The organism is Leclercia sp. UBA1284 (assembly GCF_002308415.1).
GTDB classification, from domain to species: Bacteria; Pseudomonadota; Gammaproteobacteria; order Enterobacterales; family Enterobacteriaceae; genus Enterobacter; species Enterobacter pneumoniae.
Genome location: NZ_DBUS01000008.1, coordinates 1 through 222241, shown reverse-complemented (window position 1 = coordinate 222241; position 222241 = coordinate 1). Strand labels below are relative to the sequence as shown.

Here is a 222241-nt window from a genome sequence, read left to right as displayed (position 1 = left end):
GTTAAAGAGCAGTGCCGCTTCTTTTTTCGCTGCGGCGCGGGGTGTGCATATTACGCCTTCCCGCTTCAGAGTCAAGCAATTATTTTTGATTTTCTCCGGGGTTCTTCAACCGCCTCAGCGGGAGAACCCTTCTGACCCGGCGGCTTGCTTGCCGTTGTTCCGTGTCAGTGGTGGCGCATTATAGGGAGTTATTCCGAACCCGCAAGTACAAAGTTAAAAATATTTACCAACCGCTCACTATTTGGTCGATTTATACGTCAGAGACGCATTATTGCCTGGTTTTTAAACAAAAACGAGCCGCAAGCGGCTCGTTTTTACTGTTTTGTGACTTACTGCACTGCCACAATGCGATCGTTGTTGGCTTCCAGACGGATAACCTTGCCCGGGATCAACTCCCCGGAAAGAATCTGCTGTGCCAGCGGGTTTTCTATCTGTTGCTGGATTGCTCGTTTCAATGGACGAGCACCATAAACAGGATCATAACCATTTGCACTCAGCAGCTTCAGCGCTTCGTCGGAAATATGAATTTCATAACCGCGCTCTTCCAGCCGTTTATACAGACGCTGCAACTGGATCTGGGCAATCGACGCGATGTGTTTCTCACCCAGCGGGTGGAATACTACGACTTCGTCGATACGGTTAATGAATTCCGGACGGAAGTTTTGGCTGACGACACCCAGAACCAGATCTTTCATATGGCTATAGTCCAGTTCACCAAAACGTTCCTGAATCAAATCGGAACCCAGGTTAGAGGTCATAATGACCACGGTGTTACGGAAATCAACCGTTCGCCCCTGCCCGTCGGTCAGACGGCCATCATCCAGTACCTGCAGAAGAATGTTAAACACATCCGGGTGCGCTTTCTCTACTTCATCCAACAGGATGACAGAGTAAGGACGACGACGTACCGCTTCGGTCAGATAACCGCCCTCTTCGTAGCCGACATATCCCGGAGGCGCCCCGACCAGACGAGACACCGAGTGTTTTTCCATAAATTCGGACATGTCGATACGAATCATCGCGTCATCACTATCGAACATGAAGTTCGCCAACGCTTTACAAAGTTCCGTCTTACCGACCCCAGTTGGCCCCAGGAACAAGAACGAACCGATGGGACGATTAGGATCGGATAACCCTGCACGACTACGGCGGATGGCATTCGACACCGCCTCAACCGCTTCATCCTGGCCGATAACCCGATGGTGCAAATCCTGCTCCATGCGCAGCAGTTTTTCGCGTTCGCTCTCCATCATGCGCGCCACGGGGATGCCGGTCCAACGCGCCAGCACTTCCGCAATCTCTGCATCCGTCACTTTGTTACGCAGCAAGCGCATTGTTTTGCCTTCAGACTGGGTTGCAGCTTCCAGCTGTTTTTCGAGCTCCGGTATTTTGCCGTACTGCAGTTCAGACATGCGCGCTAAATCGCCCACACGACGCGCCTGCTCAATCGCAATTTTTGCCTGCTCGAGCTCGGCTTTAATAGTCTGAGTACCGGAAAGAGAGGCTTTTTCTGCTTTCCACTCTTCTTCTAATACCGAATACTGACGCTCTTTGTCGTCCAGCTCTTCATTGAGCATGTCGAGACGTCTCTTACTGGCGTCGTCTGACTCTTTCATCAATGCCTGCTGTTCCAGCTTGAGCTGGATGATGCGGCGATCGAGCCTGTCGAGCTCTTCCGGCTTCGAGTCAATCTGCATACGAATGCTGGAGGCGGCTTCATCGATAAGGTCGATGGCTTTGTCTGGCAGCTGACGATCGGAAATGTAGCGATGCGATAAGGTTGCCGCAGCCACAATCGCCGGGTCAGTGATCTGCACATGGTGGTGCAGTTCATAACGTTCTTTTAAACCACGCAGAATGGCAATGGTGTCTTCGACCGTCGGTTCTGCAACAAACACCTTCTGGAATCGACGTTCCAGCGCGGCATCTTTTTCTATGTATTGACGATATTCATCGAGTGTAGTGGCCCCTACGCAGTGCAGTTCACCACGTGCCAGTGCAGGTTTCAGCATGTTGCCGGCGTCCATCGCCCCATCGGCTTTACCCGCGCCCACCATAGTGTGCAATTCGTCAATAAACAGGATGACATTACCCTCCTGTTTAGCCAGATCGTTCAGCACCCCTTTCAGACGCTCTTCGAACTCACCGCGGTATTTCGCCCCGGCCACCAGCGCACCCATGTCCAGCGCCAGTACGCGGCGGCCTTTCAGCCCTTCCGGTACTTCGCCGTTGACGATACGCTGAGCCAGCCCCTCAACGATGGCCGTTTTACCGACCCCGGGTTCACCGATGAGTACCGGGTTATTTTTAGTACGGCGTTGCAGTACCTGGATAGTACGACGTATCTCTTCGTCACGGCCAATCACCGGGTCAAGTTTGCCCTGCTCGGCACGCTCGGTCAGATCGACAGTAAATTTTTTCAACGCCTGACGTTGGTCTTCGGCTCCCTGATCGTTCACGCCTTCACCTCCACGCATTTGATCGATCGCCTGAGTCACATTAGCAGTTGTCGCTCCGGCAGATTTCAGCAGGTCGGTCAGCGTGCCACGTGAATCAAGCACAGCCAGAACAAAGAGTTCCGACGAAATAAAATTATCCCCACGCTTCTGCGCCAATTTGTCGCACAGGTTCAGCGCCCGCACCAGATCCTGAGATGGCTGCACATCGCCGCCGGTACCTTCTACCTGCGGTAAACGGCTTAATGCCTGATCGATGGCCGTACGAAGCTGCCCGGCGTTGACGCCAGCAGAGGTCAATAAAGGACGTACTGATCCCCCTTCCTGATTCAGCAAGGCGCTCATTAAATGAAGAGGTTCAATAAATTGGTTGTCGTGCCCCAGTGCGAGTGACTGGGCATCAGCGAGAGCAAGCTGGAATTTATTAGTAAGACGATCCAGACGCATAACTCCTCCCATAACAGGTCAAATTTGCTACTGGAGATTAAATGAGGTCATCCCTCAATTATTCAAGGTGAATGACCTGAATTATGCGAAAAGAAAACTACACGTACCGGATCGTCTTGATTCTATAGGTTATATCAGCCAAATGAAACTTGCCATACGACCGGTAGTCTTGTCGCGACGATATGAGAAGAATTCGTCCCGTTCTGTGAAGGTGCACCGATCGCCGCCGTAAATTTGCGTCACACCCAGCGCGGCTAAGCGCTGACGCGCAAGCTGGTAAATATCGGCCATATACTTCTCACCGGCTGGCGTGAATGCGCTGGCCGCCTGTGGGTCGGCGTGCATAAAGGCCTCTCGTACTTCGGGGCCTACTTCAAAGGCCTGAGGGCCGATTGCGGGCCCAAGCCAGGCGAGGATGTTATCTGGCGTATCGTTAAAACAGGCGATGCTCTCTTCCAGCACGCCGGCACACAGGCCTCGCCAGCCTGCATGGGCAGCCCCCACTTCCGTACCTGCGCGATTACAGAAAAGCACAGGTAAACAGTCGGCGGTCATCACGGCACAAACGGTACCCGGCGTATTGCTCCAGGAAGCGTCAGCACGTTTTGAAACGTAAGGTTCGCCAGTGAGTTTGAGCACCTGAGTGCCATGAACCTGTTCAAGCCAGACCGGTTTGGACGGCAACCGGCCAGCCGTAAACATACGGCGGCGGTTCTCTTCGACATATTCTGGATTATCACCGCAGTGCGCCCCGAGGTTGAGTGAGTGCCAATCCCCTTCGCTGACGCCGCCAATACGCGTAGAACTACAGGCGGCCACACCTTCAGGCAGTGGCCATTGCGGGATAATCACTTTAGTCATAACCAGTCCACATCGTCCTTATGTTCTTCGAAATCGGCGCGCATGGCGTCAATAAGGTCCACCATATCCTGCGGAATAGGCGCATGCCATTCCATCTCAATACCGGAGATCGGATGGTACAGACGCAACATGGTCGCATGCAGCGCCTGGCGGTCAAATTTACGCAGTTCGGCGATGAACGCCTCCGACGCACCTTTCGGCGGACGCGGACGGCCACCGTACAGCTGATCGCCCACCAGCGGGTGAGTGATATGCGACATATGCACACGGATCTGGTGCGTACGCCCGGTTTCCAGACGCAGGCGCAAGCGCGTGTGGATACGGAAGTGCTCCATGATGCGATAGTGCGTCACCGCAGGTTTACCCATCGGATGCACTGACATATGCGTTCGTTTGGTCGGGTGGCGGCTGATCGGCTGCTCCACCGTGCCCCCGGCGGTCATATGCCCGATTGCAACGGCTTCATATTCACGGGTGATTTCACGCAGCTGCAGGGACTCAACCAGGCGCGTCTGCGCCGGAATAGTTTTCGCTACCACCATCAGGCCGGTGGTGTCTTTATCCAGACGGTGAACAATACCCGCACGCGGCACATCAGCAATGGGCGGATAATAGTGCAGGAGTGCATTCAGCACCGTCCCGTCAGGATTACCTGCTCCTGGGTGGACAACCAGGTCGCGCGGCTTATTAATAACAAGGATGTCATCATCTTCGTAGACGATATTCAGCGGGATATCTTGAGGCTCAAAGCGAACTTCTTCTTCGATCTCAACATCAATGGCGACAACCTCCCCGCCTAACACTTTCTCTTTCGGCTTGTCCCAGACTTTGCCATTTACCAGCACGCGCTGGTCAAGGATCCATTCTTTTATGCGTGAACGCGAATAATCAGGGAACATTTCGGCCAAAGCTTGATCTAAGCGTTGACCGAGCTGATTTTCGGAGACTGTTGCGGTGAGTTCTACTCGTTGTGCCATGGACTGCTTCTTCGTTTAACGTTGGGTTTTACGGCTTTGCCGTTTAATATAGTGTGCTATTGTAGCTGGTCTTAATCGGGAGCAGGAAAGAGATTCTCCCGGACAAACATTTGAGGAAAGTCAAAACGTCATGACGCGCATGAAATATCTGGTGGCAGCGGCCACGTTGAGCCTGGCTTTGGTGGGCTGCTCCGGTTCAAATGAACAGGTCCCTGACAATCCGCCGAATGAAATCTATGCGACTGCTCAGCAAAAGCTGCAGGACGGTAACTGGAAACAGGCGATAACGCAACTGGAAGCGTTGGATAATCGTTATCCATTTGGTCCGTATTCGCAGCAAGTGCAGCTGGATCTCATCTACGCCTACTATAAAAACGCCGATCTCCCGCTGGCTCAGGCGACTATCGATCGTTTCATCCGTCTGAACCCGACTCATCCTAACATCGATTACGTGATGTATATGCGCGGCCTGACTAACATGGCGCTGGATGACAGTGCGCTGCAAGGCTTCTTCGGCGTGGATCGCTCTGACCGCGACCCGCAGCACGCTCGTGATGCGTTCAACGATTTCTCCAAGCTGGTTCGTGGTTATCCGAACAGCCAGTACGTGACCGATGCCGGCAAACGTCTGGTATTCCTGAAAGATCGTCTGGCTAAATACGAGTACTCCGTTGCCGAATACTATACGCGTCGTGGCGCGTGGGTCGCCGTGGTGAACCGCGTTGAAGGAATGCTGCGTGATTATCCGGATACGCAGGCTACGCGTAATGGCTTGAAGCTGATGGAAAACGCCTATCGCCAGCTGCAGATGAATGCCCAGGCAGAGAAAGTGGCAAAAATCATTGCTGCCAACAGCAGCAACACCTGATTTATCGCTCTCAAGAGAAACGGCAGCCCTCGGGCTGCCGTTTTTTTATGCGTTTAGTGATTTCGCTGAAGCGGTTTAGCCGCTACCAATCTAGTCAACTATGGCCCCTAATCAGCTCTTCGACAAGGTTAAACTTACGTCTTCCTGTCCTGGCTCACAAAAAGAATGAACTGACAAAAAGTGACAAAATAACGTGATTTACATCACACATTTTGACATTAGAGACGGTATGCTGGAATCACCAAGACGGAAAGACAAGAGGTAAAATTTATGACAATGAACATTACCAGTAAACAAATGGAAATTACTCCGGCAATCCGCCAGCACGTCGCAGACCGTCTCGCCAAACTGGATAAATGGCAAACACACCTGATTAATCCACATATCATTCTGTCCAAGGAGCCGCAGGGCTTCATCGCTGATGCAACTATCAATACTCCTAACGGCCATCTGGTCGCCAGCGCAAAACACGAGGATATGTACACCGCTATTAACGATTTGATCAACAAGCTGGAACGGCAGCTCAATAAAGTGCAACACAAAGGTGAAGCCCGTCGCGCCACAACATCGGTGAAAGACGCCAGCTTCGCTGAAGAAGTTGAAGATGAGTAATCCTTTACATTGAGTCTATCGCCAACGCGCCTTCGGGCGCGTTTTTTATTGACAGGGTGAAAACAGTACAGGTACTTTAAGTCTGTCTTTACAAGGAATCTTCCCTGATGCTTAAACCGTTTTTCTTCGCATTCTTTTTTACCTTCCCCTGATTGGGAGGCGTTTCGTCGTGTGATAAAGAATGCGAAGACGAACAACAAGGCCTCCCACACCGGGGGGCCTTTTTTATTGATAACGATAATATGATTAAGGCAAAGCGATGACACAGGAAAACCCGTTACTGGAACTGCGCGATAAGATCAGCGCACTGGATGAGAGATTGCTTTCACTGCTGGCTGAACGCCGTACCCTGGCGGTTGAAGTGGGTAAAGCCAAGCTCGCCACTCATCGTCCGGTACGTGACATTGACCGCGAACGCGACCTGATGGAGCGGTTAATTCAGCTGGGTAAAGCTCATCATCTGGATGCGCATTATATTACCCGCCTGTTCCAGTTGATCATCGAAGACTCGGTGCTTACCCAACAAGCTCTGCTCCAGCAACATCTGAATAAAACCAATCCCCACTCTGCCCGTATTGCTTTCCTTGGTCCGAAAGGATCTTACTCGCACCTGGCGGCACGCCAGTATGCTGCTCGTCATTTCGACGAGTTTATTGAGAGCGGATGCGCGAAGTTTGCCGATATCTTTAACCAGGTAGAGACCGGACAAGCCGATTACGCAGTGGTGCCAATCGAGAACACCAGTTCCGGGGCAATCAACGACGTTTATGACCTGCTGCAACACACCAGTCTGTCGCTGGTTGGCGAACTGACCATCCCCATTGACCACTGCGTGCTGGTCTCCGGCTCGACGGACCTGAGCCAAATCAAGACCGTTTACAGCCACCCGCAACCTTTCCAGCAATGCAGCCAGTTTTTGAATCGCTATCCGGACTGGAAAATTGAGTACACCGAGAGCACCTCCGCTGCGATGGAGAAAGTTGCGCAGGCTAACTCCCCTACCGTGGCGGCACTGGGCAGCGAAGCCGGTGGTGCGCTCTATCATTTACAGGTGCTGGAACGTAACCTGGCAAACCAGACGCAAAATATCACCCGTTTTATTGTGCTGGCACGTAAAGCAATTAATGTCTCTGACCAGGTTCCAGCCAAAACCACGCTGTTGATGGCGACAGGGCAGCAGGCGGGCGCGCTGGTTGAAGCGCTGCTGGTATTACGCAACCACAACCTGATCATGACCAAACTGGAGTCCCGTCCCATTAATGGCAACCCGTGGGAAGAGATGTTTTACCTTGATATCCAGGCCAACCTTGAATCTGCATCCATGCAGAGTGCCCTGCGTGAGCTAAGTGACATCACCCGTTCAATGAAAGTGCTGGGCTGCTATCCTGGCGAAAATGTCGTGCCCGTCGATCCTGCTTAACGCTCGATAAAGAGGCTTTTCTTCACCCCTGCCACATTCACTGGCAGGGTGAAGATTGCGCCGGATAGAGGGTATTGCTTCACTTCTTCCGCGCTCATGTTTTCCCGCGTGGTGGTAATAAAGAGCGTTTTCATATCCGCACCGCCAAAGCAGACCATGGTGGGGCAACGTACCGGCAGTTTATACTCCTCGAGCTGCTCGCCCATGGGTGAAAACCGGGCGATACGCCAGCCATCATACATGGCGCTCCAGTAACACCCTTCCGCATCCATGGCCGCGCCATCCGGAATGCCTTCGCCCTCTACGAATTGACAGAACACTTCACGTTGGCCGGGCTCGGCCTGTTCATCGAGCGGAGTGCGATAAATCACCGCATTTGGCGTATCTGAGGTATACATCCACTTGCTATCCGGGCTGAAAGCCACCCCATTATGTCCCTGGATATCACACTGGATAACCCGGGGCGTAAGATCGTTATCAATACGCATCAGCATAGCCCCGTTATAATCCCCCGGCGCCCAGAACGTACCCGCGTAGAAACGTCCGAGAGGGTCAGTTCCGCCATCGTTGAAACGGGCAAGCTGCGGGTTAGAGGGGTTATCACAGACTTTACGCTGCAGGGTGCCGTTTTTATCCGTTAGCCAGATGGCATTACGCATGGCGACAATAAATCCGCCCCGCTCACGCAGCGCGAAACAGCCCACCTCTTCGTGAAAAGCCAGTACAGAATGTTCACCGTTGACCGGATGATAACGGTGGATCTCGCCCTCAAGAATATCTGCCCAGTAGAGGGCATGTTCTTCCTCGCTCCAGGTTGGACATTCCGGTAAGTGCCCGGTGTAGTTAAACAGGCGCTGTAATTCAGCCATAACCGTTCCCCATAATGAAAAAAGCCAGCATTGCTGGCTTTTAGTATATACATCGCTGGATTACTGACGACTGTCATTTGCCTGTCGTAACAGTATTCGGCTCTCACTCTGGAAGCGCTGAGCGTAATCGCCAAACCAGTGTTCAACCTTGCGGAAACTGTCGATAAAGGCCTGTTTATCACCCTGCTCCAGCAGCGTTATGGCCTCGCCAAAGCGTTGGTAATAACGTTTGATCAGCGCCAGGTTGTTCGTTGACGACATAATAATGTCGGCATAAAGCTGCGGATCCTGGGCGAACAGACGCCCGACCATAGCCAGTTCCAGACGATAGATAGGTGAAGACAACGACAGTAGTTGCTCAAGCTGTACGTTCTCTTCCGCCAGGTGCAGGCCATAGGCAAAGGTGGCAAAGTGGCGCAGCGCCTGAATGAATGCCATATTCTGGTCATGCTCAACTGCGCTGATGCGGTGCAAACGCGCGCCCCAGACCTGAATTTGCTCCAGGAACCACTGATACGCCTCCGGCTGGCGGCCATCACAATAGACCACCACCTGCTTCGCCAGACTGCCGCTGTCCGGGCCGAACATCGGGTGCAGACCTAGCACCGGCCCCTGATGGGCAGCCAGCATCGCCTGTAGCGGACCATTTTTCACGGACGCCAGATCGATCAGAATACAGTCTTTGGGTAATGGAGGCAGTTTAGCAATGATCTCTTCCGTCACGTGGATTGGCACGCTGACAATAACCATACCGGCGTCCGATACCATTGCTTCGGCCTGTGCCCAGTCCTCTTTTTCCAGAATACGCACCTGATAGCCAGAAAGGGTAAGCATCTTTTCAAACAGACGCCCCATCTGGCCGCCACCGCCAACTATGACTACCGGGCGCAGCGAAGGACACAGAGTTTTGAAACCCTTATCGTTTTCGCTGGAGTAAGATTCACGCATTACACGGCGTAAGACATCTTCAATTAAGTCCGGTGAGACGCCCAGCGCCTCGGCCTCTTTTCGGCGGGATGCCAGCATGGAGGCTTCACGTTCAGGTACATAAATCGGCAGGCCGTAATGACTTTTAACCTCGCCCACTTCGGCAACCAGCGACATCCGGCGCGCCAGCAAATCCAGCAGCGCCTTGTCCACCTCATCAATTTGATCGCGTAACGCGGTCAATTCAGCAACCATAACTACCCTCTTAAGCCAGACGCTTCGCCAGCTGGCCATTTAAATCTTTGTGGATCTCACGCAGCAGCGCATCGGTGGTTTCCCAGCTAATGCAGGCATCGGTCACGGAAACACCGTGTTTCATGGCGCTGCGAGGCTGTTCAGATGACTGATTTCCTTCATGGATATTGCTCTCGATCATCAAACCAATGATTGAGCGGTTGCCATCTTTAATCTGCGCTACCACCGATTCGGCCACCGCTGGCTGACGGCGGTAATCTTTGTTTGAATTACCATGACTGCAATCTACCATCAGCGCCGGGCGCAGTCCCGCCTGTTCCATCTCTTTTTCACACTGCGCGACGTCCGCCGGGCTGTAATTAGGGGCTTTGCCACCGCGCAAAATCACATGCCCGTCCGGGTTACCCTGGGTCTGCAGCAGGCACACCTGCCCGGCCTGGTTGATGCCCACAAAACGGTGAGGCATCGCGGCGGCACGCATGGCGTTAATCGCCGTAGCCAGGCTTCCGTCGGTACCATTTTTAAATCCAACCGGCATTGAAAGGCCAGAGGCCATTTCACGGTGAGTTTGTGATTCAGTGGTACGCGCGCCAATGGCTGACCAGCTGAACAGGTCCCCAAGGTACTGCGGGCTGTTCGGATCCAGTGCTTCGGTCGCCAGTGGCAGCCCCATACTGACCAGCTCCACCAGAAGATTACGCGCAATCTTCAGGCCTGCTTCCACATCAAACGAGCCATCCATATGAGGATCGTTAATCAGCCCCTTCCAGCCAACGGTGGTACGGGGTTTTTCAAAATAGACGCGCATCACCAGATAGAGGCTATCGCTGACCTCTGCGGCAAGGGCTTTAAATCGGTGAGCATATTCAATGGCAGTTTCAGGATCGTGAATTGAGCATGGACCGCACACCACCAGCAGGCGCGGATCGCGGCCAGCAATGATGTTAGAGATGGTCTGGCGGGAGTGCGCGATTTGCGCTTCCTGCTCGATGCTCAGCGGGAATTCCGCTTTCAGTTGATCCGGGGTGATCAAAACATGTTCATCGGAAATATGTACATTGTTCAGCGCGTCTTTTTGCATGATGGCGATCCTGGAAGCTCGTTTGCGATAGTTGTTTTCCTCAGTGAGGAGACCTAACCATACCATAACAAGTAAAGATTTCAATCCAAAATACGTACATAAAAGTTTACGAAAGGCTATTTTAATGAAAAAACAGCCCAAAAATTCGTAAAGAATAAATTACAGCTCATATTCCTCTTCGCCAGGCTATGCTGAAATAAAACGGAGAACATTGATGCGCCCGATTGCGATTTCACTGCTTTGCCTGCTACTGGCTGCCTGTCAGGTCGATCCCTATACCCATCAACCTGACTGGACGGGCACCGACTGGTTCGATGCCGGAAAAGAAGATGCGCTGAGCGGTGCGGCGATCAAATCCAACGAAACGCTGGCCGATACCTATCACGATCCCGAAGTCGATCGGAGTCGCTATCTAAAGGGCTATAAGGCGGGGCAAGAGAAAATATGTCGGGAAGACCTTTTATTTGCCTGGGGTATGTCGGGAAAAATATTCCCGGCCAGCTGTGATACCGTAGAAAACAATAAGGAACTTCGACAAGCCTGGCAGCAAGGTATGGATGAAGGGACGCAATCGAGTCGTCTGAATTAATTATGACTTTCGCCCAGAATAGAATGCTTAGATTTTACTTAAGTCCCTAAAGAGATTTAGGGCCGTAATGACTGCCAGATAAACGATGATATTCTTTCTGAGAATTTTCAGGACATATAATCCCTGGGCGGGGTAGCAGAATCTGGTGAGACACTCATTAACTATCTCCTGGCGCTGGGTCGCAGCGGCACTGTTTCTGTTTATTCCGTTCGGATTTGCAGCCAGTGCTACCTGGACTCAGACCGATACGTCGGTCCGTGCGATTGTCTCTGGCATCGTCAGTTATACCCGCTGGCCTGGGCTGCAAAGCCAGCCCACGCTCTGTATCTTTTCCACCTCCCGTTTTACGCAAGTGCTGAGCGGGAGTGATAACGTACCTCTTTCTTACATACCGATTATTGTCCACAACGACCAGGAAGCACTGGGAGCTGGCTGCAATGCCCTCTATTTTGGCAACGAATCACCGGAATCCCAGCAAGAATTAATCAACGCCTTTCATTCCCGCCCCTTATTATTAATCTCCGAACAAAACTCACAATGCCAAATTGGCAGTGCGTTCTGTTTGATATTTGACAGCGCCCGGGTGCGGTTCGCCGTCAATCTGGATGCACTTTCTCGCAGCGGCGTCAGAGTTAATCCGGATGTATTAATGCTTGCACGGAATCCAAAGCATGAATAAGGAAAATTATTCGACTCCACGTCCAACGTTTAAACGTACGTTACGCCGTATCAGCCTAATTAGCGTCGTCATTACCATGACCCTGGTCTGGCTACTCCTTAGCATTGCTTCTGTGGTCACGCTGAAACAGTATGCACAAAAAAATCTGGCTTTAACCGGGGCCACAATGAGCCGCAGCCTGGAGGCCGCGATGGTATTCAACGATGCCACCGCCGCCAACGAAACGCTCGCGACCCTGGGTAAGCAGGGACAATTTTCCGCCGCCGTGGTGGTAGACCACCACAACAAGCGCTTTGCTGCCTGGTCAATGGGACCAAATGATAATACTGACAAACTGGGTGCCCTGGTCAGCCGTTGGCTCTTCCCGTTGCCGGTCTCTCAGCCCGTTCAGCATAACGGCCAGACCATTGGCGAATTACGTCTTACCGCACGCGATAGCCTGATCGGCCATTTCCTGTGGACCTCTTTTGCCGTACTCACCGGCTGTATTCTCTTCGCCTCGTTTATCGCGTTAACCATCACCCGCCGCCTGCATAACGGTGTGGTGGATGCGCTACAGAACATTACCGATGTGGTGCATGATGTGCGCTCGAACCGTAATTTCTCTCGTCGCGTGCAACAGGAACGCATCGACGAATTTCATCGCTTCGGTCAGGATTTCAATAGCCTGCTGGATGAGATGGAAGAGTGGCAGTTGAAGTTGCAGGCAAAGAATGCGCAATTACTTCGCACAGCGATGCACGATCCCCTCACTGGGCTTGCCAACCGTGCAGCGTTTCGTACCAGCATCCATTCGCTGATGAATGACGCCGCCGCAAGCACCCGCTCTGCCCTGCTCTTTCTGGATGGCGACGATTTCAAACGGATTAACGATACCTGGGGGCATGCGGCCGGGGATTGTGTATTGATAGAAGTGGCCCGCCGTCTGGTGGAGTTTAGCAGCAATCGCCATCAGTCCTTCCGCCTGGGCGGGGATGAATTTGCGGTGATCCTGTACGACATCCACTCGGAATACGAAGTTCAGGATCTCTGCGCCGACATTGCGCAACGGTTTACTCCTCCATTCGATCTGCATAACGGCAACACAACAACAATGTCTTTGAGTATTGGTTCTGCTCTAACGTGGGAACACAGTTCGGTTGAACATTTACTGGAGCAGGCCGACAGAAATATGTACCGGGTAAAACACCGGCGCGCAAAAACAATATCGTAAAAAGGATGACACTATGTTCAGGCGTTATATCGCACCGCTAGTATTAGCTTCAGCAATGCTTACCGGATGTCAGGCACCGCAGGGGAAATTTACACCGGAGCAGATTTCCGCTATGAAGTCATACGGCTTTAGTGAAGAGAATGGCGACTGGTCACTTGGGCTGTCGGCAAAGATCCTGTTCGGCAAAAACGAATATCAGCTACGCCCCGAAAGCGAGCAGCAGATCAAAACCATGGCATCGCGTCTTGCCGCAACCGGGCTGACCCATGCGCGCATGGATGGTCATACGGATAACTACGGTGAGGATAGTTACAACGAAAGTCTTTCGTTGAAACGGGCAAATGTGGTCGCGGATGCGTGGGCACAGGGTGCCCAGGTGTCTCGCAACAATTTCACCACTAACGGGTTAGGCAAGAAATTCCCGGTGGCAGATAACAAAACAGCCCAGGGACGTGCCGAAAACCGCCGCGTCGCGGTCGTTATCAGCACGCCCTGAGGCGTCATTTCATCGATTCTGCCAGTGAAAGCGCGGTGGCTTTGCGCCAGCGCAGCCAGTCAATCATGACAAACAGCACCAGACTGCATCCCATCACTGGCATCATCAAACCCAGCAGCACGCTAATTAACAGCGTGACCATTCGCCCCCAGATCGGTAAATCTTTCCAGCTCTGAAAGAGCATCTGGGCCGGATTCATCACATTATGTGCCGGCCTGCGCATCCACCACATGCGATAACCCCAGACAATCATCACGCACAGGCCAACGCCAAAGGCGATGAGGAGCAACTGATTAGGCAAGCCAAACAGCACACCCATATGCAGATCCACACCCCAGCGAGTTAACTTTGCCATTAGCGTATAATCGGCGAAACGAGCATGGTCGAGTACTCTCAGAGTGTGCGGATCTACCGCCACGGCATCCACCTGAGTTGGCCAGCCACGATCGATTTCCGTCACCGTCCAGGCCTGGGTGTCGCTTTTAGCCGGTCGAATTTCAAGGCGAGACGCATCAATACCTTCCGCTTTAGCCGCATGCAGCACACCGTCGAATAGCGTCAAATCCGGTTTAACCGCAGGCATCGGCATACTCATTCCGTGCCCATGATGTTCAGCATGCGGATCGGCAGCCATCGCCGGCCCCTGCAATTGGGTATTCACCTGCGGCGTCATCCATCCCATCTGCGCGCGCAATTTATCTACGTTGCCGCCTGCCCACTGTGACCAGGTAAGTCCGGTAGCAGAAAAGAGCAGCATACCGACCAGCAACGTCCAGCCGAGGGTGACATGTAGCCGACGACGATTCTGGAAGCGATTATTAATGCGACGTTTCGGCCGGGTGATAAACCACAATGCGATTCCGCCAAGGGCAGCAATCCACATCCATGAGGCGGCCAGCTCGCTATACAGGCGGCCAACATCTCCCAGCAGCAGCGAGCGATGCAGGTAATCAATTTTCTGACGCAGTGGCAGGATCCCACTGGTACCGTAAACGGTCATGTCGCCCCGGACGGCAAGGCTCACGGGATCGATAAAAATCGCCCGGTTTTCAGAGGCAGACAGTTCAGGGTCGGTATACATGACCCGGGTGGTTTCGCCCGCAACCAAACCCGGACGTACAGCATGCAGACGCAACTCACCGCCCGTCACCTTGTCTGCTGCAGCAATTTGCTCTGCCAGCGGCCGCGCAGGCCCCTGTGAATCGGTATGCAGGGCATGGTGATAAAGCGCCTCTTCCAGCTGTGGGGTGGCGACATACAGCGTGCCGGAGAGCGCGGCAATAAAGATAAAGGGCCCGACAAACAGACCAACGTAAAAGTGTAAGCGACGTAATAGGTTGCCCCATGCCGCGCGCGGAGTGCAGGTAGTCATACTTTTCCTTTTAAGGCAAAAAGTTATCGATTGTATTTTTAAAGGGAAAAAGCAGACCGGCGCGGCGGTGCACGCGTATCAGGGTAAAGCCAGGGGAAGAAGTACCAGTGTTTAACAACCGGCCGCGCTGGGGTGACCCGCTGTCTTAACAACATTCCGGCAAGCAGCACAACCAGCGCCAGGAGTAGCCCTGGAACATGCGCCAGGAGCACGCAGTAGCCACAGGCTTCAGCGTGATCGATAGGCAGGCTTTCTGGGGTATTGTGAGACATGTCATGGGGCATCGCATGATGCTCTGCCATGCTCATTTCATGGTGCATCCCCGGCATGGCGCTCATGGGATCTTTATTGAGCGATACTGAAATTAACGGCGCGACAACGATCAGCAGGATCGCAAACAGCGCGGACCATGCCGCTGCGCGTTGCCATCTTTTTAGTTGCCGATTTAACGTCATTATCCCTCCAGTAAAGCGCGGGTATTGTAAACGATTTATGTCGAAAGGGTTAACGCGAGAGAGAGGATGAGATAAAAAAAGGGCCAACCTTTCGGTCAGCCCTTTTTAACAGGATGTCGCTTAAGCGAATCTTAGTTCAGACGCTCTTTAATACGAGCAGACTTACCAGTACGCTCACGCAGGTAGTACAGTTTAGCTTTACGTACAGCACCACGACGTTTAACAGCAATGCTGTCAACTACCGGAGAGTGAGTCTGGAAGACACGCTCAACGCCTTCGCCGTTGGAAATTTTGCGAACAGTGAATGCAGAGTGCAGACCGCGGTTACGAATAGCGATAACCACGCCCTCGAATGCCTGCAGACGTTTTTTGGAACCTTCAACAACCCATACTTTCACTTCCACGGTATCACCCGGACGGAAGGAAGGTACGTCCTGCTTCATCTGCTCTTGTTCAAGTTGCTTAATAATGTTGCTCATAATTTAATCTCTTATCCTGGGTAAACTGATATTCGGGAGCGTATTACGCATTCCCATCATGTTCATGCTGCTGGTGCGCGTGTTCTCTTTTGAACTCGGCCAGCAACTTTGCTTGCTCTTCAGTCAGAGCCAGGTTTTCCAGAAGTTCAGGTCTTCTAAGCCAGGTTCGGCCCAGCGACTGCTTCAGGCGCCAGCGACGTATCTCGGCATGGTTTCCAGACAGTAATACTGCCGGAACCTCCATCCCTTCTAACACTTCAGGACGAGTATAGTGGGGGCAATCCAGCAACCCATCAGCAAAGGAATCTTCCGTTGCTGATGCTTCATGTCCCAGTACACCCGGAACAAACCGGGCTACGGAGTCAATCAGCGTCATTGCCGGTAACTCACCACCGCTGAGAACGTAATCGCCGATAGACCATTCTTCGTCAATCTCGGTTTGAATTACGCGCTCATCTACACCTTCGTAGCGCCCACAGACCAGAATCAGCTTTTGATTCGTCGCCAGTTCGCTTACGCCCGCTTGATCAAGCTTGCGTCCCTGAGGTGACAGATAAATCACCTTCGCGCCTTCACCTGCCGCGGCTTTAGCTGCTGCGATGGCATCCCGTAAAGGTTGAACCATCATGAGCATCCCCGGTCCGCCGCCGTAAGGACGATCGTCCACGGTACGGTGCCGGTCATGCGTGAAATCACGAGGACTCCAGCTTTCGATGCTCAGCAGGCCATTTTTTACTGCCCGGCCAGTTACCCCGTAATCGGTAATCGCGCGGAACATTTCAGGAAACAGGCTGATTATGCCAATCCACATAGCGCCGTCTTTTACCGTTTTCAGGAGAATTTAAAAACCAGGATCCCAATCTACTTCAATCGTTTGAGTAGTGAGATCGACTTTCTTGATAACCTGTCCATCGAGGAACGGAACCAACCGCTCCTTGATGCCAAATGCATCTTTCAGGTTTGCCTTAATAACGAGAACGTCATTTGACCCGGTTTCCATCATATCGATGACTTTCCCCAGGCTGTAGCCTTCGGTAGTGACCACCTGGCAACCCATAAGGTCTTTCCAGTAGTAGTCGCCCTCTTCCAGCTGTGGCAACTGCGACGAATCCACGACAATTTCACAATTAGTCAGTGCATTCGCGGCATCACGATCATCTACGCCTTTCAGCTTGATGATGATGTCCTGATTGTGGTGACGCCAGCTTTCCAGCTCGACTTCGACCCACTTACCGGCTTTCTGGATAAACCAGGGCTGGTAATTAAAAATGCTATCAGCGTCTTCAGTGGAGGAAAACACTCTGAGCCAACCACGGATACCGTAGCAAGAACCCATTTTGCCCAATACAATCGGTTCAACAGGTGCTTTATTGCTCATCATGACCACCGTGACAGATTAAGCTGCTTTGTTTGCTGCTTTGATCAGCGTAGCAACGCGATCGGAAACAGTAGCGCCCTGGCCAACCCAGTGAGCGATACGATCCAGATCCAGACGGGTTTCTTCTTCTGCGCCAGCGGCCAGTGGGTTGAAGAAACCAACGCGCTCGATGAAGCGACCGTTGCGTGCATTACGGCTGTCAGTAACAACAACCTGGTAGAACGGACGCTTTTTAGCGCCGTGACGTGCTAAACGAATAGTTACCATAACATCCTCTTGTGTGAATAAAACAACCGGGCCCCATCGAGGAACGGAGCCCGGGTGTCATATTAAAAGCCCGAAAATTTTACTGATTTCTGGGGAAAATGCAATCAGCATATGCTTCACATATGCCAAACAAGGGTTATAAGGCGTATATCGGTGCAGCCAGTTTAGTTTCGGCGTGCGCGCAGAAAGCGGAGCGTACACGTAGTACGTGAGCATTTCGAGCACACCCCGGAGCTAAAATGGCAAACAAGATAGCCTTATATCCCTTGTTTTAGCGGCCTGGGAATCCTGGAGGCATCATCCCCTTCATCCCGCGCATCATCTTCGCCATACCGCCCTTCTTCATCTTCTTCATCATGCGCTGCATGTCGTCGAACTGTTTCAGAAGACGGTTTACGTCCTGCACCTGCATACCGCAGCCGGCTGCGATACGACGTTTACGCGAACCTTTGATGATTTCTGGCTTCGCACGTTCTTTCAGCGTCATCGAATTGATAATCGCCTCCATACGTACCAGCACCTTGTCATCCATCTGCGATTTAACGTTGTCCGGGATCTGGCCCATGCCCGGCAGTTTGCCCATCAGGCTTGCCATGCCGCCCATGTTTTTCATCTGGCGCAGCTGCTCAAGGAAGTCGGTCAGGTCGAAGCCATCGCCTTTCTTCAGTTTATTCGCCAGCTTCTCAGCCTGAGCGCGGTCAACTTTGCTTTCGATATCTTCGATCAGGGACAGGACATCGCCCATGCCGAGGATACGCGAGGCGATACGATCCGGATGGAACGGCTCCAGCGCTTCGGTTTTCTCACCCACGCCGAGGAACTTAATCGGCTTACCGGTGATATGTCGAATAGAGAGCGCCGCACCACCGCGGGCGTCACCGTCCACTTTGGTCAGTACCACGCCGGTTAACGGCAGCGCTTCGTTAAACGCTTTGGCGGTATTGGCCGCATCCTGACCGGTCATGGCGTCAACAACAAACAGGGTCTCTACCGGATTGATAGAGGCATGCACCTGCTTGATCTCGTCCATCATCGCTTCGTCAACGTGCAGACGACCGGCGGTATCCACCAGCAGCACGTCGTAGAATTTCAGCTTCGCTTCTTTCAGCGCCGCGTTAACGATATCGACTGGCTTCTGGGCAACGTCGGACGGGAAGAAATCCACGCCAACCTGCTCGGCCAGGGTTTCGAGCTGCTTGATCGCCGCCGGGCGATAGACGTCCGCAGAAACAACCAGCACTTTTTTCTTGTGCTTCTCGCGCAAGAATTTACCCAGCTTACCAACGCTGGTGGTTTTACCTGCACCCTGCAGGCCCGCCATCAGCACGACCGCAGGTGGCTGAGCCGCCAGGTTCAGCACCTGGTTCTCTTCGCCCATCGCCGAAACCAGTTCATTACGAACGATTTTGACGAACTCCTGCCCTGGGGTCAGGCTCTTGTTAACTTCATGACCAACCGCTTTCTCTTTCACACGGTTGATGAATTCACGCACGACCGGCAGCGCCACGTCGGCTTCGAGCAGCGCCATGCGGACTTCGCGCAGCGTCTCTTTAATATTCTCTTCGGTAAGGCGTCCGCGGCCGCTGATGTTGCGCAGCGTGCGCGACAAACGATCGGTTAAATTATCAAACATTGTCTCTCGCCTGGGGTAGAAACGTTGGGTCGCTCATGCGACACATACACAGAATTTTGCCGGAGTATAACATGAAGGCGGCTTTGTTGTTATGCAACGGTTGGAGCAGGCGTCACGTAACGTTATACTGCTTCTCTTTCTTATTAAGACAACTGTCGACACCTATATGCCTGTTTTCGCACTGATCGCCCTTGTTGCCTACTCCATCAGCCTTGCGCTGATTATTCCTGGCCTGCTGCAAAAAAACAGCGGCTGGCGGCGCATGGCTATTTTGTCGGCGGTGATAGCGCTGGTGAGTCACGCCTTTGCGCTGGAGTCGCGCATCATTCCTGGCGACGGCAGCGTGCAAAATCTGAGCGTGTTGAACGTCGGTTCGCTGGTTAGCTTGATGATCTGTACGGTGATGACTGTCGTCGCCTCCAAGAACCGCGGCTGGCTGTTGCTGCCTATTGTTTACGCGTTTGCGCTGATCAACCTCGCCTTTGCCACCTTCGTCCCTAACGAATACATCACCCATCTGGAGACGACGCCCGGGATGATGGTGCATATCGGTCTGTCGCTCTTCTCCTATGCCACGCTGATTATTGCTGCGCTGTATGCCATGCAGCTGGCATGGATCGATTATCAGCTCAAGAACAAAAAGCTGGCCTTTAGTCATGAAATGCCGCCGCTGATGGTAATCGAGCGTAAAATGTTTCACATCACTCAGGTTGGCGTCGTCCTGCTAACACTCACGCTCTGTACCGGCCTGTTTTACATGAACAATCTGTTCAGCACTGAGAATATCGACAAAGCCGTCCTCTCTATCGTGGCGTGGTTTGTCTATATTGTCCTGTTATGGGGCCATTATCATCAGGGCTGGCGTGGCCGCCGCGTGGTCTGGTTCAACGTAGCGGGCGCTGGCATCCTGACGCTGGCCTACTTCGGTAGCCGCGTTATACAGCAATTTGTTAGTTAGCAACCAAGGAGTTCCCCCTGGAACACATCTCCACCACCGCGCTGATCGTTACGCTGATCATCATGGTGGTTATTTCCGCCTATTTCTCCGGCTCGGAAACCGGCATGATGACCCTGAACCGTTACCGGTTACGTCATCGCGCCAAACAAGGTAACCGCGCCGCCCGCCGGGTAGAAAAGCTGCTGCGTAAGCCTGACCGCCTGATTAGCCTGGTGCTGATCGGCAATAACCTGGTCAATATTCTTGCCTCTGCGCTTGGCACCATTGTCGGGATGCGCCTGTATGGTAATGCAGGCGTCGCCATCGCCACCGGGGTGCTCACCTTTGTGGTGCTGGTGTTTGCCGAAGTCCTGCCCAAAACTGTCGCGGCACTCTATCCAGAGAAGGTCGCCTACCCCAGCAGCTTCCTGCTGGCGCCGCTGCTTATTCTGATGATGCCGCTGGTGTGGTTGCTGAATATGGTGACGCGCCTGCTGATGCGGATGGTGGGTATTAAAGCCGATGTCACGATCAGCAGCGCGCTGAGCAAGGATGAGCTGCGCACTATCGTTAACGAATCCCGCTCGCAAATCTCGCGCCGTAATCAGGATATGCTGCTGTCGGTGCTGGACCTGGAAAAAATCAGCGTCGACGACATCATGGTGCCCCGTAACGAGATCGTCGGCATCGATATCAACGACGACTGGAAAGCCATTGTTCGTCAGCTCACCCACTCCCCGCACGGTCGCATCGTGCTCTATCGCGATTCACTGGACGATACCATCAGCATGCTGCGCGTGCGTGAAGCGTATCGCCTGATGACTGAGAAAAATGAGTTTACCAAAGAGGTCATGCTGCGCGCCGCAGACGAGATCTACTACATTCCGGAAGGCACGCCGCTTAGTACCCAGTTGGTCAAATTCCAGCGCAATAAGAAAAAAGTCGGTCTGGTGGTAGATGAATACGGTGACATTCAGGGACTGGTCACGGTCGAGGATATTCTTGAAGAGATCGTCGGCGATTTTACTACCTCCATGTCGCCGTCCCTTGCTGAAGAGGTGACCCCGCAGAATGATGGCTCTGTACTGATAGACGGCAGCGCCAGCGTGCGCGAGCTGAATAAAGCCTTTAACTGGCATCTGCCAGAGGATGAAGCGCGGACGATAAACGGCATGATTCTGGAAGCGCTGGAAGAGATCCCGGCGGCAGGTACGCGGGTGCGTATCGGGCAGTACGATATTGATATCCTGGATGTGCAGGACAATATGATCAAACAGGTGAAGGTGTTGCCGGTGAAACCGCTGCGGGAGAGTGTGGCAGAGTCATGATGTTACAGGCCGGGTAAGCGAAGTGGCTACCCGGCCTGCAGGTACCCATTACGCTTTCGCTTTCGCCACGGTCACCATCGCTGCGCGAATGGTACGGCCGTTCAGGGTATAACCCTTCTGCATGACCGCCAGCACGTTACCTGCGGCAACCTCTTCCGACTCCACCATCGCGATTGCCTGATGGACGTTCGGATCCAGCGCCACATTGGTATCGGCCACGACTTCCACGCCGAACTTACGTACCACATCGAGCATAGATTTCAGCGTCAGTTCGATACCTTCGATCATCGCCGCGTTGTCCGGATTGGCTTTATCAGCCACTTCCAGCGCGCGATCCAGGCTATCAATCACCGGCAGCAGTTCGTTGACGAACTTCTCCAGCGCGAATTTATGCGCCTTTTCGACGTCCAGTTCGGTACGACGACGCAGGTTGTCCATCTCCGCCTTCACGCGCAGGACGCTGTCGCGCTCACGGCCCTGGGCTTCAGCTAACTGAGCTTCCAGATTCGCAATTTTTTCATCGCGCGGATCCACCTGCTCAGCAGAAGCGTCCGGCTCAACCGCCTCAACTTCCTCGTGCTGTTCCATGATAATTTCTTCCGGGGCTTGCCCCTCAGGCGTTTTCTGTTCTTTACTACTCATGAATTTCTCCGCGTTTTTCTGCATTCAACTCGCTAACTTCGCTTATTATGGGGATCAGTTTCCGGGATTCAAGGGAACAAGCCACATTGTCATCATTCATTCGCACAAGGACCTCCAGAAAATGAATAATCATTTCAAGTGTATTGGGATTGTTGGTCATCCACGTCACCCCACCGCGCTGACGACACATGAAATGTTGTATCGCTGGCTGTGTGCCAAAGGGTATGAAGTGATGGTAGAGCAACAAATCGCCCAGGAGCTACAGCTGACCAAGGTGAAAACGGGCACGCTGGCAGAAATTGGTCAGCAGGCCGACCTCGCGGTAGTGGTTGGGGGTGATGGAAATATGCTGGGGGCGGCGCGCACGCTGGCGCGCTACGACATCAAAGTGATTGGTATTAACCGCGGCAACCTGGGCTTTTTAACAGACCTCGATCCCGACAATGCTCAGCAACAACTGGCCGATGTGCTGGAAGGCCATTACATCAGCGAAAAGCGTTTTTTACTGGAGGCGCAGGTCTGCGCACAGGATTGCCAGAAACGCATCAGTACCGCCATTAACGAAGTGGTACTGCACCCGGGTAAAGTTGCCCACATGATTGAATTCGAAGTCTATATCGATGAAACCTTTGCCTTTTCGCAGCGTTCCGATGGCCTGATTATTTCAACCCCGACCGGGTCAACGGCCTATTCGCTCTCTGCTGGCGGCCCGATTCTGACCCCCTCTCTGGACGCCATTACGCTGGTCCCCATGTTCCCGCACACCCTCTCGGCACGCCCGCTGGTGATCAACAGCAGCAGTACTATTCGGCTGCGCTTCTCGCACCGCCGCAGCGACCTGGAGATCAGTTGTGACAGCCAGATCGCGCTGCCGATTCAGGAAGGCGAAGATGTGTTGATCCGCCGCTGCGATTACCACCTCAATCTGATTCACCCTAAAGATTACAGCTATTTCAATACATTAAGCTCTAAGCTCGGCTGGTCGAAAAAATTGTTCTGATTTTGCATCCAGCACTTTACTGTATAAAAAACCAGATTATACTGTATGAAAAAACAGTCATGGTTTTTCATACAGGAAAACGTTTATGCTGGCACAACTGACCATCAGCAACTTCGCCATCGTTCGTGAACTCGAAATCGATTTTCACAGTGGCATGACCGCCATAACCGGTGAAACCGGTGCCGGTAAATCTATTGCCATTGATGCGCTCGGCTTGTGCCTGGGCGGCCGTGCTGAAGGCGACATGGTGCGCGCAGGCGCGAGCCGTGCCGACCTCTGCGCCCGCTTCGCGCTCAAAGATACCCCTGCCGCCCAGCGCTGGCTTGAAGAGAACCAGCTCGAAGATGGCCGTGAGTGCTTACTCCGCCGCGTCATCAGCAGCGACGGACGTTCCCGTGGTTTTATCAACGGCACAGCCGTTCCCCTGTCGCAGCTGCGCGAGCTGGGTCAGCTACTGATTCAGATCCACGGTCAGCATGCGCATCAACAGCTTGTGAAGCCTGAACATCAAAAATCGCTGCTTGATGGTTACGCTGGTGAGTATGCACTCACTCAGCTGATGGCTGAGCACTATCGCCAGTGGCACCATAGTTGCCGCGAGCTGGCCCACCATCAACAACAGAGCCAGGAGCGTGCAGCCCGTGCTGAACTGCTGGCCTATCAGCTGAAAGAGCTGAATGAATTTAACCCGCAGGCGGGCGAATTCGAGCAAATCGACGAAGAGTACAAACGTCTGGCCAACAGCGGACAGCTGCTCTCGGTTAGCCAGCAGGCATTGAGTCTGCTCGCCGATGGCGAAGATGTTAACCTGCAAAGCCAGCTCTATACGGTACGTCAGTTGGTAACCGAGCTGACGGGAATGGACAGCAAACTCTCTGGCGTGCTGGATATGCTGGAAGAAGCAGCCATTCAGCTCTCCGAAGCGGGGGATGAACTGCGCCATTATTGCGATCGGCTGGATCTCGACCCGAATCGTCTATTTGAACTTGAGCAGCGTATTTCGCGCCAGATTTCTCTGGCTCGTAAACATCACGTGGTGCCGGAAGAGTTACCGGTTTACCACCAGTCACTTCTTGATGAGCAGCAGCTCCTTGACGATCAGGCCGATTCCCAGGAGACGCTCTCCCTGGCGGTGAGCGTTCATCACCAGCAGGCGCTGGAGACGGCGCAGCAGCTGCATGAGGTTCGCCAGCGCTATGCCCAGGAGCTGAGCCAGCATATTACCGAGAGTATGCACGCCCTCTCCATGCCGCACGGTGTCTTCACCATCGAGGTGAAGTTCGAAGCCAACCATCTCACCGCAGAGGGCGCAGACCGCATCGAGTTCCGCGTGACTACCAACCCGGGGCAGCCGCTGCAGGCCATCTCTAAAGTGGCTTCGGGGGGGGAACTGTCGCGCATTGCGCTGGCAATTCAGGTCATTACCGCGCAGAAGATGGAAACCCCGGCGCTTATCTTTGATGAAGTGGATGTGGGCATCAGCGGCCCGACGGCAGCCGTGGTCGGCAAACTGCTTCGCCAACTGGGTGAATCCACCCAGGTCATGTGCGTGACACACCTGCCGCAGGTAGCAGGATGCGGACATCACCATTTCTACGTCAGTAAAGAGACCGATGGTGAAATGACCGAAACGCATATGCAGCCGCTGGACAAACGTGCCCGCCTGCAAGAGCTGGCGCGCCTTCTGGGCGGTAGCGAGGTAACACGTAATACGCTCGCGAACGCGAAAGAACTGCTGGCTGCCTAAACTTTTTCGGGATCTCAGAGTCATACAGAACAATAAAAACGCCGCCAGACCTGGCACCAAAGGTTTTAAAGTGGTGAAAGGTCTATTATCATCGGCATATTACATATGAGCCGTCGCGTATTGCTCGGGCCCGAAAAGGAATCAAATCACTATGCGCTGTAAAACGCTGACCGCTGCCGCAGCGGTTCTCCTGATGTTGACCGCTGGCTGCTCCACCCTGGAACGTGTGGTTTATCGCCCTGACATCAACCAGGGGAACTACCTGGCACCCAATGATGTGTCTAAAATTCGTGTTGGTATGACGCAGCAGCAGGTTGCTTATGCCCTGGGTACGCCGATGATGTCCGATCCGTTCGGCACCCAGACCTGGTTCTACGTCTTCCGTCAGCAGCCTGGCCACGAGAGCGTGACCCAGCAAACTCTGACGTTGACCTTTAACAGCAGCGGTGTGCTGACCAATATCGATAACAAGCCTGCACTCACCAAAGAGTAAGGCTGTCTGGAATGCAAAAAAGGTGCTCAGTGAGCACCTTTTTTTATGGCATGACGACCTTATTTTGCAGCTTTTTCAGCGCGCTGGCGTCGCAGCTCTTTCGGGTCGGCAATCAGCGGGCGGTAAATCTCTACCCTGTCGCCATCGTGTAGCGTATCGCCCAGTTTGACCGGACGGCTGTAGATACCGACTTTGTTCTTCGCTAAATCGATGTCGCTGCGCAGTTCCAGAATACCGGAGCAGCGGATAGCCTCTTCCACCGTCGCCCCCTCTTCCAGGGAAACGCGCTGGAGATACTGTTTTTCCGGCAGCGCGTAGGCCACCTCCACAGCGATTTTAGCTGGCACTGTAAACCTCTTTTGCGCGCGAGGTAAACGCCTGCACCATGTTCGCCGCCAGCTCTTTAAAGATGCGACCAAACGCCAGCTCAATCAGCTTATTGGTGAATTCGAAGTCGAGATGAAACTCGATACGACAGGCATCAGCACTAAGCGGAGTAAATTTCCAGCCACCCATCAACTTCTTGAAGGGGCCATCCACCAGCTGCATCAAAATACTCTGATTGTTGGTCAACGTATTACGGGTCGTGAACGTCTTGCTAATGCCCGCTTTCGAGACATCAACCGCGGCGGTCATTTGCGTCGGGCCAGATTCCAGCACCCGGCTTCCGGTACATCCCGGAAGGAACTCTGGATAAGCATCCACATCGTTCACTAACTGATACATTTGTTCCGCACTGAACGGAACAAGCGCAGTACGACTAATCTGAGGCATAGCGTTTTCCATGATCACACAACCACTAAATAATAACATTTATCGCTTGTTAAAAAAACGCTAAGCCTCATCTCGTGCTAAGATAGCGCGTTAGGCCTCACAGGACGCAATGAGGTGACTTTTGACATCAGATTACTTATGGCTTCACGACACTTATGACGAAGAAAAAAGTACATAAACTCGGCTCGGCAACCATTGCGCTCAATAAGCGTGCCCGCCATGAATACTTCATTGAAGAAGAATTCGAAGCCGGCCTTGCGCTGCAGGGCTGGGAAGTAAAATCGTTGCGCGCCGGTAAAGCTAACATCGGCGATAGCTATGTCATTCTTAAAGACGGCGAAGCGTTTCTGTTCGGCGCCAACTTTACGCCGCTGACGGTCGCCTCGACGCATTACGTTTGCGACCCGACCCGCACCCGTAAGCTGCTGCTGAACATGCGCGAACTGGAGTCCCTTTACGGGCGCATCAATCGCGAAGGCTATACCGTGGTTGCCCTGTCGCTGTACTGGAAAAACGCCTGGTGCAAAGTCAAAATTGGCGTGGCGAAAGGTAAGAAACAGCACGACAAACGCTCTGATGTGAAAGAGCGCGAGTGGCAGGTCGACAAAGCACGTATCATGAAAAACGCAGGCCGATAAATCCTGCGCACTTATTGGTCAATTCAATAAGTTAGGTTATGAGCTGGTATCCCGGACGACAAATCTGGTATACTGCGTTCAACACTATTGGGGCTGATTCTGGATTCGACGGGATTTGCGAAACCCAAGGTGCATGCCGAGGGGCGGTTTGCCTCGTAAAAAGCCGCAAAAAAATAGTCGCAAACGACGAAAACTACGCTTTAGCAGCTTAATAACCTGCTCTGAGCCCTCTCTCCCTAGCTTCCGCTCTTAAGACGGGGATCAAGAGAGGTCAAACCCAAAAGAGATCGCGCGGATGCCCTGCCTGGGGTTGAAGTGCTAAAACTAATCAGGCTAGTTCGTTAGTGGCGTGTCTGTCCGCAGCTGGCGTGCGAATGTAAAGACAAACTAAGCATGTAGTACCGAGGATGTAGAAATTTCGGACGCGGGTTCAACTCCCGCCAGCTCCACCAAAATTCTCCATCGGTGATTACCAGAGTCATCCGATGAAGTCCTAAGAGCCCGCACGGCGCAAGCCCTGCGGGCTTTTTTGTGCCCGATTCACTTCACTTAGCACACCTCTCCCACGGCACCTCCGCCATCGGAATATAAAGCCAATCACTTTTACGGCGCAGCCTTTTTTGCGCACGCATAACCTCTTCCTCTGTCAAAAACATCCCGCCTGGATCATTGCCTGAATCAATCGCATAAAACCGTGTTCCCCTATGGGCAAGCTGTTTGTTGATAACCGAAAAAAGACAAAACGTCGCCCGAATCCAGCTTTCGGCTTCACTCTCCGCCAGATCGCCAGAGTAGATAAGAAATTCATCGCCATTACACTGCACTTTATAAAACGGAATATCGGGATCGCGCTGCTCGCTAAGCGCAGCCGGGTTATCAAGATACTTGTTCAGTTCGGGTAAGAGCCGCTTATAGGCATCGCCGCTCCCTTCTTCCGCAAGGTTTTCGGCATCCAGCAGATGCAGCTTGTCATAATCAAGCGGGCTACTATGGCTGGGCTTAAAGAAGTATTTCAGTAATTTAGAAAGCATTCTCTCTTCCAAAAAGCATAACTGGGGTAGCAGGCATGGCAATATACCTGCCGCAACGCCCCTATTGAAACGCTCCATTTCCAAAAACCTGCTCCACCCCCAGCGCCAGCCCCAGTAACGCGCGCTCCTCCCGCACGGTTCCCAGCAACTCCATCCCCACCGGCAACCCCGTCTCCGCCCTGCCGCACGGCAGCGTAATCGCGGGCAAGCCACTGATTGCCGCCAGCTCCGGCGCACAGCCCGGCGGCATTTTCTCCAGACTCACAGGCTGGCGCTGCACGGTAGGATAAAGAAACGCATCCAGGCGCTGGCTTTCAGCGGCAATGCCCAGCGCCTGGCGCACACGCCGTTGAAAACGACGTCCGGCCAGCCACTCGGCTGTTTTCAGCTTTTCATACGTGAGCATTTTTTCCAGCAATGGAATAAATTCCGGCAGACATGCTCCTGATGAGACGAGCCCCCGCAGGCTGGTGGGCGCGTGCTGCTGCAACGCAAGCCAGCCGTCGAACGCCACCCGAAACTCATACAGGCTCAGGCAAAGCGAGGTTTCAATCTCTGCCAGAACCGGCAACTCTGTCTCAACGAGCATTGCGCCCGCCTGCTGTAGCTTCTCCAGCGCCTGCTGCCAGACAAGGTGTTGCGCCGGGTCATCCCCTTCCAGCGCGCTGATAACCCCAAACCGCGCGCCCTTCAGGGAAGTTGCAGACAGCGGACTCAGCGGTTCACCATGGATGATGGCGTGCAGCAATGCCGCATCCCGCACGGTATGCACCATCGGCCCCACGGTGTCTTTGCTGACGGAGAGCGGCGCCACGCCCGATAGCTGCGCACGGCGAAAAGCGGGTCGCAGCCCCACCAGCCCGGCATAACTACAGGGAATGCGAATGGATCCCCCGGTATCGGTACCCAGCGCTCCCTCTGCCATGCCGATAGCCACGGCGGTGGCGCTGCCCCCGCTCGAGCCGCCGGCCGTTACGCCAGGTTGTAAGGCATTAAGCACATCCCCGCCCAGCGAACTGCGGGAGCGAACGTCAAAAGCAAACTCTGACATATTGGCCCGGGCCAAGATAATCCCCCCCGCTGCACGCAGGCGCTGAACCACCACGGCATCCGTCTCTGCCCTGAGCGATGAAAGCCCCGTGCAGCCGAGCGTCAGCGGCATTCCGGCGCAGGCGATATTGTCTTTAATGATAAGCGGCACACCGTCCAGCGGCCCGGTGGCGGCACCGCTGCGCCGCCGCTGCCACAGACGCTCGGCCTCTGACTGCGCGTCGGGGTTCACGCCGAGAATGGCGTTAAGATGCTGGTGTTGCTCTATAACCTGCAGGCGCCGGGCTACCTCCTCCCGGCAGTCCTGCGGCGGAATCAAACGCAGGGTTGGCATAAGCCGCTCACCTCAATAAAAAGAGGCAGGCCGCAGCCTGCCTTGTTTAACGCCTTAATCCCGCGTACCGGCGGTAATGGCGTCAATCTCCTGCGGACGCAGGCGGATCTCTGCCGCGCGGCGATGGCCCTGCATCCCCTCCGTGCGGCTCTGGCGAATTGCCGGCTCCGCAATGGCGGCAATACCCTCCTCATCAATCCACTGATGGGTGCAGATCTTCACATAGGCCCCCACCCACAATCCGCCGGTATAGCGCGCCGCGGCCATAGTTGGCAACGTGTGGTTGGTGCCACAGCATTTATCCGAGAAGACCACGCTGGCATTCTGGCCGATAAACAGCGAGCCATAATTGCGGATCTTCGCGGCAGTAGCATGCGGGTCGCGCGTATGCACCTGCAGATGTTCGGTGGCCATATAATCAGCGAAGGCGATCAGCTGCGCTTCGGTGTCGCAAACCACAATCTCCCCCTGCCGGCGCCAGGCTTCTCCCGCCGTGGCGGCGGTAGGCAGGTTCCCCAACTGGCGTTCAATCTCCACAAGCGTGCGTTCGGCGATCGCCGCGCTGGTGGTCGCCAGCCCGACGCGGGTATGAATATCATGTTCGGCCTGCGCCAGCAGGTCGGCGGCGAGGATGCGCGGATCGGCGCTGTCATCCGCCACGGTGAAGATCTCGCTCGGCCCGGCCAGCGCATCAATGCCTACTTTACCAAACACCTGGCGCTTGGCCTCATTCACATACGCGTTGCCAGGACCGACAATTTTATCCACCGCCGGAATACTGTCGGTGCCCCATGCCATCGCCGCAATCGCCTGCGCGCCACCCACCTTAAAGATGCGATGCGCCCCTGCCAGATGGCAGACGGCGATCATCGCCGGATGCGCTCCCGGCGGCAGACAGGCAATAATCTGCTCGCAGCCTGCCACGGTCGCGGGAACGATCGACATCACCGGCGCCGACAGAATCGGGTAGCGGCCGCCCGGCACGTAACAGCCCACGGTCTGCACCGGAATAATACGATGCCCGAGGTGCACCCCCGGCAGGGTTTCCACCTCCAGCGGCAACATGGTGGCGAATTGTGCCTGGGCGAAACGGCGCACCTGAGCAATGGCGAACTCACTGTCGCGGCGGGTCTGCGGATCCATCTCCGCCAGCGCCTGTGCAATCTCCTCCCCGGAAACCTCAAACTGCTCCGGCACAACCTTATCAAACTGCTGCGAGAAGTCGCGTAATGCCGCGTCACCTTCCTGCTTCACGCGTGCAATAACGCCGCTTACGGTCTCCGTCAGGGAGCGATCGGCCTGCGCATCCTGCCCTTGCGGGCGCTTGATCCAGCGAACCTGGTTGACGATCGACTGTACAGACATTATGCCTCCTCCATCTGGCCAAGCTTGATTTGTGCCAGCAGAGCCAGATGGTCGTACACCACCCACTCGTCGACGATTTTGCCGTTCTTAATGTGGTAATGGGACATGCCCATCACGAACAGACGCTCCCCGGTCGGTTTACCCAGCGCGCCATAGCCCAGGTGATGGCCCTCTAGGATCCAGCGGATCGCCACTTTCACGCCGCCCTCATCGCACGGGTTAGAACAGATATGCTGGGGCAACCAGGCGCCGTCCGGGATCATACCGATCAGCGCCAGCGTCTGGTGTGTGACGGACGCCACACCATACAGCTCTTTCATCAGTGGGCCGTGATACTGCACGTTCGGGGCATACACCTCTTTAATTTTGCCCAGCATCCGGCGGTTATAAATTTCGTGCATCCAGCGCAGGCACTGCTCTTCGGTGTCGGTATGGGCGATGGAGATATCGCACTCCATCTCTGGCGGATACTGGCCCAGCATGCGGCCATTCTCACCGATATCCACTACGCGGAAACCTTTATCAAACTGCTCCTTCGCCATATTCCAGGCGATCTCATCGGTATTCAGCCCCAGTTGCTTCATCATGGACATGTTGTCGCTCACAACCCATTCGCGGTAGATCTTATTCTCATGGATCATGCAGTCGGCGACGGTGCGGGTCACAAAGGTGCGGTTGGTCGGCTGGCCCAGATGGCTGAACTGAGTATGGCGCCCGGAGCCGGTCACCAGATGCGAGGTGTAGAAGCCGTCCACGTCATTGCCGTTCCAGATCACCTGGGTGGCCATGCCGCGGCGCTCCGGGAAAGCCACCAGTCGTTTCAGGGTGTCTTGCACCACCTCTTCACGGTTGTAAAGCGTGCCCAGCGCGTTATAAAGCACGCAGTTATGGGTGTAGTGGGTATAAATTAATCCCACGTCGCGTTCGTCCCAAATTTTATGGGTACAACGCACGATATAATCGACAATATCTGTATAGCAATCATCAAAGCCTCTCAATGATTGCACCCGCGGGCGCTTTTCGGGCACCAGATCAATAAAGTCGCGGCGCTCGACTTGTAATACCGGCTCATCGCGCTGCGTTTTACCATTATTTTTTTCGGGTACTGCTGGAGCTTTATTTGTTACTTCAGTTGAAGACATAGGACCTCCTGCGTAGATGTTCAGTGTTTTTCAGACAATAAGATTTCCGCCTCCAAATAAATGGAGGATTTGAATGCCGCAATGGTTATTGCGGCAATGTAGTTATTAAAATATCTTTATAAAAATAAATTACTGACTAACAATCTGAGACCAGATAGCTAATTCATCAATGCCGAGATATTCGCGAATAATTAAACCGTCGCGTAATTCCAGCTGGCTAATTCCGGTAATTGAAACCGGTTTTCGCGTCGGTGCGCCAAATTTACCGTAACCGTCATGCCAGGTTAATAATGACCAGCGCAGCGAAATACGTACCGGCTCGTTGGCATCTTTGCGCACAATTAAATGATGCAACTGGGTTTCGCTGTCGGCAAACGAGGCGCGGTAACCAGAGAGTAGCGCGCTAATTTCCGCCTCGCCGGTGCCCATGCAGTGGCCTGGGGCATATAACGTCGCCGCCGGGTGATACAAGCCGGGAACCGTGCCGCTGTTACCGCCCGCCCACATGGTGAGGTAACGCTCAATCACTCCGGCGATGGGCCCTTCCACATCATCCCCGTCCGGGCCGCCCGCCCAGCGCGCATCCAGTACCTCTGCCGGCGTGTTTTCCAGCCCAAGCTGCGCCCGGGCGTTGACCATACTGCAGGCGAACTCACGCACGTCCAGCCCGAGTTGGGCAACAATGGCCGCGCGGTCTTGCAACAACCACTCCTGGCGAATCGCCCCGTCGGCGCAGATGCGATCCGCCCAGGTACGCACCCACACGCTCTTACCGGTTGGCGGGCCGAAAAAGCCCTCCCCCTGATGGCGAATGGCGGCCACGGTACGCTGAGAGGTGTAGTACTCTCCGTCCGGGGCTTCGGTACAGAGAATATCTTCTGTCAGCACGCTGCGTTGCGGAAAGCTGTACATCGCCTCCAGGGTATGACGCATAAACTGCGACAGGTCGGTCAGCTGCTTTTCTGGGGTGATAAACACCACCGGCGTGGCGTAAAAATCGGCCAGTTGACCAATGTCTTTCTGCTCCCAGACAACGTGCGTCAGGGTGGTAATAAACTGTTGAATAGAATCAAACTGGGGGCTGAAGCCGGGCAATCTGCTCATTTAACCTCCTGAGGCTGAAACAGGGACACACCCTCTTTTTCGACAACGCCGCTGCGTGGACGGCGGGCAGAGTGCCGCACGACCAGTTGGCCCGGCACGGTAATTTGCTCTGGCTCAATGGTGTCACTCTCAATTTGCTTCATGAGCAGGTCCACCGCGGCTTCCACCATCTCCTGCACTGGCTGCGAAACCGAGGTTAGCGCATATGAGGGCCAGCCGGAGGGGCCGGTATCGTCATAGCCAATCACCGAGAGTTCTTCCGGTACCTGCAGGCCAAACTCATAGCGAGCAACGTCCATCACTGTGATGGCCATATGATCGTTTGCCACAAAGATGGCATCCGGTACCGGGGGGGTTGAAAAGAGACTGTAGGCCGCGCGAATGGTCTGTTTGGTGTCATAGTTGCCATTCACCACCTGCACATCATCGATGCCCTGCTCTTGCAGCGCCGTCAGGTAGCCGCGCTGGCGGGCGATGTTCACCGACGAGTCAGCCACTCCGCCCACGTAAGCGTAGCGCTGATGGTCACCCGCCAGCAGGAACTCGGCGATTTGCCGCGCCGCCGCCTCGTTATTACTGTTAACGCTCGAGGCCATGCCGCTCTCTTCGCTGCGGTTAAACAGCACCACCGGGATCCCCGCGGCAAGACACTCTTCTGAGAGATCCAGCGACAGCGTTACCGACGCCAGTACGATGCCGTCGACCCGGTACTGCATGATCTGGTCAAAAATCCGGTCCACGTTGCCATCCCTATCCCCCACAAACAGCAACAGGTGATAATTCAGGGTATCCAGCTTTTGTGCCAACGCCTCCAGTACCTGGGGATAGAACTGGTTATCGAAATAGGAGATAACCACGCCAATAATGCGCGACCGGGCGGTGTTCAGAGAGCGGGCAATCGCGTTGGGGCGATACCCCAGCTCCCGGGCCGCTTTCAGCACCTTCTCACGGGTTGCGGGGGAGATACTCGCCCCGGGCGTAAAGCTCCGTGATACCGCCGATTGTGATACGCCTGCCAGCTGCGCCACCTGTTGCGACGTGACCGCCGCAAAACTCTTACGTTTCATTACCCCGGTCCTCCTCCTGAACTCTTCTTAACGCGAATTTACCGACGTTAAAAAAGAGGGTGTTTTTTATACTTACACCATCTTTGCATGCGTATGCAACAGGCAAAATCAAAATTCTCACAATGTTAACTAGGTCACTTTACAAAATTGAAACCTTTTCGTAACTTCAATTCTTGAATACGTATTCATGACAATTCATGCCGTCAACGATACCGGGCAAACGGAGAAACAACCAGAGGGAAGGAGCCGGTAAAAGCCGTTCTTGATTGGTTTAAAACCATTACTTATCAGAGGCTCACAATCATGTTTCGAGCACTATTGCGCAGACCGGAAGCCCGGCTCTTTTTTATCATTAGCATCCTGTTTTTTATCTGTATTCACAGTATTGATGCCTTCCTGGCCCCGATGATGCTGGAACAGGGTATCGAACCGCAGGTGATGGGCATCATCATGGGCGCCAGTGGCCTGGCAACCCTGCTGATTCGCTTCCCGCTGGGGATCATCTCCGATGTGGTGAAAAGCCGTAAAATCTTCATTCAGATCAGCTTGTTGCTGCCCGTGTTTACCTGGCCGCTGGCCTGGCTTGAACCTAACGCGGTCACTCTCTATCTGGCGAAGGCAGCAGATGGCGTGACGGCGGCGACCTGGGTTCTGTATAACATCCTGTTTATTCGCTACTTTGATCGTAAAGAGGCCCCTGCCGCGGTGGCACTGCTGGCGCTGGCCGGGCCGGTGGGTGTTTTTATCGGCAACTGCATTGGCGGATTACTGACTCATTATTTTGAGAACAACATCGCCTTTTTCCTCTCCTGCGTCTCCGGGCTGCTGGCGCTGATCCTGACAACCCGCATCCAGGACGTGCACGATGCCGTACAAGCTCCGACGCTGAAGGCCTGTATCGCCGGAGCACGTAAACAGCTGAGTGACCGGTCGGTATGGCTGATAGGCATATTGGCCACCATCGTGATTCTGGTGCCGTTCGCCACGCGCGATACACTAACCCCCATCTATGCCGAACAGCTCGGTGGCCGGGCAGGTATCCTTTCCCTGCTGAGCAATATCCACCTTATCTTCTATGCCCTGGCTATCGCCCTCTGCAGCGCCGTCTTCTATAAACGTCTGGGCGTAATGAAAACGGCGGTAATCGGGATTGTGCTGCAGATCCTCTCTACGCTCGGTATTCCGTTTACCGACAACTGGTATCTTATCTACTCTCTGCAGGCACTGGCGGGATTCTCGTTTGGTATGGCCTTTGCCGCGTTTATGTCACTGAGCGTGGTCAATACCACCCCGGATGAGCAGTCAACCCGCATGGGGCTTTTCCAGACCATCTATTCCCTGGGCATGTTTATCGGCCCGGTAATAATGGGCGTGATGCTGCAACATATTAATCTGGCGTCGGGATATCTCGTTATTGCCGCCCTGTCGGTTGTTGCCGTCATTATTACGCCGCTTTCTGTGCGCTGGGTAAATAACCGCCAGCTAAAACCCGAAACTGAAATAGCGCCGAACGGACAATTCGCCTCCGCTCGCGACCAGTAAATAGCTTATTTATCTTCCATCCTGGATGCCCGGGAGGGATTTACTCATCCTCAAGTTGTAAGGAGTTTATTGTGGCCTGTCATTTAAAAGTCAGTAAACCGGTGCAGGAGCGCCAACAAGCTCAGCTGCAAATAAGAGAAACTGTGGAGTTAATTCTTGCGGATATTGAACAGCGCGGGAATAAAGCCATCCGTGAATTAGCCATTAAATTCGATAATTACGACCGTCAGGATTATCGCCTGAGCGATGCCGAAATAAATAGCTGCATGCGTCAGCTCAGCCGTCAGGATATTGCCGATATCGAATTTGCCCAGCAGCAGGTCTTTAATTTTGCGCGTCAGCAAAAAGCCTGCCTGTTGGATCTGGAAGTGGAAACCCGTCCCGGCGTGATCCTCGGCCATAAAAATATCCCGATTAACGCCGTCGGCTGCTACGTGCCGGGCGGTAAATATCCGCTGCTGGCCTCGGCGCATATGTCGATCATCACCGCCAACGTGGCGGGCTGCTCACGCATTATCAGCTGTGCGCCGCCGTTTAACGGCCAGCCCGCTCCCGCCATTGTCGCCGCGCAAAAAATGGCGGGGGCAACGGAAATCTATGCCCTGGGCGGCATTCAGGCGATCGGCGCCATGGCGCTGGGTACCGACACCCTCGCCCCGGTGGATATGCTGGTGGGGCCAGGCAATGCTTTCGTTGCCGAAGCCAAGCGCCAGCTCTTTGGCCGGGTGGGGATCGACCTCTTCGCCGGCCCAACCGAGACGCTGGTGATTGCCGATGAGAGCGTCGATGCCGAAATCTGCGCCACCGACCTGCTCGGCCAGGCGGAGCACGGCGTCACCACGCCCGCCATTCTGCTCACCAATTCGGAGAAACTGGCCAGAGAGACAATGGCGGAAGTCGAACGCCTGCTGGCGAAACTCCCTACTGCCGATATCGCCCGCCGCGCCTGGGAAGATTATGGCGAGGTGATCGTCTGCGACGGCTACGAAGAGATGCTGCAAGAGGCCGATCGCATCGCCTCGGAGCACGTACAGGTGATGACCGATCGCGACGACTGGTTCCTGGCCAGAATGACCAACTACGGCGCGCTGTTCCTCGGCCCGCGCACCAACGTCGCCTACGGCGATAAGGTCATCGGAACCAACCATACCCTGCCAACGCAGAAAGCCGCGCGTTACACCGGCGGTCTGTGGGTGGGCAAATTTATGAAAACCTGCACCTGGCAGAAGGTGCTGAGCGACGAGGCCACCGCCGAAATCGGCAGCTACTGCTCGCGCCTGTCACTGCTGGAAGGCTTTGCCGGACACGCGGAACAGGCCAACGTCCGCGTGCGTCGTTATGGCAATACCGATGTGCCTTACGCCACCCCGGCCCCGGTCAGAGAGAAGGCATAGCCATGACGCTTCCCCATACGCCTTCGTTCGCTCTCCACGGCAAGCGGGCGCTGGTCACCGGCGGATCGAAAGGACTGGGCTTCGCCTGTGCGGTCGCGCTGGCCGCCGCGGGGGCTGAAGTGTGGATCGCCGCCCGCAGCCGGGAGGCGTTACAACACGCCGTGGCGCTTGCAGCCGAAGAGCATCTGACGCTACACCCGCTGGCGCTGGATATCACCGACACCGGACGGGTGCAGGAGACACTGGCTCAACTTCCGGCGCTGGATATCCTGGTAAACAGCGCCGGGCTGGCTCGCCACCAGCCCTTTCTGGAGGTGAGCGAAGCCAACTTCGATGACGTGATGGCGCTCAACCTGCGCGCCACCTTCTTTATTAGTCAGCAGGTGGCGCGCCGGATGCAGCGCCACGGCATTGCGGGATCGATTATTCATATCTCATCGCAGATGGGCCACGTCGGTGGCCCACAGCGCAGCGTTTATTGCGCGTCAAAATTCGCCCTTGAAGGGCTGACGCGCACCATGGCGCTGGAGCTGGGAGAGGCGAGCATTCGGGTAAATACGCTCTGCCCGACCTTTATCGAAACCGAACTGTCGCGTCAGTCACTTAGCGACCCGGAATTCCATCGCTACGTGCGGGGCAATATTAAGCTGCCGCGGCTGGGCCGGGTGGAGGATGTGATGGGGCCGGTGGTGTTTCTCGCCTCCGATGCCGCAGGGATGATCACCGGTAGTGCACTGATGGTCGACGGAGGCTGGACTGCAACATGACCCCTATCGATAACAGCGACCTGCCGCTGGTGCTGATTGGCGGCACCCTGTGTAACACCCGCCTGTGGCAACCGCTGGTGGCGCAGCTCAACGTATCGGCGGTGACCTGCCTGACGTTAACCAGAGATGATTCGGCAGAGCAGGCCTCCCGCAGACTTCTCAGCTTGCTGCCGCCGCGCTTTCTGCTGGCAGGGTTTTCGCTGGGAGCCATCGTCGCGCTACAGATGGCGGCAGACGCCCCGACACGGCTCGCAGGCCTGGCGCTGCTATCGGTGAACCCGCTGGCCGATCGCCCGGAAAACGCCCCTGTACGGCGTGCCGCAGTGCAGGCCGCACGGGAGCAAGGCCACGCCCGTTGGATCGCCGACGCCCTCTGGCATAAGTACGTGGCCCGCGACAACCTCAACAACCCGGCGCTGCGCGACTTGATCTGTCAGATGGCCGACGAGACCGACAGCGCGACCTTTGCCCGACAGAGCGAGATTGCCATTAGCCGCCGCGATAACCGCCGCGCGCTCAATGCCCTTACCTGCCCGGTCGTGATTCTGGGAGGCGATGAGGATCCTGTCTGTAACCCGGAGCACCATCGCCAGGCCGCCGAAAGCGCCCCCGGCGCCACCCGATTAAGCCTTCACTCTGCGGGGCACTTCTTTGTGCTGGAAGCGGCAGAACGCGCCGCCGCCCCGCTTCGCCACTGGATTATGGAGTCCCTCAATGCGCATCAATAAACTGAAAGTCGCGGCGGCAGAGAACCGCCCGGTTATTAACGGCTGGCTGGCGATCCCCTCCAGCTACAGCGCCGAAATTATGGGTCATCAGGGCTACGACGCCGTCACCGTTGATCTGCAGCACGGGATGATCGACTTTGCCAGCGCTCTCGCCATGCTGCAGGCGCTCTCTGCCACCCCTGCCGTACCGCTGGTGCGCGTGGCCGACAGCACGCCCGCGCAAATTATGCGCGTGCTGGATGCAGGAGCCTACGGGGTGATCTTTCCAATGATCTCCACGCCAGAGCAGGCGCGGCACTTTGTTTCGGCATGCCGCTATCCGCCAGAGGGGATCCGCTCCTTTGGCCCGGCGCGTGGCCTGCTCTACGGCGGCGCAGACTATCCGCAGCACGCCAACCGCGAAATTTTGACCCTGGCGATGATCGAGACCCGCGAAGGGCTGGCCAATATCGATGCCATCCTTGATACCGACGGGCTGGACGGGGTCTTTATCGGCCCGAACGATCTCTCGCTCACCCTTACCGGGGCCGCCAGCGCCGAGTCGACCCACCCGGAGATGCTCGATGCGATTGAGCGCGTGGTGAGCCGCTGTCGGCAAAAACAGAAAATTGCCGGCATTTTTTGCACCTCTGGCGCGGCGGCGGCAAACCGCATCGCACAGGGCTTCCAGTTCGTTACGCCAGCAAATGATGTCATGCAGCTTGGCCGCGCCTCGCGTGAAGCCATTGCCCTGGCTCGCGGCCAGCAGATCCCGACTACCGGCGCGTCCGGCTATTAACAGGAGTGAATATGAAAGCAATAACCTTAACCCCAGCCCAGGCCCGCAGCCGCCTGGTGGCCCCGGAAGATATGGTCTCGTGCAACCTGGCGTTTATCGACTGTAAGCTGCCGGGCTCGCATCTGAAGCAGAACTACTCCTTTATTGGCCCCGGCGTGACCCAGTCTTCGGCCCAGGTGGTTAATATCCCCGAACCGCACGGTTTTAACATCGGCGCAGCGGCGATGCCCAAAGGGGTGACCAATAACCTGCATCTGCATTTCACCGCGGAGGTCTTTCTTATCCACGAAGGAACCTGGCGTTTTCGCTGGGGGGCCAACGGCGAGCATGAGGCAGAGTTCAGCGCCCCGGCGATCCTCACCATTCCGACCTGGATTTTCCGGGGCTTCACCAATGTGAGCCCAGAAGAGACCTCCGGTATGGTCTATACCGTGCTTGGCGGTAACAATACCGGAGGGATTATCTGGCACCCATCGATTCTGAAGGCCGCCAGCGAGTACGGCCTCTATTTAAGCAAAGACAATATGCTGATCGACGTCAACGCGGGGGATACCCTGCCCGATCAGGCCGATCTGCTCGCCCCGCTTCCCCCTGAAGAGATTGCCGCCCTGCGCGACTACTCTGTGGAAGAGATGCGCCAGCGTGCGGTCACCGGTGAGGCGCGCCGCTGGTCCTCTACGGGGCTGCTGGATAGCATTCTGCCCGGTCACGGCGGCGAGATTGCCCCGGTCATAGGTTACGGTATCTCTCAGGATAAGCACGCGGCGCCGCCCATTACCCAGCCGCACGGTTTTTCCGTCGAATGGCTGCGCCTGCAGGCAGAGCATCAGGTCGGGCGTCACCTGTGCCCGGATATCCAGGTCATCATGGTGTTCAAAGGCACGCTCGAGATCACCTGGAACCCGCAGGGCGAAGAGGTCACCATCATTGCGCCAGAGCGCTCCGTGGTTTCTGTGCCGGCCAATAGCTGGCGGCGCTATCGTGCCGTGGGGGATGATGTCGAATTTATCCTGACCACCGAGGGTGACCAACGTAAGCGTGTCTACTGGGATGAGGCGATCCTGCGTGAGGCCAAAACGCACAACCGCGGTCTTGATCCTGACGGCTACGTCAGCAAGGTGGATATTATGCCGGTAACCGCCCGTCGGGCAGGCGCCCGCATCGAGAGTGTGCCGCAAGCATAAATAAGAAAGGCCGGGGCTTAGGCACCGGCCGCTTATCCTACACCTCAAGCCCCGCTCTGAACTGCCCCCACTTCAGCACCGAGTTCACCCCAATCGACAGGAAGGGCTCCGGCGGGGTTTTATTCGGCCCCGGCGAGGCCGCCAGGAAGTCAATCAGCTCATTACGCTCGCCGGCAATCATATCGGCCAGCAGCGTGCCGGTGGCGGTGCCGCGCGTAATCCCCAGTCCGTTGCAACACAGCGCGCCATAGACATTCGGCGCCAGCTGGCCGAAGAACCCTTCATGGTTTTCCGACAGGCAGATCGCCCCGCTCCAGGAGTACTCAAAATCCACCTTATCAAGGGTCGGGAACCGGCGCTCGAACGACTTACGGTGATTGGCGATAAAGTTATTCAGATGTTGTTCACGCGGACGGCCATCCGGGTGGAAGCTAAAACTGTTCCGCACCAGGATGCGGTTATCTACCGTCCGGCGCACGGTACTGCCAAACGGATGCGCCGGGATCACGCCCCATACCGGTTTGCCGCCCAGCCCCGCCTGCTCCTCTGGCGTCAGCGGACGGGTCAGGCTGCCATAGAGAAACGTAGGCAGCAGGCGGCCACGCAGGAAGCCAAAGTGTGAGGCAAAAGCGTTGTTGGCCAGAATCAGCTTATCGGCAGTGATGCAGCCCTTATCATGTATCAGAGTCACCTTATCGCCATAGTTGATGGCGGTAATCGGGGTGTATTCATACAGCGTTACGTTCGCGGGCAGGCTATCTGCCAGCCCCTTCACCAGCGCGGATGGCTGCAGCAGCATGGTGCCAGGAATAAACAGCGCCTGCTTATAATAGGAGGTACCAATGTGGTCCGGCAGATCCTTGCCGGCGATCATCTCGGTGTCACGGCCAATCTTCTCCAGCCCACGGCGATACGCCTCCAGAATGGCAACGCCCTGCTCCCCCACTGCAGCCTGATACTTACCCGAGTCGGACATCTGGCAGTCAATGCCCTGCTCTTTCACAATCGCGCGCAGGATGTTCTGCCCCAGGGTGTTAAGTTTCAGGATCAACTTAGCGGTTTTCACATCACCAATGTAATCCTTTGCCCCGATATCGTGCGGCACGTCGATGGCAAATCCGGCGTTGCGCCCGGACGGACCATAGCCCACTTCCTGGGCCTCAATCAGCACCACTTCATCGTCAGGAAAGTTGAGCGCCAGCTGTCGGGCAGCGGCCAGGCCAGTAAGGCCTGCGCCGACAATCGCCCAGCGGGCATGTTTTTGTCCAACATGGGCAGGACGAGGGGTACGCGCCTGGCTGGTGTGATACCAGCCCGGCAGGGCGTCATCCGCCGGCAGCGAGGTGATCTTTTGCACGTTTATTACTCCGGTACGCTGGGTTCTTTTCAAATTCACCTGCCGCACGCTGCGGGGCGCTCAGGTCAGGTGATGCTGAAATAATGTTAGCCATGCTGCTAAAATGAATACGTGATGTATATCTCATGTATACATAAAGTATAAAAATAGTAACCAGGTTAAAAAAATGTTGTGCAACGCCCAGGGGAAAACCGCAGCAATAAAGCCGTGAAATAGAGAGGATGCAGAGAGACAGGCCTGCCAGCGGAGGCCGACAGGCGCAACGCGTGGGGTTAGCGCTTATCGCCTTCAGGTGGCGAAACTACATCGGCCTTCAGCCCCTGGGGGGCAATAAAGATCTCCATGTTTTCACGCGACAGCTCCCAGTGCTCGAACACCAGGTCAACCACCGCCTGCTCATCGCGCGCCTCGATGGCGGCAATAAAGGCGTCATGATGGTCTGCCGCCAGCTGCAACCGCCGCGCCATATCGTCGTTTTGCGGGCGGAAAAAGGTATGTCCGATACGACAGTGGTCAATCAGCAGCCTTCCGAGGCTCGGCTGCAGATAGGGGTTAGCCGCCATCTCGCCCATAATTTCATGAAAACGATTGTTCTCCAGCGCCAGCGCCTGAGCGTCATGGGTTTGTGCTGCCTTGCGAAACCGCTTTTGCGTCTCTTTCAGCGCTTTAAGCTGCTCCGGTTTAAAGTGTTGCACCGCCAGTCGCCCGGTCGCTGCATAGATCATCGGTGCGACAAGGAAAAAGTTACGCAGCGTCGAGTGGCTCATGGGGATGACGCGTACGCCCCGTTTTTCAACAATTTCGAGATAGCCTTCACCCGCCAGGCGCTGAAACACTTCGCGGACCGGCGTGCGGGACAAGCCGTATTGCGCCGTCAGGCTGGCTTCATCCAGCAGTTCATCCGGATCCAGCTCCATGGTTAAAATAAGACGCTTCAGATCCTCATATAGCGCTGCTTTTCCCGTCCTCATTGTCGCCTCCTGAAAAACCGGGTGAGTGGCCAGTGTCTGCGGTTAACCTACAGAAAAAGGCGGTATACAGCAAAAATAAATCACCTCTTCTCACCCCTCGAATAGCCCCAGTTTTTCAACGATTAACGATGATTTTTCAGCTCATTAGCGGTTTGCCAGATCAACTGCAACATCGGTTCAGGATCCCGATCCGGGGGATGGCGCAAGATCTCACTACGCAGCCAGGCAATTTCGCTAGTAGCGAACTGGCGAAAGCTCATCCCGTCGCTCGCATTTTTTAACCATTTCATCAGAAAGGCATTTTTCTGCCGGTTCGTCCGAATACGCCCATGCCGTCTGGAAAGACCCATCGCGACCAGAATACAGAAGTAGAAGTGGACTCGCTTTTCCAGGCCGTCAGGCATGGCGGCAAACAGATGGTTTTTCATCTCCGTCAGCTCAGGCTGAACGCGCAGGCTGCCTGCCGATAACGGCGGCGGGCAGCCCTCTCCTGTGCGTGTCAGGCATCGTCTGTGGGAACATCAATCCAGATGGTCTTAAGTTCAGTGTACTGGTCGAGCGCAAAGACCGACTTATCACGTCCGCCAAAGCCCGACTGTTTATAGCCGCCAAACGGGGTGGTGGCATCCCCTTCACCGAAGCAGTTGACGGTGACCGTGCCTGCGCGGATGGCGCGCGAAACGCGGATCGCCCGGTTGAGCTTGCCGGTATAGACCGATGCGGCCAGTCCATAGGGGGTGTCATTTGCCAGGGCGACGGCTTCAGCTTCGGTTTTAAAGGAGGTCACGCAGAGCACCGGGCCGAAAATCTCCTCGCGGAACAGCGCACTCGCCGGCGTTACGCCGTCGATAACCGTGGGCTGCACATAAACCCCCTGCTCCGTGTCCCCGCCGTGAATAATGCGCAGCCCCTCCTGGCGCGCCGTCTCCAGATAGCCGCTGACCTTACTGAAATGCTCCTCTGAAACCAGGCTGCCGAGGCGGTTCTGCGGATCGAGCGGATTGCCCATCGGCCAGTCGCCCATCTGTTTTGCCATCTCTGCCAGCAGCGCTTCCTTTATCTCGTCCTGAACCAGCAGGCGCGAGGTGGCAGAGCAGTTCTCGCCCATGTTCCAGAAAGCACCGTTGAGCACATGCCCGGCCACGCTCGCCAGATCTTCGGCATCGGCAAACACCAGCGCTGGATTTTTGCCACCACACTCCAGCACCACTTTCTTCAGATTTGACTCTGCGGCGTAGTGCAGGAAACGCCGTCCGGTGGCGGTAGAGCCGGTAAAGCTCACCATATCGATATCCGGATGCAGGCCAATCGGCTCGCCCACTGCTTTTCCGGTACCGGTCACGATATTCAGTACCCCCGCCGGAACGCCCGCCTGATGTGCCAGTTCGGCAATCCGCAGCGCGGTTAAAGAGGTCTGTTCCGCCGGTTTGACGATCACCGAGCAGCCCGCCGCCAGCGCCGGGCCAAGCTTCCAGGCCAGCATCAGCAGCGGAAAGTTCCACGGCAGAACGCAGCCCACCACGCCAATGGCTTCACGCACCACCAACGCCATCGCCCCTTCGCCCACCGGGGCGGTGTGGTCGTATAGCTTATCGATGGCTTCGGCGTGCCATCGGATGACATGAATGGTTTCCGGCACGTCCACCGTCAGGCATTCACTCACGGGCTTGCCGCTGTCGAGGCTCTCCAGCACCGCTAACTGCGTAACCTCCTGTTCCATCAGCTCTGCCAGCTTCAGCAGCACTGCTTTGCGCTCGCCCGGAGCCCGCTTGCTCCAGCTTCCGGCCTCGAAGGCAGCGCGCGCGGCGCTCACCGCCGCGTTGACATCGTCAACGTCGCAGGCGGCAATATCAGTAATGTGCTCGCCGGTCGCCGGGTTGTGGGTGGGCAGTCTCTTCCCGGCGCTGGCCGCCACGAAGCGGCCGTTTATAAAGGCGTTATTGGCCAGGGGCAACGCCCGGGCGATGGCAGTAACGTCATCCACTGTTTGCAACTGACTCATTCTGCCCCCTTATGCCGCTGTCGCCGCAGCCACGTTGCGTTTCACATCGGCAATGACGGCTTTCAGTTGAGCTTTCTCTTCTTCGTCCAGTCCCTGCAGTGGCGCACGTACCGCCCCCGAAGTCAGGCCGTTCAGTTCGCAACCGTAGCGGATCGATTGCACAAACTTTCCGCCGTCGAGGAAGTTCATCAGCGGCATCATGGCAGCCATGATCTTGCGCCCCTTGTCGAAATCTTTCTCCACCACGCAGGCTTCATACAGCGCCACGTGTTCGCGGGGGATAAAGTTGGAACCTGCACAGACCCAGCTGCGCGCGCCCCAGGCGAAAAATTCCAGCGCCTGATCGTCCCAGCCGCAGGAGAGCGCAATGTTGGGGAATTTGCAGGCCAGCAAATGCAGGTTATTGAAATCGCCTGAGCTCTCTTTAATCGCCACCACGTTCGCCGAGCGGCTCACTTCGGTGAAATAGGTCTCGCCCATGGTGATACCCATGCGGCCCGGATAGTTATAGAGCATGATGGGCAGCTGTGCGGCTTTGTCGACCGTCAGCGCATGATGGGCATTTTCCCGCTCGGTCGGCAGGGCATAGGGCGGAGAGGTCACGAGGATGGCATCGGCTTTCGCTTCGCGGGCATGTTTTGCGTAGTCCACCGCATCTTCAGTGCGGATGGCGCCGGTGCCCACGACCAGCGGCAGACGGGTACCTATCACGCTGCGCGCGTGCTCCACCAGCGCTTTACGCTCCTCCGGACTCTGGGCGTAATACTCGCCGGTAGATCCGCCAATGATAATGCCGTGTACGCGCGCCTCGATCAGCGACTCCAGCACCTCGGCAAAGCGCGCGAAATCAATGCTGCCATCGGCTGCGTAAGGAGTAATGGCCGGGGTGTAGATACCTTCAAATGTAAACACGATAACCTCCAGGGAAATTCATGACCGTAACAGTCAGCTACGCAACCGTGATGGCGTGCGTTTGTTAAAAATTTGCACAAGGGGGTAAAAAAGGTCAATGGGTGAATATTTTTTGTATACACAGAAAATACAATATAAATACGAAATTACCGTATATTTTTACACGAGCAAAAATAAATCTCTTTTAATTACAGCAATTTAAATTGTGATATCAAGCGTAGTAATTTTCTATATGATTTCCGATAACGATCACATTCCGGGATTATTGCGGATGAAGGCGTATTTACAGAGAGAGTTGAGAGGCATAATTTTAAGACTGAATTTAACCGGGATTTAACAGAAAGCGACTGCACAGCGCCTGGTTGTGACCAAATTGTAAACAGAGGTAGGGTATGCCCCAGAAGAAAGCGACACTCATCGGGTTGATAGCGATCCTGTTGTGGAGTGCGATTGTGGGATTGATTAAAAGCGTGAGCGAGGGCTTTGGCCCGGTAGGAGGCGCGGCGCTGATCTACACCTGCAGCGCGATACTGCTGATCTTTACCGTTGGGTTGCCGAAAATTCGCCAGTTCCCACCGAGCTATCTGATCCTCGGCAGCATTCTGTTTGTCTGCTACGAGCTGTGCCTGTCGTTATCGCTGGGCTTTACCCATAACGGACGGCAGGCCATCGAAGTGGGGATGGTCAATTACCTCTGGCCGAGTCTGACCATTCTGTTAACGGTGATCGTTACCCGCCAGAAAACCAGCCCGTTAATTATACCCGGGGTAATCATCGCCATCATTGGCATTGGCCGGGTGCTGGGCGGGGACCAGGGATTCTCCGTAAACGAAATGACCCGCAACGTAATGGACAATCCTCTAAGTTATGGCCTGGCATTTAGCGGCGCGGTGATTTGGGCAATATATTGCGTGGTCACGAAATTAATCGCTAAAGGCAATAATGGTATTACCCTGTTCTTTATTTTGACGGCCCTGACGTTGTGGGTGAAATTTCTCACCTCGCCTCAGCCGGACTTTATTTTATCGTGGAAAGCGTGGATAAGTTTATTGCTCGCGGCCATCGCTATGGGCTTCGGTTATGCCGCCTGGAACGTCGGCATCCTGCATGGCAACGTGACGATACTGGCCGCCGCTTCCTATTTTATTCCGATCATCTCTGCCGTGCTGGCCGCGTTTATCCTCAGTTCACAGCTGACGATGGCCTTCTGGCAGGGTACCGCCATGGTAAGTCTCGGCTCGCTTATCTGCTGGTGGTCGACGCGCACCGTCCCGGTGGCAAAGTTATCTGACGAACGTTCTTGATTTCCGTCTGCGGGGGATACGTCTCCCGCAAGACGTAAAGCGAAGTAAGACCATAATAGATATAAATAACATCTTATCCGACCATCCTGCACCGGAGGAGTACCTGTCATGAATCAGCCTCAATAACCGATAAATTCATTCATTGTTTTATTAAGATCGCTATATCTGCTCTGGATAACACTTTATCGATCTTACCTGACCTACATTTATTCCGTATTCGTTTGATTAACGGTATGAGCTTCGCTCGGTCTAAATAAATAGTCATCGCCTCTGCTATTTATTACGTCCTCTTATTACTGATTATTCAACGACGTCGGGAAAAGACAGGAGTTATCATGTCAAATATCCTTTCAGTTGAAGACGTACCGCTTAATCGTTTTCATCGGTTACTGACCGTTCGTTCCGGCGGCGGCTCCTTTGTCGATGGCTATGTGCTGAGTATTATCGGCATCGCCATGATGAAGGTCTCCCCTGCTCTCGGTCTGAGCGCCTTCTGGGAAGGGCTTATTGCCGCTTCGGCGCTGATAGGCATCTTTTTTGGCGGCTTTATTGGCGGCGCCCTGACCGACCGTCTGGGCAGACGCGTGCTCTATTTTGTGGGGCCGACCCTGTTTGTGGTCTGCTCGCTGGCACAGTATTGGGTGCAGAGCGGCGAGATGCTCTTCGCCCTGCGCTTTCTGAACGGCGTGGCGGTCGGCATTGAGTATCCGGTTGCCACCGCTTTCCTGGTCGAGTTTCTGCCGAAGAAAAACCGTGGCCCCTGTCTCGCCACCCTCACCATTCTCTGGTTTGCCGGTGCGGCGACCGCCTACCTGGCCGGGGAAGCGATCCTGCACCTGGGCGGCCCGGAGGCCTGGCGTCTGGCGCTGGCCAGCACCGCGCTGATTGGTGCCCTGCTGTTCATTGTGCGTCTGGGTACGCCGGAATCACCACGCTGGCTGATGAGTAAAGGACGCCACGCGGAAGCCGAAGCGATCATTCGTCAGGTTTACGGGCCGGACTTTAGCCTCGATAACCTGCCTGTGCAGGCCGAAAGCAAAAACCTGTCGTTCGCCAGCCTGCTGCACTCGGGTTACGGCAAACGCATGGCGTTTGTGACCATCTTCTGGACCTGCTCGGTGATCCCGGTATTTGCAGTCTATGCCTTTGCGCCAAAAGTACTGGATGCCCTGCACCTGAGCGGCGCCTGGGCCTCCTGGGGATCGGTAGCCATTACCTTGCTGTTCGTGGTGGGCTGTATCGTTGCCACCCGCCTGGTGAATATTCTGGGCCGCCGTAAGTTGCTGCTGCAAAGCTTCCTCTGGTCCGGCCTGGCGCTTCTGCTGTTAGGCCTGCTGCGTGATGGCCCCTCGCCTGTCATTCTGCTGATGTTTGGCCTGTACGCGCTCTTTATCGGGGGTGCGCAGGTACTGCAGCTGGTCTATCCAAACGAGATTTTCCCGACTGAAATTCGTGCAGGTGCGGTTGGGGTGGGAACCTCGCTGTCACGCGTTGGCGCGGCGGTGGGCACCTGGCTGGTGCCGGTTTCCCTGCAAACCCTGGGGATTGGCAACACCATGTACATTGCGGCGGCCATCACCTTCTTCGGGCTGATTGTCTCCTGGTTCCTGGCACCAGAGACCAACGCCCGGAGCCTGGAGGATGCCGCGTCGCTGGATGATGCCCCCCGGCAAAAGGTGACCCTCAACGCGCCGCTCACCCGACGTAACACACTCTAATAAAAAGGGCTGCATCGCAGCCCTTACTCTTTTACCAGCTTTTCCACTTCCCGCCGCCGTTTTCTGAACGAGCCCGGCGTTTCGCCATACTGCTTACGAAACCACGAGATGAGATGGGTCGCATCGGCAAAACCGGTCGCTATAGCAATAGCGCCGATGCTGTTGCTGGAGTCGGCCATCAGTTTACGCGCCCGCTCCAGACGCATACGTCGCCAGTACACCGCCGCCGAGTGGCCGGTACACTTCGTAAAGATAAGATTAAGCTGGCGGAATGTGACGCCAGCAAAATCTGCCACCTCTGCCAGCGGCACCGGAGAGTCCAGATGATGCTGCATAAACTCAATGACTTTATTGACCAGCTCGTTATCGTAACCATCCGGTTCGCTGAGCGGGGCTTTACGTTTCGCCTGGCGTGTCGGAGCCTCTTCCACCAGCAAATATTTCAGGACCTTTTGCGAACGTACCAGTCCGCAATGCTGACGAATCAGATCTGCCGCCAGGTCGATGGCCGTACCGCCCGGACACGTAATGATCCCGCCATCTTTGATGTAGGTTTTATCAATAACAGGGATGGCTTTCGGAAAACGCAGGCGGAACTCATCCCGGGTGGTGAAGTGGATGGCGCAGTGACGCCCGTCGAGCAGCCCGGCGTTACCCGCCACAAACGCGCCGCTACAGAGCGTGATAATAGGGATATTACGCGCATGCAGATCCCGCAGAGCCGTTAACAACCAGCCGGGCGGCTGGCGCGTCTCCTCCAGCAGACCGCCCGCCACCACGAAGTAATCCCAGGGTTTGCTGAAATCTAACGCGGCGGTGGGTGAGACCGGCAACCCGCAACTGGCGGTAACGGGCTTATCATCGCAGGTCATCCACTCCCAGCGGCAAAAGATTTGCCGACTGGAAAAGGATTCATCAGCGGCAAAACGCAGAGATTCAACCAACCCGGCCACGGAGGCCAGGGTAAATTGCTTCATCAGCAAAAAACCAATGGTGAGGTCAGGTTTTGGCTCAGTCTGGCTTATGGGAGGTGTTGAAGGTGACATAATTTCCGGCTCATCAAAAACGTGTGCACCCATAAACTATACCCTTTTCATCTTGTTACGCCCTGCGTTTTTGTTGCTTTGTGCGAGCCCGCTACTCAAAAAGCTTAACAATAATTTTTACGCTACATGACTTTTGCCGGTGCGCTATGCCTTCGTAAAAGTGCTCTGCACTTCGGATAAATATCAACGTATTGGGAACTATATCTCTGGCCAGCCATTAATTAACAGCGAAAATTAAGCCAAAATCCCTTACTTTATTTACCACCGCGTCAGTAGCAGTCTTTGGTAATACAGGCAAATAAACTTATATATAAAAATAATCGCCCTTAAATATAATATATTCACTCTTAACTTAACTAATACTAAAACAGTAACCCACAATTACTTAAATGAAATTTTGTGATTACGATCGAATTTCTCGCACTTTCAGGCCTACGTATTACAGCCCGCACCGAGCGCGCCATCGCAGGCCAGGCAAGGCCTACAGCGGTGGAACGCAGGGTAAATAGAATTAAACGCGTTATTAGGCACTTTTAATTAGCTTCACTTACCTTTTATTTACGCTTCCTTAATTTGCGCTTTCCTCGCTTAAGCGCTATATCAAATTCATACGCAATAATTTGATATCACCATAGTTTATAGGGAATAAAAACGCCCAAAAACGCACACTAATATCGACTCGCACCTCATGTGCAACATTGCAATACCTCTTATTTTTCCTGAGACGTATTGATTGCCTTATTAACCAATTTCAGTGCTGAACTATTTTAAATAATAGTTTTGCCGCTGCGGATACCTTTTATCTATGGGAAGGAATGGCCCCAACCTGCGCGCCATTTCTACGCACTCTGACGGGAGTATTTCGAATGAGCAAGATCACTGTCCTCTCCACATTGACGAAATCAGAAACCACTATGGAGGGGACTCAGGTCATTCTGAATAACCCCTCTATCGTCACGCTCCACGTGGGCCGCGCCGATATTGCAGGTTACAGCCGCAGCAACGACGATCTCGTTGTTCGCCTGACGTCAGGTGAAACCATTACGCTGAAAAATTTCTACGCGGCGGGCAACGGCAGCCAGCTGGTGCTGGAGGAGGCAGACGGTGCGCTGTGGTGGATTCAAGATCCGCTGGCAGCTGAACAGTACGAGTCAATTGCCTCAACCGAGGCGCTGCTGGCCGGTGGTGCCACCGGTTCGGCAGGTGAAGGGGCAGTATGGCCCTGGGTACTGGGTGGTCTGGCGGTTGCCGGTGGGATTGCCATCGCCGCAAGCGGTGGTGGCGGCGGCGGTGGTGATGATGATGATAATAATCCCCTCCCTCCGAATCCGGGCGATCCGGATACGACAGCACCCAATGCGCCAACCAACCTGCAGCTCTCCACAGACGGCACCACAGTTACGGGCTCTGCCGAGCCGGGCAGCACGGTAACCATTCGCGATGCCAACGGGAATATCATCGGCAGAGGCCAGGCCGGGAGCGACGGCAAATTCTCCATTGGTCTGGACGGCCCCGTTAATGCGGGCGACACCCTTACCGCCACGGCCACAGACAGCGCGGGCAACGTCAGTAAGGAGACCCAGCTTGCGGTAACCGACACCGTTGCGCCAGAGGCGCCAACCAACCTGCAACTCTCCACTGACGGCACCACCATCACCGGCTCTGCGGAGCCTGGCAGCACGGTAACCATTCGCGATGCGAACGGGAATATTATCGGCAAAGGCCAGGCGGGGAGCGACGGTAAATTCACTATCGACCTGGGCGCTCCCGTTAACGCTGGCGAGACCCTTACCGCCACAGCCACAGACAGCTCGGGCAACGTCAGTAAAGAGACTCAGCTTGGGGTGACAGACACCGTCGCACCCGACGCGCCAACGATAGTTCTGGTAAACGACGATGTGGGCAGCATCAAAGGGCCATTGACCAGCGGTCAGAGCACGGATGATACCCGTCCAACCTTCAGCGGGCAGGGTGAAGCCGGGGCCACCATCACCCTCTTCGATAACGGCAAGCAGATAGGCACCACTAAAGTGAGCGCGGACGGTAGCTGGAGCTTTACGCCAGGCAGTAATCTGAGCGAAGGGATCCATAATATTACTGTGAAAGCGACCGACGCGGCGGGCAATACCAGCCCGGCCTCCGCAGGTTTTACGGTGATTGTCGATATTACCCCTCCTGCCGCGCCTACCGCGGCCATCGTCAATGACCAGAGCGGCAGCGTAGTGGGGGCAGTGCAAAACGGACAGAGTACCGATGAGACTCAGCCCATCCTGACCGGGACCGGCGTGCCGGGCAGCAAACTTACGATCTACGATAATAACGTCGTCGTTGGCACCGCCACGGTGCAGCAAAACGGCACCTGGAGCTTCAAACCGACGGCCCCCCTGAACGAAGGTTCCCACACCATTACCGTGCGGGAGAGCGATGCCGCAGGCAATATCAGCCAGCCTTCCGCCCCTATTACCTTTATCGTTGATACCACGCCACCCGAAGCGCCAACGTTAGATCCGATGGCGCCAGAAGGCATTTTCGTTACCGGCAAGGCCGAGGTAAACAGCACCGTATTTATCTACAGCGGAACGACCTTGCTGGGTCAGGCCTCGGCGGGTGCAGACGGCACCTTTAGCGTGCGCCTGACCCCGGCACAGACCGACGGCCAACAGCTGAACGTGGTGGTACAAGATACCGCGGGCAACCGTAGCACCCCAGTAAACTTCGATGCCACCGACTCCGGCTTCCCGGACTCCCCGCTGATTGTTCGTGTGGAAAATAATAACGGCGCGGATCCGGTGGCGATTGGTAACGGCCAGCCGACCAATGACACGACGCCGCTTATCAGCGGTACTGCGGCAGCCAACGCCACGATTAACCTGCTGATCAACGGGACCGCATACGGCCCGATCGCGGCAAACGGAAACGGTGAGTGGAGCTTCTCGCCTCCTGCCCTGCCCGATGCCGACTACGTGATTACCGCCACCGCGACAACCCCAGCCGGCACCAGCGGACCGTCGCTGACCTGGAATTTCACCATTGATACCGCCCCGCCGACCGCTCCCGATGACGTTGAAGTCTCCGGAAACGGCACGCAGGTGACCGGTATGGCCGAAGCGGGCAGCACCGTCACGGTGAAAGATGCCGATGGCGATACCATTGGCACCGCGACGGCGGGCCCGGATGGCCGCTTTACCGTCCCGATTTCACCGGCTCAGATCAATGGCGAAGCCATTACCGTGACGGCAACAGACGTTGCGGGCAACCCGAGCACCGTGACCAATGCCAACGCGCCAGATATCACCGCACCAGAGATCCCGCAAAATGTGGTGGTGGCACCCGATGGCGCCAGCATTACCGGTGATGCGGAACCGAACAGCACCGTCATCGTTCGCGATCAGGAAGACAATGTGGTGGGCCAGGGCCAGGCCAACAACGACGGTAAATTCGAGCTGACGCTGGATCCACCGCAAACTAACGGCCAGCTGCTGGACGTCACGGCCAGTGACGGAAATGACAATACCAGCGTGCCGGCGCAGGTCGACGCGCCGGATACTACCCCACCAGCCGCACCGGGTGACCTGGCGGTAAGCCCTGACGGGACCACCGTCACCGGCACCACCGAGCCGGGCAGCACCGTCACCGTGAAGGATGGCGACACCACCATCGGCACCGGCAAGGCAGATGATAGTGGTAATTTCTCTGTCACGATTACTCCTCCGCAACGCAACGGTGAAAGCCTGGATGTCAGCGCCACCGACCCGACCGGCAACCCTGGGCCGGCTGCATCGGTGAACGCGCCGGACACAACGGCACCGGAAGCGCCGGTGATCCTGAGCGTCAATGATAACGTGGAGGCCAACACCGGAAATCTGGATAACGGTGCCACCACCAATGACAATACGCCGCTGATTAGCGGTACCGGCGAGCCGGGCTCGACCATCACCCTGCTGAATAATGGCGTCTTCCTGGCGACCGTCACCGTGCTGGAGAATGGCAGCTGGAGCTATACGCCTGCCGCCCTTACCGAAGGCGGGCACCTGTTCACGGCAACCTCTAAGGACGCGGCGGGCAACGTCAGCGGGATATCAAACAGCTGGAGCATCACCGTTGATACCGCCCTGCCTGATGCCCCGACGATCGGCACCATTATCGATAACGTAGAGGGTGGTGCCGGCACCGTCACCAGCGGTCAGCCCACCAACGACGGCACCCCTACGATTAACGGTACCGGCGAACCTGGTGCGACCATCAGCATTCGTCTGGACGGCGAGGAGCTCGCCAGCGTGACCGTCCTGCCGGACGGGACCTGGACATATACCCCGACAACGCCGATCGATGATGGGGATTACACGCTGACCACCGTCGCCACTGACGCGGCGGGGAACGTCAGCGAGGCATCGCCTGATTTCACCCTGAGCATCGATACCCGGGTGCCGGGAGAACCGACAATCGGCACCATTACCGACAATGTGGGTCCTAACACCGGGCCGATTGCCAACGGCGCGGCCACCGACGACACCACGCCAACGCTTACCGGCACCACCGATCCGGGCACGACCGTGACCATTTATGATGGTGACAACCCGATCGGCACCGCCACGGTTCAGCCTAACGGCGACTGGAGCTTTACTCCGCAGGTTCCGTTGACGGAAGGGCCACATACCCTCACCGTGGTGGCGACCAATCCGGCAGGCACCGCCACGACTTCTACCCCGGTCAACCTGGTGATTGATACCACCGCGCCGGAGACCCCGGCTGCGCCAGCGGTCACCGCCAACCCGGACGGGACCACGCCAACGGATCTGAGCTCGGGCAGTACCACGCGCGACACTACGCCAACCCTGAGCGGCAGCGGTACGGAAGGGGATATCATCACCATCTACAACGGTGACGAAGTCCTTGATACGGTGACCATTCCGGCCGGTGGCGTCTGGACCTGGACACCGACAGAGCCGCTGGATGATGGCACCTACGATCTCACCCTGACGGTGACCGCCCAGGATGGCGCCGGCAACAGCAGTGCGCCGTCGCAGGCGGTCTCTATCACTATCGATACCGATCCACCGGCGGTGCCGGATGTCCCGGTGGTGACCGACAACGTGGCCCAGGGCACTGGCCCGGTGGCGGACAATGGCAGCACCAACGATCCGCGTCCGGTCCTGAGCGGTACCGGGGTGGCGAACGATGTCATCACCATTTACGACAGCGCCTCCGCCAATCCTGGTAACGTGGTTGGCACCGTTACGGTCGATGCTAACGGCAACTGGAGCTGGAGACCTGAGGGCAACCTCACCGAAGGGGATCACACCTTTACCACCACCGCCACCGATCCGGCGGGGAACGCCTCTTCTCCATCTGGCGGCATCACGGTCACCGTGGATATCAGCGCGCCGGAAATTCCGCTGATTACGGCCGTGGGCGGAGCCGGTAACGGCGGTGCCACAGGAGATACCACGCCTGCGATCACCGGCACCCTGGAGAACGGAGACGGTGATGCCACCGAGGTCATCATCTATAACAATGGGGTCGAAATCGGCCGCGTGCCGATTACCGACGGCGCCTGGACCTTTACCCCAACGACCCCGCTGCCCGATGGGCCGCTGAACCTTACCGCCGCCGCGGTGGATGCGGCGGGTAACCTGAGCGCCACCAGCCCGGCCATGACCGTCACCATCGATACGCTGGCCCCGTCCGTGCCGCAGATTGACGCGGTAGAAGGCGCCACCCTGGTGGGTGACATACTCTATAGCCGCGACAGCACACCTACCATCACCGGCACCGGTGAACCGGGCAGCATCATCCGACTCTCTGTCGATGACAACATCGTAGGCGAAGCCGTCGTGCTGCAAGACGGCACCTGGTCGGTTTCCGTGCCTGAGGAAAATATCCTGGGCGATGCGACCCACACTATTACCATTGTTGCTACCGATCCCGCCGGGAACACGGCTACCGGCGAGCCGATCTCCCTGACGGTCGACACCGCGCCGCCAGATGCACCGGAGGTGACCGCCCTGGCCCCTGAAGGCACGCCGCTTACCGGTACCGCCGAGGCCGGCTCCACGGTGATCGTTACCGACGATGACAATGTCGAACTGGGCCGCGGCGTGGCCGATGCGCAGGGCAATTTCAGCATCGCCCTGTCACCGGCGCAAACCAGCCAGACCACTCTGACCCTAACCGCCACCGACGCGGCCGGTAATCTGGGCGCCGCCACCGAATACACAGTGACCGACTCCGGCGTAGATCTGCCGGACGTCCCGGTCATTACCACCATTATTGATGGCGAGGGCGCGGTAACGGGGGATGTGAAAGGGAAAACCTCTGACGACCCTACCCCGACGCTGAACGGCACCGCACCGGCAAACAGCACGGTGAACATCTTCCTGGACGGCAACCCTGTGGCGGTGGCGACGGTGACAGCTGGCCCGGATGGCACCTGGACATGGCCAGTCACCCCGGCACTCACCGAAGGGGCTCATAGCTTTGCGGTCAGCGCGACGGAGAACGGCGTCACCAGTGGCCTTTCACCTGCGGCAAGCGTGACGATCGACGTGACCGCGCCGAACGCGCCGGTGATTGGCGCGGTAACTGACGATGTCGCGCCGGGCACCGGGCCGCTGACCTCGGGCCAGACGACCAATGACGCGCAACCGACCCTCTCCGGGCGTGGCACGCCGGGTGAGACCATCACCGTCTACGACAATGACACCCCGATCGGCACCGCACTGGTCGGTGCCACCGGTAGCTGGACCTTTACCCCTACCGAGGCGCTCGGCGAGGGCAACCACTCCCTGACCATTACCGCCACCGATCCGGCGGGCAACGAGAGCGATCCGTCCGCAGCCTTTACCCTGGTGGTAGACACCGTCTCCCTCACGCCGACCATCACCAACGTATCGGATAACGTCGATCCCGTTCAGGGAACCATCCCTACCAATGGTGTGACCAATGACAACACGCCGACCCTGACCGGCACCGCAGAGCCTAACAGCGTGGTCACCATCTCCGATGGCAACACGGTGTTGGGTACCGCCATTGCCAACGCAAGCGGCACCTGGACCTTCACCCCAACCCTGGCGGAAGGCACACATAACTTCACCGTCATCGCCACCGATCCGCAGGGCAACGTCAGCGACGCCTCAACGCCATGGACGGTGGTGGTCGATACCACTGCGCCAACCCTGCCCGTTATCACCAGCGTGAGCGACAACGTGGAGGGGGGCACCGGCAATCTGACCAACGGACAGCTCACCAACGACGCCACCCCTACCCTCACCGGTACGGGTGAAGAGGGAAGCACCGTTCGTATTCTCGATGGCAACACGGTGATTGGCAGTGTGGTGGTCGGTGAGGGAGGTACCTGGTCCTTCACGCCAGAACCGGCGCTGACAAACGGGCCGCATAGCCTGCGCGTCAACGCTATCGATCCGGCCGGTAACGTGAGCGCGAACTCACCGGTCTTTACTATCACGGTAGATATCACTCCGCCGGCCGCGCCTGTCATTACCAGCGTGGTGGATGATGTCGGTCCGGCGACCGGTACCCTCGCCAGCGGGGCCTCGACCAACGACAACCTGCCTACCTTCAACGGTACTGGCGAAGTGGGCGCCACCATTCGGATCTTTGACAACGATGCGCTGATCGGCACCGCTGTGGTCAGCGCTGCCGGCACCTGGACCTTTACGCCGACGACCGCACTGACCGATGGGCCGCATGTATTCAGCCTCTCCGCCGTCGACGCGGCAGGCAACACCAGCTTCACCTCCACGCTCTATAACCTGACGGTGGACACCGCCGCGCCGAATACCCCAACGCTTCTCAGCGTCACCGACGATCAGGGCCCGAACACCGGAACCCTGACCAGCGGACAGGCCACCAACGATCAGCAGCCAACGCTGGCAGGTACGGCGGAGGCCGGTGCGATCGTGCGTATCCTCGACAACGGCGTGCAGATTGGTGAGACGACGGCCGGGTCGGACGGTCGCTGGACATTCTCCCCTGATTCCGCGCTGAGCAACGGCAGCCATACGCTGACCATCACGGCGACCGATGCGGCGGGTAACGTCAGTACACCGACGCAGGGCTTCGTGGTGGTGGTTGATAACGTGCCCCCGCAGGCACCGCTCATCAGCCAGGCTATCGATGACCAGGGCAGCATCACCGGCCCTGTCGGCAGCGGTCAGCCAACTAACGATGCGCAGCCGGTGCTGAACGGCACCAGCGAACCGAACGCCGTGGTGCGCGTCTTTGAAGGCGACACGCTCATCGGCCAGACTCAGGCTAACGCGGACGGCAGCTGGTCGCTGCCTGTCGAAACGGCGTTCCTGGACGGCCAGCACGTGCTGACCGCAAGAGCCGTCGACGCGGCAGGCAACGTGAGCCCGCCATCGCCAGCCTTTACCCTCAACATTGACACCCAGCCACCTGCCACGCCGGTGCTGGCCAGCGTGACCGACGACGTTCCGGCAGGTACCGGGCCATTGACCAACGGCCAGACCACTAACGACAACCGACCAACCCTGGCAGGGACGGCCGAGGCGGGCTCAACGGTAAGTATCTACGACGGTACGACCCTGTTGGGCACCGTTGTGGCCACAAACGGTAACTGGACCTTCACGCCAACGACACCGCTGGCGGATGGCAGCCATAACCTGACCGTCACCGCCACCGACGCGGCGGGTAACAGCAGCACGGCAACCGGTGGCTTTACCATCGTGGTGGATGCCACCGCACCTGCGGTGCCAGTGATCACCACCATCGTGGATGACGTCGGGTCAATTACCGGCCCGGTCACCAGCGCGACACCGACTAACGACAACCGGCCAACCCTCAACGGCACCGCGGAAGCGGGCGCGACGGTGACCATCTATGACGGCACCACCGTTGTGGGCCAGGCCGTCGCGGATGCGAACGGCAACTGGAGCCTGCCACAAACCAACGTGGCCCTGAGCGAAGGCCAGCATAACTTTACCGTTACCGCCACCGATGCAGCGGGTAACAGCAGCGCCGCCTCGCCCATCACCTCCATTGTGGTGGATACCGTTGCGCCGCTGCAGCCAACCAGCCTGGCGGTGGTTAATAACGGCACCCGCGTCACCGGTCTTGCCGAGGTGGGCAGCACCGTGACGATCACCAGCGCCAACGGTACCGTTCTGGGTACCGCCACGGCGAACGGTGACGGCACCTTTACCGCAACCATCTCCCCGGCACAGACCAACGGCGAAGCACTGCAGGTCTTCGCCACCGACCGGGCGGGTAACGCGGGCACGACCTCCGCCGTGACGGCACCGTTCACGACGCTGCCGAATGCGCCGGTCATTACCACCGTTACCGATGGTGAGTCACCGGTGACGGGCACCCTGACCAACGGTCAGGCCACCAACGACGCAACCCCGACGCTGGCCGGTACCGCGCAGCCGAACTCTACGGTCACCATCTATGATAACGGCGTCTCTATCGGTACCGCACAAGCTAACGGCAGCGGCGCGTGGACCTTCACACCGACGACAGGGCTGACGGAGGGCTCACACGCCTTCACCGCCACGGCGAGTAACGCCACCGGTACCGGCCCGGCGTCGACGTCTACCTCGGTGATCGTGGACACCCTGGCGCCGAATGCACCGCAGGGTACCTTCAACGCCGATGGCAGCGTATTGAGCGGCACCGCCGAAGCGGGCAGTACGGTCACCATCAACACGCCGAATGGTTCGTTCACTACGGTCGCCAATGCTAACGGAACCTTCAGCTACACCTTCCAGCAAAAACAGGTCGACGGGGAGCAGATTACCCTTACGGCGACCGATGCTGCGGGCAACGTCTCCACTACGTTCCCCATTACGGCGCCGGTTCTGCCGCTCTCTGCCAGCGATAACGCGATTGAGCTGGAGCTGGGAACGACCGCTACGGTGACCAATACCCAGTACAGCGATTATGGCTTCCTGCTGGTGGGCGCAGTGGGTAACGTGCTGACGCTGCTTGGCAACGACACCGCTCAGGTGGACTTCACCGTCGGAGCGGGCGGCAGCGCCAACATGACCATCGACGCTAACGCCACTGGGGTGGTGCTCTCGCTGCTCAATACCCTTGAGCTGGTGGTGCAGCGCTGGGATGCGGTCAATAACACCTGGACTACGGTAGTGGATACCGGCCTGCCGCAGTTTGCCAACCTGCTGACGCTGGGGGCGAGCGGGGTAACGCTTAACCTCAACGATCTGACGGGCGGGCAGTACCGGGTACTGAGCTATAACACCAACCTGCTGGCGACAGGCTCGTATACCAGCCTGAACGTGAATATCACCGAAACCAGCGCGGGCACCTTGACCGGAGAAACGGCCCAGAGCGGGAACGTGATTGATGACGTGGATCCGACCACGGGCAGCGACACCGCCCCGATCGGGACGCTGGTCACCAGCATAACTAACGCACTTGGCCAGAGCGTCGCGGTTAACGCCACCGGCGATACCGTTGTTCAGGGGCAGTACGGCACCTTAACTATCCGCAGCGATGGTACTTATACCTACACCCTGAACAGCAATGCCGGTCCATCAGTTCTGGGTCGCACGGAGAGCTTCACCTATACCCTTACCGGTGGCGGCACTACCGACTCCGCGAAGCTGGTGATTTCGCTTGGCCAGGGCACCGTCAGTAACGGCGTGGTGGCGACGGACAACACCGCCTCCCTGACCTTCGATACCACCGTCAGCGCGGTAGATAACGGCCCGTCTTCGCAGGGCGGCTTCACCGTGGTGGGTATCAATCTTGGCTCTACGCTGGGGCTGAACCTGCTGGACGATCTGAGCAATCCGATCATCTACAACGTGGAAGAAGGCACCACCCGCACCATGACCATTCAGGCCTCGGTTGGGGGTGTGGCGCTGGCCTCCACCTTTGATCTGTACGTCTATAAGTTCAACGAAGCGACGCAGACCTTCGAGCAGTATCGCACCGTGGCTAACTGGCTGCGTGCCCCGCTGCTCGGCGGCACCTCGCCGCAGTTAACCCTGCAACTGCCGGCCGGGGAGTATCTGTTCCTGCTTAACACGGCGGCGGGGATCACTGCCCTGACCGGTTATACCCTCAACGTGCTGCAGGATCATGTCTACAGCGTAGAGAGCGTGTCGGCCACCACCCAGGGTGATGTGCTGTCGGATGACATCGTGCCGAACGGCACGGTGGTCAGCCAGGTGAACGGCGTGGCGGTGAGCGCCACTGGCGTCACCACCATCGAAGGGGAGTACGGTACCTTACGTATTAACGCTCAGGGGGAATACACCTATACCCTGCGCAGCGGCGTAGGATCCAACGGGATTAACACCCCTGACACCTTCGTCTATACCGTGCGTACGCCGACCGGTGTGACCGATACCGCTTCACTGAATATCACCCCGACGGCGCGTCCGCTGGATGCGGTGAATGATGTGAGCCAGGCGGTGGACGTGGCCTCGGTCCACCATACCGCGGCTTACTCAGACACCACGGTCGGTTCTGCCAGCTGGACATCGGCACTGCTGGGCGCCACCCAGGGCAGCGGCAGCGGTACCTTTGTCGTTGATGCCAATACCGCGCTGCACAACGTGGTGCTGAACTTCAACGTCGCCTCGCTGCTTAACCTGGGCGGGCTGACGGTGAACTGGACCCTCTCTCAGGGCGGGACCACCATTCGTACCGGCTCCTTCGGCGGCGGTATTCTGCTGGGAGGCAACGCTTCTATTAACCTGACCGGCCTGGATCTGGACGCGGGCACCTACACACTCAGCTACACCGGCCGGGTAGGTGCGCTGAGCGTGGGGAATATCACCATTACCCCGAGCGTAACCGGCACCAGCTTCTCGTTGTCCCAGTTCGACTCCACCAGCGGCCATACCGTTAACGGCAATATCTTTGACGGTACTGACTCTCAGGGGGCCATGGATCAGCTGCACTCGGTAGATACGCGTCTGAGCATAACCGGCTTTAACGGTGTGACCTCAACGATCGATCCGTACGAGACCAGCAGCGCCACGGTGACCGTACAGGGGCGTTACGGCACCCTGTCGATCGAAGCCGATGGGGATTACACCTATACCCTTAAAAGCGGTGTTGCGCTCTCCAGCATCACGACCAAGGAAGTCTTCAACTACACTCTGACTGAGGGTGGAAAAACCGACACAGCCTCTCTGACCATTAACATGGCGCCGAAATTTATCAGCTCCGAACACAATGATCAGATTACCGGCACCGTGTATGGCGACACCCTGATTTATCAGGTGTTGAACAACACGGCGGGCAATGCCACCGGGGGCAACAGCAGCGGCGATCACTGGACCAACTTCTCGCTCACGCAGGGCGATAAGATTGATATCGGCGATCTGCTGGTGGGCTGGAACGGACAGAGCTCGACGCTGGGTAATTACATTCAGGTGAGCACCAGCGGCAACAATACGGTGATCTCCATTGACCGCGATGGCACAGGAACCGCCTACGCTAAATCGACGCTTGTCACGCTGAATAATGTGCAAACCACCTATGAGGAGCTGGTGTCCCAGAATCACATCATTACCTAATGACGCTAAAAACAGACCCGGGCGCGTGCCGCCCGGGCTGAACACAATAGAGCTATACCCTTCATCATTCGAGCTGCATGACAAAACGCCTTATGCGTTTTGAGGTGCCCTGCAGCGGCCCCGCAGGACAAGGCCCTGGAATGAATCGGGTAATAAAGCCAGCCTGAATGATGACGGGTATATATTGATTTTTTAGGGATAAAAGCATGGATAAAGTGTCTTGCTGGTGGCTGTCGTGCTGCCTTTTTTCCACCCCGCTTTTCGCGGAGATATCGCCTACCGTTATTAATCCTGCGCTTTTAAGCGAACAACAGGAACTCCCCGCCTTAAATGGCCGCGTCGCTCTGCCAGCCACCAAACCCCCATCCGGAACGCTAACGGTACAGGACGCCGTCACCCGCGCCGTCACCTGGCATCCGACTATTCGCGAGGCGGTGGGCAAGCTCTATGAACAGACAGAGCAGGTGGATGTCGCGAAATCGAAATACTATCCCCAGGTCAATGCCGGGATGGAAAACGGCTATACCCATGACGGCTACGACAACGGTTTTACCCCCTCGCTGGTGCTCTCGCTTTCGCAGATGCTGTACGATTTTGGCAAGGTAGCAAGCCAGGTACGGGCGGAAAGCGCCGGCGTAGCCCAGCAGCAAGCCAACGTCCTGGTCAGCATCGATACCATCGCCCACGACACCGCCCTGGCGCTGGTGCAGGTGCAAACCTGGCAGCAGATGGTCGAGACCGCGAAAGAGCAGCTCGATGCCCTCTCCTCCATCGGCACGCTGGCACGCCAGCGTAATGACGAAGGGGCCAGCTCGCTGTCGGATGTGGTGCAGACCGAAGCGCGCATCGAGGCGGCGCGCGCCCAACTGATGCAGTATCAGGCAAGCCTGGACAGCTCCCGCGCCACGCTAATGAGCTACCTCGGCTGGGATAACCTCAATACGGTGAGCAATGACTTCCCGCAAAAGCTGGGAAAGAGTTGCGATCTGGCAGAGCCGGATGACCGCCTGGTTCCGGCCGTGCTGGCCGCCTGGGCGCAGGCCAACGTCGCCCAGGCCAACCTGGATTATGCTAATGCCCAGATGACACCGACCCTTTCACTGGAACCGGAGGTGCGTCACTATCTTAACGATCGCTACTCGGGCAACGATGTGCGCGACCGCACCCAGTATTCGGCCTGGGTGAAAGTCCAGATGCCGCTCTATCAGGGGGGCGGCCTGACCGCTCGTCGTAACGCCGCCGGCCACGCGGTGGAGGCGGCCCAGTCAACGATCCAGCGCACGCGTCTGGAAGTGCGAAGAGATCTGCAGGAGTCCCGCAGCCAGGTGCTGAGCCTGATGAGCACCCTGCAGATCCAGGCCCGTCAGGAAACACTCAGCCAGCGCACCCGTGAACTCTATCAACAGCAGTACCTCGACCTCGGCTCCCGTCCGCTACTGGATGTGTTGAACGCCGAGCAGGAGGTTTATCAGGCACGCTTTACCCAACAGCAAACCGCCGGACAACTGCACCAGCTTCAGCTGAATTGTCTCTACAACACCGGGCGCCTGCGCAACGCGTTCAGCCTTGATAACCGCACTATTCAGTCCGTGGAGATCCAGCCATGACGCAAAACGATTCAGATCAACAGGCGCCCCTCAGCCAGCAGTCGCTGGAGCTGTGGGCGCAGGCGTTTGGCTACGTGGCGACGCGCTACCGGGTCACCTGCTCCCCCGGCGCGCTGGTCGCCAGCGCCCCCTGGCTAAAAGATAAGCCCAAAATCCCGGCGTTGACCGGGCTGGCGCGCGACGCAGGATTAAGCTTTAAGCTCTTGAGCAACGAACAGGCATCTATTAACAGCTGGCGCTTGCCGGTGGTGGCGGAGCTGGACGATGGCAATATCGGCGTAATCGAACATTTTGACGGAGAAGATACCCTCGACGTCTGCTTCTTCGACGATAAAACGCACGTCAATCGCCTCTCGATGAGCGCCCTGCTGCCCAAAATCCGCCACGTGGTAGCCTTACGTCCGCTGTCGGCGCTGAAAGACAGCCGCGTGGATGCCTATATTTCGCAATATCGTCCTGACTGGCTCTATCGGCTAGTCATGCGCGACATGCGCCCCTATGCCTACGTGATGCTGGCGGCACTTTTCGTTAACGTCCTGTCGCTGGCGGGTATTCTCTTCTCGATGCAGGTCTACGACCGGGTCATTCCGGCGCAGTCCTATCCCACCCTGTATGTGCTGACCATCGGGGTGCTCATCGCCACGCTGTTTGGTTTTTTACTGCGAATGGCCCGCAGCCACATCATGGATCTGCTGGGTAAACGCGCGGATTTACGCGTCTCTGACCGCGTCTTTGGGCACGCCCTGCGCCTGCGCAATAGCGCCATTCCCCGCTCTACCGGCAGCTTTATCTCGCAGCTGCGCGAGCTGGAGCAGATCCGTGAGATGGTCACCTCCTCCACGATCTCGACGATTGTCGATCTCCCCTTCTTCCTGTTGTTTGTGGTGGTGCTGGCGATTATCGCCCCACAGCTTGCATGGATTGCCCCGGTGGCGGCGGTGCTGATGGTGCTGCCCGGGCTGCTGTTACAAAAAAAGCTGGCGGCGCTGGCGAAGCAGGCGGCCCACGAGTCAACCCTGCGTAACGCGGTACTGGTGGAGAGCGTGCAGGGGCTGGAAGATATCAAGCTGATGCAGGCGGAGAACCGGTTTTTACAGCAGTGGAACAGCTACATCCAGATTACCGCCGAGTCCGGTCTGCGCACCCGCGAGTTGACCCAGAACCTGATCAGCTGGGGAATGACCATTCAGAGCCTGGTGTACGCCGCCGTGATTGTGGTGGGTGCCCCGATGGTGATCGAAGGGGAGATGACCACCGGTGCCGTGGTGGCCGCCTCGATGCTTGCCTCTCGCATGGTGGCGCCCATGGCCACGCTGTGTGGCGTGCTGGCCCGCTGGCAGCAGGTGAAAGCCGCCAAAGAGGGGCTGGACAGCATTATGCAGTTGCCCACCGAGAACCAGCGTGAAGAGACTCCTATCCGCCAGGATGTGTTGCGCGGTCACTACCTGTTTGAGCAGGCCCAGTTCCGCTATGGCGGCGAGGAGCAGCGTGTGGCGCTGCGCATCAACCGCCTGGAGATCAAACCTGGCGAAAAAGTGGCGATCCTCGGGCGCAACGGCGCGGGAAAATCGACGCTGCTGCAGGCGATGATCGGCGGCATGGATCTGATCGACGGCGAATCGCGAATAGATAACATCAGCCTGCCGCATCTCGACGTGGCCGATCTCCGGCGTAACGTGGGGCTAATGACCCAGAATGCCCGCCTCTTTTACGGCACCCTGCGTGAAAACATTACCCTCGGCACGCCGCGCGCTACCGACGAGGAGATCTTCCAGGTGCTGACCATGTGCGGTGCCGCGACCTTTGTCCAGAAACTGCCGAAAGGGCTGGATCACCCGATCATGGAGAACGGCGTGGGCCTCTCGGGCGGCCAGCGCCAGTCGATTCTGTTGGCACGTATGTTCCTGCGTGACCCCAATATCGTGCTGCTCGACGAGCCGACCGCCTCGCTGGATGAACATACCGAGCGAGAATTCATTCAACATTTGCAGGCCTGGCTGGGCAACCGCACGCTGATCGTCGCCACCCACCGGGTGCCGGTGCTGGAGCTGGTAGACAGGGTGGTGGTGCTAAAAGAGGGGATGCTGGTGATGGACGCGCCGAAAGCACAGGCATTAAGCAATAGCCGCATGCAGCAGCAGGCAAACGGACGGGAGTGGAAAAATGAAAATCAGTCAGCGTGACGCCGCGGCGATGGATGACCTTGATAACGCGCTCGGCAGCGAGAGCGGCTATACCGGGGCGCGCAATATTATTCTCTTTACGCTGGCGCTGTTTGTGGTGCTGGGCGCCTGGGCCTGGTGGGGGATCCTCGACGAGGTCTCCACCGGTACCGGGAAAGTGATCCCCAGCTCGCGTGAGCAAAAGCTGCAGTCGCTCGACGGGGGGATCCTTGCTGAACTGATGGTGCATGAGGGGGATCAGGTGCAGGCCGGCCAGGTCCTGGCGCGGATGGACCCTACCCGCTCTGAATCCAACGTGGGGGAGAGCGCAGCGCGTTATCGCGCCTCTCTGGCCTCCAGCGCCCGCCTCTATGCCGAGGTGAACGACCTGCCGCTGAAGTTCCCCCCTTCGCTGGCAAAGTGGACCGATCTCACCGCCAGCGAAACCCGGCTGTATAACTCCCGCCGCGCTCAGCTGGAAGATACCCAGCGCGAGTTGCGACAGGCCCTGGCGCTGGCCAATAAAGAGCTCGCCATTACCCAGCGGCTGGTGAAAACCGGTGCTGCAAGCCATGTGGAAGAGCTGCGTTTACAGCGTCAGAAGAGCGACCTGGAGCTGAAGCTTACCGATGTGCGTTCGCAATATTATGTGCAGGCCCGCGAAGCGCTCTCGAAAGCCAATGCCGAGGTGGATATGGTATCGGCGGTTCTGAAGGGGCGTGAGGACTCAGTGACGCGGCTGACGGTCAAATCCCCGGTACGGGGGATTGTGAAAAACATCAAAGTGACAACTATCGGTGGCGTTATTCCGCCCAACGGTGAGCTGATGGAGATTGTACCGGTGGACGATCATCTGCTGATCGAAACGCGTCTTTCGCCGCGTGATATCGCTTTTATCCACCCTGACCAGAAGGCGCTGGTGAAGATCTCCGCCTATGATTACGCCATCTACGGTGGGCTGGAAGGCGTGGTCGAGACCATCTCACCGGATACGATTCAGGACGAAGCCAAACCCGAAGTCTTCTACTACCGGGTCTTTATCCGCACCAATCAGGATTACCTGGTGAACAAGGCAGGAAGGCACTTTTCGATTGTGCCCGGAATGATTGCGACTGTGGATATTAAGACCGGTGAAAAGTCGGTGCTCGACTATATGATCAAGCCGTTCAACCGCGCAAAAGAGGCGCTGAGAGAGCGGTAATTTTTTCGAAGGCCCTCGCCTCCAGGAGGGCCCTTCTTCCCGTCAGGTCTGAAGCCGCCTCGCAAAATTTATATTTTCACCCTTCTTTAGAGCCGAACCGCTTCCCGAGCCGTCACGACTGATTAAAACTTAGTCTAAGGATAGATATTGCTCAGGGAGGGCAAAATGGATGAACAGGCGGGCTGGCAAGCACCCTTTTGTGAAGACTGCGGTCATGGGATGGTGTACCGAACCTTTACCCTTGGCGGCAGGCTCTATGCTGTCGGATTTGAGAAAGTAGACGTCCTGCAAGATTTTACACATAAAGGGGGCAGTATTCTGAAATTTACTGCCTCTGCTTCGCGCTCCTTCAATAATCTGTGGGCTGTTATTTTCGACGAAATAGATCATGAAGCCCTGGATTTCAAAGGGTTCAGGCATATTCCGCATTCTGGCCTTTCGGGTGGACGCGTATTGTTTAAAGTTGCACGTATAATTTTTGAGCATTACTCTGCTGCGAGGGCTGGTGCCTATGTTTTTTCTGCGGCCACTGACCCTCTCGGTTTACGCAAGGACGACCTGGTAGATCTTTACAGTCGGATTTTAGGTCTGACTGGCTATCCGAAAAGTCGATTGTTCAAAACGTTGTTTAACGGATGGCAGGCATATAGCAACTGCGCATCAGGAGGAAGGGAATATGTCGTTACCACAGATCGTTACTGAGCCCCATGTCACCACACCTGAGCTTCTTTTTATAGAAATGAGTAAAAGGCTACGGCTGGCAGCATGCCGTGATATTCGTAATAAACTCAAATCAGGAGAAATAGCCTTTACGAATGGGCGTTTCACTGGCGAATGTCTACAGGTTGAGCGCCCTCCACGTCGTTGATTTATAGTGAGAACGACCCGGCAAACTGAGCCACACTCGCCGGGTCGATGGCACATTAGCCTGTTCTTGCCGCTTTCGCCTCATACTATGGATGCAAAATCTCACTTATTTTCTTCATCATTGCCAACACATTTTTATGGAATAATTAATAGTGATCTGGAAATTTATATAGAATATATTTCAAAATGAATCCAACGTGACTCACCAATAATAAACAATCAGTTTTTTTATTTTTATACTATGGTCGACCCCTTACAGCAGTAGATTATTTAAGCAATTCTCAACACTCCAACAGTGATGCCATTAACCGGACTGCAACCCCCTTCAGAATAATTAAGAATTGTCTCAGCAATTTTATTTTTTTATAGGCTATAAGCCCTTAAAGCAGTTATGTAAACTTACGTAAAGAACCCCGCCACGTCTGGCACTCAATGCTGAACCGCAACGTAAAAGTAATTTAGCGCTGCGCTTAAGCGGAAGAGCGATGCAATACATCATCTTGCCGCAGTTTATTATAAAAACAAGCGAAGCGATAATATGTTAAAAAAACAAAACCCTCAGTGAAATATCTAAAAACATCGATTTGACTCCTTCCGAATAAAAACTAAATTTAATCCTGAACGACATATTGATACGAACACATCGTATCTTAACTGACATAAATGCAACATGTGAGGGTTGAAATATGGCAGATCAACGTGGTGGTTCAGGTAATTTCTCTCAAGACCGTGAAAAAGCGTCTGAAGCAGGGAAAAAAGGTGGTCAGCAAAGCGGCGGTAACTTTAAAAACGATCCGCAGCGTGCCTCTGAAGCTGGCAAAAAAGGGGGTCAGAATAGCCATGGTGGCGGACGGAAATCTGACAACTCCTAATTAGTTTTTCATCTTACTAGTGAAATGAAAAATGAGAGAGCTGCGGGCTTGCGGGCTCGCAGTATTTTACTGTCGTCAATAACGGAGCGATCTTATGAATATGAAATCTATGGAAGATGTTTTTATTCATCTGCTATCAGACACCTACAGCGCAGAAAAGCAGCTGACGCGTGCGCTAGCGAAACTTGCTCGTGAGGCTTCAAGTGAAAAATTGAGCGCCGCCTTTAAAGCGCACCTTGAAGAGACGCAAGGACAGATCGAACGTATTGATCAGGTCGTGGAATCTGAACCAAACCTGAAAATCAAACGAATGAAGTGTGTTGCGATGGAAGGCTTAATTGAAGAAGCCAATGAAGTCATCGAAAGCACCGAGAAAAATGAAGTCCGCGATGCGGCGTTAATCGCTGCGGCGCAGAAAGTCGAACATTACGAAATTGCCAGCTACGGCACCCTGGCGACCCTCGCCGAACAGTTAGGTTATCGCAAGGCGGTAAAACTGTTGGCTGAAACGCTGGAAGAAGAGAAAGCGACAGATATCAAACTGACTGATTTGGCCGTAAGCAACATCAATCAGAAAGCCGGTAAATAATAACGTTGCAAACACACTGAGGAACAGACTATGAATCACGTAGAACATTACCATGACTGGCTACGCGATGCTCACGCGATGGAAAAGCAAGCCGAATCCATGCTCGAATCGATGGCCAGCCGCATAGACAACTATCCCGATGTACGCGCGCGTATTGAGCAGCACATCACCGAAACCAAACATCAAATTACTGTGCTGGAAGAGATCCTTGATCGCAATGATATCTCGCGCTCGCTGGTAAAAGATTCCATGAGTAAAATGGCAGCCCTGGGTCAGTCCATCGGCGGTATGTTCCCGTCAGATGAGATTGTTAAAGGCTCCATCAGCGGCTATGTTTTCGAGCAGTTCGAGATAGCCTGTTATACCTCTCTGCTGGCGGCAGCGAAGAAGGCTGGCGATACCGCATCAGTACCTGCGATTGAATCTATTCTTGCCGAAGAGCAGCAAATGGCCGACTGGCTGATCCGTCATATCCCGGATACCACGGAAAAGTTCCTCCTGCGCTCCGACGCCGATGGCGTGGAAGCGAAAAAATAAATCACAGGAGAGCCTATGTTTCGACACGTAAAACAACTGCAATATACCGTGCGCGTCGCCGAGCCCAATCCGGGCCTGGCGAACCTGCTGCTCGAACAGTTTGGCGGCCCTCAGGGTGAACTGGCTGCCGCCTGCCGTTACTTCACCCAGGGGCTGGGGGATGACGATCCAGGGCGTAAAGATATGCTGATGGATATCGCCACCGAAGAGCTTAGCCACCTGGAGATTATCGGGACGCTGGTTGGCATGCTTAATAAAGGCGCCAAAGGTGAACTGGCAGAAGGGATCGAAAGTGAAGCTGAACTCTATCGTTCGCTAACGGCGAACGGTAACGACAGCCACATCACCTCGCTCCTGTACGGGGGTGGTCCTCCGCTGACTAACTCCGCAGGCGTCCCCTGGACGGCGGCCTATATCGACACCATCGGTGAGGCGACGGCGGATCTGCGCTCCAACATCGCGGCAGAAGCGCGCGCGAAAATCATTTATGAGCGTCTGATTAACGTCACCGACGATCCGGGCGTGAAAGATGCGCTGGCTTTTCTGATGACCCGCGAAGCGGCACACCAGCTCTCCTTTGAGAAGGCGTTGCAGTCCATTCGCAATAATTTCCCACCGGGGAAATTGCCACCCATCGAGCAATACGCCAACACCTACTACAATATGTCTGAAGGTGGTGAAGTACGGGGCAGCTGGAACAGCGACAATAACTTTGAATACGTCGCTAATCCGCAGCCTGCTGTTGATGGGGGAGATGGCAGCGCGTCTGTGTCTCTGTCAAAAGAGCAAAGCGCCCTGCTTAAAGCGATGGCTAAACGTACCGAGTCGGATCCGAAAGCCGACCCTCTCACCGGCGCAGAACTGGGTGCCGGTAAGAAAAAAGCTTAACCCCTTCTACTATGCCATACCCAAATGCCCCGTCCCCACGGGGCATTCGTTGATGGGGAAGAGAACACATGTTTGAACTCGACGCATTTCATCTTGCCAGGCTGCAGTTTGCCTTTACTGTCTCGTTTCACATTATTTTTCCCGCCTTGACCATCGGCCTCGCCAGCTATCTTGTGGTACTTGAAGGGATGTGGTTGCGCACCAAAAATGACGTCTGGCGATCGCTCTACCATTTCTGGCTCAAAATCTTCGCCGTCAACTTCGGTATGGGGGTGGTCTCAGGGCTGGTGATGGCCTATCAATTTGGCACCAACTGGAGCGGTTTTTCCCAGTTTGCCGGCAGCATCACCGGGCCGCTACTCACCTATGAGGTGCTCACCGCCTTCTTCCTCGAAGCTGGCTTCCTGGGCGTGATGCTCTTTGGCTGGAACAAGGTTGGGCCGGGGCTGCACTTCTTTGCCACCTGCATGGTGGCGCTGGGCACGCTGATGTCCACATTCTGGATCCTCGCTTCCAACAGCTGGATGCACACGCCACAGGGATTCAGCATTGAAAATGGTCAGGTCATTCCGCAAGACTGGTTTGCCATTATCTTTAACCCGTCCTTCCCCTATCGGCTTATTCATATGTCCATCGCCGCCTTTTTGAGTAGCGCCCTGTTTGTGGGTGCCTCCGGGGCGTGGCATCTGCTGCGGGGCAACAACACCCCGGCGGTGCGCAAAATGTTCTCGATGGCGCTGTGGATGGCGCTGCTGGTTGCTCCGGTTCAGGCGCTGGTCGGCGATATGCACGGCCTGAATACGCTGGAGCATCAGCCCGCGAAGATTGCCGCCATTGAAGGACACTGGGAAAATCCCCCCGGCGAAGCGACGCCGCTGCTGCTCTTCGGCCTGCCCGATATGGAGGAAGAGCGGACCAAATATGGCCTTGAGATCCCGGCGCTGGGTAGCCTGATCCTGACGCACAGCCTGGATAAGCAAGTTCCGGCGCTGAAAGATTTCCCGAAAGAGGATCGCCCCAACTCCACCATCGTCTTCTGGTCGTTCCGGGCCATGGTCGGTCTTGGCCTGTTAATGATTGCCCTGGGGCTCGGTAGCCTGTGGCTGCGCTACCGTAAGCGGCTGTACCAGTCCCGCCCCTTCCACTGGTTTGCGCTCTGCATGGGCCCCGCCGGTGTGCTGGCGGTACTGGCGGGCTGGATCACCACCGAGGTGGGCCGACAGCCGTGGGTCGTTTATGGCTACCTACGCACCGTCGACGCCGTGTCACTGCACAGCACGCTACAGATGAGCATCAGCCTGCTGGCCTTTATTGTTGTCTACTGCTCCGTCTTTGGCGTGGGTTTGCTCTACCTGATTCGCCTGATTAAAAAAGGGCCGCAGCCGACCGAAGCGCTGACGCTGCATACCGATGGCAGGCCGGCACGTCCGCTCTCTGCGGCGGAACCGGTACCGGAAGAGGAGAAATCCTGATGGGCGTCGATATTTCAGTAATCTGGGTGGCCATAATCGTATTCGCCACCCTGATGTACATCATTATGGACGGCTTCGACCTGGGGATTGGGATGCTCTTTTATTTCGAGCGCGATCCCCAGTCGCGAGACGTGATGGTAAACAGCGTCGCACCGGTATGGGATGGCAATGAAACCTGGCTGGTGTTAGGCGGCGCGGGATTGTTTGGCGCATTTCCGCTGGCCTATGCGGTGATTATTGACGCGCTGACCATACCGCTCACCGCCATGCTGATTGGTCTTATTTTCCGCGGCGTGGCCTTTGAGTTTCGCTTCAAGGCCACCCCGTCGCACCGTAAATTCTGGGACTACTCCTTTGCAGGCGGTTCGCTGCTGGCGACCTTTAGCCAGGGCATTGTGGTTGGGGCGATGATCAACGGCTTTGAGGTGGAGGGACGTCGTTTTGTCGGCTCCTCCCTCGACTGGTTAACGCCCTTTAACCTCTTCTGCGGGCTGGGTCTGATGGTGGCCTATTCCCTGCTGGGCACCACCTGGCTGGTCATGAAAAGCGAAGGGGCGTTACAGATCCATATGCGCCATCTTACACGCCGGGTGCTGCTGGCGCTGGTGGGAGTCATTGCCGTGGTGAGTATCTGGACACCTCTCGGCTGGCAGTATGTCTCCGACCGCTGGTTCTCGCTGCCCAATTTCTTCTGGTTCTTGCCGGTCCCGCTGCTGGTAGGGGTATTTAGCCTGTGGATATGGCGTCTCAGCCTGAACCCTAACAGCCACGTGATGCCCTTTATCTTAACGCTGGGGTTGATCTTCCTCGGCTTTAGTGGGCTGGGTATCAGCCTGTGGCCCAATCTCATTCCACCGAGTATTACCCTGTGGGATGCCGCGGCACCGCCATCAAGCCAGCTGTTTATGTTGGTGGGAACGCTGTTGATTATCCCGGTGATCCTCGTCTATACCGCCTGGAGCTACTACGTGTTTCGTGGCAAGATCTCCGGTAATGAAGGCTATCACTAAGCTGCGCCAGGGTGGGGGCGGCCCTCTTATCTCATCAGGGCGAAAAGGGTTAACGCGGGGTCTGGTTACGCCAGCCCCCGCGGCGTTAATTAACGCTTACGACCGGTAAACAGCCGGGCGACCAGCAGACCGGCGGCCACTGCCACCGTGCCGACCAGCACCTTACCCGGTACGCCAGAGGTGATGGCCGTCGCCCGGGTATTCGCTTCTGAAGAGAAGCGGCCATGAACCTGATGCATACCGCTGACCGGCCCCGAGAGATAATCTTCCCGATCGGGCGCATTCAGCTCATTGGTCATCTGCCCCTCCCACGCCTTTTTCACCATCATGCGGTCAAGCAGACCGGGAAAGAGAAACTGGCCGACAATCGACTGCAGTGTACTGCGCCCAACCCAGAGCTCACGCACCGGGCGTTGTACCACGTTGTAGATGGCCTCGGCGGCCACTTCCGGTTCATACACCGGGCCCAGCGGGCGCATAGAAAAGGCAAATTTATTCCGCGCCCATGCAAACTGCGGCGTATTGAGTCCAGGCAGCTGGACCATCGCCAGGTGGATATTGATCCTCTCGTGAATCAGCTCAGTCCGCACCGCGTCGGTAAAACCGCGAATGGCCGCTTTGGCGCCGCAGTAGGCTGATTGCAGGGGAATGGAACGATAGGCCATCGCCGAGCCGACCTGAATAATCATCCCTGAATCACGGGGCGTCATCACCGCCAGCGCCGCCCGGGTGCCATTGACGTAACCCAGATAGGTGACGTCGGTGACCCGACGAAACTCGTCATCTTCCATGGCGCGAAACGGCGCCAGGACGCCACACATGGCGTTGTTGACCCACACATCAATACTGCCAAGATGCTGTTCCATCTCCTGCGCTGCCGTCATAATGGCCTGCGCATCCGCGACATCAGCATTCACCGTATGGCATTTCACGCCATGACGCGCCACCTCTTCACGTGCAACCGCAAGGCTGTGGTCATCGCGGGCAATGATCCCCACATTGAACCCCGCCCGGGCAAAACGCAGCGCCGTTGCCTTTCCTAACCCCGCCGTCGCGCCAGTAATTACCACAACACCCATCTTGCTCTCCTTAGTGCAGCTGCTTTTTCCAGTGCGGAATGCGCCGCAACAGTTCCGACAGTGCATAACGCACCGCTTTTTCGATAACGTCTTCACACTCGCCGGTAAAATGCTGCACCGCCGTACTCACCTCGCCGCGAAACCCCCAGGCAAACCAGACGGTGCCCGCGGGGGTGCCGTCATCGCCGCCGTCGGGCCCGGCGTAGCCGCTAATGGCGATGCTTAAATCCGCTGCCGCCAGCTTTAACGCACCCTGTGCCATTTCACTCACCGTCTGTCCGCTTACGGCGGTGTACTTATCCAGCGTCGCTTTACTCACCCCCAGCACTTTATGTTTGGCGTCATCGCTAAAGGTGACCACGCCAGTGTCGAAGAAGGAGGCGGTATCCGCTTCGGCGCATAACGCCGACGCCAGATTGCCGCCCGTACAGGACTCTGCCGTGGTGAGATACCAGCCCAGGTCAGGTAAAACAGTCGCAACCTGCCGGGTGAGCTCCTTAAGTGTTTTCGCTTCGTTCCAGATATTTTCTGTCATGATGCACTCTCTTCAGGAATAATAGAAATATGACCATTACGTTCAAGGATGGCATATTTAATCTCTTTCAGTTCAGTAATTCCGTGGTTTTGGCGGGCGGAGACCAAAATATCGTCGCAGGAGACATCGACTTTTTTTAATTTGTCATTTTGCAATTCCCCGTGCGACACCAAAATAACCGGTGAGCCATCCAGCATCGATTCCGCACCATGAATATATTTTTTCAGCACGCCAAAAAGCATATCGATCACCACCAGCGTAACAATGGTTAACATTGCACCCGTGACGGAGAAATCATTCCCCAGCAGCGCCTGCTGGGTGGCTTCGCTGATAATTAACAGCAAGATGAGATCGAAGCTGGTCATTTGTAGCAGAGCGCGCCGCCCGGCGATTTTAAAGACCACCAGCAAGATCAGATAGATCGCCACCGCCCTCAGAATCATCTCCATTTCGGCCCCCTACGGATAGATAAACTGCCAGAAGCGAATGCCTGGCTCGTTATTAACGCTGACGGTGGTAACGGCTTTTCCTGGCTGGTCTGGCGTGGTGTAGAGCCAGACGGTAAAGGGCTGCTGGGGGGTGACTTCGTTATAGACCAGCACGATATCTGCCCCGTCACTACGCATTTCGTCAGGCTGCGGCCAGATATTTTCGGTTTCAAAATGGGTCATATAATCCTGCCCCAGCCGGAGGGTCAGGCGCTGGCTAGTTTGAAGATGCAGGGAAATTTTCACCTGTACCGGGGTTTGCAATCGACCAAAACGTTCGTAGTGCACCTGCAATATATTATTCGGGGATTTTTGTATCGTTTCGCTAAAATAGCCGTTGGAAAAAAAACCGGCCAGTGCGGCGACAACGATAATTAACAAAAAAATTAAACCGAAGCGGTGACACAGTGACTCAAACTGGAGCGCAAAGCGGTCCTCATCAACCCCGGGGAGGGGGGATGAAGTTTCTTTTACTTTCGCCATTTATCACCTCACCGTCTCGTTTATTAAAATTATGCAGCCAGATGATTTTTAAAGATAATTTGGATTAAGACTGTTCTTGTTTGCAAAATAAAAAATAGCAACCAGGCTTAATAAGTCAAGCAAGGTTAAACCAAGGAGGCAGTATGAAATTATTAGTTGCACCCTTATTGTGTTGTTTTTTAATCCCGGCAGCCTGGGCCGATGATAATGGTGGACTGAAGAAAGATGCTGCTCCCCCGGCGCCCCACTCGCTGGACGAAGGCTATCGTGGCACAGAGGATGCCCGCATCATGACCGTTACGCAGGCCAAAGAGATGCATGATGGTGCCACTATCTCGCTGCGCGGTAATTTGATTGATGGCTCTGGCGGCGATAAATTTAAATTCCGCGATAAAACGGGTACCATTGATACCATTATTCCGCAAGCCGTATTTGATGGACGCACGGTAAAACCCGATCACATGATTAGTATTAATGGCAGTCTGGATAAAAAAATGAATCCGCCGGTGGTGCGTGTGGACCACATCCAGAAATAAGCCAAATTTCACTTAAGTCTTACGCGGGTATTTAACCGATGCCCGCCAATCCCCACTAAATATATTCTAGCCCCCCTCTACCTACCAGATTTAAGGATATTAAAACTCGGAATATTCCGGGCTTTAGGATTAATCCCTCTTTCATTCAACGCCCTTTCCTTAAACAATTTTACACAAATTCACATTGCATCCTTTTTTCTTACACGGCACGGATTTCCCATGATAGCCCGACACAGTCTCGCGTTGATAATAACGACAGCCACTGGCCTGTCTTTAATGCTCCCTGCCCATGCGGCAGACCCCGAAAACCAATTCATTATTCAGCAGCAACGTCAGAGAGCATTAGAACAACAATTAACGCCGCCGGTACCGGATGTTCGCCTGTCTGAGCCGTCGTCGGGCTTTGGCCGCATCGACTTTCCCATCGAAACGCCCTGCTTTGAGATTAAACGCGTAGCGCTAAGCGGCCAGGAGGCTCTGCCGCACTGGTTACCGCTGCAGCGCATCGCCAGCCAGGCGCAAGGTCGCTGTATTGGCGGCAAAGGGATAAACCTGCTGATGAGTACCCTGCAAAACCGCATTGTCGACCACGGCTGGATAACGACCCGCGTGCTCGCCCCTTCGCAGGATCTGAAAAGCGGCACCTTAAAACTTACGATCGTGCCGGGCTATGTGCGACACGTGAAACTCACTGACGAGAGCGACGACTACATCCAGCTTTACAGCGCCTTCCCGGCTCACGAAGGCAATCTGCTGGATCTGCGTGACATTGAGCAGGGGCTGGAAAATTTACAGCGCTTGCCGACGGTGGAAGCCAATATGGAGTTGCTGCCCGGGGAGAAACCCGGCGAGAGCGATATTGTGATTACCCGTAAGCAGCGCAAAATGTGGCGTCTGGGCCTGTCGCTGGACGATGCCGGTACCGAAACCACCGGCCGCTACCAGGGCGGCGTGACCCTGTCGCTGGACAACCCCTTCTCCCTTAGCGACCTGCTCTATTTTTCTGCCAGCCACGATCTCAATGACAAGAGCGGCAAAGGCAGTAAAAACTACACCGCCCACTACTCGGTGCCTTTTGGCTACTGGATGCTGGGCGTAACCGGTAGCGACTATGACTACCACCAGACCGTGGCCGGGTTGAATGGCGATTACCGCTACAGCGGCAAAAGTAAAAACCTCGACGTACAGCTCAGCCGCGTGCTGCACCGCAGCGGCTCACAAAAAACCACCTTCACATACGATGTGATGACCCGAGAAACCCGCAACTTTATCGACGATACCGAAGTCGGCGTCCAGCGCCGCCAGACGGCGGCATGGCGCGTAGGGCTGGATCATCGCCATTACATCGGCCAGGCGACGCTGGATGCGGGCATCAGCTATCAACGCGGTACCCGCTGGTTTGGTGCCCAGCCAGCGCCGGAAGAGTTCTGGGGCGAGGCGACCGCCCTCAGCAAAATCACGCAGCTCAACGCTCAGCTCGATCTGCCCTTTGAGATAGGAACGCAAAACTTCCGCTACAACGTGCAGTATCTGCGCCAGATGAGCAATACCCCGCTGACGCCGCAGGATCAGTTCTCCATCGGTAACCGCTGGACCGTGCGCGGCTTCGACGGTGAGCGCACCCTGAGCGCCAGCCACGGCTGGTACGTGCGTAACGATCTGGCCTGGCGCACGCCGCTGCCGAATCAGGAGCTCTATCTTGGCGCAGACTACGGCGAAGTGGGCGGTTACAGCGCAGATATTCCGGTTGGCCGCCATCTGGCGGGCGGCGTCGTCGGCCTGCGCGGGAGCGCGTTTAACACCGGTTACGATTTCTTCGCCGGTACGCCGTTCTCGAAGCCGGACGGCTTTGAAACCAGCGATCTCACGCTCGGCTTTAACCTCAACTGGAGCTGGTGATGCGCATCGGAAACCTGGAGATCAAAGCGCCGCTGATCCTCGGCGGGGAAGAGAGTGAAGCCGAAGTGCTGGGGGCCACCGTCTGGCTGTGGATGCACTCCCCGATGCACCGGGATGCCCCGCTGCATGCCCTGCCGACGTTGCTCTTACCCATTATCAAGCGCCGTCAGTATGTGCTGATCGCCGAAGGGGATCGGCCGGTTTTCTTCCTCAGTTGGGCGTGGCTGAACGAGGAGTCAGAGGCGCGCTATCTGACGCGCGCTTCCATTGAGATGCCGGAGGAGGACTGGGATAGCGGCGACCGAATCTGGTTTTGCGACTGGATTGCCCCCTTTGGGCACACCGCCGCGATGTCAGCCCTGATCCGCCGCGATATTTTCCCCGATCACGTCTTGCGCGCGCTTTATCACCGGGGCGCCGAGCGCGGCAAGCGCGTGATGACGTTCCACGGCGATCGCGTCAGCCGGGAACAAGCAAGAGTCTGGCAACAGCAACACCCGCTCGCCGTTAACCTGCCGGAAGCGTTTAAAGGAACGAACCATGAATAAGAACCTCTACCGAATTGTCTTTAACAAAGCGCGCGGCATGCTGATGGTGGTGGCGGATATCGCCCGCTCTGGCCGCGCCGGTTCGTCCCGCGCTTCCGGTATTGGTCATACCCATAGCCGACTGATTGGCAAAGTCAGTGCCATCAGCTTTGGGCTCTGGCTGACGATGGGGGCGATTCAGCCTGCACAGGCCAACATCGTGGCCAATACCGGCGCGCCAAAAAATCAACAGCCGACGGTGATTAACAGCGCCAACGGCACGCCGCAGGTCAATATCCAGACGCCATCGAAAGCAGGCGTTTCACGCAACAATTACACCCAGTTTGATGTGGATAAAAAAGGGGCCATCCTCAATAACTCCCACAAAAACGTGCAGACCAATCTGGGCGGCATGGTGGCGGGCAATCCATGGCTGGCGCGCGGCGAAGCCAAAGTGATCCTGAACGAGGTCAGCGCCCGCGATCCGAGCAAGCTGAAAGGCATGATTGAGGTCGCCGGGCAAAAAGCGCAGGTGGTGATTGCCAACCCGGCGGGCATCACCTGTAGTGGCTGCGGCTTTATCAACGCCAACCGCGCTACCCTGACCACCGGTCAGGCGCAGATGAAAGACGGCGCGCTGACCGGCTTTAACGTCGAACGCGGCGAGGTGGTGGTCGAAGGCACGGGGATGGACACCTCTGGCGCGGATTACACCGACATTATCGCCCGCTCGGTGAAGGTTAACGCCGGGCTGTGGGCTAAAGACCTGAAGGTCACCACCGGGCGCAACAGGGTGGATGCTGCCCACGAGGTGATCGAAAAAGGCAGCGACGACCCTGCCACCCGCCCGCAGCTGGCGGTGGACGTCGCCAGCCTCGGCGGCATGTATGCCGGTAAGATCCGCATGGTCGGCACCGAGAGCGGCGTCGGGGTGCGTAACGCCGGGGCCATCGGCGCCCAGGCGGGCAGCGTGACCCTTTCCGCCGACGGACGCATTGAAAACAGCGGCACCCTGCGTGCCAGCGACAACGCCAGCCTGCAAACCGCCAGCGAACTCAACAACAGCGGCGCGATCACCGCCGCCAGAGACGTCCGGGTGAGCGCGGCAAGCCTCACCGGGAGCCAGCAGAGCGTGCTGGCCGCCGGGGTGAAAAGCGACGGCAAGCTCGCCGACGCGGGGGATCTGGAACTCAGCACCCGCGGCCAGCTCAGCGCCCACGGGCAAAATCTGGCAGGCGGCAACCTCAGCGCCCGCGGCCAGGGGGTGGACCTCAGCGGCAGCCAGACCCAGGGCAAACGCCTCCTGCTCGACGGCGGCGCGGGGGATCTCAACACCGCCAGCGCGAAGGTCAACGCCAGCGAAATGACCCTGCGCACCGGGAAATTACTCAATAACGCCGGGGGCACGCTGAGCGCGGAGACGATGACTGTCAGCGCCCACGATCTCAGCAACCAGAAAGGCAAAATCGCCCACAGCGGCAGCGGCACCCTGACAGTCGATCTGCCGGGCACCCTCGATAACCAGCAGGGGCAGATTGGCGCGGCGAACGGCGTACAGCTCAGGGCTGGCACCCTCGACAACACCGCCGGGCAGATCGTGGCGGTAGCGGGTAACACCCGGCTGGAGGCCGGGACGGTAAACAACCAGCAGGGGCTGATCTCTGCCGCTGCAGGCGACGGCGAAATTACCAGCCAGCAGGCGGTGAACAACACCAGAGGCCGTATCGAGGCGGCGAAAACCCAGCGCATCAGCGCCGGAAGCCTCGACAACCAGCAGGGGGTGATTATCGCCGACGGGGCAACCCTGGCCCTGAATGGCGGCGCGTTTGATAACCGTGCCGGCTCCCTGCTCTCTCACGGTTCACTCAGCCTTGAGAGCGGCGCGCTGAACAACCAGAGCGGCTTCCTGGCAAGTGACGGCGACTTCAGCCTGAGCGCGGGCGCTGTCGACAACACCGAGGGCCAGATTGGCGCTAATAACACGTTGACCGCCGGTTTCGACAGGCTCAGCAACAGCGGCGGCGCGCTGAAATCGGTCGGGGCCATGACCCTCAACGGCGGCCTGCTGGATAACAGCCAGGGCACCACCTTCTCCGGGGAGAGCCTCGCCTTTAACGGCGGCACGCTGAACAATACCGCCGGACAGCTGGCGGCGGCAAAGGGCCTGTCGTTGGGTACCACGCAGATTATCAATAATAGAGGCGTGCTGCAGGGCGACGACGTGAACGTCACCTCAAGTGCCATCAATAATAGCGCAGGTACCCTTAACAGCCTGGGGGCGCTGAACCTCTCGGCAGACCGCCTCAATAACCAGGCGGGCACCCTGGCCGCCAGCGACGCGGCGGATATTGCAGCCACGGATCTTGATAACCGCAGCGGTGGGCGGGTGATTGGCGAAGCCGATACCGCCCTGCACAGCCAGAATCTGCAAAACGGCGGGGGGCAGATCCAGTCGGTGGGCGAACTGCTCCTCGACGGCGCCCGGGGCGTGGTGGATAACGCTTCCGGGCTGATCCGCAGCGGCAAAAGCGTGACCCTCAACGCCCTGAACTTTGTTAACCAGGATACCCTCGGTGAAAACCAGGGGCTGGAGGGCCAGAGCCTGACGCTCAATACCGGTGCCCTGGATAACCAGCGCGGCAGCATTCTGGCGAATAACACGCTGAGCATCGATAACAGCGGCGTGCTGAACAACAGCGCCGGGGCGCTGGCCTCCGGTGACACCCTGGATCTTAGCGGTAGCGGCCTGAATCTGGTCAACGCGGGCGGCACCCTGAAAGCGGGTAAAACCCTGAACGTAGACGCGGCGTCGCTGGATGCCAGCGGCCAGCTGCTGTCGCTGGGGGATATGGATCTCCATAGCGCTAACGGCGTGAACAACACCGGCACCACCATCGCCAACGGCAACCTGACCTTCACCACCGACGGGGATCTCACCAACAGCGGCCAGCTGATGGCGGGCAGCGCCCTCAATGTGCAGAGCGCCAACCTGACCAACCTCGCCAGCGGCGAAATCAACGCCGGGAGCACCACCCTGACGGCCACCGGCACGGTACGCAATACCGGTCTGATCGACGGGATCGCCACCCGCATCAACGCGAACACCCTGACCAACATCGGCACCGGGCGGATCTACGGCGACGCGGTGGGGATCAATGTGGATACCTTCAACAACCTCGCCGAAAACGGCACCGCGGCGACGCTGGCCGGGCGCGAGCGTGTGAACCTCGGCGTGCAGACGCTGAATAACGCCGACCACGGCCTGATCTACAGCGCAGGCAGCATGACCATCGGCGGCGCGCTGGACGACAACGGCGTCGTCACCGGCCGCGCGGGAACCATTAACAACCACAGCTCGACCATCGAGTCCGCCGGGGATATGGCGATTGCCGCCGGACAGATCAACAACATCAACGACCACTTCTCCACCGAGGTGGTGCGGGTGTCGCAGGACGATCTGACCGACTACCAGCACACGGGTTCAACCAACCGCTGGAGTTCGACTGAGCAAGGCGTGTGGGTGGATGACAACTCCGCCGACGGCCTGAAAAACCTCAACACGCCGGAGCGATCCGGCCACGGCAACGATAATTTCAACCAGTACGACTACACCCGCACGATCGACGAAACCCGGATCAAAGAGAGCGACCCGGCGAAGATCCTCGCCGGGGGCAACCTGCTCCTGACCGGCGACAAACTGTTTAACGACAAGAGCCAGGTGATTGCGGGCGGCACCCTGGGGATTGACCAGATGGGCAGCGTGAAGAACGAGGACGTGCCCGGCCAGCACTTTACCACCGATGAGGGTACCGTCACCCACTACTACCGTATTCGCCACAAAGGCGACGACGAGCAGGGACGCGATCGCACGGCCTACACCCCGCCAACCACCATTCAGGATATCGCCCTGAAACCGGGCCAACTGGTCAGCAACGGCAGCGTCGAGGGGAGCAATCTCAGTATCACTCCGCTGGTGTTGCAGGGAACGGACGTGGCGATTGGGCAGGCTGCGGGCGTGAAACCCACGCCGCAGCAGACCGTTTCGCCGGGCGAGCCGGTGACTCCACCTGCCGGGCAGCAGTTTGAAGTGACCCCGGCCGACGGCGCGATCCGCATTATCGGCCCGAATACCACCCTGCCGGATAACAGCCTGTTCAAGGTGAATCCGTCGGCGGAGGTGCCGTATCTGGTGGAGACCGATCCGCGCTTTACCAACGAGCGCCAGTGGCTCGGCAGCGACTATATGCAGGACGCCTTTACCGCTAACGGCGACAACACCCAGAAACGGCTGGGGGATGGCTACTACGAGCAGCGCCTGATCCGCGAGCAGGTGATTGGCATTACCGGCCAGCGCTATCTCGACGGCTATAACAACGACGAAGAGCAGTACAAAGCGCTCATGGATCGCGGCATTACCTTCGGCAAGCAGTATGACCTGAAGCTCGGCGTGGCGCTGACGCCGGAGCAGATGGCGCTCCTGACCGGGGGTATCGTCTGGCTGGTTAACACCCAGGTGAAGATGCCGAACGGCTCAATGGAAAACGTACTGGTCCCGCAGGTCTACGCCAAAGTGAAACCGGGAGATATCGACGGCTCCGGGGCGCTGATTGCCGGGAACAACGTCTCCATTAAGCTCAACGGCGACCTGTTTAACCGCGGGACGATTGCCGGGCGCAATGTGTTGCAGCTTGATGCCGACAACATCACCAACCAGACCGGCACCATCCAGGGGGCAGACGTCAACCTGAACGCCCGCACCGATATCAACAATATTGGCGGCGCCATCGTGGGCGACAGCAGCGTGCTGGCCCGCGCCGGACGTGACATCACCCTCACCAGCACCACCACCCGCGCTTCCAGCGTGAACGGTGAGAACAGCTTCGCCCGCACCACCATCAACAGCGTCTCCGGCATTTACGTCCAGGGCGACGACGGCAGGCTGGCGTTGCAGTCCGGGCGGGATATCACCCTGACCGGGGCGCAGGTGATCGCCAGCGGCGAGAACGGCAAAGCGCAGCTGGTGGCCGGGCGGGATATGACCCTGAATACGGTGGAAACCGCCAGCCGCGATAATCTGGTGTGGGATGGCGATAACAGCCTGAAACAGGGGCAGACCAACAGCATCGGCAGCGAAGTGACGGGTAAAGGTGACGTCACTCTGGCCGCCGGGAACGATCTCAACGCCCGCGCCGCCGCCCTCTCCGCTGGCGAGGCGCTGAACGTCAGCGCCGGGAATAACCTGACCCTGACGGCGGGCGAGAATACGCAGGATCTGGACGAACGGCATAAAGTGGTGGGCGGTAACGGCTTCCTGTCGAAAACCACCACCACCACCCGCGACCAGATTGACCGCCAGACGGTGCAGAGCAGCGAGCTGAACGGCGACACCGTTAACCTGACCGCAGGAAACGATCTCACCGTGCGCGGCAGCAACGTGGCGGGTACGGGCGATGTCGCCTTGCTGGCAGGCAACAACCTGACCGTCGAGACCCAGGCCGAACGTAATAACGAGCTGCACCAGAAGCAGGAGAAAAAATCGGGGCTGTTAAGCTCGGGCGGGATCGGCTTTAGCGTCGGCACCCAGAGCATCAAAACCACCGACACCGGCGCGGACGCCACCCAGGCGGGCAGCACGGTGGGCAGCGTCAATGGCGACCTCAGCCTGCGCGCCGGGGATCGCCTGACGGTGAGCGGCTCCGATTTGGTGGCCGGTCAGGATATGGCCCTCAGCGGTAAAAACGTCGATATCACGGCGGTGAACAACCGCAGCCAGCAGACCCATGAGGTGGAGCAAAAAACCTCCGGGCTGACGCTGGCGCTCTCCGGCACCGTCGGCAGCGCGCTGAACAGCGCCGTCGAGGCCTCCCAGCAGGCTAAATCCTCCGGCAGCAGCCGCCTGCAGGCATTGCAGGGCGTGAAGGCGGCGCTCTCCGGCGTGCAGGCCGCGCAGGCCGGGCGGTTGGATCAGGCCATGGGCGCGGATGCCTCTAACACCAACACGGTGGGTATTAGCCTCTCTTACGGCAGCCAGTCGTCAAAATCGACCCAGTACAGCGAGCAGAACACCGCTCAAGGCAGCACCCTCAACGCCGGGCGCGATCTCAGCGTGATCGCCACCGGCAGCGGCACGCGCGGCGCGGACGGAGATCTGACCGTGGAAGGCAGCCAGCTGAAGGCGGGCAACGATATCACCCTTGCCGCCAACCGCGATCTGTACCTGCGCTCGGCGCAAAACACCCAGCTGCTGGACGGCAAAAACGAGAGCAAGGGCGGCAGCGTCGGGGTTGGGATCGGCGTCGGCTCCGGCGGCTTTGGCCTTAACATCTCCGCCAGCGTCAACCGTGGCAAAGGCAATGAGAGCGGCAACGGCACCACTCACAGCGAGACTACCGTTGACGCGGGCCGCCAGGTGAATCTCCTGACCGGACGCGACGCCACCCTGACCGGTGCCCAGGTGAGCGGCGAAACCGTGAAAGCGGACATTGGCCGCAACCTGACGCTCACCTCCGAGCAGGACAGCGATCGCTACGACTCGAAACAGCAGAACGCCAGCGCGGGCGGGAGCTTCAGCATCGGCTCCATGACCGGCTCGGCCAGCGTCAACGTCAGCCGCGACAAGATGCACAGCAACTACGACTCGGTGGTGGAACAGACCGGGATCTTCGCGGGCAAAGGCGGCTACGACGTGACCGTGGGCGAGCATACCCAGCTCAACGGGGCGGTGATTGGCTCGACGGCGACCGCCGATAAAAACCGTCTCGATACCGGCACCATCGGCTTTAGCGATATTGAAAACCGCGCAGATTTCGAAGTGGAACACCAGAGCGTGGGCATGAGCACCGGGGGCAGCATCGGCAGCCAGTTTGCTGGCAACATGGCTAACGGCCTGCTGGTGGGCGCGAACCGCGACGGGCATGACAGCAGCACCACGCACGCGGCGGTATCTGACGGTACGCTGATCGTCCGCGACCCGACTCGTCAGACGCAGGATATCAACCAGCTCAGCCGCGACGTGGAACATGCCAACCAGACGCTCTCCCCTATCTTCGACAAAGAGAAAGAGCAGGAGCGACTCCAGCAGGCGCAGCTGATCGGCGAGATTGGTAATCAGGTGGCGGATATTGCCCGCACCGAGGGCAGCATCCGGGCCACTAACGCCGCGAAAGAAAAGCTGAATCACGTCAACGCACAGGATCTGCAGGAGGCGAAAGCCGCGTGGGAAAAAGCCAACCCGGGCAAAACCGCGACGCTGGAAGATATTAACGGCCAGATCTACCAGACGGCCTACAACGACGCGCTCAGCGCCTCGGGCTTTGGCACCGGCGGTCAGTATCAGCAGGCGATTCAGGCGGCGACGGCGGCGGTTCAGGGGCTGGCGGGAAGCGATCTCAGCGCCGCCCTCGCGGGTGGTGCCGCGCCGTACGTGGCGGAGGTGATTGGCCACTACAGCGGCCTGAACGACGCGGGCAAAGTGGCCGCCCACGCGGTGGTCAACGCCGCGCTGGCCGCCGCGCAGGGGCAGGACGCGCTGGCGGGTGCCGCCGGTGCCGCCACGGGCGAGCTGGTGGGGATGATCGCCCTCGAGATGTACGGTAAACCGGCCGATGAGCTGGACGAAACCCAGAAGCAGACGGTCTCTGCGCTGGCGACGCTGGCGGCAGGCTTGTCCGGCGGGCTGGCGGGCGACAGCTCTGCGTCTGCCGTGGCGGGAGCGCAGGCGGGTAAGACGACGGTTGAGAATAACTATTTGAGCGTGGAGGAAGCAGAAAGAAAAAGGGTCCTGGAGCGTAAAGAGCAAGCCGGAAATATCACACCGGACGAAAAAAATGAATTAACAGCCATCGGGCAGTTAGACAAAGCGCGAGACCTGGCAATAAAGTCAGTATGTACCGATGGAAACAAAGGCGGGGCAGCTTGTAGAGCCTTGATTGGTCCGGCAGAGGAAGCGCTGAAGAAATATGGCAAAAACGTCACCTATTCGTTGTTGTATAAAGACCTCTACCCGCAGGATGCTAAAAATGTAGAAAGCGTGCTTCAGGGACTTGATGCAGGAAGCATTACCCGCGACCAGGCAATTACAGCAATAGCAAAAGAATCGCATGACAGCTGGGAAAATGTAGCTAAACAATACGATACAGTCATGCAGGCTCATGCCCTGACTTCAGCACTGGCGGGCTTCACTGGCCTGAAGGGCATGACGGAAAAACCAACCGGGCCGGGCAGTGTAAAACCAACTGAAACTACAGCAGGAAGAACACCAGAACCAAACAGGATTGCTGCTGATGAGGAAGCAGCAGGATGGTCTCAGTATGATAAATACCGTAATGGAAATAGCGGCTGGAACTGGCCTGAAAAGTTAGGTTTTGCCGAGGCGCCAGCTCAGGCAACGCTTCCTGTGGGAACAAGGCTTGACAGGTACGGTAATACAAATGGCGCATTCTTATCACCGCTGGGTACCCCTCAGGAACAGCGTGCTTTAGCGCCGGGAACGTTAGCGGAACAGTATCATCAATATGAGGTCATCAAACCGTTGCCCGTTATACAAGGCAAAATAGCACCTGCTTTTGGGGAACCTGGCGGTGGTATTCAGATCCTGCCTAATATGAAGGATCGCGTAAATGTGCAATGGTTATTAGACAATAAATACATTCGTAAGGTGAACTGAGATGTTGATGAATATTAGCGAGCTACAGAAACAGGTTGAAACACGGATAGCGAAAATCGGTTTTCCGGCTCATGCGATCGTCCTTCATACTTCACCTGTCGGGGATGGAACCCCATACATTTCGTTTGAAAACGGGCAGTATAATTATATCTTTTCAGAAAGAGGATTTGAGTTTTCGCGACAAGTGACAGCATCGTCAGATGAGCTTCTTTACTGGATAATCTATGATTTTGTACACGCCATAGCAGTAGACTATGAACTGGCACACCGAATTCCCGGCAAAGACAGCCGACGTATCTATTTCCCTAAGATCGTAGAACTTATGGGCAAAATAGATGAGAGTTGGGGTGTGAAAGCCCAGAGTCATCTTGATGAAATACTGATGAATAGCCCTTTTGAAGATAGCCTTTACCCTTAAACGTTAAAATGGCTATCGATAAAAAAACGTTGATCGTAGAGAATATGGAACGTATGGCTACTCTATTAAAATTAGGTGGTTATGCCGAATGGTCAGTCAGTATTTTTAAACTGGCTGACCAATATGAGCGTGCACCTGATGATACCAAATACATTTTTCTAAATTTCTATGGTGGCATGGGATCTCTGAATGATCTCGTACTGTACAGAAACGGAAGTGTTTTGATGAGTGTAAACAATGAATTCGATCAGCTCAGACGCGAACTGTTTAACCTTCTTTCCTGAACAAAAATCTGCTTTCGCAGGTGGGAATTTCAAGAATGAAAAAGAGCGGTAGATCGTTTGTTAACCTTTTTTACCTGTGCTGCGCGATAGGTCTGGCCGTGTTTATCCTGACGCTCCTTGGCCGTTTAGTCGGTGCGGGATTAGTATGGAATGTGAAGGAGGATTTCCCCTTCTCTTTCAAAGATGTGTTGATATGTCTTGAGTTAACCTGGCTGGGGCTGCCTGCAGGTTTGATCATCTGGTTTTTTTATCACCGGTAAAAGACCTGGACAGGTTGCAATGTGAATCACCTCCCCTCCCTGCTGGCGGGAGATGAAACGAAACAATTATCTTGCTGAAATACAAAGGCAAGCTGATGAGATGATTTTACGAGCAGGCTTTCCAAAACATTCAGTGAATCTGTGTTTTGCTCCCTATGGCGACGGCACTCCCTATATTTCATTCGAAAAAGATTCATATAATTATATTTACTCAGAAAGAGGGTATGAGTTTTCCCGAAAAGTCACTCACTCTTTGAATACGCTGCTTTATTGGATAATGTCCGAATTCGCCTATCAGATTGCCTACCAATATGAGTTAGAGCACCGGATTAAAGGCAGGGATGGATGGCGCATCGCTTTTCCAAAATTTATTGAAATAATGGCGAATATGAACCCAGCCTGGGAGTCGGAAGCGCGAGTTGACATTCAAAAAATTCTGGCTGAAGCACCCTACGACGATAGCCTCTATACATAATTGAGGGCAACATCGCAGCGATGCTGACGCAGGGTAAAATTACAAAGCAAGTGGCCGAAGAGCAGGTGAAGGCCGAAAATGAACGCTATAAGTGCGAAAACTGCGCCGGGATGAGCGCCGAAGCCTGCGCGGTTAAAATGTATATTCACATTAACGATAACAGCATACCTTCTGGTATAAATCGTGCACAATTCAACAGATGGCGCCCTGATTACTGGAAGCAACGAGCTAACGACTTTAAATAGGTAACGGTATGACTAATAGCCTGAATGATGTTATTGAAGAGTTAAAGGTAGTGTCCGGGAACGAGAGAAATAATATTCTTTTACCGGATGATGATCTTATTTCTAAATATGAAAGAGAGACAGGCTTTTCTTTTTCATCTGACTACAAGAAACTTCTTAAGGAAGTTGGCAATATCTATTATGGAACAATCGAGCTATTGTCTGTTACAGAAGACAAAAAATTCTATGGTGAGTTGTTAACGGCTATAAATGATGCAAAACAAGTTGGCGTACCTGAATCGTGGCTACCCATATGTGAAGATAACGGTAGTTATTATTGTTTAGACCAACAAGGTCGTGTCCAATACTGGAGTGGCGATGGTGATAGTGAAGAGCAGTGGCCTGATTTAGCCGCTTGGGTGAAAGATGTCTGGATCGATGGCAACTAAGGTAAGCCAGGGTCTTAGTATATTGCCTCATACCCTGGACATTACCTGACAAAAGCCTATGGCGGAATGGGATCTCTACACGATCTCGTATTGTATAGAAACGGAAAGGGTTTGGTTGTTTCTTCAGGCCATAAGGCGGGCACCCTATTATGATAATTAACAATTGCCTGGAACTCGGTTAGCGGAATCTTTTTGCTATGAATTTGTGCTTTAACAAACAAGATATTATTGTTAAGAAATACACGCCAGAGGGGAGTTATAAAATGACAGTGGAATGGGCTAGTTTTATAGCTGTCCTTGGTAAAAGGGAAGATTCTGTTGAAGTTATTAACCTGTGTCAGGCTATTGGTTAATCCCCGGTTATATCAGCTGATGCTGACGAATATAACGATCCTGATGGGAAAACGAAGTACTATAAATTTTACCACTCTGGTATCGATATGGGGTTTCGGAAAGACTGCTTAAGTCATATTCATTTTTACTTTGGCAATGAAGATGGGCATTCACCTTTTACAGGCAATTTTATCCCGGGAATTAAAGGCGGGATGGACAGGACAGTCATTACAAAATTGCTCGGAAAACCCACTTTGTCTGGCGAAGGCAAAGTCGACATGCTCCTTGGCTGGCTCAATGGATGGTCAAAATACGTATATGGGAACCACTCAATACATCTTCAGTACACGGAGCATAATCACCTGTGCCACGCAACGTTGATGGAAAAATCATAATGGCATAATTTACAACGCTTTTTATCAAATTTTAGCCTGACTGGTATATGATGATTACGGGCATAAAAATTGCCTCATTTGAACTAATTTATCTGTCAGGAAAAATGATGCGTCAATCCCAGGATATTTATAATGACATTGGCTCGGTCTTAATAGCCGCAGCGCCCGATAGTGCCGCAAAAATCATTGCGCGCGCTGAGCTGTCGCCTGAAGGCGACCACTGCAAATGTGAGTTTGATTATGTGGACAGCTCCTCAGGTGAGACAAACTGGTTCACTGCTGGCGCACAAGCCAATGCAGATTTGCTGGATCTCCTGGTTGAGCTGAGGAGATTTTTTGTGGAAAACGTCTCATCACATCGGCCCTCTTTCTGGCACGCCTGTGAAATAAAGGCCGATGTTGAAAAGCTCAAAATCACTATTGATTTTAAATATTCTGATTAGCAGACACTACTCACCTACTACATGAAATCTCAGGATAAATAATTGAGCGAGTTAGACGAGCTGCACAACAGAATCGGTCAATTATTGGTTAATGCCGATCCTGCTGATGCGAAAAAAATCCTTGCTCGCCAGTTACCCTTTACGTCTCCTGTTAGTTAATCTGCGGCATTATTACACCCAGAATAATATGACCAATGGTTATGATGAGTAAACGTGCCCCCCTACCAATACAGGGGGGGCTAATTCCAGGACTATTCCGGCCTTTAAGATTATTCCCTATTTTATCCCCCAGTAAAAAAACCAACAATTCTACCGCCTTAATTTGCAGTGGAATATCTCCAGCCCGACGGGTGGGGAGATATGGCATTACACATAAAAAACGACAACAAGGATTACGGAAAATGAAAAAGCTATCTCTGGCGGTATTGGTTGCGGCGACTCTGGCAAGTAGCGCGGCTCTGGCAGATAACCAAACCGTTTCTGTCGGTTATGCGCAGAGTAAAGTCGAAGACTTTAAGAATATCCGCGGCGTAAACGTTCAGTATCGCTATGAGTGGGACTCTCCGGTCAGCCTGATGGGCTCATTCACCTATATGAGCGGCGACGAAGATGAACATTATTATCTGTTCTCTGACTCCGTAAAAAACCATATTGAAGCGAAATATTACTCTCTGCTGGTGGGCCCGGCTTACCGTATTAACGACTACGTATCTCTGTATGCGCTGGGCGGCGTGGCGCGTGTGAAAGCCGACGGTCATACCACCTGGGTTAACGGCGGTGATAATTACACCCAGCGCGATAGCATCTCTGAAAAATCGACCTCCTTCGCTTACGGCGCGGGCGTGCAGTTTAACCCAACGCCGGAGCTGGCGATTGGCGTGGGCTACGAAGGCACCAATGCAGACCTCGGCGACGACTACGGCATCAACGGCTGGAACCTGACCGTAGGTTACCGCTTCTAATTCGGTTCCCCCGCCTGGGCGGTGAGATGGGCGATAAATTGCGTCAGCTTCGGCAGCGGACGCAAATCTTGCCGCCAGAGCAGGTGAACCGGCCTGGGTGCCGGGGTAAACGACTCCAGCACCCTGATCAACTTACCGTTTTTAAGTTCCTCTTCCACCAGCACCTCTGGCTGTAGCAGTAGCCCGGCTCCGGCACACGCGGCCATCCGTAATCCATATCCGTCGTTACAGCGCAAAATGGCGTCACGCTTCCAGCGCACCTCCCCTTCCACACCCGGTAAGCGCCACTCGTTGCGGGCAGTCCACACCGTGTGCGACAGGCAGAGATGATCCACCAGATCGGCCGGGGTTTGCGGTGTGCCATGACGCGCCAGATAGTCCGGCGCGGCGCAGATCACCATCCGGTAGGCGCAGAGGTATCGCGCCACCAGATCCTGCTGATGGATCTCGCCGATGCGGATCGCCAGGTCAATCCCCTCCTCCACCAGATCGACCAGCCGGTTGGTCAGATCCAGCTCAACCCGTACCTCTGGCCACTTTTGCAGAAAAGTGGCCGCCAGCGGGGCAATAACGCAACCGCCAAACGAGGTGGGCGCACTGACCCGCAGCGTGCCCGCCGGCGCGGTGCGCAGGCGCTCGACGGCGCTTTCGGCGATGCCCAGTTGTTCAATGACGCGTTTCGCCTCGTCGTAATAAACGCGTCCGGCGTCGGTGAGACTCTGGCGACGTGTGTTTCGCTCCAGCAGACGTGTACCGAGACGCGCTTCTAGCTGGGCAATGTATTTGCCCACCATTACCGCCGACATCTCCAGCCGCGTTGCAGCGCCAGTAAAACTGCCGCTCTCCACCACCGCGATAAAGGTCTCCATGCCGCGAAGCTTATCCATATTGCAAACCTCTGGTTAGTAATCATCTAACTTTAACCCAGTTTATCCGACTTTTTATTTATTAAAGAATGGAGACACACAACAAGAGGAGTCGGCTATGAAAATCGTAATTATTGGTGCCAGCGGTACGGTGGGTCGTGCGGTAACTGAGGCGTTAAGCGATCGCCATGAGGTGATTCGCGTGGGGCGCACGCAGGGGGAGTATCAGGTGGATATTACCTCGCAGGAGAGCGTCCAGGCCCTGTTCGACACTATCGGTAAGGTGGATGCGATTGTCTCCGCCAGCGGTGGCGTGCACTTTGGCCCGCTCGCCACCATGAAAGCGAGCGATTTCAATCAGGGCTTGCAGGATAAGCTGCTCGGTCAGGTGCGCCTGGCGCTGACCGGCCAGCACTATCTGAATGAAGGGGGCTCCATTACGTTGATTAGCGGCATTATCGCCCACGAGCCTATTGCGCAGGGGGTGAATGCCACTACGGTCAATGCGGCGCTGGAGGGCTTTGTCCGCGCCGCCGCCTGCGAACTGCCGCACGGTATTCGCATTAACCTGATTAGCCCTACGGTGCTCACTGAATCCGCAGAGGCCTATGACGGCTTCTTCCCGGGGTTTGAAAGCGTGCCCGCTGCGAAGGTGGCGCAAGCCTATCGCCGCAGCGTAGAGGGGGTGCAAAGCGGACGGATCTATCAGGTGGGGTATTAATGAAGTCAGTGCGGCCTGTTGCCCTCACCCCGGCCCTCTCCCACAGGGAGAGGGAGACAGACGATGCGGCCTGTTGCCCTCTCCCCGGCCCTCTCCCACAGGGAGAGGGAGCCAGACGGTGCGGCCTGTTGCCCTCACCCCGGCCCTCTCCCACAGGGAGAGGGAGACAGACGGTGCGGCCTGTTGCCCTCACCCCAACCCTCTCCCACAGGGAGAGGGGGACAGACGGTGCGGCATGTTGCCCTCACCCCAGCCCTCTCCCACAGGGAGAGGGAGCCAGACGGTGCGGCCTGTTGCCCTCACCCCGGCCCTCTCCCACAGGGAGAGGGAGACAGGCTGCACCCCGCCCTCTCCCATAAAGAGAGGGAGAGAGGCACTTCAGCCCACGGTGCCCCAGACGAGGTTGCCCTTGTGGAAGGTGGCGGTACGCGGTGAAATGCGCGCCACCGCTTCGGCGGAGCAGGAGGCATCCACCAGCACAAAGCTGGCCTCGTCCTGTGCTTTCGGCCATACCCGCTCGCCTTTATCATTCAGCGGCAGCACATTGCCAGTGGCGATAGCCAGTGCCCGGGAGAGCGTCTGCTCGTTGGGACGGATATAAAGCTGCGCGTAGAGGTTGGCTTTTTCCAGCATGTCCCCCAGGCCATACGGCGACCAGTGGTCAATCACGCTGTCGGTACCGGTCATAACAAACACGCCTTTATCCTGCAGCTGCTTCAGCGGCATATGCAGGGTACCGATGGGCACGGTAGAGGCAATGGTTATCTGCTGCGCTGCCATGCGCGTAGCAATAGCATCCACCTGTTTTTCATCCATCATCGCCAGCGCAAAGGCGTGGCTGATGGTCAGTTTGCCCTTCAGTTCCGGCGTTTTCTCCACGGTTTCTACCATGTAGTTCACCGCTGCAATGCCCGCAGGGCTGGTTTCATGCAGGTGAATATCTACCCCTTTGTCGTAATCGAGGGCTATCTGGAACATCAGATCGAGAGATTTTTCCATAGCGCCGTCCACGTTGGTGGGATCCAGCCCGCCCACGTAGTGCGCCCCGGCCTGCATCGCCTCTCGCATTAATGATTCCGATTTTGAAAACAATAAACCGTGCTGTGGGAAGGCCACGATCTCGCAATCAAACCCGGCACGTCGGCGCGCCAGGACCGCCTGCAGGTTTTCCAGATTCTTCAGACCGGAGGTCGGTTCAATATTGCAATGGCTGCGGGCGACGGTGGAGCCTTTTGACTGGAGCAGATCGATAAGCTTTTCAGCACGTTCTTGCGTGTAAGGTTGCAGTTCTGGCAACATTTTTTGTTCCAGTCGGATCATATCCTGGATGGTGGTCCCCGCCGGGCGATTCAGCGAACGCCACGGGCCGCCATAGAAGGTCTTGTCCAGATGAATGTGCATGTCGCGCATCGCGGGCAGCAACAATTTCCCGCCCGCATCGTAGTGCGGCAGGGCTGCATCCGCATGGCTTTTGTTATCGCGCAGTGCGGCTATGTTGCCGTCTTTGATCTCCAGCGTTTTTAGCTCGGTACGGGTGCTGACAGCCACGTTATTGTCAAACTGGAAGCCCGCTTCCAGAAGGACGTTATCCAGGTAGTAGTGGCTGGCGGTGATGTTCATGGGTTTGCCCGTCTCACAGGCGGGCGCGGCGGTATCAGCAGCATACGCGACGGAGCCGGTAGCCCCGAACAGGGCGCAGGCAGTGACCATTTTGCCGCTCTGGCTAATAAACTCACGGCGGCTTTTATTCTCATTCATTGTCTTTTTCCTTTTACTTACGCTTTCACGATGTGGGTACCGGTTTCGCCGCGCAGCGCCGCAGGCAGAGAATCCGGCGAGGTGATCACCACCCGTTTGCCACCCTGCTGCAGGAACGCCAGGCTGGCGACAATTTTGGGGAGCATACTGCCGGCCGGGAAATGGCCCTCTTCCATATAGCGCATCATCTGCGCCACGTTAACCCTCTCCAGCGCTTGCTGGTTGGGCTTGCCGAAATGTATGCAGACTTTCTCGACGCCCGTGGTAATCACCAGTACGTCGGCGTGGATCTCACGGGCCAGCAGCGCGGTAGAGAGATCTTTGTCTATCACCGCATCCACGCTCTGGTAATCCCCCTCCTCGGTGCGGATCACCGGGATACCGCCGCCGCCCGCGCCGATTACAACAAAGCCTTTTTGCGTCAGCGCCTTGATGGCATCGGCCTCTACAATACGAACTGGCTGGGGAGACGCCACCACCCGGCGATAGCCGCGGCCAGCATCCTCGACAAAATGCCAGTCGGGGTGCGCCTGCTGCAGTTCATCACGCTGGGATTCACTGAAGAACGCGCCAATCGGTTTAGTCGGATGCGTAAAGCCAGGATCGTTTTTATCCACTTCTACCTGCGTAACAACGGTGACCGCTTTTTGCTCGCCGCGCGCCGCCAGGCGGTTGTTCAGCGCCTGCTGGATGAGGTAGCCGATACCGCCCTGGGTATCTGCCACGCAGTTGGCCAGCGGGGTGAGCGGCAGCCCTTCCCGCTCGTGGGCAATTTCAGCGCGCCGGAGATCCAGCCCCACCTGCGGGCCGTTACCGTGGGTGAGGACGATGTCATAGTCAGAGGCCAGCATCTCCAGCACCGACTCCGCCACCGCTTTCACCGCCTGGGCCTGATGTTCAATCGACTGGCTGGCGTTATCTTTGATAATGCTGTTGCCGCCGATGGCGACGACCATGAGTTGTTTCATTTTTGTTCCTTTGAGAAGGTGCGGTCTGGTGCCCTCACCCCGGCCCTCTCCCACGGGGAGAGGGGGATTAACGTTCCCTCTCCCCGTGGGAGAGGGTTAGGGTGAGGGCATCAGGCATTATCAGGACTCAGAAACCGGTGCCGCCGCGCTTGCCGCTTCCCGGCTATCCAGCACATGCTTCACCACGAACATACCGCCCATCATCAGGTAGGCCGTAACGAACAGCAGCGAACTGCCTTCTGCGAAGCCGACCACCGGCGCGTGGATCACCCCGAATAGTGCCAGTAGCGCCCCACCCGCTGCCGCAACGGCGCCGCGCAAAGGTTTGTTGATGATGGCGAAGATAGCGATACAGCCCCAGAGCATACTGGCGAGCGGCGCGCCGCTGCCCAGATGGACTAAACCTTCGTAATAGATCCCTTTGCTGTGCAGCACGTCGGTGCCAATTTTCGCTGCGTTTGTCCCCGCCGCCCCCATCACGCTGTTCATCATGGTCAGCGCCCAGTTGGCGATCCACGGGAACAGGCAGATGAAGATCACGGGCACCTCCACTTTCGGCGTCTCCCTCACCACCTGGTTAGCGGTGACCACGCCAATAAAGACCAGAATCGGCACGATGGCGGTCATCGGAATGATGGCGAGCATAAAGGCTCCGAGCCCGAACAGCGGCACGATGAACATGGTCACACCGGAGGCCAGGGTGTAGCCGATGCTGGCTCCCATCGCCTTCCAGCCCGCGTGGCCGACGTAGACCGTCACCGGGAAAGGGTTACCCATCAGACAGCCGAGCATCGACGCCAGGCCGTTGGCCAGCATCACTTTACGCGTCGGGTATTCATCTCCCGCCGCATGGGCGCTCTCGATGTTCTCCAGGTCAAAGATGTAGTTCGCCAGCCCCAGCGGCACGGCGGAGGCCAGATACGGCAGCGCGTGCGGCAGGCCCTGCATAAAGCCGTCGATATGGACGGACGGCGGGTTAAAGCCGAACGACGACATCGAGGCCCTGATCGCCTCCGGGCTTTGCAGGCCGGAGATCCACGCCAGCACCGTACCGGCGATCAACAGCAGCAGGCCGGTCGGAATACGGGCAAAGATCGGCTTTTTGCCAAACCAGTTAATGAAGATCAGCAGTAGCACAATGAATGACACGGTCGGCGCTTCGAAGGCCTGCAGCATCGGGTTCATCGCCAGCAGCAGCAGACCCAGACCAGACAAGCACGACAGCAGCACGGTGCGCGGGATCATCCTGCGGATAGTCTCCCCGAGGAAGGAACCGCCCGCGAGGATCAGCGCCTCAACGAAGCACCACACCAGGCCAATCTGGATGGCGAAATCTGCATCGCCGGTCTGCTGATAGACCGGCATCAGCACCAGAAAGGTCACGGTGAAGATCGACGGTGCGCTCGGGCCAGACGGCAGCGCGGTGACGTCGTTACGTCCGGTCTGGCGCGCCATCTGCAGGCCAAACCAGGTGTAGCAGACGCTCGCTACCAGTACCGCCAGCCCGAAGGCTGGCGCGATGCGTCCATAAACAATCTCCTTCGGGATGCCGACGACAAAAATGAGCAGCCCCATCATGGTCAGCAGATTGGTCAGGTTGTTGGTCATCAACCCGAAATATGCCGCCCAGTCACCTCTTTTCCACTCCAGTTTCATGCTTTTCATGGATGCTTACCTTATAGGATGTAGCGATCGCGGAAGGTCAACAGCGCCTTTTCAAAACAGCTAAACGGCGGGTGAACGATGCCCGCCCCAATCATGCCGATACCGGCGTCTTTGTGGGCAATGGCGGTATTGATCACCGGCAGAATGCCGCTCCCCGCCACTTTGGTAATGTCGATGGCGGTCGGAATCCCCATAAACGACAGCAGCGGAATAGTGACGTTGGGGTTTTCCCCGAGGGTGATTTCGCGCATCTGGCGGGAGAAGTCGATCGCCTCCTCCACCGTGCCGCCCACCAGCGCCACAATCGCCGGCGCCGTGGCCATGGCGAAGCCGCCGATGCCGTAGGTTTCGGTGATGGCGCTGTCGCCAATATCCAGTCCGGAGTCTTCCGGCTTGTACCCGGCGAACATGGGGCCAATTACCTGCTGTGCCGGGCCGGTAAACCACTGCCCCGGCAGGCCAGAGATGCGCAGCCCGAACTCGTAGCCGTTACGCGCCATGGTGGTGACCACGGTGCTGTATTCGATACCGTGGGCGGCATCCATGGCGGCTTTACACATCGCCATCCACGTCGGGCCGGAGAAGTAGTCGCTGCTGGCGACAAACTCGAACACCTGCCGCTGCTGCTCAACCGGATAACCTGCCTGAATCAGCCCCGGCGTCAGGGCCTGAATCAGCAGCGTGGTGCCTGCGTTGTTGCGGTTGTGGCACTCGTCGCCCATATGCAGCGCCTGCGCCAGCATCAGACGCAGATCGATTTCGCCGAGAATGTTCATTGCGTCTCGCAGCATCGGGCCGAGCACGTCGCGCATCCAGTTCAGGCGGTCGATCACGCTCTGGTCATTGGCCCCCATGCGCAGGATCTTCGCCATCTGCTCGCTGAGGTTGGTAAAGGCGCGGTTGCCGTAGGTTTTGTTTTCCACAATGTGCATAAACATTGAGGCAGAGGTGACGCCCGCCATGGAGCCGACACAGTCGTGCTCATGGCACGGCGAGAAGGTGATGTCGCCGGAAGCCGCGACGCGCGCCGCGTCCTCAATATCTTTCGCCAGCCCCTCGAAGACCAGCGCCCCGGTCACCGCCCCCTTCATCGCACCGCACATGTTTTCCCAGGTCACAGGCGGGCCCGCATGAAGAATGGTGGTGCGGGTCATCCCCGGCACTACATTGATGGCCTGGTCGTAGCCCACCAGCACCGGATGAGATTGAATGATGCGCTCAAGGGCCACTTTATTGGCGGCAGCGATCTTCTCGGCCAGCGGTTTATCCGCCAGCTGATCGAGCGCCTCCACCACCTGCATGTTGCCCTGCCCCGGCGGCGTCCAGTCGAGCTGGGTCACGGGGATGTGCTGTTTTTTTAGATCGTCGCTAAACATCGCAATGCCAACGTTGATCACGTTCAGCGGCTGGTTGAATAAAGTGGTCATTATGCGTTCTCCCCTTTGCAGACAAATTCACGCGCCAGTAATCCGGTGTTGGTACTGCTGCTGGCCCAGATCACGCCCGCGTCCGTGAGTAACTGGCACTGCTGCGCCAGGGACTGCGGATCCTGATCGGTGCCCAGTACATAGCCCAGGATCGCCAGTGGGCGATGGTCGGCTTTGGCGATCGCCTGTGCCTCTTTGATGGCGTCGATCATCACGCCGACCGGATCCTCATGCGCCCCAAAGCCGAGGACGAAGTCCATCACGATCACCCCTACCTCCGGATCGCGCGCTTCCTGCAGCAGGCGACTGATACGGTTGGTGGGATCGATCATCGGGTGGGGTTTGCCGTTGGTGAAGTCGTCGTCACCAAAGTCGAGGAAGGTGTGTGCCTGGCTGACATTAATGTCGCGCAGGCGATTTGTCGTATCCGGCTGAATGTTGCTGTAGACGTCATCAAATTTCTCCAGCGCGGCGAACATCGCTTCATCACACAGGGTGCCGCCGCAGAACAGACCGCGAATGTATTTTTGCTGCGGCGTCAGGCGGGTGCGTACCTCTTCAATCAGCGGCCAGTTCAGCGGATGCAGATCCAGAGACTCTTTTTTAATACCCGTAAGCAGTACCGCTTTTAATGCCGCCTCTTTCGTGCCGCGGGCAAACTGCAGCCCATCTTCATCGGCCGGGGGATCGTTGCGCCCGAGGAAACAGACCACCACCGGCTTACGGCAGGCGCGTGCGCGAGCCAGCACTTTTTCCGCCACCGCCGGGGCGGGCGGCTTGGAGATCAGCGCGATCGTCTGGGTACCCTCATCCGCCTCCAGCATGTTGATGGCATCGAGCATCATCAGGCCGCCAATTTTTTCGCTCAGATCGCGCCCGCCGGTGCCAATCAGCTGCGAGACGCCGCCGCCAAATTCGTGGATGCGCACGCTCAGCTCCTGGCTGCCGGTGCCGGAGGCGCCCACAATACCGATTGGCCCACGGCGTACCGCGTTGGCGAAGCAGAGCCCCGCGCCGTTGATGATGGCGGTGCCGCAGTCCGGCCCCATCAGCAGCAGCCCTTTCTGGTGCGCCAGCTGCTTCAGCGCCAGCTCGTCGTCGAGCGACACATTGTCGGAAAAGAGCATTACGTTCAGGTCGTTTTCCAGGGCCTGGCGCGCTTCGCGGGCGGCAAAGGTGCCATTTACCGAGATCACGGCAAGGTTTGCTTCCGGACGGTGTTTTTTGGCGCTGGTTAGCGTCGCATAGCGCGCTTCGTGAGCGCCCGCGCTCTCTTTACGGACGAAGAGGGCTTCGATGGCGGCCAGGGTGTCGTCGTTGGCGGCATCGCCTTTAATCACAATCATCAGATCGCCGTTTTTGGCCGCCTCTAATTCCGGGGTCAGTAAGCCGAGATTGCGTAATACCCCTTTATTCATTTCAGTCGCCATGGCGACAAAGGCCTGCTCTACGCCCGGTAATTTATTGGCTTTTGTTGAAACCGACATCAACGAGACAGAGTCGAAATAACTGTTCTTTTTCACAACGATTTTGGTTGGCATGATTTCCTCCCGAATTCGGGCAAAAGGGTGGCCGCCATCCTGCCATTTGGCATGATGGTAAAAAGGATTCTGTTATTTCAGGCCAGCCGGACAGCTGGCCGCGCTGAATTACGCGCCTGCGGCGATCAGCAGTTCGGCGATTTCGTTAAAGCCTTTTTCGCGCGCCAGTTCGAGCGGAGACTTACCGTATTTATCGGTCATGTGAGGGTTCGCGCCATGATCAAGCAGGAGTTTGACGATCTCTTGCTGTTTCGCCCCGCCGTCGTTAAGCACGATGGCTTCCAGCAACGGCGTCCAGCCCACGAAATTAGTATGGTTAACGTTGATATCCGTTTTCGCCAGCAGCTCGCGCACAATCTCCACATGCCCTTTTTCGCTGGCCGGCGTGATGCCCACGCCGCCAAAGCGGGTGAGGCGATCCAGATCCGGGTTTGCGGGCAGTACGATTCGCAGCAGGGTTAAATCGTTTGTCAGGCAGCTAATTAAAAAGGGGTTGAAGCAGGTGTGATCCTGCTGGTCGATATTCGCACCGGCAGCAATTAAGAGTTCAACGCAGGGATAATGCTTATTCAGACTGGCAATGATAATGGCGGTGCGTTTTTGACGGTTAGTGGCATTGATATCTACCCCTTTCGCCAGACAGGCTTTAAGCCCCTCGGTATCACCTTGTTCAGCGGCAACGAGAAATTCCGTGACGAGTTCATTCGCAGACATATTCACACTCCTGGTTTTCCTTTCTGATGCGTTGAGAATAGCAACAGCGATCCCGGAAAAGAATCCGCTTAAAAAGCATTCATCGTAAGCAGAGTGATTATTAAATAGCGTTCAACAATCCGGTGATAATGTGCGTCTGTGCAATCTTTTTCTTATGTTTTCTGCCCTTTTCTGCCTTAAAACAGCATTCTGCTTATATCTCGTCAGCCCTTGCACTGCGGGGCTCGCAACAAATTCACAGAAGTGTGATTTGCTTCAAATGAGTTGTAAGCGCAGTGTTAAATATTGTTCAAAACTGGTTGCCGCTGACGCGGTTTATAAATAGATTCAACCGATACGAAAAGCCCGAAAGGTGAGCGATGAATTCTATTTTTACCGAAGAGAACTTACTGGCATTTACTACCGCCGCCCGTTTTAGCAGCTTCAGTAAGGCGGCAGACGAGCTGGGGGTGACGACATCTGCCATTAGCTACACCATCAAGCGAATGGAGACCGGGCTGGACGTGGTGCTGTTTGTGCGCAACACCCGCAGTATTGAACTGACGGAATCGGGCTTCTATTTCTACCGCAAAGCTACCGATCTGCTAAATGACTTTCATGCCATCAAGCGCAGCATCGACACTATCTCGCAGGGCATTGAAGCCCGGGTGCGGATCTGCATTAATCAGCTGCTGTATACCCCACGGCACACGGCTCGCCTTCTCCAGGTCTTGAAAAAGCAATTCCCCACGACGCAGATTACGGTCACGACTGAAGTCTACAACGGCGTCTGGGATTCGATTATTAATAATCAGGCCAATATCGCCATCGGCGCGCCGGACACCCTGCTCGACGGCGGTGGCATTGATTACACCGAAATCGGCGCGATTCGCTGGGTCTTTGCCATCGCCCCCACGCATCCGCTGGCCTTTGCCCCCGAGCCGCTTGCCGAAAGTCAGCTACGGCTCTATCCCAACATCATGGTGGAAGACACCGCCCATACCATCAACAAAAAAGTCGGCTGGCTGCTGCACGGGCAGGAAGCCATTCTGGTTCCCGATTTCAATACCAAGTGCCAGTGTCAGATTTTGGGTGAAGGGATTGGATTTTTACCGGAATACATGGCGCGCGAAGCGGTAGGAAATGGCCTGTTGGTGACGCGGAAGATTAATAATCCGCGCCAGGACTCACGCATGCTGCTGGCCACGCAACATGCGGCCACCGGCCAGGTGACCCGCTGGATTAAAGAGCAGTTTAAGCCCCAGGGGGTACTGACCGGGATTTATAACGATTTACTGTGGCGGGACTAGCTGCGGCTCTGCACCCAGAAGGCGTGAATCAGGCCCGGGATGTAACCCAGCAGCGTCAGCACGATGTTGATGATAAATGCCCAGCCGAAACCTTTGCCAAGCAACACGCCCAGCGGCGGTAACAGAATGGTGATAACAATACGCCAGAAACCCATAATTTCTCCATGCAAGCAATCAGGTCATTGTAAAAAAAAGAGATTTATCTCTAAGCGTAGCGAGTTTACTGCGCCTCGCCATTTTTGACGCCCGCTTTTACCCTCCTTTACCCTCTTTACACTGACTGAGGCTGGCGATGTAGTGCCAGATCAAAGGTTAGACTGTACCCCTGACGGCGGCTGGGCTAATGTTAGGGTCACGATAACAATGAGGAGGTAAGTATGTTTTCTGTCGGCGATCTTGTGCAACCGCGTATGGGCGGTCCAAAACTGAAAGTCTTAGAAGTGAATGAAGATCAGGTGGTTGTGGTGCAAGCCAGTAACGAAGCGGGCGAGCGCTTTACCGTAAAAGCGGCAGACCTGACGCCGTATCAGGAAGAAGGGGATTTCGGCGTCTGCTAAGCAGACGCTACCGGGCGGTGAGTGCCGCCCGGTGTGCACGAATTAGATCAGAAAATCATCCAGCGATTTACCGTTCTCCAGTGCGACGGAAATAGGCTTAGGCGTACGTCCCTGGCCGGTCCAGGTTTTTTCCTGACCATCGGCATCAGTAAAACGGTATTTTGGCGCACGAACTTTACGTTTTTTCGGCTGTGCTACGCCAATAGCGGCTTCAGAGCCCAGCAGATCTTCGGCGGAAATACCGTCTGCTTTCATACGCTCCAGCAAAGCAGCTATTTTTTGCTGCTGTTCAGCACGCTGCTGCTCAGCTTCAAGCTGCTCAACACGCTTCTCTTCGATAACAATACGCAGCTTTTCCTGCATGTCTTCCAGTACCTCGAGAGAGAAATCACGAGCCATCGCGCGCAGCGTACGGATATTATTCAAATTCTGTAACAACGAAGTCATATAATATGAAGACCTTTTCTAATCGTTTAAATATCATTTACCGTCCGATAGTAATCTATTTGCTTTTGAACATCCAGATTATAGCGCACGAAATTATAATTAATGCCGCCTACCCTGCCGATAATAAAATATAGGCAGGGTATTTCGCCACCATTAGTCCTTTATTTGTCGACCTGGTTTATATCCTATTAATTAATGTTAAATATAGTAAACAGCACGCCAGGGAATATCTATTCAGATTATCTGCATAAAATAAATTTCTAACAGGCAGCATATCCTACTTATTATTCCACTTATCAGAAACAATCCACGCAGAAGCGCCCCTTCTGCATACCAGAAAAGCGTATCCCGTTTAATGGGGCCTACGCCAATTGTCAGCCCGCAGCAAGCCAGAGCTTATCTTATTGTTTTAAAACAATAAAATAAGCAGCAGGAGACAAAATAACGACCAGGTTCAAAAATCGCCAATTTTAGAGAATTTTGTTGCCAAAAGCGTAACAAATAAAAATTAATCACTAATTGTGAGTTAACAGGCAGAGATATAATCTATACGCGAAAAATAATGCAACTTAAAGCACCGTGCAACATTGCTTTGACGTCTTCTTAGCCCTCTTTCCAAGGAGTTCTGACATGTTCTCTCGACAGTCTCGCCTACGCCATGCGGTAGCAGACACCTTTGCGATGGTTGTCTACTGCTCGGTTGTGAACATGCTGATCGAGATCTTTCTCTCCGGGATGAGCTTTGAACAGTCGCTTTCTTCCAGGCTGGTGGCGGTGCCGGTCAATATACTTATTGCATGGCCTTACGGTTTTTACCGCGATGCCATTATGCGCTATGCGCGCCGCGTAAGCCCAACGGGCTGGATGAAAAATCTGGCAGATGTGCTGGCCTATGTGACCTTTCAGTCGCCGGTGTATGTCGCTATTTTGCTCACGGTAGGTGCTGACTGGCACCAGATTGCTGCCGCTGTCAGTTCAAATATTGTGGTTTCAATGCTGATGGGTGCGGCTTACGGTTATTTTCTCGATTATTGCCGCCGCCTGTTCCGGGTCAGCCCGTATAGCCCGGTAAAAGCGCAGGATGCAGCGACTGGCTGATGCCAGTCGCGTTTTTATTGCGGTTCGCCAAACAGACCTGTCAGAAAACGTTCCAGCGCCATCCGGGAACTGAACCCGTGCGGAATACCATAATGTTCATGCCTTTCCCCGCCTAGATAGAGGGGAAATTGCTGATACTGATCGCAGGTTTTTATCTCAGAGGCAGGTTCCGCATAAGACAAACTTTTGTCTTTAAGCGTTGGATGGATGATCAGCGCCGTGCGTCCCATACGCGCTTCCCGGTTTACATAGACATAATTTTCACCACGGCGATAGCCGTACGCTTTTTGCGTTACCGCATCCATAGTAAATCCGGCTTTTTCAAGAACGCGCGCAACCTCATCAGGTCGTAAATACATATTTAATCCTCATTATCTTTTCCTGCCCGGCAACCTTACCGTAATCAGCAATAGCAGTGCTTTCAGAAAATTCCATAAACGGCCAATTATGCCGTGACAGACTTCAGATATTAAAAACCTGGACTAAACTCTTTAATACCGCAAATTCAAGGGAGGAATGTATGTTTAACAGATCAAACCGAAATGATGTGGATGACGGCGTTCAGGATATTCATAACGATGTCAGCAAATTAGCCGACACGCTGGAAGATGTTCTGAAGTCCTGGGGATCAGATGCGAAAGATGACGCAGATGTTGCCAGACGCAAAGCGAAAGCGTTACTGCGTGAAACCCGCGCCCGTATGCAGGGTCGCTCCCGGACCCAGCAAGCAGCGTGTGATGCGATGGGGTGTGCAACCACCTTTATCCGCGAAAAACCGCTGTGTGCCGTCGGTACCGTGGCCGCTGTCGGGATCTTCGTCGGTGCGCTGCTGAGCCTGCGTAAATAGTCACGGATCCGGGCTATTACTCTGCCCCTGCTAACCTCCGTTAGCGGGGGTTTTCTTTTTTCGGCTGAAAAGCCGCTATACCACCCCCTCCCCCGCTGTGCTCATCAACAGAGGCGCATCAATCTAATTTTCCCATATCTTGTATGGTTGAAACTTTAGATAACTACATCTAGTATTCCTTTAAGCAACACAGACACTACTGCTCGCGATTTTTCGCGGCGTCCTGTTATTCTAAATGGAAATACGAATCATGAGCATTACTATTTATACTTGTAACAACTGTGTGCAGTGCCTCGCAACGAAGCGTGCGATGGAAAACCGCGGCGTGTCCTTCGAGATGGTGAATGTTGATCAGGTTCCGGACGCCGCCGAGACACTCCGCGCGCGCGGTTTTCGCCAGCTACCTGTGGTGATCGCCGGCGAGACCAGCTGGTCTGGCTTCCGCCCGGACATGATTAACCGTCTTCAGGCGCAGGCCGCCAGCGCATGAGCCTGCTTGTCTACTTCTCCAGCAGCTCGGAAAACACGCACCGCTTTATCACGCGTGTCGGGCTGCCGGCAATCCGTATCCCCCTCAACGAGCGGGAGCGCATTCAGGTAGACGAACCCTACATTCTGGTGGTGCCGAGCTATGGCGGCGGCGGCACCGCGGGGGCTGTTCCCCGTCAGGCGATCCGCTTTCTTAACGATCCGCATAACCGGGCGCTGATCCGCGGGGTTATCGCGGCGGGCAATCGCAATTTTGGCGAGGCCTACTGTCGCGCCGGGGATGTTATCTCTCAAAAATGCGGCGTGCCGTATCTCTATCGCTTTGAACTGATGGGGACACAGCAGGACGTAGAGAATGTGCGTAAAGGAGTAAACGAATTTTGGCAACGACAACCGCAGAACGCGTAAACCAGGGAACGACCGACTACCACGCCCTGAATGCGATGCTTAACCTCTACGATCGTGAGGGGCGTATTCAATTTGAGAAAGACCACCAGGCGGTGGACGCCTTTTTCACGCACCATGTGATCCCTAATAGCATGACCTTCGCCAGCGTAACGGCCCGACTCGACTACCTGGTGAGTGAAGGCTATTACGAAGAGCGCGTGCTGGCCCGCTACGATCCCCGCTTTCTGGTTTCGCTTTTCGAGCACGCTCACGCCAGCGGTTTTCGTTTCAAGACGTTCCTTGGCGCCTGGAAGTTTTACACCAGTTACACCCTGAAGACCTTCGATGGGAAACGCTATCTTGAGCGCTTTGAAGATCGGGTCGTGATGGTGGCGTTAACCCTTGCACAGGGGAATGAGACGCTGGCGCAACAACTCACAGACGAGATGTTGTCTGGCCGCTTTCAGCCGGCGACGCCCACGTTCCTGAACTGCGGAAAAGCACAGCGTGGTGAGCTGGTCTCCTGCTTCCTGCTGCGTATTGAAGACAATATGGAGTCGATTGGCCGGGCGGTGAACTCCGCGTTACAGCTCTCTAAACGCGGCGGCGGGGTCGCGTTTCTCCTCTCAAATCTGCGGGAATCGGGCGCACCTATCAAGCGCATTGAGAATCAGTCGTCCGGCGTTATTCCGGTCATGAAAATGCTGGAGGATGCGTTCTCTTATGCCAACCAACTGGGCGCCCGGCAGGGAGCGGGGGCGGTCTATCTGCATGCGCACCATCCGGATATTTTGCGCTTCCTGGATACCAAACGTGAAAATGCCGATGAAAAGATCCGTATCAAAACCCTCTCGCTGGGTGTGGTGATCCCGGATATCACCTTTAAACTCGCGAAAGAGAACGCGGAGATGGCCCTCTTTTCGCCTTACGATATCGAGCGCTTGTATGGCAAACCCTTTGGCGACGTGGCGATAAGCGAACTGTATGACGAGCTGATTGCTGACGATCGCATTCGCAAAAAGTACATTAATGCCCGTGATTTCTTCCAGACGCTGGCCGAGATTCAGTTTGAGTCCGGTTATCCGTACATCATGTATGAAGACACGGTAAACCGCGCCAGCCCCATCGCCGGCCGCATTAATATGAGCAACCTGTGCTCCGAGATTTTGCAGGTTAACAGCGCCTCGACCTACGATGAAAATCTAGATTACGCCGATATCGGCAAGGATATCTCCTGTAATCTCGGGTCGCTGAACATTGCCCATACCATGGACTCCCCCAATTTTGGCCGCACCGTTGAAACTGCCGTGCGCGGCCTGACGGCGGTATCGGACATGAGCCATATCCGCAGTGTGCCGTCCATTGAGGCGGGCAATGCCGCCTCGCATGCTATTGGGCTTGGGCAGATGAATTTGCACGGCTATCTGGCGCGCGAAGGTATCGCCTACGGTAGCCCGGAGGGGCTGGATTTTACCAACCTCTATTTCTACACCATCACCTGGCATGCGCTGAACACCTCAATGATGCTGGCGCGCGAACGGGGTCAACGCTTTGCCGGGTTTGAGCAGTCACGCTACGCCAGCGGGGAGTATTTCAGCCAGTATCTGGAAGGTGACTGGCAGCCAAAGACCGCCAAAGTGCGCGACCTGTTTGCTCGCGCAGGGATTGTGTTGCCGACCCGCGCAATGTGGAAGCAGCTGCGTAATGACGTGATGGAGTATGGGATCTATAACCAGAACCTGCAGGCCGTGCCGCCTACCGGCTCGATCTCCTATATCAACCACGCGACCTCCAGCATCCATCCGATTGTGTCGAAGGTGGAGATTCGCAAAGAGGGCAAAACCGGCCGCGTTTACTACCCTGCCCCCTTTATGACCAATGACAACCTGGCGCTGTATCAGGACGCGTATGAAATCGGCCCGGAAAAGATTATCGATACTTACGCCGAGGCGACCAGGCATGTGGATCAGGGGCTCTCGTTAACGCTCTTTTTCCCGGATAGCGCCACCACGCGCGATATTAATAGAGCGCAAATCTATGCCTGGAAGAAAGGGATCAAGACGCTGTACTACATTCGCCTGCGCCAGCTTGCGCTGGAAGGTACCGAAATTGAAGGTTGCGTGTCCTGCGCGCTGTAAGGAGAGAGGATGAAACTGTCACTGGTTCGCGCCATTAACTGGAACAAAATCGAGGACGATAAGGATCTGGAGGTCTGGAATCGCCTCACCAGTAACTTCTGGCTGCCTGAAAAGGTTCCGCTCTCCAATGATATTTCAGCCTGGCAAACCCTGACGCAGGCCGAGCAGCAGCTGACCATTCGCGTTTTTACCGGGCTGACGCTGCTGGATACGATTCAGAACACCCTGGGCGCACCGGCGTTGATGGCAGATGCGCTCACCCCGCACGAAGAGGCGGTGATGTCGAATATCAGCTTTATGGAGGCGGTACATGCCCGCTCTTACAGCTCGATTTTCTCGACGCTTTGCCAGACCAAAGATGTGGACGCGGCCTATGCCTGGAGCGAAGAGAACGCCGCGTTGCAGCGGAAAGCCGAACTGATACTGCACCACTACCGCGCCGATGAACCGTTGAAAAAGAAAATCGCCAGCGTGTTTCTGGAATCTTTCCTCTTCTATTCCGGCTTCTGGCTGCCGATGTACTGGTCGAGTCGCGGCAAGTTGACCAACACCGCCGATCTGATTCGCCTGATCATTCGTGATGAAGCGGTGCATGGCTATTACATCGGCTATAAGTTCCAGAAAGGGCTGGAGAAAGTCAGCGACGCCAGGCGTGAAGAGTTACAAAGCTTTGCGCTGGATTTGTTAATGGATCTCTATGACAACGAACTGCAATACACTGAAAGCGTATACGCGGGAACGGGCTGGGAAGAAGAGGTGAAAGCGTTCCTCTGTTACAACGCCAATAAAGCGCTAATGAACCTCGGTTATGAGGCGCTCTTCCCCCCCGAAATGGCGGAAGTGAATCCGGCCATTCTGGCGGCGCTGTCACCCAACGCGGATGAAAACCATGACTTCTTTTCCGGGTCGGGTTCATCTTACGTTATGGGTAAAGCGGTGGAGACGGAAGATACAGACTGGGACTTTTGATCTGCGAATTAACGTTTATTAATTTAATATAAATCGCATTCTTTTCCCGCAAATATTTCCACACCTTCTACACTGTAATTTCTATGCCCTATTCACCTGAATCACTCTGATTCAGGTGAAATTCCGCTGGCAGCCGCAAAAAAATCAGAGAAATTCAACTCACGCTCAGCCCTTTATTCATGGGAAATAGCGCCGTTTCGCTGACCGCAAAATTCATACCACAAGCGAACCCAGGGTTGTCTCAGATTCTGAGTATGTTAGGGTAATGCCAGTTAACTATTTACCATGGTAATCATATCGACATAAGCAAATAACAGGACACTCTCTATTGCATGGCAATTAAATTAGAAGTGAAGAATCTTTATAAAGTATTTGGCGAGCATCCACAGCGTGCGTTCAAATATATCGAAAAAGGACTTTCGAAAGAGCAAATTCTGGAAAAAACAGGGCTATCGCTTGGCGTTAAAGACGCCAGTCTGGCCATTGAAGAAGGCGAGATTTTTGTCATCATGGGGTTATCCGGTTCGGGTAAATCCACTATGGTTCGCCTTCTCAATCGCCTGATTGAACCCACCCGCGGACAGGTGCTGATTGATGGTGAAGATATTGCCAAAATATCTGATGCCGAGCTCCGCGAGGTGCGCAGAAAAAAGATTGCAATGGTCTTTCAGTCATTCGCCCTCATGCCGCATATGACGGTGCTGGATAATACCGCGTTTGGCATGGAATTAGCGGACGTACCCGCACAAGAGCGCCAGGAAAAAGCGCTCGATGCGTTGCGTCAGGTTGGGCTGGAAAATTATTCGCATGCTTACCCGGATGAACTTTCCGGCGGGATGCGACAGCGTGTCGGATTAGCCCGTGCATTAGCCATTAATCCCGATATTTTATTAATGGACGAAGCCTTCTCAGCACTCGATCCCTTAATTCGTACCGAGATGCAGGATGAACTGGTAAAACTGCAGGCGAAACATCAGCGCACCATCGTGTTTATTTCCCACGATCTGGACGAAGCGATGCGTATTGGCGATCGTATTGCCATTATGCAGAACGGTGAAGTGGTACAGGTCGGCACCCCGGATGAAATACTGAATAATCCGGCCAATGATTATGTGCGCACCTTCTTCCGTGGCGTGGACATTAGCCAGGTCTTTAGCGCAAAAGATATTGCCCGTCGTACGCCAAACGGCATTATTCGCCGCACGCCAGGTTTTGGCCCGCGCTCGGCGTTGAAACTGCTGCAGGATGAAGATCGTGAATTCGGTTACGTCATTGAACGTGGTAATAAATTTGTAGGCGTTGTCTCCATCGACTCTTTGAAAACCGCCCTGGGCGACAATCAGGGAATCGATGCGGCGTTAATCGACTCTCCGCTCGCCGTGGATGCCGAAACGCCGCTCAGCGAGTTGCTCTCTCACGTTGGCCAGGCACCCTGCGCGGTACCGGTCGTTGGTGAAGAACAACAGTACGTCGGCATCATCTCAAAACGCATGTTGCTGCAGGCTTTAGATCGCGAGGGGGCAAACAATGGCTGAACAAAACCCGTGGGGCACCACTGAAGCGGCGGATAGCGCTGCACAATCTGCGGACGCGTGGGGTTCTTCCACACCCGCACCTACCGATGGCGGCGCGGCAGACTGGCTGAATAGCGCGCCAGCGCCGGCACCGGAACACTTTAATATTATGGATCCCTTCCATAAAACCCTGATCCCACTGGATAGCTGGGTGACCGAGGGGATCGACTGGGTAGTGACCCACTTCCGCCCTGTATTCCAGGGGATCCGCGTCCCGGTGGATTATATTCTGAATGGATTCCAGCAGATGTTGCTGGGTATGCCCGCGCCGGTAGCTATCGTGCTGTTCTCGCTCATCGCCTGGCAGTTTGGCAGCGCGGGAATGGGGATTGCCACGCTGATATCCCTGATTGCCATTGGTGCCATCGGCGCCTGGTCGCAGGCGATGATCACTCTGGCGCTGGTGCTGACCGCCCTGCTCTTCTGCGTGGTGATTGGTTTGCCGATGGGGATTTGGCTGGCACGAAGCCCGCGAGCGGCAAAAATCATTCGCCCGCTGCTGGATGCCATGCAGACCACACCGGCTTTCGTCTACCTGGTGCCCATCGTCATGCTGTTCGGTATCGGCAACGTGCCAGGTGTAGTGGTCACGATTATCTTCGCCCTGCCGCCAATTATCCGCCTGACCATACTGGGCATTAACCAGGTGCCAGCGGATCTGATCGAGGCCTCACGCTCCTTTGGCGCCAGCCCGCGTCAGATGCTGTTCAAGGTACAGTTACCACTGGCGATGCCGACCATTATGGCCGGGGTTAACCAGACGCTGATGCTGGCGTTGTCGATGGTGGTTATCGCCTCGATGATTGCCGTTGGCGGTCTGGGCCAGATGGTACTCCGCGGCATTGGCCGTCTTGATATGGGACTGGCTACCGTGGGTGGCGTGGGCATTGTGATCCTCGCCATCATCCTTGATCGCCTGACTCAGGCAGTCGGCCGCGATTCACGCAGTCGCGGAAACCGTCGCTGGTACACCACCGGCCCGGTGGGTCTGCTGACTCGTCCATTCACGAAGTAATACTGTTGTTGCCCGGCGGCATCTCTCTGCCGGGCCAGCAGCACCCCTCCAAAAACGAAGGAACAACGATGCGACATAACATTTTATTTGCCACAGCGTTTGCCACCCTTGTCTCTACCAGCGCATACGCCGCTGACCTGCCAGGCAAAGGCATTACCGTTCAACCGGTTCAGAGCACCATTTCAGAAGAGAGCTTCCAGACCCTTATCGTCAGCCGCGCGCTGGAAAAACTCGGCTACACCGTTAATAAGCCGAGCGAAGTGGATTACAACGTGGGCTACACCTCAATCGCCTCCGGTGATGCAACCTTTACCGCCGTAAACTGGCAGCCGCTGCATGATGATATGTATGCTGCTGCGGGCGGCGAGAAAAAATTCTACCGTGAAGGGACGTTTGTCACCGGTGCAGCGCAAGGTTACCTGATCGACAAAAAAACGGCGGATAAGTACCACATCACCAATATTGAACAGCTGAAAGATCCGAAGATCGCCAAACTGTTTGATACCAACGGTGATGGCAAAGCGGACATGATGGGCTGCTCACCGGGCTGGGGCTGCGAAGCGGTTATTAACCACCAGAACAAAGCCTTCGACCTGGAGAAAACCGTTGAGGTAAGCCACGGTAACTACTCTGCGATGATGGCCGATACCATCGCCCGCTTCAAAGAGGGCAAGCCTATCATCTATTACACCTGGACCCCGTACTGGGTCAGCGATGTGATGAAACCGGGTAAAGACGTGGTGTGGCTGCAGGTACCGTTCTCCTCCCTGCCCGGCGAGCAGAAAGATATCGACACTAAACTGCCAAACGGTATGAACTATGGTTTCCCGGTGAATACCATGCACATCGTGGCTAACAAGGCCTGGGCTGAAAAGAACCCGGCTGCGGCGAAGCTGTTCTCGGTCATGAAGTTGCCGCTGGCAGACATCAATGCTCAGAATGCGATGATGCACGCAGGAAAATCCTCAGAAGCCGACGTTCAGGGCCATGTTGATGGCTGGATTAAAGCCCACCAGCAGCAGTTTGACGGCTGGGTGAAAGAGGCACTGGCCGCGCAGAAGTAACTTCCCTCCCCCACCCTCTCCCTCCGGGAGAGGGTGTTTGAATTCCCTCACCCTCCTGGCCAGGGAAAGTCAAAGCGCACAATCCATCACGTAACAATTCCCCAACATTCACATTCATCCGTTATTATGGTTTCCGAATCGATAATCACTTAACTAATGATTTCAGACCATAATGACCAAAACTTCTCAAGGACTTAGCCCGGCACTGATCTTACTGATGTCAGTCGCAACGGGTCTGGCTGTCGCCAGCAACTACTACGCGCAACCTCTGCTCGATACCATCGCCCGCGCCTTTAACCTTTCGGCGAGCTCTGCGGGTTTTATCGTGACCGCCGCCCAACTCGGCTATGCCGCCGGCCTGCTGTTGCTGGTTCCACTTGGAGATATGTTTGAACGCCGCTCCCTGATCGTTTTCATGACCCTGCTCGCTGCAGGCGGAATGCTGATCACCGCCAGCAGCCAGTCGCTGAGCATGATGATCCTCGGCACCGCCCTGACCGGGTTATTCTCGGTCGTGGCGCAGATCCTCGTCCCGCTGGCCGCTACCCTCGCAGCCCCGGAAAAACGCGGCAAAGTGGTGGGTACCATCATGAGTGGCCTGCTGCTGGGCATTTTGCTGGCGCGTACCGTGGCGGGATTACTGGCCAGCCTCGGTGGCTGGCGCACGGTGTACTGGGTGGCGAGCGTATTAATGGTGATCATGGCCATCGCCCTCTGGCGCGGCTTGCCAAAAGTGAAGCAGGAAAACCATCTTAACTACTTCCAGCTTCTTGGCTCCGTATTCAGTCTGTTCACGCAGGATAAACTGCTGCGTACCCGCGCCCTGCTGGGCTGCTTCACCTTTGCAAATTTCAGTATTCTCTGGACCTCCATGGCCTTCCTGCTGGCCTCTCCCCCGTTCAACTATTCCGAAGGGGTAATTGGCCTGTTTGGTCTGGCAGGCGCGGCGGGAGCGCTGGGCGCGCGACCTGCAGGTGGACTGGCAGACAAGGGCAAATCACACCTCACCACATCAGCCAGTTTGGTTCTGCTGCTGCTCTCCTGGTCAGCCATCTGGTATGGGCATCTCTCGGTACTGTCGCTGATTGTTGGCATTCTGGTGTTGGATCTCACCGTGCAGGGCGTGCACATCACCAACCAGACGGTCATCTATCGCGTGAAGCCGGATGCCCGTAACCGTCTGACCGCCGGATACATGACCAGCTACTTCATTGGCGGCGCGGCGGGGTCGCTGATCTCTGCCTCGGCGTGGCAACACGCGGGCTGGGCTGGGGTGTGCCTGGTGGGTAGCGTGATGGCACTTCTGAACCTGCTTGTCTGGTGGCGCGGCTATCATCGCCAGGAGGCAATTACTTAAGCTTTACATTGCTTTGGGGCTTCTCTGGGTGCAAGAAGCCCCGCAGTCTGTTAAGGTGGCGGAAACATTTATCCCTGAAATTTTAATGTGGGTGATATATTTACGAACCGCATGAATAACCAGCCCATCGCACCTTCTTCGACATTTCACGCTGTTTCAGATCACCCAATCCTCTTTTCTCTGGGCACCCGCCCGACCGTCTCTTTAAACACCGGGACACGGATTCACCCGGCACTTTATGGCAGTGACATAAGCTTTGCGGATTTTAACCGCACAAATAATTCATTTACATTATTTGTCACTGTCGTTACTATATCGGCTGTAATTAATGAGGTTATGCCCAAATGGATAGTTCGTTTACGCCCATTGAACAAATGCTTAAATTTCGCGCCAGTCGTCATGAGGATTTCCCGTATCAGGAGATTCTGCTGACCCGTCTCTGCATGCACATGCAGGGCAAATTGCTGGATAACCGCAATAAGATGCTGAAAGCTCAAGGGATTAACGAGACGTTATTTATGGCGTTGATTACGCTGGAGTCTCAGGAAAATCACAGTATTCAGCCTTCCGAACTGAGTTGCGCGCTGGGTTCATCCCGCACCAATGCAACCCGTATCGCTGATGAGCTGGAAAAACGCGGCTGGATCGAACGCCGTGAAAGCGACAACGATCGTCGTTGCCTGCATTTGCAATTGACCGACAAAGGTCACGCATTCCTGCGTGAGGTATTACCGCCTCAGCACAATTGTCTGCACCAACTCTGGTCTGCTCTTAGTACCTCCGAGCGCGACCAGCTTGAGCACATCACTCGCAAGCTCCTCACCCGTCTGGATCAGATGGATGAAGACGGTGTCATTCTTGAGGCACTGCGCTAACGCGACGACTCGCTCGACAATCCAGATTTATAAGAAAACCGACAGGCCAGCACGTCATACTGCTGGCCTTTCTGATAACAGGTCGGCACAGCCGATGTGAAAATAAAAAGATCGTGGAGAACAACAATGAGCGCAAATGCGGAGAATACCCCCCCGCAGCAACCAGCCAGTAAGAAAGGCAAGCGTAAAAGTGCCCTTCTTCTGCTGACCTTGCTCTTTATTATTATTGCCGTGGCATATGGGATCTATTGGTTTTTAGTACTGCGTCATTTTGAGGAGACGGATGATGCGTACGTGGCAGGGAACCAGGTACAAATTATGGCGCAGGTGTCAGGCAGCGTGACGAAAGTCTGGGCTGACAACACCGACTTTGTGCAGAAAGGCGACGTGCTGGTCACGCTCGACCCGACCGATGCACAGCAGGCATTTGAAAAAGCGCAGACCGAGCTTGCCTCAAGCGTGCGTCAAACGCGCCAGCAGATGATTAACAGTAAGCAACTTCTGGCCAGCATTGAGGTGCAGAAAACTGCCCTGGCGCAGGCGCAGAGTGACTTCAAGCGTCGTGTTCCGCTTGGCACCGCCAACCTGATTGGCCGTGAAGAGCTGCAGCACGCCCGTGATGCAGTGGCCAGCGCCCAGGCGCAGCTTGACGTCTCTATTCAGCAGTACAACGCCAATCAGGCGATGATACTGAATACCACGCTGGATCAACAGCCGGCGGTTAAACAGGCCGCCACGGAAGTGCGTAACGCCTGGCTGGCGCTGGAGCGTACCAAAATCGTCAGCCCGATGACCGGCTACGTTTCTCGTCGTTCCGTTCAACCCGGCGCGCAGATCAGCACCACAACACCGCTGATGGCCGTGGTTCCGGCGACGCACCTGTGGGTCGATGCCAACTTTAAAGAGACTCAGCTGGCGCATATGCGTATTGGCCAGACCGCGACCGTGGTGAGCGATATCTACGGCGACGAGGTGAAGTACACCGGTAAGGTGGTGGGTCTGGATATGGGGACCGGCAGTGCGTTCTCCTTGCTGCCTGCGCAGAATGCGACGGGCAACTGGATCAAAGTGGTTCAGCGTCTGCCGGTACGTATCGAGCTGGATGAGAAACAGCTGGCGGATCATCCCCTGCGTATTGGACTTTCGACCCTCGTGACCGTTGATACGACCGATCGTGACGGACATATGCTGGCAAACCAGGTACGCACTAACCCGGCGTATGAAAGTAATGCCCGTGAAATCAGCCTTGAGCCTGTGAACAAGCTGATTAATGACATCGTGAAGGCGAACGCCGGTTAATCCGAAGGTGAGCGTTATGCAGCAGCAAAAACCGCAAAAACCACTGGAGGGGGCGCAACTGGTCATTATGACCATTGCGCTGTCGCTGGCGACGTTCATGCAGGTGCTGGACTCCACCATTGCAAACGTGGCGATCCCCACCATCGCCGGCAACCTGGGCTCGTCGCTGAGCCAGGGAACCTGGGTCATCACCTCGTTCGGGGTAGCGAACGCTATCTCGATCCCCATTACTGGCTGGCTGGCAAAGCGCGTCGGTGAAGTGAAGCTGTTCCTCTGGTCCACCATCGCGTTTGTCATTGCCTCCTGGGCCTGTGGTGTCTCAAGCAGCCTGAATATGCTGATCTTCTTCCGCGTATTACAAGGGATTGTTGCCGGGCCGCTGATCCCGCTGTCGCAAAGTTTGCTCCTGAGTAACTATCCGCCAGCGAAGCGATCTGTTGCTCTGGCGCTGTGGTCAATGACGGTGATCGTTGCGCCGATTTGCGGCCCTATCCTCGGCGGCTTTATCAGTGATAACTACCACTGGGGCTGGATCTTCTTCATCAACGTCCCTATCGGCGCCATTGTGGTGCTGTTAACGTTACAGTCACTGCGCGGTCGGGAAACCCGTACTGAACAGCGGCGTATTGATGGCGTGGGGCTGGCGTTACTGGTACTGGGTATTGGTAGTCTGCAAATCATGCTCGACCGCGGTAAAGAGCTGGACTGGTTTGCCTCTCAGGAGATCATCGTCCTGACCGTGGTGGCGGTGGTGGCGTTAAGCTTCCTGATTGTTTGGGAGTTGACCGATGAAAACCCGATAGTCGACTTGTCGCTATTCAAATCGCGAAACTTTACCATCGGCTGCTTATGTATCAGCCTGGCCTATATGCTCTACTTCGGCGCGATCGTTCTGTTGCCGCAGCTACTACAGGAAGTGTACGGCTACACGGCCACCTGGGCAGGCCTGGCCTCGGCGCCCGTTGGGGTCATTCCGGTGCTGTTATCGCCAATTATTGGTCGCTTTGCCCATAAGCTGGATATGCGTCGGCTTGTGACGTTCAGCTTTATTATGTACGCGGTCTGTTTCTACTGGCGTGCGTATACCTTCGAACCAGGAATGGACTTTGGTGCCTCTGCGTGGCCACAGTTTATTCAGGGCTTCGCGGTTGCGTGCTTCTTCATGCCACTGACTACCATTACGCTCTCCGGCTTGCCGCCCGAGCGCCTGGCTGCGGCATCAAGCCTGTCGAACTTCACCCGTACGCTGGCTGGCTCCATTGGTACGTCGATTACGACCACTCTGTGGACTAACCGGGAATCGATGCACCATGCGCAGCTTACCGAATCGGTGAACCCGTATAACCCGAACGCGCAAGAGATGTATAGTCAGTTGCAGGGTATGGGGATGACCGATCAGCAGGCCTCCGGCTGGATTGCCCAGCAAATTACCAACCAGGGACTGATTATTTCGGCTAACGAGATTTTCTGGATGTCTGCGGGGGTATTTATTGTCTTGCTGGGGCTGGTATGGTTTGCGAAGCCGCCGTTTGGTGCAGGCGGTGGTGGCGGAGGCGCCCACTAAGCGCGTCATCAAAACAAAAACGGATCTGCATGCAGATCCGTTTTTTTATGCTTATTTAATGCCGATGATCTTCACCGTAATGATGGAGACCGTACCCGGCGGTACAAGCCCTGGCACGCCCTGTTCACCGTAAGCCTGCTTCGCCGGGATGATGATTTTGGCTTCACCGCCGAGACCAAGTTTGGTGACCACCAACCGGAACAGCGGTGGCAGGTCTTGCACGCGGCTGGCGCGCACCTCTTTACTGGACATCACTTTACCCGTGCCCAGTACTTCATCAAGCTCGGTAATAATATTGCTCTGCCCATTAACCAGTGGTGCTTCACCCTGCTTGATGACACGGTAAATCGAACCATCTGCCGTTTTTACAGCGCCTTTTTCTTTTGCCGCCTTGCTGAGGATCGCTTTACTCTGTTTTTCGTTTTCAGAGAGCGTAGACGCCAGCTGTTTCTGCTGCTGTTTATCCAGCGTGGTCAGTTCTTTCGTGATCTTCGCCACCGGGAGTTGCAGCTGGTTATTCACCTTATCGTTGAACCCCTGGGTAAACGCTTTCAGATCGAACTTCTTGCCCAGATCGGTCATTTTTATTTTTTCACGATCGGCGGCCTGACCATACCAACTGCCAATGGCATAGCTGGTTTGGGTATCTTTTGCTGCACTGGTATCAACTTTAACGCGCGGCTGTCCGCTAACAGGCTTCGTCTCTTTCGCTGCCTTTTCGCTGGCTGCCTGTTCCGTCTTCAGCTTCTCATTAAGGTTCGTCAGTTCGGTAAGAGAAGCGGCCTGCGCTTTCAGTTTCTCATTCAGCGCGGCATTTTCTTTGTTAACAGACTCCAGCTTCTTACTCAGTTCAGCAGCCGCCTTGTCGTTGCCGACCACATTTTTTTGTACGGATATCAGCGACTCCTGAGATGCGATGACCCGCTTCGCATCTTCCAGCTGGCTGAGCGTGATGTCAGATTTCAGCTGCATGTTTTTCAATGCGGTCTCCTGCTCCGCCAGCTTCGCGGCAACAGTTTGCTTCTGCGTGGTGAGGCCGGAAAGCTGTTGTTCACCCGCCTGTAGCTTCGCTTTGAGATCCTCAACCTGTCTGGAAAGATGGGCTGAGAGCGTATTCGCGCTCGCCAGCTTTTGAGCCAGCTCGCTGCTTTTTTGATCCGCAGTGAGACGGGTGGCTTTAAGCGCGGCCAGCTCATCTTCCAGCGTTTTTTTCTGCGCTTTAAGATCGTTCAGTGTTTTATTAAGCGCTTCGCCCTGAGTGGTAAAGGTCGTTTCAGTCGTCTGCTTTTGCGCTTTCAGATCGGCAAGCTGCTTTTCAAGCAGCTGCGATTTTGCTTTTAACGCTTTTGCCTCTTCATCCATTTGCGTGGCGCGCGCCGTAGCACTGGCTAACTGCTGTGTCAGCTGCAAGCTCTGCTGCTCTTTGCTGCCAGTGGTATTTTTCAGTGCAGCAAGCTGCTCATCGAGCGTTTTTTTCTGCAGCTTAAGCTCGGCGAGCTCTTTGAGCATGGAGGCACTTCTGGCTGCCATCTCGCTTTCAGCACTTTGCTTCTGGGTTTTGAGCGTAGAAAGTTCCTTTTCCATCTGCTGAGACCGGGCTTTTAGCCCTTCTGACTCTTTAGCCAACTGCGTCGTTTTCGCTGTCGCGCTGGCTAGCTGTTCCACTAGCTGAGCATTTTTTTGCTGCGAACCGCTGCTGCTGTTTTTCAGGGCGGTGAGCTGATCGTCCAGCGATTTTTTCTGCGTTTTAAGGTCACTAAGCTGTCCCTCAAGCGCCGTAATTTGTGACTTGAGTTCAGCAAGTTCTTTAGTCTGAGCCCTGTCTTTGGTGGTCAGCACAGTTTCTGCACTCTGCTTCTGCGCCTTCAGTTCGGTCAGCTGCTTTTCCAGCATCTGCACTTTTGACTTCAGGGTGGCAGACTCTTCCATTGTGCGTGCAACGCGCGCTTTTTCTGCAGCAAACTGTTCTGCCAGTTGCGCACTTTTCTGGTCTTTATTGCCACTGGCGCTGACCAGCGCGGCGAGTTGATCGTCTACATTTTTTTTCTGGAGCTTGAGATCGGCAAGATCTTTGATCAACGTCGTGGTCCGGGTCGCCAGCTCATTATCCGCGGCCTGTTTCGCTATTTTGAGCTCAGAAAGTTGCTTTTCCAGAAGCGTCACTTTTGATTTCAGGGCTGCGGACTCTTCAGTCGTCTTTGCAGCACGCGTTTTTTCTGCGGCTAACTGCTCTGCCAGCTCTGTGTTTTTTTTCTGCGAACCAGCACTGGCCGTATTCAGAGCGATAAGGCGTGCATCCAGCGCCTCTTTCTGAAGTTTGAGTTCGGCAAGCTCTTTGACAAGGGCCGCGCTTTTGGTCGCCAGTTCGCTATCCGCGGCCTGTTTGCCTTTTTTCAGTTCGGCGAGCTGTTTTTCCAGAAGCTGTACTTTTGACTTCAGGGCGCCAGACGCTTCGGCCATTTGGGTGGAACGCGCTTTCTCAGCGGCTAACTGCTCTACCAGCGCTGCGCTTTTTTTCTGTGCGCCACTGCTGTCAGTTTTCAGGGCCGCAAGCTGACCGTCCAGCGCTTCTTTCTGAAGCTTAAGGTCACTGAGTTCTTTAATCAGGGCCGTGCTTTTGGTCGCCAGCTCGGTATCCGTAGCTTGCTTCTGTACTTTCAGTTCTGAAAGCTGCTGTTCCTGACGCTGCAATTTTGCCTTCAGCGCGGCTGACTCTTCAGACGTGCGAGTCACGCGCGCTTTCTCAGCGGCAAGCTGTTCTGCCAGCTCTGCGCTCTTCTGCTGCGTGTTGCCACTGGCGGCTTTAAGAGAGGCGTACTGCTCTTCCAGAGTCTTGTTCTGGCTTTTCAGTTCGGCGAGTGCTTTGTTTAACGCAACGCTCTGGGCCATAGCAGCTGCCAGCTGTTCTGATTGCTGGGTGTTCTTTTGCGCTGTTTCGCCGCTGCGCGTCTCCAGACCAGAGAGTTTTGCTTCCAGCGCCTGTTTCTGCTCACGAAGGGCGATTAGCTCCTTATTCAGCGCATCGCTTTTTGCGTTTGCCTGGCTAAGCTGTTCAGTAAGTTGCTGGTTCTGTTGTTTATCTCGTGAAGCGCTATTTGGAAGCGTGGCTGCAAGACTGTCCAGGGCTAACTGTTGTGCATTACCCACCGGCTGCTGCTTCAGCTTTGTAAGTGACTGCTCATGCGCCTGCACACGTTTTTTTTCATTAGCCAGCGCCTGTTCCAGAGTCAATTTTTCACGCTCAATCTCCTGGAGGGAGTGGCCTAATCCTGTGATGGTGGCGTTCGCTTTACGGAGTTCTTCGGTCAGCCCGGCCACTTTTTTACGCCAGGTTGAACTGTCTTGCGAAGCCACAGGCAACGGCTTTGCCTGTGGCTTCGCTGGACGAGGGGCGGTTTTTATCGGCGGGGATTCAGGAACTGCAGCCGAGCCCTCAGTAGAACTAAAAGGGCTCGTGGTATCGTTGCCGATGATTTTTTCGTTACTTAACTGTTCGAGCAGGTCGGTATTAGCTGAATAACTACTCCCACTGGATAAAAGCAATCCACAATAAAGAGTAGCAGTCACGTATTTTTTCATAGATTATTCATTTCGTTCGCGCGTTTCATCATATTGGAATAAACGCTGTTTTTTATTCTGACGCAAACTAACGAGACCTTCTTATTAATTTCCGTCAGCATAACTTCTGAGGCATTGGCATCAACCAGAGATTTGTTTGTTTCATAAATTCTGTAGTTTTTGTTAATGTTTTCGAACTGTTTACGGTAGCCTTCATAAGCCGCAGGATCCAGCTTCTGGAGTGCGGAGAACTCCTGGTAGCACTGCACCTCCTGCTTACGCGCTTCAGGCTCTTTCGCAATAGGGGTGGTATTAACGGTGCTGCATGCAGATAAAATAAATGCGGAAATTAGCACTGCTGAGCCTGAAACATAACTTTTCATAAATTCCTCTAAATAAACATTAATTTGCGACAATCGGGTCCGATATTATTAATACAACAGATAGTTTAAGACAACTTAATGTTAGAATTTTATTGGTCAGCCGCAAACCGACCTCAATAGTAAAACACTACGGGCACAATTCACATTACTGAAGAATTTTTTAGGATTTAATAAAGGGAATAATGACAGGATGTAATAATAAGAACCGGCACCTCATGAAAAAGTGCCGGTGTGATCGCTAGATATGCAGTTCTTGCAGTTTTTCTTTCGGCAGGGCAAGTTCATCGTTGCTGTTCACGCGTACGTCACGTTCGATGATGTGGCGTGCAATCTCTTGCGCTTCTTCCAGCGAGTGCATCTGATATGTTCCGCACTGGTAAACATTTAGTTCCGGAATTTGGTTCTGTTCTTTTACTTTCAACACGTCGGCCATTGCCGCTTTCCAGGCATCCGCTACGCGGCTCTCTTCCGGTTGGCCGATCAAACTCATATAGAAACCGGTACGGCAACCCATCGGGGAGATATCGATAATCTCAACGCCGTTGCCGTTCAGGTGATCGCGCATAAAGCCAGCAAACAGGTGCTCCAGGGTATGAATACCGCGCTCCGGCATCACTTCTTTGTTTGGCACGCAGAAACGCAGGTCAAATACGGTGATTGTGTCGCCGTGCGGGGTATTCATGGTCTTCGCAACACGTACAGCAGGGGCTTCCATACGGGTATGGTCGACAGTAAAGCTATCTAATAACGGCATACGTCACCTCCGAAAGTGATTTTTTTAAAATTAATTGAACTCTTCGTTTCAACGCGAGTCTGAGTATATGAAAGACGCGCATTTGTTATCATCATCCCTGTTCTTCAGAGATGTAAGTTTGGCCACAGCGATGTGGCCTTTTTCTTTTCTGTCAGCTGTTCTTCGCCAGAAACGCTGCAAATGGCTCAGTATCTGCCGCTTCAATCTCTTTCTGACGCAGTTGCGATGCTTCACGCTCCGCGATAAAGTCGGCTTCGCTTATCACTTCCAGCGGTTCGCTTTTCAACATCTCACGATACTGCGCAGATAGCGATCGGCCTGTGCCACCAATGCCTTCATCAATCATAGAACGCAAAATACGGGCTGAAAACGTCAGTTCAGGATTGTCGAAGCTCTCTACCAGCTCATCGCAAACCTGTTGATAGGCTTCTCCGCCGTAGACGCTGTCCAGCGTCTGCGCGACGCGTTTCAGATCGCGGAACAGATCTTTCCCGACTTTTTGTAACGGGAACTGCGCCGTTTCACAGCCCATGCCTAGCGTCAGGCCCGGTTTACGCCCTTCCAGAATCACGCGGTTCCAGTTAGTGCGGGTACAGAGCAGTTCATCAGCGCTCATCTCTGGCGCATCCGCCAGCACGCACCAGACCATAAAGAGATCGAGGAAGCGGACTTGCTGCTCATCCACGCCAATTGGCGAGAAGGGATTAATATCCAGCGAACGAACTTCAATATATTCAATACCGCCACGCTGCAGCGCGTCAGAAGGTGTCTCACCACTGCGCGTTACGCGTTTAGGACGAATTGGCGCGTAGAGTTCGTTCTCAATCTGAAGAACATTGCTATTAATCTGTAGACGCTTACCGTCGCGTTCCAGCCCAATGGCTTCGTACTCTTCAGACGGGGTTTTAATCGCCCGCTTCAATCCTGCCACATACTCGGTCAGATCGTTAAACGTAATTCCGAGATTGCTTTGCGATTTATTGGTATAACCCAGGTCGCTGAGACGCAACGAGGTAGCATAAGGCAGGTAATACATACCACAATCGGTTTTTTCGAACGGCAGTGTGGTCGGTTTACCTTGCAGGAATGACGAACAGATCGCCGGCGACGCGCCGAACAGGTAGGGGATGACCCAGCCAAAGCGATAGTAGTTACGGATAAGACGTAAATAGCCCGCGGAGATCGCCTCTTTATCTGTTTCACCACATTTCGCCTGCCAGAATGCCATCGGCAATGAGAAGTTGTAATGGACCCCAGAAATGGTCTGCATCAATGCGCCATAGCGATTTTTCAGCCCTTCACGATAGAGCGTCTTCAGGCGGCCGATATTGGAGGTGCCATATTGCGCCAGTTCAATATCCTGCCCCTGCTCAATGTAACAAGGCATACTAAGCGGCCACATCCGCTCATCACCCAGTTGACGGGCGGTGTAGCGATGAATGTCGCGCATAATCGTTAGCATATGGTCAATATCGCCATCTACTGGCGTTATGAACTCAAGCAGCGCTTCGGCGAAATCCGTGGTGATCCATTTATGGGTCAGCGCAGAGCCCAGCACTTCAGGATGGCCCGTTGTTGCAAGTGAACCATCTTCGTTTACGCGCAGCGTTTCGCGTTCAAGACCACGCTGAATACCCTTCAGAGCCTGAGGGTGGTTTTCCAGCCAGGCCAACGCCTGTGATACGTCCGGGATCAATTCGACCTCCCGCCTGTCAAAATCATTTTATTTAGCATAATTGTAATGGTTTAGGGTCACAAACAGTCCAATTAGTGCCACCACGACATGCCCTGTAAGGTTGCTACCGCCACAAGGACATAGCGTAACGCTTTACCAAGCGTTAAAAAAAAGAGCACCGGCCCCCAGGAGATGCGCATCCATCCCGCCAGCAGGCACAGCAAATCGCCTATTACAGGCATCCAGCTTAATAACAGCGTGGCAGCGCCATAGCGTTTTAGCCAGTTAACTGCCTTTTCCTGCCAGCGCGACGTTTTGCGAAGAGGAAAGAAACGCCCAAGAATAACGTTAGTCAGCCCTCCAAGGCTATTACCCATTGTTGCTATTAAGACCAGCAACCAGGGCTGACTCACGCCTGACAACAACATCGCGATCAGCACAACTTCGGAATTACCGGGCAGAAGGGTAGCGCTTAAAAAACTGCTGGCGAATAACGAAGCGAGTGACAGCAGTTCACTCACAGTCTGCGAACGTCCACTGCCGCCATGCCAGCCGCGTGCGCCGCCTGAAGACCGAAATCAGCATCTTCGAAGACAACGCATTTTTCAGGTGATACACCCATCCGTTCTGCGCAAAGCAGGAAGGTATCCGGAGCGGGTTTGTGATTCTGGACATGATCGGCAGCAACAACAGCCGTGAAATAGCGACGCAGGTCAAGATGTGCTAGTAAGGCTTCTGCCATCGCGCTTTCGCTCCCGGTGCCAACAGACATCGGACGACGGCCATACCACTCTTTAACCACGTCAATTAACGGAAGGGGACGCACGGTATCCAGCAGCATCGCTTTTACCGCGTTACTCTTTTCGCGGGCAAGTAGATACGGATCGAGATCCGCCTGATTTAATTCGATAACCGCCTGTGCGATACGCCAGGTTGGCGAACCGTTAAGCGCCACCATCGCCTGTAGATCGAAACGCATCCCGTAGCGGCCAAGAACATCATCCCAGGCTTTACGGTGAGTGGGTTCGGTATCCAGGATGGTGCCATCCATATCGAAGATCAGACCGTCATACTGTGCGTACATCGAGCTTCCGCCAAACGATTAACAAAACATTACTTTAACGTAAACAGCTGTTTTTGTCGCTGATAGTCAAAGCGTTCGCTGACGAAATGGTGAAGGAATAAACGAATGAAGGGGGATGTTCTGGGGAAACTTAGAATTAGGAAACAACAGTGTTACTGCTGTCGCAGAGAAGATGGTGCATCCGGGAGGATTACTCGGCTGCGCCTCGCCCTTCGGGCCGTTGCTGAAGCAACGTTATCCTCCCTGGTGCTTGCGATGTTTTCGCAGACCATGAAACAATAGTATTGCTGCTATCTCAGAGAAGATGGTGCATCCGGGAGGATTCGAACCTCCGACCGCTCGGTTCGTAGCCGAGTACTCTATCCAGCTGAGCTACGGATGCATCGGGATTGACTGCTGTACTGCTTGATACTACATACCGCTTTGAAAACGACATGAAGTAAAAGATGGTGCATCCGGGAGGATTACTCGGCTGCGCCTCGCCCTTCGGGCCGTTGCTGAAGCAACGTTATCCTCCCTGGTGCTTGCGATGTTTTCGCAGACCATGAAACAACAGTATTGCTGCTATCTCAGAGAAGATGGTGCATCCGGGAGGATTCGAACCTCCGACCGCTCGGTTCGTAGCCGAGTACTCTATCCAGCTGAGCTACGGATGCATCGGGATTTACTGCTGTACTGCTTGATACCACATACCGTTTTGAAACGACATGAAGTAAAAGATGGTGCATCCGGGAGGATTCGAACCTCCGACCGCTCGGTTCGTAGCCGAGTACTCTATCCAGCTGAGCTACGGATGCATCGGGATTTACTACTGTACTGCCTGGTACCACACACCGTTTCGAAAACGACGTGAAGTAAAAGATGGTGCATCCGGGAGGATTCGAACCTCCGACCGCTCGGTTCGTAGCCGAGTACTCTATCCAGCTGAGCTACGGATGCAAAATGGCGGTGAGGCGGGGATTCGAACCCCGGATGCAGCTTTTGACCGCATACTCCCTTAGCAGGGGAGCGCCTTCAGCCTCTCGGCCACCTCACCACACAACGCCTCTTTCGAGTGCTTCGAGTAACTCGTTAAGAGCTTCTCGTCGCTGCGTGGCGCATATATTACTTTCTGGGACTTATAAGTCAAACAATTTTCCATGCACTTTTTCTGTTTGCACAAATCGCAGGCAATTCGCATGTAAAAGAGGCAAAGAGAGTGTTTTATAAACGGATTTTGCGGGCATTTACGCAATGAAGTGCAATCAACCAGGCGAATAAAGATGAAGATAAGCAAAGAGAGACGGTGAAAAACAGCGAAATTGAAATAGAAAGGTAACTTTAAGCAGGAAGAATGGCAGGAGGGTTGCGTCTCGCCTGAAAGCGAGACGCGATAATATCAGTAACTGGACTGCTGGGATTTTTCAGCCTGGATACGCTGGTAGATCTCTTCACGGTGTACAGAGACCTCTTTAGGGGCGTTCACACCAATACGAACCTGGTTACCCTTTACCCCTAAAACTGTCACGGTGACCTCATCCCCAATCATGAGGGTCTCACCAACTCGACGAGTCAGAATCAGCATTCTTTGCTCCTTGAAAGATTAAAAGAGTCGGGTCTCTTGTATCCCGGCATTATCCATCATATAACGCCAAAAAGTAAGCGATGACAAACACGTAAAGTGTAAGCAGTCACGGCATCACATTCTGTTAAACGTAAGTTTAGCCGATATACACAAACTCAACCTGACTTTATCATTATCGATAGCGTAGAGCGAAGTACGCCATAACACATAGGTTATGGCGTCTGTTTACGCTTTTTAGTTATTACAGTTTGGAACTCACCCAGCTCTCAACGCTGGTTAACGCTGCAGGAAGTGCCGCCGCATCCGTACCACCGGCTTGCGCCATGTCTGGACGACCGCCCCCTTTACCGCCCACTTGCTGAGCGACCATACCAATCAGTTCCCCTGCTTTAACACGGTCGGTCACGTCCTTAGACACGCCAGCAATCAGAGAAACCTTACCTTCAGCAACGGTCGCCAGCACAATGACTGCCGAACCGAGTTGGTTCTTCAGGTCATCGACCATGGTACGCAGCATCTTAGGCTCAACACCAGCCAGTTCACTGACCAGCAGTTTAATACCTTTAATTTCAACCGCTTTGCTGGAGAGATTTGCACTCTCCTGTACTGCCGCCTGCTCTTTCAGCTGCTGCAGCTCTTTTTCCAGCTGGCGAGTACGTTCGATAACGCTACGCACTTTCTCGCCCAGATTCTGGCTATCGCCTTTCAGCAGCTGTGCGATATCGTGCAGTTGATCGCTCTCAGCGTGCAGGTAAGCCAGCGCGCCTTCACCGGTGACCGCTTCGATACGACGAACGCCCGCCGCCGTTCCGGATTCGGACAGAATACGGAACAGGCCAATATCGCCCGTGCGAGAAGCATGCGTACCGCCACACAGTTCAGTAGAGAAGTCGCCCATGCTCAGCACACGAACACGCTCGTCATACTTCTCACCAAACAGTGCCATCGCCCCTTTTTGCTTCGCCGCATCGAGATCCATGATCTGAGTTTCGATTGGCAGATTGCGACGGATTTGGGCGTTCACCAGATCTTCCACCGCGCGGATTTCAGACGGTTTCATCGCTTCAAAGTGAGAGAAGTCGAAACGCAGCACTTTATCGTTAACCAGCGAGCCTTTCTGCGCAACGTGCGTCCCTAATACTTCACGCAGGGCTGCGTGCATCAGGTGAGTTGCGGAGTGGTTCAGACGAATACGCGCACGACGTGCTTCATCAACGACAGCTTGTACGCCCTCGCCCACTTTCAGTGAGCCGGAGGCCAGCGAACCTACATGACCAATCGCCTGGCCATATTTTTGCGTGTCGTTTACGGTGAAGCTAAAGCCGTTGCCTTTCAGCACGCCCTTATCGCCCACCTGACCGCCGGACTCGGCATAAAATGCGGTTTTATCGAGTACAACAACGGCATCCTGACCCGCGGTAATGCTCTCTACCGCTTTGCCGTCAACAAACAGCGCCGTCACTTTGCCGTTCAGTTCCAGATGGTCATAACCCTGGAATTCAGACGCGCCATCCACACGGATCATCGCGTTGTAGTCAGCACCGAAACCGCTGGATTCACGCGCACGACGGCGCTGCTCTTCCATTGCGGCTTCAAAGCCCGCTTCGTCTACCTTAATGTTACGCTCACGACAAACGTCAGCCGTCAGGTCAACCGGGAAGCCGTAGGTGTCATACAGACGGAAGGCCGTTTCGCCATCCAGCGTGTCGCCTTTGAGTTTCGCCAGTTCATCATCCAGCAGCGCCAGCCCACGCTCCAGCGTACGGGCAAACTGCTCTTCCTCGGTTTTCAGAACCTGCTCTACCTGCGCCTGCTGGCGTTTCAGCTCATCGCCTGCTGAGCCCATCACGCTAACCAACGGCCCAACCAGCTTGTAGAAGAAGGTATCTTTCGCGCCCAGCATGTTGCCATGACGAATGGCGCGACGAATGATGCGACGCAACACATAGCCACGGTTTTCGTTCGACGGAATCACGCCGTCCGCAATCAGGAACGCACAAGAACGAATATGGTCAGCAATGACGCGCAGAGATTTGTTGCTCAGGTCGGTCGCACCAGTGACCTCTGCAACAGACTTAATCAGCGTGCTGAAGAGGTCAATATCGTAGTTGGAGTTAACGTGCTGCAGAACCGCGGCAATACGCTCCAGACCCATCCCCGTATCGACGGACGGTTTCGGCAGCGGCTCCATGGTACCGTCAGCCTGACGGTTGAACTGCATGAAGACGATATTCCAGATCTCAATGTAGCGATCGCCATCTTCTTCCGGGCTGCCCGGAGGGCCACCCCAGATATGGTCTCCGTGATCGTAGAAGATCTCGGTGCACGGACCGCAAGGGCCGGTATCGCCCATCTGCCAGAAGTTGTCAGACGCATAAGGTGCGCCTTTGTTATCACCGATGCGAATGATACGTTCGCGCGGGATACCGACCTCTTTTTCCCAGATTTCGTATGCTTCGTCGTCGGTCTCGTAAACAGTAACCCACAGACGCTCTTTCGGCAGGTTGAACCAGTTTTCACCGGTCAGCAGTTCCCATGCGTACTGAATTGCATCGTGTTTGAAGTAGTCGCCGAAGCTGAAGTTGCCCAGCATTTCAAAGAAGGTGTGGTGACGTGCAGTGTAACCGACGTTTTCCAGGTCGTTGTGTTTACCGCCCGCACGCACGCAGCGCTGCGAGGTGGTTGCGCGGGAATAATTACGCTTGTCGAGACCAAGGAAAACATCCTTGAACTGGTTCATCCCGGCGTTGGTAAACAGTAATGTTGGATCGTTGTTTGGTACCAGGGAGCTGCTGGCAACAACCTGGTGTCCCTTACTATGGAAAAAATCGAGAAACGCCTGACGGATCTCAGCGGTGCTCTTGCTCATAATTATCCTGAAATCAAGCTAACGAAATGTCATAACCAGCCTGTACACACACTGTGTTGGACAGACCAGCTACTGGAAAAAGTGGGAATAAGATAAGTTTTCTTTTAAGGGAAGTAAAATCCCGCATGCGCTCAATCGGCAAAATTACGCCATATATCCTGAATATCTTCCATCAGGTAGCCGCGATAGAGCAAGAAGCGCTGGATTTTTACTTTTTCTGAAAACTCTTTTGGCAACGGCTCACCGTACTTACGTACAGCCTGCTCTCGCGCCTGTTCACACCAGTCGATTTCGCACTCGCGCATTGCCCGTTCCGTGGCTTCACGGTTGATCCCTTTTTGATTCAACTCCTGACGTATACGCTGAGGGCCGTAACCTTTGCGGCTGCGGCTGGCAATAAAGCGGGCGATAAAGCGGTTGTCGTCCAGATAGTTGTGTTCATAGCACCAGGCAATGACGCGGTCGTAATCTTCTGCGCTGGCATCGATCTCTTCCGGCCCCTTTTTGCCCATCACGGGTGCCATTAATTTGCGGCGCAACTCCTGCTCGCTGTGGTCGCGCACGCCGAGTATGCGTACCGCGCGATCCAGCAAGCGGTTGTAGGCCGGTCGTCGTGGGGTTGATTCGCTCATAGAGAACCTGCTGAATAGCAAATGCAAAAAAGGGCCGCAATCGCAGCCCTTTTTTTACACGAAGTGATTAGAAGTCTTCTTTGGTTTCTTCAACGTCGGCATCATCGACCGCGAAGTCCGGTTTAGAATCCTGATTGCTGAGCAGCAGTTCACGGATTTTCTTCTCGATCTCTTTCGCTGCAGCCGGGTTCTCTTTCAGCCAGGAGATAGCATTCGCTTTACCCTGACCAATCTTGTCACCGTTGTAGCTGTACCAGGCGCCAGCCTTCTCGATCAGCTTCTCTTTCACGCCCAGGTCAACCAGTTCACCGAAGAAGTTGATACCTTCGCCGTACATGATCTGGAACTCAGCCTGCTTGAACGGCGCGGCGATTTTGTTCTTCACGACCTTCACGCGGGTTTCGCTACCGACGACGTTATCGCCCTCTTTCACGGCACCGATACGGCGAATATCCAGACGCACAGAGGCATAGAATTTCAGCGCGTTACCACCGGTGGTGGTCTCTGGGTTACCGAACATCACACCGATTTTCATACGGATCTGGTTGATGAAGATCAGCAGCGTGTTGGACTGCTTCAGGTTACCCGCCAGCTTACGCATCGCCTGGCTCATCATACGTGCCGCAAGGCCCATGTGAGAGTCGCCGATTTCGCCTTCGATTTCTGCTTTCGGCGTCAGTGCCGCAACGGAGTCGACGATGATGACGTCAACTGCGCCAGAGCGCGCCAGCGCGTCACAGATTTCCAGAGCCTGTTCACCGGTGTCCGGCTGAGAACAGAGCAGGTTGTCGATATCAACACCCAGCTTGCGGGCATATACCGGATCCAGCGCGTGCTCAGCATCGATAAACGCACAGGTTTTACCTTCGCGCTGCGCCGCAGCCACAACCTGCAGAGTCAGGGTTGTTTTACCGGAAGATTCTGGACCGTAAATTTCTACGATACGCCCCATCGGCAGGCCACCTGCGCCCAGAGCAATATCCAGAGAAAGCGAACCGGTGGAGATAGTTTCAACATCCATGGAACGGTCTTCACCCAGGCGCATGATGGAGCCTTTACCGAATTGCTTTTCGATCTGGCCCAGTGCTGCCGCCAACGCTTTCTGTTTGTTTTCGTCGATAGCCATTATTACTCCTGTCATGCCGGGAGAAGCAACTGCGCTTCACCGTGGATTTCTGTTTCGTTGCCGCAATTATACTGTATAGTCATACAGTATCAAGTCTTTTGTAGAAATTGTTGCCAGAGTGTTTTTAACGCATATTCGGTGGCCTGACGGCGCACATTTTCACGGTCGCCGGTGAAGCATTCGCGTCGGGTAATCCCCTCGCCCTGCGCCGTCGCAAAGCCAAACCATACGGTGCCGACCGGCTTAAGATCGCTGCCGCCATCCGGCCCGGCAATGCCGCTAATGGAGATCGCGTAATCGGCGCGGGCGGCACGTAATGCACCTATTGCCATCTCTATAACCACCGGTTCGCTCACTGCGCCATGCTCTTCCAGCGTCGGCTCCCGAACGCCAATCATTTGCGCTTTTGCTTCATTACTATAGGTAACAAATCCGCGTTCAAACCAGGCGGAGCTACCGGCGATATCGGTAATCACCTTCGCCACCCAGCCGCCAGTACAAGATTCTGCCGTGGTGAGCGTTGCGCCGCGCTGTTTCAGCGCTCGCCCTACTTCTTCGCTGAGCTGCATGAGTTCATGGTCAGTCATCATCGTTTAGGCTCCAGATAATCGTGCAGCACAAGATAGCACTTTCAGCAGAGATATGGGGACGAGCGGATGTTTTTACGAGGGGGCTTCAGAAAATGCCGATGCAGAGGCATCGGCAGAATGGCGAATCACTTCATGCTGTTGACGAGAGTATCCACGTTGTGGCGAAACGCTTTAACGTAGGTGTCTGCCACGCCCCCTTTTGCAGAGAGCGCTTCGGGATAGAGCTCGCCGCCAGGCTGTGCGCCGGTCGCCGATGCAATCTGTTTCACGAGCCGCGGATCCAGCTGATTCTCCATAAACCAGGTCTTTACGCCGTCGGCTTTAATTTGCGTGATGATAGCGGCAACCTGGGCAGCACTGGCTTCACTCTCCGATGATAGTCCCTGCGGAGCGATAAACGTGACACCATAGGCGCGGCCAAAATAGCCGAAAGCGTCATGGCTGGTCAGCACTTTTCGCTTCGCCGTTGGGATGCGCTGAAAGCGTGCTTTTGCCCAGCTATCGAGCTCTGTTAACTGCGTAATATAGGATTTCCCCGCCGCCTCCAGCGCGACCTTTTCTTCGGGATCCGCCTTTATCAGCCCATTCAACACATTCCGGGCATACAACGCACCGTTGGCGGCGCTATTCCAGGCATGCGGATCGGTAATGGTCTCTCCGTCCTCAACTAGCGTGTGCGTTGGAACCCCCGCCGACGCCACCACCAGCGTGCCTTTAAAGCCAGACGCCTTCACCAGCCGATCGAGCCAGCCCTCCAGCCCGAGTCCATTCACCACCACCACGTCGGCTTTACTCAGCGCTGCGCTATCTTTCGGTGACGGTTCGAAAGTATGAGGATCGCCATCCGGCCCCACCAGCGTCGTTACCTTGACGTGGTCGCCCCCGACCTGTTGGGTGATATCCCCCAGAATCGAAAAACTGGCAACGACGTTCAGCGTCTTCGCCTGCACCCCCTGAGCCAGCAGGCTCAGTGCGAGCGCCATCATAACCCCTGTACGTTTCATCATTTCTCCTTGCATTAAAAAAGCGCTCGCAGGCTGTGAGCCAGCCTGCTGCGCGTGCCACATAAAATCGAAAAGAAAAAGAGACCACTGGCGGTGAGTACAATCGCCGGCCCCGCCGGTAGGCTGACCGCCCACGAGAGGCTAAGCCCCAGCCAGGCGCAGAAAATGCCGCTCACTCCGGCAAAAAGGAGCAATCCGGGCAGCGTCCTCGCCCAGCAGCGGGCCGCCACCGCGGGCAGCATCATCAACCCCACCGCCATCAGCGTACCGAGCACCTGAAAACCGGCGACCAGATTGAGCACTAACAGCGCCAGAAAGAGACCGTGCAGTAGCGCAGGCAGCCAGCGGGCGTTCACCTGCAGCCAGGCCGTATCGAATGCCTCGCTAACCAGCCCGCGATAGAACAGCGCCAGCGTTAATAAGGTGAAGATGCAGACCCCCGCCACGAACAGCGCCGCATCACGGTCTACCGCCAGGATGGAACCAAATAGCAAGTGCAGGAGATCCACATTTGAACCGCGCAGCGACACCAGCGTCACCCCCAGCGCCAGGGAGCCAAGATAAAACCCGGCGAAACTGGCATCCTCTTTTAACGGCGTGCGTCGGCTCACCAGCCCCGCCACCAGCGCAACGGTTATCCCGGCGATAAACCCGCCGACGCTCATTGCCAGCAACGACATTCCGCTTAGCAGATAGCCCACCGCCACCCCCGGCAGAATGGCGTGCGAGAGCGCGTCCCCCATCAGGCTCATGCGGCGTAGCAGTAAAAAGACCCCCAGCGCCGTGGTACTGGCCGACAACGCAAGGCAGACGACCAGCGCCCGGCGCATAAAGCCATATTCAATAAAGGGCTGAAAGAGGAGATGCCACATCATGCCACCCTCATCCCAACGCCGGTCTCTAAAGACGGGGCGGCATCCAGGCGCAGGACCTGCGAAAAGTGGCGCGTGACGCGCTCGCTGTCATGAAGCACCGCCAGCACGGTTCGCCCCTGCTGCGCCATCTCAAGTATCAGCTCCATCAATATGTGACTGGTCGCTTCATCCACGCCGGTGAAGGGTTCATCCAGCATGACCAGCGGCGCATGCTGTACCATGACGCGCGCAAAAAGCATGCGTTGAAATTGCCCCCCGGAGAGTTCGTCAATCACCGTGCTTGCCAGCGCCGCCAGCCCTACCCGCTCCAGCGCATGATCGATACGCGCACGCGCCTGTCGTCCGGTTCCGGCAAACAGCGAGAGGGTTGGCCAGCATCCCATGCTTACGACATCCTTCACCGTCAGGGGGAATTGCGCCTCCAGCTCGTGTCGCTGGGCAAGCCAACCGATAACAGGCCGCTTTTCCTGCCAGCGGAACGTCCCGCTGACCGGAGGAAGGAATCCTGCCAGCGTTTTCAGGAGCGTCGATTTGCCGCAGCCGTTAGCGCCGGTGATGGCGGTCATACTGCCGCGCAGGATCACCTCATCCAGCGGACGCGTGATGGGCTGGCGGTGGTAGCCCACCACGAGGCGTTGTAGTTCGATCATGGCAGCGCTACCGCCCAGCGCACCGCGAAGACGATGGCTAAAACCAGCGTCAGCGCATACAACACGCGCGTTAACGAAGAGAGAGAGAAGAGAGAGTGCGTCATCAGTCACCCGATAAAATTATGTTATAACATAACAATAAAGGGGTGTGCCGTGATTGTAAATACCGGGCGGCTAATGGGAGTGTGGATAAATGTTACAGCCCCCTCTCCTGCCGGGGAGGGGACGAAAGATTACTGACTGAACGGCGACGCCGCAGGCACGCGCGCCAGCGCAACGGCCTGGCCCAGTTGCCACACGGCCATTGCGTAGTGGGTGCTGTGGTTATAGCGGGTAATGGTGTAGAAGTTTGGCAGACCATACCAGTATTGATAACCGGTACCGATATCCAGACGCAGCAAGCTCGCCTGCTGGTGGTCACCCAGCGATTGCATAGGCATTAAACCGGCGGCGGCCAGCTGGGATACGCTGTACTTGGTTTTAAACCCATTTTCCAGCCCTGGAGCCTGCCCGTTAGCCTGAACGGCGACCGGATCGCCCTTCACCCAACCGTGTTCTTTAAAGTAGTTCGCCACGCTGCCGATGGCATCTTCCGGATCCCACAGATTGATATGGCCGTCTCCGTTGAAATCTACCGCGTATTGCTTATACGAAGAGGGCATAAACTGGCCATAGCCCATCGCCCCTGCGAAAGAGCCTTTCAGATCCAGCGGATCGTCCTGCTCGTCGCGAGCCATCAGCAGGAAGGTTTCCAGTTCAGAAGAGAAATACTCGGCGCGACGCGGATAGTTGAAGGAGAGCGTTGCCAGCGCATCAAGAATGCGCGTTTTCCCCATCACACGGCCCCAGCGGGTCTCCACGCCAATAATGCCGACGATAATTTCCGGCGGCACGCCATACACCTGCCAGGCGCGGTTAAGGGTCTCTTCATGTTGATTCCAGAAGGCAACGCCATTTTGCACATTATCTGGGGTGATAAACTGCTTGCGATAACGCAGCCATGCCCCGTTCGGCCCGGTCGGCACCTGCGCTGTCGGTGCCTGTCGGTCCATCAGGCGCAGCACGTAATCCAGACGTTTCGCCTGCGACAGGATCTCCTGCAACTGCTGTTTATTAAAGCCGTGTTTGCTCACCATTTTATCGATGAACTGTTGAGCCGCCGGGTTGTTGGCGAAGTCGCCACCCATTTGCATCACATTGTGTTGCGGCTCAAGTAAGAAGCCGCCGGAAGGGGCGCCAGCCGTCTGCTGAACTTCCTCTGTTTTTGGTTTGCTGCTGCAGGCAGCCAGCATAATCAGCGCAGGTAACAGCGCTGCATAACGACGCTTAAACATGGCACATCCATTGAACGAATTCGATAAGTGGCAAGTATGGTAAAGCATCCCCGACACCACAAGGAAGCGGTTCTGTGGTCGCCAGCAAAATCTTTCATTTTTATCCATGAATGCCCCAGGGTGAATGCTTTATGATAGGCCGCCCCTTCTGCTGTGGCAGGGGCGCGGGAAGGATCGTAAACGGAGAGAAACATGAGTGATTTTCTGTTAAATGCAGGCCGTCAAACCCTGATGCTGGAGCTACAGGAGGCCAGTCACCTGCCTGAAAGGCTGGGGGAGGAGTTTGTCTGTGCGGCAAATACGCTTATCCACTGCGAAGGCAAAGTGATTGTCTCGGGTATCGGTAAATCAGGCCATATCGGCAAGAAGATTGCGGCCACCCTCGCCAGCACTGGCACGCCAGCCTTTTTCGTCCACGCAGCAGAGGCGCTGCACGGAGATTTAGGCATGATTGAAAGCCGTGACGTGCTGCTGTTCATCTCTTACTCTGGCTCGGCCAAAGAGCTGGATCTGATCATCCCACGCCTGCAGGAAAAATCGGTCGACCTGCTGGCGATGACCGGCAAAACCCGTTCCCCGCTGGCGCTGGCCGCCAAAGCGGTGCTGGATATCTCAGTCGAGCGCGAAGCCTGCCCAATGCACCTGGCCCCCACCTCCAGCACCGTGAATACGCTGATGATGGGCGATGCGCTGGCCATGGCAGTGATGCAGGCGCGCGGCTTTAATGAGGAAGACTTTGCGCGCTCCCATCCGGCGGGTGCCCTGGGCGCGCGTCTGCTTAATAAAGTGCACCATCTGATGCGCACCGGCGATGCCATCCCGCAGGTGAAACTCACCACCAGCGTGATGGATGCGATGCTTGAACTGAGCCGTACCGGGCTGGGTCTGGTTGCGGTATGTGATGAGCGCGAGCAGGTGAAAGGCGTCTTTACCGACGGCGATCTGCGCCGCTGGCTGGTAGGCGGCGGCACGCTGCAGGCCATCGTCAGCGAGGCAATGACGCCCGGCGGCCAGACGTTGAACGCCGACAGCCGGGCCATTGAGGCCAAAGAGGTGCTACTGAAGCGTAAGATCGCCGCCGCCCCGGTGGTGGATGAGCACGGCAAGCTCTGCGGTGCCATCAACCTTCAGGACTTCTATCAGGCCGGAATTATCTAGCCCTTCAGCCCCAGACGTTTCGCCAGCCGGTGCAGGTTGGCCACGTCGGTTTCCAGCGCCCGCGCGCTTGCCGCCCAACTGCGGTTGTTCTGTTCCAGCGCGCGGGTAATCATCTGCCGTTGAAAATCTTCTGTCGCTTCACGAAGGTTTTCTTTCCCCGGTGCCGGGGCATCCGCTGTCACCGCCAGGGGGGTGTCATCCTGCAGGGCAAAATGGCCGGGCTGAATAACTACCTCATCGCCTTGGCGCGCAGCCCGCGCCAGCACTACCGCCCGGTGAATGGCATGTTCCAGTTCGCGCACGTTGCCGGGCCAACCGTAACTCAGCAGATGTGAACGGGCGGCAGGGCTTAGCACGACGCGAGCAAGACCCATTTTCAGACGACACTGCTCGCAGAAAAAGCCCGCCAGCAGCACCACATCTTCGCCACGCTCACGTAACGGCGGCACGGAGAGTGGAAATACGCTCAGGCGATGGAAAAGATCGGCGCGGAAATTACCGGCCAGCACCTCCTCGCGCAGATCGCGGTTGGTGGCCGCCAGAACGCGCACATTGACGCGCAGGCTGCGGTCATCCCCCACCCGCTGGATATCGCCATACTGCAACACGCGCAGCAGCTTGGCCTGCAACGATAACGATAGCTCACCAATTTCATCAAGAAACAGCGTGCCGTTGTCGGCCATTTCAAACTTACCGCTACGGTTGCTGATAGCCCCGGTAAATGCCCCTTTCACATGCCCAAAGAGTTCACTCTCCGCCACGCTTTCTGGCAGTGCGGCGCAATTGAGATAGACCAGCGGGTTGACCGCGCGCGGCGAAGCCTCGTGGATCCCCTTCGCGACCAGCTCTTTGCCGGTACCGGTCTCGCCAAAGATCAATACGTTCAGGTCTGACGCCGCCACGATGTCGATCTCTTTTTTGAGCTGTATCATCCCCGGCGAGAGGCCAATCATCTCGGTATGCGCCACGGGCTCAAATGCCGCCGGGCTACCGGGCAACATATTCTGGCTCTCCAGTTGTTCAATCAGCAGCGCATTGTTCAGCGCCCCGGCGGCCAGCGCGGCAATCAACCGCAACTCCTCATCACTGAAGGTATCGAACTGGTCCGGCGACATACCGTCGAGGGTGAGCGCCCCTATCAGATTTTGCCCGGCAAACAGCGGCAGGCCGATGCAGGCATGCACCTTCAGGCTCTCCTGCCCCGGGATGAGGCCATCGTAGGGATCGGGCAGATCGCTGTCTGCGGGAAAGCGCACCACATCCCCGGCGCGGGCGATGGTTTCAAGCCGCGGGTGGCCCTCAAGCGAGAAGCGCCGCCCCAAAACATCCTGCGCCAGTCCATCGATAGCCAACGGTATAAACTGCCGCCCTTCATAGCGTAGCAGCGCCGAAGCATCACAGGCCAGCACGTGACGCAGGGTCGAAATTAAGCGTTGAAAACGGTCCTGATGACCGATACCGGTTTGCAACTCGATAGCGATTTTCGCCAGCACGTCTACAGAAAAGCTCATATCTGCCTCGTTGTCATTTTGACAATTCATAATGTCATATTGACAATATTTTAGATAGTCATTATGACTACCCATTGTGGGTTGTTATTTACTAAAACCATTAAAATCAATAAATTAAAAAACTGGCACGCATCTTGATACAGGCAATACATCTTTCTTAAACATGCCGTATTTAATTATCGAGGTTGCTATGTCTATTCTGGTTAAAAATAACATTCATTGGGTTGGTCAACGTGACTGGGAAGTGCGTGATTTTCACGGAACGGAATACAAAACGCTGCGCGGCAGCAGCTATAACAGCTATCTCATCCGTGAAGGTAAAAACGTCCTGATTGATACCGTCGATCATAAATTCAGCCGCGAGTTCGTGCAGAACCTGCGTAGCGAAATTGATCTGGAGGCTATCGACTACATCATCATTAACCACGCGGAAGAGGACCACGCCGGGGCGCTGACCGAGCTGATGTCCCATATTCCGAACACGCCAATCTACTGCACCACCAACGCTATCGACTCGATTAACGGTCATCACCACCATCCGGAGTGGAATTTCCACACCGTGAAAACCGGCGATACCATGGATATCGGTAACGGCAAACAGCTGATCTTCGTGGAAACGCCAATGCTGCACTGGCCGGACAGCATGATGACTTACATGACCGGGGACGCGGTACTGTTCAGTAACGACGCCTTCGGCCAGCACTACTGCGATGAACGTCTGTTCAACGACGAAGTGGACCAGACCGAGCTGTTCGAACAGTGCCAGCGCTACTACGCCAACATCCTTACGCCATTCAGCCGTCTGGTGACGCCAAAAATTACCGAGATCCTCGGCTTTAACCTGCCGGTGGATATGATTGCCACCTCCCACGGCGTGGTATGGCGTGAAAATCCCACCCAGATTGTCGAGCTGTACCTGAAATGGGCGGCGGATTACCAGGAAGACCGCATCACTATCTTCTACGACACCATGTCCAACAATACCCGCATGATGGCGGACGCCATTGCCCAGGGGATCAACGAAGTGGATCCGAACGTGGCGGTGAAAATTTTCAACGTGGCTCGCAGCGATAAAAACGAAATCCTGACCAATACCTTCCGCTCTAAAGGCGTGCTGGTGGGCACCTCCACCATGAACAACGTGATGATGCCAAAAATCGCGGGCCTCGTGGAGGAGATGACCGGCCTGCGTTTCCGTAATAAACGCGCCAGCGCCTTTGGCTCCCACGGCTGGAGCGGCGGCGCGGTTGACCGTCTCTCTACCCGCCTGCAGGATGCCGGTTTCGAAATGTCTATGAGCCTGAAAGCCAAATGGCGCCCGGACATCGACGCACTGGAAATCTGCCGCCAGCACGGTCGCGATATCGCCCGTCAGTGGGCGCTCGCTCCGCTGCCGGACGCCACAGCAAAACCGGCCGAATCACAGCCTGCCAGCAGCTGTGCCGCCGCTTCTGCCGATCTCGGCCCGCGCATGCAGTGCAGCGTCTGCCAGTGGATTTATGACCCGGAACTGGGCGAGCCATTGCAGGATGTTGCGCCGGGCACGCCGTGGAGTGACGTACCAGACAACTTCCTCTGCCCGGAATGTTCCCTTGGTAAAGACGTCTTTGACGAACTGGCATCGGAGGCAAAATGAATAACGGAATCGTGATCATCGGCTCGGGCTTTGCCGCCCGCCAGCTGGTGAAAAATATCCGCAAACAGGATCCCAGCGTTCCGCTGACGGTGATTGCCGCCGACAGCATGGACGAGTACAACAAACCTGATTTAAGCCACGTCATTAGCCAGAATCAGCGTGCCGAAGATCTCACCCGCCAGACGGCGGGGGAGTTCGCGGAACAGTACAACCTGCGCCTGTTCCCCTATACCTGGGTCACCGATATCGACGCCGCTGCGCACGTCGTGAAAGCGAAAGATCATACCTGGCAGTACGACAAACTGGTGCTGGCCACGGGCGCATCCGCTTTTGTGCCGCCGGTTGAAGGCCGCGAGCTGATGATTACGCTGAACAGCCAGCAGGAGTACCAGGCCAGCGAAACGTGGCTTCGCGACGCGCAGCGCGTAATGATTGTTGGCGGCGGCCTGATTGGCACCGAGCTGGCGATGGACTTTTGTCGGGCGGGTAAAGCCGTCACGCTGGTCGATCACGCGGCCAGCATTCTGTCGGCGCTGATACCCGCCGAAGTAAGCAGTCGCTTACAGCACCGTTTAACCGATATGGGCGTACACCTGCTGCTGAAATCTCAGCTGCAAAGCCTGACCCGTACCGAAACCGGCATTCGTGCCACCCTCGATCGCAACCGCAGCGTAGACATTGATGTGGTGATTGCCGCCACAGGGTTGCGTCCGGAAACGGCGCTGGCGCACCGCGCGGGAGCGGAGACAAACCGTGGCGTGAAGGTCGACAGTTACCTGCAAACCACGCAGCCCGACATCTATGCGCTGGGCGACTGCGCTGAGATCAACGGCCAGCTTCTGCCCTTCCTGCAGCCGATACAGCTTAGCGCGATGTATCTGGCGAAAAACCTGCTCGGGGGCAGCGCGCCCCTGAAATTACCCGCGATGCTGGTGAAGGTGAAAACGCCTGAACTGCCCCTGCACCTTGCAGGCGAAACCCAGCGTCAGGATCTGAACTGGCAAATCACCATCGAACCACAGGGCATGGTGGCCAAAGGCGCTGACAGCGAGGGACAGCTACGCGCCTTCGTGGTCAGCGAAGATCGCATGAAGGAGGCCTTTGCCCTGCTGAAATCTCTGCCCGCTTAACCCTCTCTGCCACTCTTACTTAACCTTTGGATCTTTTATCCGCAGCCCCGATGTCCCGGGGCTTTTTTCTGTCTAAATGCGGAACAACCGCAAAACCTCACCCTGTTTTATGCCGCCTATCCTGCTTAACCTGAAGCGGTATTCAACGGCGGGAGAGCGTGACATGACAAACCTCAAACAGGATCTGGCTTATCTGGAGCGGTGGTTCAGGAAGGTTCAGCCCGCCGAACCCGTGCTGTGGCGCTGGCTCTATCTTACCCCGTCGCAGCGCATGGAACGGCTACGCGAGCTTATGCTGCCGCTCGGCGAGAAAAAATCCTGACCCGAACCGGGTTGTGACGCTTTCAAAGGCTTTATTGCAAAAAGCGGAACAGGTTGATCAACTCCACCCTATTTCTTCCTGAAAAGCCCTTACACTCTCAACACACCTCATTAGATGCCGATCAAAGCCATGCGCCTGTTACAAAAAATTCGTCAGTATCAGCGGCTCTCTCTGCACTACGGCTCTTCGCCCAGGCAAACGACCCTTGCCGAAGTCGCGGAGGTGGCGGTCTGCAGTGAACGGCATGCGCGCACCCTGTTACGCCAGCTGGCGGAAAACGGCTGGCTACGCTGGGAGGCGCAGCCCGGACGCGGCCACCGCGCCACGCTGCACTGCCTGCGCACCACCAGCGAACTGAGCGCCCCGCTGATGCGCGCTTGCCTGGAAAAGGGTGACTACCAAAGCGCCCTGCAGCTGGCCGATGGCGATCCCGCCAGCCTGCATCACATCATTACCCCCTTTCTGGGCGGTAAATGGCTGAAGCACCAGCCGACGCTGCGTATTCCCTGGTACCGCCCCCTCACCTCCCTGCATCCGGCACTGCAACGCCGTCGCGCAGAACAACATATTATCTGTGCGGTACATGCAGGCTTAACCCGCAATGAACCCGGTCAACCGCACCCTATAGGCGATCTGGCACACCACTGTGCTTCTCTTGATGGGGGACGGCGCTGGCATTTCTATCTGCGTAGCGGCGCGCACTGGCACAACGGCCAGCCTATTACTGACGACGATATCCTGACGGCGATGCGGCAGCTGCTGGCCGACCCGGCGCGAAATGTCGGGTTGCAGCATATCGCCTCGCTTACGCGGGTGGCCCCCTGGTGTCTGGAAATCGAGCTCACTCGCGCCGATGCGCTGTTACCACAGCGGCTGGCGCATCCGGTCTGCCGGCTACCCCATCCACGCCAGCCCGAGATCGGCGCGGGCCCCTTTGCCATTGCCCGCCATCATTCACATTATTTGCGGCTGGAACGTCAGCCCTGGTACTTTGGCCATCACCCGCTACTGCATGCGATAGAGTTCTGGCGCACCGGCTCAATGCTGGAGAAACCGGCGTGGATTACCGTAGGCAAGGGCAATACAACCCAGGAAGCGGTGACCTCCACCAGCAGCGGCTTTGCCTGGCTGATGGTCAATAGCGCACTGCCCAAAGCACTTGCCGCCGCCTTACGTCACCAGGCGATAAGCCTTAACCAGCGCTGCTTTGCCTCCCGCAGCGACCTGCAGATCCGCAGCGACATTCTGCCCGGCCTGCACGTGAAAGAACCGCCGGAACCGGCAGCCTGCCCGCTGCCAGTCAGTCTGAAGCTGGTGTGTTATCACACGCCCGAACTGCGGGAGCTGGCAGAAAAATGGCGACAACACTTGATGCGGCACGGTTGCCAGTTGCAGATCGAATGGCGAGACCGTGATGGCTGGCATCAGCCGGATGTGCTGGCCGGCGCCGACCTGCTATTGGGGGACTATCTGGCGAGGGAAAACGCCGGGTTCGCGCTGGGAGAGTGGTTGCTTTACGAGCCCGCCTGGCAGACCGCGTTAGGCGTGGCGCGCTGGCAGAAAAAGAAGCAGCAGCTTATGCAGATGTGCGACAGCGAAGCCCACTTTAACGCCCAACTGACGCCCCTCTTTCAACAGATTTTTGACGAGGGAACCTGTACGCCGCTGTTCCACTATCGCTATCAAATCAATGCCCTGGAAAATGTGCAGGATATGGTCTTAACCGCAGGGGGCTGGCTCGATTTCACCCGCGCCTGGCTTCCCCCGCCTGCAGGCTAGCGATGCGGTCCGGCCACCACCGAGTCACGCAATATCAGCTCGCCGTCAAAGTTTTGCTGTGAGGTGAAATCGCCGCCATCGAGCATAAAGATCAGCCTACTGATGGTCTCTTTAATCATTTCCGTGACCGGCACCCGGACGCTGGAGAGCGACGGAACAATATAAGGGGCGATGGCAACGTCATCGAAACCAATGACCGAGACCGCGGCCGGGGTGGCGATCCCACTCTCGTGCAGCTGCTTGATGGCACCAATCGCCATATCATCATTACTGGCTACCAGTGCGCTGAAGGTCTCACCGCGAGCCAGCAACGTTGAAACCCCCGCCGCGCCGCTCGCCGGGTTCCATTTCCCCTCTACAATCAACGACTCACGCAGCGGGATCTGATGCTGGGCCAGCGCCGCTTTGTAGCCACTCAGACGTTCGATCCCGGTTGGGGAGTCCAGCGAGCCGGTGATAAAGGCGATATCGCGATGACCCAGCTTGATAAGCTGCGTCACCGCGGCCTCGCTGGAGGCAATGTGATCGGACCAAACGCAATGGCTGCTGTTTTTACGCAGGCGACGGTTAAGCACCATCACCGGCTGGCTGTGATCCTGAATAATGGCATCCATCTCATCGACGCTGAGAAAACGCGGATAAATAATGATCGCGTCGCAGCGCATATCCAGCAGATACTGAATCGCCTCACGCTCCTCTTCCGCGCTGTGTTTGCCATCGGCCAGGATGAGCTGCCGCCCGCGCTCCTCGGTCATTCGCGCGGCATGGAACAACAGCTCGCTGAAGTAGACACCATGATAGAGGGTGTTAGTTACCACCAGCCCCAGGGTTTGCGTGCGTTTGGTCGCGAGGTTTCGCGCCAGTAAATTGGGGCGATAGCCACTCTCGTCAATGGCCTGAAACACGCGGTCTTTTGTCTCCTGGCTTACGTAACCGTTGCCCGAAAGCACCCGGGAAACCGTCGCCTTCGAAACCCCTGCCCGCTTCGCCACTTCCAGCATCGTGGTCATCGCTTTTTCCCTCTCAATCTAATGAGCGGCAGTGTACTTCACGGCGATTAAATTGTCGCAGCGGGAATATCACACTTGTCACCCTGATTGGTGATCATCATCACGAATATAAAAAATGAGCAATATGCGATCTTGTTTGATCATGTGAAACTCTTCATGATTTTGTGGAACCGGTTTCCTATCTAAGTCTCATCCCGCTGTTCGATGAAGACGTACCTTACAGTTAAAACAGGATATAACCCGATGGCCAAAAACTATGCTGCGTTGGCGAATGCCGTAGTCAGCGCGCTCGGCGGCAAAGATAACATCACCGCCGTCACCCACTGCATGACGCGTTTGCGCTTCGTTGTGAAAGACGAGAGTGCCATTGATAGCGCAACGCTGAAGACAATCAGCGGTGTTCTGGGTGTGGTACGTAACGATAATCAGTGCCAGGTGATCATCGGCAATACCGTTTCGCAGGCCTACCGCGAGGTGGTGAGCCTGCTGCCGACCGATTTACAGCCGGCTGCGCCGCAGGGCCCGCAAAAATTGACCTTACGCCGCATTGGCGCCGGGATCCTCGACGCGCTGATCGGCACGATGTCACCGCTGATCCCGGCGATCATCGGTGGTTCAATGGTTAAGCTGCTGGCAATGATCCTGGAGATGACCGGCGCGTTACCGAAGGGCGCTCCAACCCTCACCATCCTGACGGTGATTGGTGACGGCGCGTTCTTCTTCCTGCCGCTAATGGTGGCAGCCTCGGCGGCCGTGAAATTCAAAACCAACATGTCGCTGGCGATAGCCATCGCGGGCGTGCTGGTACACCCGAGCTTTATTGAGCTGATGGCCAAAGCCGCCCAGGGTGAGCATGTCGAGTTCGCCTTTATTCCGGTGACGGCGGTGAAATACACCTATACGGTGATCCCGGCGCTGGTCATGACCTGGTGTCTCTCGTACATCGAACGCTGGGTAGATCGCATTACCCCGGCGGTAACGAAAAACTTCCTGAAACCGATGCTGATCGTGCTGATTGCCGCCCCGCTCGCCATTGTGCTGATTGGGCCGCTGGGGATCTGGATCGGTACCGCCATCTCTGCGCTGGTGTACACCATCCATGACTATCTGGGCTGGCTGTCCGTGGCCATCATGGGTGCGCTGTGGCCTCTGTTGGTTATGACCGGTATGCACCGCGTCTTTACGCCAACTATCATTCAAACCATTGCCGAAACCGGGAAAGAGGGGATGGTAATGCCGTCTGAAATTGGCGCCAACCTGTCGCTGGGCGGATCGTCGCTGGCGGTGGCCTGGAAGACCAAAAACCCGGAATTGCGCCAGACGGCGCTGGCGGCGGCGGCCTCTGCCATCATGGCCGGTATTTCTGAGCCGGCGCTCTATGGCGTGGCGGTGCGACTGAAACGTCCGTTAATCGCCAGTCTGATCAGCGGCTTTATCTGTGGCGCCGTGGCTGGTATCGCAGGTCTTGCCAGCCACTCCATGGCCGCTCCGGGGCTGTTTACCAGCGTTCAGTTCTTTGACCCCGCCAACCCAATGACTATCGTCTGGGTGTTTGGCGTGATGGCGCTGGCCGTCGTACTCTCTTTTGTGCTGACGTTGCTCCTCGGCTTTGAGGATATCCCGGTAGAAGACGACGCCGAAAAAGCACGCGCCCTGCAGACTGCGCCGGTGCAGGCAACAGAAGCACGAGCATAATGTGAATAGCGAGGTAAAAATGTCAGTTTTTCCAAAAGGATTTTTATGGGGCGGCGCACTGGCCGCCAACCAGAGTGAAGGGGCTTACCGTGAAGGCGGAAAGGGGCTGACCACCGTTGACATGATCCCCCACGGCGCCAACCGACTGGCGGTGAAAGTCGGCAAGGAAAAACGCTTCGCGCTACGTGAGGATGAATTTTACCCAAGCCACAACGCGATCGATTTTTACCATCGCTATAAAGAAGATATCGCTCTGATGGCGGAGATGGGCTTTACGGTGTTCCGCACCTCGATTGCCTGGAGCCGCCTCTATCCTAATGGCGATGAACCTTTACCCAATCAGGAAGGGATTGCCTTCTACCGTGCGGTATTTGAAGAGTGCAAAAAGCACAACATCGAGCCGCTGGTTACCCTGTGTCATTTTGATGTACCGATGCACCTGGTAACGGAATATGGCTCCTGGCGTAACCGTAAAATGGTCGAGTTCTTCGCCCGCTACGCCCGGACCTGTTTCGAAGAGTTTAACGGTCTGGTGAAATACTGGCTCACCTTCAATGAAATTAACATCATGCTGCACAGTCCGTTCTCCGGCGCAGGACTGGTGTTTGAAGAGGGCGAAAACGAAGATCAGGTGAAGTACCAGGCTGCCCACCACGAGCTGGTGGCGAGCGCGCTGGCAACCAAAATTGCGCATGAGGTAAACCCGGAAAACCAGGTTGGCTGCATGCTGGCAGGCGGTAACTTCTACCCCTACTCGTGCAAGCCAGAAGACGTGTGGATGGCGCTGGAAAAGGATCGTGAAAATCTCTTTTTCATCGACGTACAGGCGCGCGGCAGCTACCCGGCCTACTCCGCCCGCGTGTTCCGCGAAAAGGGAGTGGTCATTGTTAAAGACCCTGGTGACGACGAACTGCTGAAAAACACCGTGGATTTCGTCTCGTTCAGTTATTACGCCTCACGTTGTGCTTCCGCTGACATGAATGCCAATAACACCAGCGCGGCCAATATCGTTAAATCTCTGCGAAATCCGCACATCGAAGTCAGCGAATGGGGCTGGGGCATCGACCCGCTGGGTCTGCGTATTACCATGAACATGATGTATGACCGCTACCAGAAGCCACTTTTCCTGGTGGAAAACGGCCTCGGTGCGAAGGATGAAGTTGACGCCAACGGCGAGATTAACGATGACTATCGCATCAGCTATCTGCGCGAGCATATTCGCGCAATGGGCGATGCCATTGAAGACGGTATTCCGCTGATGGGCTACACCAGTTGGGGCTGTATCGATCTGGTGGCGGCCTCTACCGGTGAGATGAGCAAACGCTACGGCTTTATCTATGTCGATCGCGACGACGCCGGCAACGGCACGCTCGATCGTAAACGCAAGAAATCGTTCTGGTGGTATAAAAAAGTCATCGCCAGCAACGGTGCCGATTTAGACTAACCTCCCCGACCGGGCGACCTGTGCGCCCGGCTGTTTCGCCTCGCCCCCTTCCGCCCTTACAATACCCAATGATTTCATAGCGTTATTGTCATTCATTGACACCTAATATATTACATTGTATAAAGCTTCGCCATAATAATGAGTTTCATTTACATCTTGCTCACCACCAGGGCAGCGCAACATAAAATTAATGAAGGATAGCGTTCCATGAAAAACATCATCAGCGCAGTAGGATTGTTCCTCGCCACTGCGGGCTCCGCCTTTGCGACCACTTATCCGCTGACGATTGAGAACTGCGGCTATAAAGAGACGTTTACAAAAGCACCGGAACGCGTCGTCGCCCTGGGCCAGAATACCGTTGAAATTTTGCTGTTGTTGGGATTAGAAGATCACGTCGTAGCCAGCGCTTTCTGGCCAACCAAAGTCCTGCCGGAACTGGCGGCGAAAAACGAAAAAATCAAAACGCTGACGGTCGAAATCCCGGGTCTCGAATCTGTCCTCGCCCAGAATCCGGACTTCGTACCGGCACAGCTTCCGCTGCTGCTGGGGCCAGAGAGTAAAGTTGCCAAACGTGAAGACCTGCAGACAGTAGGCGTTAACAGCTATATGTCACCCGGCATGTGCGCTACCAAAAAAGACATTGGTGATATGTACGGCAGCCGTCAGAAACTCTGGGACATGACCTTCCTTTATAAAGAGATCGAAGACTTCGCAAAAATCTTCAACGTGGAAGATCGGGGCCAGGCGCTGATTGCCGACTTCAAAAAACGCGAAGCCGATCTGCGCACTGAGTTCAGCAAAAATAAAAAAGACCTTTCGTTCGTCTTCTGGTTCTCCAGCTCCTCCCCCTCCTCTGATGCCTATGTCGGCGGTAAAAATAGCGCGTCCGGCTTTATCGCCAATGTGCTGGGTGGCCATAATGCCATCACTTCTGAAACGGAATGGCCGACCGTGGGCTGGGAAAGCATTATTGCTGCCAACCCGGACGTGATTGTTGTTTCTAGCCTTGATCGCAACCGTTGGGCGCTCGATAGTGCCCAAGAGAAGATTAAATTCCTGAAAAGCGATCCGGCCGTCAGCCAGCTCGACGCCGTGAAAAAAGGGCATATCGTCGTTATGGACGGCCAGGCGATGAACCCTACCATCCGCACGATTTACGGTGCTGAGCAGGTGGGTGAGCAGCTCAGAAAGCTGGGGCTGAATTGATGACGGTAGTGGTGCAACAACGTCGACAAGGCCTGCTGCTTACCACCTCGTCCGTGCTGGCTGTTGTGCTTTTATTGCTGGTGATTGCGCTGGGCGTCAGCGTGGGGGAGCTCTCTATCCCCCTGCAAACCGTCTACTACGCGATTGCTAACAAAGCCGGGCTGACCAACGTTCCCCTGAACCGTATCTACGAGAGCGTGATCTGGGATTTCCGTCTTAGCCGCGCTCTGGTGGCGGCGTGCTGCGGTGCAGGGCTGGCTATCTGCGGTGCCGTGCTGCAAAGCTTGCTGAAAAACGCCCTCGCTGAGCCCTACGTGCTTGGCGTCTCTGCCGGGGCTTCTACCGGGGCGGTATCGGTCGTGGTTCTCGGCATTGGCTCCGGGGCCGTCACCCTCTCGGCGGGCGCCTTTGCCGGCGCCTTTTCAGCTTTTGCGTTTGTCGCCTTTCTGACCAACGGCGCGCGTGGCGGCAATGAGCGCACGATACTGGCCGGGGTCGCAGCCTCTCAGTTGTTTAACGCCATCACGGCATACACCATCAGCACCTCCGCCAGCGCTCAGCAGGCACGCGATGTTATGTTCTGGCTGTTAGGCAGTTTTAGTGGCGTGCGCTGGCCGGAATTCCAGCTGGTATTAGTCGTGGTATTGCTGGGGCTGGCGATTTGTCTCTATTACTCCCGCGCGCTGGATGCCTTTACCTTTGGCGACGATGCCGCCGCATCGCTGGGGATCGCCGTACCGCAAGTCCGTTTGCTCCTGTTTACCGTCACCGCGCTGATTACCGCCACCATCGTTAGCATGGCAGGCTCGATCGGTTTCGTTGGGCTGGTGGTACCCCATATGATGCGCTACTTCTTTGGGCCCCTGCACCGTACGCTTCTGATTGCCAGTGCGCTGGCCGGGGCGATTCTGATGGTGCTGGCCGATATCGCTTCCCGCATGCTGATTGCGCCGCAAAGCCTGCCGGTGGGTGTCGTAACGGCCCTGGTGGGGGTACCCTTCTTCGCCGTCATTATCTACCGTTCAAGGAATAAGTGATGAGTATCACCGCCGATAACATTACCTGGAAGGTAGGCAAAAAGGTCATCGTCAATAACGTCTCGCTCCGGGTCACGCCGGGGCAGACGGTCGGCCTACTGGGGCCAAATGGCTCGGGCAAATCCTCTCTGCTGCGCGTGCTTGCCGGGCTTCGCCGCCCTCACGCGGGCACCGTCGCTCTGGATGGCAATAACATTGCACGTATCAATAAAAAGCAGCTGGCGCGGCGCGTCGCCTTTGTTGAACAGCACGGCATGACCGACGCCAACATGCAGGTACGTGACGTCGTTAAGCTCGGGCGTATTCCGCACCATACGGCGTTTTCCGGCTGGAGCAGCCACGATGATGCCACCGTGAACGCGGCGCTTGAGCGGGTGGATATGCTGGAAAAAAGCACCCAGGGCTGGTTAAGCCTCTCCGGTGGTGAACGGCAGCGTGTGCACATTGCCCGGGCGCTGGCGCAAACCCCCAGCGAGATCCTGCTTGATGAACCCACCAATCACCTGGATATTCACCATCAAATGCAGTTGATGCAGTTGATCAGTGAACTGCCGGTCACCAGCATTGTGGCGATCCACGATCTCAATCACGCCTCGATGTTTTGCGATGCGCTGATTGTTATGCAGAAAGGGCAGATTGTTGCCACCGGCTCACCCCAGGCGATCCTCACCGAAGATCTGCTGTGGGACGTGTTCCGCGTGAAGACGAAAATTGAAATATCGCCATTTCATGGCAAGAAACATATCCATTTCCTCGTCTGATGCCAGGTAAGCCCATGCTCTCTTTGCGCCCGGCAACACAACTCTGGCCACCGGTTTTACTGGGCAGCCAGTTTGTGTTCAACATCGGCTTTTACGCCGTTGTCCCCTTTCTGGCGATCTTCCTGCGCGATGACATGCAGCTCTCAGGCGGGCTGATTGGTCTTGTCCTGGGGTTACGCACCTTCTCCCAGCAGGGGATGTTTATCGTAGGCGGTGCCCTCTCTGACCGCTTTGGCGCGCGTAGCGTTATCCTTTTCGGCTGCCTGGTGCGGGTGGCGGGTTACTTGCTGCTGGCGCTGGGTGACTCCCTCGGGGCGATAATCCTCGGTGCCTGTCTGACGGGCATTGGCGGTGCGCTCTTCTCCCCTTCCATTGAAGCCCTGCTGGCCAAAGCGGGCACGCGTAGCGAAGCGGAAGGCAAACGCAGCCGTGCGGAGTGGTTCGCACTGTTTGCGGTTTGCGGTGAGTTGGGTGCTGTGCTCGGACCCGTAGCCGGCGCACTGCTGGCGGGGATCGGTTTTCGCCAGATTGCGCTGGCGGGCGCAGGGGTCTTTGTAGTGGCACTGATGGTGCTGCACTTTTGCCTGCCCACCTCCGCGCAGAAAAAACCGTTACACATCACACCCTGGTGGACCACCTTCCGGCAGCCACGCTTTGTCGGCTTCATCATCGCTTACAGCGCCTGGCTCTTAAGCTATAACCAGCTCTACCTGGCGCTCCCGGTGGAGATTCAGCGAGCCGGCGGCAGCGAGAAAGATCTTGGTCCGCTGTTTATGCTGGCCTCCGTGCTCATTATCGTATTCCAGCTACCCCTGGCACGCGTTGCCCGCCGGGCCGGTGCGGTGCGCATTCTGCCCGTCGGCTTTGCCGTGCTGGCCGCTTCTTTCGTGAGTGTGGCTCTGTTTGCCAGCCATCCCCCGGCCGATGGCTGGCTGCGTCTTCTGCCGGCGGCCTGTTTCGTTACCCTACTGACTTTCGGACAGATGCTGCTGGTGCCTGCTGCTAAAGATATCATTCCGTGGTTTGCCAGCGAGTCGACGCTGGGGGCGCACTATGGCGCGCTCGCCACCGCAGGGGGATGCGCCGTGCTGGCAGGGAACTTATTGCTGGGCAGCCAGCTCGATTACGCCCTTACCCCGTCGCCCCAGGCGGTCTATCCCTGGCTGCAACTGGCCTGTTTCCCACTCTGCAGCGCCGTGGCGATGATATTTATCTGCCGGCCGGTGCGACGCTAAGCGCTACTTTTTGGGGCGGTACTTTTCGGGCAGCGGCGGGACAGGACGGCGGTCATCGATGAGGTGGCGTACGGTCAAAATCGGGTGACGCCAGAGCATGCGCGGCCCGGCCCAGCGCATGACCTGTTTCATCTCTTCCCGTTTCGCCGGCTGATAGCAGTGCACAGGGCACTGTTTACAGGCCGGTTTTTCTTCAGCGAAAATACATTTATCCAGACGCTTGTCCGCATAGGCATTCAGCGCCTGATAATACCCCTCTTCGCTTACAGCCTGAGGGCATTGCGCCTCATAGCGCGCAATCATTTTGCGGATGGTCTCTTTTTCGCGCGTAATGCGTTTTCCGGACATGTGAGCACACCTGTTTATAAGTTGCATCTATGATACCTCTTCATGCTATGCGTTTCAGCCTGATTTCATTTTTTGCATCCCGTTTTTGGAAGCAGTCTCGCAGCTCTGCGTTTGTCATTGGGTGATTTTACTGGCATTTTATACAGGTGTTTTTTCTTCTTCAGGGCCAGGAAAGGAGTCCGCAATGACTGAACTGAATACTGTAAAACCGTCTCGTCATTTAACCGTAAGTTCTTATCGCAGACGTCACGAAGATCGTCGGACTAAAGTGCCGAAAGGATACAGTCTGCACGCCGCGCTGAACCTGAAAGGCGACTGGCTGGAAGCGGCGGGTTTCAAAACCCACTCCCGGGTGCAGCTTAGCGTTGAGCAGGGCAAAATTGTGATTGAGCTGATGAACGAAAACTCGGCCTAAAGGGGCCACATTTTGCTGCGCGAGGTCATTTTTTCATGCGACAATAGCCTTAATTCATGACCATTGCGTCGCTTAAATCGTACTATTTTCAAAGAAATGGACATCATCACTCCATGACCACTACCGACAACTTAGACGCTCACACCCCGATGATGCAGCAGTATCTGAAGCTGAAAGCCCAGCATCCAGAGATCCTGCTGTTCTATCGGATGGGCGACTTTTACGAGCTTTTTTATGATGATGCGAAACGCGCATCGCAGCTGCTCGATATCTCGCTGACCAAACGCGGCGCCTCTGCAGGCGAGCCGATCCCGATGGCGGGCATTCCCCACCACGCGGTGGAAAACTATCTGGCGAAGCTGGTTAATCAGGGTGAGTCGGTAGCCATTTGCGAACAGATTGGCGATCCGGCGACCTCAAAGGGGCCGGTTGAGCGCAAAGTGGTGCGCATCGTCACCCCAGGCACCATCAGTGATGAAGCCCTGCTGCAGGAGCGACAAGATAATTTGCTGGCCGCCATCTGGCAGGACGGCAAAGGTTACGGCTACGCCACGCTGGATATTAGCTCCGGGCGTTTTCGTCTGAGTGAACCGGCTGACCGTGAAACCATGGCGGCAGAACTGCAGCGCACCAACCCTGCGGAACTGTTGTATGCCGAAGACTTTGCCGAGCTGGCATTGATTGAAGGTCGTCGCGGGCTGCGTCGTCGCCCCCTGTGGGAGTTTGAGATCGATACCGCCCGTCAGCAGCTCAACCTGCAGTTTGGCACCCGCGATCTCATTGGTTTTGGTGTCGAAAATGCGCCACGTGGCCTTTGCGCGGCGGGATGTCTGCTGCAATACGTGAAAGACACCCAGCGCACGGCTCTGCCGCACATCCGCTCTATTACCATGGAGCGCCAGCAGGACAGCATCATCATGGATGCCGCCACCCGTCGCAATCTCGAGATCACCCAGAACCTGGCCGGGGGCGTTGAAAACACCCTGGCCTCGGTGCTCGACAGCACCGTCACCCCAATGGGGAGCCGTATGCTCAAGCGCTGGCTGCACATGCCGGTGCGTGATACCGCAACGCTGGTCGGTCGTCAGCAGACTATCGCCGCCTTGCAGGATCGTTTTACCGAACTGCAGCCGGTTTTGCGTCAGGTAGGCGACCTCGAACGTATCCTTGCCCGTCTTGCGCTGCGCACCGCTCGCCCACGTGACTTAGCCCGTATGCGCCATGCCTTTCAGCAGTTGCCCACCCTGCGGGCGCAGTTGGCTGAGGTTGAGAGTGCGCCGGTACAAAAGCTGCGTGAAACCATGGGTGAATTTAGCGAGCTGCGCGAGTTACTGGAGCGTGCTGTGGTTGAAACCCCGCCGGTGCTGGTGCGCGACGGTGGCGTTATTGCACCTGGCTATAACGAAGAGCTGGATGAGTGGCGCGCGCTGGCAGACGGTGCAACGGATTATCTCGATAAACTGGAGATCCGCGAACGCGAACGCCTGGGCCTGGATACCCTGAAAGTCGGCTATAACGCCGTTCATGGTTACTACATCCAGATTAGCCGTGGGCAGAGCCACCTGGCGCCTATCCACTATGTCCGCCGCCAGACGCTCAAAAATGCCGAACGCTATATTATTCCTGAGCTAAAAGAGTACGAAGACAAAGTGCTGACCTCCAAAGGGAAAGCGCTGGCGCTGGAAAAACAGCTTTATGACGAGCTGTTCGATACGCTGATGCCGCATCTGGGCGATCTGCAGCTCAGCGCAAGCGCGCTGGCAGAGCTGGACGTGCTGGTTAACCTGGCGGAGCGTGCCGATACGCTGAACTACAGCTGCCCCACCTTTAGCGATAAGCCTGGCATTCGTATCACCGAAGGTCGCCACCCGGTGGTGGAACAAGTGCTCAATGAGCCCTTTATTGCCAACCCGCTTAACCTGTCGCCTCAGCGTCGTATGCTGATCATTACCGGCCCGAACATGGGTGGTAAAAGTACCTATATGCGCCAGACCGCGTTGATTGCGCTTCTGGCCTATATCGGCAGCTACGTGCCCGCGCAAAAAGTTGAGATCGGCCCCATCGATCGCATTTTCACCCGCGTGGGTGCGGCAGATGACCTGGCCAGCGGCCGCTCCACCTTTATGGTGGAGATGACCGAAACCGCCAATATTCTGCACAATGCGACGGAAAACAGCCTGGTGCTGATGGATGAAATTGGCCGCGGGACCTCAACCTACGACGGCCTGTCGCTGGCATGGGCCTGCGCTGAAAGCCTGGCAAACAAAATCAAGGCGCTGACGCTCTTTGCAACCCACTATTTCGAGCTAACCCAGTTGCCCGAAAAGATGGAAGGGGTGGCGAATGTGCATCTGGATGCGCTGGAGCATGGGGATACTATCGCCTTTATGCACACGGTGCAGGATGGCGCGGCCAGCAAGAGCTACGGCCTTGCGGTAGCGGCGCTGGCAGGGGTGCCTAAAGAGGTGATTAAACGGGCACGGCAGAAACTGCGCGAGCTGGAAAGCCTGTCGCCAAACGCGGCGGCAACCCAAATAGATGGTACGCAGATGTCGTTGCTTGCGCCGGCAGAAGAGACGTCGCCTGCCGTTGAGGCGCTGGAGAATCTCGACCCGGATACACTGACACCGCGTCAGGCGCTGGAGTGGATCTACCGGTTGAAGAGCCTGGTTTAGGGCTCAGCGGTCTCCGGGCCGATTGAGTCAAAAAGTGTCCCCCATGTGACCGGTTCATACACGGCCGGTCCCCCTTGTCACGTTCACGAGTGGTGTAATGCCATATTCCGCTGAACATGAGGTGAACGGAACGATTCCATCGTGCTGACTAATGGGCATTACAACCAGAGTTGCCGTTGTGCTTTGACCATCTGTCACGACCGTTTTTCAGCGGCAGTTGTAGCGACGCGCCCAACGGCAACTCACCAGCACTAACACATATCACTCTCTGGCAGCCAGGAAAGGAACCGCTGGCTCTCACCGTCATGACCATGAGCCCAAAGCGATGCCGGCGAACCGGCGGAGCCGCAGAGAACCTGCCGCCTGGAAAATGGCGAGCATGGTCATGCCGACCATCGTCACTGCTTTCTTTTTTATCCGCGTTTGATGAGGGCGCTGGAAGGGTACCTTCACAGAGAAGAACCTGAGCGGTGCCCGACAAAACCAGGATCATAACGCGTTAACCCGGGTACGCATAAAATCAATAAACGTGCGCACCTTTGCTGAAACATGCTGGGCATCAGGATAGACAGCATAGATGCCCTGTTGGGCAAAAGTGTATTCCGGTAAAACGGGGAGCAGTTGCCCCGCCTCCAGCGCACTTTGTGCCAGCCACGCAGGCAACAGCGCCACACCGCTACCGGCCAGGGCAAAGGCCATTAATGCCTGCGCGCTGTCCGCATATAATCGCGGTGCTTTTTTTATCTCCAGCATGACGCTCTCACCGGCAGCGTTGCGTAGCTGCCAGCGCAGCGGTGAAGCGACGCGTTCATGAATGATCCAGTCAGCCTGCGCCAGCGCCTCTGGTGATCCCACAGGATGGGCCTGCAGCCACGCCGGGGATGCTACGGGCAAGATGGCAAACTGCGAAATCAGCGCGGCGTGATAGCGCGAATCTGCAAGCGTCCCAAGCCGAATGGCGACATCAAAACGTTCAGAAATAAGATCCCTGTGCAGCGAAGATGATACCAGCCGCACGCGTAGCTCCGGGTGCTGAAGGCTAAATTCGGCCAGCAGGGGCACCACCACCTTCGCCCCATATTCGGGAGTGCTGGTAATACGCAGTTCCCCCGTCAGCCCGGCATGGTTGGCGCGCACATCATCCGCGAGTTTCTCCGCGTTCTGAAGCAGCGCCACGCTACGTTGGTAAAACAGCTCCCCGGCTTCGGTTAAGCGCAGCCGGCGGGTGGATCGTAGCAGCAGCGTAACGCCCAGCTCATCTTCGAGCTGGCGAATATTGAAACTGAGAACCGCTTTTGTTAACCCCATAACATCTGCGGCAGCGGTAAAACTTCCGCTCTCTACCACCGCCACAAACATCCCTGTGCGCTGCAAATTCAACATCGTCAGCCTTTTCATTGTCAAAATTTTTTTGACAGTATATCGCGCTTTGTCGCGTTTATCTGTTCTCTGCCGCCCGCTACGATACGGCCTCACTGGAGGAGTTCCCATGACCTATCGCACCAGGGTTGCTGTTGTATTTTTGCTCGGCTTTTTTCTCGACCTGATTAACATGTTCATCGCCAGCGTGGCCTTTCCAGCTATGGGCCGGGCGTTTGACGCTACGTCTTCCGCACTTGCCTGGGTGAGTAATGGCTATATTGCCGGGCTAACGCTGGTCATTCCCTTCAGCGCCATGCTGGCGCGCCTGCTAGGCCCCAAACGCCTGATCCTGCTATCGCTTTTACTGTTTAGTACCGCTTCTACCGCTGCGGGGCTGGCGTCCACACTCGACAGCCTCATCGCCTGGCGCGTCGTGCAGGGGCTTGGCGGCGGGCTGCTGATACCGGTTGGGCAGGCGCTGGCGTGGCAGCAGTTTAAGCCGCACGAACGTGCCAGGCTCTCTTCAGCGGTTATGCTGGTGGCGCTGTTGGCACCGGCATGCTCACCTGCGCTGGGCGGCGTGCTGGTGCAGACGCTCGGCTGGCGATGGATATTTTTTGCGACTCTGCCCGTCGCTGCCCTCGCATTTACGCTGGCCTGGCTATGGCTTCGTGACGAGAAACCACAGCAGATCGTGACGCGACGACTGCTTCACCTCCCGCTGCTGAAAGATCCGCTGCTGCGGTTTTCTATGCTGGTCTACCTGTGCGTTCCCGGCACGTTCATTGGCGTGAACGTGATAGGCATGTTTTACCTGCAAAGCGTCGCCAGACTGACGCCTGCCGAAACGGGGGCGATGATGCTACCCTGGTCACTGGCCTCTTTTGTGGCGATCGCATCAACCGGACGCTACTTCAACCGTCTGGGTCCCCGACCGCTGATTATCCTCGGCTCTCTTTTGCAGGCCACGGGAATGGCGCTTCTTGTCCCTGTCGGCCCGGAGAGCCCGCTCGCACTGCCGGTGCTGGCATTTACGCTTATGGGTGCGGGAGGTAGCCTGTGCAGCAGCACGGCGCAAAGCAGCGCGTTTTTAACTATCCCGCATGATGCGATGCCGGATGCCAGCGCGCTGTGGAACCTGAACCGTCAGCTGAGTTTTTTTCTGGGGGCGTTAGTGCTGGCCGCGCTACTTAGCCTGGCGCAGCACTACCTGCCGCCGATTACGGCGTGGCACAGTACTTTTATTTTTGCCGCTGGCGTAACCTTACTGCCCCTGCTGACCGTTATTCGTCTTAACAATGCGAAGGTGCTGATGCAGCTTCAACAGGAGAAATCATGACCCCGTACGAAAAAGAAATTATTGATCTTCACGTTGCGCTCGAGCAGTGGCTTGGAGAAGGCGAAGGCGACATCACCGCCCTGCTCGCCCGCTTCAGGCCGGATTTTATGATGATTCCACCGGGCGGCACTCATCTGGACCATGCGGCACTGGCTGGCTTCCTGCAAAACCAGCGCGGCAGTCGCCACGGCCTGAAAATAGCTATCGATGAGCTCGCTACGGTGCAGGAATGGGAAGGTGGCGCGGTGCTGCACTACCGGGAGACGCAAACCCGTCCGGACCAGCCTGTCAACGTACGTTGGTCAACCGCGGTGCTTAATCAGGAAGGTGCTGGAGTCACCTGGCGTCTGTTGCACGAAACGACGCAGGGGTAGCACAAAAGAAAAAGGCCCGTCTCACGACGGGCCTTTTTTGACGAAAGGGTAATTATTCGCGGAACAGCGCTTCGATATTCAGACCCTGCCCCTGCAGAATTTCACGCAGGCGACGCAGACCTTCTACCTGAATCTGACGAACACGTTCACGGGTCAGGCCAATTTCGCGGCCGACGTCTTCCAGTGTCGCAGCTTCATACCCCAGTAAACCGAAACGACGTGCCAGCACTTCACGCTGTTTGGCGTTCAGTTCGAACAGCCATTTAACGATGCTCTGTTTCATGTCATCGTCTTGCGTAGTGTCTTCCGGGCCGTTGTCTTTTTCATCGGCCAGGATGTCCAGCAGCGCTTTTTCGGAATCGCCACCCAGTGGGGTGTCAACCGAGGTAATACGCTCATTGAGACGCAGCATACGGCTTACGTCATCAACCGGTTTATCAAGCTGCTCGGCAATCTCTTCTGCACTTGGCTCGTGGTCCAGCTTATGGGACAACTCGCGTGCAGTACGCAGATAGACGTTCAGCTCTTTCACGATGTGAATCGGCAGGCGAATCGTACGGGTTTGGTTCATGATTGCCCGTTCGATGGTCTGTCGAATCCACCAGGTTGCGTAGGTTGAGAAACGGAACCCACGTTCTGGGTCAAACTTCTCAACAGCACGGATAAGCCCCAGGTTACCCTCTTCAATCAGATCCAGCAGAGCCAGACCACGATTGCTATAACGACGGGCAATCTTCACAACCAGACGCAAGTTACTCTCAATCATGCGACGGCGTGAGGCTACGTCACCACGCAATGCACGGCGCGCGAAATAAACTTCTTCTTCGGCTGTTAACAGTGGGGAGTAACCAATCTCCCCAAGGTAAAGCTGAGTCGCGTCAAGCACACGTTGTGTGGCGCCCTGCGATAACAGCTCTTCTTCAGCTAAATCGTTATCACTGGGTTCCTCTTCTACTAAGGCTTTTTCATCAAAAGCCTCTGCTCCGTTCTCATCAAATTCCGCGTCTTCATTTAAATCATGAACTTTCAGCGTATTCTGACTCATAAAGGTGGCTCCTACCCGTGATCCCTGAACGAAACATCCTGACTGGCATGTCTCGTCAAATTATCGCTGCGGCAAATACTGCAGCGGGTTTACGGATTTCCCCTTGTAACGAATTTCAAAATGCAAGCGTGTAGAACTGGTTCCGGTGCTACCCATGGTAGCGATTTTTTGCCCCGCCTTAACTTCTTGTTGTTCCCGGACCAGCATCGTATCGTTATGGGCGTAGGCACTCAGGTAATCATCGTTGTGTTTGATGATAATAAGATTACCGTAACCGCGAAGTGCATTACCGGCATACACAACACGTCCGTCTCCGGTCGCGATGATAGCCTGTCCTTTACTCCCCGCGATATCGATCCCTTTATTTCCCCCCTCGGAGGAAGAGAAGTTCTCGATAACCTTGCCGTCAGTCGGCCAGCGCCATGAAGAGATCGGCGAGCTGGACGTTACACTGCTGGCAGTGGGCTCGGTAGAGCTAACCACAGGTGCCGTAACCGGTGCTGTGACAACGGTCGCAGTACCCTTATTATTCGGCAACATCTTGTTAGCACTCTGTTCACCTGAGTCCTCAGAATACGTAATTACAGGTTGTGAAGCAACCACTGTGCTTGATTTTTGTGCAGGGGTCACACTGTTATTTTGCGCGGTGACGTCGGCCGCAGAAACGCTGTTACCCGGCGTCAGAGGTTTACCGGTGGCATTGCCCACCTGCAGCGTTTGGCCTACTTCCAGTCCATACGGGGCTTGTACGTTGTTTCGCTGGGCGAGATCGCGGAAATCGTTCCCGGTGATCCACGCGATATAGAACAGAGTATCGCCGCGCTTAACGGTATAGGTGCTGCCGCCAGTATAGCTGCCTTTCGGAATGTTCCCATACTTGCGGTTATATACTATGCGGCCATTTTCGGTCTGAACAGCTTGTTCCACTGGCTGAATCTGCGTCGGCTGGACAACAGGACGTTGAACAGGCTGGATCTGCGGAGTTTGCTGCGCTGTAGAGTTACCCATCTTTGGTGGAGGAGTAATCAGCATTCCACTGGATGTGTTACCTGAACCGCTATTGCCGCCAACTGAGCTCACCGGCGCAGGGGGATTGTTTGAATTAGAACAACCTGCCAGCCAGAGTGAAACCAGTGATAATGCCGCGACACGGCTGATGGTGAATTTTGGGCTTCCCGCGCTCATTTATCCCCCAGGAATGTGTTAACTACCAGTGACTTAATATTATCCGTGTTGGCACGAATCTTTTGCGCCCCACGATACGCTGAATTGGCCTGAATAACCCTGGAAAAATCTGAGTCTCAGGCCAGCTCCCCCTTTACGAGAGGGACAAAGCGCACGGCTTCCACGGTATCGATGATAAATTCGTCGCCGCGCCGACGAACACGCTTTAATAGCTGCTGTTCATCGCCCACCGGCAAAACGAGAATACCGCCCTCATCCAGCTGCGATAGCAGTGCTGTCGGGATTTCGGGCGGTGCCGCCGTGACAATGATGGCGTCGAACGGGGCGCGTGCCTGCCAACCCTGCCAGCCATCACCATGACGTGTTGAAACATTATGTAAATCAAGTTGTTTGAGGCGACGACGCGCCTGCCACTGCAACCCTTTAATGCGCTCCACTGAACAGACATGGTGCACCAGGTGCGCCAGGATCGCGGTCTGGTAGCCAGAACCGGTGCCAATTTCCAGCACCCGGGACTCCGGTGTCAGTTCCAGCAGTTCGGTCATCCGGGCAACCATATAGGGCTGCGAAATTGTCTGCCCCTGCCCGATGGGCAACGCGACGTTTTCCCAGGCTTTGTGCTCAAACGCCTCATCGACAAACTTCTCGCGCGGTACCTGAGCCAGGGCATCAAGCACCTTCTCATCGGTAATGCCCTGAGCACGTAATTGATTCAGAAGGCTTTGTACACGTTGACTTACCATTGCTCGTTCACCCCGGCACGATCCAGCCAGCCTGACACCACATCCTGCGCGCTGTAAGCGGTTAAATCTACGTGCAGTGGTGTAATCGAGACATAACCTTCATCAACGGCAGCAAAATCGGTATCGGGCCCGGCGTCGCACTTCTCGCCCGGCGGCCCAATCCAGTAGAGCGTATTACCACGCGGATCCTGCTGCGGGATGACCTGGTCAGCCGGATGGCGGCTACCACAGCGGGTAACGCGTATGCCTTTAATCTGGTCGAGCGGTAAATCGGGCACGTTGATATTCAGGATCCGCCCGGTGCGCAGTGGTTCACGGCTCAGGGCACGTAAAATCGTGCAGGTGATGGCAGCGGCCGTATCGTAATGCTGGTGACCATTGAGTGAGACCGCCAGGGCCGGAAAACCGAGATGACGGCCTTCCATTGCGGCGGCAACGGTACCCGAGTAGATGACATCATCGCCCAGGTTTGGCCCGGCGTTGATGCCGGAGACCACCACATCCGGTCGCGGACGCATCAGGGAATTCACCCCAAGGAAGACGCAATCAGTCGGTGTGCCCATCTGCACGGCAATGTCGCCGTTATCGAAAGCAAAGGTGCGAAGCGATGACTCCAGCGTTAATGAGTTAGAGGCACCGCTGCGGTTACGATCGGGAGCAACAACCTGAACCTCTGCGAACTCGCGCAGATGCCTGGCCAGTGTCTGTATGCCTGGGGCGTGGATCCCGTCATCGTTACTCAGCAATATTCGCATAGTCACCCGAAGTGTTGATAAGTTCCCTGACAACACTGGTGGCAAAGCTACCTGCCGGCAGCCAGAATCGTAACTCAAGGGTTACGTCATCCCACCAGTTCCAGTTCAACTGTTGCGGATAGAGCAGCATCGCCCGGCGTGCCGCTTCCACTTTTTCCCGCACCAGCAAAGATTGTAATTCCTGCGCATCTGCCACCGCAGATTGCTCCGCGCTCAGCGCGTCGCCCACACTTCCCCACTCTCCGGTGCCCGGAAGCGGTGCGGTAATCATCAGCGTTTTGTTTCCGACGCGCGTCTGCAGGTCGTCCATCTCTTCAGCCGTGGCCACGAACCAGCTGCCGCGCCCCGCTAATTGTAGCGCATCGCCGACAACAACTTGATTCGCGTCTGGTTTTTTCAGCCTTTCACTCACAATCTGATTAAACAACGCACTGCGGGCCGCAGACAACCAAAAACTGCGTTTATTCCTGTCGCGAACCGGCGCGTTACTCTGCGCCCAGCGTAGCGCCCCCTGCAGATTACTGCCGCCAATGCCGAAACGCTGCGCACCAAAGTAGTTAGGCACGCCCTGGGCGCTGATGGCCGCCAGACGTTTTTCGACATCGGCGCGATCGCTGACTTCACGCAGCACCAGCGTAAACGCATTTCCCTGCAGGGCACCGAGGCGCAGTTTGCGTTTATGGCGGGCGTACTCCAGTACCTTACAGCCTTCAAGCTCAAACTTACTGAGATCCGGCATCGAATTGCCCGGAACGCGCGCGCAGAGCCACTGCTCTGTGACGGCATGTTTATCTTTTTGCCCGGCAAAGCTCACTTCACGGGCATGAATCTTCAGGAACTTTGCCAGTGCGTCGGCCACAAAACGGGTGTTACAACCGTTTTTCAGGATCCGCACCAGAATATGCTCGCCTTCCCCATCCGGCTCAAAGCCGAGATCTTCCACCACCACGAAATCTTCCGGGCTGGCTTTTAGTAAACCCGTGCTTTGCGGCTTACCGTGCAGATAAGTGAGGTTGTCGAATTCGATCATTTTGCCGCCTTCACCAGCAGGGCTACTGCTTCGCAGGCAATGCCTTCACCACGGCCGGTGAAGCCCAGCTTCTCGGTGGTGGTGGCCTTGACGTTGACATCATCCATGTGACAGCCGAGATCTTCGGCGATAAACACGCGCATCTGTGGGATATGCGGCAACATTTTGGGGGCCTGCGCGATGATGGTGACATCAACGTTGCCAAGGGTAAAACCTTTGGCCTGAATACGGCGCCAGGCTTCACGCAGTAGCTCGCGGCTGTCGGCCCCCTTGAATGCCGGGTCGGTGTCCGGGAAGAGTTTGCCGATATCACCCAGCGCCGCCGCGCCCAGCAGCGCGTCTGTTAAGGCATGGAGCGCCACGTCGCCATCAGAATGGGCCAACAGTCCTTTTTCGTAGGGGATGCGTACGCCGCCAATGATAATTGGGCCTTCACCGCCAAAGGCGTGTACGTCAAAACCATGTCCAATTCGCATTATGCCTTCTCCTGAGGGGTCGAACGGGTAAGATAAAATTCCGCCAGCTGTAAATCTTCCGGTCGCGTCACTTTGATATTATCAGCGCGTCCTTCAACCAGAGTGGGATGGAAACCACAATACTCCAGCGCCGATGCCTCATCGGTAATGGTCGCCCCCTCATTCAGGGCGCGCGTCAGGCAGGCGTGGAGCAGCTCGCGAGGGAAAAATTGCGGGGTCAGCGCGTGCCACAAATCAACGCGCTCTACGGTATGGGCAATGGATGCAAGGCCTGGTTCAGCGCGCTTCATGGTGTCACGCACCGGCGCGGCCAGAATGCCTCCGACCTTGCTGGTCTCGCTAAGCGCCAGCAGTCGCGCCAGATCGTCCTGATGCAGACAAGGGCGCGCCGCATCGTGCACCAGCACCCATGCGGCCTCACCGGCGGCCTGAATACCGGCCAGCACCGAGTCGGCGCGCTGTGCGCCGCCATCAACGACCGTAATTTGCGGGTGGTTTGCCAGCGGGAGCGCGGCAAAGCGCGCATCGCCTGGGCTGATGGCGATCACCACTCGGGATACCCGCGGGTGCGCCAGCAGCGCCGCCACGGAGTGTTCAAGAATGGTTTTATCGCCAATTGAGAGATACTGCTTAGGACACTCTGTCTGCATGCGTCGGCCGAACCCGGCGGCCGGTACAACGGCGCATACGTCCGTAAAAGTTACTGCCATGTCGTCATCCCGGGCTAATTATCGATTGTTTTGTACAGAGCCCTGGTTGCGTTTAGACGCATCCGGAACCAGACGATAGAAGGTTTCGCCCGGCTTAGTCATACTGAGTTCATTGCGTGCACGTTCTTCAATCGCCTCTTGCCCGCCATTGAGGTCATCAATTTCGGCAAAAAGTTGATCGTTTCGCGCTTTAAGTTTGGCGTTTGTCGCCTGCTGTGCCGTCACGTCATCGCTGACGCGACTATAGTCGTGAAGGCCGTTCTTACCGAACCACAGCGAATACTGAAGCCAGACCAGCAAAGCCAGCAACAGCAGCGTAAGTTTACCCATCCTGCCCCCTGAAAAACGGCATCATCATCCCATAACTTTCCCCACGACTCTACTCTGGGGCTACAGAGATGCCGCAACATCGCGGGCAAATGTACCACATTTTTTCCGCAGATTCGCGCCAGCACACCATTGCACATAGTTGGTTACGGTTTGAATTATGGCTGAACTTATCCCATGAGCCACAAAAATAACAGCCCGAACAGGACGACGACCGTCACAATGGTGATGAGGGCGCTATAAAGCAGTCTGCCATCCAGCAACGAGTGCAGCGCAATGCCGACCACAACCGCGACGGGCATCAGCGCCAGGAAGAAAGGCCAGGTATAGAGGAAGAAAAACAGCGTGTTACTGCCGTAAATCAGAAACGGGATGCCCAGCGCCATAAGCCACGAGATAAAGCCGACGATCGCCCCAGGGAAAGACCAGGTCGTCTCGTCGTTAGTCGCTACTGTTTCCGACCTGGTGATAATGTAATTTTCGCTGTTACGCATCGCTAATCCTGTACCATGACACATCGGGGAAGCCTAAGCCCGATACCGTCTCAGGATCTGATAATATCGCCCTGTCTGAGCAGGTCTAATAATTGGCCTACTAAATTTGTTACCAATTGTTGACCTTGCAGGTGAATTTCAGGCGTTTCAGGCGCTTCGTAAACGGCATCAATTCCGGTGAAGTTTTTCAGCTCGCCCGCGCGCGCTTTCTTATACAGGCCCTTCGGATCGCGCTGCTCACATACGGCCAGCGGCGTATCGACAAAGACCTCCAGAAAACGGTCGTTACCCACGCGCTCGCGTACCATCTGCCGCTCGGCGCGGTGCGGAGAGATAAAGGCCGTCAGGACCACCAGCCCGGCGTCGGCCATCAGGCTGGCCACCTCACCGACCCGGCGAATATTCTCTTTGCGATCATCATCGCTAAAGCCCAGATCGCGACACAGGCCGTGGCGTACGTTGTCGCCATCAAGCAGATACGTACTGACCCCCGCCTGATGAAGCGCCTCCTCCAGCGCCCCGGCAACGGTCGATTTACCCGAGCCCGAAAGCCCGGTAAACCACAGCACAACCCCACGGTGACCGTGGAGTTGTTCGCGTTGCGCGACGGTAACCGGATGAGGATGCCAGACGACGTTCTCATCATGTTGCGCCATTACTTGCCTCCCAGCAGATCGCGTGCACCCCAGTGTGGGAAGTGCTTACGCACCAGCGCGTTCAGCTCCAGTTCAAAGGCGCTGAATTCAGAGACGACGGCAGCCTCTTCATTAGGCTGGCGTACCATACCGGCGCCTACCGTGACGTTCGTCAGACGATCAATAAAGATCAGTCCGCCCGTGACCGGATTCTGCTGATAAGCGTCCAGCACCAGCGGTTCGTCGAAGGTGAGATCGACCAGGCCAATACCGTTCAGCGGCAGTTCAGTGACATCGCGCTGAGTCAGATTATTGATATCCACCTGGAACTGAATACCGTCCACGCGGGCACGGGTCTTCTTGCCCGCGATTTTAATGTCGTAGCTCTGGCCTGCGGTCAACGGCTGTTCAGCCATCCACACCACATCCACGGCAGCGCCCTGCACCGCTTTTACCCTTTCCTGGGCATCCACCAGCAGGTCGCCACGGCTGATATCAATTTCGTCTTTTAGTACCAGAGTTACGGCTTCACCCGCCCCCGCTTCCTGGAGATCGCCATCGAAGGTCACAATGCGGGCGATGGCCGATTCAACGCCGGACGGCAGCGCTTTAACGCGCTGGCCTACCTGCACAGAGCCGGACGCCAGCGTGCCAGAGAAGCCGCGGAAGTCGAGGTTCGGCCGGTTGACATACTGTACCGGGAAGCGCATTGGCTGGGTATCGACTACACGCTGGATCTCTACGGTCTCGAGTACTTCCAGCAGCGTCGGGCCGCTATACCAGGGCATATTTGCGCTCTGGGAGGCGACGTTATCCCCTTCCAGCGCAGAGAGCGGCACGAAACGGATATCAAGGCTACCCGGCAACTGCTCGGCAAAGGTCAGATACTCTTCACGAATACGGTTGAACGTCTCTTCGCTGAAGTTCACCAGATCCATTTTATTGACCGCCACCACCAGGTGTTTGATCCCCAGCAGCGTGGAGATAAAGCTATGACGGCGAGTCTGGTCCAGCACCCCTTTACGCGCATCCATCAGCAGAATGGCCAGGTCGCAGGTGGAGGCGCCGGTGGCCATGTTGCGGGTGTACTGCTCGTGCCCCGGGGTATCGGCAATAATAAATTTGCGCTTTTCGGTGGAGAAGTAGCGATAGGCCACGTCAATGGTGATGCCCTGCTCACGCTCTGCCTGCAGGCCGTCCACCAGCAGCGCCAGGTCGAGCTTTTCGCCCTGAGTCCCGTGACGCTTGCTATCGTTATGCAGCGACGAGAGCTGATCTTCATAAATCTGGCGTGTGTCGTGCAACAGGCGACCAATCAGGGTGCTTTTCCCGTCATCGACGCTGCCGCAGGTCAAAAAGCGCAGCAGGCTTTTATGCTGCTGAGCATGCAGGTAGGCTTCAACCCCGCCTTCGTCGGCAATTTGTTGTGCAATTGTGCTGTTCATGGCGGCTCCTTAGAAATAACCCTGACGTTTCTTCAGCTCCATGGAGCCTGCCTGGTCGCGGTCAATGACGCGGCCTTGTCGCTCGCTGGTGGTGGAGACCAGCATCTCTTCGATGATCTCCGGCAGCGTCTGCGCGTGAGATTCCACCGCGCCGGTCAGCGGCCAGCAGCCGAGGGTACGGAAACGCACCATCTGTTTTTTGATCACCTCACCCGGTTGCAGGTCGATACGGTCATCATCAATCATCATCAGCATGCCATCGCGCTCCAGTACCGGACGCTCTGCGGCCAGGTACAGCGGAACGATTTCAATATTTTCCAGATAGATGTACTGCCAGATATCCAGCTCGGTCCAGTTGGAGAGCGGGAAGACGCGAATGCTTTCGCCCTTGTTAATCTGGCCGTTGTAGTTGTGCCACAGCTCCGGACGCTGGTTTTTCGGGTCCCAGCGGTGGAAACGATCGCGGAAGGAGTAGATACGCTCTTTCGCGCGGGATTTCTCTTCGTCACGGCGCGCGCCGCCGAAGGCTGCGTCAAAACCGTATTTATTCAGCGCCTGCTTCAGCCCTTCGGTTTTCATGATGTCGGTATGTTTGGCGCTGCCGTGCACGAACGGGTTAATCCCCATCGCCACCCCTTCCGGGTTTTTATGCACCAGCAGCTCACAGCCATAGGCTTTGGCGGTGCGGTCACGGAATTCATACATCTCACGGAATTTCCAGCCAGTGTCCACGTGCAGCAGCGGGAACGGCAGCGTGCCTGGATAGAACGCTTTACGCGCCAGGTGCAGCATCACGCTGGAATCTTTGCCGATGGAGTACATCATCACCGGGTTGGAGAACTCGGCGGCCACTTCGCGAATGATATGAATACTTTCCGCTTCGAGCTGCCGCAGGTGAGTAAGTCGTTTTTGGTCCATAACCGTTCCTTAAGCCAAATTTACAACAGAAGAACCAAAGCCTTCCGTCTCGGTTGTGTGCTGGAACCAGGCGAGCGTGCTATGCAGCTGCACCACTTCACCCACCACAATCAGGGCGGGCATAGGGGCGTCTTTCGCCAGGGTTGCAAGGTTGTGTAATGTGCCGATGGCGACATGCTGATCGGCGCGCGTGCCGCGAGAGATCACGGCAACGGGCGTTGCTGCATCGCGACCGTGTTGAATCAGTTGTTCGCTAATGTCCGCCGCTTTCATGGTGCCCATGTAGATAGCGAGGGTCTGACGACTTTGCGCCAGGTGAGACCAGTCGAAGGGGGTGCTGTCGGCTTTGTAGTGCCCGGTAACAAAGGTGACGCTTTGGGCGAAATCACGATGCGTAAGGGGAATACCGGCATAGGCCGTTACCGCCGAGGCGGCCGTGATGCCCGGCACCACCTGGAACGGGACGCCCGCTTCCGCCGCGGCCTGCAGCTCTTCACCGCCGCGACCAAAGATAAAGGGATCGCCCCCTTTCAGGCGCACCACGGTTTTACCCGCTTTGGCTGCCGCAATAAGCATCTGGTTGGTTTCATGTTGCGGAATAGAGTGCTCTCCCGCCCGTTTACCCACGCAGATCTGCTCGGCGTCGCGACGAATAAGCTCGCGCACGCCGTCGGTAACCAGGTGATCGTAAAACACCACGTCAGCCTGCTGGATCACTTGTAAACCGCGTAAGGTCAGCAACCCGGCATCTCCCGGCCCGGCGCCGACCAGAATAATTTCGCCATTTGCCCCCTGCCCGGAGGCGAGTGCGTTTTCCAGGTGTTGTTCCGCTTCGGCCTGATTACCCGCCGCCATCAGACTGGCGAAGCGACCGCGGAAAGCGCGATCCCAGAAGCGACGGCGACCGTCGGTGGTGGTAATCACCGTTTTCAGACGTTCACGAAACTGACCCGCTACCGCGGCCATGCGGCCAAGGTTCGCTGGCAGCAGGGCCTCTATTTTTTCACGCAGCAGACGCGCCAGCACCGGTGCATTGCCACCGGAAGAGATGGCAACCAGCAGGGGCGAGCGGTCAACGATAGAGGGGAAAATAAACGAGCACAGCGGCTGGTCATCCACCACGTTCACCAGACGGTGACGGGCATTCGCGGCATTAAAGACCTGGCGGTTCAGCTCGCGATCGTCCGTTGCGGCGATGACCAGTACCACGTGATCGAGCATGCTGGGCTCGAATTCGGCACCGGTAATGACCTGCACGCGCGCACCTGCCTTATGTAAAAAGGCAATTTTACGATCGGCGACCTCGCCCGTACCAACAACCAGTACGGGTCGATCTTTAATGGCAGCAAATAACGGCAGGTAGTCCACAGTGCTACAACTCACTAACAATCAGGAATAGTGGGACTATAGGGGGCGGCTAAGATCGAATGAAATTACGAATTGGAATGAGTAGTTACTCAATGGAATAACGCCCTGAAAAAGCTAATATCAAAAAGTGCTTAACGCGCGATTTTTCGGGTATTTAAGAGCAAATCAAATTGTGTAAGGCCGATCACAGTTTCATACTAGGCGCGTCAAATTTTTTGCTCTGTTTTTAAGGACTCCCCTATGTTTTCCGCAATGCGCCACCGTATCGCTGCCCTGGCGTTCGGCGTTTGCTGTATCTTCCCCGTTCAGGCAAAAACCCACCCTTTTGGTGAAATGGCCGCCGAACAGGCACGACACATTGCCACCGTGTTTCCCGGACGCATGACCGGAACGCCCGCCGAAATGCTTACCGCCGATTATGTGCGTCAGCAGTTCGCCGGAATGGGGTATCAGAGTGATATCCGCACCTTCCACAGCCGCTATATCTATACCTCCCGCAATCGTACGCAAAACTGGCATAACGTCATCGGCAGCACGGTGATTGCAGCGCATGAGGGCGAAACGGCACAGCAGATTATTATTCTCGCCCATCTCGATACTTTCGCGCCGATGAGCGATAACGATGTGGATAACAACCTGGGCGGCTTAACGCTACAGGGGATTGATGACAACGCAGCCGGCGTCGGGGTGATGCTGGAGCTGGCAGAACGCCTGAAAGATATTCCGACCCAGTATAGCGTGCGCTTTATTGCCACCAGCGGCGAAGAAGAGGGACGACTTGGGGCCGAAAATGTACTGAATCGCATGAGCGAGAAAGAGAAAAAAAATACGCTGCTGGTGATCAATCTCGATAACTTAATCGTGGGCGATAAACTCTATTTTAATAGCGGCAAAACCACCCCGGCCCCGGTGCGTAAGATCACCCGGGACCGCGCGCTGACGTTAGCCCGTGCGCACGGCATTTTCGCCACCACCAACCCCGGTGGCAATGCGGCCTACCCGAAAGGAACAGGTTGCTGCAACGATGGTGAGGTGTTTGATAAGGCCGGGATCCCGGTGCTGTATGTTGAAGCAACTAACTGGTCGTTGGGTAAAAAAGATGGCTACCAGCAACGGGCGAAGTCGAAAGCGTTCCCGGATGGCACCAGCTGGCATGACGTGAGACTGGATAATCAGCAGTACATTGATAAAACCCTGCCGCAGCGCATAGAACACCGCAGTCGCGATGTGGTGCGTATTATGCTGCCGCTGGTGAAAGAGCTGGCGAAAGCGGGGAAAAAATCCCTATAAAATTAAAGTCTGAGTAAAAGGGTTGCAGCTCAAGAGCTTTAACTGGTCTGTTGGTATTTTCAGGCATGGAAAATTCCTTATTAAACATTAGATTATAAAAAACGCCGAAGCTAATTGCGGTTTATCCCCGCTAGCGCGGGGAACATGCACGCACCCGACACGTCGGAACGGCGTGGCGGCGGTTTATCCCCGTTGGTGCGGGGAACACCCCTGAGGTTCTTACACAGCCTCTCCTCTGGACGGTCTATCCCCGCTGGCGCGGGGAACACAAAAACAACCGTAAACAGGTCGGCACAGTATTCGGTTTATCCCCGCTGGCGCGGGGAACACGCTAACCCAGTAAGCAGTAGCGCCGCCCGTTTGCGGTTTATCCCCGCTGGCGCGGGGAACACTTGAAACTCCGAACAAAACCGAATTTCTTTTCCGGTTTATCCCCGCTGGCGCGGGGAACACTTTTGAATCTGCCTGTGCGGGGGTTAGGTAATCGGTTTATCCCCGCTGGCGCGGGGAACACTAATACCCGAAAATCCGAAATAACCGCCACAGCGGTTTATCCCCGCTGGCGCGGGGAACACTTGCCCTTCTCCTGCTGTACGCGCTCAATCTGCGGTTTATCCCCGCTGGCGCGGGGAACACCCTGAATAGATACTTCAGAACAGGAATGAGGCCGGTTTATCCCCGCTGGCGCGGGGAACACCAGGTGGCTGATCACCTGCCGGGTAGTTACGACGGTTTATCCCCGCTGGCGCGGGGAACACTTTTCAGCCGTGGATGCTTTCATGCCTAAATACGGTTTATCCCCGCTGGCGCGGGGAACACAAAATCACCCAGAAACCCCAGCACCGTTCTCCCGGTTTATCCCCGCTGGCGCGGGGAACACGCTCCACGCCGGTTGGGTAATCCACGTTCATGCGGTTTATCCCCGCTGGCGCGGGGAACACCTCAGTTGGTTAGCCCCCGCCACTGTTGCGAACGGTTTATCCCCGCTGGCGCGGGGAACACAAAGCCCTGGCCGCCGCCTTTGTGTACGTGCGCGGTTTATCCCCGCTGGCGCGGGGAACACCTCACCAGGTGCGACTAAACCTTTATACTCTGCGATTTATCCCCGCTGGCGCGGGGAACACCAGCCCGGACAAATGAAAGCGCGTGTTGAAAACGGTTTATCCCCGCTGGCGCGGGGAACACTGCCAGTGCCTGATATTGCTGAGAGGCGATGACGGTTTATCCCCGCTAGCGCGGGGAACACCACTCCGACCGCGTAATGACACAGTAAAATCGCGGTTTATCCCCGCTGGCGCGGGGAACACCAGATCCTTCATGGAAATCTGCGAGCTGGTCACGGTTTATCCCCGCTGGCGCGGGGAACACCGATTGCCAGGCATCAGTCAGGAGCGGGAGAGCGGTTTATCCCCGCTGGCGCGGGGAACACCGAGCACAAATACAAAAACGGCCCTGATTTCCCGGTTTATCCCCGCTGGCGCGGGGAACACGCTGATTCTGGTGTGCCTGTTCCCGCTGATGATGGTTTATCCCCGCTGGCGCGGGGAACACGCCTCGCTTTTTGGCCTCTGCTACGCTGATTTCGGTTTATCCCCGCTGGCGCGGGGAACACAGCAATCAAAGCCTATAGCGAACTCCAGCAAGCGGTTTATCCCCGCTGGCGCGGGGAACACTTTACAGACTGTAAAAAGAAAACATAAGTTCGCGGTTTATCCCCGCTGGCGCGGGGAACACTTCCGGGAGCTTAATGTTGTGAAGGCGCACCTCGGTTTATCCCCGCTGGCGCGGGGAACACAGGGAAGGACACCGCTCCGTCCACGCCCACAGCGGTTTATCCCCGCTGGCGCGGGGAACACGTTCCGGTGCTGCCTAATCTTTTTGAATGCCTCGGTTTGTCCCCGCTGGCGCGGGGAACACTCCTCTGCCGTCCGTGGTTTCATTCCCAGATACGGTTTATCCCCGCTGGCGCGGGGAACACATTGCGGTTCGTTTACCGCCTTAACTTTTCCGCGGTTTATCCCCGCTGGCGCGGGGAACACGCGTTAAAGCTGGACGTGGGCAATTCTGACAGCGGTTTATCCCCGCTGGCGCGGGGAACACCAGCCCGGCCTGATTGCCAGTGATTAGGATTTCGGTTTATCCCCGCTGGCGCGGGGAACACACTAATCTTATCTTTCTGTTTTTAATGGCCATTTTCATCGATTAACAATCTACCAACCATGGTTCAACATTTCCCCATTGTTAAAGAGCGTGGAACCTATTGATTTTCAAAAGGAATAAAAGAAACCAACCTCAGTCCATCCAAATCTACCGGAATACGTCTGTTTTCCCCCCAGGTTTGAAACTCAAAACCTGACTCCGTGTTGGTCGCCCAGGCCATAACGATATTTCCAACCCCACCCAACTGGATGATTTGCTGCCAGATCATCTCCCGCACGCGTTTGGAGACATCACCGACATATACACCAGCCCGGATCTCCAGTAGCCAGATGGCAAGCCGCCCCCGCAAACGCGGCGGTACATTTTCTGTTACTACAACGACCATACTCATTAGCCGCGCCCCCGATACCCATCATCCCCCAGTGGCTGAGGCTCCGGTATTGCGGGAGGTAACATATCTGGCGCAGGCTTAGGCGGCTCAATCTCACCGGCAGCCAGGACATCTTCAATAAGAGGGATCAGTTTTCCAGTTAATTTGCTGCTACGAAAAATATCTCGGCACGCCAGCCGAACTTCCCGATCGGGTTCAGAAGGGGCACGCGCAGCAATTTCAAATGCTTTGGGTACGATAGCGTCAAATTTTATGATGTCGGCAATGTCATAAATGAAGGAAAGCGGTTTACCACTATGGATAAATCCAATTGCGGGTGAATAACCTGCAGCCAGCACCGCAGCTTCAGTGATCCCGTAAAGACACGATGTTGCAGCGCTAATACACTGATTTATTACATCCCCTTTTTCCCAGGCTTTAGGATCGTAATTGCGACCGTGCCACTTCACGCCATATTGCTTCGCCAGTAATGCATAGGTCTGGCGCACACGAGCCCCTTCAATGCCGCGTAATTGTTCAACAGAACGGCGCGCTGGCGGAGCTTCACGAAAGCGGAGTTCATACATTTTGCGCACCACTTTCAGGCGCAAATCATCATCCAAAGCCAGCTTCGCCTGATACAGCAGTTTGTCCGCGCGGGCACCGCCTGGCTGACCAGAAGAATAACCCCGTACTCCCGCTTCCCCCACCCATACCAGCAGCGTACCCACCGTAGAGGCTAAGCGTACTGCCGCGTGAGAAACTCGCGTCCCCGGCTCCAGCATGATACAGGCGACTGACCCCACCGGAATATGCGTGCGGATGCCCGTTTTATCGATCAACACAAAAGCGCCATCAAGCACATCGATCTGACCGTACTGGAGAAAAATCATCGACGTACGATCTTTCAGGGGGATCGGGCTGAGCGGCACAAATGTCATGCGCAATCTCCTGGTTTGATCAGCATTAACCCGCAGCCAAAAGCCCGGCTTTTGCCGTATCCTTGAGTCAGACGCTGTAAGAAAAGCCCCGGATCGTTGACCACCAGTACACCGGAATAGTCCACGCTACTGAACTGGATCATCTGCCGCGTTTTTGCCCGAATGATCTGCTGCTGCCGGTAAGCATCTACATTCACTTCATGCAATGAAAAACCATTAAGCGTCCCCTGGCGGGCCAGCCAGTCGCATGCCGCCTGCTGCTGATATTGCCAGATATCCGGCCCCTCGAACTGGCTCCGAACCTGACGCTTCGCCTCCATTAATAGATCGTGACGTTTACCGCCCTTACACACCGTTGGGTTAGCGCGCAGACTAAAACGCAGAGCCTGCCCGGCGCTTAATACCGGCGCAAAGGGTCGCTGCTCGATGTCAAAAATTTGGCTTTTTTCAGGAGGGGATGATGAAAGAACAAAGAAGCGAAACGCGCCCTGCAACTCTTCACGACGATAAAGAAACGACCGCTCCTGGCTGCCGGGAAAAAGCTCCCACAGCCACTGGTGCATAATATATTCACCGCGCTCCACCAGTTGTGAGAGCTGTGACGGCAAAAGCTGGCTGGTATGCAGCGTTATTTTTGACAGATACACGTTTCCTCCTTGATCAGCAAGGGTCCCTGATTAACGGTACGCTCGCCAAACGTCCACCGCTGGCGGCTTATCGGCCTGTCACGACGACGCAGGACTTTATTGGATTCCAGGCCGTCATGTTCACCTTCCCACCAGCATTGAGGCTGCAGTTTCGCCAGTCTGATGTTAAGGGCGTTGAGTTTATCCCGATAATGATGGTACGCCTCGTTGAGCACCTCCGGCGCGGTGCCGTTCAGCAACAGTGGCGAAAGCGGTAAAGCCAGAGGATGACTTTTGCGTCCCAGATAGAGCGGGAATACCGGATGTTGTAACGCATCCCGCAACTGCTCCAGCGTACAAGGTGCATCGGCTGTTTGTGTGAGCGCCACCATCCACCAGGCATCGGTGTAGTAGTCCCGTCTTGAGATCAGCGCACTCAGCAGTTCGGGATCGCTTAGCTCTTCACGACGACTGAAATAGCGGACTTTACGCACCTCTTTCGGCACCTGCACCGTGTGGTAATCTCGCGCCCAGCGCGGTTCTTTGCTGGCACAGAGCACAAAGGCGTAGTGCTGATTGAAATCATTCAGTCGCGCCTCTTCATCACGACAGATACCCAGCGCGGCCGCCAGTAAACCGAGCAGCGCCGAACGCGAGGGCAACTCATGGCTATGGCGCACTTCGCCGGGCGCATCAACACCCCACGAAGCCATTGGCCCATGTAGCTGAAAAACCAGATATTGGCTCATGGCCGCCCCTTATGCGCAGATAAAGTCCAGGACGTCTTTCATACTTCCCTGCCGCTGCATAACATCAAAGTGAACAGATTGGCTCTTCTCGCCATAGACTTTTTGCATATTTTCACGCAGTTCGGTAATGCGTCTGACGGCCACCTCAAGCTGATTGCTGCCATTGATCGGCTTATAAAATGCCGCCGCCAGTGAACGGGGTTGATCTGTTCCCGTTTCCGCCAGTGCCCAGGAGGCATAGGCGCGGCTGGCAAAGCTGTTTTGCTTGCCGGTTGGCGAGACTTTCAGTGCCGCTTCGGTAAAAGCGCGCAGGGTTTTGTTCGCCAGCTCTTCATTACCGTTCAGGTTTTTCACCAGCAGGTCTTTGTCGATGCAGATGTAGGTATAAAACAGCGCTGAGCCGAACCCCGTCTCTCCGAGGTGCCCTGCCCCGGCATCTTCTGCTGATGCCTGACGCAGATCGTCCACGGCGGTAAAAAAATCGTCTTCCACAATGGTTTCGCTAACGCCGAAGGCATGGGCCACCTGGCAGGCTGCTTCTACGTTGAACTCCGGCTTATTGGCCAGCATGCGACCAAACATCGCAATATCGACAGCCATGCGATCTTTACGGAGTAGCGCAGCTTCCTCTTCCGTCGCCGGGCGATTTTCTTCTGCCAGGCGGTGTGCCAACGCTTTCACTGCGTCAAACTCGGCGGGACTAACGTGCGCCAGTTGCTCGGTTTCAGCATTCGTTAGCTCATCTTTTGGTTTCTTTTCTGCTTTTACCTTGCCAAAGCAGTTGGCGATATTCTTAACATATTCAACCGCTTTTTTCGGTTCAATGCCGCGCTCTACCAGGATTTTAGCGGCCTCGCGCGCAATACGTCCGCTACGAATACCGATGTTCCCCGCTAGCGCCTGCTCAAACAACTCAGAAGTGCGCCACGCGCGTTTCAAACTTTGGGAAGAAATCCGCAGACGCGTCGCCCCACCGAGTACAACCGTTTTCGGCGCGCCGGTGTCGTCGCGGTTCAGGTTGGCAGCCGGATAAGCAGTCAGTAAGTGCAGCTGAATAAATGTCGTCATTATTAAGTCCTTATTGTTCGTTGTTATTGTCGCTACCTGCATCACCGGCCTGGAAATACTCCATAGCCCAGCGAACGCGAATACATTCGGTCGGTCGTTGCTGACGACGAATGTGGTTTTGCAATTCGTCGTTTTCCCGGCACCAGTAGAAAATATCCTCCGCCAGAGAAGGCAGGTTGACAGTGCCATTCAGCAACCGCACCGCCCGCAGCAGCTGACGCAGGAGTTCGTCGGCCGTTTTTACCGCCGATAAGCGGGAAAAGCGCAGTTCCGACATCACCGGCTTGTTACCCATCATCTGGCCCAGCTGTGTAGCAAACGTCTGTCGTTCATCAATGGATTTAACGTGGGCCGCCAGTGCCGCCGTGATCGCCAGCGCGGTAAAGCGCCACTCCTGAGCGTCACTCCTCCATAACGAATGGGTTTGCATCAGCAGGGAACGGAACCCTTCTGAAAGACAGGCCTCAGTCACCGTTTTACTGTGACGCAGGCTGGCACGCAGAGCGCGCTTATCCTGTAGCCCGGCATGCCACTGACGTAACGTCACTCGGTGATCGTCCTTCACTATTTTCATTCAGCAGCCTCCTGCTTTTTAGCTCTGGCGGCTTTGGCACTCTGCTTCTCCGCCGATTTGGTGAAATATTTTTTCCGCGCCATCATGATGCGTTTTAGGTCGACACCCTCATAAGGATTGGTAAATACGTGGTCATCAAAATAGCGGCGGGTAAACAGCCAGCTGTCCGCTTGCCATTGTCTTCGGCAGCCCTCCGGATCCTGGCCGTTTTCAAGTTCGTGAATCAGCTGCAAAAAACGTCCCTGGGTGCGATTCCAGAAATCAATATCGATAAAGCTAAAATCGCCGCGCGCGCCTTTGGCGTCAGCAAACCAGGCCTCTTTTAACGCGCTACGCAGCAGACTAAGATTGCGTGATGCGGTTTGCGCTGCCTGACGCAGGTCGGGAATAATATTTTCAGTTAACAGCAACGGGAAATGATGCTCATACCAGCAGCGTGCTTTCATATTGTCGAAGTCATAACCGAACCCCCACAGCCCAACTCTGGCACCATTCAGGTCACACGCCCTGATAGCGTTAACCACCAGTGCCGGGTATTCCGTGTTATTTTCCGAAGCGCCTTCTTGACTTAGCCCCAGCCAGTCACGCCAGATAAGCCCGCCGGGCTGCGGCTTAACGGAATAGAGACCGCTACCCTCTTTGAGCGGCAGGCGGTAAGGTGTGAGCGGATGTCGCCACCCTTCATAGTTAACGCCGTAGTTTTTTACCGTCATGCCGCTGAGTAGCTCATCGCTATGGGTTGCACAGAGGTCACAAGCGCCGGACTCGAGGGTACTGAAGTCAAGGCGAATACGCCGCGGCATTCCCCAGTAGGCCTGCAACGGATTTACCTGCTCAGGTGTTGTGACGGCATTCGCCTGTTCGCTGGTGCGGGTGGCGGCAAGCCAGGGGAAAACGGACTCATCGTAAGAGGCAGGCAACGGCATGTCGGCGCTATCCTGCGGTATCACGTTAAGCCACAGCTTGCGCCACAGCGGCGTTTGCCAGTTGCCCTGGTACGCCTGCAATTCGACAAGCGTAGTCATCGGCCCACCGCCGCGAAGGCCGGTACGATACCCTTTGCCACCCGAGGGGGCATTCAACTGTAACGAGAATAGCGCCAGCGCCGCACAGTGCGGGCAGAGGCGCTCCGTTACGCCACGCTTAACAAAATGGTCTTTATTAAATTTGGTGGTCTGCGCACCGGGAACTTCCGGCAACAGCGAAGCAATGGAGACCTTCTCCCCGGTTAGCGGCTCGAAATCCTGCATAAAAGAGGGCGTATCGGCGCCAAACTGAAAGGCGTGTTCCAGCGATTCCAGCGCACGATGCAGTGAATCTGCGCTTATCCCATCGAACCAGACATCCTCCCAGCGAGATCGGTTTTTCGGCGCGATACTGGATTGCAGCAATCCCAGCAGAAACTGCCAGGCGGCCCCCTGTAAATCGGCTCGCACAGCGGCAATATCAATAACATTTTCATCCGCCAGATTGACGGGGGCTAACTTACCCATAGAGCCATCTTTAAAGCGCACGGGAAGCCAGGGGGTGGTTAAAAGTGAAAAATTATTCATTTGGGTATCTACTTAACCTCCATACTTCCGATTAATCCTTCGCTTGCCGAATAGCCACTATCCGCAACCTCCGACACCACAATTACGACGGCAAATTCCTTATTCTGATGTTGCTCTACACACCATTTCCGCAATGTCTCGCCCTCCAGCCGTTTAAACTCATTTTTATGTTTTTCCCACCATCCCTGGCGCACCCGCAATGCACTCATCTCCCATGCGTTTTCCCCGGACGCATAAGGCACTGCGATCCCGTCGACAATCTTCGCCAGCCACAGAGTGATGGACTCTTCAGCCAGCCGCGTCGACAGTTTTTCCGGCAGTACATCGCTGCTTTCCGTGCTATAGCCCGGTACAAAATTGATGAGGTTCTGTTTGGCAAATGCCCGATCGCAGTAGAATTTTCCTTCCTGCTGCTGTTCTGTCCTGGCGAATCCTCCAGGCATCCCGACGTCTTCGCCATACACGGATTCGATAAGCCGTCGGGCAGAATGCGGCATCCGAATTTCCCCATGCTGGCGGAGTACGCGCTGGGTCAACCACAGGCGACCATGATCGGGATAGACGTAAGCACTATTGCCCATGGCGCTGGATAGCCAGTCTTCGCGCGGCGCGTCATCCCATTCGGGAGCAAGAATCAGCAGCTCTGGTGTATCGCGCTCATCATGACCAGAGGTTTTTATTCGCCCATGGCGATCGCGGATATGTCTTTGCAACCGCCCCGCACGCTGGATCAGTAAATCAACCGGCGCTAAATCGGAGATCATTTCATCCATATCGATGTCGAGGCTCTGCTCAATAACCTGGGTCGCGATAATGACCTTGCCGCGACGTTGAGCCGCGCTTTGCTTACCGAAGAGATCGAGCGTCCGGGATTCAATGCTCTGGCGATCGTAAAAAGCAAAACGGCTATGAAAGAGGGTAAGATTTTCAGGCGCAACGACGCCCTGAGAAACCAGCTGGCGAGAAATGCGGATTGCGTCATCCACGGAATTACGTATCCAGGCAATACACTTGCCGTGACGCACCGCTTGCCCGATGCGTTCAATGCACGCCTGCTCATCGTATAACCAGCCAATATTGACGCTGCGTTCTACTGCTTTGCGGGTTGCCACGTGTAAGGACACTACTTCTGAACGGGTAACCTGGGTTAACCAGGGATAATCGTCATAACCTAATAGCGGTGCTTCAGCATCACATTTTGCGCCTTTCGCAAACGCCGTAATCAACCTCTCTCTCTGCTGCTGAGAGAGCGTGGCTGAAAGCAAAATGGTGGGATTACCGTCACGGGCCTGTTTTTCGATCAACCCTTCCAGGAGCCGGGACATATAGTGATCGTAGGCGTGGATCTCATCAGCCAGCAGGATCTTCTGACTGAGTCCCAGCATCCGCAAATTACTGTGCTTAAACGGCATTACCGCCATCATGGCCTGATCCAGCGTACCGACGCCCACTTCGGCCAGCAGCGCTTTCTTATTGCTGTCTGCAAACCAGGCGGCACAGCCCTGGCTGAAAGGCTGCGAATCGTCCGCCTCTTCTGAGCCAGCCAGATCACCCGACCAGATCGACTGATTAAAGCGATCCATCAGTCCCCGTGCACTGTGCGCCAGCACCAGACTGGGGCGGGAATCCGGCTGATACAACGCCAGCCAGCTTGCGGCCATGCGATCAAACATGGCATTCGCGGTTGCCATTGTCGGCAAGCCAAAGTAAAACCCCTGGGCTTTTCCTGCCGCCATTAATCGGTGTGTCAGAATCAGTGCAGCTTCCGTCTTTCCGGCACCCGTGACATCTTCCAGAATAAATAACTGAGCACCATCGCAGCTAACATCCAGCTCCAGCGCCTTTTGTTGTAACGGCGTTGGATCCTGAATAAAGGGAAACATCGTCGTAATACCGGAGAACGGGGCAATTTCCGCAGCCGGAGGAAAAACAGAAACCGCCTCTTTGGCTTTATTCTTCGCCAGCTCCCAGTACTGCGTAACGGACATTTTTTCCGCTATACGCGGGAAATAACGCGTTGAAGAACCGGTCCAGTCGGCAAGCACTGCCGCCGCTGAAATAAACCAGGAAAAATGATTGATACGTTCAATACCGTCGTCCTCGTCCCAGTATTCAGGGATCGTAACCAGAGGGAACAGCGGTTTTATCGCCAGCAGAAAATCGCGCGCGGCTTCTTTATCCTGCTGGCGGAAGTTATTGACTACCTGCCTGGATTCGGGAGGACGGCCATGATGCCCTGTCGTCAACGGCATCCACATAGCAATAGCACGCTTAAGCTTGCGGGCAGGTAATGTGGAGGGCGGGAGTAAATCGGGATAATCATTTAAATAATGATTCCACAGCCAGTAACCTAACGTGGCGTGGGGAATGTTTTCATAATGCCGTGAGGCTTCATTAGGACAAGATAGATGGGGGTGACGAAATAATTGCTGAAAGGAGTGAGAGAACTTGCCGATATCGTGCCAACACAACAGCCAGGAGAAAAATTGCGCCGCCTGCTCGGTATTATCCAGCCCCAGCTCACGTAGATAACTGTCGAGACGATAAATATTATTTTTTACCATCCAATACCCTACGGCCGCGACATCCAGCGAATGCCAGCACAATAAATGGTACCCATCGCCACCATCACTGACTCCGCAGGCAGTTTTACCCCAGTAATTAAATATTGTCACACCCATTCCTGGACCAAGTGCTAAGCATGTTGTTTATCTTAGCTATTTTCTCAATTCAGTTATTGATATATCTCACATGAGCTAAATATAAATATATGGTTACTTAATTATCAAATAGTGGTAATAATAAACACTCTTTAATAAAATAATAAATATGTTTAATACTAATAAAGGGAGTAATAGAAATTTAATATTGATTCTGTTGTGTAATTTTATTTTTCAACAGAGCTGGAAAAGTATTCTTCTATGAACATGCAGTAAAAGCCCCTGCCTGGCAGCAGGGGCTGGAGGGAAACACCTAAATCAACCTTCGTGCAATCCGCATTCGCGCTTAAGCCCAAAGAAGCGGGTCTCTTCTTCCGCCATGCCGGGCTCCCATTTACGCGTGGTATGGGTATCGCCCACCGATAGATAGCCCTGATCCCACAGCGGATGGTATTTCAGCCCATGCTGTTGCAGATACTGATACACGGTACGGTTGTCCCAGTCGATGATCGGCAGCACTTTGAACACGCCGCGCTGGACAGCCAGCACCGGCAGGCTGGCACGGCTGCCAGACTGATCCCGGCGCAGCCCGGCAAACCAGGTTTGCGCATTCAGCTCTTTCAGCGCCCGGTTCATCGGCTCGACTTTGTTGATCTCATTGTATTTCTCAATGCCCTCAACGCCCTGCTCCCACAGCTTGCCGTAACGCGCCTCCTGCCAGGCCGCGCTCTGCGCTGCGCGATACACCTTCAGGTTCAGCTTCAGCTTATCCGTTAACTCATCAATAAACTGATAGGTCTCCGGGAACAGATAGCCGGTATCGGTGAGGATCACCGGAATGTCCGGGCGGATCTGATTCACCAGATGCAAACTGACCGCTGCCTGGATACCAAAGCTCGATGAGAGCACAAACTCTCCCGGCAGATTTTGCAGCGCCCATGCTACACGCCCTTCGGCGTCCAGCTTCTCCAGCTGGGCATTGGTTTCTGCAAGCTGAAGAACACGTTCCACTTTGGGCAGTGCATTCAGGGCATTTAAATCGAGTACGGACATAATTACCTCTCGTGTTTACTCCCAGAAATCCCTTGCGGGATCGAGCACCGGGCGAATGATGCCCGCACGCACCGTAAAGTCGCCGAAGCCTTCACCCGCTTCGCGCTCTTTCGCCCAGCGCCCGACAAGCTGGTCAATGGAATCGAGAATTTCCGGCTCCGTGATGTTTTCGCGATACATTCGCGGAATGCGTGTTCCCATCCGGTTACCGCCCAGATGCACGTTGTAACGGCCCGGCGCTTTACCCACCAGCCCCAGCTCGGCCAGCATCGCGCGGCCACAGCCGTTCGGGCAGCCGGTCACGCGCATCACGATATGCTCGTCCGGGATACCGTATTTTTGCAGGATCGCTTCCACTTTGTCGGTGAACGACGGCAGGAAGCGTTCGGCTTCAGCCATCGCCAGCGGACAGGTGGGGAATGAGACGCAGGCCATTGAATTTTCACGCTGCGGTTTTACCGCATCCATCAGCCCGTGGCTGCGCGCCAGCTCTTCGATCTTCGCTTTCTGATTTTCTGGCACGCCAGCAATGATCAGATTCTGATTAGCGGTGATCCTGAACTCGCCCTGATGGATCTTCGCAATTTCCAGCAGGCCGGTTTTAAGCGGACGCCCCGGATAATCGAGAATTCGGCCGTTTTCGATGAACAGCGTCAGGTGCCAGTTATTGTCGATACCTTTCACCCAGCCGATACGATCGCCGCGCCCGGTAAATTCGTAAGGACGGATCGGTTCGAACTTAATGCCTGCGCGACGCTCCACTTCCGCTTTGAACGTCTCAACGCCCACGCGCTCCAGCGTGTATTTGGTTTTCGCGTTTTTACGATCGGTACGGTTACCCCAGTCGCGCTGGGTGGTAACGACCGCTTCCGCCACCGCCAGGGTGTGCTCCAGCGGCAGATAACCAAACTCACTCGCAGTGCGGGCATAGGTATTCTTGTTGCCGTGCTCGATAGAAAGCCCCCCGCCCACCAGCAGATTAAAGCCCACCAGCTTGCCGTTTTCCGCAATGGCGACAAAGTTCATGTCGTTAGCGTGCAGATCGATATCATTCTGCGGTGGGATCACCACGGTCGTTTTGAACTTACGCGGCAGATAGGTCTGCCCGAGGATCGGCTCTTCGTCGGTGGTTGCCACTTTTTCCTGATCGAGCCAGATCTCCGCGTAGGCGCGGGTGCGCGGCAGCAGATGTTCAGAGATCTTTTTCGCCCACTCGTAGGCTTCTGCGTGCAGTTCGGACTCGTATGGGTTCGAGGTGCAAAGCACGTTACGGTTCATGTCGTTGGCGGTCGCCAGCGCGTCCAGCCCGACGGAGTGCAGCATCTGATGTACCGGCTTCACGTTCTTCTTCAGAATGCCGTGGAACTGGAAGGTCTGACGGTTGGTCAGACGGATGCTGCCGTAAATCGTGTTTTCACCGGCAAACTTGTCGATCGCCTGCCACTGTTTCGTGGTGATGATCCCACCCGGCAGGCGGCAGCGCAGCAGCATCGCATGACGCGGCTCCAGCTTCTGCTCGGCACGCTCGGCGCGAATATCACGGTCGTCCTGCTGATACATACCGTGGAAACGGATCAGCAGGAAGTTATCGCCTTTAAAACCGCCGGTCAGACCGTCATTCAAATCTTCGGCAATGGTGCCACGCAGGTAGTTGCTTTCTACCTTCATGCGCTCGGCATCAGACAGTTTGCCTTCGACCACCAGTGGGCCAGGATGTTTTTCGCTCATTAGTAGACATCTCGCTGATAACGGCGCTCTACGCGCAGCTCACTTAAAAATTCATCCGCCGCTTCGGCATCCATACCGCCGAATTCGGCAATCACTTCCAGCAGTGCCTGCTCAACGTCTTTCGCCATACGATTGGCATCGCCGCAGACATAAATATGGGCACCATCATTAATCCAGCGCCACAGCTCTGCGCCCTGTTCGCGCAGTTTGTCTTGTACGTATACTTTTTCTTTTTGGTCGCGAGACCAGGCCAGATCGATGCGCGACAGCACACCCTCTTTGACGTAACGCTGCCACTCAACCTGATAAAGGAAATCTTCGGTAAAGTGTGGGTTGCCGAAGAAGAGCCAGTTTTTACCTGGCGCCTCGTCTGCCGCACGCTGCTGCATAAAGGCGCGGAATGGCGCAATACCGGTTCCCGGGCCAATCATAATCACCGGAGTTTCCGGGTTAGCCGGCAGGCGGAAGTTGTCGTTATGTTCGATGAACACCCGGACTTCGCCATCCTCTTCTACGCGATCAGCCAGGAAGCTGGAAGCGCCGCCCGCCCGGGCACGACCTTCGATGTCGTAGCGCACTGCACCCACGGTAATGTGCACTTCGCTTTCCACTTCCGCCTGCGACGAGGCGATGGAGTAAAGTCGCGGCGTGAGGGGCCGCAGCAGGCCAACCAGCGCCTCAGCATCCAGCTGTGCCGGCGAGAAACGCACCATATCGACAATCGGCGTGGTGGCGGCGTAATGCTGCAACTGTGCCTTATCCCCTACTAACGGCAACAGCGTTTCGCTGCGCGTTAAGGTGGCATAGTTTTCAACAATATTGGCGGTGTTAACGGTCAACTCAAAATGCCACTGCAGGGCCTCGGCCAGCGGCAGGGTTTTGCCATCCACGGTAACGGGCTCATCGCCCTTCAACCACAGCAACTCAACCAGCTCTTTCACTAAGGCAGGGTCATTCTGATACCAGACGCCCAGCGCATCGCCTGGCTGGTAGCGCAGGCCGGAATCACCGAGATCGATTTCGATATGACGCACATCTTTTTCAGAGTCACGGCCGGTGATTTTTTGGTTAACGGAGAGCGCAGCCGTCAGCGGCGCCTCTTTAGTATAAGGGCTAGAGAAGACTTCATTTACCGCGCCGGACGCGGTAACGGCGGCCTGAGCCGGCGTCTCTTTTGGTACACGCGCTTTCAGCACATCCACAATGCGCTTGCGCCACTGGGCCGCTGCTGCCTGATACTCTACATCGGTATCAACGCGGTCCAGCAGACGCTCGCCGCCGAGCTCCGCCAGTTTGCTATCAAAATCTTTACCCGACTGGCAGAAGAATTCATAAGAAGAGTCCCCGAGACCAAAGACGGCAAACGCCGTGCCGTCGAGCTTCGGCGCTTTCTTAGAAAACAGGAATTTATGCAGCGCTACCGCCTCTTCTGGCGGCTCACCTTCGCCCTGCGTTGAGGTCACCACCAACAGCAATTTTTCTGACGCGATTTGCTTAAATTTGTAATCTCCGGCGTTGACCAGATTCACGTTCAGTTTGGCGGTCAGCAGGTCATCGCGAAGTTGCTCTGCCACACGACGAGCGTTACCGGTCTGGGACGCGGAGATCAGCGTAATCGACGGAACCTCGACCGCTGCCGCAGGTGCAGCGGCCGCAGCGCCAGGCTGCTGGTTAAGGACACCCCAGAAATAGCCAGAAACCCAGGCAAGCTGGTGAGGAGAGAGATCGGTGGTGGCTGCCTGGAGGCGCGCCAGTTGCTCCGGATTTAGCGGTAGCAAATTTGAAGGTGGGGCCTGTGTTGTCATGCGTCGTTATGTTCCAGTAGCAAAGCGGACTTTAAGCGAATAAATCCAAACTGAAGATAAGGTTAACGGCGGCGATAATAACAATTAAAGAAGGGATGGAAATATTAAATAACCAAATGGACTAACCTGTTTTAGTTATCGTTCTTAACAATAAAAACGATTATTTAACTTAATGAAATTTATAGATAAAAAAGCAAATTACCCCATAACCTAAGCCCACCGGCAAGTTTGGCCGTTTTAGCTAATGATAAAAAAAGTCCTTTCCGGTACTATGCGGCGGTTTTTTCCGCATTTGAGAGTCCACGATGTCCACCACACTGTTTAAAGATTTCATCTTCGAAGCCGCTCACCGCCTGCCTCACGTACCGGAAGGACACAAATGTGGCCGCCTGCACGGGCACTCCTTTATGGTGCGCCTTGAAATTACGGGTGAGGTCGATCCGCATACGGGCTGGATTATGGATTTTTCCGAGCTGAAAGCGGCCTTCAAACCCACTTATGATCGCCTCGATCACTATTATCTGAACGACATTCCGGGTCTGGAAAACCCCACCAGCGAAGTGCTGGCGAAATGGATTTGGGATGTGATGAAACCGCAGGTGCCGCTGCTGAGCGCGGTGATGATCAAAGAGACCTGCACCGCCGGATGTGTCTATCGCGGCGAGTAAAAAAAAGCCCGGTTAAACCGGGCTTTTTTTTAAGCGATGTTCAGGTATTTGTGCGTCTGCATCGACAACCGCCAGTTGCGGGCGATGCAGGTTTCGATGCACAGGCGCGTGGCATCCTCTTTCTGACTGATGGGTTGCAGCGCAATCACGCGCTGTTTTTCATCCGTCAGCGTTGTCAGCAGTTCATCCAGCGCTTCGATATCCCGCACGCGGCCAACCGGATGCTTGATTTCATCAGCACGCTCCAGCGCCTGGGATAAGATATCGTAGCCGCCGCGCATGTTTACCTTTGGTGAGACCGTCACCCAGGTGGTGTGAGAGCAGCGGACTTCGTGGGTACCGCTGGTCTCAATCTGGCAGCTATAACCATTTTTTTCCAGCAACTGGGTGAGCGGCATCAGATCGTGAATGCAGGGCTCGCCCCCGGTGATCACCACGTGACGCGCCGTCCAGCCCTGACGGCTAATAATCGCCAGCAGATCTTCCGAACCGGCCGCGCCCCACTTATCGCTCTCTTTGGTTTTGGCCAGGATGCTAAACAGCGACACTTCTCGATCCGCGAGCTTATCCCAGGTATGTTTGGTGTCGCACCAGGCACAGCCTACCGGGCATCCCTGCAAACGAATAAAAATAGCGGGAACGCCGGTAAAGTAACCCTCGCCTTGCAGGGTCTGGAACATCTCGTTAATCGGGTACTGCATAGTTATCTCTGGTCTGATTTGCGGGGGGGCATTATTGCAGATCGCACATAATCAGGCAAAACAACCCCGGCCACGATTTTATTCCTGTCAGTTTAAGGATAGCCAGGCTAACAGCCTTAAGGTAGAAAGCCGTTTTCAGAAGGCAATGTTAAAAACATTAAAACTTACGCTACGCTTTAAAGATATCGCCCATCCGGCACGCGTCGACGTTAACCCCTTGACTGAATAGCCATCACAATACTGGACAAGCAGAATGAGCCATTTTGCGGTAATAACGCTACCGTTATACAGCCATATGCACGCTATGGAAGCACTGGCAAAACACCTTATCATGCGCGGCCATCGGGTCACTTTTTTTCAGCAGGAGGAGGCTCGCACTTTGCTCAGGGAACCGCAGGCGCACTTTGTCGCTGTGGGTAACCCGACGCAGTCTGCGATGCACGAGCCGGGGTTTTTTCGCCTGATATCAGATATGGCAAGCGTTACCGATATGCTGTGCCGTGAACTGCCCCTCGCCTTCCGGCAGCACAATATTGACGCCGTGATTGTCGATCAGATGGAGCCGGCTGGAGGGTTGGTGGCACAAGCTCTCAACCTGCCTTTTATCTCCATCTGCTGCGCCCTGCCGGTAAATCGGGATAACAACATCCCCCTGCCAGTGATGCCTTTTCGCTATGGCACCAGCGATCGCTGCCGGAAATTATACGCCTCCAGCGCGGATGTTTATGACTGGCTGATGTCGAGACAAGGCCAGGTAATTGCCCGTCATGCCCGGGCGTTTGGTCTGCCTTCGCGCAGCAGACCAGATCAATGCCTGTCGCCGTTGGCGCAAATCAGCCAGACCATTCCAGGCTTTGATTTTCCGCGCTCCTTGCCCGCCTGCTTCCATGCGGTAGGCCCGCTACGCTACGATCCGCTAACGGTTTCATCCGGCAAAAAGAAGCCGTTTGTTTTTGCGTCATTAGGCACGATCCAGGGCTACCGCTTTGGACTGTTCCGCACGATTGCCCGCGCCTGCCGACAGGCTGGTGTGCCCTTGCTTATTGCCCACTGCGACAGACTCAATGCAAGTCAAACCGCCCGGCTGGCGCGTGCGGGGACGCAAATTGTAGGATTTACCGATCAGCTGGCGGTATTACGTGATGCCAGCGCCGTCATCACCCACGCCGGACTGAATACGGTTATGGATGCCATCGCCACCGCCACGCCTATCCTCGCCGTGCCGCTGGCATTTGATCAGCCAGGCGTCGCCGCCCGCGTGGTCTTCAGCGGCATTGGTCTTAAGGCCTGCCGTTTTTCGCCGAGCCGCACGCTCAGCCAGCATCTTCTCGACCTGCTGGAAAATAAGCAGTACACGCAGCGCATCACCGCCCTCCAGACTCAGTTGATAAACGCCGGAGGGGCAGCACGGGCTGCAGAAATTATTGAACGGGCGGTATATACACGTCATAGCGTACCGACGGTGTGATGATAAAAAAAAACCCGCCGAAGCGGGTTTTTTCTAAAGATTAAGGTTCAGGATTACTGACCTTTGATCTCTTTACGGCCGTTGTATGGTGCTTTTTCGCCCAGCGCTTCTTCGATACGAATCAGCTGGTTGTATTTAGCAACACGGTCAGAACGGCTCATAGAACCGGTTTTGATCTGGCCTGCAGCGGTACCCACTGCCAGGTCAGCAATGGTCGCATCTTCAGTTTCGCCAGAACGGTGGGAGATAACCGCAGTGTAGCCAGCGTCTTTCGCCATTTTGATCGCAGCCAGAGTTTCGGTCAGAGAACCGATCTGGTTGAATTTGATCAGGATGGAGTTAACGATGCCTTTCTCGATACCTTCTTTCAGGATCTTGGTGTTGGTTACGAACAGATCGTCACCAACCAGCTGGATTTTGTCGCCCAGTACTTTGGTCTGGTATGCGAAACCATCCCAGTCAGACTCGTCCAGACCGTCTTCGATAGAGACGATTGGGTACTGTTTGGTCAGGTCTTCCAGGAAGTGAGTGAACTCTTCGGAGGTGAATGCTTTGTTGCCTTCGCCAGCCAGGACGTATTTACCGTCTTTGTAGAATTCAGATGCTGCACAGTCCATCGCCAGGGTGATGTCGGTGCCCAGCTCGTAGCCCGCTGCTTTAACCGCTTCTGCGATTACAGCCAGTGCTTCGGCGTTGGAGCCCAGGTTAGGTGCATAACCACCTTCGTCACCAACTGCAGTGTTCATACCTTTAGCTTTCAGAACTTTAGCCAGGTTGTGGAACACTTCAGAACCCATACGTACCGCTTCTTTCAGGGTTTTCGCGCCAACTGGCTGAATCATGAATTCCTGAATATCAACGTTGTTGTCTGCGTGCTCACCACCGTTGATGATGTTCATCATTGGTACAGGCATGGAGTATTTGCCTGGGGTGCCGTTCAGTTCAGCAATGTGCTCGAACAGTGGCTGACCTTTGGACGCAGCGGCAGCTTTGGCGTTTGCCAGAGACACGGCCAGGATTGCGTTCGCACCGAAGTTAGATTTGTTTTCAGTACCGTCCAGATCGATCATGATCTTGTCGATGCCAGCCTGGTCTTTCGCGTCTTTGCCCAGGATAGCCTGTGCAATTGGGCCGTTAACCGCGCCAACCGCTTTGGTTACGCCTTTGCCCAGGAAACGGGATTTGTCGCCATCGCGCAGTTCCAGCGCTTCGCGGGAACCAGTAGAAGCACCTGACGGCGCAGCTGCCATACCGACGAAACCACCTTCCAGGTGTACTTCGGCTTCAACAGTCGGGTTACCACGGGAGTCGATGATTTCACGACCGATGACTTTAACGATTTTGGACATTAGATTTTCCTCAGTACAAGTTAAACTAAAACTCCAGACAAACAACGCGTACCAAAGGTACGCGTTGCCGTTCTAACTTTTTTTACTTCGCCTGACGCTTCTGGTAATCGCTGGCGGCTTTCACGAAGCCGGCAAACAGCGGATGTCCATCGCGCGGGGTTGAAGTAAATTCCGGGTGGAACTGACAGGCAACAAACCATGGATGGTTCGGCACTTCGATGATCTCGACTAACTGATCATCCCCGGAGCGGCCCGCAACACGCAGGCCCGCGGCTTCAATCTGTTTCAACAACATGTTGTTGACTTCATAGCGGTGACGATGGCGCTCGGTGATGGTCGGCTCGCCGTACAGCTTGCGAACCACGCTATCATCGGTCAACTGGCAGGCCTGTGCGCCAAGACGCATAGTGCCACCCAGATCGCTCTTCTCGGTACGGACTTCGACGTTACCTTCTTCGTCGCGCCATTCGGTGATAAGCGCCACAACAGGGTACTTACAGTCTGGCACAAATTCCGTAGAGTTCGCGTTTTCCATCCCCGCTACGTTGCGCGCAAATTCGATCAGCGCAACCTGCATACCCAGGCAGATGCCGAGGTAAGGAATATTGTTTTCACGCGCATAGCGTGCGGTGGCGATCTTGCCTTCAACACCACGGTAGCCGAAGCCGCCTGGGATCAAAATCGCATCCAGATCTTTCAGAATTTCTACGCCGCGTGTTTCAACATCCTGCGAATCAATCAGCTTGATGTTTACAGAGACGCGGTTCTTCAGACCACCGTGTTTCAGCGCTTCGATAACGGACTTATAGGCATCTGGCAGTTCGATGTACTTGCCAACCATACCGATAGTCACTTCGCCTGCCGGGTTCGCTTCTTCATAGATAACCTGTTCCCATTCAGACAGGTTAGCTTCCGGACAGTTCAAGCTGAATCGTTTACAAATATAATCGTCCAGCCCCTGAGATTTCAACAGGCCTGGAATTTTATAAATGGAATCGACATCTTTCATTGAAATAACGGCTTTTTCTGGCACGTTACAGAACAATGCAATTTTCGCACGTTCGTTCGCTGGCACCGCACGATCGGAGCGGCAAACGAGGATGTCTGGCTGAATACCGATAGAGAGCAGCTCTTTAACAGAGTGCTGGGTCGGCTTGGTTTTCACTTCACCGGCAGCCGCCATGTACGGCACCAGCGTCAGGTGCATGAACAGCGCGTGTTCACGACCGATATCCACCGCCAGTTGACGAATTGCTTCCAGGAATGGCAGGGACTCGATATCCCCTACGGTACCGCCGATTTCCACCAGCACCACGTCGTGGCCTTCGCCACCCGCGATAATGCGCTCTTTAATGGCATTGGTGATGTGCGGGATAACCTGAACGGTTGCGCCCAGATAGTCGCCACGGCGCTCTTTACGCAGAACGTCAGAATAGATACGGCCAGTGGTGAAGTTGTTGCGGCGGCTCATTTTGGTGCGAATGAAGCGCTCATAGTGACCCAGGTCCAGATCGGTTTCGGCGCCGTCTTCAGTAACGAACACTTCCCCGTGTTGGATCGGGCTCATGGTGCCAGGATCGACGTTGATGTACGGATCCAGTTTCATCATGGTCACATTGAGGCCACGGGCTTCAAGAATGGCTGCGAGGGAGGCTGCGGCAATGCCTTTACCCAGAGAGGATACGACCCCGCCGGTCACAAAAATATAGTTCGTTGTCATGCTGAACCTGAGAAGTTAGGGTGAAACGATGGAATAACCAGGACGGGAAAGTAGTATACCCGAACACGGCGAGCGCCACAAACTTTCATTCTCCGTCTCCATTCCAGGCCATGACAAACATAAGGAGTGAGAAAATAGCCCCTTTTGGGTAAATGTTTTTGACGCAAATCAAGCGCTTGTCATTTAAAAAATCACACAAATTGCGCTTGATCGCAAAAAGCCGTTAGAGATCAGATTCCTGGCGTTTTACTTCCTGCCAGACTTCTTCCATCGCATTGAGGTCAACCCCGGTCATTTCCAGGCCGCGCGCCGCAATAATGCGTTCCACTTCGCGGAAACGACGCTCAAACTTCAGGTTCGCTTTTTGCAGTGCCGTCTCGGCCTTTACCCCTAAATGGCGCGATAAATTCACCGTGGCGAAGAGCAGATCGCCAACTTCCTCTTCCAGCTTCGCCTGGTCTACGACCGCCTGGTTAGCTTCGTGCATAACTTCATCGATCTCTTCATGCACTTTGTCGAGCACCGGGCCAAGCGTGGTCCAGTCAAACCCTACCGTGGAGCAACGCTTCTGGATTTTATGGGCGCGCATCAGCGCGGGCAGGCTTAAGGGGATGTCATCAAGTGCTGAATGCTGTGATTTTTCAGCGCGTTCCGCACTTTTGATCTGTTCCCAGCGGGCAAGAACCTCGCTGCTGTTTTCGGCCGTCGCGTCGCCAAAAATATGCGGATGACGGCGTTCGAGCTTGTCGCTGATGGCCGCACAGATGTCGTTAAAATCAAAACGCCCCTCTTCCTGCGCCATCTGGGCGTAAAAGACCACCTGAAACAGCAGGTCGCCCAGCTCACCGCGCAGATCGTCGAAATCTTCGCGGGAGATAGCATCCAGCACTTCGTAAGTCTCTTCCAGGGTATAAGGTGCGATGGTGGCAAAGGTCTGCTCTTTGTCCCACGGGCAGCCATTTTCCGGGTCGCGCAGGCGCTGCATGATGCCAAGCAGGCGGTCGATTTGAGTCATAATTCTGTCCTGATAAAAAAAGAGCCGGGTGAGCGAGCGCGCCCTACCCGGCTTACAAAAAAGAAGGATTAGCCGCCGTGCAGACGACGCGCGTCAATCACATCCGGCACCTGGTTCAGCTTACCGAGCACGCGGCCCAGCACCTGCAGGTTATAAATTTCGATGGTCATATCAATGGTGGCCAGCTGCTGACGCGTATCGCTGCGGCTGGCAACCCCGAGAACGTTGACCTTTTCATTCGCCAGAATGGTAGTGATATCGCGCAGCAGACCGCTGCGGTCATTGGCGGAGACCCGCACCACCAGCGAATAACCCGCAGAGTAGCTTTCACCCCAGACGGCATCGACGATGCGTTCCGGCGCATGGGATTGCAGCTCTGCCAACTGATCGCAGTCCGCGCGATGAATGGAGATCCCGCGCCCCTGGGTGATAAAGCCCACAATTTCGTCGCCGGGAATAGGCTGGCAGCAGCGGGCAATGTGGTGCATCAGATTCCCCACGCCCTCAACCACCACCCGGCCATTATCCTTGCTATGGTGCTGCGGCGGCACGTAGGTTTTCTGCTGCAGTTGTTTCAGTGCTGCCGCATCCTGCTCTTCCGCGCTCGGCTTATTAAACTGGGCCTGCAGGAAGTTGACCATCTGGTTAAGACGGATGTCGCCCCCACCGATGGCGGCCAGCAGCTCATCCAGCTCGTTGAAGTTGTAGCGTGGCAGGAGGTGTTTTTCCGCCTCTTTCAGGTGAATACCTAAATGCTCCAGCTCATCGTCCAGAATCTGGCGGCCGGCGAGGATGTTTTTGTCACGATCCTGTTTACGGAACCAGGCGTGGATTTTCGACCGTCCCCGGCTGGTGGTGACATAGCCCAGGTTCGGGTTGAGCCAGTCACGGCTAGGGTTCGGCTGTTTCTGGGTGATGATTTCAATCTGATCGCCCATCTGCAGCTGATAGGTAAACGGCACGATACGGCCACCAATTTTGGCGCCGATGCAACGATGGCCTACATCGCTGTGAATATGGTAGGCAAAATCGAGCGGGGTCGATCCTGCGGGGAGATCCACCACGTCGCCCTTCGGCGTAAAGACATAGACCCGGTCATCAAAGACCTGGCTGCGCACCTCATCCAGCATTTCGCCGGAGTCGGCCATCTCCTCCTGCCACGCAATCAGCTTACGCAGCCAGGCGATGCGATCTTCATGGCCGGAACGCGCCCCGCCTGAGGTGCCCTCTTTATATTTCCAGTGCGCGGCGACGCCCAATTCGGACTCTTCGTGCATCTGTTTGGTACGGATCTGGATCTCCACCGGTTTGCCGCCCGGCCCCAGCACCACGGTGTGGATCGACTGGTAGCCGTTCGGTTTCGGGTTCGCGACGTAGTCGTCGAACTCATCCGGCATATGGCGGTAATGGGTGTGCACAATCCCCAGCGCGGCGTAGCAGTCCTGCAGGCGCTCGGCAACGATTCGCACGGCGCGCACATCAAACAGCTCATCAAAGGCGAGATGCTTTTTCTGCATTTTGCGCCAGATGCTGTAGATATGCTTCGGCCGGCCATAGACTTCGGCCTTCACGCCCTCTTCTTTCATCGACTTACGTAAGCCGCCGACAAACTCTTCAATATAGTGTTCGCGGTCGATACGGCGTTCGTGCAACAGCTTAGCGATACGTTTGTATTCCGCCGGATGCAGGTAGCGGAAGCAGTAATCCTCCAGCTCCCATTTCAGCTGGCCGATCCCCAGACGGTTCGCCAGCGGCGCATAGATATTGGTGCACTCTTTCGCCGCCAGCACGCGTTCGTCTTCCGGCGCATCTTTGACTTCGCGCAGATGGGCCACGCGTTCGGCGAGCTTAATGACCACGCAGCGGAAGTCATCCACCATGGCCAGCAGCATACGGCGAACGTTATCGACCTGTTCGGAAGAGACGGAGTCGGTATGGGTAGCTTTAAGCTGGCGGATAGCCGCCATGTCACGTACGCCGTGTATCAGCGAGACGATCGACTTACCGACGCTTTCGCGCAGCACCTCTTCGGAGACCACCTCGGCGTCGGCCAGCGGGAAGAGCATGGCGGCGAGCAAAGTGTCAATATCCATGCTCAGCATGGAGAGGATCTCCACCATCTCTACGCCGCGCCACAGCAGCAGCTCGGCATCGGGATGCCCTTGGGTGGTGCGCAGACAATAGGCCCAGGTTTCGGTTAAGCGTTCACACGACTGCTGGCTGGAAATCCCCAGACTTGCGATCCATTTTTGTGGGTCAAACTCACCAGCTTTATTGAGATGTGCACTTCTTACCGCAACCATTGTCCTCTCCTTTTGGGACCGTGCCTGTCGAATTCGACAAGCCGAAACTAATCGATGTGCTCAAACAACGCCATGGATTCCAGGTGTCCAGTGTGCGGGAACATATCCAGCATTGCCAGACGCGTAATTTGGTAACCCGCACGCAATAATGCCTCACTATCCCGGGCAAGCGTCGCCGGATTGCAGGAGACATAAACCACGCGCGTTGGCGCGAGTTTAATAATATGCTGCATCACGCCAGGCGCGCCAGCGCGTGCCGGGTCGAGCAGGATTTTATCGAAACCGTGCTTCGCCCAGGGCTGCTGCGTGACATCCTCTTCCAGGTTCTCATGAAAGAATGTCACGTTGTTCAGCTCATTGTGACGGGCATTGTCACGCCCTTTTTCCACCAGCGCTGCCACCCCTTCGACCCCCACCACGCTCTGTGCCCGCGTAGCCAGCGGCAAGGTGAAGTTACCCATACCACAAAACAGATCCAGCACCCGGTCGTCACGCTGAACGTCAAGCCAGGCCATTGCGGTCTCCACCATTTGCTGGTTAACCCCGTCGTTGACCTGAATAAAATCGCGTGGGCTGAACGTTAAGCGTAGCCCGTCTGAATCATACCAGGGGCTTTCACCGCTAAGCTGCTCAAGTATCTCGCTTTGCGGAGCGAGATAAAGCGCAAGCTGATGGGAATGCGAAAAGCGTTCCAGTTTTTCGCGATCTTTCGCACTGAGCGGCGCGGTATGGCGCAAGACCATCATTGGCCCGTTGTTCGCCTGCACCAGTTCTACGTGGCCGAGATGACGCACACCCTCCAGTCCGGAGAGACATTCGCGCACCGCGGGGAGCAATGCCTCAAGTTGGGGCGCAAGAACGGGGCACTGTTTGACGTCAACAATATCGCTGGAGTTGGCTTTACGAAAACCCATTTCCAGGCGTTCTGTTTTCGGCTGATAGTTAAGGCTCAGCCGCGCACGACGCCGATAGCCCCAGGGCGTGTCGGCGATAATCTCGTTGACCTCATTTTTCAATAAACGCGCCAGCGCGCTGCTTTTGCTTTTCTCTTGCAGGGCAATGCTGGCATGCTGTTGCTGGCAACCGCCACAGACGCCAAAGTGCGGGCAACGCGGGATTTCGCGTTCGGGGCTATCATTCAGGCGGCGTTTTACCTGGCCGCGGGCATACTGACGTTTCTCTTCCGTCAGGGTGATTTCCGCCCGTTCCCCCGGTAACAAACCCGGAATAAATAACGCCTTACCGTTATGGCGCGCCACGCCCTGACCGAAGGGATCAAGGTCGGTGACATCAACAGTTATGATCTGACGCGTCGTCACGCGTCGCTTTGCAGAGTAGAATTGCGCCATTGTCGGGATTTATCTCGTATGAACTTATTGACTCTAATTGTCCCATAACGGAACTCCATGACCAACTACAGCCTGCGTGCGCGCATGATGATTTTGATCCTCGCCCCGACCGTTCTCATCGGTTTGCTTCTGAGCATCTTCTTTGTTGTGCACCGCTATCATGACCTGCAGCGTCAGCTGGAAGACGCAGGAGCCAGCATTATCGAACCGCTGGCCGTCTCCAGTGAATACGGTATGAACTTGCAAAATCGCGAGTCAATCGGCCAGCTTATTAGCGTGTTACACCGGCGTCATTCGGAGATCGTGCGAGCCATTTCCGTCTATGACGAACATAACCGTCTGTTCGTGACCTCAAATTTCCACCTTGATCCTGGCACGCTGAGAATCCCGGATAACACGCCGTTTCCCCGCAGGCTGAGCGTGGTGCGCCGCGGCGATACCATGATTTTACGCACCCCGATTATCTCCGAAAGCTATTCGCCTGATGAATCCGCCGTATCGGATGCGAAAACCAGCAGTAATATGCTGGGATATGTGGCGCTGGAGTTGGATCTTAAGTCCGTGCGGCTCCAGCAGTACAAAGAAATTTTTATCTCCTCGGTGATGATGCTCTTCTGTATCGGTATCGCCCTGATCTTTGGCTGGCGTCTGATGCGCGACGTGACCAGCCCTATCCGCAACATGGTGAACACCGTTGACCGTATTCGTCGGGGTCAGCTTGATAGCCGCGTTGAAGGATTTATGCTCGGCGAACTGGATATGTTGAAAAACGGCATCAACTCCATGGCGATGTCGCTGGCTGCCTACCACGAGGAGATGCAGCACAACGTTGACCAGGCCACCTCTGATTTACGTGAAACCCTGGAACAGATGGAGATCCAGAACGTCGAGCTGGATCTGGCCAAAAAGCGTGCCCAGGAGGCGGCGCGCATTAAATCTGAGTTCCTGGCCAATATGTCGCACGAGCTGCGTACGCCACTGAATGGCGTGATTGGCTTTACCCGCCTGACGCTGAAAACGGAGCTTAATCCAACCCAGCGCGATCATCTGCATACCATCGAGCGTTCGGCGAATAACCTGCTGACTATCATTAACGATGTGCTCGACTTCTCGAAGCTGGAAGCGGGCAAGCTGATTCTGGAGAGTATCCCCTTCCCGCTACGTAACACGCTGGATGAAGTGGTTACGCTACTGGCCCACTCCTCCCATGATAAGGGGCTGGAGTTAACGCTGAACATCAAGAATGATGTGCCGGACAACGTGATTGGCGACCCGCTGCGCCTACAGCAGGTGATCACGAATCTGGTGGGCAATGCCATTAAATTTACCGAAAGCGGCAATATCGACGTCCTGGTGGAGAAACGCGCGCTCAGTAACACTAAAGTGCAGATAGAAGTACAGATCCGCGACACCGGCATTGGCATCCCCGAGCGCGATCAGTCCCGGCTGTTCCAGGCATTTCGTCAGGCGGATGCCAGCATCTCGCGTCGCCATGGCGGTACCGGGCTGGGTCTGGTCATCACCCAGAAGCTGGTGAAAGAGATGGGCGGGGATATCTCCTTCCACAGTCAGCCGAACCGGGGCTCCACCTTCTGGTTCCATATCAATCTCGATCTTAACCCCAACGTGGTGACCGATGGCCCGGTCATGGACTGCCTGCGGGGCAAGCGACTGGCTTACGTTGAGCCGAATACCGCCGCGGCTCAGAGCACGCTGGATGTGCTCAGCATCACCCCGCTGGAGGTGATTTACAGCCCGACCTTCTCGGCGCTGCCGCAAGACCATTACGATATTCTGCTGATGGGGATCCCGGTGACCATTACCGGTGAACTGACCATGCAGCAGGAGCGGCTGGCAAAAGCTGCGTCCATGACCGATTACCTGCTGTTGGCTCTCCCCTGCCACGCCCAGATTAACGCCGAAGAGCTGAAGCATGACGGCGCCGCGGCCTGTCTGTTAAAACCGCTCACCTCCACGCGCCTGTTGCCAGCACTCACTGAATATTGTCGTCTGAATCACTATGCCGTGCCGCTGGTGAACGATGAGAGCAAGCTGTCGATGACGGTGATGGCGGTGGACGATAACCCGGCCAACCTGAAGCTCATTGGCGTACTGCTGGAAGATCAGGTACAGCATATTGAACTGTGCGAAAGCGGGGCAAAAGCGGTGGAGCGCGCCCGGCAGATGCAGTTTGATCTGATTCTGATGGATATTCAGATGCCCGACATGGATGGCATCCGCGCCTGCGAGCTGATTCGCCAACTGCCGCACCAGCAGCAAACGCCGGTGATTGCCGTTACGGCGCACGCGATGGCCGGACAGAAGGAGAAGCTGCTCGGCGCAGGCATGAATGACTATCTGGCCAAGCCGATCGATGAAGAGAAGCTGCATAGCCTGCTGCTGCGCTACAAACCCGGCCCGACAACCACCAGCTGGATTGCCCCGCCTGAAAGCCCGGAGCCGGCGATAAACAATAACGCTACCTTCGACTGGCAGCTGGCATTACGCCAGGCGGCGGGGAAACCGGATCTCGCCAGGGAGATGCTGCAAATGCTGATCGCTTTCCTGCCGGAAATTCGCAACAAGGTGGAAGAACAACTGGTTGGAGAAAATCCGCCGGATCTGCTCGAAGCCATCCATAAGCTGCATGGCAGCTGCGGCTATAGCGGCGTACCGCGTCTGAAAAATCTCTGTCAGCTACTGGAACAGCAATTACGTTCCGGCACCCCGGAAAGCGAGCTGGAGCCTGAGTTTCTGGAACTGCTGGATGAGATGGATAACGTCACGCGGGAAGCCACCAAAATTCTGGTGTTGTAACCGCCAGCGGGAGCAAAGGGAGCTCAGGCTCCCATTCCCACTTTCACTGCCGCCGCAACGTTGCGGGCCGTCATGCGAACGTTCTCGCTGGCGTTTTCCAGCGCCTCTTCCAGCGTGCAGATGGTATAGAGGACGCTAAAGACGGCATCCAGTCCGTGGTCATGTACTACGCCCACGTCGGCAGTCAGGCTGCCGGCGATGCCGATAACCGGCTTGTTGTAACGTTTAGCGATTTTCGCCACGCCGACGGGCACTTTGCCGTGAATGGTCTGGCTGTCGATGCGCCCTTCACCGGTGATCACCAGATCCGCATCGGCTACCTGCCGATCAAGATCTAGCGCGTCGGTCACGATCTCAATTCCCTGGCGCAGGTGCGCACCACAGAACGCGTAGAGTGCGGCACCCATCCCCCCCGCAGCCCCCCCGCCTTCGAGGCTGAGTACATCAATGTCGAGATCCCGGGCGATCACCTGCGCATAGTGTTCCAGCGCCTTATCCAGCCGCGCGATCATCTCAGGGGTCGCCCCTTTTTGTGGGCCAAAGACGGCGGTAGCCCCCTCTTTGCCGGTGAGCGGATTGGTTACGTCACAGGCCACATCAATGCGGCACCCGACCAGCCGTTTATCCAGACCGCTAATATCAATGCGTGAAATGTTCTCCAGCGCCTCGCCGCCGGGGCCAATTGGCTCCCCCTGCGCGTTAAGAAGTTTCGCCCCCAGCGCCTGCACCATACCGGCACCGCCGTCGTTGGTTGCGCTGCCGCCGATGCCGATAATGATATGGTTAACGCCCGCATCCAGCGCGTGGCGGATCAGCTCTCCGGTTCCCCAGGAGGTGGTTTTGAGTGGATTACGTTGAGAAGGGGCAACCAGTTCAAGGCCGCTCGCCGCAGCCATTTCAATAAAGGCGCTCTCTTTGTCACCCGAGCGGCCATAAAACCCCTCAACGCTTTCGCCCAGCGGCCCGGTTACGCGCACGTGAACAATTTCGCCCTGAGTGGCGGCCACCATTGCTTCGACGGTGCCTTCACCGCCATCAGCAACCGGCAGTTTGACGTACTCTGCCGTGGGAAAAATCTCGCAAAAACCTTGCTCAATCGCCGTTGCGACTGCCAGAGCACTCAAACTTTCTTTGTATGAGTCCGGTGCAATCACTATTTTCATAAGCCGTCCTTACGCCTGTTAACTCTCGTTAGCTTACACCCGAATAATCGGAGGAAATGCCGGCCCCGTCAGGAACCGGCATGCGGCTTAACGCACCATGCAGGGGCGTTTGTTATCAAACGTCCAGTTCGGGATCAGATACTGCATGCCCATCGCGTCATCACGCGCGCCCAGCCCGTGCTTCTGATACAACTCGTGGGCTTTCATTACCTGATCCATATCCAGTTCAACGCCAAGACCTGGCTTCGACGGCACCTGCACCATCCCGCCCTTGATCTCAAACGGCTCTTTGGTCAGACGCTGGTTCCCCTCCTGCCAGATCCAGTGGGTATCGATAGCGGTAATCGTCCCCGGTGCCGCGGCGGCCACGTGGGTAAACATCGCCAGCGAGATATCAAAGTGGTTATTGGAGTGTGAACCCCAGGTCAGGCCGAACTCGTGACACATCTGCGCCACCCGCACGGAACCATGCATCGTCCAGAAGTGCGGATCGGCCAGCGGAATATCGACCGACTGCAGCGAGAGCGTGTGCCCCATTTGACGCCAGTCGGTAGCGATCATATTAGTAGCGGTGGGCAGGCCCGTCGCGCGGCGGAACTCCGCCATCACTTCACGGCCTGAGAAGCCCTGCTCGGCACCGCACGGATCTTCCGCGTAGGCCAGTACCCCTTTCAGCTGTTTACCAATGCGGATGGCCTCTTCCAGCGACCAGGCCCCGTTGGGATCCAGCGTCACGCGCGCCTGCGGGAAACGTTTTGCCAGTGCGGTAATGGCCTCAGCCTCTTCTTCACCAGCCAGCACGCCCCCTTTCAGTTTGAAATCGTTAAAGCCATATTTTTCATAGGCTGCCTCTGCCAGACGCACCACCGCATCCGGAGTCATTGCCTCCTCATGACGGATGCGATACCAGTCGAGTTTCTCATCCGGCTGGCTTTGATACGGCAGCGGGGTCAGTTTGCGATTGCCCACAAAGAACAGGTAGCCCAGCATCTCCACTTCGCTGCGCTGTTGACCGTCGCCCAGCAGCGAGGCAACGTTGACGCCCAGGTGCTGACCGAGCAGATCAAGCAGCGCCGCTTCAATCCCCGTGACCACATGGATGGTCGTACGCAGGTCAAAGGTTTGTAGACCACGCCCGCCCGCATCACGATCGGCAAAGGTGCTACGTACTACGTTAAGGATGTTTTTGTATTCACCCAGCGGTTTGTCCACCACCAACGGAATCGCATCTTCCAGCGTTTTGCGGATCTTCTCACCGCCCGGAATCTCACCCACGCCAGTATGGCCAGCGTTGTCTTTAATGATCACGATGTTACGAGTGAAGAACGGGGCATGTGCGCCGCTCAGGTTCATTAACATGCTGTCATGGCCGGCGACCGGGATAACCTGCATGGAGGTGACGACAGGGGTAGAAAAAGTACTCATATTTCAATCCTTTTAATCAGTGGCGACCAAACGCCGGGCGTTTGCGATCAAATGTCCAGCCGGGGATGAGATACTGCATCGGGCCTGCGTCATTACGCGCCCCACCAGGCAGCTTTTTATACAGCGCATTGGCTTTATGGATCTGATCCCAGTCAAGCTCTACGCCGAGACCCGGCGCATCCGGAACAGCAATCATGCCGTTCTTAATTTCCAGAGGATTTTTGGTCAGGCGCGCATCGCCCTCCTGCCAAATCCAGTGCGTATCGATGGCGGTCGGCTTACCGGGCGCGGCGGCCCCCACGTGGGCAAACATCGCCAGCGAGATATCAAAGTGGTTATTGGAGTGGCAGCCCCAGGTTAAGCCCCAGTCGTCGCACAGTTGCGCAACGCGCACTGCGCCGGAGAGGGTCCAGAAATGGGGATCAGCCAGCGGGATATCGACCGAGTTCAGCATCACCGCATGACCCATTTCACGCCAGTTTGTCGCGATCATGTTGGTGGCCACCGGCAGCCCGGTGGCGCGGCGAAATTCCGCCATCACCTCGCGTCCGGAGAAGCCCTGCTCTGCCCCACACGGATCTTCCGCGTAGGTCAGGACATCCCCCAGCCCTTTACACAGCCCGATAGCCTCGTCCAGCAGCCAGGCACCATTAGGGTCCACGGTGATTCGCGCCTCAGGGAAACGCTTTTTCAGCGCCCGAATGCTGTCGATCTCCTGTTCGCCCGGCAGCACGCCGCCCTTCAGTTTGAAATCTTTAAAACCGTAACGATCTTGCGCCGCCTCGGCCAGGCGGACCACGGCCTCGCTGGAGAGCGCCTCCTGATGGCGCAGGTGATACCAGTCATGGCTGCCAGGCGTATGCGCCAGATAAGGCAGATCGGTTTTGTTGCGATCCCCGACATAGAACAGATAACCCAGCACCGTGACTGCATCGCGCTGTTTGCCCGGACCAAGCAGTTCGCAGATCGGCACATGCAGCGCTTTCCCCAGCAGATCAAGCAGCGCGGCCTCCAGCGCCGCCACCGCGTTGACCCGCAGTTCAAAGGTCCAGGCACCTTTGCCAAAGGTATCGAAATCTGCTGACTGATTGCCCTTATGCACCTGTTGCACCACTTTATTCAGGCGGGCGACCTCTTGCCCTACCACCAGCGAAGTGGCATCCACCAGCGTCTGATAAATAACTTCGCCGCCCGGCGCTTCACCGACGCCGGTATTCCCGGCGTTATCCGTCAGCACCACGATGTTACGGGTGAAGTAAGCATGGTGCGCACCGCCGATATTCAGCAGCATACTGTCCTGGCCGGCGACAGGGATAACCTGCATATCCGTCACAATGGGGCTTGCTTGAGTGTTCATCAGGCGCGTTCTCCCACAGGTTTCAGTTCAATACGTTTAATATCTCCCACCAGCACCAGGTAGCTCAGTACGGCGACCAGAGCATGAACGCCCACATAAATCAGCGCGCCGTTAAAGGAGCCCGTGGTTCCCACGATGTAACCAATGGCAATCGGGGTAACGATACCGGAGATATTGCCGAACATGTTGAACAGACCGCCGCTCAGGCCGCTGATCTCTTTCGGCGCGGTATCGGCCATGACGGCCCATCCCAGCGCACCGATGCCCTTGCCGAAGAAGGCCATCGCCATAAAGCCGATAATCATCCACTCGGCGCTTACGTAGTTGCAGAAGATCATGGTCATGGAGAGCAGCATGCCCAGTACGATGGGGGTTTTACGCGCAATATTCAGCGAACCGGTACGACGCATCAGCCAGTCGGAAATGACCCCGCCCAGTACCCCACCAATAAAGCCGCAGACCGCCGGAACAGAGGCGACAAAACCCGCTTTCAGAATCGACATGCCGCGCGCCTGCACCAGATAGACCGGGAACCAGGTGATAAAGAAATAGGTCAGGGCATTGATACAGTATTGACCCAGATAGATGCCGATCATCATGCGCGAGCCGATGAGCTGTTTGATCTGCCCCCATTTCTGGCTGAACGGCACTTTTACTTTCTCGCTTTTCTGATCCATGTTGATCAGCGCGCCGCCTTCAGCAATGTACTCCAGCTCTTTTTTATTCACGCCAGGGTGTTGGTTCGGCTCGTGGATCACTTTCAGCCAGATAAAGCTGATTACGATCCCCAGTCCGCCCATGAAGAAGAACACGTGCGACCAGCCCACTTCGTGAGTCAGCCAACCCATGATCGGGGCAAAAATAACCGTGGCGAAGTATTGCGCCGAGTTAAAGATCGCCACCGCCGTTCCCCTCTCCTGCGCCGGGAACCAGGCCGCCACGATTCGACTGTTTCCCGGGAACGATGGCGCTTCTGCCAGCCCGACCAGGAAGCGCAGCGTAAAGAGCGCAACGATAATGCCAAAACCGCTAAAGATATCGACGAACCCCTGCAGCAGGGTAAACATGGACCAGATAAAGATGGACCAGAAATAGACGCGTTTGGAGCCGAAGCGGTCAAGCAACCAGCCGCCGGGGATCTGGCCAATAACATAGGCCCATGAGAAAGCGGAGAAAACATAACCCATACCGACGGGATCGAGCCCGATATCTTTTGCCATCTCTGAACCGGCAATTGACAGGGTGGCGCGGTCGCCATAGTTAAAGGATGTGACGATAAACAACATCACCACTATCCAGTAGCGAGCGTTAGTGCGCTTCTCAGCGCTGCTCGCCGCGTGGCTAAATGTACTCATTGTTGCACTCCTGAATCATAGCTTTTATCGCTACGTTCATTCTGAACAGCACAACCTGTAGGGTAATCAGAATGACGTGTTAGTGTTTTGCAGTTTTTGTACTCAAGGTCATATTTGCCTTGTTGGCTGCATATTTTTTAACTGGCGAGAAAAGTATAAGAAAGGGGCAACCTCTCCCTCACCGTGCAACACCACAACATTGGCGGATCGCATGCAGGTTGTTTTTGGCATAAGCCCAACCCAATGGAAGGCAGTTCACGGAAACGTGGCTGAAGTGAACAAGTGGGGGGAAGAAAGAGAAGAATGTGAAACAGGTCGCTTGACGCAATAGAAAGCCCTCCCGGCGCGGGAGGGCCAGCCTTTAGCCGAGAAGTGTGCCCCAGTGTTCAACCCAGGGGTTGGATTCGCTCTCGGGTTCAGGATGCTCGGCGGCGTCAATCATCAGCATGTCGCCCACGCGCTTAGCACTCTGCTCCTGTAACAGGGCATCGAAGAGCTTGCCGCCACCGCAGAAGTTGGCGTAGCTGCTGTCACCGAGCGCGATAATGCCGTAGCGCATCTCAGGCTGGTATCCCAGATCTTTAAGCCCCTGGAACAGCGGAACAATACTATCCGGCAGATCGCCCTGCCCGGTAGTGGACGTGACGACCAGCGCATACTGTCCCTGATACTTCTGCCAGTCGGCCAGCTCAGGATCTTCATACACCGTCGCTTTATGGCCCATCTCCCCAAGGATAGTTTCGGCCTCTTCGGCGACCAGTAGCGCGTTGCCGTACATCGTGCCGACAAAAATTCCGACCTCAGCCATACATGACTCCCTACGTTGAATGCGATTGCTGTTCATCCTGAACGTTGGCGGCGGCAAACTCAACCCTTTCATTTTCGGGGAGTTGTCCACGCCAGCCAAACTGTGACAGGGCCTGCATCCATACCTCATCCAGCCCGGCGCGGATAACCAGCGGCTCGCCGGTGAAGGGATGCGTCAGACTCAGCTGGCTGGCATGCAGCATCAGACGATTGCAGCCAAAATGTTCTGCGGCGCTGCGGTTCTGGCGCAGGTCGCCATGCTTGCTGTCGCCAATAATCGGGTGGCGGAGGTGGGCCAGATGACGACGAAGTTGATGTTTGCGCCCGGTTTTGGGCTCCAGCTCCACCAGACTGTATCGGGTAGTGGGGAATTTACTGGTAGCCACAGCCATTTCGGTGGTGGCAAAGCCGCGATAGTGCGTCACCGCAGGCTGTGGGTCTTTGTCTTCGCGCGCGTATTTATCGCCGATTTTATCCAGCTCTTCCACCAGCGGGTAATCGAGGGTCGCCGTCTCCGTTAACCAGCCGCGCACAATAGCGTGGTAACGTTTCTGCATCTGATGCTGTTCGAATTGCTGCGACAACAGGCGCCCGGCCTCGCTGGAAAGCCCCATCAGCAGGACACCAGAGGTAGGGCGATCGAGACGATGGACAGTAAATACGTGCTGCCCAATCTGGTCGCGCACGGTTTGCATCACCACCACTTTTTCATCGCGATCGAGCCAGCTGCGGTGCACAAGCCAGCCGGAGGGCTTATTCACCGCCACCAGCCACTCATCCTGATAAAGGATTTCAATCATGCTTTGCCGCCGAACAGGGCGTCGAGCGCCTCGAGTTCCGCCAGCAGCGCATCGCGCGCGGGGTGGGCGGCATCCAGCGCCATTTCGTAATAGGGTGCAACGGCAAAAGCTTGCGGCAGCGGATGACCGCTATCAAGCAGAGCGTGCAGTCGCGGGATCATTACCCACTGCAGCCACTCAAACGGTGCCAGGGTGTCCAGGCAGAATGGCTGCGTACTGGCAAACGCCTCTGGCGCTGGCGCCGCTGTTTGCCAGAGCTGCTGCGCCTGCATTAGGGCTTCGAGTGCGTGCAACTGCGCGCGCACGCTTTCGTGATGGGTCATATCACCTCCACTGAAAATCTGAACGGCGCGCAGCATAGCAAAGACCGCGCAGAAATAAAAAAAGGGAGCACTGTAAAAACAGTGCTCCCGGTTCGTTTCGCAGCAATCCAGCTACTTTTCGTGCTCCCTGCTCATCCGTGACAACTTTTCCTCTGACCCGAAGGCCTGGTCATCCGTTTACCGCTGCATCCTGCATCACACCGTCCTGGCGTGATTGTCCATCCTGAGACGTCCTGGCCTTCCTGACCCACCGGGCATCCTGACCGGCTCTCGTTCTCCTTCCTGGAGGTGTCCCTTACGCGTCCTGCGTGTTCCGCTTTGCTTCGTCCAGAAGCCTTCCTTGTAACGCCTTCCTGACGTGTCCTGCTTTAGTAACGCCATCATCCTGATGTTCGTTGCTGGTGTTGACTTCCTGTCAACGAATATAGAATCCGCCATTCCGCTTCGTCTTACAAGGCATGCTGTAAGCCTGACGAAGGCGGCGCTAAGTGAATAGCAGCGTGTGATACCATATAAATGGTTGATTATAAGAAGATAAAAAGAATTATCTGAAAAACTATCTTAAGAAGATTCCAGCGATCTCTCACAAGCTTTGTAAGAGATCTCTTACAAGACGAGTAGTATTCCGGATTACACGACGGGCTGTAATTGATTGAGGAAATCCGCAAGATTATTTGCGAGAACTTCACGTTGGCGGGTGCCGAGCGTCTCTCTAATCACCTCGCCGGAAAGGTTGCACAGGGAAATTACGTCCAGCTCGCTATCCAGTGTGGCAATAAAAAGCGTAGGCGATAACTTAAGGCGTTTCTGTGTGACCAGATGGCCGATCAGATTTTCCTGCACACGCTGGAAATCGGTTTCGCTCCAGCTTTGCAGCAACATCATCGTGCAATTGCCAAATCTGGCGCCCATATCCCCGGCAAACTGTGAGGTATAGAAAGCAGTAACGGCTGGTTGTACCACAATGTCCATCGCCCGTTCAATGCCCTTTACATTTTGCTCAGCCGTGAAAGGTTGCGGCTGCCAGATGACCGCGCCGTCGCAGGTGCTGATGATGCACGGAGAGGGAACCCCTACGTACTCTTCGCTTTGCGGCCAGGTGCCCTTTTGATCATGCCAGGCATCACAATAACGTGTGGTAAAGCCCTTCAGGGCAGCTGCGATCTCTTTTTCCACCGATTTCTCTCTTCACTTAAGCCAGGATACACTCAGCCCTATAGTTTACCGTTAAAGCGACAATGAAACATGTCTTACGAAGGAAATCAGGCCCTGACGGGCTTAACATTGGGTAAAACCACCGATTATCGTGATGTCTATGACGCCAGCCTGCTCCAGGGCGTGCCGCGTAGTCTGAACCGCGATCCGCTGGGGCTGAGCGCAGATGCTCTCCCCTTCCATGGCGGTGATATCTGGACGCTGTACGAGCTTTCATGGCTCAATGCGCGCGGCCTGCCGCAAGTGGCGGTAGGCCATGTCGAACTGGACTACACCTGCGTGAATCTGGTGGAGTCCAAAAGCTTTAAGCTCTATCTCAATAGCTTTAATCAGACGCGATTCACGAGCTGGGAAGAGGTACAAGAAACCTTGCAGCGCGATTTAAGCGCCTGCGCCCAGGGTAAGGTGACGGTGGCGCTCTATCGCCTGCATGAACTGGAAGGCCAGCCCATCGCTCACCTGCACGGTACCTGTATCGACGAGCAGGCCATCGACATCGACAACTACGAATTTGACACCGCTTATCTGCAAGATGCTGCCAGCGGCGATGTAGTGGAAGAGACCCTGGTGAGCCACCTGCTGAAATCTAACTGTCTGATCACCCATCAGCCGGACTGGGGCTCGGTACAGATTCAGTACCGCGGTGGCAAAATCGATCGTGAAAAACTGCTGCGCTACCTCGTCTCTTTCCGTCATCACAACGAATTTCACGAGCAGTGCGTAGAGCGGATTTTTAATGACATTCTGCACTTCTGTCAGCCAGAGTCCCTGAGCGTGTACGCCCGCTATACCCGCCGCGGCGGCCTGGATATCAATCCATGGCGCAGTAACAGCAATTTTGTGCCGGCCACCGGCCGCCTGGTCCGTCAGTAAAGTAAATAATTTCACAATAATGCGCGGTCTGTTCCGCGCTTTAGGTTGTGAAAGGTCATAAGCCAGGGCTATTGTAATCAACAGGGAATGACGATAAACGTCCCATAAGGAGCTCACTTGATTACACATATTAGCCCGCTTGGCTCTATGGATATGTTGTCGCAGCTGGAAGTGGACATGCTTAAAAGCACGGCCAGCAGCGATCTTTATCAACTGTTTCGCAACTGTTCACTTGCCGTTCTGAACTCCGGAAGCCAGACCGATAACAGCAAAGAGCTGCTCTCGCGCTTCGAAAGTTTTGACATTAACGTCCTGCGTCGCGAACGCGGCGTGAAGCTGGAACTGATTAATCCACCGGAAGATGCCTTTGTGGATGGGCGCATTATTCGCTCCCTGCAGGCGAACCTCTTTGCGGTGCTGCGTGACATTCTGTTTGTTAATGGCCAAATCAGCAACGCCGGGCGATTCCAGCATCTGGATCTGGAAAGCTCGACCCACATTACCAACCTGGTCTTTTCTATTTTACGTAACGCCCGTGCCCTGCACGTGGGCGAAGCGCCGAGTATGGTCGTCTGCTGGGGTGGCCACTCCATCAACGAAACCGAGTATTTGTATGCCCGTCGGGTGGGAACCCAACTGGGCCTGCGTGAACTGAATATCTGCACCGGCTGCGGCCCGGGCGCTATGGAAGCGCCAATGAAAGGGGCTGCCGTAGGCCATGCCCAGCAGCGCTACAAAGAGGGGCGTTTTATCGGGATGACCGAACCCTCGATCATTGCCGCTGAGCCGCCTAACCCGCTGGTTAACGAACTGATTATCATGCCGGATATCGAAAAACGCCTTGAGGCGTTTGTCCGTATTGCGCACGGTATAATCATCTTCCCGGGCGGGGTAGGTACCGCAGAAGAGCTGCTGTACTTGCTCGGCATTCTGATGCACCCGGCGAACAAGGATCAGGTGCTGCCGCTGATCCTCACCGGCCCGAAAGAAAGCGCAGATTACTTCCGCGTGCTGGATGAATTTATTGTCCATACGCTGGGCGAGGCGGCTCGTCGTCACTATCGCATCATCATCGATGACGCGGCGGAAGTGGCGCGGCAAATGAAGAAAGCGATGCCGCTGGTCAAAGAGAACCGTCGCGAAACCGGGGATGCCTACAGCTTTAACTGGTCTATCCGTATCGCCCCGGATCTACAGATCCCGTTTGAACCGTCGCATGAAAATATGGCGAACCTGAAACTTTACCCTGATCAGCCCGTTGAAGTTTTGGCTGCGGATCTGCGTCGTGCCTTCTCTGGCATCGTGGCGGGTAACGTGAAAGAGGTGGGGATCCGCGCCATCGAGGCGTACGGCCCTTATAAAATACATGGCGATCCTGAAATGATGCGCCGTATGGACGACCTGCTGCAGGGCTTCGTTGCTCAGCATCGTATGAAATTACCGGGCTCTGCCTATATCCCCTGCTACGAAATCTGCGCCTAATCTGCTTTTGCCCGGTTAACATGCCGGGCAATTTCCCTCCCCTGCGCTCCTCATCATCTTGTTCATAGTCATCAGGCATATAGATACACCCCTATCATTCCTCAATCTTATAGTTTTTCGCATTCTGCTGCGCGCGCAAACGTTTACCTGGAATGTGTAACCGGAAAATATCACCACTAATCAAGGTTATTTGCTGGAATATCCTGAAAATCACCATCTTTACAGCGTAAGCCACCTATCTCTCTGGTAACGCTTTCAGCCTGTATGTCGTTAATGGTAGCCTTCGCGCCCGTAAATTCGCTTTGAAGTTTTTTTAGCAGATAAATGGTCTAAAGATATGCATCTCAAAAGTGGATTATTGCAATTGGGATCAAGATCACTGAAGGATTCATAACGAAAATGTATCTTTCCGCCCGCCAATAGTTACGGGCAAAAATTATATAAAAACCGTCACTAAACGAATTTCATATTACCGTTGGGCACTTTTTTATCGGATTCGACTAAAAAAACCTGACAATTCGCTTCCTCCAGGAGATACAGATGGAAACTACTCAAACCAGCACCGTTGCTTCGATTGATTCCCGAAGCGGCTGGCGCAAAACGGATACCATGTGGATGCTTGGCCTGTACGGCACAGCAATCGGCGCTGGTGTACTGTTCCTTCCAATCAACGCAGGCGTAGGCGGTCTGATCCCGCTGATCATCATGGCGATCATCGCTTTCCCGATGACCTACTTTGCCCACCGCGGTCTGACCCGTTTCGTCCTGTCCGGTAAAAACCCGGGTGAAGACATCACGGAAGTGGTTGAAGAACACTTCGGCGTTGGCGCAGGTAAACTGATTACCCTGCTCTACTTCTTCGCGATTTACCCGATTCTGCTGGTATACAGCGTGGCAATCACCAACACGGTTGAAAGCTTCATGACGCACCAGCTGCAGATGACTCCGCCACCGCGCGCCATTCTGTCGCTGATCCTTATCGTGGGCATGATGACTATCGTCCGTTTCGGCGAGCAGATGATCGTGAAAGCGATGAGCGTGCTGGTCTTCCCGTTCGTTGCGGCGCTGATGCTGCTGGCTTGCTACCTGATCCCACAGTGGAACGGTGCAGCGCTGGAAACCCTGTCTCTGAGCAGCGCTTCCGCAACCGGCAACGGCCTGCTGTTGACCCTGTGGCTGGCAATCCCGGTGATGGTCTTCTCCTTCAACCACTCGCCGATCATCTCCTCCTTCGCAGTAGCGAAGCGTGAAGAGTACGGCGATAAAGCAGAGAAGAAATGCTCCAGCATTCTGGCACGTGCGCACATCATGATGGTGCTGACCGTTATGTTCTTCGTCTTCAGCTGCGTACTGAGCCTCTCTCCGGCGGATCTGGCGGCGGCGAAAGAGCAGAACATCTCTATTCTCTCTTACCTGGCGAACCACTTTAACGCACCGCTGATTGCCTGGATGGCGCCAATTATCGCCATTATCGCGATCACTAAATCCTTCCTGGGCCACTACCTGGGCGCACGTGAAGGCTTCAACGGTATGGTGATTAAATCTCTGCGCGGTAAAGGCAAGAGCATTGAAATCAACAAGCTGAACAAAATCACTGCGCTGTTTATGCTGCTGACCACCTGGGCAGTTGCAACCCTGAACCCAAGCATCCTGGGGATGATTGAAACCCTGGGCGGCCCGGTTATCGCGATGATTCTGTTCCTGATGCCAATGTATGCGATTCAGAAAGTGCCTGCGATGCGTAAATACAGCGGCCATATCAGCAACGTATTCGTTGTGATTATGGGCCTGATTGCCATCTCCGCTATCTTCTACTCGCTGTTCGCTTAATTCCTTTCGCGCCGTCCTCGGGCGGCGCACTCTCTCCTCTTCAGACTGAAAGCAACGGACGCATCATGATTAGCGTATTCGATATTTTCAAAATCGGTATTGGTCCCTCCAGCTCTCATACTGTTGGCCCAATGAAAGCCGGTAAACAATTCACGGACGATCTGATTTCACACGGCATTCTCCATGACACCACCCGCGTAGTCGTGGATGTCTATGGCTCCCTCTCCTTAACCGGAAAAGGTCACCATACGGATATCGCCATTATCATGGGTCTGGCGGGTAACCTGCCGGATACCGTCGATATTGATGCGATCCCGAGCTTTATCCAGGACGTGAATACCCATGGTCGTCTGCTGCTGGCGAACGGCGAACATGAGGTTGAGTTCCCGGTTGACCACTGCATGAATTTCCATGCGGATAACCTGTCGCTGCATGAAAATGGCATGCGTATTACCGCGTTAGCTGGCGATAAAGTCCTGCACAGCAAAACCTATTACTCTATCGGCGGCGGTTTTATCGTCGACGAAGAACACTTCGGGCAAAGCAGCAACGACACCGTGGCGGTGCCTTACCCGTACAAATCGGCAGCCGATCTGCAACGCCATTGTCAGGAGAGCGGTCTGTCGCTCTCTGGCCTGATGATGAAAAACGAGCTGGCGCTGCACAGCAAAGAAGAGCTGGAACAGCACTTTGCGAACGTCTGGGAAGTGATGCGTGGCGGGATTGAGCGCGGAATTACGACCGAAGGCGTATTACCGGGTAAGCTGCGCGTTCCACGTCGTGCCGCCGCGCTGCGCCGCATGCTGGTCAGCGCCGATAAGACCACCACAGACCCGATGGCGGTCGTGGACTGGATCAATATGTTTGCGCTGGCCGTGAACGAAGAGAACGCCGCTGGTGGACGTGTGGTAACGGCGCCGACCAATGGCGCGTGCGGGATCGTGCCGGCAGTACTGGCTTACTACGACAAATTCATCCGCGAAGTGAACGCTAACTCACTGGCACGCTATATGCTGGTGACCAGCGCGATTGGTTCGCTCTATAAGATGAATGCGTCTATCTCCGGCGCCGAAGTGGGCTGTCAGGGTGAGGTTGGCGTGGCCTGCTCGATGGCTGCAGCAGGTCTGGCTGAGTTGCTCGGCGGTAGCCCGGCGCAAGTCTGTATTGCGGCGGAAATCGGTATGGAACACAACCTTGGCCTTACCTGCGACCCGGTTGCCGGACAGGTACAAGTCCCCTGCATTGAGCGTAACGCGATTGCCTCGGTAAAAGCGGTTAACGCTGCGCGTATGGCCCTGCGCCGCACCAGCGAGCCGCGCGTCTGCCTCGATAAGGTTATCGAAACCATGTTCGAGACCGGTAAAGACATGAACGCCAAATACCGCGAAACCTCCCGCGGCGGCCTGGCGATGAAAATCGTTGCCTGCGACTAACCTTTTGCGCCTCGTTTTTGCGAGGCGCTTTCCCGTTTCACCCACCACGCGTAGTTTCATCCTGCCGACAGTGATACCCTTTATTCACAAGATGGAAGGAGATTATCTGTGGCTGTTCATTTGCTTATTGTCGACGCGCTTAACCTGATTCGCCGTATCCATGCGGTACAGGGGACGCCCTGTAAGGATACCTGCGTCCACGCGCTGGAGCAGTTAATCCGCCACAGCGAGCCCACGCATGTGGTGGCGGTATTTGACGACGAAGCGCGCAATACCGGCTGGCGACATCAGCGTCTGCCCGACTACAAAGCCGGACGCGCTCCTATGCCCGACGACCTGCACAGCGAAATGCCAGCCCTGCGTACGGCATTTGAACAGCATGGCGTTCCCTGCTGGGGGGCCCGGGGCAACGAAGCCGACGATCTCGCGGCTACGCTGGCGGTCAAAGTAGCCAGCGCCGGACATCAGGCCACAATCGTCTCTACCGACAAAGGCTACTGCCAGTTGCTCTCCCCCACCATCCGCATTCGTGATTACTTTCAGAAACGCTGGCTGGATGCCCCCTTTATCGCCAGTGAATTTGGCGTGACCCCTGAGCAACTTCCCGACTACTGGGGGCTGGCAGGCATTAGCAGTTCAAAGGTGCCCGGCGTGGCCGGTATCGGGCCGAAAAGCGCAGCCCAGCTCTTGAACGACTTTCACTCTCTGGAAGGTATCTATGACCGGCTGGATGAGGTGCCTGAAAAGTGGCGTAAGAAACTGGTGGAGCATAAAGAGATGGCGTTTATCTGTCGGGACGTGGCGAGATTACAGACGGATTTACAGCTCGACGGGAATTTACAGCAGTTGCGGTTAACGCGGTAATTGACTTCAACCTAGCCCTCTCCCGGGGGAGAGGGGATCAGACCGCGCAGACTTTTCCCCCTCGCCCCCAGGAGATGAGGGGATTTCAGTGCACTATCGCTCGTCGCGGCGTCCACCGACCGCAGCCCACCAGCGACGAACATGTACCGTCACCTCTTCGCGATCGTGATACAACTGACGCGCCTGGATCACCACGTTAATACCGTTAGCATCCATCTGCTCCTGAATATAAGCCAGGTTCTGCGACACCTCTTCGTAGCGCTTCTTCATTGGCAGCTTGAGGTTGAAAATGGTTTCACGACACCAGCCATTTACCAGCCAGGAGGCCATCAGCGCAGCCACTTTCGCCGGTTTTTCTACCATATCGCATACCATCCAGGTGATGTTATTGCGGGTCGGGCGATAGCGGAAGCCATCCTCACGCAGCCAGGTCACCTGCCCGGTATCCATCAGGCTCTGCGCCATCGGGCCGTTATCAACGGAGGCAACCCACATGTTGCGCTTCACCAGCTGATAGGTCCAGCCACCAGGGCAAGCCCCCAGATCCACCGCGTGCATGCCATTAGCCAGGCGTTCGTCCCACTCATCAGCCGGAATAAAGACATGAAACGCCTCTTCCAGCTTCAGCGTGGAGCGGCTCGGCGCGTCAGACGGGAACTTCAGGCGCGGGATCCCCATATAGAACGGTGAGTTATTGGTGGTGAGCGAATAGCCTGCGTAGCAGCAGCCCGGCGCAATGAAAAAGATATGCACAACAGGACGTTTTGGCGTCTCGTAGTTGGTCAGTACGCCTGCTTCACGCAGAGCTGCACGCAGCGGTACGGTGAATTTGCGGCAGAACTTCATCAACTCTTTGCTTTCGTTGGTATCGGCGACTTCAACGCGCAGATCGCCCCCCTTCTCAACGACACCCTGCAGCATACCGACGATAGGCGTAATACGATCTTCAGGCGGGAGATCTTTGAGCAGCTCGCCTGCCACAAACATCTGGCGGGCAAAAATCAGGGAGCTAAACGGCAGCTCGCGCACCAGTTTTTCTGCGTCATCCGGCTGATAGCACTCGAATACCACATAACCCGAGTCCTCTTTGACGCGGGCAAAACCAAATACCTCTCGCTTAGCGGCTTTATCGGTGATTTCCGCAGCGCACTCTTTCTCAAAGCCCGGGCGACAATATAAAACAACTTTATTCATGAACAACGCCCTTGCGTTTCAGACGGATAGAACCAATCAACATTAAAAACCACCCCACCAGGAAGCAGACGCCGCCGACAGGGGTAACAAACGCCCAGAGGCGTAAATGTGACAGCGCCAGGCAGTAAAGGCTGCCGCTGAACAATACGGTACCGAGCGCGAGGAAAACGCTGCTCCAGTAGAACCAGATGCTAATACGGCGCTGCATGGCAACCGCTAAACCGAATATCGCCAGGGTATGAAACGCCTGATACTCAAGGCCGGTCTGGAGCCAGCCCATCTCGACAGCACCCAACGATTTACTTAATACATGCGCACCGAAGGCGCCCAGCGCAACGAAAATAAAGCCACTTATTGCGGCGAAAATTAGCATGAAACGGCTGGTCATGTTCCTGTCCCAAAGTCATGCGTGCAGGCACGCGAAATCATTTATTGCTCATAACGAAAGCGGAATTTCTCTTGCTCACTGGCCGCTTTCGCCAGTATCCATTGCCGGAAGGCGGCTATTTTACCCAGTTCTGCCTGACTGTCATGACAAACCAGATAAAACGCATTTTTACTGACCAGAACATCATTAAATGGACAGACCAGGCGGCCTGCCTCAATTTCGGACTGAGCCATCACGTTGTTCGCCAACGCCACGCCCTGCCCGTGAATAGCAGCCTGTAACACCATCGCGCTGTGGCTGAAGATGGGCCCCTGCTGTACATTGATATGGTTCAGACCCAACTGACGGGTATAAGTTTGCCAGTCGCGGCGAGAAGCATCATGCAAAAGAGTATGTTTCGCCAGGTCGGCAGGTGTTTTCAGCGCCTTTTCACCCGTTAATAATAGCGGTGAGCAGACCGGCAGCAGATATTCTGCGTATAATTTTTCGACACGCAAGCCCGGCCAGTTACCGCGACCATAAAAAATCGCCACGTCGACATCATCCGCGAGCTTATCTTCCTGACGGTCCACCGCCTGGATTCGAACGTCGATTCCCGGATAAGCTGAGTTAAAGCTTGTGAGCCTCGGCACCAGCCACTGGATGGCAAAACTGGGCAATAAACTGACCGTCAGGGCCCCTTTTGCACTGCGCGCTTGCAGTTTGCGGGTCGCCTCTGTCAGCTGTGAAAAAATCTCTTTGATATCCTGAAAATAGCTCTGTCCCTCTTCCGTTAATAAGAGAGAACGGTTGCGTCGACGGAACAGCTTAAGCCCCAGAAAGTCCTCAAGAGACTTGATTTGATGACTTACTGCGGCCTGTGTCACAAATAGCTCATCTGCCGCGCGAGTGAAACTCAAATGGCGGGCAGCAGCATCAAAAACACGTAATGCGTTCAGTGGTGGTAATCGCTTTGACATGGCTTTATGGCTTAGATGTTAAAGGCTTTTAACAAACAGGAAACAATAGTTAACCTATTAGTTTTTTTTATCTGAGCCATTATAATTTGTCCGTTGAGGAACTACCAGCAAATACCTATAGTGGCGGCACTTCCTGAGCCGGAACGAAGAGCTTTTTCGGAATGCGTGTTCTGAGGGGCTTTTGGCTTACGGTTGTGATGTTGTGTTGTTGTGTTTGCAATTGGTCTGCGATTCAGACCACGGTAGCAACGCTACCAATTTTTCACTTCCTGTACATTTACCCTGTCTGTCCATAGTGATTAATGTAGCACCGCCTAATTGCGGTGCTTTTTTTTGTCTGCTATTCCCTTACTTGTTCAGTTCTACCATCTCTTTTACATCAGAGCGGTTGATCTGCTGCTTATTCCCGTTGGCATCCTTATAGGAAATCATACCGGTATCGTTATCGGTCTGCGGCTTCCCTTCAGACACGATGGAACGACCATCGTTGGTATGCATCACATAGTTGTTACCAGAACAGGCGCTCAGGGCAAAAGTAAACATACAGGCAGAGATGATCGCGGCAGTCTTTTTCATAATTCTTCTCCTTCAGCAATTAATGCTATTCATAGCTCGTTTTATGACAGGCTCAGACACTCACCTAACACTATTCAGCATAACGTGCTTCACGCAGGATGCCAGGATAAACAGACAATTCCGATAGAGATCAACCTCCTTGCTCTGCCGGGAATTTTGCGCGACGATCTAGCGATGACCATGAGGAGTCCCATGAACGCTTTCAGTCCTGCCCACTTTCGCGCCCAGTTTCCGGCGCTGGCTGATGCCGGCGTCTACCTTGATAGCGCCGCTACCGCCCTTAAGCCAACGGCGGTCATCGAAGCCACTAACCAGTTTTACAGCCTGAGCGCGGGCAATGTGCATCGTAGCCAGTTTGCCGAAGCCCAGCGCCTGACCGCGCGCTATGAAGCGGCTCGCGAACAGGTGGCGCGCCTGATCCATGCCGAAAGCGGCAAAAACATTGTCTGGACCCGCGGCACCACCGAAGCGATAAACATGGTGGCCCAGAGCTTTGCTCGCCCGCGTCTGCAGCCGGGTGACGAGATCATTGTCAGTGAAGCTGAGCATCACGCCAATCTTGTCCCGTGGTTAATGGTGGCAGAGCAGACCGGCGCTAAAGTCGTGAAACTGCCTCTGGGCGCCGACCTGCTGCCCGATCTTGCGCGTCTGGAGGCGTTGATTACCCCACAAAGCCGGATCCTCGCTCTCGGGCAGATGTCGAACGTCACGGGGGGCTGCCCCGATCTCGCCCAGGCGATAACCCTGGCTCACGCCCATAATATGGTGGTGATGGTGGACGGCGCTCAGGGAGTGGTGCACTTCCCGGCGGATGTACAGGCGCTGGATATTGATTTCTACGCTTTCTCAGGCCACAAGCTGTATGGTCCTACCGGCATCGGCGTCCTTTACGGAAAGGCCGGGTTACTGGAGCAGATGTCGCCCTGGTTGGGCGGCGGAAAGATGATTAGTGAAGTCAGTTTTGACGGATTCAAAACACAGCCGGTGCCTTATCGCCTGGAGGCCGGTACGCCGAACGTCGCGGGGGTGATAGGCCTGAGCGCTGCCCTGGAGTGGCTTGCAGACATTGACGTGGCGCAGGCCGAAAGCTGGAGCCGCGGGCTGGCGACGCTGGCTGAAGAGGCATTAAAAACGCGTCCGGGCTTTCGTTCGTTTCGTGTTCAGGACTCCAGCCTGCTGGCCTTTGATTTTGCAGGCGTTCATCATAGCGATATGGTTACGTTGCTTGCCCAGTCAGGTATCGCCCTGCGTGCCGGGCAGCACTGCGCCCAGCCGCTGCTGGCAGCACTGGGCGTAAGCGGCACCCTGCGCGCGTCCTTTGCCCCTTACAATACCCAAAGCGATGTCGAGGCGCTGGTCGCCGCCGTGGATCGCGCACTTGCACTACTGGTGGATTAATGACAAGCCCTACCCTGGCCGGACACCCGTTCGGCACCGTCATCACAGAAGAGACGTTAAAAGAGACCTTCGCTCCGCTTAATCAGTGGGAAGATAAATATCGCCAGCTCATCCTGCTTGGCAAACACCTGCCGGCGCTTTCCGATGAACTCAAAGCACAGGCCAGAGAGATCCCCGGTTGTGAAAACCGCGTCTGGCTGGGTGTCACCCGGGTAGGTGATAAGCTGCATTTTATGGGCGACAGTGAAGGGCGTATTGTGCGGGGACTGCTGGCCGTGCTGCTCACGGCTGTCGAAGGCAAAAGCGCAGCGCAGCTGCTGGCCCGCGACCCGCTCACGCTGTTCGATGAGCTGGGGTTACGCGCCCAGCTCAGCGCATCCCGCAGCCAGGGGCTGAATGCGCTGAGTGAAGCGGTGCTGGAGGCTGCGCGTCAGGCCTGACGGTTCGCCTTCGCCATCATTTTCTTCAGGGCGTGAGAGACCGCCACAAAGCCAAAGGAGGCGGTCACCATGGTGGCCGCACCAAAGCCGGAGGCACAATCCATCCGTTTTGGCCCTTCTGCCGTGCTCTTCATTGCGCAGACGGTGCCATCGGCCTGCGGATAAACCAGCGCTTCCGTCGAGAAGACGCAGTCCACCCCCAGTTTACCTTTGCTGTTTTTGACTACGTTGAAATCGCTTTTCAGCCGCTCGCGTAATTTTGCAGCCAGCGGATCCTGAATGGTTTTTGCCAGATCGCTCACCTGAATCTGGGTCGGATCAATTTGCCCGCCAGCTCCCCCCGTGGTAACCAGGGGCACCTTATACCGACGGCAGTAAGCAATCAGCGCCGCTTTCGGGCGCACGCTATCAATAGCATCGATCACATAGCTATAACCGGCACTCATATACTGCGCCACGTTATCCGCCGTCACGAAGTCATCGATCACCGTTACCCGACACTCAGGGTTGATCTGGCGAATACGATCCGCCATGACTTCAGATTTGGCCAGGCCCACGCTGTCGCGCAGGGCATGGATCTGCCGGTTGGTATTGGTGACGCAGACATCATCCATATCAATAAGCGTAATGGCACCGATACCGGTTCGCGCAAGCGCTTCCGCCGCCCAGGAGCCGACACCGCCAATCCCGACTACGCAAACATGCGCCCCGGCAAAGAGTTGCAGGGCATTTTCACCGTAAAGACGCGCTGTGCCGCCAAAACGCTGGCGCCAGGCGTCGCTGATTACCACAGACATATGACCTCAGATGTAAAAAGGGGTGAGAGTTATCCCTCACCCCGGCCCCCGTCAGAGAGCAGAAAGCATGACGTTAATGTACCACATTTAGCCGCTAAAGACGCTGCCACCCGTGCCCGGCGCCGTTTTCAGCACCCAGACGCGGCCATAGTGGTTATACCAGCCCGCGCGGTGACCCGCATCCGGGCCAATCCCCTGATAGATATCAAAGTGCTGGCCCTTTATGGCGCCACCTACGTCGAGAGCGACCATCAGGCGCAGTTCGTACTGACCGGAGAACTTACCGTTATTATCCAGCGTCGGTACCTCTGCTAACAGCGTGGTGCCTGGCGGGATCACTGTACGGTCAGAGGCGACGGACGCGCGGCCAATCAGCGGCACCGCGCTAGCCCCTTTCACTGGCGCAAAGTTTTGCGGTTTGAAGAAGACGAAGGAAGGGTTCTGCTCCAGCAGTTCACGGACTTCGCTTTCGCTGTGCTTCTCGCCCCACTCACGGATAGCCTGCATCGACATATCTTCGCGTTTAACTTCACCGCGGTCGATCAGGACTTTGCCGATGCTGCGATAGGCATGGCCGTTTTTACCTGAATAGCTAAAGAAGTTAAGCGGGCTGCCATCACCGAAATCGATATAGCCACTGCCCTGAACATCCATAATGAAGTTATCCATCAGCGAGTTGCTGTAGGCGAGGATATAGTTGTCACTCAGCGCCCCCGCATAGATCTCGGCGCGGGACGGCAGGCGGCCACGCTTCGGTGGCATACGGTAGATAGGATACTGGAATTCACCCTGGCGGGTATGACGCGCTTGCACTACCGGCGTGTAGTAGCCGGTAAACTGGACGTTGCCATAGTTATCGGCCCCTTCCATCTGCCAGGCATCAATACCGTACTGACGCAGCATGCGGGTATCTCCCCCGGCGCGTAACCACTCCTGAATCGCGTTATAAACGGCATTCTGTGAGCCATACAGGCGCGGAGAGGCGGTACGGATCTGGCTTACCTGCTCAGCAAAGTCACCACCGTTAATTGGCGCCCCGACGGCATCGGGCTGGTTCACTAAGGAGAAAGGCTGGGTAAATTTCCCGTCTTTATATTGCTGACCGCGATCGGTCGGTTTGGAGGAGCAGGCCGCAAGAATCGCTACCATTGCGCCCGTCATCAGATACTTCGCCCAACGTCCTTTCATTATATCTCGTCTTTTAGTTGCCCGTTTCTGCGAAATGAAGATAACAAACCGCTACAGTGATTGAAATGCGATTACATGCCCAAGGGCAAATTTTGCGCAAAAAATCGCCTTATTGTATCTAATTCGTTCAATTTACATACTATTAGGGTATTTTTACTTAAAAAGGGTTGCAACAATGAGTCAGCAGAGTATAGTGCGCATCCACGGACGCGGGGTGGAGCAGCCTG

193 protein-coding genes, 5 tRNA genes, 1 other RNA gene, 1 CRISPR repeat array and 1 other annotated feature are annotated in these 222241 nt (G+C 55.6%); of the genes, 89 read left to right on the top strand and 110 right to left on the bottom strand.

Features of this window, described 5'->3' with window-relative positions; translation table 11 throughout:
* Window positions 1-184: hypothetical protein (locus B3511_RS18545; protein ID WP_286787647.1), on the top strand; the 184-nt coding region annotated here is incomplete at its 5' end.
* A 145-nt stretch (window positions 185-329) separates the two neighbouring features.
* Here B3511_RS18545 and clpB read toward each other — a convergent pair.
* The 3 genes from clpB to rluD form a co-directional block, all read right to left on the bottom strand.
* The gene (clpB, locus tag B3511_RS18540; protein ID WP_286787646.1) at window positions 330-2903 is read right to left on the bottom strand and encodes an ATP-dependent chaperone ClpB; all 2574 of its coding nucleotides are present in this window, start codon (window positions 2901-2903) and stop codon (window positions 330-332) included.
* A gap of 129 nt (window positions 2904-3032) precedes the next feature.
* Window positions 3033-3764 carry a purine nucleoside phosphorylase YfiH gene (yfiH, locus tag B3511_RS18535; RefSeq protein ID WP_286787645.1) on the bottom strand — a complete coding sequence of 244 codons (732 nt, stop codon included), beginning with the start codon at window positions 3762-3764 and terminating at the stop codon, window positions 3033-3035.
* On the bottom strand, window positions 3761-4741 hold the full coding sequence (gene rluD, locus B3511_RS18530; protein ID WP_046886231.1) for a 23S rRNA pseudouridine(1911/1915/1917) synthase RluD: 981 nt from the start codon (window positions 4739-4741) through the stop codon (window positions 3761-3763). Before rluD ends, yfiH begins: the two co-directional genes overlap by 4 nt.
* Before the next feature lie 130 nt (window positions 4742-4871).
* Here rluD and bamD point away from each other — a divergent pair, with 130 nt between their 5' ends.
* From bamD to pheA, 4 genes are all read left to right on the top strand, one after another.
* On the top strand, window positions 4872-5609 hold the full coding sequence (bamD, locus tag B3511_RS18525) for an outer membrane protein assembly factor BamD (RefSeq protein WP_212476267.1): 738 nt from the start codon (window positions 4872-4874) through the stop codon (window positions 5607-5609).
* A 270-nt stretch (window positions 5610-5879) separates the two neighbouring features.
* On the top strand, window positions 5880-6221 hold the full coding sequence (gene raiA, locus B3511_RS18520; protein WP_032613238.1) for a ribosome-associated translation inhibitor RaiA: 342 nt from the start codon (window positions 5880-5882) through the stop codon (window positions 6219-6221).
* Between the two features lie 103 nt (window positions 6222-6324).
* Window positions 6325-6450: a sequence feature (Phe leader region), on the top strand.
* A complete protein-coding gene (locus B3511_RS20695; RefSeq protein ID WP_411815397.1) occupies window positions 6326-6373 on the top strand; it encodes a hypothetical protein in 48 nt (15 codons plus the stop codon). (Overlaps the previous feature by 48 nt.)
* A gap of 30 nt (window positions 6451-6480) precedes the next feature.
* Complete coding sequence (pheA, locus tag B3511_RS18515) at window positions 6481-7641, top strand: bifunctional chorismate mutase/prephenate dehydratase (protein WP_207292235.1); 1161 nt, start codon at window positions 6481-6483, stop codon at window positions 7639-7641.
* Here the strand turns inward: pheA and B3511_RS18510 are convergent.
* Genes B3511_RS18510 through aroF form a run of 3 tightly spaced genes read right to left on the bottom strand, consistent with a single transcriptional unit; the run spans window position 7638 to window position 10773 of the window.
* Complete coding sequence (locus B3511_RS18510; protein ID WP_286787641.1) at window positions 7638-8510, bottom strand: SMP-30/gluconolactonase/LRE family protein; 873 nt, start codon at window positions 8508-8510, stop codon at window positions 7638-7640. The two genes, pheA and B3511_RS18510, sit on opposite strands and share 4 nt — an antisense overlap.
* 60 nt (window positions 8511-8570) lie before the next feature.
* Complete coding sequence (gene tyrA / locus B3511_RS18505) at window positions 8571-9692, bottom strand: bifunctional chorismate mutase/prephenate dehydrogenase (RefSeq protein ID WP_046886235.1); 1122 nt, start codon at window positions 9690-9692, stop codon at window positions 8571-8573.
* 10 nt (window positions 9693-9702) lie between these two features.
* On the bottom strand, window positions 9703-10773 hold the full coding sequence (gene aroF, locus B3511_RS18500; protein ID WP_207292238.1) for a 3-deoxy-7-phosphoheptulonate synthase: 1071 nt from the start codon (window positions 10771-10773) through the stop codon (window positions 9703-9705).
* A 214-nt stretch (window positions 10774-10987) separates the two neighbouring features.
* Between aroF and B3511_RS18495 the strand changes: the two genes are divergently transcribed.
* The 4 genes from B3511_RS18495 (at window position 10988) to B3511_RS18480 (ending at window position 13750) form a co-directional block, all read left to right on the top strand.
* Window positions 10988-11362 (top strand): DUF2799 domain-containing protein, encoded by a 375-nt coding sequence (locus B3511_RS18495; protein ID WP_212476272.1) that lies wholly within the window; start codon window positions 10988-10990, stop codon window positions 11360-11362.
* 145 nt (window positions 11363-11507) lie between these two features.
* On the top strand, window positions 11508-12041 hold the full coding sequence (locus tag B3511_RS18490; RefSeq protein ID WP_046886237.1) for a YfiR family protein: 534 nt from the start codon (window positions 11508-11510) through the stop codon (window positions 12039-12041).
* On the top strand, window positions 12034-13254 hold the full coding sequence (gene dgcN, locus B3511_RS18485; protein ID WP_212476276.1) for a diguanylate cyclase DgcN: 1221 nt from the start codon (window positions 12034-12036) through the stop codon (window positions 13252-13254). The genes B3511_RS18490 and dgcN overlap by 8 nt, the downstream gene beginning before the upstream one ends.
* Before the next feature lie 13 nt (window positions 13255-13267).
* Window positions 13268-13750 (top strand): OmpA family protein, encoded by a 483-nt coding sequence (locus B3511_RS18480; RefSeq protein ID WP_212476278.1) that lies wholly within the window; start codon window positions 13268-13270, stop codon window positions 13748-13750.
* 4 nt (window positions 13751-13754) lie between these two features.
* Here the strand turns inward: B3511_RS18480 and B3511_RS18475 are convergent, their stop codons facing one another.
* From B3511_RS18475 to ffh, 7 genes are all read right to left on the bottom strand, one after another.
* Complete coding sequence (locus tag B3511_RS18475) at window positions 13755-15122, bottom strand: PepSY-associated TM helix domain-containing protein (protein WP_286787637.1); 1368 nt, start codon at window positions 15120-15122, stop codon at window positions 13755-13757.
* Window positions 15123-15160: 38 nt separating this feature from the next.
* A complete protein-coding gene (locus tag B3511_RS18470) occupies window positions 15161-15577 on the bottom strand; it encodes a DUF2946 domain-containing protein (protein WP_286787636.1) in 417 nt (138 codons plus the stop codon).
* A 131-nt stretch (window positions 15578-15708) separates the two neighbouring features.
* On the bottom strand, window positions 15709-16056 hold the full coding sequence (gene rplS, locus B3511_RS18465; protein ID WP_002914145.1) for a 50S ribosomal protein L19: 348 nt from the start codon (window positions 16054-16056) through the stop codon (window positions 15709-15711).
* Window positions 16057-16099: 43 nt separating this feature from the next.
* On the bottom strand, window positions 16100-16867 hold the full coding sequence (trmD, locus tag B3511_RS18460; protein ID WP_040074388.1) for a tRNA (guanosine(37)-N1)-methyltransferase TrmD: 768 nt from the start codon (window positions 16865-16867) through the stop codon (window positions 16100-16102).
* A gap of 30 nt (window positions 16868-16897) precedes the next feature.
* On the bottom strand, window positions 16898-17437 hold the full coding sequence (gene rimM / locus B3511_RS18455) for a ribosome maturation factor RimM (protein ID WP_040074387.1): 540 nt from the start codon (window positions 17435-17437) through the stop codon (window positions 16898-16900).
* A 15-nt stretch (window positions 17438-17452) separates the two neighbouring features.
* Window positions 17453-17701: a 30S ribosomal protein S16 gene (rpsP, locus tag B3511_RS18450; RefSeq protein ID WP_003863133.1), complete on the bottom strand. Its 249-nt coding sequence runs from the start codon at window positions 17699-17701 to the stop codon at window positions 17453-17455.
* A 271-nt stretch (window positions 17702-17972) separates the two neighbouring features.
* Window positions 17973-19334: a signal recognition particle protein gene (gene ffh, locus B3511_RS18445; protein WP_046886243.1), complete on the bottom strand. Its 1362-nt coding sequence runs from the start codon at window positions 19332-19334 to the stop codon at window positions 17973-17975.
* Window positions 19335-19500: 166 nt separating this feature from the next.
* On the opposite strand from ffh, the gene B3511_RS18440 reads away from it, so the two are divergent.
* Complete coding sequence (locus B3511_RS18440) at window positions 19501-20292, top strand: cytochrome C assembly family protein (RefSeq protein ID WP_046886254.1); 792 nt, start codon at window positions 19501-19503, stop codon at window positions 20290-20292.
* A 17-nt stretch (window positions 20293-20309) separates the two neighbouring features.
* Window positions 20310-21599: an HlyC/CorC family transporter gene (locus B3511_RS18435; protein WP_207293863.1), complete on the top strand. Its 1290-nt coding sequence runs from the start codon at window positions 20310-20312 to the stop codon at window positions 21597-21599.
* 48 nt (window positions 21600-21647) lie between these two features.
* On the opposite strand, the gene grpE is transcribed toward B3511_RS18435, so the two are convergent.
* Window positions 21648-22241, bottom strand: coding sequence for a nucleotide exchange factor GrpE (gene grpE / locus B3511_RS18430; RefSeq protein WP_040074383.1), 594 nt, complete (start codon window positions 22239-22241; stop codon window positions 21648-21650).
* A 121-nt stretch (window positions 22242-22362) separates the two neighbouring features.
* On the opposite strand from grpE, the gene nadK reads away from it, so the two are divergent.
* The 3 genes from nadK to bamE all read left to right on the top strand — a co-directional run bounded on the left by nadK (window position 22363) and on the right by bamE (window position 25481).
* A complete protein-coding gene (gene nadK / locus B3511_RS18425) occupies window positions 22363-23241 on the top strand; it encodes an NAD(+) kinase (protein ID WP_040078426.1) in 879 nt (292 codons plus the stop codon).
* A gap of 85 nt (window positions 23242-23326) precedes the next feature.
* Window positions 23327-24988, top strand: coding sequence for a DNA repair protein RecN (gene recN / locus B3511_RS18420; protein WP_286787206.1), 1662 nt, complete (start codon window positions 23327-23329; stop codon window positions 24986-24988).
* 151 nt (window positions 24989-25139) lie between these two features.
* The gene (gene bamE / locus B3511_RS18415; protein WP_040074379.1) at window positions 25140-25481 is read left to right on the top strand and encodes an outer membrane protein assembly factor BamE; all 342 of its coding nucleotides are present in this window, start codon (window positions 25140-25142) and stop codon (window positions 25479-25481) included.
* A gap of 59 nt (window positions 25482-25540) precedes the next feature.
* On the opposite strand, the gene B3511_RS18410 is transcribed toward bamE, so the two are convergent.
* Complete coding sequence (locus B3511_RS18410) at window positions 25541-25828, bottom strand: RnfH family protein (protein ID WP_040074377.1); 288 nt, start codon at window positions 25826-25828, stop codon at window positions 25541-25543.
* Window positions 25818-26255, bottom strand: coding sequence for a type II toxin-antitoxin system RatA family toxin (locus B3511_RS18405; RefSeq protein ID WP_040074376.1), 438 nt, complete (start codon window positions 26253-26255; stop codon window positions 25818-25820). Before B3511_RS18405 ends, B3511_RS18410 begins: the two co-directional genes overlap by 11 nt.
* A gap of 155 nt (window positions 26256-26410) precedes the next feature.
* Between B3511_RS18405 and smpB the strand changes: the two genes are divergently transcribed.
* Complete coding sequence (smpB, locus tag B3511_RS18400) at window positions 26411-26893, top strand: SsrA-binding protein SmpB (RefSeq protein ID WP_286787205.1); 483 nt, start codon at window positions 26411-26413, stop codon at window positions 26891-26893.
* An 89-nt stretch (window positions 26894-26982) separates the two neighbouring features.
* Window positions 26983-27345, top strand: a transfer-messenger RNA (tmRNA) gene (ssrA, locus tag B3511_RS18395).
* A 93-nt stretch (window positions 27346-27438) separates the two neighbouring features.
* Here ssrA and B3511_RS18390 read toward each other — a convergent pair.
* The 6 genes from B3511_RS18390 to B3511_RS18365 form a co-directional block, all read right to left on the bottom strand.
* The gene (locus B3511_RS18390) at window positions 27439-28002 is read right to left on the bottom strand and encodes a hypothetical protein (protein ID WP_286787203.1); all 564 of its coding nucleotides are present in this window, start codon (window positions 28000-28002) and stop codon (window positions 27439-27441) included.
* Complete coding sequence (locus B3511_RS18385) at window positions 27986-29308, bottom strand: amidase (RefSeq protein ID WP_286787202.1); 1323 nt, start codon at window positions 29306-29308, stop codon at window positions 27986-27988. Before B3511_RS18385 ends, B3511_RS18390 begins: the two co-directional genes overlap by 17 nt.
* Before the next feature lie 54 nt (window positions 29309-29362).
* Window positions 29363-30673: a histidinol dehydrogenase gene (gene hisD, locus B3511_RS18380; protein ID WP_286787201.1), complete on the bottom strand. Its 1311-nt coding sequence runs from the start codon at window positions 30671-30673 to the stop codon at window positions 29363-29365.
* On the bottom strand, window positions 30673-31815 hold the full coding sequence (locus tag B3511_RS18375) for an ester cyclase (RefSeq protein WP_286787199.1): 1143 nt from the start codon (window positions 31813-31815) through the stop codon (window positions 30673-30675). The genes hisD (B3511_RS18380) and B3511_RS18375 overlap by 1 nt, the downstream gene beginning before the upstream one ends.
* Window positions 31816-31944: 129 nt before the next feature.
* Entirely contained in the window at window positions 31945-32919 is a 975-nt protein-coding gene (locus B3511_RS18370) for a nuclear transport factor 2 family protein (RefSeq protein ID WP_286787198.1), read from the bottom strand.
* On the bottom strand, window positions 32916-33986 hold the full coding sequence (locus B3511_RS18365; protein WP_286787197.1) for a LacI family DNA-binding transcriptional regulator: 1071 nt from the start codon (window positions 33984-33986) through the stop codon (window positions 32916-32918). The genes B3511_RS18370 and B3511_RS18365 overlap by 4 nt, the downstream gene beginning before the upstream one ends.
* A 303-nt stretch (window positions 33987-34289) precedes the next feature.
* On the opposite strand from B3511_RS18365, the gene B3511_RS18360 reads away from it, so the two are divergent.
* The 6 genes from B3511_RS18360 to B3511_RS18335 all read left to right on the top strand — a co-directional run bounded on the left by B3511_RS18360 (window position 34290) and on the right by B3511_RS18335 (window position 40379).
* Window positions 34290-35528 (top strand): MFS transporter, encoded by a 1239-nt coding sequence (locus B3511_RS18360; protein WP_286787196.1) that lies wholly within the window; start codon window positions 34290-34292, stop codon window positions 35526-35528.
* Between the two features lie 71 nt (window positions 35529-35599).
* Window positions 35600-36922: a histidinol dehydrogenase gene (gene hisD / locus B3511_RS18355; protein ID WP_286787194.1), complete on the top strand. Its 1323-nt coding sequence runs from the start codon at window positions 35600-35602 to the stop codon at window positions 36920-36922.
* Window positions 36923-36924: 2 nt separating this feature from the next.
* Complete coding sequence (locus B3511_RS18350) at window positions 36925-37689, top strand: SDR family NAD(P)-dependent oxidoreductase (RefSeq protein WP_286787192.1); 765 nt, start codon at window positions 36925-36927, stop codon at window positions 37687-37689.
* A complete protein-coding gene (locus B3511_RS18345; protein WP_286787191.1) occupies window positions 37686-38417 on the top strand; it encodes an alpha/beta fold hydrolase in 732 nt (243 codons plus the stop codon). Before B3511_RS18350 ends, B3511_RS18345 begins: the two co-directional genes overlap by 4 nt.
* Complete coding sequence (locus B3511_RS18340) at window positions 38404-39195, top strand: HpcH/HpaI aldolase family protein (protein WP_286787190.1); 792 nt, start codon at window positions 38404-38406, stop codon at window positions 39193-39195. Before B3511_RS18345 ends, B3511_RS18340 begins: the two co-directional genes overlap by 14 nt.
* 11 nt (window positions 39196-39206) lie before the next feature.
* Window positions 39207-40379 carry a cupin gene (locus B3511_RS18335; RefSeq protein ID WP_286787189.1) on the top strand — a complete coding sequence of 391 codons (1173 nt, stop codon included), beginning with the start codon at window positions 39207-39209 and terminating at the stop codon, window positions 40377-40379.
* Window positions 40380-40416: 37 nt separating this feature from the next.
* Here B3511_RS18335 and B3511_RS18330 read toward each other — a convergent pair whose 3' ends face one another.
* The 5 genes from B3511_RS18330 to B3511_RS18310 form a co-directional block, all read right to left on the bottom strand.
* Window positions 40417-41736 carry an NAD(P)/FAD-dependent oxidoreductase gene (locus tag B3511_RS18330; RefSeq protein WP_233800838.1) on the bottom strand — a complete coding sequence of 440 codons (1320 nt, stop codon included), beginning with the start codon at window positions 41734-41736 and terminating at the stop codon, window positions 40417-40419.
* A 272-nt stretch (window positions 41737-42008) separates the two neighbouring features.
* On the bottom strand, window positions 42009-42707 hold the full coding sequence (locus tag B3511_RS18325) for a GntR family transcriptional regulator (protein ID WP_286787188.1): 699 nt from the start codon (window positions 42705-42707) through the stop codon (window positions 42009-42011).
* Window positions 42708-42829: 122 nt separating this feature from the next.
* The gene (locus tag B3511_RS18320) at window positions 42830-43135 is read right to left on the bottom strand and encodes a hypothetical protein (protein ID WP_233800836.1); all 306 of its coding nucleotides are present in this window, start codon (window positions 43133-43135) and stop codon (window positions 42830-42832) included.
* A 71-nt stretch (window positions 43136-43206) separates the two neighbouring features.
* Window positions 43207-44709, bottom strand: a complete 1503-nt coding sequence (locus tag B3511_RS18315) for an aldehyde dehydrogenase (protein WP_286787187.1) — start codon at window positions 44707-44709, stop codon at window positions 43207-43209.
* Window positions 44710-44718: 9 nt separating this feature from the next.
* Window positions 44719-45621, bottom strand: coding sequence for a dihydrodipicolinate synthase family protein (locus B3511_RS18310; RefSeq protein ID WP_040074358.1), 903 nt, complete (start codon window positions 45619-45621; stop codon window positions 44719-44721).
* Window positions 45622-46013: 392 nt separating this feature from the next.
* On the opposite strand from B3511_RS18310, the gene yddG reads away from it, so the two are divergent.
* Window positions 46014-46925 (top strand): aromatic amino acid DMT transporter YddG, encoded by a 912-nt coding sequence (yddG, locus tag B3511_RS18305; protein ID WP_046886085.1) that lies wholly within the window; start codon window positions 46014-46016, stop codon window positions 46923-46925.
* A 335-nt stretch (window positions 46926-47260) separates the two neighbouring features.
* The gene (locus B3511_RS18300; RefSeq protein ID WP_040074355.1) at window positions 47261-48643 is read left to right on the top strand and encodes an MFS transporter; all 1383 of its coding nucleotides are present in this window, start codon (window positions 47261-47263) and stop codon (window positions 48641-48643) included.
* A gap of 23 nt (window positions 48644-48666) precedes the next feature.
* Here the strand turns inward: B3511_RS18300 and B3511_RS18295 are convergent, their stop codons facing one another.
* Window positions 48667-49689 (bottom strand): GlxA family transcriptional regulator, encoded by a 1023-nt coding sequence (locus B3511_RS18295; RefSeq protein ID WP_040078417.1) that lies wholly within the window; start codon window positions 49687-49689, stop codon window positions 48667-48669.
* Between the two features lie 866 nt (window positions 49690-50555).
* Between B3511_RS18295 and B3511_RS18290 the strand changes: the two genes are divergently transcribed.
* From B3511_RS18290 to cydB, 11 genes are all read left to right on the top strand, one after another.
* Window positions 50556-62225 carry a BapA/Bap/LapF family large adhesin gene (locus tag B3511_RS18290; RefSeq protein ID WP_286787186.1) on the top strand — a complete coding sequence of 3890 codons (11670 nt, stop codon included), beginning with the start codon at window positions 50556-50558 and terminating at the stop codon, window positions 62223-62225.
* A 206-nt stretch (window positions 62226-62431) separates the two neighbouring features.
* Window positions 62432-63832, top strand: coding sequence for a TolC family outer membrane protein (locus B3511_RS18285; protein WP_286787185.1), 1401 nt, complete (start codon window positions 62432-62434; stop codon window positions 63830-63832).
* Window positions 63829-66015, top strand: coding sequence for a type I secretion system permease/ATPase (locus B3511_RS18280; RefSeq protein WP_040074351.1), 2187 nt, complete (start codon window positions 63829-63831; stop codon window positions 66013-66015). The genes B3511_RS18285 and B3511_RS18280 overlap by 4 nt, the downstream gene beginning before the upstream one ends.
* 10 nt (window positions 66016-66025) lie before the next feature.
* Window positions 66026-67195 (top strand): HlyD family efflux transporter periplasmic adaptor subunit, encoded by a 1170-nt coding sequence (locus B3511_RS18275; RefSeq protein WP_154298883.1) that lies wholly within the window; start codon window positions 66026-66028, stop codon window positions 67193-67195.
* 165 nt (window positions 67196-67360) lie between these two features.
* Entirely contained in the window at window positions 67361-67897 is a 537-nt protein-coding gene (locus tag B3511_RS18270) for a hypothetical protein (protein WP_233800811.1), read from the top strand.
* Window positions 67898-68748: 851 nt separating this feature from the next.
* A complete protein-coding gene (locus B3511_RS18265; RefSeq protein ID WP_040074347.1) occupies window positions 68749-68934 on the top strand; it encodes a general stress protein in 186 nt (61 codons plus the stop codon).
* Between the two features lie 94 nt (window positions 68935-69028).
* Window positions 69029-69523 (top strand): ferritin-like domain-containing protein, encoded by a 495-nt coding sequence (locus B3511_RS18260; protein ID WP_286787182.1) that lies wholly within the window; start codon window positions 69029-69031, stop codon window positions 69521-69523.
* 30 nt (window positions 69524-69553) lie between these two features.
* A complete protein-coding gene (locus tag B3511_RS18255) occupies window positions 69554-70060 on the top strand; it encodes a ferritin-like domain-containing protein (protein ID WP_286787181.1) in 507 nt (168 codons plus the stop codon).
* A 15-nt stretch (window positions 70061-70075) separates the two neighbouring features.
* Entirely contained in the window at window positions 70076-70948 is an 873-nt protein-coding gene (locus tag B3511_RS18250; RefSeq protein WP_286787179.1) for a manganese catalase family protein, read from the top strand.
* Window positions 70949-71016: 68 nt separating this feature from the next.
* Complete coding sequence (locus tag B3511_RS18245; protein ID WP_040074343.1) at window positions 71017-72420, top strand: cytochrome ubiquinol oxidase subunit I; 1404 nt, start codon at window positions 71017-71019, stop codon at window positions 72418-72420.
* Window positions 72420-73430, top strand: a complete 1011-nt coding sequence (cydB, locus tag B3511_RS18240) for a cytochrome d ubiquinol oxidase subunit II (RefSeq protein WP_212476314.1) — start codon at window positions 72420-72422, stop codon at window positions 73428-73430. Before B3511_RS18245 ends, cydB begins: the two co-directional genes overlap by 1 nt.
* Window positions 73431-73519: 89 nt before the next feature.
* On the opposite strand, the gene B3511_RS18235 is transcribed toward cydB, so the two are convergent.
* From B3511_RS18235 to B3511_RS18220, 4 genes are read right to left on the bottom strand one after another with little or no spacing between them, the layout of a single operon-like run.
* Window positions 73520-74509, bottom strand: coding sequence for an SDR family oxidoreductase (locus B3511_RS18235; protein ID WP_207292258.1), 990 nt, complete (start codon window positions 74507-74509; stop codon window positions 73520-73522).
* Window positions 74510-74519: 10 nt separating this feature from the next.
* The gene (locus tag B3511_RS18230; RefSeq protein ID WP_046886092.1) at window positions 74520-75044 is read right to left on the bottom strand and encodes a 2-oxo-tetronate isomerase; all 525 of its coding nucleotides are present in this window, start codon (window positions 75042-75044) and stop codon (window positions 74520-74522) included.
* Window positions 75041-75493 carry a DUF421 domain-containing protein gene (locus tag B3511_RS18225; protein WP_286787176.1) on the bottom strand — a complete coding sequence of 151 codons (453 nt, stop codon included), beginning with the start codon at window positions 75491-75493 and terminating at the stop codon, window positions 75041-75043. The genes B3511_RS18230 and B3511_RS18225 overlap by 4 nt, the downstream gene beginning before the upstream one ends.
* 9 nt (window positions 75494-75502) lie before the next feature.
* Window positions 75503-76015: a hypothetical protein gene (locus B3511_RS18220; RefSeq protein WP_286787175.1), complete on the bottom strand. Its 513-nt coding sequence runs from the start codon at window positions 76013-76015 to the stop codon at window positions 75503-75505.
* A gap of 143 nt (window positions 76016-76158) precedes the next feature.
* On the opposite strand from B3511_RS18220, the gene B3511_RS18215 reads away from it, so the two are divergent.
* The 12 genes from B3511_RS18215 to B3511_RS18165 all read left to right on the top strand — a co-directional run bounded on the left by B3511_RS18215 (window position 76159) and on the right by B3511_RS18165 (window position 91885).
* Window positions 76159-76551 carry a YdeI family stress tolerance OB fold protein gene (locus B3511_RS18215; protein WP_286787173.1) on the top strand — a complete coding sequence of 131 codons (393 nt, stop codon included), beginning with the start codon at window positions 76159-76161 and terminating at the stop codon, window positions 76549-76551.
* A 276-nt stretch (window positions 76552-76827) separates the two neighbouring features.
* Window positions 76828-78450 carry a ShlB/FhaC/HecB family hemolysin secretion/activation protein gene (locus tag B3511_RS18210; protein WP_286787171.1) on the top strand — a complete coding sequence of 541 codons (1623 nt, stop codon included), beginning with the start codon at window positions 76828-76830 and terminating at the stop codon, window positions 78448-78450.
* Entirely contained in the window at window positions 78450-78998 is a 549-nt protein-coding gene (locus B3511_RS18205) for a toxin-activating lysine-acyltransferase (protein ID WP_040074334.1), read from the top strand. The genes B3511_RS18210 and B3511_RS18205 overlap by 1 nt, the downstream gene beginning before the upstream one ends.
* Window positions 78991-87642: a hemagglutinin repeat-containing protein gene (locus B3511_RS18200; RefSeq protein ID WP_286787169.1), complete on the top strand. Its 8652-nt coding sequence runs from the start codon at window positions 78991-78993 to the stop codon at window positions 87640-87642. Before B3511_RS18205 ends, B3511_RS18200 begins: the two co-directional genes overlap by 8 nt.
* A gap of 1 nt (window position 87643) precedes the next feature.
* A complete protein-coding gene (locus tag B3511_RS18195; RefSeq protein WP_212476323.1) occupies window positions 87644-88060 on the top strand; it encodes an Imm63 family immunity protein in 417 nt (138 codons plus the stop codon).
* Window positions 88061-88068: 8 nt separating this feature from the next.
* On the top strand, window positions 88069-88344 hold the full coding sequence (locus B3511_RS18190) for a DUF6966 domain-containing protein (RefSeq protein ID WP_286787168.1): 276 nt from the start codon (window positions 88069-88071) through the stop codon (window positions 88342-88344).
* 312 nt (window positions 88345-88656) lie between these two features.
* A complete protein-coding gene (locus B3511_RS18185; protein ID WP_286787167.1) occupies window positions 88657-89079 on the top strand; it encodes an Imm63 family immunity protein in 423 nt (140 codons plus the stop codon).
* 20 nt (window positions 89080-89099) lie between these two features.
* Window positions 89100-89324 (top strand): HNH/ENDO VII family nuclease, encoded by a 225-nt coding sequence (locus B3511_RS20635; RefSeq protein ID WP_212476329.1) that lies wholly within the window; start codon window positions 89100-89102, stop codon window positions 89322-89324.
* A gap of 8 nt (window positions 89325-89332) precedes the next feature.
* On the top strand, window positions 89333-89752 hold the full coding sequence (locus B3511_RS18175; RefSeq protein ID WP_286787165.1) for an SMI1/KNR4 family protein: 420 nt from the start codon (window positions 89333-89335) through the stop codon (window positions 89750-89752).
* Window positions 89753-89773: 21 nt separating this feature from the next.
* Complete coding sequence (locus B3511_RS20690) at window positions 89774-89905, top strand: DUF6966 domain-containing protein (protein ID WP_414671883.1); 132 nt, start codon at window positions 89774-89776, stop codon at window positions 89903-89905.
* A 622-nt stretch (window positions 89906-90527) separates the two neighbouring features.
* Window positions 90528-90923 carry a hypothetical protein gene (locus B3511_RS18170; RefSeq protein ID WP_349676219.1) on the top strand — a complete coding sequence of 132 codons (396 nt, stop codon included), beginning with the start codon at window positions 90528-90530 and terminating at the stop codon, window positions 90921-90923.
* Window positions 90924-91324: 401 nt separating this feature from the next.
* Window positions 91325-91885: an Ail/Lom family outer membrane beta-barrel protein gene (locus tag B3511_RS18165; RefSeq protein WP_286787163.1), complete on the top strand. Its 561-nt coding sequence runs from the start codon at window positions 91325-91327 to the stop codon at window positions 91883-91885.
* Here B3511_RS18165 and B3511_RS18160 read toward each other — a convergent pair.
* Window positions 91882-92772: a LysR family transcriptional regulator gene (locus tag B3511_RS18160; RefSeq protein ID WP_286787162.1), complete on the bottom strand. Its 891-nt coding sequence runs from the start codon at window positions 92770-92772 to the stop codon at window positions 91882-91884. The two genes, B3511_RS18165 and B3511_RS18160, sit on opposite strands and share 4 nt — an antisense overlap.
* 97 nt (window positions 92773-92869) lie before the next feature.
* Between B3511_RS18160 and B3511_RS18155 the strand changes: the two genes are divergently transcribed.
* Complete coding sequence (locus B3511_RS18155; protein ID WP_286787161.1) at window positions 92870-93472, top strand: short chain dehydrogenase; 603 nt, start codon at window positions 92870-92872, stop codon at window positions 93470-93472.
* Between the two features lie 378 nt (window positions 93473-93850).
* On the opposite strand, the gene B3511_RS18150 is transcribed toward B3511_RS18155, so the two are convergent.
* The 6 genes from B3511_RS18150 to B3511_RS18125 all read right to left on the bottom strand — a co-directional run bounded on the left by B3511_RS18150 (window position 93851) and on the right by B3511_RS18125 (window position 101545).
* A complete protein-coding gene (locus tag B3511_RS18150; protein ID WP_207292267.1) occupies window positions 93851-95230 on the bottom strand; it encodes an amidohydrolase family protein in 1380 nt (459 codons plus the stop codon).
* Window positions 95231-95247: 17 nt separating this feature from the next.
* Window positions 95248-96198, bottom strand: a complete 951-nt coding sequence (locus B3511_RS18145; protein ID WP_040074322.1) for a carbamate kinase family protein — start codon at window positions 96196-96198, stop codon at window positions 95248-95250.
* 120 nt (window positions 96199-96318) lie between these two features.
* A complete protein-coding gene (locus tag B3511_RS18140) occupies window positions 96319-97863 on the bottom strand; it encodes a hypothetical protein (protein ID WP_046886104.1) in 1545 nt (514 codons plus the stop codon).
* A gap of 11 nt (window positions 97864-97874) precedes the next feature.
* Window positions 97875-99290: a DUF1116 domain-containing protein gene (locus B3511_RS18135; protein ID WP_286787160.1), complete on the bottom strand. Its 1416-nt coding sequence runs from the start codon at window positions 99288-99290 to the stop codon at window positions 97875-97877.
* Window positions 99290-100831 carry an acyl-CoA synthetase FdrA gene (gene fdrA / locus B3511_RS18130; protein ID WP_286787159.1) on the bottom strand — a complete coding sequence of 514 codons (1542 nt, stop codon included), beginning with the start codon at window positions 100829-100831 and terminating at the stop codon, window positions 99290-99292. Before fdrA ends, B3511_RS18135 begins: the two co-directional genes overlap by 1 nt.
* A 108-nt stretch (window positions 100832-100939) precedes the next feature.
* On the bottom strand, window positions 100940-101545 hold the full coding sequence (locus B3511_RS18125) for an ankyrin repeat domain-containing protein (protein WP_207292271.1): 606 nt from the start codon (window positions 101543-101545) through the stop codon (window positions 100940-100942).
* Between the two features lie 359 nt (window positions 101546-101904).
* Between B3511_RS18125 and B3511_RS18120 the strand changes: the two genes are divergently transcribed.
* On the top strand, window positions 101905-102834 hold the full coding sequence (locus tag B3511_RS18120; protein ID WP_286787158.1) for a LysR substrate-binding domain-containing protein: 930 nt from the start codon (window positions 101905-101907) through the stop codon (window positions 102832-102834).
* Here the strand turns inward: B3511_RS18120 and B3511_RS18115 are convergent.
* A complete protein-coding gene (locus B3511_RS18115) occupies window positions 102831-102989 on the bottom strand; it encodes a YqaE/Pmp3 family membrane protein (protein WP_040074316.1) in 159 nt (52 codons plus the stop codon). The two genes, B3511_RS18120 and B3511_RS18115, sit on opposite strands and share 4 nt — an antisense overlap.
* 222 nt (window positions 102990-103211) lie before the next feature.
* Here B3511_RS18115 and B3511_RS18110 point away from each other — a divergent pair, with 222 nt between their 5' ends.
* A complete protein-coding gene (locus B3511_RS18110; RefSeq protein ID WP_040074315.1) occupies window positions 103212-103391 on the top strand; it encodes a hypothetical protein in 180 nt (59 codons plus the stop codon).
* 42 nt (window positions 103392-103433) lie between these two features.
* Here B3511_RS18110 and stpA read toward each other — a convergent pair whose 3' ends face one another.
* Window positions 103434-103838 carry a DNA-binding protein StpA gene (stpA, locus tag B3511_RS18105; RefSeq protein WP_286787155.1) on the bottom strand — a complete coding sequence of 135 codons (405 nt, stop codon included), beginning with the start codon at window positions 103836-103838 and terminating at the stop codon, window positions 103434-103436.
* 630 nt (window positions 103839-104468) lie between these two features.
* On the opposite strand from stpA, the gene alaE reads away from it, so the two are divergent.
* Window positions 104469-104936, top strand: coding sequence for an L-alanine exporter AlaE (alaE, locus tag B3511_RS18100; RefSeq protein ID WP_046886110.1), 468 nt, complete (start codon window positions 104469-104471; stop codon window positions 104934-104936).
* Window positions 104937-104950: 14 nt separating this feature from the next.
* Here the strand turns inward: alaE and B3511_RS18095 are convergent, their stop codons facing one another.
* Entirely contained in the window at window positions 104951-105295 is a 345-nt protein-coding gene (locus B3511_RS18095; protein WP_040074312.1) for a DUF2002 family protein, read from the bottom strand.
* A gap of 161 nt (window positions 105296-105456) precedes the next feature.
* Between B3511_RS18095 and B3511_RS18090 the strand changes: the two genes are divergently transcribed.
* From B3511_RS18090 to emrB, 12 genes are all read left to right on the top strand, one after another.
* A complete protein-coding gene (locus B3511_RS18090) occupies window positions 105457-105783 on the top strand; it encodes a DUF883 domain-containing protein (protein WP_040074311.1) in 327 nt (108 codons plus the stop codon).
* 235 nt (window positions 105784-106018) lie between these two features.
* Complete coding sequence (nrdH, locus tag B3511_RS18085) at window positions 106019-106273, top strand: glutaredoxin-like protein NrdH (RefSeq protein ID WP_286787152.1); 255 nt, start codon at window positions 106019-106021, stop codon at window positions 106271-106273.
* Complete coding sequence (gene nrdI / locus B3511_RS18080; RefSeq protein ID WP_040074309.1) at window positions 106270-106680, top strand: class Ib ribonucleoside-diphosphate reductase assembly flavoprotein NrdI; 411 nt, start codon at window positions 106270-106272, stop codon at window positions 106678-106680. Before nrdH ends, nrdI begins: the two co-directional genes overlap by 4 nt.
* On the top strand, window positions 106653-108797 hold the full coding sequence (gene nrdE / locus B3511_RS18075) for a class 1b ribonucleoside-diphosphate reductase subunit alpha (RefSeq protein WP_286787151.1): 2145 nt from the start codon (window positions 106653-106655) through the stop codon (window positions 108795-108797). The genes nrdI and nrdE overlap by 28 nt, the downstream gene beginning before the upstream one ends.
* Before the next feature lie 9 nt (window positions 108798-108806).
* Entirely contained in the window at window positions 108807-109766 is a 960-nt protein-coding gene (gene nrdF / locus B3511_RS18070) for a class 1b ribonucleoside-diphosphate reductase subunit beta (protein WP_046886115.1), read from the top strand.
* Window positions 109767-110098: 332 nt separating this feature from the next.
* Window positions 110099-111301, top strand: coding sequence for a glycine betaine/L-proline ABC transporter ATP-binding protein ProV (gene proV / locus B3511_RS18065; protein WP_286787150.1), 1203 nt, complete (start codon window positions 110099-110101; stop codon window positions 111299-111301).
* Window positions 111294-112355 (top strand): glycine betaine/L-proline ABC transporter permease ProW, encoded by a 1062-nt coding sequence (gene proW, locus B3511_RS18060; RefSeq protein ID WP_040074305.1) that lies wholly within the window; start codon window positions 111294-111296, stop codon window positions 112353-112355. Before proV ends, proW begins: the two co-directional genes overlap by 8 nt.
* Before the next feature lie 68 nt (window positions 112356-112423).
* The gene (proX, locus tag B3511_RS18055; protein WP_046886117.1) at window positions 112424-113419 is read left to right on the top strand and encodes a glycine betaine/L-proline ABC transporter substrate-binding protein ProX; all 996 of its coding nucleotides are present in this window, start codon (window positions 112424-112426) and stop codon (window positions 113417-113419) included.
* 172 nt (window positions 113420-113591) lie between these two features.
* Entirely contained in the window at window positions 113592-114776 is a 1185-nt protein-coding gene (locus tag B3511_RS18050) for an MFS transporter (protein ID WP_040074303.1), read from the top strand.
* 344 nt (window positions 114777-115120) lie between these two features.
* Window positions 115121-115651: a transcriptional repressor MprA gene (gene mprA / locus B3511_RS18045; protein WP_040074301.1), complete on the top strand. Its 531-nt coding sequence runs from the start codon at window positions 115121-115123 to the stop codon at window positions 115649-115651.
* Between the two features lie 126 nt (window positions 115652-115777).
* The gene (gene emrA, locus B3511_RS18040; RefSeq protein WP_207292279.1) at window positions 115778-116950 is read left to right on the top strand and encodes a multidrug efflux MFS transporter periplasmic adaptor subunit EmrA; all 1173 of its coding nucleotides are present in this window, start codon (window positions 115778-115780) and stop codon (window positions 116948-116950) included.
* Window positions 116951-116966: 16 nt separating this feature from the next.
* The gene (gene emrB / locus B3511_RS18035; protein WP_040074298.1) at window positions 116967-118514 is read left to right on the top strand and encodes a multidrug efflux MFS transporter permease subunit EmrB; all 1548 of its coding nucleotides are present in this window, start codon (window positions 116967-116969) and stop codon (window positions 118512-118514) included.
* A gap of 51 nt (window positions 118515-118565) precedes the next feature.
* On the opposite strand, the gene B3511_RS18030 is transcribed toward emrB, so the two are convergent.
* The 20 genes from B3511_RS18030 to mltB form a co-directional block, all read right to left on the bottom strand.
* A complete protein-coding gene (locus B3511_RS18030) occupies window positions 118566-121868 on the bottom strand; it encodes an FKBP-type peptidyl-prolyl cis-trans isomerase N-terminal domain-containing protein (RefSeq protein ID WP_286787147.1) in 3303 nt (1100 codons plus the stop codon).
* Between the two features lie 221 nt (window positions 121869-122089).
* On the bottom strand, window positions 122090-122455 hold the full coding sequence (locus B3511_RS18025) for a hypothetical protein (RefSeq protein WP_286787145.1): 366 nt from the start codon (window positions 122453-122455) through the stop codon (window positions 122090-122092).
* 238 nt (window positions 122456-122693) lie between these two features.
* The gene (gene luxS / locus B3511_RS18020) at window positions 122694-123209 is read right to left on the bottom strand and encodes an S-ribosylhomocysteine lyase (RefSeq protein WP_040074294.1); all 516 of its coding nucleotides are present in this window, start codon (window positions 123207-123209) and stop codon (window positions 122694-122696) included.
* Between the two features lie 151 nt (window positions 123210-123360).
* Window positions 123361-124905: a glutamate--cysteine ligase gene (gene gshA, locus B3511_RS18015; RefSeq protein WP_207292282.1), complete on the bottom strand. Its 1545-nt coding sequence runs from the start codon at window positions 124903-124905 to the stop codon at window positions 123361-123363.
* A gap of 71 nt (window positions 124906-124976) precedes the next feature.
* Window positions 124977-125405 (bottom strand): YqaA family protein, encoded by a 429-nt coding sequence (locus tag B3511_RS18010; RefSeq protein WP_046886122.1) that lies wholly within the window; start codon window positions 125403-125405, stop codon window positions 124977-124979.
* Complete coding sequence (gene yqaB / locus B3511_RS18005; protein WP_286787143.1) at window positions 125402-125968, bottom strand: fructose-1-phosphate/6-phosphogluconate phosphatase; 567 nt, start codon at window positions 125966-125968, stop codon at window positions 125402-125404. The genes B3511_RS18010 and yqaB overlap by 4 nt, the downstream gene beginning before the upstream one ends.
* A 305-nt stretch (window positions 125969-126273) precedes the next feature.
* A tRNA-Arg gene (locus B3511_RS18000) sits at window positions 126274-126350 on the bottom strand.
* Between the two features lie 197 nt (window positions 126351-126547).
* Window positions 126548-126624, bottom strand: a tRNA-Arg gene (locus B3511_RS17995).
* Between the two features lie 64 nt (window positions 126625-126688).
* Window positions 126689-126765 (bottom strand) — tRNA-Arg (locus B3511_RS17990).
* Window positions 126766-126830: 65 nt separating this feature from the next.
* A tRNA-Arg gene (locus B3511_RS17985) sits at window positions 126831-126907 on the bottom strand.
* 4 nt (window positions 126908-126911) lie between these two features.
* Window positions 126912-127004, bottom strand: a tRNA-Ser gene (locus tag B3511_RS17980).
* 342 nt (window positions 127005-127346) lie between these two features.
* A complete protein-coding gene (gene csrA / locus B3511_RS17975; RefSeq protein WP_000906486.1) occupies window positions 127347-127532 on the bottom strand; it encodes a carbon storage regulator CsrA in 186 nt (61 codons plus the stop codon).
* A gap of 241 nt (window positions 127533-127773) precedes the next feature.
* Entirely contained in the window at window positions 127774-130401 is a 2628-nt protein-coding gene (gene alaS / locus B3511_RS17970; protein WP_286783978.1) for an alanine--tRNA ligase, read from the bottom strand.
* A gap of 131 nt (window positions 130402-130532) precedes the next feature.
* Window positions 130533-131033 (bottom strand): recombination regulator RecX, encoded by a 501-nt coding sequence (gene recX, locus B3511_RS17965; RefSeq protein WP_040074289.1) that lies wholly within the window; start codon window positions 131031-131033, stop codon window positions 130533-130535.
* A 67-nt stretch (window positions 131034-131100) separates the two neighbouring features.
* On the bottom strand, window positions 131101-132159 hold the full coding sequence (gene recA / locus B3511_RS17960) for a recombinase RecA (protein ID WP_040074288.1): 1059 nt from the start codon (window positions 132157-132159) through the stop codon (window positions 131101-131103).
* An 89-nt stretch (window positions 132160-132248) separates the two neighbouring features.
* Complete coding sequence (gene pncC / locus B3511_RS17955) at window positions 132249-132746, bottom strand: nicotinamide-nucleotide amidase (RefSeq protein ID WP_046886163.1); 498 nt, start codon at window positions 132744-132746, stop codon at window positions 132249-132251.
* Between the two features lie 128 nt (window positions 132747-132874).
* Complete coding sequence (locus tag B3511_RS17950) at window positions 132875-133753, bottom strand: metal ABC transporter substrate-binding protein (RefSeq protein ID WP_286787650.1); 879 nt, start codon at window positions 133751-133753, stop codon at window positions 132875-132877.
* 14 nt (window positions 133754-133767) lie between these two features.
* Window positions 133768-134628 (bottom strand): metal ABC transporter permease, encoded by an 861-nt coding sequence (locus B3511_RS17945; protein ID WP_286783977.1) that lies wholly within the window; start codon window positions 134626-134628, stop codon window positions 133768-133770.
* Window positions 134625-135278, bottom strand: coding sequence for a metal ABC transporter ATP-binding protein (locus B3511_RS17940; RefSeq protein ID WP_046886137.1), 654 nt, complete (start codon window positions 135276-135278; stop codon window positions 134625-134627). The genes B3511_RS17945 and B3511_RS17940 overlap by 4 nt, the downstream gene beginning before the upstream one ends.
* A gap of 233 nt (window positions 135279-135511) precedes the next feature.
* Window positions 135512-136612 carry a lytic murein transglycosylase B gene (gene mltB / locus B3511_RS17935; RefSeq protein WP_046886138.1) on the bottom strand — a complete coding sequence of 367 codons (1101 nt, stop codon included), beginning with the start codon at window positions 136610-136612 and terminating at the stop codon, window positions 135512-135514.
* Between the two features lie 192 nt (window positions 136613-136804).
* Between mltB and gutQ the strand changes: the two genes are divergently transcribed.
* Window positions 136805-137770 carry an arabinose-5-phosphate isomerase GutQ gene (gutQ, locus tag B3511_RS17930; RefSeq protein WP_286783976.1) on the top strand — a complete coding sequence of 322 codons (966 nt, stop codon included), beginning with the start codon at window positions 136805-136807 and terminating at the stop codon, window positions 137768-137770.
* Here gutQ and norR read toward each other — a convergent pair.
* Window positions 137767-139281: a nitric oxide reductase transcriptional regulator NorR gene (gene norR / locus B3511_RS17925; RefSeq protein WP_286783975.1), complete on the bottom strand. Its 1515-nt coding sequence runs from the start codon at window positions 139279-139281 to the stop codon at window positions 137767-137769. The two genes, gutQ and norR, sit on opposite strands and share 4 nt — an antisense overlap.
* Before the next feature lie 190 nt (window positions 139282-139471).
* Here norR and norV point away from each other — a divergent pair, with 190 nt between their 5' ends.
* The 4 genes from norV (at window position 139472) to B3511_RS17905 (ending at window position 144148) form a co-directional block, all read left to right on the top strand.
* A complete protein-coding gene (gene norV, locus B3511_RS17920; protein ID WP_286783974.1) occupies window positions 139472-140917 on the top strand; it encodes an anaerobic nitric oxide reductase flavorubredoxin in 1446 nt (481 codons plus the stop codon).
* Window positions 140914-142047 carry an NADH:flavorubredoxin reductase NorW gene (gene norW / locus B3511_RS17915; RefSeq protein WP_286783973.1) on the top strand — a complete coding sequence of 378 codons (1134 nt, stop codon included), beginning with the start codon at window positions 140914-140916 and terminating at the stop codon, window positions 142045-142047. The genes norV and norW overlap by 4 nt, the downstream gene beginning before the upstream one ends.
* Before the next feature lie 163 nt (window positions 142048-142210).
* Complete coding sequence (locus B3511_RS17910) at window positions 142211-142369, top strand: hypothetical protein (RefSeq protein ID WP_207292290.1); 159 nt, start codon at window positions 142211-142213, stop codon at window positions 142367-142369.
* Window positions 142370-142498: 129 nt separating this feature from the next.
* On the top strand, window positions 142499-144148 hold the full coding sequence (locus B3511_RS17905; RefSeq protein ID WP_286783972.1) for an SgrR family transcriptional regulator: 1650 nt from the start codon (window positions 142499-142501) through the stop codon (window positions 144146-144148).
* Here B3511_RS17905 and B3511_RS17900 read toward each other — a convergent pair.
* Window positions 144145-145158 (bottom strand): LacI family DNA-binding transcriptional regulator, encoded by a 1014-nt coding sequence (locus B3511_RS17900; RefSeq protein WP_286783971.1) that lies wholly within the window; start codon window positions 145156-145158, stop codon window positions 144145-144147. The genes B3511_RS17905 and B3511_RS17900 overlap by 4 nt on opposite strands.
* Before the next feature lie 243 nt (window positions 145159-145401).
* Here B3511_RS17900 and ascF point away from each other — a divergent pair, with 243 nt between their 5' ends.
* From ascF to B3511_RS17870, 6 genes are all read left to right on the top strand, one after another.
* Window positions 145402-146853, top strand: coding sequence for a PTS cellobiose/arbutin/salicin transporter subunit IIBC (ascF, locus tag B3511_RS17895; protein WP_286783970.1), 1452 nt, complete (start codon window positions 145402-145404; stop codon window positions 146851-146853).
* Window positions 146854-146872: 19 nt separating this feature from the next.
* Window positions 146873-148297: a 6-phospho-beta-glucosidase gene (locus tag B3511_RS17890; RefSeq protein WP_040078404.1), complete on the top strand. Its 1425-nt coding sequence runs from the start codon at window positions 146873-146875 to the stop codon at window positions 148295-148297.
* Window positions 148298-148504: 207 nt separating this feature from the next.
* Window positions 148505-149503, top strand: coding sequence for an ABC transporter substrate-binding protein (locus B3511_RS17885; protein WP_286783969.1), 999 nt, complete (start codon window positions 148505-148507; stop codon window positions 149501-149503).
* The gene (locus B3511_RS17880) at window positions 149503-150540 is read left to right on the top strand and encodes a FecCD family ABC transporter permease (protein ID WP_286783968.1); all 1038 of its coding nucleotides are present in this window, start codon (window positions 149503-149505) and stop codon (window positions 150538-150540) included. Before B3511_RS17885 ends, B3511_RS17880 begins: the two co-directional genes overlap by 1 nt.
* The gene (locus B3511_RS17875; RefSeq protein WP_040074273.1) at window positions 150540-151301 is read left to right on the top strand and encodes an ABC transporter ATP-binding protein; all 762 of its coding nucleotides are present in this window, start codon (window positions 150540-150542) and stop codon (window positions 151299-151301) included. The genes B3511_RS17880 and B3511_RS17875 overlap by 1 nt, the downstream gene beginning before the upstream one ends.
* Before the next feature lie 14 nt (window positions 151302-151315).
* Complete coding sequence (locus B3511_RS17870) at window positions 151316-152536, top strand: MDR family MFS transporter (RefSeq protein WP_286783967.1); 1221 nt, start codon at window positions 151316-151318, stop codon at window positions 152534-152536.
* Window positions 152537-152539: 3 nt separating this feature from the next.
* On the opposite strand, the gene B3511_RS17865 is transcribed toward B3511_RS17870, so the two are convergent.
* Window positions 152540-152884 (bottom strand): nitrous oxide-stimulated promoter family protein, encoded by a 345-nt coding sequence (locus B3511_RS17865; protein ID WP_286783966.1) that lies wholly within the window; start codon window positions 152882-152884, stop codon window positions 152540-152542.
* A 184-nt stretch (window positions 152885-153068) separates the two neighbouring features.
* On the opposite strand from B3511_RS17865, the gene B3511_RS17860 reads away from it, so the two are divergent.
* Window positions 153069-153299 carry a SymE family type I addiction module toxin gene (locus B3511_RS17860; protein WP_040074270.1) on the top strand — a complete coding sequence of 77 codons (231 nt, stop codon included), beginning with the start codon at window positions 153069-153071 and terminating at the stop codon, window positions 153297-153299.
* A 113-nt stretch (window positions 153300-153412) separates the two neighbouring features.
* Window positions 153413-155974 (top strand): DNA mismatch repair protein MutS, encoded by a 2562-nt coding sequence (mutS, locus tag B3511_RS17855; protein WP_212476379.1) that lies wholly within the window; start codon window positions 153413-153415, stop codon window positions 155972-155974.
* A gap of 489 nt (window positions 155975-156463) precedes the next feature.
* Here mutS and B3511_RS17850 read toward each other — a convergent pair whose 3' ends face one another.
* Window positions 156464-157357: a LysR family transcriptional regulator gene (locus B3511_RS17850; protein ID WP_286783965.1), complete on the bottom strand. Its 894-nt coding sequence runs from the start codon at window positions 157355-157357 to the stop codon at window positions 156464-156466.
* Window positions 157358-157463: 106 nt separating this feature from the next.
* On the opposite strand from B3511_RS17850, the gene B3511_RS17845 reads away from it, so the two are divergent.
* Entirely contained in the window at window positions 157464-158675 is a 1212-nt protein-coding gene (locus tag B3511_RS17845; RefSeq protein ID WP_286783964.1) for an MFS transporter, read from the top strand.
* Entirely contained in the window at window positions 158672-159049 is a 378-nt protein-coding gene (locus B3511_RS17840; protein WP_212476386.1) for a DUF4440 domain-containing protein, read from the top strand. Before B3511_RS17845 ends, B3511_RS17840 begins: the two co-directional genes overlap by 4 nt.
* Before the next feature lie 52 nt (window positions 159050-159101).
* Here B3511_RS17840 and rpoS read toward each other — a convergent pair whose 3' ends face one another.
* The 13 genes from rpoS to cysG form a co-directional block, all read right to left on the bottom strand.
* Window positions 159102-160094 (bottom strand): RNA polymerase sigma factor RpoS, encoded by a 993-nt coding sequence (gene rpoS, locus B3511_RS17835; RefSeq protein ID WP_039029959.1) that lies wholly within the window; start codon window positions 160092-160094, stop codon window positions 159102-159104.
* A gap of 60 nt (window positions 160095-160154) precedes the next feature.
* Window positions 160155-161279 (bottom strand): murein hydrolase activator NlpD, encoded by a 1125-nt coding sequence (gene nlpD, locus B3511_RS17830; protein WP_040074263.1) that lies wholly within the window; start codon window positions 161277-161279, stop codon window positions 160155-160157.
* A gap of 116 nt (window positions 161280-161395) precedes the next feature.
* Complete coding sequence (locus B3511_RS17825; protein WP_040074262.1) at window positions 161396-162022, bottom strand: protein-L-isoaspartate(D-aspartate) O-methyltransferase; 627 nt, start codon at window positions 162020-162022, stop codon at window positions 161396-161398.
* A complete protein-coding gene (surE, locus tag B3511_RS17820) occupies window positions 162016-162777 on the bottom strand; it encodes a 5'/3'-nucleotidase SurE (protein WP_212476389.1) in 762 nt (253 codons plus the stop codon). The genes B3511_RS17825 and surE overlap by 7 nt, the downstream gene beginning before the upstream one ends.
* Window positions 162758-163807 carry a tRNA pseudouridine(13) synthase TruD gene (gene truD / locus B3511_RS17815; protein WP_286783963.1) on the bottom strand — a complete coding sequence of 350 codons (1050 nt, stop codon included), beginning with the start codon at window positions 163805-163807 and terminating at the stop codon, window positions 162758-162760. Before truD ends, surE begins: the two co-directional genes overlap by 20 nt.
* The gene (ispF, locus tag B3511_RS17810; protein WP_040074259.1) at window positions 163804-164283 is read right to left on the bottom strand and encodes a 2-C-methyl-D-erythritol 2,4-cyclodiphosphate synthase; all 480 of its coding nucleotides are present in this window, start codon (window positions 164281-164283) and stop codon (window positions 163804-163806) included. The genes truD and ispF overlap by 4 nt, the downstream gene beginning before the upstream one ends.
* Window positions 164283-164993 (bottom strand): 2-C-methyl-D-erythritol 4-phosphate cytidylyltransferase, encoded by a 711-nt coding sequence (gene ispD / locus B3511_RS17805; protein ID WP_286783962.1) that lies wholly within the window; start codon window positions 164991-164993, stop codon window positions 164283-164285. The genes ispF and ispD overlap by 1 nt, the downstream gene beginning before the upstream one ends.
* A gap of 18 nt (window positions 164994-165011) precedes the next feature.
* On the bottom strand, window positions 165012-165323 hold the full coding sequence (gene ftsB, locus B3511_RS17800) for a cell division protein FtsB (RefSeq protein WP_040074257.1): 312 nt from the start codon (window positions 165321-165323) through the stop codon (window positions 165012-165014).
* A 167-nt stretch (window positions 165324-165490) separates the two neighbouring features.
* Window positions 165491-165814 carry a DUF3561 family protein gene (locus B3511_RS17795; protein ID WP_040074256.1) on the bottom strand — a complete coding sequence of 108 codons (324 nt, stop codon included), beginning with the start codon at window positions 165812-165814 and terminating at the stop codon, window positions 165491-165493.
* Window positions 165815-165864: 50 nt separating this feature from the next.
* Entirely contained in the window at window positions 165865-166470 is a 606-nt protein-coding gene (cysC, locus tag B3511_RS17790) for an adenylyl-sulfate kinase (RefSeq protein WP_046886153.1), read from the bottom strand.
* Window positions 166470-167894 carry a sulfate adenylyltransferase subunit CysN gene (gene cysN, locus B3511_RS17785; RefSeq protein WP_040074254.1) on the bottom strand — a complete coding sequence of 475 codons (1425 nt, stop codon included), beginning with the start codon at window positions 167892-167894 and terminating at the stop codon, window positions 166470-166472. Before cysN ends, cysC begins: the two co-directional genes overlap by 1 nt.
* Window positions 167895-167903: 9 nt before the next feature.
* Complete coding sequence (gene cysD, locus B3511_RS17780; RefSeq protein ID WP_040074253.1) at window positions 167904-168812, bottom strand: sulfate adenylyltransferase subunit CysD; 909 nt, start codon at window positions 168810-168812, stop codon at window positions 167904-167906.
* 9 nt (window positions 168813-168821) lie between these two features.
* Window positions 168822-170180: a siroheme synthase CysG gene (gene cysG, locus B3511_RS17775; protein ID WP_286787649.1), complete on the bottom strand. Its 1359-nt coding sequence runs from the start codon at window positions 170178-170180 to the stop codon at window positions 168822-168824.
* 240 nt (window positions 170181-170420) lie between these two features.
* Between cysG and B3511_RS17770 the strand changes: the two genes are divergently transcribed.
* On the top strand, window positions 170421-171470 hold the full coding sequence (locus B3511_RS17770; RefSeq protein ID WP_286783961.1) for an aminopeptidase: 1050 nt from the start codon (window positions 170421-170423) through the stop codon (window positions 171468-171470).
* A 117-nt stretch (window positions 171471-171587) separates the two neighbouring features.
* Window positions 171588-173631: direct repeats of the CRISPR family, unit length 29 nt; unit sequence CGGTTTATCCCCGCTGGCGCGGGGAACAC.
* 96 nt (window positions 173632-173727) lie between these two features.
* Here the strand turns inward: B3511_RS17770 and cas2e are convergent.
* From cas2e to cysJ, 11 genes are all read right to left on the bottom strand, one after another.
* The gene (gene cas2e, locus B3511_RS17765; protein ID WP_286783960.1) at window positions 173728-174021 is read right to left on the bottom strand and encodes a type I-E CRISPR-associated endoribonuclease Cas2e; all 294 of its coding nucleotides are present in this window, start codon (window positions 174019-174021) and stop codon (window positions 173728-173730) included.
* A complete protein-coding gene (cas1e, locus tag B3511_RS17760; RefSeq protein ID WP_286783959.1) occupies window positions 174021-174941 on the bottom strand; it encodes a type I-E CRISPR-associated endonuclease Cas1e in 921 nt (306 codons plus the stop codon). The genes cas2e and cas1e overlap by 1 nt, the downstream gene beginning before the upstream one ends.
* Window positions 174938-175588, bottom strand: coding sequence for a type I-E CRISPR-associated protein Cas6/Cse3/CasE (cas6e, locus tag B3511_RS17755; protein WP_286783958.1), 651 nt, complete (start codon window positions 175586-175588; stop codon window positions 174938-174940). Before cas6e ends, cas1e begins: the two co-directional genes overlap by 4 nt.
* Window positions 175570-176316: a type I-E CRISPR-associated protein Cas5/CasD gene (gene cas5e, locus B3511_RS17750; protein ID WP_286783957.1), complete on the bottom strand. Its 747-nt coding sequence runs from the start codon at window positions 176314-176316 to the stop codon at window positions 175570-175572. Before cas5e ends, cas6e begins: the two co-directional genes overlap by 19 nt.
* Window positions 176317-176325: 9 nt before the next feature.
* Window positions 176326-177384, bottom strand: a complete 1059-nt coding sequence (gene cas7e, locus B3511_RS17745; RefSeq protein WP_286783956.1) for a type I-E CRISPR-associated protein Cas7/Cse4/CasC — start codon at window positions 177382-177384, stop codon at window positions 176326-176328.
* 10 nt (window positions 177385-177394) lie between these two features.
* The gene (gene casB / locus B3511_RS17740; RefSeq protein WP_286783955.1) at window positions 177395-177958 is read right to left on the bottom strand and encodes a type I-E CRISPR-associated protein Cse2/CasB; all 564 of its coding nucleotides are present in this window, start codon (window positions 177956-177958) and stop codon (window positions 177395-177397) included.
* On the bottom strand, window positions 177955-179511 hold the full coding sequence (casA, locus tag B3511_RS17735; protein ID WP_286783954.1) for a type I-E CRISPR-associated protein Cse1/CasA: 1557 nt from the start codon (window positions 179509-179511) through the stop codon (window positions 177955-177957). Before casA ends, casB begins: the two co-directional genes overlap by 4 nt.
* Before the next feature lie 8 nt (window positions 179512-179519).
* Window positions 179520-182186, bottom strand: coding sequence for a CRISPR-associated helicase Cas3' (gene cas3, locus B3511_RS17730; RefSeq protein WP_286783953.1), 2667 nt, complete (start codon window positions 182184-182186; stop codon window positions 179520-179522).
* A 303-nt stretch (window positions 182187-182489) separates the two neighbouring features.
* Window positions 182490-183224 carry a phosphoadenosine phosphosulfate reductase gene (cysH, locus tag B3511_RS17725; RefSeq protein ID WP_286783952.1) on the bottom strand — a complete coding sequence of 245 codons (735 nt, stop codon included), beginning with the start codon at window positions 183222-183224 and terminating at the stop codon, window positions 182490-182492.
* A 15-nt stretch (window positions 183225-183239) separates the two neighbouring features.
* Complete coding sequence (cysI, locus tag B3511_RS17720) at window positions 183240-184952, bottom strand: assimilatory sulfite reductase (NADPH) hemoprotein subunit (RefSeq protein ID WP_040074249.1); 1713 nt, start codon at window positions 184950-184952, stop codon at window positions 183240-183242.
* Window positions 184952-186757: an NADPH-dependent assimilatory sulfite reductase flavoprotein subunit gene (gene cysJ / locus B3511_RS17715; RefSeq protein ID WP_286783951.1), complete on the bottom strand. Its 1806-nt coding sequence runs from the start codon at window positions 186755-186757 to the stop codon at window positions 184952-184954. Before cysJ ends, cysI begins: the two co-directional genes overlap by 1 nt.
* Before the next feature lie 305 nt (window positions 186758-187062).
* Between cysJ and queD the strand changes: the two genes are divergently transcribed.
* Window positions 187063-187425, top strand: coding sequence for a 6-carboxytetrahydropterin synthase QueD (queD, locus tag B3511_RS17710; RefSeq protein ID WP_040074247.1), 363 nt, complete (start codon window positions 187063-187065; stop codon window positions 187423-187425).
* Window positions 187426-187454: 29 nt separating this feature from the next.
* Here the strand turns inward: queD and queE are convergent, their stop codons facing one another.
* Window positions 187455-188126, bottom strand: coding sequence for a 7-carboxy-7-deazaguanine synthase QueE (gene queE / locus B3511_RS17705; protein ID WP_286783950.1), 672 nt, complete (start codon window positions 188124-188126; stop codon window positions 187455-187457).
* 253 nt (window positions 188127-188379) lie between these two features.
* Here queE and B3511_RS17700 point away from each other — a divergent pair, with 253 nt between their 5' ends.
* Window positions 188380-189594: a glycosyltransferase gene (locus tag B3511_RS17700; RefSeq protein ID WP_286783949.1), complete on the top strand. Its 1215-nt coding sequence runs from the start codon at window positions 188380-188382 to the stop codon at window positions 189592-189594.
* A 53-nt stretch (window positions 189595-189647) separates the two neighbouring features.
* Here the strand turns inward: B3511_RS17700 and eno are convergent, their stop codons facing one another.
* The 5 genes from eno to rlmD all read right to left on the bottom strand — a co-directional run bounded on the left by eno (window position 189648) and on the right by rlmD (window position 197330).
* Window positions 189648-190943: a phosphopyruvate hydratase gene (gene eno, locus B3511_RS17695; RefSeq protein WP_032613680.1), complete on the bottom strand. Its 1296-nt coding sequence runs from the start codon at window positions 190941-190943 to the stop codon at window positions 189648-189650.
* An 82-nt stretch (window positions 190944-191025) separates the two neighbouring features.
* Window positions 191026-192663 carry a glutamine hydrolyzing CTP synthase gene (gene pyrG / locus B3511_RS17690; RefSeq protein ID WP_040074244.1) on the bottom strand — a complete coding sequence of 546 codons (1638 nt, stop codon included), beginning with the start codon at window positions 192661-192663 and terminating at the stop codon, window positions 191026-191028.
* A gap of 223 nt (window positions 192664-192886) precedes the next feature.
* Window positions 192887-193678: a nucleoside triphosphate pyrophosphohydrolase gene (mazG, locus tag B3511_RS17685; protein WP_040074243.1), complete on the bottom strand. Its 792-nt coding sequence runs from the start codon at window positions 193676-193678 to the stop codon at window positions 192887-192889.
* Window positions 193679-193746: 68 nt separating this feature from the next.
* Window positions 193747-195981: a GTP diphosphokinase gene (gene relA / locus B3511_RS17680; protein WP_046886160.1), complete on the bottom strand. Its 2235-nt coding sequence runs from the start codon at window positions 195979-195981 to the stop codon at window positions 193747-193749.
* A 47-nt stretch (window positions 195982-196028) separates the two neighbouring features.
* Window positions 196029-197330, bottom strand: coding sequence for a 23S rRNA (uracil(1939)-C(5))-methyltransferase RlmD (gene rlmD, locus B3511_RS17675; RefSeq protein ID WP_207292326.1), 1302 nt, complete (start codon window positions 197328-197330; stop codon window positions 196029-196031).
* A gap of 57 nt (window positions 197331-197387) precedes the next feature.
* Here rlmD and barA point away from each other — a divergent pair, with 57 nt between their 5' ends.
* Window positions 197388-200147 (top strand): two-component sensor histidine kinase BarA, encoded by a 2760-nt coding sequence (gene barA, locus B3511_RS17670; RefSeq protein WP_286783948.1) that lies wholly within the window; start codon window positions 197388-197390, stop codon window positions 200145-200147.
* 23 nt (window positions 200148-200170) lie between these two features.
* Here barA and B3511_RS17665 read toward each other — a convergent pair whose 3' ends face one another.
* The 8 genes from B3511_RS17665 to syd form a co-directional block, all read right to left on the bottom strand.
* The gene (locus tag B3511_RS17665; protein WP_286783947.1) at window positions 200171-201310 is read right to left on the bottom strand and encodes a glycerate kinase; all 1140 of its coding nucleotides are present in this window, start codon (window positions 201308-201310) and stop codon (window positions 200171-200173) included.
* Window positions 201311-201397: 87 nt separating this feature from the next.
* Window positions 201398-202735 carry a glucarate dehydratase gene (gene gudD / locus B3511_RS17660; RefSeq protein WP_040074238.1) on the bottom strand — a complete coding sequence of 446 codons (1338 nt, stop codon included), beginning with the start codon at window positions 202733-202735 and terminating at the stop codon, window positions 201398-201400.
* Between the two features lie 16 nt (window positions 202736-202751).
* Window positions 202752-204092, bottom strand: a complete 1341-nt coding sequence (locus B3511_RS17655) for an enolase C-terminal domain-like protein (protein ID WP_286783946.1) — start codon at window positions 204090-204092, stop codon at window positions 202752-202754.
* Window positions 204092-205447, bottom strand: coding sequence for an MFS transporter (gene gudP / locus B3511_RS17650; RefSeq protein WP_207292329.1), 1356 nt, complete (start codon window positions 205445-205447; stop codon window positions 204092-204094). Before gudP ends, B3511_RS17655 begins: the two co-directional genes overlap by 1 nt.
* A gap of 361 nt (window positions 205448-205808) precedes the next feature.
* Window positions 205809-206255: a flavodoxin gene (locus B3511_RS17645; RefSeq protein WP_212476414.1), complete on the bottom strand. Its 447-nt coding sequence runs from the start codon at window positions 206253-206255 to the stop codon at window positions 205809-205811.
* A 10-nt stretch (window positions 206256-206265) separates the two neighbouring features.
* On the bottom strand, window positions 206266-207054 hold the full coding sequence (gene truC, locus B3511_RS17640; RefSeq protein ID WP_286783945.1) for a tRNA pseudouridine(65) synthase TruC: 789 nt from the start codon (window positions 207052-207054) through the stop codon (window positions 206266-206268).
* Window positions 207051-207377, bottom strand: coding sequence for a YqcC family protein (locus B3511_RS17635; protein WP_040074233.1), 327 nt, complete (start codon window positions 207375-207377; stop codon window positions 207051-207053). The genes truC and B3511_RS17635 overlap by 4 nt, the downstream gene beginning before the upstream one ends.
* Window positions 207378-208007: 630 nt before the next feature.
* A complete protein-coding gene (gene syd / locus B3511_RS17630; RefSeq protein WP_046887069.1) occupies window positions 208008-208553 on the bottom strand; it encodes a SecY-interacting protein in 546 nt (181 codons plus the stop codon).
* A 69-nt stretch (window positions 208554-208622) separates the two neighbouring features.
* Between syd and queF the strand changes: the two genes are divergently transcribed.
* The 5 genes from queF (at window position 208623) to xni (ending at window position 215074) form a co-directional block, all read left to right on the top strand.
* Window positions 208623-209465 (top strand): NADPH-dependent 7-cyano-7-deazaguanine reductase QueF, encoded by an 843-nt coding sequence (gene queF, locus B3511_RS17625; RefSeq protein ID WP_286783944.1) that lies wholly within the window; start codon window positions 208623-208625, stop codon window positions 209463-209465.
* A 117-nt stretch (window positions 209466-209582) separates the two neighbouring features.
* Window positions 209583-210947 carry a nucleotide 5'-monophosphate nucleosidase PpnN gene (gene ppnN / locus B3511_RS17620; RefSeq protein WP_286783943.1) on the top strand — a complete coding sequence of 455 codons (1365 nt, stop codon included), beginning with the start codon at window positions 209583-209585 and terminating at the stop codon, window positions 210945-210947.
* A gap of 540 nt (window positions 210948-211487) precedes the next feature.
* Window positions 211488-212777, top strand: a complete 1290-nt coding sequence (locus B3511_RS17615) for an HAAAP family serine/threonine permease (RefSeq protein WP_046887072.1) — start codon at window positions 211488-211490, stop codon at window positions 212775-212777.
* Between the two features lie 65 nt (window positions 212778-212842).
* Complete coding sequence (locus tag B3511_RS17610; protein WP_040074228.1) at window positions 212843-214210, top strand: L-serine ammonia-lyase; 1368 nt, start codon at window positions 212843-212845, stop codon at window positions 214208-214210.
* Between the two features lie 108 nt (window positions 214211-214318).
* On the top strand, window positions 214319-215074 hold the full coding sequence (gene xni, locus B3511_RS17605) for a flap endonuclease Xni (RefSeq protein ID WP_212476418.1): 756 nt from the start codon (window positions 214319-214321) through the stop codon (window positions 215072-215074).
* Between the two features lie 93 nt (window positions 215075-215167).
* Here the strand turns inward: xni and rlmM are convergent, their stop codons facing one another.
* From rlmM to B3511_RS17585, 4 genes are all read right to left on the bottom strand, one after another.
* On the bottom strand, window positions 215168-216268 hold the full coding sequence (rlmM, locus tag B3511_RS17600; protein WP_040074225.1) for a 23S rRNA (cytidine(2498)-2'-O)-methyltransferase RlmM: 1101 nt from the start codon (window positions 216266-216268) through the stop codon (window positions 215168-215170).
* On the bottom strand, window positions 216261-216656 hold the full coding sequence (locus B3511_RS17595) for a DUF423 domain-containing protein (protein WP_040074224.1): 396 nt from the start codon (window positions 216654-216656) through the stop codon (window positions 216261-216263). Before B3511_RS17595 ends, rlmM begins: the two co-directional genes overlap by 8 nt.
* A 41-nt stretch (window positions 216657-216697) precedes the next feature.
* On the bottom strand, window positions 216698-217615 hold the full coding sequence (gcvA, locus tag B3511_RS17590; protein WP_040074222.1) for a glycine cleavage system transcriptional regulator GcvA: 918 nt from the start codon (window positions 217613-217615) through the stop codon (window positions 216698-216700).
* A gap of 348 nt (window positions 217616-217963) precedes the next feature.
* On the bottom strand, window positions 217964-218191 hold the full coding sequence (locus B3511_RS17585; protein ID WP_040074221.1) for a YgdI/YgdR family lipoprotein: 228 nt from the start codon (window positions 218189-218191) through the stop codon (window positions 217964-217966).
* A gap of 192 nt (window positions 218192-218383) precedes the next feature.
* Here B3511_RS17585 and csdA point away from each other — a divergent pair, with 192 nt between their 5' ends.
* Both csdA and csdE read left to right on the top strand, forming a co-directional pair.
* Window positions 218384-219589, top strand: a complete 1206-nt coding sequence (gene csdA / locus B3511_RS17580; RefSeq protein WP_040074220.1) for a cysteine desulfurase CsdA — start codon at window positions 218384-218386, stop codon at window positions 219587-219589.
* The gene (csdE, locus tag B3511_RS17575; protein ID WP_286783942.1) at window positions 219589-220029 is read left to right on the top strand and encodes a cysteine desulfurase sulfur acceptor subunit CsdE; all 441 of its coding nucleotides are present in this window, start codon (window positions 219589-219591) and stop codon (window positions 220027-220029) included. The genes csdA and csdE overlap by 1 nt, the downstream gene beginning before the upstream one ends.
* Here the strand turns inward: csdE and tcdA are convergent.
* Window positions 220020-220826 carry a tRNA cyclic N6-threonylcarbamoyladenosine(37) synthase TcdA gene (gene tcdA / locus B3511_RS17570; RefSeq protein ID WP_207292334.1) on the bottom strand — a complete coding sequence of 269 codons (807 nt, stop codon included), beginning with the start codon at window positions 220824-220826 and terminating at the stop codon, window positions 220020-220022. The two genes, csdE and tcdA, sit on opposite strands and share 10 nt — an antisense overlap.
* 87 nt (window positions 220827-220913) lie before the next feature.
* On the bottom strand, window positions 220914-222014 hold the full coding sequence (gene mltA / locus B3511_RS17565) for a murein transglycosylase A (protein ID WP_286783941.1): 1101 nt from the start codon (window positions 222012-222014) through the stop codon (window positions 220914-220916).
* Window positions 222015-222241: the final 227 nt, after the last annotated feature.

Excerpts from the sequence above, each read along its gene's own strand:
- truD (WP_286783963.1), bottom strand. The coding sequence starts at position 163,807 with ATGATCGAATTCGACAACCTCACTTATCTGCACGGTAAGCCGCAAAGC.
- trmD (WP_040074388.1), bottom strand. The coding sequence starts at position 16,867 with ATGTGGATTGGCATAATCAGCCTGTTTCCTGAAATGTTCCGCGCGATT.
- B3511_RS18190 (WP_286787168.1), top strand. The coding sequence starts at position 88,069 with ATGGCTATCGATAAAAAAACGTTGATCGTAGAGAATATGGAACGTATG.
- B3511_RS18155 (WP_286787161.1), top strand. The coding sequence starts at position 92,870 with ATGAAAATCGTAATTATTGGTGCCAGCGGTACGGTGGGTCGTGCGGTA.
- B3511_RS18280 (WP_040074351.1), top strand. The coding sequence starts at position 63,829 with ATGACGCAAAACGATTCAGATCAACAGGCGCCCCTCAGCCAGCAGTCG.
- B3511_RS17885 (WP_286783969.1), top strand. The coding sequence starts at position 148,505 with ATGAAAAACATCATCAGCGCAGTAGGATTGTTCCTCGCCACTGCGGGC.
- norW (WP_286783973.1), top strand. The coding sequence starts at position 140,914 with ATGAATAACGGAATCGTGATCATCGGCTCGGGCTTTGCCGCCCGCCAG.
- B3511_RS17905 (WP_286783972.1), top strand. The coding sequence starts at position 142,499 with ATGCGCCTGTTACAAAAAATTCGTCAGTATCAGCGGCTCTCTCTGCAC.
- gcvA (WP_040074222.1), bottom strand. The coding sequence starts at position 217,615 with ATGTCAAAGCGATTACCACCACTGAACGCATTACGTGTTTTTGATGCT.
- B3511_RS18160 (WP_286787162.1), bottom strand. The coding sequence starts at position 92,772 with ATGGATAAGCTTCGCGGCATGGAGACCTTTATCGCGGTGGTGGAGAGC.
- cas1e (WP_286783959.1), bottom strand. The coding sequence starts at position 174,941 with ATGACATTTGTGCCGCTCAGCCCGATCCCCCTGAAAGATCGTACGTCG.
- nrdI (WP_040074309.1), top strand. The coding sequence starts at position 106,270 with ATGAGCCTGCTTGTCTACTTCTCCAGCAGCTCGGAAAACACGCACCGC.
- nrdH (WP_286787152.1), top strand. The coding sequence starts at position 106,019 with ATGGAAATACGAATCATGAGCATTACTATTTATACTTGTAACAACTGT.
- B3511_RS18230 (WP_046886092.1), bottom strand. The coding sequence starts at position 75,044 with ATGACAGAAAATATCTGGAACGAAGCGAAAACACTTAAGGAGCTCACC.
- casB (WP_286783955.1), bottom strand. The coding sequence starts at position 177,958 with ATGAAAATAGTGAAGGACGATCACCGAGTGACGTTACGTCAGTGGCAT.
- bamD (WP_212476267.1), top strand. The coding sequence starts at position 4,872 with ATGACGCGCATGAAATATCTGGTGGCAGCGGCCACGTTGAGCCTGGCT.
- cas7e (WP_286783956.1), bottom strand. The coding sequence starts at position 177,384 with ATGACGACATTTATTCAGCTGCACTTACTGACTGCTTATCCGGCTGCC.
- queE (WP_286783950.1), bottom strand. The coding sequence starts at position 188,126 with ATGCAGTACCCGATTAACGAGATGTTCCAGACCCTGCAAGGCGAGGGT.
- B3511_RS17585 (WP_040074221.1), bottom strand. The coding sequence starts at position 218,191 with ATGAAAAAGACTGCCGCGATCATCTCTGCCTGTATGTTTACTTTTGCC.
- norR (WP_286783975.1), bottom strand. The coding sequence starts at position 139,281 with ATGAGCTTTTCTGTAGACGTGCTGGCGAAAATCGCTATCGAGTTGCAA.
- B3511_RS17655 (WP_286783946.1), bottom strand. The coding sequence starts at position 204,092 with ATGAACACTCAAGCAAGCCCCATTGTGACGGATATGCAGGTTATCCCT.
- dgcN (WP_212476276.1), top strand. The coding sequence starts at position 12,034 with ATGAATAAGGAAAATTATTCGACTCCACGTCCAACGTTTAAACGTACG.
- emrA (WP_207292279.1), top strand. The coding sequence starts at position 115,778 with ATGAGCGCAAATGCGGAGAATACCCCCCCGCAGCAACCAGCCAGTAAG.
- B3511_RS18220 (WP_286787175.1), bottom strand. The coding sequence starts at position 76,015 with ATGGCGAAAGTAAAAGAAACTTCATCCCCCCTCCCCGGGGTTGATGAG.
- cysN (WP_040074254.1), bottom strand. The coding sequence starts at position 167,894 with ATGAACAGCACAATTGCACAACAAATTGCCGACGAAGGCGGGGTTGAA.
- ispF (WP_040074259.1), bottom strand. The coding sequence starts at position 164,283 with ATGCGAATTGGACATGGTTTTGACGTACACGCCTTTGGCGGTGAAGGC.
- eno (WP_032613680.1), bottom strand. The coding sequence starts at position 190,943 with ATGTCCAAAATCGTTAAAGTCATCGGTCGTGAAATCATCGACTCCCGT.
- fdrA (WP_286787159.1), bottom strand. The coding sequence starts at position 100,831 with ATGCCAACCAAAATCGTTGTGAAAAAGAACAGTTATTTCGACTCTGTC.
- B3511_RS18335 (WP_286787189.1), top strand. The coding sequence starts at position 39,207 with ATGAAAGCAATAACCTTAACCCCAGCCCAGGCCCGCAGCCGCCTGGTG.
- B3511_RS18050 (WP_040074303.1), top strand. The coding sequence starts at position 113,592 with ATGACCAAAACTTCTCAAGGACTTAGCCCGGCACTGATCTTACTGATG.
- B3511_RS18235 (WP_207292258.1), bottom strand. The coding sequence starts at position 74,509 with ATGGGTGTTGTGGTAATTACTGGCGCGACGGCGGGGTTAGGAAAGGCA.
- B3511_RS17890 (WP_040078404.1), top strand. The coding sequence starts at position 146,873 with ATGTCAGTTTTTCCAAAAGGATTTTTATGGGGCGGCGCACTGGCCGCC.
- B3511_RS17870 (WP_286783967.1), top strand. The coding sequence starts at position 151,316 with ATGCTCTCTTTGCGCCCGGCAACACAACTCTGGCCACCGGTTTTACTG.
- B3511_RS17635 (WP_040074233.1), bottom strand. The coding sequence starts at position 207,377 with ATGACCCATCACGAAAGCGTGCGCGCGCAGTTGCACGCACTCGAAGCC.
- B3511_RS18170 (WP_349676219.1), top strand. The coding sequence starts at position 90,528 with ATGATGATTACGGGCATAAAAATTGCCTCATTTGAACTAATTTATCTG.
- queD (WP_040074247.1), top strand. The coding sequence starts at position 187,063 with ATGTCCACCACACTGTTTAAAGATTTCATCTTCGAAGCCGCTCACCGC.
- B3511_RS18405 (WP_040074376.1), bottom strand. The coding sequence starts at position 26,255 with ATGCCTCAGATTAGTCGTACTGCGCTTGTTCCGTTCAGTGCGGAACAA.
- pyrG (WP_040074244.1), bottom strand. The coding sequence starts at position 192,663 with ATGACAACGAACTATATTTTTGTGACCGGCGGGGTCGTATCCTCTCTG.
- B3511_RS18120 (WP_286787158.1), top strand. The coding sequence starts at position 101,905 with ATGAATTCTATTTTTACCGAAGAGAACTTACTGGCATTTACTACCGCC.
- B3511_RS17900 (WP_286783971.1), bottom strand. The coding sequence starts at position 145,158 with ATGACCACGATGCTGGAAGTGGCGAAGCGGGCAGGGGTTTCGAAGGCG.
- B3511_RS17595 (WP_040074224.1), bottom strand. The coding sequence starts at position 216,656 with ATGACCAGCCGTTTCATGCTAATTTTCGCCGCAATAAGTGGCTTTATT.
- B3511_RS18340 (WP_286787190.1), top strand. The coding sequence starts at position 38,404 with ATGCGCATCAATAAACTGAAAGTCGCGGCGGCAGAGAACCGCCCGGTT.
- smpB (WP_286787205.1), top strand. The coding sequence starts at position 26,411 with ATGACGAAGAAAAAAGTACATAAACTCGGCTCGGCAACCATTGCGCTC.
- B3511_RS18275 (WP_154298883.1), top strand. The coding sequence starts at position 66,026 with ATGGATGACCTTGATAACGCGCTCGGCAGCGAGAGCGGCTATACCGGG.
- barA (WP_286783948.1), top strand. The coding sequence starts at position 197,388 with ATGACCAACTACAGCCTGCGTGCGCGCATGATGATTTTGATCCTCGCC.
- B3511_RS18285 (WP_286787185.1), top strand. The coding sequence starts at position 62,432 with ATGGATAAAGTGTCTTGCTGGTGGCTGTCGTGCTGCCTTTTTTCCACC.
- B3511_RS18385 (WP_286787202.1), bottom strand. The coding sequence starts at position 29,308 with ATGCCAACCCTGCGTTTGATTCCGCCGCAGGACTGCCGGGAGGAGGTA.
- B3511_RS18440 (WP_046886254.1), top strand. The coding sequence starts at position 19,501 with ATGCCTGTTTTCGCACTGATCGCCCTTGTTGCCTACTCCATCAGCCTT.
- luxS (WP_040074294.1), bottom strand. The coding sequence starts at position 123,209 with ATGCCGTTATTAGATAGCTTTACTGTCGACCATACCCGTATGGAAGCC.
- B3511_RS18320 (WP_233800836.1), bottom strand. The coding sequence starts at position 43,135 with ATGAAAAACCATCTGTTTGCCGCCATGCCTGACGGCCTGGAAAAGCGA.
- B3511_RS17770 (WP_286783961.1), top strand. The coding sequence starts at position 170,421 with ATGTTTTCCGCAATGCGCCACCGTATCGCTGCCCTGGCGTTCGGCGTT.
- B3511_RS18205 (WP_040074334.1), top strand. The coding sequence starts at position 78,450 with ATGCGCATCGGAAACCTGGAGATCAAAGCGCCGCTGATCCTCGGCGGG.
- B3511_RS20635 (WP_212476329.1), top strand. The coding sequence starts at position 89,100 with ATGCTGACGCAGGGTAAAATTACAAAGCAAGTGGCCGAAGAGCAGGTG.
- B3511_RS18215 (WP_286787173.1), top strand. The coding sequence starts at position 76,159 with ATGAAATTATTAGTTGCACCCTTATTGTGTTGTTTTTTAATCCCGGCA.
- B3511_RS18165 (WP_286787163.1), top strand. The coding sequence starts at position 91,325 with ATGAAAAAGCTATCTCTGGCGGTATTGGTTGCGGCGACTCTGGCAAGT.
- B3511_RS17845 (WP_286783964.1), top strand. The coding sequence starts at position 157,464 with ATGACCTATCGCACCAGGGTTGCTGTTGTATTTTTGCTCGGCTTTTTT.
- raiA (WP_032613238.1), top strand. The coding sequence starts at position 5,880 with ATGACAATGAACATTACCAGTAAACAAATGGAAATTACTCCGGCAATC.
- rimM (WP_040074387.1), bottom strand. The coding sequence starts at position 17,437 with ATGATGAGCAATAAAGCACCTGTTGAACCGATTGTATTGGGCAAAATG.
- relA (WP_046886160.1), bottom strand. The coding sequence starts at position 195,981 with ATGGTTGCGGTAAGAAGTGCACATCTCAATAAAGCTGGTGAGTTTGAC.
- recN (WP_286787206.1), top strand. The coding sequence starts at position 23,327 with ATGCTGGCACAACTGACCATCAGCAACTTCGCCATCGTTCGTGAACTC.
- casA (WP_286783954.1), bottom strand. The coding sequence starts at position 179,511 with ATGAATAATTTTTCACTTTTAACCACCCCCTGGCTTCCCGTGCGCTTT.
- rpoS (WP_039029959.1), bottom strand. The coding sequence starts at position 160,094 with ATGAGTCAGAATACGCTGAAAGTTCATGATTTAAATGAAGACGCGGAA.
- pncC (WP_046886163.1), bottom strand. The coding sequence starts at position 132,746 with ATGACTGACCATGAACTCATGCAGCTCAGCGAAGAAGTAGGGCGAGCG.
- B3511_RS18250 (WP_286787179.1), top strand. The coding sequence starts at position 70,076 with ATGTTTCGACACGTAAAACAACTGCAATATACCGTGCGCGTCGCCGAG.
- rlmD (WP_207292326.1), bottom strand. The coding sequence starts at position 197,330 with ATGGCGCAATTCTACTCTGCAAAGCGACGCGTGACGACGCGTCAGATC.
- csdA (WP_040074220.1), top strand. The coding sequence starts at position 218,384 with ATGAACGCTTTCAGTCCTGCCCACTTTCGCGCCCAGTTTCCGGCGCTG.
- mltA (WP_286783941.1), bottom strand. The coding sequence starts at position 222,014 with ATGAAAGGACGTTGGGCGAAGTATCTGATGACGGGCGCAATGGTAGCG.
- B3511_RS18495 (WP_212476272.1), top strand. The coding sequence starts at position 10,988 with ATGCGCCCGATTGCGATTTCACTGCTTTGCCTGCTACTGGCTGCCTGT.
- norV (WP_286783974.1), top strand. The coding sequence starts at position 139,472 with ATGTCTATTCTGGTTAAAAATAACATTCATTGGGTTGGTCAACGTGAC.
- B3511_RS17850 (WP_286783965.1), bottom strand. The coding sequence starts at position 157,357 with ATGTTGAATTTGCAGCGCACAGGGATGTTTGTGGCGGTGGTAGAGAGC.
- B3511_RS17950 (WP_286787650.1), bottom strand. The coding sequence starts at position 133,753 with ATGAAACGTACAGGGGTTATGATGGCGCTCGCACTGAGCCTGCTGGCT.
- B3511_RS18090 (WP_040074311.1), top strand. The coding sequence starts at position 105,457 with ATGTTTAACAGATCAAACCGAAATGATGTGGATGACGGCGTTCAGGAT.
- B3511_RS17940 (WP_046886137.1), bottom strand. The coding sequence starts at position 135,278 with ATGATCGAACTACAACGCCTCGTGGTGGGCTACCACCGCCAGCCCATC.
- B3511_RS17945 (WP_286783977.1), bottom strand. The coding sequence starts at position 134,628 with ATGATGTGGCATCTCCTCTTTCAGCCCTTTATTGAATATGGCTTTATG.
- B3511_RS18290 (WP_286787186.1), top strand. The coding sequence starts at position 50,556 with ATGAGCAAGATCACTGTCCTCTCCACATTGACGAAATCAGAAACCACT.
- B3511_RS18470 (WP_286787636.1), bottom strand. The coding sequence starts at position 15,577 with ATGACGTTAAATCGGCAACTAAAAAGATGGCAACGCGCAGCGGCATGG.
- B3511_RS17615 (WP_046887072.1), top strand. The coding sequence starts at position 211,488 with ATGGAAACTACTCAAACCAGCACCGTTGCTTCGATTGATTCCCGAAGC.
- pheA (WP_207292235.1), top strand. The coding sequence starts at position 6,481 with ATGACACAGGAAAACCCGTTACTGGAACTGCGCGATAAGATCAGCGCA.
- B3511_RS18315 (WP_286787187.1), bottom strand. The coding sequence starts at position 44,709 with ATGAGTCAGTTGCAAACAGTGGATGACGTTACTGCCATCGCCCGGGCG.
- rpsP (WP_003863133.1), bottom strand. The coding sequence starts at position 17,701 with ATGGTAACTATTCGTTTAGCACGTCACGGCGCTAAAAAGCGTCCGTTC.
- B3511_RS17795 (WP_040074256.1), bottom strand. The coding sequence starts at position 165,814 with ATGCGTAACAGCGAAAATTACATTATCACCAGGTCGGAAACAGTAGCG.
- recA (WP_040074288.1), bottom strand. The coding sequence starts at position 132,159 with ATGGCTATCGACGAAAACAAACAGAAAGCGTTGGCGGCAGCACTGGGC.
- proW (WP_040074305.1), top strand. The coding sequence starts at position 111,294 with ATGGCTGAACAAAACCCGTGGGGCACCACTGAAGCGGCGGATAGCGCT.
- cysD (WP_040074253.1), bottom strand. The coding sequence starts at position 168,812 with ATGGACCAAAAACGACTTACTCACCTGCGGCAGCTCGAAGCGGAAAGT.
- truC (WP_286783945.1), bottom strand. The coding sequence starts at position 207,054 with ATGATTGAAATCCTTTATCAGGATGAGTGGCTGGTGGCGGTGAATAAG.
- B3511_RS18175 (WP_286787165.1), top strand. The coding sequence starts at position 89,333 with ATGACTAATAGCCTGAATGATGTTATTGAAGAGTTAAAGGTAGTGTCC.
- B3511_RS18270 (WP_233800811.1), top strand. The coding sequence starts at position 67,361 with ATGGATGAACAGGCGGGCTGGCAAGCACCCTTTTGTGAAGACTGCGGT.
- nrdF (WP_046886115.1), top strand. The coding sequence starts at position 108,807 with ATGAAACTGTCACTGGTTCGCGCCATTAACTGGAACAAAATCGAGGAC.
- gudP (WP_207292329.1), bottom strand. The coding sequence starts at position 205,447 with ATGAGTACATTTAGCCACGCGGCGAGCAGCGCTGAGAAGCGCACTAAC.
- B3511_RS17910 (WP_207292290.1), top strand. The coding sequence starts at position 142,211 with ATGACAAACCTCAAACAGGATCTGGCTTATCTGGAGCGGTGGTTCAGG.
- cysJ (WP_286783951.1), bottom strand. The coding sequence starts at position 186,757 with ATGACAACACAGGCCCCACCTTCAAATTTGCTACCGCTAAATCCGGAG.
- tyrA (WP_046886235.1), bottom strand. The coding sequence starts at position 9,692 with ATGGTTGCTGAATTGACCGCGTTACGCGATCAAATTGATGAGGTGGAC.
- ispD (WP_286783962.1), bottom strand. The coding sequence starts at position 164,993 with ATGGCAGTAACTTTTACGGACGTATGCGCCGTTGTACCGGCCGCCGGG.
- B3511_RS18115 (WP_040074316.1), bottom strand. The coding sequence starts at position 102,989 with ATGGGTTTCTGGCGTATTGTTATCACCATTCTGTTACCGCCGCTGGGC.
- hisD (WP_286787201.1), bottom strand. The coding sequence starts at position 30,673 with ATGTCTGTACAGTCGATCGTCAACCAGGTTCGCTGGATCAAGCGCCCG.
- B3511_RS18210 (WP_286787171.1), top strand. The coding sequence starts at position 76,828 with ATGCTCCCTGCCCATGCGGCAGACCCCGAAAACCAATTCATTATTCAG.
- B3511_RS17875 (WP_040074273.1), top strand. The coding sequence starts at position 150,540 with ATGAGTATCACCGCCGATAACATTACCTGGAAGGTAGGCAAAAAGGTC.
- B3511_RS18135 (WP_286787160.1), bottom strand. The coding sequence starts at position 99,290 with ATGACCACTTTATTCAACCAGCCGCTGAACGTGATCAACGTTGGCATT.
- csrA (WP_000906486.1), bottom strand. The coding sequence starts at position 127,532 with ATGCTGATTCTGACTCGTCGAGTTGGTGAGACCCTCATGATTGGGGAT.
- recX (WP_040074289.1), bottom strand. The coding sequence starts at position 131,033 with ATGAGCGAATCAACCCCACGACGACCGGCCTACAACCGCTTGCTGGAT.
- cysC (WP_046886153.1), bottom strand. The coding sequence starts at position 166,470 with ATGGCGCAACATGATGAGAACGTCGTCTGGCATCCTCATCCGGTTACC.
- B3511_RS18325 (WP_286787188.1), bottom strand. The coding sequence starts at position 42,707 with ATGAGGACGGGAAAAGCAGCGCTATATGAGGATCTGAAGCGTCTTATT.
- B3511_RS18295 (WP_040078417.1), bottom strand. The coding sequence starts at position 49,689 with ATGTCACCTTCAACACCTCCCATAAGCCAGACTGAGCCAAAACCTGAC.
- yddG (WP_046886085.1), top strand. The coding sequence starts at position 46,014 with ATGCCCCAGAAGAAAGCGACACTCATCGGGTTGATAGCGATCCTGTTG.
- B3511_RS18510 (WP_286787641.1), bottom strand. The coding sequence starts at position 8,510 with ATGGCTGAATTACAGCGCCTGTTTAACTACACCGGGCACTTACCGGAA.
- proV (WP_286787150.1), top strand. The coding sequence starts at position 110,099 with ATGGCAATTAAATTAGAAGTGAAGAATCTTTATAAAGTATTTGGCGAG.
- B3511_RS17880 (WP_286783968.1), top strand. The coding sequence starts at position 149,503 with ATGACGGTAGTGGTGCAACAACGTCGACAAGGCCTGCTGCTTACCACC.
- nlpD (WP_040074263.1), bottom strand. The coding sequence starts at position 161,279 with ATGAGCGCGGGAAGCCCAAAATTCACCATCAGCCGTGTCGCGGCATTA.
- B3511_RS18110 (WP_040074315.1), top strand. The coding sequence starts at position 103,212 with ATGTTTTCTGTCGGCGATCTTGTGCAACCGCGTATGGGCGGTCCAAAA.
- B3511_RS18260 (WP_286787182.1), top strand. The coding sequence starts at position 69,029 with ATGAATATGAAATCTATGGAAGATGTTTTTATTCATCTGCTATCAGAC.
- mutS (WP_212476379.1), top strand. The coding sequence starts at position 153,413 with ATGACCACTACCGACAACTTAGACGCTCACACCCCGATGATGCAGCAG.
- proX (WP_046886117.1), top strand. The coding sequence starts at position 112,424 with ATGCGACATAACATTTTATTTGCCACAGCGTTTGCCACCCTTGTCTCT.
- B3511_RS18365 (WP_286787197.1), bottom strand. The coding sequence starts at position 33,986 with ATGAAACGTAAGAGTTTTGCGGCGGTCACGTCGCAACAGGTGGCGCAG.
- gutQ (WP_286783976.1), top strand. The coding sequence starts at position 136,805 with ATGAGTGATTTTCTGTTAAATGCAGGCCGTCAAACCCTGATGCTGGAG.
- B3511_RS17645 (WP_212476414.1), bottom strand. The coding sequence starts at position 206,255 with ATGGCTGAGGTCGGAATTTTTGTCGGCACGATGTACGGCAACGCGCTA.
- B3511_RS18475 (WP_286787637.1), bottom strand. The coding sequence starts at position 15,122 with ATGACTACCTGCACTCCGCGCGCGGCATGGGGCAACCTATTACGTCGC.
- grpE (WP_040074383.1), bottom strand. The coding sequence starts at position 22,241 with ATGAGTAGTAAAGAACAGAAAACGCCTGAGGGGCAAGCCCCGGAAGAA.
- B3511_RS17860 (WP_040074270.1), top strand. The coding sequence starts at position 153,069 with ATGACTGAACTGAATACTGTAAAACCGTCTCGTCATTTAACCGTAAGT.
- B3511_RS18390 (WP_286787203.1), bottom strand. The coding sequence starts at position 28,002 with ATGGAGCGTTTCAATAGGGGCGTTGCGGCAGGTATATTGCCATGCCTG.
- alaS (WP_286783978.1), bottom strand. The coding sequence starts at position 130,401 with ATGAGCAAGAGCACCGCTGAGATCCGTCAGGCGTTTCTCGATTTTTTC.
- ftsB (WP_040074257.1), bottom strand. The coding sequence starts at position 165,323 with ATGGGTAAACTTACGCTGCTGTTGCTGGCTTTGCTGGTCTGGCTTCAG.
- alaE (WP_046886110.1), top strand. The coding sequence starts at position 104,469 with ATGTTCTCTCGACAGTCTCGCCTACGCCATGCGGTAGCAGACACCTTT.
- B3511_RS18300 (WP_040074355.1), top strand. The coding sequence starts at position 47,261 with ATGTCAAATATCCTTTCAGTTGAAGACGTACCGCTTAATCGTTTTCAT.
- cysI (WP_040074249.1), bottom strand. The coding sequence starts at position 184,952 with ATGAGCGAAAAACATCCTGGCCCACTGGTGGTCGAAGGCAAACTGTCT.
- B3511_RS18345 (WP_286787191.1), top strand. The coding sequence starts at position 37,686 with ATGACCCCTATCGATAACAGCGACCTGCCGCTGGTGCTGATTGGCGGC.
- B3511_RS17700 (WP_286783949.1), top strand. The coding sequence starts at position 188,380 with ATGAGCCATTTTGCGGTAATAACGCTACCGTTATACAGCCATATGCAC.
- mltB (WP_046886138.1), bottom strand. The coding sequence starts at position 136,612 with ATGTTTAAGCGTCGTTATGCAGCGCTGTTACCTGCGCTGATTATGCTG.
- B3511_RS18255 (WP_286787181.1), top strand. The coding sequence starts at position 69,554 with ATGAATCACGTAGAACATTACCATGACTGGCTACGCGATGCTCACGCG.
- tcdA (WP_207292334.1), bottom strand. The coding sequence starts at position 220,826 with ATGTCTGTGGTAATCAGCGACGCCTGGCGCCAGCGTTTTGGCGGCACA.
- stpA (WP_286787155.1), bottom strand. The coding sequence starts at position 103,838 with ATGACTTCGTTGTTACAGAATTTGAATAATATCCGTACGCTGCGCGCG.
- B3511_RS18140 (WP_046886104.1), bottom strand. The coding sequence starts at position 97,863 with ATGAAAAGCATGAAACTGGAGTGGAAAAGAGGTGACTGGGCGGCATAT.
- B3511_RS18375 (WP_286787199.1), bottom strand. The coding sequence starts at position 31,815 with ATGTCTTCAACTGAAGTAACAAATAAAGCTCCAGCAGTACCCGAAAAA.
- B3511_RS17865 (WP_286783966.1), bottom strand. The coding sequence starts at position 152,884 with ATGTCCGGAAAACGCATTACGCGCGAAAAAGAGACCATCCGCAAAATG.
- cydB (WP_212476314.1), top strand. The coding sequence starts at position 72,420 with ATGGGCGTCGATATTTCAGTAATCTGGGTGGCCATAATCGTATTCGCC.
- cysH (WP_286783952.1), bottom strand. The coding sequence starts at position 183,224 with ATGTCCGTACTCGATTTAAATGCCCTGAATGCACTGCCCAAAGTGGAA.
- B3511_RS18145 (WP_040074322.1), bottom strand. The coding sequence starts at position 96,198 with ATGAAACAACTCATGGTCGTCGCCATCGGCGGCAACAGCATTATCAAA.
- B3511_RS18195 (WP_212476323.1), top strand. The coding sequence starts at position 87,644 with ATGTTGATGAATATTAGCGAGCTACAGAAACAGGTTGAAACACGGATA.
- B3511_RS18360 (WP_286787196.1), top strand. The coding sequence starts at position 34,290 with ATGTTTCGAGCACTATTGCGCAGACCGGAAGCCCGGCTCTTTTTTATC.
- B3511_RS18370 (WP_286787198.1), bottom strand. The coding sequence starts at position 32,919 with ATGAGCAGATTGCCCGGCTTCAGCCCCCAGTTTGATTCTATTCAACAG.
- B3511_RS17825 (WP_040074262.1), bottom strand. The coding sequence starts at position 162,022 with ATGGTAAGTCAACGTGTACAAAGCCTTCTGAATCAATTACGTGCTCAG.
- B3511_RS18200 (WP_286787169.1), top strand. The coding sequence starts at position 78,991 with ATGAATAAGAACCTCTACCGAATTGTCTTTAACAAAGCGCGCGGCATG.
- B3511_RS18265 (WP_040074347.1), top strand. The coding sequence starts at position 68,749 with ATGGCAGATCAACGTGGTGGTTCAGGTAATTTCTCTCAAGACCGTGAA.
- rplS (WP_002914145.1), bottom strand. The coding sequence starts at position 16,056 with ATGAGCAACATTATTAAGCAACTTGAACAAGAGCAGATGAAGCAGGAC.
- ascF (WP_286783970.1), top strand. The coding sequence starts at position 145,402 with ATGGCCAAAAACTATGCTGCGTTGGCGAATGCCGTAGTCAGCGCGCTC.
- clpB (WP_286787646.1), bottom strand. The coding sequence starts at position 2,903 with ATGCGTCTGGATCGTCTTACTAATAAATTCCAGCTTGCTCTCGCTGAT.
- B3511_RS18150 (WP_207292267.1), bottom strand. The coding sequence starts at position 95,230 with ATGAATGAGAATAAAAGCCGCCGTGAGTTTATTAGCCAGAGCGGCAAA.
- ffh (WP_046886243.1), bottom strand. The coding sequence starts at position 19,334 with ATGTTTGATAATTTAACCGATCGTTTGTCGCGCACGCTGCGCAACATC.
- rluD (WP_046886231.1), bottom strand. The coding sequence starts at position 4,741 with ATGGCACAACGAGTAGAACTCACCGCAACAGTCTCCGAAAATCAGCTC.
- B3511_RS18350 (WP_286787192.1), top strand. The coding sequence starts at position 36,925 with ATGACGCTTCCCCATACGCCTTCGTTCGCTCTCCACGGCAAGCGGGCG.
- gudD (WP_040074238.1), bottom strand. The coding sequence starts at position 202,735 with ATGAGTACTTTTTCTACCCCTGTCGTCACCTCCATGCAGGTTATCCCG.
- B3511_RS18245 (WP_040074343.1), top strand. The coding sequence starts at position 71,017 with ATGTTTGAACTCGACGCATTTCATCTTGCCAGGCTGCAGTTTGCCTTT.
- cas2e (WP_286783960.1), bottom strand. The coding sequence starts at position 174,021 with ATGAGTATGGTCGTTGTAGTAACAGAAAATGTACCGCCGCGTTTGCGG.
- yfiH (WP_286787645.1), bottom strand. The coding sequence starts at position 3,764 with ATGACTAAAGTGATTATCCCGCAATGGCCACTGCCTGAAGGTGTGGCC.
- B3511_RS18095 (WP_040074312.1), bottom strand. The coding sequence starts at position 105,295 with ATGTATTTACGACCTGATGAGGTTGCGCGCGTTCTTGAAAAAGCCGGA.
- queF (WP_286783944.1), top strand. The coding sequence starts at position 208,623 with ATGTCTTACGAAGGAAATCAGGCCCTGACGGGCTTAACATTGGGTAAA.
- surE (WP_212476389.1), bottom strand. The coding sequence starts at position 162,777 with ATGCGAATATTGCTGAGTAACGATGACGGGATCCACGCCCCAGGCATA.
- bamE (WP_040074379.1), top strand. The coding sequence starts at position 25,140 with ATGCGCTGTAAAACGCTGACCGCTGCCGCAGCGGTTCTCCTGATGTTG.
- B3511_RS17610 (WP_040074228.1), top strand. The coding sequence starts at position 212,843 with ATGATTAGCGTATTCGATATTTTCAAAATCGGTATTGGTCCCTCCAGC.
- aroF (WP_207292238.1), bottom strand. The coding sequence starts at position 10,773 with ATGCAAAAAGACGCGCTGAACAATGTACATATTTCCGATGAACATGTT.
- nadK (WP_040078426.1), top strand. The coding sequence starts at position 22,363 with ATGAATAATCATTTCAAGTGTATTGGGATTGTTGGTCATCCACGTCAC.
- emrB (WP_040074298.1), top strand. The coding sequence starts at position 116,967 with ATGCAGCAGCAAAAACCGCAAAAACCACTGGAGGGGGCGCAACTGGTC.
- B3511_RS17665 (WP_286783947.1), bottom strand. The coding sequence starts at position 201,310 with ATGAAAATAGTGATTGCACCGGACTCATACAAAGAAAGTTTGAGTGCT.
- B3511_RS18125 (WP_207292271.1), bottom strand. The coding sequence starts at position 101,545 with ATGTCTGCGAATGAACTCGTCACGGAATTTCTCGTTGCCGCTGAACAA.
- csdE (WP_286783942.1), top strand. The coding sequence starts at position 219,589 with ATGACAAGCCCTACCCTGGCCGGACACCCGTTCGGCACCGTCATCACA.
- B3511_RS18025 (WP_286787145.1), bottom strand. The coding sequence starts at position 122,455 with ATGAAAAGTTATGTTTCAGGCTCAGCAGTGCTAATTTCCGCATTTATT.
- B3511_RS18480 (WP_212476278.1), top strand. The coding sequence starts at position 13,268 with ATGTTCAGGCGTTATATCGCACCGCTAGTATTAGCTTCAGCAATGCTT.
- B3511_RS18225 (WP_286787176.1), bottom strand. The coding sequence starts at position 75,493 with ATGGAGATGATTCTGAGGGCGGTGGCGATCTATCTGATCTTGCTGGTG.
- mazG (WP_040074243.1), bottom strand. The coding sequence starts at position 193,678 with ATGACTCAAATCGACCGCCTGCTTGGCATCATGCAGCGCCTGCGCGAC.
- rlmM (WP_040074225.1), bottom strand. The coding sequence starts at position 216,268 with ATGAATAAAGTTGTTTTATATTGTCGCCCGGGCTTTGAGAAAGAGTGC.
- B3511_RS18185 (WP_286787167.1), top strand. The coding sequence starts at position 88,657 with ATGAAACGAAACAATTATCTTGCTGAAATACAAAGGCAAGCTGATGAG.
- mprA (WP_040074301.1), top strand. The coding sequence starts at position 115,121 with ATGGATAGTTCGTTTACGCCCATTGAACAAATGCTTAAATTTCGCGCC.
- B3511_RS17840 (WP_212476386.1), top strand. The coding sequence starts at position 158,672 with ATGACCCCGTACGAAAAAGAAATTATTGATCTTCACGTTGCGCTCGAG.
- cas5e (WP_286783957.1), bottom strand. The coding sequence starts at position 176,316 with ATGAGCCAATATCTGGTTTTTCAGCTACATGGGCCAATGGCTTCGTGG.
- yqaB (WP_286787143.1), bottom strand. The coding sequence starts at position 125,968 with ATGTACGCACAGTATGACGGTCTGATCTTCGATATGGATGGCACCATC.